Annotated in this window: 209 protein-coding genes, 9 tRNA genes, 3 rRNA genes, 2 pseudogenes and 4 riboswitches; of the genes and pseudogenes, 20 read left to right on the top strand and 203 right to left on the bottom strand. The window is 28.7% G+C overall.

The annotated features are described in order from the left end of the window. The 3 genes from IC175_RS15850 to IC175_RS15840 all read right to left on the bottom strand — a co-directional run. Positions 1 to 62 (bottom strand): 16S ribosomal RNA (locus IC175_RS15850); the annotation flags it as partial. Positions 63 to 600: 538 nt separating this feature from the next. Continuing rightward, a complete protein-coding gene (locus IC175_RS15845) occupies positions 601 to 2,991 on the bottom strand; it encodes a heavy metal translocating P-type ATPase (RefSeq protein ID WP_227824796.1) in 2,391 nt (796 codons plus the stop codon). A 22-nt stretch (positions 2,992 to 3,013) separates the two neighbouring features. Beyond that, positions 3,014 to 3,379 (bottom strand): ArsR/SmtB family transcription factor, encoded by a 366-nt coding sequence (locus tag IC175_RS15840; protein ID WP_227434729.1) that lies wholly within the window; start codon positions 3,377 to 3,379, stop codon positions 3,014 to 3,016. Positions 3,380 to 3,581: 202 nt separating this feature from the next. Here IC175_RS15840 and IC175_RS15835 point away from each other — a divergent pair, with 202 nt between their 5' ends. Next, positions 3,582 to 4,433 (top strand): hypothetical protein, encoded by an 852-nt coding sequence (locus IC175_RS15835; protein ID WP_227851717.1) that lies wholly within the window; start codon positions 3,582 to 3,584, stop codon positions 4,431 to 4,433. Positions 4,434 to 4,761: 328 nt separating this feature from the next. Here IC175_RS15835 and IC175_RS19720 read toward each other — a convergent pair whose 3' ends face one another. Then, on the bottom strand, positions 4,762 to 4,857 hold the full coding sequence (locus tag IC175_RS19720; protein ID WP_227483497.1) for a DUF6485 family protein: 96 nt from the start codon (positions 4,855 to 4,857) through the stop codon (positions 4,762 to 4,764). A gap of 478 nt (positions 4,858 to 5,335) precedes the next feature. Continuing rightward, positions 5,336 to 6,424 carry a hypothetical protein gene (locus tag IC175_RS15825; protein WP_227851716.1) on the bottom strand — a complete coding sequence of 363 codons (1,089 nt, stop codon included), beginning with the start codon at positions 6,422 to 6,424 and terminating at the stop codon, positions 5,336 to 5,338. A gap of 125 nt (positions 6,425 to 6,549) precedes the next feature. On the opposite strand from IC175_RS15825, the gene IC175_RS15820 reads away from it, so the two are divergent. Further along, a complete protein-coding gene (locus IC175_RS15820; RefSeq protein ID WP_227434725.1) occupies positions 6,550 to 7,278 on the top strand; it encodes an HAD family hydrolase in 729 nt (242 codons plus the stop codon). Positions 7,279 to 7,601: 323 nt separating this feature from the next. Here IC175_RS15820 and IC175_RS15815 read toward each other — a convergent pair whose 3' ends face one another. The 4 genes from IC175_RS15815 to IC175_RS15800 form a co-directional block, all read right to left on the bottom strand. Continuing rightward, positions 7,602 to 8,099, bottom strand: coding sequence for a hypothetical protein (locus IC175_RS15815; protein WP_227434724.1), 498 nt, complete (start codon positions 8,097 to 8,099; stop codon positions 7,602 to 7,604). Positions 8,100 to 8,109: 10 nt separating this feature from the next. Then, complete coding sequence (locus tag IC175_RS15810) at positions 8,110 to 8,553, bottom strand: hypothetical protein (RefSeq protein WP_227434723.1); 444 nt, start codon at positions 8,551 to 8,553, stop codon at positions 8,110 to 8,112. Further along, a complete protein-coding gene (locus IC175_RS15805; protein ID WP_227851715.1) occupies positions 8,543 to 9,382 on the bottom strand; it encodes a DUF5685 family protein in 840 nt (279 codons plus the stop codon). The genes IC175_RS15810 and IC175_RS15805 overlap by 11 nt, the downstream gene beginning before the upstream one ends. 410 nt (positions 9,383 to 9,792) lie before the next feature. Then, on the bottom strand, positions 9,793 to 10,407 hold the full coding sequence (locus IC175_RS15800) for a TetR/AcrR family transcriptional regulator C-terminal domain-containing protein (protein WP_227851714.1): 615 nt from the start codon (positions 10,405 to 10,407) through the stop codon (positions 9,793 to 9,795). A gap of 306 nt (positions 10,408 to 10,713) precedes the next feature. On the opposite strand from IC175_RS15800, the gene IC175_RS15795 reads away from it, so the two are divergent. Continuing rightward, positions 10,714 to 11,316 carry a nitroreductase family protein gene (locus tag IC175_RS15795; protein ID WP_227851713.1) on the top strand — a complete coding sequence of 201 codons (603 nt, stop codon included), beginning with the start codon at positions 10,714 to 10,716 and terminating at the stop codon, positions 11,314 to 11,316. 365 nt (positions 11,317 to 11,681) lie between these two features. Here the strand turns inward: IC175_RS15795 and IC175_RS15790 are convergent, their stop codons facing one another. The 16 genes from IC175_RS15790 to IC175_RS15715 form a co-directional block, all read right to left on the bottom strand. After that, on the bottom strand, positions 11,682 to 13,067 hold the full coding sequence (locus tag IC175_RS15790) for a M20 family metallopeptidase (RefSeq protein WP_413926675.1): 1,386 nt from the start codon (positions 13,065 to 13,067) through the stop codon (positions 11,682 to 11,684). Positions 13,068 to 13,231: 164 nt separating this feature from the next. Further along, the gene (locus IC175_RS15785; protein ID WP_227851711.1) at positions 13,232 to 13,975 is read right to left on the bottom strand and encodes a glutamine amidotransferase; all 744 of its coding nucleotides are present in this window, start codon (positions 13,973 to 13,975) and stop codon (positions 13,232 to 13,234) included. A 19-nt stretch (positions 13,976 to 13,994) separates the two neighbouring features. Beyond that, a complete protein-coding gene (locus IC175_RS15780) occupies positions 13,995 to 15,257 on the bottom strand; it encodes a M20 family metallopeptidase (RefSeq protein ID WP_227851710.1) in 1,263 nt (420 codons plus the stop codon). Positions 15,258 to 15,411: 154 nt separating this feature from the next. Next, the gene (locus IC175_RS15775; RefSeq protein ID WP_227434716.1) at positions 15,412 to 16,410 is read right to left on the bottom strand and encodes an ABC transporter permease; all 999 of its coding nucleotides are present in this window, start codon (positions 16,408 to 16,410) and stop codon (positions 15,412 to 15,414) included. Beyond that, the gene (locus IC175_RS15770) at positions 16,394 to 17,905 is read right to left on the bottom strand and encodes a sugar ABC transporter ATP-binding protein (protein WP_227434715.1); all 1,512 of its coding nucleotides are present in this window, start codon (positions 17,903 to 17,905) and stop codon (positions 16,394 to 16,396) included. Before IC175_RS15770 ends, IC175_RS15775 begins: the two co-directional genes overlap by 17 nt. Positions 17,906 to 17,955: 50 nt before the next feature. Next, positions 17,956 to 18,912 (bottom strand): substrate-binding domain-containing protein, encoded by a 957-nt coding sequence (locus tag IC175_RS15765; protein ID WP_227836501.1) that lies wholly within the window; start codon positions 18,910 to 18,912, stop codon positions 17,956 to 17,958. Positions 18,913 to 18,959: 47 nt separating this feature from the next. After that, positions 18,960 to 19,853, bottom strand: coding sequence for a ribokinase (rbsK, locus tag IC175_RS15760; protein WP_227434713.1), 894 nt, complete (start codon positions 19,851 to 19,853; stop codon positions 18,960 to 18,962). A gap of 41 nt (positions 19,854 to 19,894) precedes the next feature. After that, the gene (locus IC175_RS15755; RefSeq protein WP_227434712.1) at positions 19,895 to 20,917 is read right to left on the bottom strand and encodes a LacI family DNA-binding transcriptional regulator; all 1,023 of its coding nucleotides are present in this window, start codon (positions 20,915 to 20,917) and stop codon (positions 19,895 to 19,897) included. A 220-nt stretch (positions 20,918 to 21,137) separates the two neighbouring features. Continuing rightward, entirely contained in the window at positions 21,138 to 22,115 is a 978-nt protein-coding gene (gene bioB / locus IC175_RS15750) for a biotin synthase BioB (protein WP_227851709.1), read from the bottom strand. Positions 22,116 to 22,322: 207 nt separating this feature from the next. Then, positions 22,323 to 22,586 carry a hypothetical protein gene (locus tag IC175_RS15745; protein ID WP_021382847.1) on the bottom strand — a complete coding sequence of 88 codons (264 nt, stop codon included), beginning with the start codon at positions 22,584 to 22,586 and terminating at the stop codon, positions 22,323 to 22,325. A gap of 69 nt (positions 22,587 to 22,655) precedes the next feature. Next, a complete protein-coding gene (locus tag IC175_RS15740; RefSeq protein WP_227434710.1) occupies positions 22,656 to 23,729 on the bottom strand; it encodes a DUF362 domain-containing protein in 1,074 nt (357 codons plus the stop codon). Between the two features lie 403 nt (positions 23,730 to 24,132). Then, entirely contained in the window at positions 24,133 to 24,891 is a 759-nt protein-coding gene (locus IC175_RS15735) for an ABC transporter permease (RefSeq protein ID WP_227836499.1), read from the bottom strand. Then, positions 24,888 to 25,808: an ABC transporter ATP-binding protein gene (locus tag IC175_RS15730; protein WP_413927252.1), complete on the bottom strand. Its 921-nt coding sequence runs from the start codon at positions 25,806 to 25,808 to the stop codon at positions 24,888 to 24,890. Before IC175_RS15730 ends, IC175_RS15735 begins: the two co-directional genes overlap by 4 nt. Next, positions 25,805 to 26,005: a PLD nuclease N-terminal domain-containing protein gene (locus IC175_RS15725; RefSeq protein WP_227434707.1), complete on the bottom strand. Its 201-nt coding sequence runs from the start codon at positions 26,003 to 26,005 to the stop codon at positions 25,805 to 25,807. The genes IC175_RS15730 and IC175_RS15725 overlap by 4 nt, the downstream gene beginning before the upstream one ends. 4 nt (positions 26,006 to 26,009) lie before the next feature. Next, complete coding sequence (locus IC175_RS15720; protein WP_227434706.1) at positions 26,010 to 27,104, bottom strand: helix-turn-helix domain-containing protein; 1,095 nt, start codon at positions 27,102 to 27,104, stop codon at positions 26,010 to 26,012. A gap of 224 nt (positions 27,105 to 27,328) precedes the next feature. Then, positions 27,329 to 27,763 carry a helix-turn-helix domain-containing protein gene (locus IC175_RS15715; protein WP_227831398.1) on the bottom strand — a complete coding sequence of 145 codons (435 nt, stop codon included), beginning with the start codon at positions 27,761 to 27,763 and terminating at the stop codon, positions 27,329 to 27,331. Between the two features lie 327 nt (positions 27,764 to 28,090). Here IC175_RS15715 and IC175_RS15710 point away from each other — a divergent pair, with 327 nt between their 5' ends. From IC175_RS15710 to IC175_RS15695, 5 genes are all read left to right on the top strand, one after another. Then, positions 28,091 to 28,267: a hypothetical protein gene (locus tag IC175_RS15710; RefSeq protein WP_227434704.1), complete on the top strand. Its 177-nt coding sequence runs from the start codon at positions 28,091 to 28,093 to the stop codon at positions 28,265 to 28,267. Positions 28,268 to 28,379: 112 nt separating this feature from the next. After that, complete coding sequence (locus IC175_RS19485) at positions 28,380 to 28,502, top strand: hypothetical protein (protein WP_255613004.1); 123 nt, start codon at positions 28,380 to 28,382, stop codon at positions 28,500 to 28,502. A gap of 213 nt (positions 28,503 to 28,715) precedes the next feature. After that, the gene (locus IC175_RS15705) at positions 28,716 to 29,027 is read left to right on the top strand and encodes a DUF6442 family protein (RefSeq protein ID WP_227434703.1); all 312 of its coding nucleotides are present in this window, start codon (positions 28,716 to 28,718) and stop codon (positions 29,025 to 29,027) included. 5 nt (positions 29,028 to 29,032) lie between these two features. Next, on the top strand, positions 29,033 to 29,242 hold the full coding sequence (locus tag IC175_RS15700; protein ID WP_021382875.1) for a helix-turn-helix transcriptional regulator: 210 nt from the start codon (positions 29,033 to 29,035) through the stop codon (positions 29,240 to 29,242). 371 nt (positions 29,243 to 29,613) lie between these two features. Then, the gene (locus IC175_RS15695; protein WP_227434702.1) at positions 29,614 to 30,984 is read left to right on the top strand and encodes an MATE family efflux transporter; all 1,371 of its coding nucleotides are present in this window, start codon (positions 29,614 to 29,616) and stop codon (positions 30,982 to 30,984) included. A 69-nt stretch (positions 30,985 to 31,053) separates the two neighbouring features. On the opposite strand, the gene IC175_RS15690 is transcribed toward IC175_RS15695, so the two are convergent. Both IC175_RS15690 and IC175_RS15685 read right to left on the bottom strand, forming a co-directional pair. After that, on the bottom strand, positions 31,054 to 31,260 hold the full coding sequence (locus tag IC175_RS15690) for a hypothetical protein (protein WP_227434701.1): 207 nt from the start codon (positions 31,258 to 31,260) through the stop codon (positions 31,054 to 31,056). 405 nt (positions 31,261 to 31,665) lie between these two features. Continuing rightward, positions 31,666 to 32,061, bottom strand: a complete 396-nt coding sequence (locus tag IC175_RS15685) for a pyridoxamine 5'-phosphate oxidase family protein (RefSeq protein ID WP_227434700.1) — start codon at positions 32,059 to 32,061, stop codon at positions 31,666 to 31,668. Positions 32,062 to 32,202: 141 nt separating this feature from the next. Between IC175_RS15685 and IC175_RS15680 the strand changes: the two genes are divergently transcribed. Both IC175_RS15680 and IC175_RS15675 read left to right on the top strand, forming a co-directional pair. Continuing rightward, positions 32,203 to 32,595, top strand: a complete 393-nt coding sequence (locus IC175_RS15680) for a winged helix-turn-helix transcriptional regulator (RefSeq protein WP_227851707.1) — start codon at positions 32,203 to 32,205, stop codon at positions 32,593 to 32,595. A gap of 154 nt (positions 32,596 to 32,749) precedes the next feature. Next, on the top strand, positions 32,750 to 33,730 hold the full coding sequence (locus IC175_RS15675) for a CPBP family intramembrane glutamic endopeptidase (protein ID WP_227851706.1): 981 nt from the start codon (positions 32,750 to 32,752) through the stop codon (positions 33,728 to 33,730). A gap of 563 nt (positions 33,731 to 34,293) precedes the next feature. Here the strand turns inward: IC175_RS15675 and IC175_RS15670 are convergent. The 76 genes and pseudogenes from IC175_RS15670 to IC175_RS15300 form a co-directional block, all read right to left on the bottom strand. Then, the gene (locus IC175_RS15670; RefSeq protein ID WP_413927147.1) at positions 34,294 to 34,578 is read right to left on the bottom strand and encodes a DDE-type integrase/transposase/recombinase; all 285 of its coding nucleotides are present in this window, start codon (positions 34,576 to 34,578) and stop codon (positions 34,294 to 34,296) included. A 42-nt stretch (positions 34,579 to 34,620) separates the two neighbouring features. After that, a pseudogene (locus IC175_RS19715) lies at positions 34,621 to 34,677 on the bottom strand (hypothetical protein); the annotation flags it as partial. Between the two features lie 362 nt (positions 34,678 to 35,039). Next, a complete protein-coding gene (locus tag IC175_RS15665; protein WP_227483424.1) occupies positions 35,040 to 35,456 on the bottom strand; it encodes a DUF3788 domain-containing protein in 417 nt (138 codons plus the stop codon). Between the two features lie 14 nt (positions 35,457 to 35,470). Continuing rightward, complete coding sequence (locus tag IC175_RS15660; RefSeq protein ID WP_227483425.1) at positions 35,471 to 36,382, bottom strand: helix-turn-helix domain-containing protein; 912 nt, start codon at positions 36,380 to 36,382, stop codon at positions 35,471 to 35,473. A 312-nt stretch (positions 36,383 to 36,694) separates the two neighbouring features. Next, positions 36,695 to 37,717 carry a spore photoproduct lyase gene (gene splB / locus IC175_RS15655; protein ID WP_227831404.1) on the bottom strand — a complete coding sequence of 341 codons (1,023 nt, stop codon included), beginning with the start codon at positions 37,715 to 37,717 and terminating at the stop codon, positions 36,695 to 36,697. 211 nt (positions 37,718 to 37,928) lie between these two features. Further along, positions 37,929 to 39,059, bottom strand: coding sequence for an iron-containing alcohol dehydrogenase (locus IC175_RS15650; RefSeq protein ID WP_227851705.1), 1,131 nt, complete (start codon positions 39,057 to 39,059; stop codon positions 37,929 to 37,931). A 307-nt stretch (positions 39,060 to 39,366) separates the two neighbouring features. Continuing rightward, positions 39,367 to 41,307 carry a molecular chaperone HtpG gene (gene htpG, locus IC175_RS15645; RefSeq protein ID WP_227851704.1) on the bottom strand — a complete coding sequence of 647 codons (1,941 nt, stop codon included), beginning with the start codon at positions 41,305 to 41,307 and terminating at the stop codon, positions 39,367 to 39,369. A 113-nt stretch (positions 41,308 to 41,420) separates the two neighbouring features. Further along, complete coding sequence (locus tag IC175_RS19710) at positions 41,421 to 42,791, bottom strand: tetratricopeptide repeat protein (RefSeq protein ID WP_227831407.1); 1,371 nt, start codon at positions 42,789 to 42,791, stop codon at positions 41,421 to 41,423. A 31-nt stretch (positions 42,792 to 42,822) separates the two neighbouring features. Then, the gene (locus IC175_RS15635) at positions 42,823 to 43,197 is read right to left on the bottom strand and encodes a FliM/FliN family flagellar motor switch protein (protein WP_413926673.1); all 375 of its coding nucleotides are present in this window, start codon (positions 43,195 to 43,197) and stop codon (positions 42,823 to 42,825) included. Between the two features lie 2 nt (positions 43,198 to 43,199). Beyond that, complete coding sequence (locus tag IC175_RS15630; RefSeq protein ID WP_227434691.1) at positions 43,200 to 44,081, bottom strand: FliM/FliN family flagellar motor switch protein; 882 nt, start codon at positions 44,079 to 44,081, stop codon at positions 43,200 to 43,202. Positions 44,082 to 44,103: 22 nt separating this feature from the next. Further along, complete coding sequence (locus IC175_RS15625) at positions 44,104 to 44,865, bottom strand: flagellar hook-basal body complex protein (RefSeq protein ID WP_227434690.1); 762 nt, start codon at positions 44,863 to 44,865, stop codon at positions 44,104 to 44,106. A 20-nt stretch (positions 44,866 to 44,885) separates the two neighbouring features. Further along, complete coding sequence (locus tag IC175_RS19705) at positions 44,886 to 45,659, bottom strand: flagellar hook-basal body complex protein (RefSeq protein WP_227834866.1); 774 nt, start codon at positions 45,657 to 45,659, stop codon at positions 44,886 to 44,888. Between the two features lie 40 nt (positions 45,660 to 45,699). After that, positions 45,700 to 45,885: a flagellar protein gene (locus tag IC175_RS15615; protein WP_227434688.1), complete on the bottom strand. Its 186-nt coding sequence runs from the start codon at positions 45,883 to 45,885 to the stop codon at positions 45,700 to 45,702. Continuing rightward, complete coding sequence (locus IC175_RS15610; protein WP_227483432.1) at positions 45,870 to 46,292, bottom strand: flagellar protein; 423 nt, start codon at positions 46,290 to 46,292, stop codon at positions 45,870 to 45,872. Before IC175_RS15610 ends, IC175_RS15615 begins: the two co-directional genes overlap by 16 nt. 15 nt (positions 46,293 to 46,307) lie before the next feature. Then, the gene (locus IC175_RS15605; RefSeq protein ID WP_227434686.1) at positions 46,308 to 47,009 is read right to left on the bottom strand and encodes a sigma-70 family RNA polymerase sigma factor; all 702 of its coding nucleotides are present in this window, start codon (positions 47,007 to 47,009) and stop codon (positions 46,308 to 46,310) included. A gap of 13 nt (positions 47,010 to 47,022) precedes the next feature. Continuing rightward, complete coding sequence (locus IC175_RS15600; RefSeq protein WP_227483433.1) at positions 47,023 to 47,901, bottom strand: MinD/ParA family protein; 879 nt, start codon at positions 47,899 to 47,901, stop codon at positions 47,023 to 47,025. Beyond that, positions 47,898 to 48,911: a flagellar biosynthesis protein FlhF gene (gene flhF / locus IC175_RS15595; RefSeq protein WP_227434684.1), complete on the bottom strand. Its 1,014-nt coding sequence runs from the start codon at positions 48,909 to 48,911 to the stop codon at positions 47,898 to 47,900. The genes IC175_RS15600 and flhF overlap by 4 nt, the downstream gene beginning before the upstream one ends. Further along, positions 48,889 to 50,964 carry a flagellar biosynthesis protein FlhA gene (gene flhA / locus IC175_RS15590; RefSeq protein WP_227434683.1) on the bottom strand — a complete coding sequence of 692 codons (2,076 nt, stop codon included), beginning with the start codon at positions 50,962 to 50,964 and terminating at the stop codon, positions 48,889 to 48,891. The genes flhF and flhA overlap by 23 nt, the downstream gene beginning before the upstream one ends. 8 nt (positions 50,965 to 50,972) lie before the next feature. Next, on the bottom strand, positions 50,973 to 52,787 hold the full coding sequence (locus tag IC175_RS15585) for a fused FliR family export protein/FlhB family type III secretion system protein (protein ID WP_227434682.1): 1,815 nt from the start codon (positions 52,785 to 52,787) through the stop codon (positions 50,973 to 50,975). Between the two features lie 11 nt (positions 52,788 to 52,798). After that, positions 52,799 to 53,068 carry a flagellar biosynthesis protein FliQ gene (fliQ, locus tag IC175_RS15580; protein WP_009888090.1) on the bottom strand — a complete coding sequence of 90 codons (270 nt, stop codon included), beginning with the start codon at positions 53,066 to 53,068 and terminating at the stop codon, positions 52,799 to 52,801. Positions 53,069 to 53,080: 12 nt separating this feature from the next. Then, positions 53,081 to 53,746 carry a flagellar type III secretion system pore protein FliP gene (gene fliP, locus IC175_RS15575; protein WP_227483435.1) on the bottom strand — a complete coding sequence of 222 codons (666 nt, stop codon included), beginning with the start codon at positions 53,744 to 53,746 and terminating at the stop codon, positions 53,081 to 53,083. After that, positions 53,747 to 54,121, bottom strand: a complete 375-nt coding sequence (locus IC175_RS15570; protein WP_227434680.1) for a flagellar biosynthetic protein FliO — start codon at positions 54,119 to 54,121, stop codon at positions 53,747 to 53,749. Between the two features lie 14 nt (positions 54,122 to 54,135). Continuing rightward, a complete protein-coding gene (gene fliL, locus IC175_RS15565; protein ID WP_227836177.1) occupies positions 54,136 to 54,579 on the bottom strand; it encodes a flagellar basal body-associated FliL family protein in 444 nt (147 codons plus the stop codon). An 11-nt stretch (positions 54,580 to 54,590) separates the two neighbouring features. After that, positions 54,591 to 55,286, bottom strand: coding sequence for an OmpA family protein (locus tag IC175_RS15560; protein ID WP_227483437.1), 696 nt, complete (start codon positions 55,284 to 55,286; stop codon positions 54,591 to 54,593). Further along, on the bottom strand, positions 55,276 to 56,094 hold the full coding sequence (locus IC175_RS15555; protein ID WP_227434677.1) for a motility protein A: 819 nt from the start codon (positions 56,092 to 56,094) through the stop codon (positions 55,276 to 55,278). Before IC175_RS15555 ends, IC175_RS15560 begins: the two co-directional genes overlap by 11 nt. After that, positions 56,094 to 56,297, bottom strand: coding sequence for a flagellar FlbD family protein (locus tag IC175_RS15550; RefSeq protein ID WP_054268815.1), 204 nt, complete (start codon positions 56,295 to 56,297; stop codon positions 56,094 to 56,096). The genes IC175_RS15555 and IC175_RS15550 overlap by 1 nt, the downstream gene beginning before the upstream one ends. Positions 56,298 to 56,309: 12 nt before the next feature. Further along, on the bottom strand, positions 56,310 to 57,308 hold the full coding sequence (locus tag IC175_RS15545) for a flagellar hook-basal body complex protein (RefSeq protein ID WP_227836178.1): 999 nt from the start codon (positions 57,306 to 57,308) through the stop codon (positions 56,310 to 56,312). 26 nt (positions 57,309 to 57,334) lie between these two features. Further along, entirely contained in the window at positions 57,335 to 57,943 is a 609-nt protein-coding gene (locus IC175_RS15540; protein WP_227827769.1) for a flagellar hook assembly protein FlgD, read from the bottom strand. Between the two features lie 17 nt (positions 57,944 to 57,960). Continuing rightward, complete coding sequence (locus IC175_RS15535; protein ID WP_227851703.1) at positions 57,961 to 59,163, bottom strand: flagellar hook-length control protein FliK; 1,203 nt, start codon at positions 59,161 to 59,163, stop codon at positions 57,961 to 57,963. A 28-nt stretch (positions 59,164 to 59,191) separates the two neighbouring features. Further along, positions 59,192 to 59,641 carry a flagellar export protein FliJ gene (gene fliJ, locus IC175_RS15530; RefSeq protein WP_227824824.1) on the bottom strand — a complete coding sequence of 150 codons (450 nt, stop codon included), beginning with the start codon at positions 59,639 to 59,641 and terminating at the stop codon, positions 59,192 to 59,194. A 27-nt stretch (positions 59,642 to 59,668) separates the two neighbouring features. Next, entirely contained in the window at positions 59,669 to 60,988 is a 1,320-nt protein-coding gene (fliI, locus tag IC175_RS15525) for a flagellar protein export ATPase FliI (RefSeq protein ID WP_227834870.1), read from the bottom strand. Between the two features lie 3 nt (positions 60,989 to 60,991). Further along, positions 60,992 to 61,732 carry a FliH/SctL family protein gene (locus tag IC175_RS15520; protein WP_227824826.1) on the bottom strand — a complete coding sequence of 247 codons (741 nt, stop codon included), beginning with the start codon at positions 61,730 to 61,732 and terminating at the stop codon, positions 60,992 to 60,994. After that, the gene (gene fliG, locus IC175_RS15515) at positions 61,716 to 62,786 is read right to left on the bottom strand and encodes a flagellar motor switch protein FliG (protein ID WP_227824827.1); all 1,071 of its coding nucleotides are present in this window, start codon (positions 62,784 to 62,786) and stop codon (positions 61,716 to 61,718) included. The genes IC175_RS15520 and fliG overlap by 17 nt, the downstream gene beginning before the upstream one ends. 12 nt (positions 62,787 to 62,798) lie before the next feature. Then, positions 62,799 to 64,349 carry a flagellar basal-body MS-ring/collar protein FliF gene (gene fliF / locus IC175_RS15510; RefSeq protein ID WP_227834871.1) on the bottom strand — a complete coding sequence of 517 codons (1,551 nt, stop codon included), beginning with the start codon at positions 64,347 to 64,349 and terminating at the stop codon, positions 62,799 to 62,801. A gap of 24 nt (positions 64,350 to 64,373) precedes the next feature. After that, positions 64,374 to 64,691 (bottom strand): flagellar hook-basal body complex protein FliE, encoded by a 318-nt coding sequence (gene fliE, locus IC175_RS15505; protein ID WP_227851702.1) that lies wholly within the window; start codon positions 64,689 to 64,691, stop codon positions 64,374 to 64,376. 9 nt (positions 64,692 to 64,700) lie between these two features. After that, the gene (gene flgC, locus IC175_RS15500; RefSeq protein ID WP_038811378.1) at positions 64,701 to 65,105 is read right to left on the bottom strand and encodes a flagellar basal body rod protein FlgC; all 405 of its coding nucleotides are present in this window, start codon (positions 65,103 to 65,105) and stop codon (positions 64,701 to 64,703) included. A 7-nt stretch (positions 65,106 to 65,112) separates the two neighbouring features. Continuing rightward, entirely contained in the window at positions 65,113 to 65,430 is a 318-nt protein-coding gene (gene flgB, locus IC175_RS15495) for a flagellar basal body rod protein FlgB (RefSeq protein ID WP_227434666.1), read from the bottom strand. 404 nt (positions 65,431 to 65,834) lie between these two features. After that, positions 65,835 to 65,923, bottom strand: a riboswitch (cyclic di-GMP riboswitch). A 248-nt stretch (positions 65,924 to 66,171) separates the two neighbouring features. Next, entirely contained in the window at positions 66,172 to 66,840 is a 669-nt protein-coding gene (locus tag IC175_RS15490) for a glycosyltransferase family protein (RefSeq protein WP_227851701.1), read from the bottom strand. Beyond that, a complete protein-coding gene (locus tag IC175_RS15485; RefSeq protein WP_227831414.1) occupies positions 66,833 to 69,499 on the bottom strand; it encodes a glycoside hydrolase family 99-like domain-containing protein in 2,667 nt (888 codons plus the stop codon). Before IC175_RS15485 ends, IC175_RS15490 begins: the two co-directional genes overlap by 8 nt. 46 nt (positions 69,500 to 69,545) lie before the next feature. Next, a complete protein-coding gene (locus tag IC175_RS15480) occupies positions 69,546 to 71,405 on the bottom strand; it encodes a bifunctional glycosyltransferase family 2 protein/class I SAM-dependent methyltransferase (protein WP_227851700.1) in 1,860 nt (619 codons plus the stop codon). Positions 71,406 to 71,432: 27 nt separating this feature from the next. Then, positions 71,433 to 73,583: a glycosyltransferase family 2 protein gene (locus IC175_RS15475; RefSeq protein WP_227851699.1), complete on the bottom strand. Its 2,151-nt coding sequence runs from the start codon at positions 73,581 to 73,583 to the stop codon at positions 71,433 to 71,435. A gap of 80 nt (positions 73,584 to 73,663) precedes the next feature. Further along, on the bottom strand, positions 73,664 to 74,512 hold the full coding sequence (locus tag IC175_RS15470) for a flagellin (RefSeq protein ID WP_227827782.1): 849 nt from the start codon (positions 74,510 to 74,512) through the stop codon (positions 73,664 to 73,666). An 87-nt stretch (positions 74,513 to 74,599) separates the two neighbouring features. Next, positions 74,600 to 74,935, bottom strand: a complete 336-nt coding sequence (locus IC175_RS15465; protein ID WP_227831417.1) for a flagellar protein FliT — start codon at positions 74,933 to 74,935, stop codon at positions 74,600 to 74,602. Positions 74,936 to 74,949: 14 nt separating this feature from the next. Beyond that, positions 74,950 to 76,467, bottom strand: coding sequence for a flagellar filament capping protein FliD (fliD, locus tag IC175_RS15460; protein ID WP_227831418.1), 1,518 nt, complete (start codon positions 76,465 to 76,467; stop codon positions 74,950 to 74,952). A gap of 16 nt (positions 76,468 to 76,483) precedes the next feature. Beyond that, the gene (gene fliS / locus IC175_RS15455) at positions 76,484 to 76,840 is read right to left on the bottom strand and encodes a flagellar export chaperone FliS (RefSeq protein WP_227831419.1); all 357 of its coding nucleotides are present in this window, start codon (positions 76,838 to 76,840) and stop codon (positions 76,484 to 76,486) included. 4 nt (positions 76,841 to 76,844) lie between these two features. Then, positions 76,845 to 77,237: a flagellar export chaperone FliS gene (fliS, locus tag IC175_RS15450; protein WP_227831420.1), complete on the bottom strand. Its 393-nt coding sequence runs from the start codon at positions 77,235 to 77,237 to the stop codon at positions 76,845 to 76,847. A gap of 22 nt (positions 77,238 to 77,259) precedes the next feature. Continuing rightward, positions 77,260 to 77,472, bottom strand: coding sequence for a carbon storage regulator CsrA (csrA, locus tag IC175_RS15445; RefSeq protein ID WP_227831421.1), 213 nt, complete (start codon positions 77,470 to 77,472; stop codon positions 77,260 to 77,262). Continuing rightward, positions 77,466 to 77,858: a flagellar assembly protein FliW gene (locus tag IC175_RS15440; protein ID WP_227831422.1), complete on the bottom strand. Its 393-nt coding sequence runs from the start codon at positions 77,856 to 77,858 to the stop codon at positions 77,466 to 77,468. The genes csrA and IC175_RS15440 overlap by 7 nt, the downstream gene beginning before the upstream one ends. 15 nt (positions 77,859 to 77,873) lie before the next feature. Further along, the gene (flgL, locus tag IC175_RS15435; RefSeq protein WP_227831423.1) at positions 77,874 to 78,806 is read right to left on the bottom strand and encodes a flagellar hook-associated protein FlgL; all 933 of its coding nucleotides are present in this window, start codon (positions 78,804 to 78,806) and stop codon (positions 77,874 to 77,876) included. Between the two features lie 18 nt (positions 78,807 to 78,824). Beyond that, the gene (gene flgK / locus IC175_RS15430; RefSeq protein WP_227831424.1) at positions 78,825 to 80,135 is read right to left on the bottom strand and encodes a flagellar hook-associated protein FlgK; all 1,311 of its coding nucleotides are present in this window, start codon (positions 80,133 to 80,135) and stop codon (positions 78,825 to 78,827) included. 17 nt (positions 80,136 to 80,152) lie between these two features. Next, positions 80,153 to 80,569 (bottom strand): flagellar protein FlgN, encoded by a 417-nt coding sequence (locus IC175_RS15425; protein WP_227824844.1) that lies wholly within the window; start codon positions 80,567 to 80,569, stop codon positions 80,153 to 80,155. Positions 80,570 to 80,573: 4 nt separating this feature from the next. Continuing rightward, positions 80,574 to 80,849: a flagellar biosynthesis anti-sigma factor FlgM gene (gene flgM / locus IC175_RS15420; RefSeq protein WP_227434647.1), complete on the bottom strand. Its 276-nt coding sequence runs from the start codon at positions 80,847 to 80,849 to the stop codon at positions 80,574 to 80,576. Positions 80,850 to 81,000: 151 nt separating this feature from the next. Beyond that, positions 81,001 to 81,315 (bottom strand): FliM/FliN family flagellar motor switch protein, encoded by a 315-nt coding sequence (locus IC175_RS15415; RefSeq protein WP_227434646.1) that lies wholly within the window; start codon positions 81,313 to 81,315, stop codon positions 81,001 to 81,003. Between the two features lie 23 nt (positions 81,316 to 81,338). After that, on the bottom strand, positions 81,339 to 81,767 hold the full coding sequence (locus IC175_RS15410; protein WP_227434645.1) for a YaaR family protein: 429 nt from the start codon (positions 81,765 to 81,767) through the stop codon (positions 81,339 to 81,341). A gap of 8 nt (positions 81,768 to 81,775) precedes the next feature. Next, entirely contained in the window at positions 81,776 to 82,444 is a 669-nt protein-coding gene (locus IC175_RS15405) for a lytic transglycosylase domain-containing protein (RefSeq protein WP_227851698.1), read from the bottom strand. Between the two features lie 38 nt (positions 82,445 to 82,482). After that, a complete protein-coding gene (rfbB, locus tag IC175_RS15400) occupies positions 82,483 to 83,466 on the bottom strand; it encodes a dTDP-glucose 4,6-dehydratase (RefSeq protein WP_227851697.1) in 984 nt (327 codons plus the stop codon). A gap of 35 nt (positions 83,467 to 83,501) precedes the next feature. Continuing rightward, positions 83,502 to 84,059, bottom strand: coding sequence for a dTDP-4-dehydrorhamnose 3,5-epimerase (gene rfbC / locus IC175_RS15395; RefSeq protein WP_227851696.1), 558 nt, complete (start codon positions 84,057 to 84,059; stop codon positions 83,502 to 83,504). Between the two features lie 51 nt (positions 84,060 to 84,110). Beyond that, positions 84,111 to 84,980: a glucose-1-phosphate thymidylyltransferase RfbA gene (gene rfbA / locus IC175_RS15390; RefSeq protein ID WP_227851695.1), complete on the bottom strand. Its 870-nt coding sequence runs from the start codon at positions 84,978 to 84,980 to the stop codon at positions 84,111 to 84,113. Positions 84,981 to 85,101: 121 nt separating this feature from the next. After that, positions 85,102 to 85,971 (bottom strand): dTDP-4-dehydrorhamnose reductase, encoded by an 870-nt coding sequence (gene rfbD, locus IC175_RS15385; RefSeq protein ID WP_227851694.1) that lies wholly within the window; start codon positions 85,969 to 85,971, stop codon positions 85,102 to 85,104. A gap of 205 nt (positions 85,972 to 86,176) precedes the next feature. Continuing rightward, entirely contained in the window at positions 86,177 to 89,983 is a 3,807-nt protein-coding gene (locus IC175_RS15380) for a phosphoribosylformylglycinamidine synthase (RefSeq protein WP_227851693.1), read from the bottom strand. A gap of 24 nt (positions 89,984 to 90,007) precedes the next feature. Next, positions 90,008 to 91,258 (bottom strand): phosphoribosylamine--glycine ligase, encoded by a 1,251-nt coding sequence (gene purD / locus IC175_RS15375; RefSeq protein WP_227483464.1) that lies wholly within the window; start codon positions 91,256 to 91,258, stop codon positions 90,008 to 90,010. A gap of 10 nt (positions 91,259 to 91,268) precedes the next feature. Further along, complete coding sequence (purH, locus tag IC175_RS15370) at positions 91,269 to 92,801, bottom strand: bifunctional phosphoribosylaminoimidazolecarboxamide formyltransferase/IMP cyclohydrolase (protein ID WP_227851692.1); 1,533 nt, start codon at positions 92,799 to 92,801, stop codon at positions 91,269 to 91,271. Further along, a complete protein-coding gene (gene purN / locus IC175_RS15365; protein WP_227434636.1) occupies positions 92,794 to 93,387 on the bottom strand; it encodes a phosphoribosylglycinamide formyltransferase in 594 nt (197 codons plus the stop codon). Before purN ends, purH begins: the two co-directional genes overlap by 8 nt. Then, a complete protein-coding gene (gene purM / locus IC175_RS15360; protein WP_227434635.1) occupies positions 93,381 to 94,457 on the bottom strand; it encodes a phosphoribosylformylglycinamidine cyclo-ligase in 1,077 nt (358 codons plus the stop codon). The genes purN and purM overlap by 7 nt, the downstream gene beginning before the upstream one ends. Next, positions 94,451 to 95,818 carry an amidophosphoribosyltransferase gene (gene purF, locus IC175_RS15355; protein WP_227434634.1) on the bottom strand — a complete coding sequence of 456 codons (1,368 nt, stop codon included), beginning with the start codon at positions 95,816 to 95,818 and terminating at the stop codon, positions 94,451 to 94,453. Before purF ends, purM begins: the two co-directional genes overlap by 7 nt. A gap of 11 nt (positions 95,819 to 95,829) precedes the next feature. Further along, positions 95,830 to 96,528 carry a phosphoribosylaminoimidazolesuccinocarboxamide synthase gene (gene purC, locus IC175_RS15350; RefSeq protein ID WP_227483465.1) on the bottom strand — a complete coding sequence of 233 codons (699 nt, stop codon included), beginning with the start codon at positions 96,526 to 96,528 and terminating at the stop codon, positions 95,830 to 95,832. Positions 96,529 to 96,533: 5 nt separating this feature from the next. Then, positions 96,534 to 97,010, bottom strand: a complete 477-nt coding sequence (gene purE, locus IC175_RS15345) for a 5-(carboxyamino)imidazole ribonucleotide mutase (RefSeq protein ID WP_003420964.1) — start codon at positions 97,008 to 97,010, stop codon at positions 96,534 to 96,536. 476 nt (positions 97,011 to 97,486) lie between these two features. Then, on the bottom strand, positions 97,487 to 98,197 hold the full coding sequence (locus IC175_RS15340; protein WP_227434632.1) for an HAD family hydrolase: 711 nt from the start codon (positions 98,195 to 98,197) through the stop codon (positions 97,487 to 97,489). Between the two features lie 87 nt (positions 98,198 to 98,284). After that, positions 98,285 to 99,550 (bottom strand): class II D-tagatose-bisphosphate aldolase non-catalytic subunit, encoded by a 1,266-nt coding sequence (locus IC175_RS15335; RefSeq protein ID WP_227824848.1) that lies wholly within the window; start codon positions 99,548 to 99,550, stop codon positions 98,285 to 98,287. A gap of 104 nt (positions 99,551 to 99,654) precedes the next feature. Beyond that, positions 99,655 to 99,963 (bottom strand): PTS fructose-like transporter subunit IIB, encoded by a 309-nt coding sequence (locus tag IC175_RS15330; protein ID WP_227434630.1) that lies wholly within the window; start codon positions 99,961 to 99,963, stop codon positions 99,655 to 99,657. 78 nt (positions 99,964 to 100,041) lie between these two features. Next, positions 100,042 to 101,097 (bottom strand): PTS fructose transporter subunit EIIC, encoded by a 1,056-nt coding sequence (locus IC175_RS15325; RefSeq protein WP_227434629.1) that lies wholly within the window; start codon positions 101,095 to 101,097, stop codon positions 100,042 to 100,044. Between the two features lies 1 nt (position 101,098). Then, positions 101,099 to 101,551: a PTS sugar transporter subunit IIA gene (locus IC175_RS15320; RefSeq protein WP_227434628.1), complete on the bottom strand. Its 453-nt coding sequence runs from the start codon at positions 101,549 to 101,551 to the stop codon at positions 101,099 to 101,101. Beyond that, positions 101,548 to 103,578: a PTS sugar transporter subunit IIA gene (locus tag IC175_RS15315; RefSeq protein ID WP_227836188.1), complete on the bottom strand. Its 2,031-nt coding sequence runs from the start codon at positions 103,576 to 103,578 to the stop codon at positions 101,548 to 101,550. Before IC175_RS15315 ends, IC175_RS15320 begins: the two co-directional genes overlap by 4 nt. 435 nt (positions 103,579 to 104,013) lie before the next feature. Continuing rightward, positions 104,014 to 106,257, bottom strand: coding sequence for an EAL domain-containing protein (locus IC175_RS15310; RefSeq protein ID WP_227851691.1), 2,244 nt, complete (start codon positions 106,255 to 106,257; stop codon positions 104,014 to 104,016). A 372-nt stretch (positions 106,258 to 106,629) separates the two neighbouring features. Beyond that, entirely contained in the window at positions 106,630 to 107,211 is a 582-nt protein-coding gene (locus IC175_RS15305; RefSeq protein ID WP_227434625.1) for a sugar O-acetyltransferase, read from the bottom strand. 631 nt (positions 107,212 to 107,842) lie between these two features. Further along, the gene (locus IC175_RS15300; protein ID WP_227851690.1) at positions 107,843 to 108,403 is read right to left on the bottom strand and encodes a hypothetical protein; all 561 of its coding nucleotides are present in this window, start codon (positions 108,401 to 108,403) and stop codon (positions 107,843 to 107,845) included. A 162-nt stretch (positions 108,404 to 108,565) separates the two neighbouring features. On the opposite strand from IC175_RS15300, the gene IC175_RS15295 reads away from it, so the two are divergent. Then, positions 108,566 to 109,045, top strand: a complete 480-nt coding sequence (locus IC175_RS15295) for a MarR family winged helix-turn-helix transcriptional regulator (RefSeq protein ID WP_227434622.1) — start codon at positions 108,566 to 108,568, stop codon at positions 109,043 to 109,045. 192 nt (positions 109,046 to 109,237) lie between these two features. Here the strand turns inward: IC175_RS15295 and guaA are convergent, their stop codons facing one another. The 8 genes and pseudogenes from guaA to IC175_RS15255 form a co-directional block, all read right to left on the bottom strand. Next, entirely contained in the window at positions 109,238 to 110,776 is a 1,539-nt protein-coding gene (gene guaA / locus IC175_RS15290; RefSeq protein WP_227434621.1) for a glutamine-hydrolyzing GMP synthase, read from the bottom strand. A gap of 223 nt (positions 110,777 to 110,999) precedes the next feature. Beyond that, positions 111,000 to 111,101, bottom strand: a riboswitch (purine riboswitch). 59 nt (positions 111,102 to 111,160) lie between these two features. Next, positions 111,161 to 112,293, bottom strand: a pseudogene (gene larC / locus IC175_RS15285) (nickel pincer cofactor biosynthesis protein LarC). A gap of 140 nt (positions 112,294 to 112,433) precedes the next feature. Continuing rightward, the gene (larB, locus tag IC175_RS15280) at positions 112,434 to 113,174 is read right to left on the bottom strand and encodes a nickel pincer cofactor biosynthesis protein LarB (RefSeq protein WP_227434620.1); all 741 of its coding nucleotides are present in this window, start codon (positions 113,172 to 113,174) and stop codon (positions 112,434 to 112,436) included. A gap of 267 nt (positions 113,175 to 113,441) precedes the next feature. Then, positions 113,442 to 115,070 (bottom strand): chaperonin GroEL, encoded by a 1,629-nt coding sequence (groL, locus tag IC175_RS15275; RefSeq protein WP_227434619.1) that lies wholly within the window; start codon positions 115,068 to 115,070, stop codon positions 113,442 to 113,444. A gap of 32 nt (positions 115,071 to 115,102) precedes the next feature. Then, positions 115,103 to 115,387: a co-chaperone GroES gene (gene groES, locus IC175_RS15270; protein ID WP_227434618.1), complete on the bottom strand. Its 285-nt coding sequence runs from the start codon at positions 115,385 to 115,387 to the stop codon at positions 115,103 to 115,105. 192 nt (positions 115,388 to 115,579) lie between these two features. After that, entirely contained in the window at positions 115,580 to 117,070 is a 1,491-nt protein-coding gene (cls, locus tag IC175_RS15265) for a cardiolipin synthase (protein WP_227434617.1), read from the bottom strand. Positions 117,071 to 117,089: 19 nt separating this feature from the next. Continuing rightward, entirely contained in the window at positions 117,090 to 117,965 is an 876-nt protein-coding gene (locus IC175_RS15260) for a DNA glycosylase (protein WP_227434616.1), read from the bottom strand. A 293-nt stretch (positions 117,966 to 118,258) separates the two neighbouring features. After that, positions 118,259 to 119,290 (bottom strand): YeiH family protein, encoded by a 1,032-nt coding sequence (locus tag IC175_RS15255; RefSeq protein ID WP_227434615.1) that lies wholly within the window; start codon positions 119,288 to 119,290, stop codon positions 118,259 to 118,261. Positions 119,291 to 119,480: 190 nt separating this feature from the next. Between IC175_RS15255 and IC175_RS15250 the strand changes: the two genes are divergently transcribed. Then, a complete protein-coding gene (locus IC175_RS15250; RefSeq protein ID WP_227483533.1) occupies positions 119,481 to 120,377 on the top strand; it encodes a LysR family transcriptional regulator in 897 nt (298 codons plus the stop codon). Between the two features lie 236 nt (positions 120,378 to 120,613). Here IC175_RS15250 and IC175_RS15245 read toward each other — a convergent pair whose 3' ends face one another. The 12 genes from IC175_RS15245 to IC175_RS15190 all read right to left on the bottom strand — a co-directional run bounded on the left by IC175_RS15245 (position 120,614) and on the right by IC175_RS15190 (position 133,774). Further along, entirely contained in the window at positions 120,614 to 121,348 is a 735-nt protein-coding gene (locus tag IC175_RS15245; protein WP_227846105.1) for an MBL fold metallo-hydrolase, read from the bottom strand. Between the two features lie 313 nt (positions 121,349 to 121,661). Beyond that, positions 121,662 to 121,988 carry a hypothetical protein gene (locus tag IC175_RS15240; RefSeq protein ID WP_227851689.1) on the bottom strand — a complete coding sequence of 109 codons (327 nt, stop codon included), beginning with the start codon at positions 121,986 to 121,988 and terminating at the stop codon, positions 121,662 to 121,664. A gap of 78 nt (positions 121,989 to 122,066) precedes the next feature. Next, positions 122,067 to 122,993 (bottom strand): ketopantoate reductase family protein, encoded by a 927-nt coding sequence (locus IC175_RS15235; RefSeq protein WP_227846103.1) that lies wholly within the window; start codon positions 122,991 to 122,993, stop codon positions 122,067 to 122,069. A 219-nt stretch (positions 122,994 to 123,212) separates the two neighbouring features. Then, positions 123,213 to 123,797, bottom strand: coding sequence for an orotate phosphoribosyltransferase (gene pyrE, locus IC175_RS15230; RefSeq protein WP_227434610.1), 585 nt, complete (start codon positions 123,795 to 123,797; stop codon positions 123,213 to 123,215). A 93-nt stretch (positions 123,798 to 123,890) separates the two neighbouring features. Beyond that, positions 123,891 to 124,793, bottom strand: coding sequence for a dihydroorotate dehydrogenase (locus tag IC175_RS15225; protein ID WP_227434609.1), 903 nt, complete (start codon positions 124,791 to 124,793; stop codon positions 123,891 to 123,893). After that, the gene (locus IC175_RS15220) at positions 124,786 to 125,478 is read right to left on the bottom strand and encodes a dihydroorotate dehydrogenase electron transfer subunit (protein WP_227851688.1); all 693 of its coding nucleotides are present in this window, start codon (positions 125,476 to 125,478) and stop codon (positions 124,786 to 124,788) included. The genes IC175_RS15225 and IC175_RS15220 overlap by 8 nt, the downstream gene beginning before the upstream one ends. A gap of 40 nt (positions 125,479 to 125,518) precedes the next feature. Then, positions 125,519 to 126,439 (bottom strand): aspartate carbamoyltransferase, encoded by a 921-nt coding sequence (pyrB, locus tag IC175_RS15215; RefSeq protein ID WP_227851687.1) that lies wholly within the window; start codon positions 126,437 to 126,439, stop codon positions 125,519 to 125,521. Between the two features lie 291 nt (positions 126,440 to 126,730). After that, complete coding sequence (locus tag IC175_RS15210) at positions 126,731 to 127,759, bottom strand: NlpC/P60 family protein (protein ID WP_227483535.1); 1,029 nt, start codon at positions 127,757 to 127,759, stop codon at positions 126,731 to 126,733. A 440-nt stretch (positions 127,760 to 128,199) separates the two neighbouring features. After that, positions 128,200 to 129,333 (bottom strand): M56 family metallopeptidase, encoded by a 1,134-nt coding sequence (locus tag IC175_RS15205; protein WP_227851686.1) that lies wholly within the window; start codon positions 129,331 to 129,333, stop codon positions 128,200 to 128,202. Positions 129,334 to 129,852: 519 nt separating this feature from the next. Further along, entirely contained in the window at positions 129,853 to 130,983 is a 1,131-nt protein-coding gene (locus IC175_RS15200; RefSeq protein ID WP_227851685.1) for a M56 family metallopeptidase, read from the bottom strand. 573 nt (positions 130,984 to 131,556) lie between these two features. Next, positions 131,557 to 132,822: a Glu/Leu/Phe/Val family dehydrogenase gene (gene gluD / locus IC175_RS15195; protein WP_227434603.1), complete on the bottom strand. Its 1,266-nt coding sequence runs from the start codon at positions 132,820 to 132,822 to the stop codon at positions 131,557 to 131,559. Between the two features lie 127 nt (positions 132,823 to 132,949). Continuing rightward, complete coding sequence (locus tag IC175_RS15190; RefSeq protein WP_227851684.1) at positions 132,950 to 133,774, bottom strand: ATP-binding protein; 825 nt, start codon at positions 133,772 to 133,774, stop codon at positions 132,950 to 132,952. A gap of 270 nt (positions 133,775 to 134,044) precedes the next feature. Here IC175_RS15190 and IC175_RS15185 point away from each other — a divergent pair, with 270 nt between their 5' ends. Beyond that, positions 134,045 to 135,232, top strand: a complete 1,188-nt coding sequence (locus tag IC175_RS15185) for an SAM-dependent methyltransferase (protein WP_227824863.1) — start codon at positions 134,045 to 134,047, stop codon at positions 135,230 to 135,232. A 143-nt stretch (positions 135,233 to 135,375) separates the two neighbouring features. Here IC175_RS15185 and IC175_RS15180 read toward each other — a convergent pair whose 3' ends face one another. The 4 genes from IC175_RS15180 to IC175_RS15165 form a co-directional block, all read right to left on the bottom strand. Further along, on the bottom strand, positions 135,376 to 136,602 hold the full coding sequence (locus tag IC175_RS15180; RefSeq protein WP_227851683.1) for an FAD-dependent oxidoreductase: 1,227 nt from the start codon (positions 136,600 to 136,602) through the stop codon (positions 135,376 to 135,378). Next, on the bottom strand, positions 136,577 to 137,050 hold the full coding sequence (locus IC175_RS15175; protein WP_227434599.1) for a 4Fe-4S dicluster domain-containing protein: 474 nt from the start codon (positions 137,048 to 137,050) through the stop codon (positions 136,577 to 136,579). Before IC175_RS15175 ends, IC175_RS15180 begins: the two co-directional genes overlap by 26 nt. Next, the gene (cooS, locus tag IC175_RS15170; protein WP_227434598.1) at positions 137,043 to 138,944 is read right to left on the bottom strand and encodes an anaerobic carbon-monoxide dehydrogenase catalytic subunit; all 1,902 of its coding nucleotides are present in this window, start codon (positions 138,942 to 138,944) and stop codon (positions 137,043 to 137,045) included. The genes IC175_RS15175 and cooS overlap by 8 nt, the downstream gene beginning before the upstream one ends. A gap of 170 nt (positions 138,945 to 139,114) precedes the next feature. Next, entirely contained in the window at positions 139,115 to 140,182 is a 1,068-nt protein-coding gene (locus tag IC175_RS15165; RefSeq protein ID WP_227836198.1) for a CapA family protein, read from the bottom strand. A gap of 284 nt (positions 140,183 to 140,466) precedes the next feature. Between IC175_RS15165 and IC175_RS15160 the strand changes: the two genes are divergently transcribed. Further along, positions 140,467 to 140,637, top strand: a complete 171-nt coding sequence (locus tag IC175_RS15160) for a DUF362 domain-containing protein (RefSeq protein ID WP_009888017.1) — start codon at positions 140,467 to 140,469, stop codon at positions 140,635 to 140,637. Positions 140,638 to 140,850: 213 nt separating this feature from the next. Here IC175_RS15160 and IC175_RS15155 read toward each other — a convergent pair whose 3' ends face one another. Both IC175_RS15155 and IC175_RS15150 read right to left on the bottom strand, forming a co-directional pair. Further along, positions 140,851 to 141,396, bottom strand: a complete 546-nt coding sequence (locus IC175_RS15155) for an FmdE family protein (RefSeq protein WP_413926949.1) — start codon at positions 141,394 to 141,396, stop codon at positions 140,851 to 140,853. A gap of 147 nt (positions 141,397 to 141,543) precedes the next feature. Then, the gene (locus IC175_RS15150) at positions 141,544 to 142,176 is read right to left on the bottom strand and encodes a redox-sensing transcriptional repressor Rex (protein ID WP_227434586.1); all 633 of its coding nucleotides are present in this window, start codon (positions 142,174 to 142,176) and stop codon (positions 141,544 to 141,546) included. 135 nt (positions 142,177 to 142,311) lie between these two features. On the opposite strand from IC175_RS15150, the gene IC175_RS15145 reads away from it, so the two are divergent. Further along, on the top strand, positions 142,312 to 144,225 hold the full coding sequence (locus IC175_RS15145; RefSeq protein WP_227851682.1) for an ABC-F family ATP-binding cassette domain-containing protein: 1,914 nt from the start codon (positions 142,312 to 142,314) through the stop codon (positions 144,223 to 144,225). Positions 144,226 to 144,240: 15 nt separating this feature from the next. Next, positions 144,241 to 145,617 carry an MATE family efflux transporter gene (locus tag IC175_RS15140; protein ID WP_227434584.1) on the top strand — a complete coding sequence of 459 codons (1,377 nt, stop codon included), beginning with the start codon at positions 144,241 to 144,243 and terminating at the stop codon, positions 145,615 to 145,617. 149 nt (positions 145,618 to 145,766) lie between these two features. On the opposite strand, the gene IC175_RS15135 is transcribed toward IC175_RS15140, so the two are convergent. Next, positions 145,767 to 146,417 (bottom strand): Crp/Fnr family transcriptional regulator, encoded by a 651-nt coding sequence (locus IC175_RS15135; RefSeq protein ID WP_227434583.1) that lies wholly within the window; start codon positions 146,415 to 146,417, stop codon positions 145,767 to 145,769. A 612-nt stretch (positions 146,418 to 147,029) separates the two neighbouring features. Between IC175_RS15135 and IC175_RS15130 the strand changes: the two genes are divergently transcribed. The 3 genes from IC175_RS15130 (at position 147,030) to IC175_RS15120 (ending at position 152,023) form a co-directional block, all read left to right on the top strand. After that, entirely contained in the window at positions 147,030 to 149,042 is a 2,013-nt protein-coding gene (locus IC175_RS15130) for a sigma 54-interacting transcriptional regulator (protein WP_227831441.1), read from the top strand. 368 nt (positions 149,043 to 149,410) lie between these two features. Next, positions 149,411 to 150,631 (top strand): M20 family metallopeptidase, encoded by a 1,221-nt coding sequence (locus IC175_RS15125; RefSeq protein WP_227851681.1) that lies wholly within the window; start codon positions 149,411 to 149,413, stop codon positions 150,629 to 150,631. Positions 150,632 to 150,667: 36 nt separating this feature from the next. Then, positions 150,668 to 152,023, top strand: a complete 1,356-nt coding sequence (locus tag IC175_RS15120; protein ID WP_227851680.1) for an APC family permease — start codon at positions 150,668 to 150,670, stop codon at positions 152,021 to 152,023. A gap of 134 nt (positions 152,024 to 152,157) precedes the next feature. Here IC175_RS15120 and nhaC read toward each other — a convergent pair whose 3' ends face one another. From nhaC to metK, 35 genes are all read right to left on the bottom strand, one after another. Next, a complete protein-coding gene (nhaC, locus tag IC175_RS15115; protein WP_227434580.1) occupies positions 152,158 to 153,579 on the bottom strand; it encodes a Na+/H+ antiporter NhaC in 1,422 nt (473 codons plus the stop codon). 29 nt (positions 153,580 to 153,608) lie between these two features. Further along, positions 153,609 to 154,673 carry an ornithine racemase Orr gene (gene orr, locus IC175_RS15110; protein ID WP_227483545.1) on the bottom strand — a complete coding sequence of 355 codons (1,065 nt, stop codon included), beginning with the start codon at positions 154,671 to 154,673 and terminating at the stop codon, positions 153,609 to 153,611. Next, positions 154,658 to 156,067 (bottom strand): GlmL-related ornithine degradation protein, encoded by a 1,410-nt coding sequence (locus IC175_RS15105; RefSeq protein ID WP_227483546.1) that lies wholly within the window; start codon positions 156,065 to 156,067, stop codon positions 154,658 to 154,660. Before IC175_RS15105 ends, orr begins: the two co-directional genes overlap by 16 nt. Continuing rightward, a complete protein-coding gene (gene oraE, locus IC175_RS15100; RefSeq protein ID WP_227831444.1) occupies positions 156,067 to 158,271 on the bottom strand; it encodes a D-ornithine 4,5-aminomutase subunit OraE in 2,205 nt (734 codons plus the stop codon). The genes IC175_RS15105 and oraE overlap by 1 nt, the downstream gene beginning before the upstream one ends. Further along, positions 158,265 to 158,639, bottom strand: coding sequence for an ornithine aminomutase subunit alpha (locus IC175_RS15095; protein WP_227434576.1), 375 nt, complete (start codon positions 158,637 to 158,639; stop codon positions 158,265 to 158,267). Before IC175_RS15095 ends, oraE begins: the two co-directional genes overlap by 7 nt. A 77-nt stretch (positions 158,640 to 158,716) precedes the next feature. Continuing rightward, entirely contained in the window at positions 158,717 to 160,147 is a 1,431-nt protein-coding gene (gene ortB, locus IC175_RS15090; protein ID WP_227483548.1) for a 2-amino-4-oxopentanoate thiolase subunit OrtB, read from the bottom strand. Then, positions 160,140 to 160,448: a 2-amino-4-oxopentanoate thiolase subunit OrtA gene (ortA, locus tag IC175_RS15085; protein ID WP_227831446.1), complete on the bottom strand. Its 309-nt coding sequence runs from the start codon at positions 160,446 to 160,448 to the stop codon at positions 160,140 to 160,142. The genes ortB and ortA overlap by 8 nt, the downstream gene beginning before the upstream one ends. Positions 160,449 to 160,482: 34 nt before the next feature. Further along, the gene (gene ord / locus IC175_RS15080) at positions 160,483 to 161,550 is read right to left on the bottom strand and encodes a 2,4-diaminopentanoate dehydrogenase (RefSeq protein WP_227434573.1); all 1,068 of its coding nucleotides are present in this window, start codon (positions 161,548 to 161,550) and stop codon (positions 160,483 to 160,485) included. A gap of 215 nt (positions 161,551 to 161,765) precedes the next feature. After that, the gene (locus IC175_RS15075; protein ID WP_285894659.1) at positions 161,766 to 163,166 is read right to left on the bottom strand and encodes a sigma 54-interacting transcriptional regulator; all 1,401 of its coding nucleotides are present in this window, start codon (positions 163,164 to 163,166) and stop codon (positions 161,766 to 161,768) included. 427 nt (positions 163,167 to 163,593) lie between these two features. Next, a complete protein-coding gene (gene hpdA / locus IC175_RS15070) occupies positions 163,594 to 164,544 on the bottom strand; it encodes a 4-hydroxyphenylacetate decarboxylase activase (RefSeq protein ID WP_227851679.1) in 951 nt (316 codons plus the stop codon). Further along, positions 164,537 to 164,794: a 4-hydroxyphenylacetate decarboxylase small subunit gene (gene hpdC / locus IC175_RS15065; protein WP_227434571.1), complete on the bottom strand. Its 258-nt coding sequence runs from the start codon at positions 164,792 to 164,794 to the stop codon at positions 164,537 to 164,539. The genes hpdA and hpdC overlap by 8 nt, the downstream gene beginning before the upstream one ends. 3 nt (positions 164,795 to 164,797) lie before the next feature. Then, positions 164,798 to 167,506, bottom strand: a complete 2,709-nt coding sequence (gene hpdB, locus IC175_RS15060) for a 4-hydroxyphenylacetate decarboxylase large subunit (protein WP_227434570.1) — start codon at positions 167,504 to 167,506, stop codon at positions 164,798 to 164,800. A gap of 272 nt (positions 167,507 to 167,778) precedes the next feature. After that, positions 167,779 to 168,795, bottom strand: coding sequence for a tRNA (adenosine(37)-N6)-threonylcarbamoyltransferase complex transferase subunit TsaD (gene tsaD / locus IC175_RS15055; protein ID WP_227434569.1), 1,017 nt, complete (start codon positions 168,793 to 168,795; stop codon positions 167,779 to 167,781). Positions 168,796 to 168,800: 5 nt separating this feature from the next. Beyond that, positions 168,801 to 169,277: a ribosomal protein S18-alanine N-acetyltransferase gene (rimI, locus tag IC175_RS15050; RefSeq protein WP_227824877.1), complete on the bottom strand. Its 477-nt coding sequence runs from the start codon at positions 169,275 to 169,277 to the stop codon at positions 168,801 to 168,803. Next, positions 169,267 to 169,983: a tRNA (adenosine(37)-N6)-threonylcarbamoyltransferase complex dimerization subunit type 1 TsaB gene (gene tsaB / locus IC175_RS15045; protein WP_227483550.1), complete on the bottom strand. Its 717-nt coding sequence runs from the start codon at positions 169,981 to 169,983 to the stop codon at positions 169,267 to 169,269. Before tsaB ends, rimI begins: the two co-directional genes overlap by 11 nt. Continuing rightward, positions 169,983 to 170,435, bottom strand: a complete 453-nt coding sequence (gene tsaE / locus IC175_RS15040; protein ID WP_227434566.1) for a tRNA (adenosine(37)-N6)-threonylcarbamoyltransferase complex ATPase subunit type 1 TsaE — start codon at positions 170,433 to 170,435, stop codon at positions 169,983 to 169,985. Before tsaE ends, tsaB begins: the two co-directional genes overlap by 1 nt. 140 nt (positions 170,436 to 170,575) lie before the next feature. Then, positions 170,576 to 171,616 carry a DUF4116 domain-containing protein gene (locus IC175_RS15035; protein ID WP_227834965.1) on the bottom strand — a complete coding sequence of 347 codons (1,041 nt, stop codon included), beginning with the start codon at positions 171,614 to 171,616 and terminating at the stop codon, positions 170,576 to 170,578. A gap of 336 nt (positions 171,617 to 171,952) precedes the next feature. After that, positions 171,953 to 172,558: an ECF transporter S component gene (locus IC175_RS15030; RefSeq protein ID WP_227434564.1), complete on the bottom strand. Its 606-nt coding sequence runs from the start codon at positions 172,556 to 172,558 to the stop codon at positions 171,953 to 171,955. 125 nt (positions 172,559 to 172,683) lie between these two features. Next, a riboswitch (FMN riboswitch) is annotated at positions 172,684 to 172,801 on the bottom strand. A gap of 59 nt (positions 172,802 to 172,860) precedes the next feature. Further along, entirely contained in the window at positions 172,861 to 174,027 is a 1,167-nt protein-coding gene (locus IC175_RS15025; protein WP_227824879.1) for an amidohydrolase, read from the bottom strand. 147 nt (positions 174,028 to 174,174) lie between these two features. After that, positions 174,175 to 176,316 (bottom strand): Tex family protein, encoded by a 2,142-nt coding sequence (locus tag IC175_RS15020; RefSeq protein WP_227846092.1) that lies wholly within the window; start codon positions 176,314 to 176,316, stop codon positions 174,175 to 174,177. A 146-nt stretch (positions 176,317 to 176,462) separates the two neighbouring features. Next, a protein-coding gene (gene prfB, locus IC175_RS15015) for a peptide chain release factor 2 (RefSeq protein WP_227434561.1) occupies positions 176,463 to 177,570 on the bottom strand; the annotation gives its coding sequence in 2 pieces (ribosomal slippage) (positions 176,463 to 177,494 and positions 177,496 to 177,570; 1,107 coding nt in all). Between the two features lie 14 nt (positions 177,571 to 177,584). Next, positions 177,585 to 180,260: a preprotein translocase subunit SecA gene (secA, locus tag IC175_RS15010; protein ID WP_227851678.1), complete on the bottom strand. Its 2,676-nt coding sequence runs from the start codon at positions 180,258 to 180,260 to the stop codon at positions 177,585 to 177,587. 131 nt (positions 180,261 to 180,391) lie between these two features. Beyond that, positions 180,392 to 180,943: a ribosome hibernation-promoting factor, HPF/YfiA family gene (gene hpf, locus IC175_RS15005; RefSeq protein WP_227434559.1), complete on the bottom strand. Its 552-nt coding sequence runs from the start codon at positions 180,941 to 180,943 to the stop codon at positions 180,392 to 180,394. A gap of 565 nt (positions 180,944 to 181,508) precedes the next feature. Further along, positions 181,509 to 182,183, bottom strand: a complete 675-nt coding sequence (locus IC175_RS15000) for a copper homeostasis protein CutC (RefSeq protein ID WP_227434558.1) — start codon at positions 182,181 to 182,183, stop codon at positions 181,509 to 181,511. Between the two features lie 2 nt (positions 182,184 to 182,185). Further along, a complete protein-coding gene (locus tag IC175_RS14995; protein ID WP_227851677.1) occupies positions 182,186 to 183,238 on the bottom strand; it encodes a Sapep family Mn(2+)-dependent dipeptidase in 1,053 nt (350 codons plus the stop codon). 53 nt (positions 183,239 to 183,291) lie between these two features. After that, positions 183,292 to 184,251: a N(4)-(beta-N-acetylglucosaminyl)-L-asparaginase gene (locus IC175_RS14990; protein WP_227831454.1), complete on the bottom strand. Its 960-nt coding sequence runs from the start codon at positions 184,249 to 184,251 to the stop codon at positions 183,292 to 183,294. Positions 184,252 to 184,344: 93 nt separating this feature from the next. Continuing rightward, entirely contained in the window at positions 184,345 to 184,863 is a 519-nt protein-coding gene (locus IC175_RS14985) for a GrdB-related putative oxidoreductase (protein ID WP_227434555.1), read from the bottom strand. Between the two features lie 10 nt (positions 184,864 to 184,873). Further along, positions 184,874 to 186,208, bottom strand: coding sequence for a PTS cellobiose transporter subunit IIC (celB, locus tag IC175_RS14980; protein ID WP_227434554.1), 1,335 nt, complete (start codon positions 186,206 to 186,208; stop codon positions 184,874 to 184,876). Positions 186,209 to 186,246: 38 nt separating this feature from the next. After that, a complete protein-coding gene (locus tag IC175_RS14975; protein ID WP_227434553.1) occupies positions 186,247 to 186,573 on the bottom strand; it encodes a PTS sugar transporter subunit IIB in 327 nt (108 codons plus the stop codon). A gap of 26 nt (positions 186,574 to 186,599) precedes the next feature. Beyond that, positions 186,600 to 186,908, bottom strand: a complete 309-nt coding sequence (locus IC175_RS14970) for a PTS lactose/cellobiose transporter subunit IIA (RefSeq protein ID WP_227483559.1) — start codon at positions 186,906 to 186,908, stop codon at positions 186,600 to 186,602. Positions 186,909 to 187,047: 139 nt separating this feature from the next. Continuing rightward, positions 187,048 to 188,952, bottom strand: coding sequence for a BglG family transcription antiterminator (locus IC175_RS14965; protein ID WP_227483560.1), 1,905 nt, complete (start codon positions 188,950 to 188,952; stop codon positions 187,048 to 187,050). Between the two features lie 343 nt (positions 188,953 to 189,295). Further along, entirely contained in the window at positions 189,296 to 190,078 is a 783-nt protein-coding gene (locus IC175_RS14960; protein ID WP_227851676.1) for a ComF family protein, read from the bottom strand. Positions 190,079 to 190,080: 2 nt separating this feature from the next. Then, a complete protein-coding gene (locus IC175_RS14955; RefSeq protein ID WP_227851675.1) occupies positions 190,081 to 192,300 on the bottom strand; it encodes an ATP-dependent RecD-like DNA helicase in 2,220 nt (739 codons plus the stop codon). 271 nt (positions 192,301 to 192,571) lie between these two features. Beyond that, on the bottom strand, positions 192,572 to 193,669 hold the full coding sequence (locus tag IC175_RS14950) for a hypothetical protein (protein ID WP_227434548.1): 1,098 nt from the start codon (positions 193,667 to 193,669) through the stop codon (positions 192,572 to 192,574). A 334-nt stretch (positions 193,670 to 194,003) separates the two neighbouring features. Continuing rightward, positions 194,004 to 195,197, bottom strand: coding sequence for a methionine adenosyltransferase (metK, locus tag IC175_RS14945; protein ID WP_227434547.1), 1,194 nt, complete (start codon positions 195,195 to 195,197; stop codon positions 194,004 to 194,006). A 136-nt stretch (positions 195,198 to 195,333) separates the two neighbouring features. Continuing rightward, a riboswitch (SAM riboswitch) is annotated at positions 195,334 to 195,437 on the bottom strand. A 188-nt stretch (positions 195,438 to 195,625) separates the two neighbouring features. On the opposite strand from metK, the gene yyaC reads away from it, so the two are divergent. Further along, positions 195,626 to 196,135, top strand: coding sequence for a spore protease YyaC (gene yyaC / locus IC175_RS14940; RefSeq protein ID WP_021382545.1), 510 nt, complete (start codon positions 195,626 to 195,628; stop codon positions 196,133 to 196,135). Positions 196,136 to 196,279: 144 nt separating this feature from the next. On the opposite strand, the gene fabZ is transcribed toward yyaC, so the two are convergent. The 38 genes from fabZ to IC175_RS14750 form a co-directional block, all read right to left on the bottom strand. Continuing rightward, a complete protein-coding gene (gene fabZ, locus IC175_RS14935) occupies positions 196,280 to 196,708 on the bottom strand; it encodes a 3-hydroxyacyl-ACP dehydratase FabZ (RefSeq protein ID WP_227483562.1) in 429 nt (142 codons plus the stop codon). 15 nt (positions 196,709 to 196,723) lie between these two features. Further along, on the bottom strand, positions 196,724 to 197,743 hold the full coding sequence (locus IC175_RS14930) for a rod shape-determining protein (RefSeq protein WP_227434545.1): 1,020 nt from the start codon (positions 197,741 to 197,743) through the stop codon (positions 196,724 to 196,726). A gap of 197 nt (positions 197,744 to 197,940) precedes the next feature. Further along, positions 197,941 to 198,201 (bottom strand): sporulation transcriptional regulator SpoIIID, encoded by a 261-nt coding sequence (gene spoIIID / locus IC175_RS14925; RefSeq protein WP_044212029.1) that lies wholly within the window; start codon positions 198,199 to 198,201, stop codon positions 197,941 to 197,943. A 97-nt stretch (positions 198,202 to 198,298) separates the two neighbouring features. After that, positions 198,299 to 198,967 (bottom strand): M23 family metallopeptidase, encoded by a 669-nt coding sequence (locus IC175_RS14920; RefSeq protein ID WP_227434544.1) that lies wholly within the window; start codon positions 198,965 to 198,967, stop codon positions 198,299 to 198,301. Between the two features lie 65 nt (positions 198,968 to 199,032). Further along, positions 199,033 to 200,097, bottom strand: a complete 1,065-nt coding sequence (spoIID, locus tag IC175_RS14915) for a stage II sporulation protein D (protein ID WP_227851674.1) — start codon at positions 200,095 to 200,097, stop codon at positions 199,033 to 199,035. 86 nt (positions 200,098 to 200,183) lie between these two features. Then, complete coding sequence (gene murA, locus IC175_RS14910; protein ID WP_227434542.1) at positions 200,184 to 201,437, bottom strand: UDP-N-acetylglucosamine 1-carboxyvinyltransferase; 1,254 nt, start codon at positions 201,435 to 201,437, stop codon at positions 200,184 to 200,186. 20 nt (positions 201,438 to 201,457) lie between these two features. Next, a complete protein-coding gene (locus tag IC175_RS14905) occupies positions 201,458 to 202,195 on the bottom strand; it encodes a YwmB family TATA-box binding protein (RefSeq protein WP_227434541.1) in 738 nt (245 codons plus the stop codon). An 85-nt stretch (positions 202,196 to 202,280) separates the two neighbouring features. Beyond that, positions 202,281 to 203,150, bottom strand: coding sequence for a 4Fe-4S binding protein (locus tag IC175_RS14900; protein ID WP_227483564.1), 870 nt, complete (start codon positions 203,148 to 203,150; stop codon positions 202,281 to 202,283). A 185-nt stretch (positions 203,151 to 203,335) separates the two neighbouring features. Beyond that, the gene (locus IC175_RS14895) at positions 203,336 to 204,637 is read right to left on the bottom strand and encodes a rhodanese-like domain-containing protein (RefSeq protein WP_227851673.1); all 1,302 of its coding nucleotides are present in this window, start codon (positions 204,635 to 204,637) and stop codon (positions 203,336 to 203,338) included. A gap of 43 nt (positions 204,638 to 204,680) precedes the next feature. Then, complete coding sequence (locus IC175_RS14890) at positions 204,681 to 205,421, bottom strand: rhodanese-like domain-containing protein (RefSeq protein ID WP_227851672.1); 741 nt, start codon at positions 205,419 to 205,421, stop codon at positions 204,681 to 204,683. 135 nt (positions 205,422 to 205,556) lie between these two features. Continuing rightward, positions 205,557 to 206,594, bottom strand: a complete 1,038-nt coding sequence (locus IC175_RS14885; protein ID WP_227851671.1) for an ABC transporter ATP-binding protein — start codon at positions 206,592 to 206,594, stop codon at positions 205,557 to 205,559. Between the two features lie 20 nt (positions 206,595 to 206,614). Continuing rightward, positions 206,615 to 207,409, bottom strand: coding sequence for an ABC transporter permease subunit (locus IC175_RS14880; protein WP_227851670.1), 795 nt, complete (start codon positions 207,407 to 207,409; stop codon positions 206,615 to 206,617). An 8-nt stretch (positions 207,410 to 207,417) separates the two neighbouring features. After that, positions 207,418 to 208,293: an ABC transporter permease subunit gene (locus IC175_RS14875; RefSeq protein WP_227851669.1), complete on the bottom strand. Its 876-nt coding sequence runs from the start codon at positions 208,291 to 208,293 to the stop codon at positions 207,418 to 207,420. Beyond that, on the bottom strand, positions 208,283 to 209,500 hold the full coding sequence (locus tag IC175_RS14870; protein ID WP_227851668.1) for an ABC transporter substrate-binding protein: 1,218 nt from the start codon (positions 209,498 to 209,500) through the stop codon (positions 208,283 to 208,285). The genes IC175_RS14875 and IC175_RS14870 overlap by 11 nt, the downstream gene beginning before the upstream one ends. A 23-nt stretch (positions 209,501 to 209,523) precedes the next feature. After that, complete coding sequence (locus IC175_RS14865; RefSeq protein WP_227851667.1) at positions 209,524 to 210,105, bottom strand: CDP-alcohol phosphatidyltransferase family protein; 582 nt, start codon at positions 210,103 to 210,105, stop codon at positions 209,524 to 209,526. 43 nt (positions 210,106 to 210,148) lie between these two features. Further along, positions 210,149 to 211,225 carry a (Fe-S)-binding protein gene (locus IC175_RS14860; protein ID WP_227846154.1) on the bottom strand — a complete coding sequence of 359 codons (1,077 nt, stop codon included), beginning with the start codon at positions 211,223 to 211,225 and terminating at the stop codon, positions 210,149 to 210,151. A gap of 186 nt (positions 211,226 to 211,411) precedes the next feature. Then, positions 211,412 to 213,244 carry a glutamine--fructose-6-phosphate transaminase (isomerizing) gene (gene glmS, locus IC175_RS14855; protein WP_227434532.1) on the bottom strand — a complete coding sequence of 611 codons (1,833 nt, stop codon included), beginning with the start codon at positions 213,242 to 213,244 and terminating at the stop codon, positions 211,412 to 211,414. A gap of 267 nt (positions 213,245 to 213,511) precedes the next feature. After that, positions 213,512 to 214,858 (bottom strand): phosphoglucosamine mutase, encoded by a 1,347-nt coding sequence (glmM, locus tag IC175_RS14850; RefSeq protein WP_227483570.1) that lies wholly within the window; start codon positions 214,856 to 214,858, stop codon positions 213,512 to 213,514. Positions 214,859 to 215,028: 170 nt separating this feature from the next. Next, positions 215,029 to 215,586: a 2-oxoacid:acceptor oxidoreductase family protein gene (locus IC175_RS14845; protein WP_227434530.1), complete on the bottom strand. Its 558-nt coding sequence runs from the start codon at positions 215,584 to 215,586 to the stop codon at positions 215,029 to 215,031. Then, positions 215,587 to 216,339: a thiamine pyrophosphate-dependent enzyme gene (locus tag IC175_RS14840; protein WP_003420710.1), complete on the bottom strand. Its 753-nt coding sequence runs from the start codon at positions 216,337 to 216,339 to the stop codon at positions 215,587 to 215,589. Next, positions 216,339 to 217,418: a 3-methyl-2-oxobutanoate dehydrogenase subunit VorB gene (locus IC175_RS14835; protein WP_227434529.1), complete on the bottom strand. Its 1,080-nt coding sequence runs from the start codon at positions 217,416 to 217,418 to the stop codon at positions 216,339 to 216,341. The genes IC175_RS14840 and IC175_RS14835 overlap by 1 nt, the downstream gene beginning before the upstream one ends. 29 nt (positions 217,419 to 217,447) lie before the next feature. Beyond that, complete coding sequence (locus IC175_RS14830) at positions 217,448 to 217,663, bottom strand: 4Fe-4S binding protein (RefSeq protein WP_227434528.1); 216 nt, start codon at positions 217,661 to 217,663, stop codon at positions 217,448 to 217,450. Positions 217,664 to 217,705: 42 nt separating this feature from the next. Next, positions 217,706 to 218,383, bottom strand: a complete 678-nt coding sequence (locus IC175_RS14825; RefSeq protein ID WP_227434527.1) for an ATP-binding protein — start codon at positions 218,381 to 218,383, stop codon at positions 217,706 to 217,708. Continuing rightward, entirely contained in the window at positions 218,373 to 219,452 is a 1,080-nt protein-coding gene (buk, locus tag IC175_RS14820) for a butyrate kinase (protein WP_227434526.1), read from the bottom strand. The genes IC175_RS14825 and buk overlap by 11 nt, the downstream gene beginning before the upstream one ends. A 21-nt stretch (positions 219,453 to 219,473) precedes the next feature. After that, entirely contained in the window at positions 219,474 to 220,376 is a 903-nt protein-coding gene (gene ptb / locus IC175_RS14815; protein ID WP_227434525.1) for a phosphate butyryltransferase, read from the bottom strand. 303 nt (positions 220,377 to 220,679) lie between these two features. After that, a complete protein-coding gene (locus IC175_RS14810) occupies positions 220,680 to 221,864 on the bottom strand; it encodes a YbbR-like domain-containing protein (RefSeq protein ID WP_227434524.1) in 1,185 nt (394 codons plus the stop codon). Beyond that, positions 221,861 to 222,700: a diadenylate cyclase CdaA gene (gene cdaA, locus IC175_RS14805; protein WP_227434523.1), complete on the bottom strand. Its 840-nt coding sequence runs from the start codon at positions 222,698 to 222,700 to the stop codon at positions 221,861 to 221,863. Before cdaA ends, IC175_RS14810 begins: the two co-directional genes overlap by 4 nt. Positions 222,701 to 223,641: 941 nt before the next feature. Beyond that, a tRNA-Arg gene (locus IC175_RS14800) sits at positions 223,642 to 223,715 on the bottom strand. 9 nt (positions 223,716 to 223,724) lie between these two features. Further along, positions 223,725 to 223,799: transfer RNA gene (locus IC175_RS14795), tRNA-Gly, on the bottom strand. 10 nt (positions 223,800 to 223,809) lie between these two features. After that, a tRNA-Asp gene (locus tag IC175_RS14790) sits at positions 223,810 to 223,886 on the bottom strand. 5 nt (positions 223,887 to 223,891) lie between these two features. Then, a tRNA-Val gene (locus tag IC175_RS14785) sits at positions 223,892 to 223,967 on the bottom strand. A gap of 6 nt (positions 223,968 to 223,973) precedes the next feature. Then, positions 223,974 to 224,047: transfer RNA gene (locus IC175_RS14780), tRNA-Gly, on the bottom strand. Positions 224,048 to 224,063: 16 nt separating this feature from the next. Beyond that, a tRNA-Glu gene (locus tag IC175_RS14775) sits at positions 224,064 to 224,138 on the bottom strand. 7 nt (positions 224,139 to 224,145) lie between these two features. Then, positions 224,146 to 224,221: transfer RNA gene (locus tag IC175_RS14770), tRNA-Met, on the bottom strand. Positions 224,222 to 224,236: 15 nt separating this feature from the next. Next, positions 224,237 to 224,322: transfer RNA gene (locus IC175_RS14765), tRNA-Leu, on the bottom strand. Positions 224,323 to 224,327: 5 nt separating this feature from the next. Further along, positions 224,328 to 224,402: transfer RNA gene (locus IC175_RS14760), tRNA-Asn, on the bottom strand. Between the two features lie 7 nt (positions 224,403 to 224,409). Beyond that, a 5S ribosomal RNA gene (rrf, locus tag IC175_RS14755) occupies positions 224,410 to 224,526 on the bottom strand. Between the two features lie 114 nt (positions 224,527 to 224,640). Continuing rightward, positions 224,641 to 224,763: ribosomal RNA gene (locus IC175_RS14750) — 23S ribosomal RNA — on the bottom strand; the annotation flags it as partial.

Genomic DNA, 224,763 nt, shown 5'->3' with positions numbered 1-224,763 from the left:
ACTTGCATGTGTTAGGCACGCCGCCAGCGTTCATCCTGAGCCAGGATCAAACTCTCAAATAAAAGTTTATCAGGCTCAGATACTATTGTTATCTAAATATCTGGCTTTATGGTTTGTTTCTTGTTTTTATAAATTAACCTACTGTTTAATTTTCAAAGTTCATTTTTCATGTTTGCCCTTTTCTTAAGGACAAGTAATACTATATCACCTTAAAAATAATTCGTCAACACTTTTTAAATTTTTTTTTTAAGTTTTTTTAATTTCCATTGTCATATATTCCATCATAATGTAGTAATACCATAGTCTCAATCAATTTTAATATATTTATAATTTTTTATAAAAAATCACATTTGCTTATCTTAACTATTAATATTTTAAATATTTCTATATACAAATTCAACAGTTATAATAGAATTATCCCTATATAGATTGAAAAAATACAGTAGAAAATACAGACAATAAATAAGAATATAGAAATAAATGTAAATAAATATAATAATAAAAGAAGAAGTATTAATACAGTTAGAATAAACTTATCAATACTTCTTCTTTTATTATCTATCTTTTAATATTATAATCTATTCATTTTTAACTTACATATTATCTCATAGCTCTCATAGCATTTAGTACTGCAATAAGTGCTACCCCTACATCAGCAAATATAGCCTCCCACATAGTAGCTATTCCTCCAGCTCCTAATGCCATAACTATAACTTTTACACCTAGAGCAAATATTATATTTTGCCATACTATCTTATTAGTCTTATTTGCTATTTCAATGGCTTTAGATATTTTACTTGGTTCATCTGTCATAAGTACCACATCTGCTGCTTCAATAGCTGCATCTGAACCTAAACCTCCCATTGCTATACCAACATCCGCTCTGGCTAAAACTGGTGCATCATTTATTCCATCACCAACAAAAGCTATTTTTTCTTTTTCTGTTCTACCTTCATACAACTCTTCTAGTCTATCTACCTTTTCATTAGGAAGTAAATTAGAGTAAACTGTATCTAACTCCAACTCTTTAGCAATGTTTTTTGCTACTTTTTCATTATCTCCAGTTAACATTACAACTTTTTTTACTCCTATTGATTTTAAACTTCTTATGGCATTTTTACTATCTTCTTTTATCTCATCAGATATAACTATATAACCTCTATACATTTTATCAACAGCAATATACACTACTGTTCCTACTTCTTTAGCTGGTGAATAGAGTATATTTTCCTTTTTCATAAGTTTTTCATTACCTGCCAATATAAGTTGACCATTGTATTTTACTCTGATTCCATAGGCTGCTATTTCCTCATAACTATCTATTGTATTTAAATCAATTTTTTTACTATAGTAGCTTAATATAGACTTTGCTATTGGATGATTTGAATTTACTTCTGCAAGAGCTGCATATTGCAATAATTCTTCTTCTGATATTCCCACAGGATTTAACTTAGTTACATTAAACACACCTTTAGTAAGAGTTCCTGTTTTGTCAAACACTACTGTATCTACACTTCTTAAAGCCTCTAAGTAATTACTTCCCTTTATAAGTATTCCATTTTTAGATGCAAATCCAATCCCACTAAAGAAACTAAGTGGTATTGATAAAACTAATGCACAAGGACAAGAAACAACTAAGAATATCAACCCTCTGTATAGCCAATCACTAAATACTTCACCTGAAATAACAAGTGGTGGTACAAATGCTATCAATAAAGCAGCTATAACTACTACTGGAGTATAGTATCTTGAAAATTTAGATATAAAATTTTCTGTTTTTGATTTTTTAATGCTAGAATTTTCAACAAGGTCAAGTATTTTTGAAACTGTTGACTCTCCAAAGCTCTTTGTAACCTCAATAGTAAGTAAAGCATTCTTATTTATAACACCTGATAAAATTTCGTCTCCTTTTTCAACTTCCCTTAATACAGACTCACCTGTAAGTGCAGAAGTGTCTAACATAGATACTCCATCTACTACTACACCATCCAATGGCACTTTTTCACCAGGTTTTACTACTATTATATCACCTATATTTACTTCTTCTGGAGATACTACTTTCACTTCAGAGTTAACTTTTAGGTTTGCATAATCTGGTCTTATTTGCATAAGTGAAGTTATAGACTTTCTAGACTTTCCAACCGCAACACCTTGTAAATACTCTCCTACCTTATAGAAAAGCATAACTCCTACTGCTTCTGATAGTTCTCCTATTAATAATGCCCCTACTGTTGCTAGAGCCATTAAGAAGTTTTCATCAAATACTCTTCCTTTTGATATATTTCTTATTGCTCTTAAAAGTACATCTCCACCTACTATCACATAAGCAACTATAAATACTATATTGCTAAATTGACTTTCAAATCCTGTTGCTGTTTGATATATACCAAAAATATATACAAGAGCTCCTATTATAAGTGGAATTAATTCTTTTTTATTTGTATCGCTCACAGTTTCTGACTTTTCAACCGTTCTAGATTTTGTTTTGTCAGAAGACTCTACTTGTATATCAAGTCCTGGTTCTGTTGAGTCTATTATTTCTTTTATTTTATTTATAACAGCATCTTCTTCAAAAGTACTTATTATGTTTACTGTAAGTTTTTTATTTACAAAATTCAAATTAGAAGATTCAACCTCTTTTAGTTTAGAAACTTTGTTGTTAATCTCTTCTGCACAATGTGCACAATTTAACCCTCCTAATATAAGCTCCTTTTTAGCTGATGTTTTGTTGGCTATTGTATTGTCTTTAGAGCTTATTTGTATATTAAGTCCTGGTTCTGTTGAATCTATTATCTCTATTATCTTTTCTATAGTATTTTCTTCATCAAAACTATTTTCTATATTTACTGTAAGTTTTTTATTTATAAAATTTAGATTAGAAGACTTAACCTCTTGTAGCTTAGAAACTTTGTTGTTAATCTCTTCTGCACAATGCGCACAATTCAATCCTCCTAATACAAATTCCTTTTTAATTATATTATTTGCTTCCATATATATTCACTCCTCTCATTTATCATTTATAAGTCTCTCTAATATGATTTAATCCACAGTCAAATATTTGACTTATATGGCTATCATCTAATGAGTAATATACCGTCTTTCCTTCTCTTCTAAATTTTACTAACCTAGCCTGTTTTAATACTCTAAGTTGGTGAGATATTGCAGAGTGAGTCATATTTAATAAACTTGCTATATCACATACACACATTTCATTTGCAAATAATGCATATAATATCTTTACTCTAGTAGTATCTCCAAATACTTTAAATAATTCTGCTAAATCATATAACATTTCTTCATCTGGCATAGTTGACTTAGCTTCTGTTACTATTTCCTCATGTATTATATTACAACTACAATCATTTATCTCTTCTCTCATTATATAATCCTCCATTATTTTAATATATGAATAACTGTTCATATGTTCATTATATGCTATTATATCTAATTTCGCAACAATATTTTTTTATTTATTTAATAATAATTAGAATGCACATATTATGGAGTTTTTTAATATATATATTATTAGAATAAGTTTTTGTAAACTTTTTTATAGTTTTTCTAGGAGGTGCAAGTTTAATATGAGTAATAAGAAAAAAAAGAACTTAGATACTAGCTACATGCCTTACTTAGACCCTGCTAATTATGCAGATTATATTATTAATGAAGAAATTCCTCAAGATGAGTTGAGAAATGACCCACAAATCCCTAGTGGTTATACAAAAATACCTAATAATCAGAATATAAGTAACATTTATCCTAATAGCGTAAATAATTATCCTAAAAGTAGTAATTCTCCAAACAACTTGCCTAACACAAATAATACATCTGGAAATATGAACTACAACACATCTACTCCAAACAATATGCCTAACAACATGAACTATAATACATCTAATAATATGGGTGTACCCACTAATATGTCTGGTAACATGAATAACAATATGGGTATGCCTAACAACATGTCTGGTAACATGAATAATAATATGGGTATGCCTAACAGCATGTCTAGTAACATGAATAATAATATGGGTATGCCTAATAACATGTCTGGTAATATGAATAATAATATGGGTATGCCTAATAACATGTCTGGTAACATGAATAACAATATGGGTATGCCTAACAATATGTCTGGCAACATGAATAATATGGGGTATAATATGAATAACATGTCTGGCAACATGAATAATATGGGATATAATATGAATAACATGGGTATTCCTAACTTATCATGTAATCAAAATATGCCTCCTAATGTACTTATGATGATACCAGGTGTTATATGTCATAATACAATGAATGGTATGCCTGTAGTTATGCCTAGTAATATGCCTTCTAACATGTATCCGACTCCTTATGGTTCTAGTAATATGTCTATACAAGGCATGCCACAAACTAATATTGAGGAGTTTGATGAGGAAGAAATGTAAAATATTTTTATTTTTTAAATAAATTGTATAAGACCTTAATAATTGAACATAATAGTAAATGTATTCCTCATAATATTCCCCCAATATTATTATAGGTATAAAATTTTGATTGAATATCCTTTTATTTAGTCAAAAAATATTAACATAATCTAATAAAATAAATGTAAATAAAAAATCAGATAAAATAAAATTTTATCTGATTTTTTATTTACATTTAACTTAATACTTAAAAAATATCCCTGCATATCACTATTTGTTTGATGTTTATGGAAGTAACCCACAAATCCTTGAATGGAGTAATCAATTACATCATTTATATCTTCATTAACTATACCAAAAAACATGCTGGCATTTTCTTCTCTTTTAGATTGTCAAGGATACATGGTCTACACTCTTTCTCATAGTTTTTGGATTTATTTGGCAGTTCTCAACTTAAGTTTACTAACTCTATGTTATAATGACTCTAACAAGTCATTATCTTGTTTATAGTAGGCATTATTTTGAATAAAATATGTGTATTTTACTTTTCTGGAACTGGTATGATTCTAATATATTTACAAATAAATAAAAGCTAGTAATTTTATTATAACTATCATTCATAACTCTTTAAGATTATTTTATTTTCATTATAAAACTTCATTGCTTCATCATATAACAATCATAAAATATATCTTACTCCCTATATATCTAGTAATATGTTTAGATACGGTATGCTAAAAACCAATATTGGCAAATATTATAAAAAAAAGAAATAAAATATTTTTATATAAATTGTATAAAATTTTAATAATTGACCACAATAATAAATGTATTCCTCATAATATTCCCCCAATATTATAGAAATAAATTTAAGCGAGATTAAATTCAGTTAATCTCGCTTAAATAATGTCAAAAATCATATACTATTCCAAAAAATCATCAAAGTCTATTGAATCTGACTCTGCAAAATCGTATAAAGCATTTTGCTCAAAGAAAAATTTCTCTTCAAATTTAATATATTTGCTATAATTAGACTGACTTATTTCATTAATACAATTACAATCATTATCACTATAAGTCCCTATAAAAAACTTGTTTCCCATTAAGTAATATATAGCTTTCATATCATTATTTATTATATATACATTTTCTTTAACATGGTCATTATTAAAATTAAATCTAGTAAAAAATATACCTTCATTCATATTACTTTTTAATAAGAACGGATTTTCTTCATAAAATACTTTTGCAAATTCCTCAGGTGAACTTACGCTATATACACTTACAAATTCACTCTTAGAAATTTCATCAAAAACTTCAAAATCGTACATAGGCTCTTTATCTGTTACTAGCATAGAATTGATTTTAAAACCAGTATCATTACATTTACTTATACAAAAGGCTATTTTACATGTATAATACCCATCATTATCTTCATATAAAGCCTCACTAATATACCTACCTTGTCCTTTATTACTTACTGTATTTTTAAGTAATGTACCATTGATATTTGTAATATGCATCTTTGCAATCTCTTCACTTCCTGAAAAGTATCTTAAGCTTTCTCTATCCCATGCTATAAACCTCATAGTCATATAGTTTATGAATTCAACTTCCTCATCAACTCTTTTACATATTTTATTATATAATTTTTCTATAGTTAAATCTGTTTTATAATTTTTTATAATGTCAATGTATTCACATTTATCTCCTGGCAATATCTTGTTATAACAAATATTCTTATTTCCAAAATAAGATACTAAAAACAGAGATTCCTCCTCTGTTAATCCAATTCTATCTGAGCCAAATCCACCCATTAATCTTTCTTCTTCCCTATAAGCTTCTTCTTGTGTTGGATTTTTTAAACTCACATAATCCGCCAGACCTAATCCTTCTGCATCCAATAAAAAATATTGACAAAAGTGATTGTTTTTATTGTCTATCCAATTTATTATAAGACCCAAGCTCCCCATAAGTCTAGAATTTGTAACCTTTGCAAAATTAAAATTCATACAATCACGTCCTTTAAAATTTAAAATCTTTGTTTTTTAATATATAAATTATTATACATATATTTTAACAACTTAGGTATAATTTATAATATAATATAAGGAAATGATTAATTGAGGTGGTTTTTATGAAAAATATAGCAGCTTTTTTTGATATAGATGGTACTCTTTATAGGGACTCTCTTATGGTTGAACATTTTAAGAAATTAATTAAATATGATATAATTGACCAAAAAAATTGGTATAAACACGCCAGAGATACATTTATGGATTGGGATAAAAGACAAGGCAACTATGATGATTACTTACTAGAAATATGTAATCTTTATGTTGACTCCTTAAAAGGCTTAGACAAAACTTGCATTAATTTTACAAGTGACCAAGTAATTAAATTAAAAGCAGATAGAGTTTATAAATACACACGTTCAAGAATAGATTGGCATTTAAATCAAGGTCACATAGTTATCTTTATTTCTGGCAGCCCTGGGTTTTTGGTTGAAAAAATGGCTAAAAAATACAATGTAACTGACTTCTTAGGAAGTGATTATGTATTTGAAGATGATATATTTACAGGAACAGTCATACCAATGTGGGATTCTATAAGTAAAAATAACGCTATAAATGATTTTGTTGTAAAATATGATTTAGACCTATCAAATTCGTACGCTTATGGAGATACTAATGGCGATATAAATATGCTAAAAAGAGTTGGAAATCCAATCGCAATAAATCCTACAAAAGAACTTTTGGCTCAAATATCACTTAATAAGGAAATTTCTAAAAATGTTGAAATAATAGTAGAAAGAAAAGACATTATCTATTCTTTATCTACAGATGTGAATATGGTAGATATTTAATTTATATTAGCTCTTTTAAAGACTTATACAACAAAAGTCTTATTATAATAAAGGATGTCATCATTGAAGTGATATCCTTTATTTTTATTCATATTATATATTTTAGTTCATAGATGGTAAGTATCTATTTCAAATATAAAAATTGTTATTGCTAAAACATTAAAAGTTTGTATAACAACATAAAAAGACTCTGATATAAAAATCAAAGCCTTTTTTATTAAATAAACTCATACATATGTTAATTTTATTTTTATATTTCAATGTACCTTTGCAAATGTATTATTCATATAAAAATTAAAACCATTCTAAAGTAAAACATTAAGTCAGTTGTTATTTTTAAATAACATCTTTCTTAGTCTATTATTGTAATAATCTATAAAAGAACTATATACATAATCATATATTATAAAGGCTACCTCAAATGAAGCTACTATAATAATATTTATTGGAATATAAACTATTGTCCTTAATATAAAGTACAATATAACTATCATTATATTTGCAAATACTACTTTCATAAGATACTCAATATATATTGACCTATCTTTTTCTATAAAATATTTAACAATACCATATATCCCAAAAGTAAGAGAATATACAATCCATTGAGATTTACTTGCCATTACTATAAATCCTAATGCTACAGAACCTATATAAAAAGCAATTCCACTTTTAAATCCCCATTCCATTATTACAATTGATACTAAAAGCGATGCTAACCCCATAATAAACAATGTATTTACAGGAATAATATTTGTAAGAGTTAACAGTATCACATTTAATGCTAATAAAACTCCTCCATAAGCAACTTTTATACTCATATTTATCATCCTAACAACAAGATATTAAATCTCCACCAAAACATTCACAACAGGAATCTAGACACCAAAGTTTAGCGCAGTTTTCACAACAATCATCACCTAGACAGCAACAACAGTCATCACAACAACAGCAACAACATCCATCTAAATCATTACGTCTTCTTCTATTATAATTATCAGCTCTATTGTTATATTCATTTCTATATTGTGTATAACTTCTAAGTGCATCATTGTATTCTTGATTTTCAGGCTCCATGAATTTTGCTCTCTTTAAGAAGTCTTCTCCTTCTTCATAATATCCAATATTCATCGCAGAAAAACCAGTTAGATAATACCACTCTGCACATTTGTCAGTTAATGTTTTTAAAAAATCATAGGCTTTTTTAAATTCACTATTTTCCATAAAAGCTCTTGCTCTCATAAAATTTTCATTATTATAAGTATTACTGTACATTCTTTCCACCTCTACTTTCTAATATATTCATGTATCTTAAATAAACTCCAGAATAAATTATATTTTCTATTATTCCAACGTTTTTATTTAGATTTAAATTATCAATTCCCCTAGCTAAAAAACCTAATGATGTTACAATTATTTTTTTTACTTTTTCTTTTAACTCATCATTTTTATCTATATATTCTATAAAAGGATTATATCTTCCTTTCTTAAAATCTTCATCTAAATCTTCATATGCATCTAGTAAATATATATATTTACCTATATTAAAGCCTATCATTCTTAGATTTCTCTCATTTTCATCTTTTTTATATGCAAATACTTCTCCCATTATATTTCCAAAGACATTAGACACTTCATCTATATTTATATTTTTGTCCTTTTCTAACTTATTTAATTCATTTAATTGTTGCTTTATATACTCAGCTTTTTCAGGATATTTCTCATAGGCTAAGTTTAATTTGTTTTTATATATATAATATGCTAATTTATCTTTTATGCGTTTATCATCCATTAAATTATCTTCCAATTTATAATACGTTAAAAGAACATTCATACTTGCTGCATATTCGGTAATATCATTTGTTATTATCTTTTTCTTCTTAAATGGACTGACTATACACACTTCTTCTGTACTTATAGACTCTGGCTTATATACTGAAGTTAATAAGATAATTAGAAATGTTATATCGTAGTTTAAAGAAAACCTTGAGATTTCTCCATGATTTCTTTTTAGATATTTACATAACCCACAATAATAAGCTTTGTAATGGTCATATTCTCTAAATGTTAAATCCATTTTGTTTATTTTAACATATCCAAACATAAATACTCCTTCTTGTACTACTTTTTATATAATAAATTATAATTTGTATTGTAACAATCTATATCTATAAATATCACATTTAACTCTTTTATATTCTCAATACTTCTTTATGGTTTATAAAAAGTATTGTGACTTACATAAATATTTACTTTGTTATCTATAAACTCATTATATTTATTTTCTAAATCATTTATTATATAGTACATTATGTAAGTTTTTACTCTTTTTTACTTACTAATGTTATATATCCTTTTGACTTACTATGTGTTATCTCTAAGTTACTTATATCATTTAACAGTAGTATATCCTTTGCATTTGAACAAGTCATTATTTCTCTATTTTTTATTAATTATTATTATATCATTAATAAAATTATAATTCATTGTTTAGAATTATTTTTCTGATGGTTTTTATGAGTCTTTACGAATACCTAATGCTCTTAATGGACCAAGTAACGACATTCTAGCAAGTATCAGTGCCATTTCATCAGGAGATTCTTTCATGTTTTTTTCAAGCCAATATTGAATTACACCTAAGTCTGCTGAAAGTATATATTGTATAAAATATTCTTCCGAAATTATTGCCTCATCTATGTTAAAATTTTTTAACTTTTGTTTCTCAAACAAATTGATTTCAATAAATTTTTTTATTTTTCTTTCAAAGGTAGGGTCACCTTTTGGACCTAAAATAGATTTAATAATTACTGAATTTTTTCTAAAATATTCAAAAAGCTTTACCATAAATGGAAGAGGTTCATTTGAGGCATCCATGTTCATCATGTTGACTGAATCAAGGTGCTTAGTCTCTTCTTCAATTTCCTGTATTATTTCATTTTCAATTTTCTCTAACAAGTCATACTTATCAACATAATGCAGGTAGAAGGTTCCTCTATTTATATCTGCCCTTTGAGTTAAGTCAGTAACTGATATATTGTTAAATCCTTTCTCATCAATTAACTCTGCTAATGCAGACCTAATCATTTTTTTAGTACGTATTGTTCTTCTATCAACAGATACTTTTTTCATGAATTATTTCCTCGCTCTATATAAATTTTTTTAATTTTAATTGACAATTTTATATTAAATGTTTATTACTTAACAATTTAAATATTATTGTTCATTGCATAAATCAATATACATATTATAATATACATATAGATTATTAATCAACAATGTGTTCATAAAAAATAGCAAATTGATTTGAAGTAAATGTTTAATATGACCTAAAATTTCGCCTTTATATGGATGCATTATGGGATATCTTAAGAATAGTATTAATGGAGGATAAAAATGAACAATTTAGATAAAAACAATGTTAATGAAGTTTTGGATATGCTATTAAGAACTCGAAGATCCATAAGAAGTTTTACAAAAGAAGTACCTTCAAAAGAACTGGTTGAAAAAATAATTGAAACTGGAAGACTTGCACCTTATGCAATACTTGCAGTAGCAAAACAAACAGATTTCAGACATTTCTTTGTTATCTCAAATAACAGTTTACAAATGGATAAAATAAAAACTATTCTTGTTGATGTTATTAAAACTCAAATATCAACCCATGAGAAGAAGGCTGAGAACGACATCGCTCTACAATCCTTCATTACTTCTTTAAAGATGCAAGTTAAAAAAGGGGTTCTTGGTGTAGGGTCAGCACCTTATCTTATTATTGTGGCAGAACGTCGTGGAATACCAGCCATAGAACAAAAGTCATTATCTCATGTTATGCAGAATATGTGGCTTAAAGCAACTGCTTTAGGATTAGGTTTTGAACTTGTTAGTGTAATAGGAAGATTAAGTAATAATAAAGATTTTTGCGATATTTTAGGAGTACCAACAGGTGAATATGGCTTTGATGCCTGTACAATCGGTTTCCCTACAACATCTGTAATTAAGGAAGGCAGAGCCATTCCTCATCCATCAATAAAATGGATATAATAAATAATATTGAAAACCAAATATTTATAAACTATTCTTACATATTTTTAATAATAGATGACATGCTGTTTCTCAGAGGAATCTATAATTTAACTGAGCCTAAGATAATCAAATTAATTACAAACAAAGAATAAATATAATAAAAGGACTTATAAATTATAAGTCCTTTTATTGAGCCTGAAATTAAATTCTTTTCCTTCAACCCTAGTAAATAACTTTCCTGTATTTCTTTTAAAGTATATGTATACCATCATAATCAATTATTTTTACTTTTGTTTGTGTCTTAGAATTAATCGTTCCTATGGCTCTCAATATATATTTATACTAATTCATACAATTCAATCTTACTTACATTAAGTTAATTTTTAAATAATTGGAGTATATTCAAAACTGCCTAAAGTATCTTTTAATTCCTTTTTTGCTTTATCTACAATAGATTCATCAAGCATTACATCATTTATTGAACATGCTATAGATTTTGATGCTAACAACATCGCTTTAAATCCCATGTCAGAACCTGCACTAGCGCAAGATTGCCATGTATGAGCAGAAATACCAATAGGCCAAACTGAACAAGAACATTGTGCTGTGGGAGTTATGTAACTAACATCTCCAATATCTAATGATAGTGATATACAGTTATTATGAGTAAAGGTATCATCTGTAACTTCATCATGTAGATTCATCTTAGTAATTTCCTTGTTTCCACTTAATACACTAGACACACTAATTCTTTTATCTATAGAAACTGTTTCAACTAATTTTTTTGCAAAATAGTAGTCATCTTCATCATACTTTTGTACTCCTATCAATTTCATGTTTTTTGATAAAACATCTGTTAATATTGTATTTGGAATATAGTCATATACTCCACTTACAATATTATATTCCATACTAGTACCAGTCATCAATGCTGCTCCTTTTGCTATATCAACAATTCTGTCAAATACATCTCTTACATGCTCCATTTTAACGCCTCTTATGTAATACCATACTTCTGCAAAGTCTGGAACTATGTTTGGCATTTTTCCACCATTAGTAGTTACATAATGAACTCTACAGCTATCAAATATATGCTCTCTTAAATAGTTACAGCCTATGTTCATAAGTTCCACTGCATCAAGTGCACTTCTTCCGTTATAAGGAGCTTGTGCTGCATGTGCGCTAACACCCTTGTATCTAAACTTTACAGAATAATTAGCAAGAGTTGGAATTCTTATTGGAGTGTTTATATCAAATGGATGCCAACTAAATGCACAATCAATTCCATTAAAGAAACCTTTTTTTATCATTAATACTTTTCCTGACAAATCTTCTTCTGCTGGACATCCATAATATTTTATAGTTCCTTTCAATTTTTTTAGTTTGATTAGTTCCTTTATTGCAATTACAACTCCTATTGAACCCGTACCAAGTAAATTATGTCCACAACCATGACCCGAACCACCATCTGAAATAGGTTCTTTTGTAATGGATACTTTTTGAGACAAACCATCTAATGCATCATATTCACCTAAAACTGCTATAACTGGCTTACTTTCTCCATAGCTAGCTACAAATGCTGTATCCATATCCTCTAATTCATCTACACTAAAATCATGTTTTTTTAAATATTCTTTTTGTAAGTTTGAAGCATAATATTCTTTATATTGAAGTTCTGGATTTTTCCATATTTTATCTGATATATCTCTTAACTCTCCTTGTATTTTATCTATATAATCCATTATAAATTTTTTATTTAAATCATTTATATTAACCATATTCTCCTCCATAAGACTAATAATTATATTATTTAATCATATAAAATAATTATTTTTTAAATAGCTTCTATATTATAATCATTTTATATAAGAAAACCTCTTGACTTGTAAATTATACTTTATCAAGTAAGAGGTCTTTTAAATTTATAAAATTTTTAGCATGTTAACCAATCAAGCATATTAACCCATAATTTATTATAATATTTCCAATCAGTAAATTCTCTTGGACCCCAATGAGGTGCACAATCAGAACTAAAGATAGCAGATTTTCCTTTTCCAAATTCGCCAACAGCTACAAATGGGTCTCCTCCAATAGTCGCTAGCACAGGACAATTATCTTTAGCTATTGTCTTATTATATCCTAAAAACTGTGGCCATTCCTTTGGTATATCTTTTAAAACTGGATGTTCAGAATCAACAACGACTGGAGTTATTCCTGCTGGTTTTTCAACCCTATCATCTTTATCTATCATTGTTATTGGCAATACATCTTTGATAGCAGTTTCTCCAAATCTAGCTTTTGCATCTATACCTGTAAATGACATATATCCACCTACCATGATTAATGCTCCACCGCTATTTACATACTCTTTAACTAACTCAAGTCTATCTGGTTTACTATTACAATCTATAAATGTACTATTAGATAATAAGAATGTATTAGAACCTATATCAGATAATATTATACAATCATACTCATTTAACTCTTCCAATTTATATGGAAAACTGTCTGCTGCTACATGTGCAGGCATATGAACTGCTTCATATCCTCCAGACTCTACTGCTTCTTTTAACCATTTTACTACTTCTTCATAATGTGTTGTAACAAATGTGTCAAATCCCTTTATATGAGTTATATTTTTTACCCACGATTCCCCTACTATTAATACTTTTTTCATCTATATATTCCTCCTACTTTTATAAGTTTAATATTAGACTGGCATACATAAGTATACTGTCTAAATACTCTTGAATTTCAACATACTCATCTGTTGAATGACATTGTTCTATTGAACCTGGCCCTAATATTAGTGTTGGGATTTTAGCTAAGTTTTTCATCAGTCTTGCATCATTTCCAGCCGTTGACCCCTTTATATTTAGCTTTCTTTCTAAGGTTTCTTCTAATATCTTTTGAGTATTAACTATAAATTCAGATTGCTTGTCCATCTCAAAACCTAATCCTGATTGATATATATTTATCTCTGGTTTATTATCTTTAAGCCACAAATCTCCATCAGCTCTTGTCATTATAACCTTAGTTATATCTTCCACAACTTGCTCATAACTCATTGTATTTGGCAAGAAATGTACACATAAATTAAATACACATTTATCTGGTACAGTAGAACCTGCTGTTCCACCATTTATTACGCCTAGATTTATTGTAGGTGGAGGTAATAAAGCATGTTTATACCTCATAAGCCAATTATGTTCTAACTCTTTTATATCTTGGAGTAATAACATTGCCTTTTCTATAGCATTTACACCTTCCCACTTACTTCCACAGTGGAGAGATACACCTTTAACTTCAACCTCAAAGAATACAAATCCCATATGTGCAATTATTATGTCCTTCTCTGATGGTTCACAAATTACACAGTAATCTCCATCAATTCCATTCATAACTGCATTTATAGTTCCATTTCCTCCGCCTTCTTCATCTACCACCGACATTACCTTTATATTGCCAGGTATATTTAAGCCACTATCTTTTATAAGTTTTACAGCTAATATTGAAGCCATTAGACCAGATTTCATATCTGCAGTTCCAAGTCCATAAAGCTTCCCTTTATCTTCTGTAGCACAATATGGATTATATCTCCATTTTTTTATATCACCAGGTGGCATAGTATCTACATGACCATTAAAAACTATTGTCTTACCAGGCAAATTATCACTGTACTTACATATTAAATTATATCTATCATCATAATTGTGACCTAGATTACCTTCTTTATATATGTCTTTTGCCTTTTTAATTAAATCTTCGCTCATTTCTTGCCTATTTACACTAAAACCTATGGAATTTGCAAGTTTTTCAATATATTCTTGACCTTCCTTTTCAAATCCACCTAGTATTCCATGACCTACATCTTCGGTTTTGATACTTACAAGCTCTTTTAAATAGTCTATATATTCTTTTTTATTGCTATTTAATGTATCTAAGAGAATTTTTTTCATATTTCCTCCCAAGATTTATTTTCACATTTAAGATTTCAAAGTTAATATCCTCTGCTTAAATTACAATCTTTCTTTTTATTTAATACCTATCCTTTTTATTTAGCACCTATGCAAAACTAATAATTCTTATAGCTTACTAGTTAAGTAATATTTATTATTTTACTTTAGCTGATTTTTTTAATTTTATGTTATTTATCCATATAGCAAATAACATTACCAAACCTTTTATAATCATCTGATTATATGAAGATACACTCAATAGGTTTAATCCATTTCCTAATATTCCTATTATTCCAACACCTATACATGTACCTACTATAGAACCAGAACCACCCATCATATTAGTACCTCCAAGCACAACTGCTGCTATAGCATCCAATTCGGCTCCATCTCCAACAGTTGGTGAACCTGATGCTAAACGTGAAGATAATATTATTCCAGCTAAAGCTGTTAATAATCCAGCTAAGGCATATACTTTAACTATGACTTTATTTACTTTTACTCCACATAGTCTAGCTGCTTCTTCATTCCCACCTACAGCATGTACATGGCGTCCAAAATCAGTTCTTTTTAAGAGAAAATGTCCTGCTATTACGACTATAATCATAATTATAACTGGTATTGGTATTGGTCCAACATATCCTCTACCAAGCATCTTAAATGCATCTGTGTTTACTGATATAGGTCTCCCTCCTGTAAACACAAAGCTTGCTCCACTTATTATTGTCAACATAGCTAAAGTTACGATAAATGGTGGTAATTTTTGTGTTGAAATAATTGCACCTTTTATGATACCTAGTATTGTTCCAATTGCTAATGCCAGTAACATACCCACCCATACAGGTGCATTGTAATTCACTACTGTTGTAGCCCAAAATGTACCTACTAAAGCAATTACTGCTCCTACACTTAAGTCTATTCCTCCTGTAATTATTACAAAAGTCATCCCTACTGCAAGAATTGCATTTATTGATATTTGTCTTCCAACATTAATTAAATTATCTAAAGTTAAAAAATTAGATGAAGCTACACTCATTATTATAAAAATTATTACAAGTCCTATAGCTGCACTCCCCTGGTCTTTAAATACACTTGTTAATTTTGATAATAATGGAGATGAAGCATTTTCTTTATGCTTAGTTATTGAACTCATTAATTTTACCTCCAAAAGCCAATTTTAATACATTATTTTCAACCATTTCTTCACCTTCTAAAAAGCCACTTATATGACCCTCTCTCATAACCATTATCCTGTCACTCATTGATATCAACTCTGGTATCTCTGAAGATATCATTATGATACTTACGCCATCCTCTACCAAGTCACCCATTAGATTGTATATCTCTGCTTTAGCATTTACATCTATACCTCTAGTCGGTTCATCCATAATTAATATGTCTGGTTGTAATAAAAGCCATCTGGCTATTATAGCTTTTTGTTGGTTACCACCACTTAAACTCTGTATAACCTGATTCATATGTGGAGTCTTTATTTTTAAAGCTTCTATGTATTTTTCTAAAACTTCTTTTTCTTTTTTTCTATCTATAACTGATTTAAATTTAGATACTTTCTTTAATCCTGCCATAGTTGTATTTTCTTTGACACTCATCTGTAAAAATAATCCAGTGCCTTTTCTATCTTCTGTTATCAACCCTAAACCATTTTCAATTGCATCCGATGGTGTTTTAAATTTAATTTCTTTATTATTTAAATATATTTTCCCAGAACTATATGTTCTAAGTCCAAATATAGCCTCTACGATTTCACTTCTCTTGCTTCCAACTAATCCACCTATTCCTAAAATTTCTCCTTTTCTTATATTAAAGCTGACATTATTAAAAACATTGTTTTTAGTTAGATTTTCTACCCTCATAATTTCTTCTTTGATTTCTACCTTTCTTTTAGGGAAAAATTGGTCTAATTTTCTATCTATCATTAAATTAACTAATTCTTCCTCAGATGATACTTCTTTGGTATTCAAAGTCGAAATCGTTTTCCCATCTCGCATTATAGTTATTCTGTCACAAATCTCAAAAAGTTCTTCCATTCTATGAGAAATATATATTATACTAACTCCACTACTCTTTAAATCATTTATAAGTCTAAAAAGTATCTCAGTTTCTTTTTTACTTATTGAAGATGTTGGCTCATCCATTATCAAGACCTTAGTTTCTGATGATAAAACTCTTGCTATTTCAACCATTTGCTTTTGAGCTATACTAAGTTCTTTGACTAAGCTACTTGGATTTATATCTATTCCCATATTGTCAAAAATCTTTTTAGATTCTTCATTCATTTTTTTATCATTAGTTAAGACCTTGCCATTTATTTCTTTTCCCATAAAAATATTTTGTGCTACTGTCAATTCATCAAATACTGTTAATTCTTGATATATGGCATTTATACCTATTTTTTTAGAAATATCTGGTGATATATTTTCTATCTCTTTTCCTTCAAAAATAAATTTACCAGCAGTCTTTGCATGTGCACCAGTTAAAATCTTTATCATTGTTGATTTACCAGCACCATTTTCACCCAGTAGTGCATGAACTTCGCCATGAAATAACTCAAAATTAACATTATCCAACGCCCTAACTCCAGGAAATTCCTTAGCAATATTACTTAACTTTAGAATTATATTACTCATAATGACACTCCTTTTTAGATAGGATTTCTTTTAAATAATCTTATTTTTTATTAATTCTTAAAGTCTTTTATATTTTCTTTATCATAAAGTAAGGCTGGTACTGGTATATTTTTCTCTATCTTTTCACCTTTTATAGCCTTTACTACTGCTTCTACTGCCAAACGTCCCATTTCTTTAGGTTGTTGCTGAATCATAGCAAGAACAGTTCCATCTGTTATTCCAGTTGCTGCTTCATCAGTTAAATCAAATCCTACAATCTTAACATCCTTATTTTTTGCAGATTCAAGTGCAGCTTTAGCTCCTAATACACTATTTTCAGCTGTTGCATATATTATATCTACATTTGGATTAGATTGAATTAAGTTTTCTACAGTATTAAGAGATTCTTCTCTATCATATCCTGGTTGTGAGTTTAATATTTTAACATTAGCTGAACCTTTTAATGCTTCTTTAAACCCATCTATTCTTTGCATTTGTATTTGAGATTTTAAATCTGTTACTATTGCAATTTCTGATTTTCCACCTAAGTTTTCATCTATATACTTTTTAGTGTATTCGCCTAATTTTTTACCAGCATCGTAACTAACTGTTCCAACATAACTTGTAATATTTTCAGTATTTAATACAGCATCTACTGTAACTACAGGCATTTTTTCAAATGCTCCCTCTACAGCTGGTACTATAGCTGAATTATCTGTTCCAAGTACTATCATTCCATCTACATCCTGTTGTATAAAATCTTCTATAGCTGATGTTTGCTTAGCTACATCTTGGTCTGGGTCATTTACTATGACTTTTACACCTAGTTCTTTAGCTTTTTCTTTTATCCCTTCATCAATGTCTATAAAAAATTGATGTTGAAGAGTTATTGTAGATACCCCTATAGTTAAATCTTTCTTAGCTGAATTATCCTTCTTTTCTGATTTACCTGGTCCATCCATTGAACATCCTGTTAACATTCCTACTGCTAGTGTTGCAACAATTCCTAAAGATAAAATTTTTCTCATAATTACCCTCCATTTTTAATAGTTTTAGATTTGAACAATTTTAATTTTTATTTATTAATATCTAAATATTTTTCAACATCTTCCCTATAAGGCATTCCAGATTGAGCACCTAATTTTGTTACAGATAGTCCTGACACTACTACAGCATACCCTACTGCTGTATATAAGTCTTTGCCTTCTGTTATAGCTACTGACAATGCTCCATTAAAAGTATCACCTGCCCCTGTAGTATCTTGAACATCAACATTTATACAAGACACATGTTTTACTTCTTTACCATCATAAAATCTAGCTCCATTTTTTCCTTCTGTTACTACAAGTTTATTTGGATGTTTTTTTAATACTTCTTCTATACTTTCCTCTGTGTCAAAAACTATCTTATATTCATGTTCATTTGGTGTTAAATAGGTTACTTTTTCTATTATATCTTCATCTAATCTTATTGCTGGTGCTGGATTTAATAAAACCTTTATATTATTTTCAAAACAGAAATTTACTACATATTTTATTGTTTCTAGTGGAATCTCTAACTGTAGTAATACTATATCTGCATTCTTTATCTCTTCTTCATTCTTTTTAATTAAGTTTATATCTACTAGTTCATTTGTTCCTGGCACAACAACAATACTATTATCATTTTCACATAGTGTTATGACAGCAACACCAGAACTTTTTTGATTATTTCTAGCTATCAAATTATAATCAACTTTATTCTCTTTAAAATTTCGTATCAATTCTTCGCCTAAGCTATCTTCCCCTACACAAGATATCATTTTTACATTTGCACCTAACTTAGATGCTGAAACTGCTTGGTTAGCACCTTTTCCCCCAGGTGATGTAAAAAAGCTATTACCTAGTATTGTTTCTCCTTTTTCTGGTCTTTTATCTACAGAACATACCATGTCCATATTTACACTTCCTATGACAACTATGTTTCCCATTACGTTACTCCTTTACATATCTATTTATGCTTTTCATGCTGTTAATTACTTTCTTTAGTTGAAGCTCTTATCACTAGTTCTGCCTTAAAAATTAATTCATCAAAGGATTCTTTCTTATCTCCTCTTAAACAATTTATTAATATTTCACTGGCTTTATATCCTATATCATAAGATGGTTGTCGTACTGTTGTAAGTGGAGGACTTATTAAACTAGAAGTTTGAATATCATCAAATCCCACAACGCTTACATCGTTTGGTATATTTAATCCTCTTTCTTGAAGACCTCTGATAACACCTATTGCAATTAAATCATTTGCACAAAATATCGCATTAAAATCTATCACTTCTAATTTTTTTATAAATTCTTGGCCCCATTCAATCTTATATTTTCCTTCAAATACATAATTAGAATTGTAATCTAAATTACACTCAGTTAAAGCTTTTTTATATCCTTCTAATCTATCTATTGCTATTTCATTTTGAAGTGGACCACTCAAGTATATTATTTTCTTATTTCCAATATCTAATAAATGTTTTGTAGCTATATATGCACCCTCAAAGTTATTTATTTTAACTATGCCTTTTAAGGTTTCTTTATTCATACTTATTTTCTTATCGATTAATACTGTTGGTATTTTTATATCTTTGTAATTTGCCTCTTTCCAGTTTGTATTTGATGATGCTGCAAATATAATTCCATCTATCATTCTTTCTGATAATGTTCTTATCCCTTCATATTCCTTTTTGGCATCTTCATCTGTATTACATAAAATTATATTATAACCTTCCTCATTAGCTTTATCTTCCACACCTCTTGATACATCTGTGAAAAATGGATTTCGTATATCTGGTATAAGAAGTCCTATTGTATTTGTTCTTTTAGTTACTAAACTTTGTGCTAATTTATTTGGAACATAATTTTTTTCCTTCATTATTTTTAAAATCTTTTCTCTTGTTGCTTGACTTATATTTTCATCTTTATTATTAATGACTTTTGATACAGTTGTTTTGGAAACACCAGCCAATTCGCCAATCTCTTTTATAGTTATACTCAAGAAGTTCACCCCCACAATTTAGGAAACCGTTTTACTTAACCGGTTACCTAGATACTATCATATCTTTTTTCGCTTTGCAACTACTTTATACAAATTTTGATATTTTTCTCATTTTTCATAATATTGCAATTTATAAATTCAAATTTAATATTTATATTAATATACAAAAAAAAATTAATATACTTTTATAATTATTTAAAAGTACATTAATTAATTTAAGTAATCTTTATTAAAGTTCAAGTCCTTGTTCTATAATCATTTTTTTATCATTTTCAATTCCATTTCCTACAGTTGTTAAATAATCACCTACAATTGCAGAATTTACACCACCATTAAATCCAATTTTGTCATACCCTTTTAAAGATAGCCTTCCACCAGCATATCTTATGTATACATTAGGAATTATAAATCTAAATACTGCTGTTGTTTTTAATATTTCCATAGGCTCTAATACATCATAATTTTCCATAGGAGTATTCTTAATAGGGTTTAAAATATTTATTGGAATTGATTTGGTATTTAATTCTCGTATTTCAAAAGCCATTTGTAGTCTTTGTTCTTTACTTTCATTCATCCCAATGATTCCACCTACACATACATCTAATCCAGCCCTTTTAGCTTCTTTAATTGTTCTTATTCTGTCTTGATAAGTATGTGTTGTACATATATTATCAAAATTATCTTTAGATGTCTCGACATTATGATGATATGTAGTCACACCTACTAATTTTAGCTTTTTAGCTTGCTCATAATCTATAATTCCTAGAGATGCACATAATTTTAAATTAGTATTTTCTCTTAATCCTTCATAGATATTTAAAATATCATTAAACTCTTTTCCTGTCATACCTTTACCACTTGCAACTAAAGAGAATCTATGTACTCCTTTACTTTCCATTTCTTTAGCTCTCTTTAAAATCTCATTATAATCTAGTAATGAATATTCTTCTATCCCAGTTTTATAATGAGATGATTGTGCACAAAATTTACAGTCTTCACTACATTTGCCAGACTTAGCATTCATTATTGTACATAAATCTACTTTTCTTCCCATAAAATATTCTCTTATTTCATTTGCAGATTTTAATAAGATATCAAAATTGTTTTTGTTATTAGTGTCAATACTTATTAAATTAAGAGCTTCTTCATAATTTATTTCTTTTCCACTCAATATTTTATTTTTTAATTTGACTATGTATTTTTCCATATATCCTCCTATTTGTCAACTTATATTCTTTATATAGTTTACTTATTATATATAGTATTACATAGACAACATTTATTGGTCAACTTTATTTTATATATAGGTTTACTATTACGAAAAAAAATACTGTTCTAAAATAGTATTTGTATAATATCTTATACGTATCATTATTAAAACAGTATTTTTTATTAAAGAATCATTCTTATTAATTTATAAAACTATTCTTGTCTTAACTCCATCCAAGCTTTCCATTGTAACAACCTCTAAGCCTTCATACTCTCTAAATAGCCATTTTAAATCCTTCATAGCTTGATTAACCTGACTTTTTGTTAGATTATTTATAAAATATTCTTTTCTAGTTTCCTCATACTCTTTGCTAGTTAAAAAGTTTCTTAGAAAATTAAATGCAAATACACTTGGAATATTGTTTACATTAGCTTTCTTGCTATTTTCTTTCTCATAGTAAATTTTCATAAATGCATACTCCTTTGATACTTTTAAATTTCTCTTACAATAATTATATGCATTTAAGTCCTACTATTCTTATAATTTTATTAATTCATATTCTTTATTTCCCATTCCCATTTCACACGCATAGTCTATTATTCTAGTTCCATTTACATGAGGATGCTCATGTTTAAACACATCATGACCCATTTCCTTACAAACCAAATCATAGCATGCTTGTTCAATAGCTACTGGGTCTGTTGATGCTAATATTCCTATATCATGTGCAATCGGTCTACCTGACCAAGGCACACAATCACAAAGTGGAGTCACATTCATAACAAAAGTTATATATCCTACCTTATCTTTTTTGTTTGATACTGCTCCATAAGCGTATTCTGCCATCTTTTCAACAAATACATCTGAGTCACTTTCCCATTGTATAGTTACTGCTCTAGTTGGACAGACAGTTGGACATTCTCCACATCCATAACACACATCAGAATCTATAATCGCCTTCTTATCTACTATACTTATAGCTTTTGTAGGACAAGAATTAACACATTTTCCACATCCTACACACTTCTTCTCTTTTACTACTGGTGTAACATCAGAATGTTGCATTTGCTTTCCTGCTGCACTTGCACACCCCATAGCTAAATTTTTTAATGCTCCTCCAAAACCTGCTGCTTCATGACCTTTAAAATGACTCATTACTATCATTGCAGAAGAATTATAAATTTCGCCACCTATTTTCACACTTTCAAAATGTTTTTTATCTATTTGTACATTTTCATAATTTCTACTGTACAATCCATCTGCAATTATTACTGGTGCATTTACCACTGCATAGGCAAAACCATTTTCTATAGCTGTTGTAAGATGGTCTACAGAATTTGTTCTACTCCCTGTATATAATGTATTTGTATCTGTTAAAAATGGCTTTCCTTCACAATCTTTAATCTTATCAACCACTTGTCTAACTGCTACAGGACTCATATATGTAGTATTTCCTTTTTCTCCAAAGTGAAGTTTGATTGCTACTTGGTCATTCTTTTCTATTAAATCTTTGAATCCTGCTGTATCAAATAATCTTCTTACATTGTTTGGCACATTTTTATTTTGCGAATTTGAGTATAAGTCACAAAAATATACTTTTGACTTTTCCATATCTACACCCCTTTAAAATATTTACTTGAATTAATTTTATCACTTTTAAAGTAATTTTTTAGTATATTTTACCACAATTAAAGATTCTTATCTTTATTTAATAAAAACAATATTATTTTAACTCCTTACTACATTTTTTTAATTCTTTACTAGTTTAGGCTCTATATACTATAGCATATCTTAAATAACCTATAATCACTAGATTATAATCTATCTCCTTTTTTATTTTTAAACAATTCCTTAAGCTAATAATTTAATTATTATAAAATATAATGAGTACGACTAAAACAAAAAAAGACTTGAAACTTAAGTTCAAGTCTTTTTTACTTAGATATATTCTTATATATTACTAAGTATATTTTTACACAATACAGTGCTATTTACATTTATAATAAAGATATCATTAAACTGGTTTTTTATTAAATAAAATAACAGCTGATAACAGACACACTATTGAAATAATGATTGTTACAATGATTGGAATAATAAATTCTGGAGCCGTCACTTTCCCTGAAATCAAATCTATATTTTTTGATAATATGAAATTAGGCGTATAAGGTGCAACCTGTTTAGGAATAGAAATTAAACTCAAAACAAGAGTTACTACTAATACAAGTAATACACTTGCAAATGCTGGTCTAAATAGTACACATCCAAGAATTAATATAGTAATATACATAATACCAATTATCCATAAGTTAAATGCTGAAAATACAACATGATTAAGATTTGCAGTTGGCCAAAAATACATTGTATAACCATAAGTACATAAAAAGCTCAGCCAGAAACCAATGGTCATAATAATTACTGAAATAGAAAATTTAGACAATACTACAGACGAACGTGACAATCCTTTAGTCAACATAATGACAAGTGTCCCTTTAGAATATTCGTTTGATAAAATATTACAAAAAATAATTAGAGTTAAACTCATTCCAAGACCAGAAATATTGCCAGAAAACTGTGTCCAAGAATCTAAAGCAGTTGGTAGAGCAGTAACTTTTAAAGTTGGGGCAAAATGAGCAATCAAGTCTGGCATAAATTTAGCAGAAAGAGGACTCATTATTCCAAATATTAAAAATAAAATAATCAAACTAAATAATTTATAATTTCTTACGTTCTCTACAAATTCTTTTTTTGTAAATGCTATGTATTCTCTCACTTTACTACCTCCAAAAATAAATTTTCAAGTGACAATTCTATTAATTCCATCTTTATTGGACAAAGATTCATTTCTGCAAGTGTAGATATGGCTGTTTGTTGTATTGATTTTATATCTTTACCATGGAAAATAATTTCCATATTAGTCTCTTCTGAATCTTTAAGTAAGGATTTAATGCTACTACTAGACTTAAATGCTTGGATTTCATCATTACTTGAAAACTCCAATAAAAGTCTATCTTTTCCGTGCATACTTTTTATTTCTGAAAGTGTACCACTAAGAGCAATGCTTCCGTTATTTAATATAGCTACATGGTCACAAATTCTTTCAACATCAGACAGTATATGTGTTGAAAATATTACAGTTGTTGAGTCTTTGATTTTAAACATAATATCTAATATTTCTTTTCTCCCAACAGGGTCAAGTGCGCTTGTTGGTTCATCACAAATAAGTAATTTAGGGCGTGAAAGTAATGCTTGAGCTATCCCAAGACGTTGCTTCATTCCACGAGAAAATCCACCTATTCGTTTCTTTTCATTTCCAAGTCCCACAAGTGTCAACAACTCTTCACTTCTTAACTTTATTTCTTGTTTTGAAAGCCCTGTGATTTCTCCACAAAGAGAAAGATATTCAAGTGGTCTCATATAGTTATAAAACTCTGGAACATCAGGTAGATAACCTACATGGCGATTAGAACTTGTTCTTCCATAAGTCACCTTCTCACCAAAAACATTTATAGTTCCACTATCTGCTTCAATTAACCCAAGCACCATTTTCATTGTTGTAGTCTTGCCTGCACCATTCTTACCTACAAATCCAAATACTGACCCTTCTGGTACAGTAAGATTTAGCTTATCTATTATCTTTCGATTACCAAAACTTTTTGATAACCCATTTATTGAAACAATATTCATCATTCATCACCTCTTCCTATAGTGAAATATAAAATTGGACCTATTATACTTATAAATAGCACTAAAATAATCCATATTGCCTTATTACCAATTTTATAATTTGGATGTTTTATTATATGAATAAGTGCAGTAATTACAAGTATTAAATTTAAAATAATAACAGGAAGTAAAAGTGGTAGATATTCCATTAAATTTTCCATAATCTTATTCCTCCAATAAAGATAATTTTTCTATAAGAAATCTGTATTCTTTGTTCTCATTTAATACAGAGAACATAGGATTATTCTTAATAGCAGCAACAATACCTGCCTTTACAATTGTATCATCACGTGTAATACCTGTTCCAATCTCAGAAATCCAGCAATCAATATGATTAAAAAAGTCATCACTATGTAGCATAATTGGATATATATCACTTATTGCCAAATCTACATATCTTTGTAACGACTTAATAGCTCCTTTAGTATTTCCATGTATTAAATTCATTTGTATCTGAGTCAAATATACAGAAAACATAACACCAGGAGATAATTCATTAAGGTCAAATGTATCTGAAATTATTAAAATACGTCTTTCTATTTCTTCAATTTGTGATTTATCTGAGTTTTGCAGAAGTCCCACTAAATCTTGAACTAATAATGTAAGATTCTGATATGCTCCAATCTGTAACGTTTCATTAGCTTCATTAGTTTGACCATTCATCATTTGTCCCTGTGCAAGAAGTATGCTTTCATTTACCATGGGAAAATTGCTATCTTGAAATAAATCAATAACTTCTATAGGTTGATTTAACAAGATATAACAAGTTGCCTCCATACCTTTTGACTGACGACAAATTTCTATATCATCACTTGTTTCTCGTATTCGAATAAAAATTTCTAATGCTTCACTAATTAATAGTTCACGTTTTTCTTCATCTACAAGGTCATAATGATTAATTATCAAAATACCCATCTGATAAATCAAAGGAAAGCATGAATAATATTTTTTTATGGTTTCTCTTATTTCATCCATAACTTCATCAAATGGTTTAACAGTAAAATCTTTACACAATCGCTGATATAGTTTATTAATATCTTCCTTAATCATTTGTGGTTCGTAGCAAATTAATTCATCAACTGTAATGTTGAAATATGTCGCGAGTTGTGGTAAAAAAGTGATATCAGGATAACTTTGCCCAGTTTCCCATTTAGACACAGAAGCTTTAGAGATACCTATATAATTTGCAAGTTCATCTTGTGTAATTCCTTTTTCTTTACGCTTTAAAATTAGTGTTTTTGCAATGTTTAATTCATTCATATCAACGCCTCCTTTGTATAATTATATCCTTAAATACATAAACCTAACAAGCGATTTGAAGTTGACTTTTGATGAAAAAATCAACCATAGAGAAACAAATAAGCAGGTATCTTAGATACCTGCTTAAATATATTTTTAAATTCAATTTATATAATTTTTTATTTATTCCAATCATTTCCACATTTTTATACAAAACCACATATGAATATATCCAAATATATTTTTTATTTATCATGTTTTTTAAACGTCTTGTATAAAATATCTTTTAATATGAGTACATTATTCTCATTGCTCATCCTGTATTCCTTTTCAAATCTTGAATATAATTCTTCAATAGCTATTTGATACTTTTCTATCCCTTCTATGTCAACATATGTTTCTAAAATAGGATACTTAGAGCTCCATGCTTTTGTCCAGTCAACATCCTTACTAATATTATCAGTTACATCTTTAGAACATAAATTACTTTCATCGATTAAGTAATCATAAGTAATATTAAATAGCTTTGATATATTTTTTATATTTTCTAAGTCTGGCTTAGCTTGCCCTAATTCCCACTTGCTAATAGTTTGTCTAGATACATTTAGTCTTTCAGCCAACAATTCTTGAGAATAATTATATTTCTTTCTTAGTTTTGTAATCTTGTCTCCTAAATTCATATATTAAACTCCTTTCAAGGTAAAAATAATTATATTTCAATTATAAAGTATTAAACTCAATGATTCTACAAAGCAAAGTTTGAAATATGTAAACTTTAATTTACATACATGATGAATCATTCTATATGAACAATACTAATATTAATATTTAATTATAGATTTTTTAATAAAAATTAATTATTTATTCTTAAATAATAAAAAATGCTTGTGTTGTAGTTAACTCCAAGTAGTATACTCTATTTAAGAATTGAGTAAAACATAATGAGTTTTATGTAGAGATATTGTACAGTTTATAAATCATATCATACTAAAAAGGAAATAAGGGAATTGTTTTCTAAACTTACAGGTGTTAATGTTGATGAAAGCCTATATTTAATACCACCATTTTATACAGATTTTGGAGAAAATATAAGAGTTGGAAAGGATGTATTTATTAACCATGCTTGTACATTCATGGATAGAAGTGGAATTACGATTGCAGATGATGTACTGATTGGACCTTAAGGTAAATCTTATAACAATAAACCCTCCTTTAGAGCCCTCAGAAAGACATTCCACTGTGTCTACACCCATAGTTATAAAGAGGAATGCTTGATTAAGTGCAGGAGCAATGATTATGCCAGATATTACAGTAAGTGAAAATACTGTTGTTTCTGCAGGAGCAGTAGTCACAAATGATGTACCTCCAAATACTGTGGTTGCAGGTATCCCTGCTAAGATAATAAAAACTGTATGTTAGATTCTAAGTTTAAATTTGGTTATTAGTTCAATAGAATATTATTATAGTATTTCAATAAAAAAGACATTTTTAATTTAATTAAGTTTGTCTTTTTTTATTGATTTTTATTATACTCATTTCAAGTTTTATTGTCAAAGTTCTTGACAAGTAAACTTGTCATAAGTATAATAAAAGTACCAAGTAAACTTGGCATCCAAATAGGAGGTATCTTACATGAATAAAGAAGAAATTTTAAGTAAGAGTCGTCAATCCACTAAAGATGAAGGCTTAGAGTATATTGAAAATAAAGGCAGAAAAATAGGATATTCAATTTTCATATGTGTCTTCGCTTTCATTGTAATATTTAACGCCTTTATTGGACAAAAGAGTGATGCAGTATCTGCTTTATTTTGGACATTTGGTCTTGCTGAAAATATAGCAAAATACCAATTCACACATGAAAAAAAGAATTTAATTTTGGCTATTGGTTTCTTAATTACAACTATATTCTCATTAACTAATTTTGTTTTATCATCATTAAGGTAAGCAATATGAATGAAGAATTAATATTAAAAAATCACTTAAAAATAGCAAGAACAGAGAAAAAATTATCTCAAAGTCAGCTAGCTGAAATGGTCGGCGTGTCAAGAAACACTATTAGTTCAATAGAAACAGGTCAGTTTAATCCAACAGCAAAATTAGCACTTATTTTATGTATAGCTCTAGATAAAAAATTTGAAGATTTATTTTACTTTGAATAAAATGTATTGTAGTCATAAAATATAAAAGAAACCATAGTTATTGTATATTTTATTCACTTCTAAAACTCAAAATAAAAAGAGTTAAATAAATAAATAAAACAAAAAGAGTAAATGGTTAGATATTTATTATCTTATCACTTTACTCTTTTATTTATTTTAAAGTCTTATACATCTCTTTAATACCCTACATTCCATATTCATTAAAATAACTCCTATTTTCAAAAACCTCATTTTTAAATCCATATGTTGTCTAAATATAAAATAAATATACAGGTACCTTAATAAATATGTTGCAAAATTATTAAGGTACCTGTATAATATATTTCATAAGGTGCCTTATCATTATAAATCATATTATTTAGGAGGATAACATGGAAAATGAAAAATCAAACATTAAATATTTAAAAGAAGAACCAATAAAAAAAACTATTCTTTATTTATCTATTCCTATGATGATAGGAATGTCAGCTGGAACTATCTATAATGTAATTAATGCCTACTTTATAGGTTTAGTTCATGACACAGCTATGCTTAGCGCAATAACATTGGGACTCCCTATATTTACAATTCTAATGGCTTTTGGAAATATGTTTGGCGTTGGTGGTAGTACATTCATAACTAGGCTAATTGCACAAAATAATAGTGATGAAGCCAAGAAAATTGCTGGATATACTTTTTATGCAAGTATTATAACAGGTCTATTGATAGGTCTAATTGGCTACTTACTAATGAATCCTATTATTAGATTATTAGGTTCCGATATGACTACATTTGAATATACAAAACAATATGCAATTACACTATTTGTTGGCGGATTTTCTATTATATTGAACTTCTCTCTTGAACAAATTGTAAGGTCTGAAGGTGCATCAAAAGAATCTATGTATGGTATGTTTGTAAGTGTAATAGTTAGTATCATATTAGATGTTTTATTTATACTAGTTCTTAATATGCATGTGTATGGTGCTGCATTATCAATGATACTTTCTAACATTGCATCTAGTGCTTATTATGTTTGGTATTTAAATGTTAAAAGCGAGAACCTTAGAGGGTTTTTACATTACATAAAAATCAGCATAAACAGTCAAGTTGAAATATATAAAGTTGGTGTATCCCAATTAATCCAATGCTCTTTCTTAATTGTGACTACATTATTATCCAATAACTACTCTATGCAATATGGAAATAACATAGTTGCTAGTTTTGGTATAGCACTTAGAATTGCTCAAATTCCAGAATTCTTTGTTATGGGTATTGTTTTAGGTGTAATGCCACTTATAGCATATAATTTTTCTAATAAGAATATACCTCGTTTAAAGGAAAGTATAAAGTATTCTGCTTTATTCATATTTGTAATCGCAGTTGTATTTTCAGGAGTTGTTTATATATTTAGAACCCAAGTAATACAAACATTCTCAGTTGATACGTCAGTTATTGAAATAGGAACGTATGTATTGGTAGCTATGTTAGTATCTGCCTTATTCAATGGAGTTACATCTTTATTTATGACAATATATCAAGCATCAGGAAAAGGCATTGAAACAGGTATAATGTCTATAAGCCAAGGTGGATTGTATATACCTATAGTAATATTGCTTAATTATTTTTATGGACTTGATGGGCTAATATGGTCTATGACAGTAACAGAAATTATAACATTTTTAATAGGTGCAGTTTTATATATACCTTATAGTATAAAACTTAAAAAGGCATCAACTAAAAATAAAGTAAGTCTTATATAAGATTTACTTTATTTTTAATTTTAATGTTAGTCAATACAAATTATTTTATTATATGTAATTATTAATATATTAATCAATTTTATTAAAAATAACAGACTTCTCTTTTAAAGAGATTTTTCCTACTTGATATCCATATTCATTTAATTCTTTTTTATATTTTAAAAACGAATGGTCTATCTCTATTCCTGCAATATCTTTTATTTCTTCAAAAGTTAATTTAAATGATTGATTACCATTTTTCTTGACATATTCCCATAAAGAACTATATTTGCTCATTTTATATCACTCCTTTTAAAATTATATCTTATCTATTAGTTTATATTCTATCACTATTAATTTATAAAGTTATGCTACTTATTATTTATATGAAAAAATATACAAATAATAAGTAGCAATTTTTTATAATTATCATATTTTCTTCATATTTAAGAAAAGTCACTCATAGTTAAAATATTTTTTTTAAGAAAGTTTACTTCATCAGAAAACAAATTTTAATTGTTCTTATTTTTATTATGTAATTATTCAAGACAATATGTCATTGTTGAAATACAACTCTAATAACTAAATATTTTTATACATTCACTATTTAAAAATCTTTTTTATTGAATTTAAGTTAAATTTATCGACATTTCAGTAATAGCGTTTTCTTCATTTTCAATATGAATGTAGATTCTATTATAATTAAAGCTCTACATCAATCTTTTTACCACTCATTGAACAACAACTAACTTTTGCCTTATCAATAGAAAATATTTCAAACTTACCGTCTCCTACAGAGTACATCTGACCTAAACTTGGCATTATTTCAAGTGCCTTAGCTTGTGTTTCTTTTGATGTAACGAATACTGCTTCACCCAAAATACGTAGAGTATTAAGTTTTTGGTCTATACAGCAAAGCTCAACCTTTGGATTAAAAATAAGTTGCTTAAACATATCTTTTTGATTAGATGTGCAAAATGTAAGTTTGCCATCATATTCCATAGCAAATCCTAGAGGACGCACATGTGCTTGATTGTTCTCATCAGCTGTTGCTAAATAATAAACTCCTGCTTTGTTCAAAAATTCTAATACTTTCATAATTTTTACACCCCTTTTAAATACTTGTATTAAGGATTATCCTTTGATATAATTTTAATATAAAATAAGAAAAAAACAAGTATGCAGTTTTTTCTGATAAAGTATAAAAAAGATACTATTGGAATTGAGGAGTGAATTAAAATGAGTTTAGATAATAAAAATAATATAACTGAAAATGCTGAAGAATTAACTTGCCCTATACGTTACGCATTAGATGTTGTTGGTGGAAAGTGGAAATTACCTATTATATGTATGTTAGCAGTTGATAATCCAATTAGGTATAGTAGTATAAAAAGAAAATTAGATGGAATTACAAATACTATGCTAGCTCAATCATTAAAAGATTTAGAGTCTGATGATATTGTTCATCGTAAACAATACAATGAAATTCCTCCAAAAGTTGAATATACATTAACGGATAAAGGTAAAAGTATTGTACCTATTTTGCGACAATTTGCTAATTGGGGCGCTATTAATATGCAGGAGAAAAACACATGCGGACTTAATTGTAAAGAATGCAGAAAAATAACTTAATCATATAATATACAATCATTACAAACTTTTTTTTAGTTCTTTAATAATATATAAAAATATTTTTGTTAGTTTTCAATATTTGCTACATATATTTATTTCTATATAAAATTTGTTATTATATATAATTTTAAAATTTAAGATAAGGGGAATTAATATGTCAAATAATATCAAAATAATAAAAAAAGAAATAAACTATTTCTTATTAATAAATTTTTTACTGATTGCTTTTACATCAATATTTTTATTTTGGTCAATATCAAAACCAAATAATAGTGAACTTATATCAAGCTTCTCTGTATTATTTATGTATATTCCTGCATTTTCAGCAATTGTTGTCCTAAAAAAAGTTTCTAATTACAAGTTTGATTCAACAGTAGATAAATTTTTAAAGTTTTTTGCTATAACTACAATTATAAGAATAGTAATATCTATAGCTGAAACATTTTTAATCCATAGTAGTATTATTTCTTCAACAATAGATACATTAACATCTTTTTATCTTTTAGCGGTTGTTCTTTACAATGAATTTCAATTTGAAGTTTTAAATTTATCTTTAAGTAAAAATTTCAAAAAAGTTTTAGGTATTCTATTAATATTCTTGATATTAATTATAGTTAGAAGTGTTATTGATAAAGAGGGTTTATCAATTAATATTGTAAATAAATTTTTCACAGTATTTATAAATATAATTATAAATTTATGTTTTGGCTTTAATTTATTTTTTGGAGAAGAATTTGGATGGAGATACTTTCTTCAACCTAGACTACAAAAGATTTATGGCAAAAAATTTGGTGTATTAATTTTAGGTTTTATATGGGGAATTTGGCATTTGCCTCTTTGTGTCACTTTGTACAGTCCCGAAACCCCATTTTATTGTGTTATTTCCCATATATCATATTGTACCTTTATAGGAATATTTTTAGGATATACCTATATGAAGACCAAAAACCTTTGGGCACCAATATTAATCCACTTAGTAAATAACAATGTTTATATTATACTTAAAGGAGGTACCGAATCTATATTTACATTAGAATCACTATTATGGAGTATTCTAGTTGATGCTATATTGTTTTTACCATTCTTATTTACTAGAGAGTACAAAACTAATAACTATGATGAAAGTTCTAACTAGTCTATAAATACATAAATCTCTAGACATAGAGGCTTTTTATATTTGTCCATAATATTGATAAAATACCTGTTTTAATATATATAAGAGTAGTCCTTATGGTATATAAGTAAAATAAAATTACTTTTTATGTAAATTTTAATAATTTGCTCATTTTAAAAACCACTTTTCATTAGATGTAAAAAAGTGGTTTTTAAAATAATATTTCTACATTTAATTTTTAGCTCATTCTTATCTAAAACAGATTATTATATATTTATATCAATCTAAAAATAGCCATTTTATGTTTTATGGTATAATAAAAATAATACATACCTTACTTTATTTTAAGTAAAATAATTTCTTAGTTTAATTTATATAGAACAGTTAAATCGGCAAAAATCAATCTAATAAAGGACTTCATAAATTTAAATATGGATATAGAAGTAGCTCTTCAAAATCTAATCGTTATTTTACATTTTGTGGTATAATAAAAATCAAGAAGGACTATACTTTATTGTTGTAGAGTAGAGTCCAGAAATTATTGATTATTCTTTTTGAACTTAACTTTTAGTTCAAAACTAAAGCTACTCTTTCGTGAACTGTACCCACTGTTTTATACAGTTAAAACATGTAAAAATAGGTTTTGCATTTGGATATAGTTCTATTGCTTTATCAAAAGTTTCGAACACCAAGTTATTGTTATTTGATTTTCCAATAACATATGAAATTATACTTCTATCGCCTAAATCTAGAATTGCACTTAAATAGGCCTTCGTCCCATTGGTTAATTTAAATTCAGTTACATCTGTTAACCATTTTTGATAGGTTTTATCTGCACTAAATTTTCTACTTAATACATTTCCAGCGATTACTTCTGGTTTACATTTAACATAACTGAATTTCTTTTTTCTACAAACAGACCTTAAACCTACGCCTCTCATTAGTCTGTACACTCTCTTGTGATTGACATTAAGTTTATACTCTCAGTTTAACTGCATAGTCATCCTTAAAGAGTCAAAAAAACCCATTCTTTTCTTCATATATCTTAGTTATTAAAGCTGCTAATTTAATGTTTTCAAGTTCTAAATTACTTTTATATTGATTGAGCCATTTATAGTATGTTTACAAAAATTTTTAGTTTAAATTATAATTTTATAAAAAACTAAATAATTTCAATATTACAATTAATAGATGATAAAATTAAAACTATATTGCTTAGAAAAATAATTAAGAATTTGAAATGGTGTATCTACCATATTATATTTTAAATATTTTTTAAAAGTTAATATATAAAAACAGGATGAGTATATAAGTCACCCTGTTTTATATATTAAACTCTAAATTTAATAAGCTCAAGTGTGTCATTTAATGCTGACATACTATCTATTTGAATCATTAACCACTTACTTCCATTAAAGAATTTTATCTCATTATACAATTGCTTTATATAATCACAACAAGTGTTAATAAATAAGTCAACCTCAACTCTATTACTTTCATTTACAATGACTAAAGCTTTGAAGGAACCTTCTTGAGGATATAAGGTACATAATGACTTTCCTCTTTTTTTGTATTTTACATTCCAACCTCTTTGCATTGAACATTTGCTATACTCGAGTTTTGGTTCCACACTATATGTTGAACTTAATATACTATTTAGCTTGTCCCACAATGGACTATTAATAAATTCTTTGATTTGTTCAAAGGTTGGTTTATTATCTTGGAAAAATGTATCTTGCCAATCCATATTCATCACCCTTTCTATTGTTCAATAGACACTGGAATAGTCCAATGTTCCATATATGCCACTTCAGGTGTAGTAGGATAATACATTTCAATCGCAAAATCAGTGGCTATTAAATTATGATTCTTCATCCATCTTTCCATAAACTTATCCGCTTTAAAAACAGCTGAATCAACTAACTCATTAAAATTTTCTGCTTCAAATCCACACACTAAATATTCTTTAGCAGGTAACTCAAAAATACTATATCCTTCCACCAATGTACCTGGCTCCACTTCTATACCTGCCATATACATACAATTACCTTCTTTTGCACTTCCCATATAAAGAGCAGCAAATTCATTTCCACCTGGGATTTTATTTGGTATATTGTGTTTCTGACTTCCAAGTTTCATCCATAATTCCTTTGCTATCGCTATGCCAGTTGTCTCACCACCCATCAACTGGCAAATAGGTATTTCTTTTTCTATTCCAATAAAAGTCCTTGGGTTACTCAATCTTCTGCGAGTTACTTCAATTACTATATCATCAGCAATCAGTGGCACACCTTCATCAACCATAATATAATTTAAAATTAATTCTGGCTTAACAAATTGATTAAGTTTTACTGGATTTGCTCTATATTCCTCTGGAGTTAATCCATATGCTTTTTTAAAAGCACGTGTAAATGTCTCATGACTTTCAAATCCAAAATTTAAGGCTACATCAAGTATACGATTCTTATGTTCTGCTAAATGTTCAGAAGCTTTTGCAAGGCGACGAAGCTTTATATATTCCATTACGGTCTTATTAACTAACCTTTTAAATAATCGTTGATAATAAAATGGTGATAAATTAGCTGCATTTGCTAAATCATCAATAGATATTTCTTCTGATAACCTTTCTTCTATCAATTCTAGTGTAGTTTGAATGGATTCCCATGCATGCATATTATAATTCCTCCTTATAGTTATCTTAAGCTTCTATATTTATATTATCAAAATCATAAAAATTCTTCTTGATATACAGTGCCTTTTTTAATCTTTACAATACTTACCAACAAGATTATTTAAACTTATTTAACTTGTATTTAGACAAGTATTCTCCCACTTCTAAGTAATATCATAAGTGGTTATTAGTTCTCTACTCTATGTTGAATATTGTAATATTAATAATAGGCTATATGACAATTACAATATTTTATTGTAAATATAAAGTATTGCAGTAAAAATAAAATATAGCAAATCTTATTTGAAGATTTGCTATATTATATATTTTATTAAATTGTTTTTAAACACTGTATTTATTTCTTTACTAAAAAATTCCTTCATATCATCCAACTGCTCTTTAGTATATACATATTTTCCATATCCAAATTGACCATATTTAAACTTTCTATCATCATTTTCCATTGGCAATAATGTGTCTGGATAAATTTCTAATATTCTATTTTTAGCTTTAGTTGTATATCTATGAGATATAACTTCAAATATAATTTTTCTATCAAAATCTTTTGGAAGAGCTTCTTTTATACTTCTAATCAGACTTCTATACTCCTCTTCCCAACCTTCATATAAAAACACAGGAGCTATTATAAATCCAATCTGATATCCAACTTTTGCAAGCTTTACAGCTGATTCTATTCTTTTCTTTGCAGAAGCTGTATAATGCTCATGTCCATCTATAATTCTAGGTGTATTTATGCTAAATCTTATCTCTGTATGGTTATTATGCTCAGCATCCAACAAGCTATCTACATCACTGTATTTAGTAACAAATCTAAATCTTCCCTTTTCTTCTTTTCCAAAAAACTCTATTGTCTTTTTCAATGAATTAGTATATGGCTCTACTGGAACAGGGTCTGATGTAGCTGCTCCTTCAAATATGGTTACTTGTGGTTTTCTATCTTCAATATACTTCTTTGTTTGTTCAAGTATCTCATCTATATTTACAAACACCCTTATAAAGGGTTTATCACCTAGTTGTGTGTTTAAATAACAATATTCACATCTTCCCATACATCCACTGACAAGTGGTAATTGATAGTTGGCAGAAGGTTTACATGTTTGAAATTTCAAGCTTTTCCTAGTACCAACTACCATTGTTTGTTTTCCATTTCTATATTGTTCATATAAATTTTCTCCTGGGATATGTTCCTTAATCCTATTTGATGATATCTTAATTATTTCTACATCTTTTTTATCCTTAAATTTATCATATATGTTTTTCCCAATATCAGTATCTAAGCTACCTTTTTCAAATATTATTCTTTTAGGATTAAACATTTATTTCACCTCTACTTAAAGTTTTTAAAATGAAGATTTTTATAAAATATTACTTAGTTAATCTTCCCCTTTTTAAGTTTCTTTATTTATCAGAAAGTAAAATAAACATTTGAGATAAATTTATTTTTTTGCATTAACTAATTACAAGTTTATTTACTTATAACAACTAACACAACCAATTTTTATCTAAAATTTAATTTATAAATTTAATTTACAAAGATTTATAGTATATTTCTCTTATTTGTTCCTTATTAAAAGTCTTTGGATGTCTCTTAATATTTGCAGCAGATATTTTCATACAGTTATCAGTTAACCAATCAATATCTGATTTTACAATACCTAAGTCACTTAGCTTTATATCTAAATCTATCTTTTTAAGGAAATTTTTAACTGCACCTGAACAATCTTCTGCACAAGTTCCACCCAATAGTTTTGATATATTTCCAAACCTTTCAATATCACTATCCCATGAACTTTCTACAATAGTTGGTGTTAAAGCTGCAAGCCCTTTTCCATGCATTACATCTTTAAGACCACTTACAGGATGCTCCATTCCATGTTGAATAGTTGTTCCAGCTGTACCAATTGTCATCCCACCAATAGTGCTTGCAAGTGTTATTTTCTCCCAAGCTTCTAAATCATCAGAATTATTGTATACATTTACTAAGCTTTCTGATATAAGTTCAATCCCATAGATAGCCTGTACATCTGCAAGAGGATTTCTTCCATTAGAAAGATATGCTTCTATGTTGTGAGCAAGTGCATCAAATCCAACTGATGCAATTATATGTTTTGGCATTGTTACCATAAGCTCTGGGTCAATTATTGAGGCTTTTGCATACATGCTATTCTTTTTTATAGATTTTTTATCTTTAGTATCTGAATTTGTAAGCACTGCAAAACAATTCCCTTCACTACCTGTGCCTGATGTTGTTGGAACTAAAACTATAGGTAGTGCCTCTTCACCTTGTTTAATTCCAAATATGTAATCATTTAAATCACCTGGATTTTTATAAGAAAAAGCTATACTTTTAGCTGCATCCATTATACTTCCACCACCAAGACCTAAAACACAATCACAACCAGTTTCTTTTATAGCTTCTACGCCTGCATATATAGTAGTTATAAGAGGATTTTGCTCTACTCTATCAAAAACTTCATATTCTACTTTAGCACCTTTTAGCAAATCTATTGTCTTATCAAGTAACCCTGTTTTCTTTGTACTGTTTTTCCCAGTTACAATTAATACTTTTTTACCATATTTAGATACTTCTATTCCTACATCATTAATTCTTCCTCTTCCAAATAAAATATTTACTGGCAAACTATAATTAAAATTCATGCTAAAACCTCCTATTTTTCTACTTTAGTAATAACTTTATTTTTTAATAAAAGTATAATTATGTATTGAAACATAATTTATAAAATAATCTTTTACTTAATTATATGTATTATTTTATTTCATATCAAGTTAACTCTATTTAATCAAATATATTTCTTGCTGAAGTACCATTAAATGATTAAAACTTAACTAAAAATTATAAAAATAAAAAAGAGTTATCTAAAGATAATTTCAATCATCTTAAGACAACTCTTTTCATTTTTGTATCATACAAATTTTTTAAACTTTATTTTCCTATATTTTAAGTCTATAACTCTATTAACATATTCATAAGTTTATTACTTCTTTGTACAAATGAATCTAATTCTCCTGGCTTTAATTCTTTATTAGAAAGTAAAGCTAAATCAGCTATTTGATTACATATAAGTGCTACTTTATCTTTCTTTTCTTCATCATCTTTAAGAGAAACTAATTTTTTGATAATTGGGCTGTTTTCATTTATTACAAGAGTTTTTTCTTCCTCAAAGCTCATTCCTAAATCCATTCCAGCAAATCTTGACTGCATTTCTGCCATTCTAATAGATTGTTCAGATACTAAAATCATAGCTGGAGTTTCTTCGTTTTTTAATCCCTCTACAGAATAATTTTTCACTCTTTCTCCGACAGCTTCTTTAAATAACCCTTCTATCTTAGCTACCTCTTCTTTATTTTCTTCACTATCTTTATTTTCATTTTTGTCTTTTAATACATCAGAAAGGTCTGCATCTATTCTGTTGAATTTAACACCATTTTCTTTGTATTCCATAAATGAAATAAAATGAGTATCTATTGATGAATTTAATACCACAGCATTTAGGTCATATTCCTTAAATAATTTTATATATTGTGATTGTTGCTCTTTATCACTTACATAGAATACTTTATTTTCATGTTTTTCTTTACATTTTTCTAAATAATCTTGAAGTGTTATATACTCATCATCAATAGTTTTAAATAATATACATTCTTTCACTTTTTCATAGAAGCTCTCATCTTTTAAACAACCATATTTAATGAATATTTGTATATCATCCCAGAACTTGTTGTATTCTTCCCTTTGATTTTTACAAAGAGATTTTAACTTATCTGCTACTTTTTTAATTATATGTTTAGAAATTTTACTTACATCTCTATCATTTTGTAAGAAGCTTCTTGATACATTTAGTGGTAAATCTGGGCAATCTATTACACCTTTTAATAAAAGTAAAAACTCTGGTATAACTTCTTTTATGTTGTCAGCTACAAAGACCTGATTGTTATATAATTTTACTTTTCCTTCTGTCAATTCAAATTCATTTTTTAATTTAGGGAAATAAAGTATACCCTTTAAATTGAAAGGATAATCAACATTTAGATGTATCCAAAACAAAGGTTCATCAAATACATTGAATACTTTTCTATAAAACTCTTTATACTCATCATCAGTACAATCCTTTGGAGATTTAAGCCATAAAGGATTAGTATCATTTAATGGTTCAATTACCTTTACATCTATAACTTCTTCTTCTTTTCCATCTTCTTTTTGCTTTTTAGCTTTTTCTTCAGCTTCCTTAGCTTCTCTTTCTAATCTTTCAACATCTTCTAAATATATCTCTACTGGTAGGAAAGAACAGTATTTGTTTATTATTCCTCTTACAGTAAATTCATCTAAAAATTCCTTACTATCATCATCAATAAATAGTGTTATCGTAGTTCCTCTGTCATGTCTACTATCTGATTCAGATATTTCATATTCTGTACCACCTTCAGATATCCATCTTACAGGAGTTGCTCCTTCCATATATGAAAGTGTATCTATTTGTACTTTTTTAGACACCATAAATGCAGAATAAAATCCTAACCCAAAATGACCTATTATGTCATTTGACTCTTCCATTTTATCCTTATATTTATTAAAGAAATCTTCTGCACCTGAAAAGGCAACTTGGTTTATGTATTTTTTTATTTCTTCCTCAGTCATACCTATTCCATTATCAATAAATTTAAGTGTACCCTCACCTTTATTTACAGATACAGTAATTTTATAATCTGATGGATTATTTTCTGATATTTCTCCTAATGATATAAGTCTTTTGTGTTTACTTACTGCATCACATGCATTACTGATAAGCTCCCTTATAAATATGTCCTTATCAGAATATAACCATTTTTTAATTATAGGAAAAATATTTTCTGTATGAATTGAAATACTTCCTTTTTCAAACTCCATTTTTATCCCTCCTCATTTTATAATTACTATTTTAAATTTTTTAAAATAGTATGTCAATATATTATAAATAAATTATTTTAAAATAAAATAATTTATTTTTCTTAGTTATTTTTTTATTCCTCTTTTAAAATTTCCTTTACCTTTGAGTTATTATACATACTATTAGGAACCTTATTAACTAGTTTTTTTAATGTCAATTTAGAGTTTTTTAAATCACCTTTATTATAATACATCATACCTAAATTATAATACGATTCATCAAAATAGGCATCTTCTTCTGAGTAATTTTCTACATACATTTTATAATATTCTTCAGCAGTATTATAGTCTTTTAATTTTTCACTAAGAATAGCTACTTGATAAGTTGCCTCTGATGTATTACCTTTATTTTCACCAGTATCTACTACCTTTTTATATAATTGTATAGAGGACTTGGTTTTCTTTTCCTTCTTTAAATTATTCGCTTTAGACATCAATTCATCTTCTGTAAATAAATCAGTATTTTTATCACTTTCATTGTCTACAGTATTTTTTTCAGAATTTACATCTTCTTTGTCATCACTTCTATCATTATTATTTGCATTAGAAGTCTTATCCTTATTTTCTTTATCATTTAAGCTAGAATTTAGTTTTTCTTCATTTTTAACACTAGTGTTTTCAGACATCTGATTTTTTAAATTATTCATCTTATAAGAGCTATATATATTTTGTCCTATTAATAATATACCTAATATTATTGCTAAATGTAGATATTTATTTTTTTTAATACTTTTTTTCTCATTAGAAGTTAAATTTTTCTGCTTTTCAGTTATATTATCTTTCTTAACAACATCTTTAGTTCCATCAAATTTAGAGTGTTTAATATTTTTATGTGAAAATTCACTTTCATAAATATCTACATCTGCATTACTTTTAATTTTTTTATTATATGTATCTAATATATTATTCTCTTGGTTTAATAAATGATTTTCTTTATCAATTCTTTTTAAAACTTCTAAACATTCATCAAATTTTATGTAATCTTCTTCTTTATCATAAATCAAAGCAAGTAACTCATAAGGCTCTATTAAGTCACTATATTGCTCAGTTATAAATTTAAAACCTTGTATAGCTTCTTTGTACATTCCTTTATTTATGAATCTTATAAGCTGATTATATTTTTCAAAGAAAATTAAAAACTCCTCAGATGTAAGCATATTTATATACTTTTCACACAGAGCAGTTTTTTCGCAAAGGGAACTCTTATAGAAACTTTCTACAGCCTCATCAAAATTACATTTTAGTAGGTTTACAAGACCTATAAGATTTAAAATATCTACATCATTTGGGCTTAAATCTCTTGCTTCTTTTAAAAAGTTTAATCCACTTGATATACAATTATTATTTATATTATCGATAGATTCATTATATAGAACACATGAGTCTTTTTTATTGAGTTTTAATATATCTTTCTTTACATCATTTAAGTTTAAAATAAATACCACCTCATGCCATAAGTATTAATTGATTTTGTTTCTAAACAAGAGATTTTACCATGTCCTCTTCACTTACTATACTTGTTACTTTTACACCAAAGTTTAAGTCTACCACTACCACTTTTCCATAAGCCAGTACTTTATTGTCTATTAGTATTTCTACATCTTGGTCTGCTAAAGTATCAAGTTCAATAAGTGAACCTTTATTTAGATTTAAAATATCTCTCAAACTCATCTTAGTTCTTCCTATAACTACAGATAACTCTAACTTAAGGTCAAGTATTCTATCTATATTATTTCTATTAGTTTCAGAAATTTCTAAAGCTAATTCATCATCTCCACTAATTTCTTTTTCAATTTTATCATTCAGTAACATTTTTGCTTCTTCATCTGAAATAAGATTACTATTATCCATAACTACACCTCTTTTTTGACAGCATCATTTATTTTCACACCCTTTTTACTTGATATAAATCCTGGTGTTGCTGTGTATGATTTTGAATTTTCTACATATACATCTATATAATCATTTATCTTTTTATTTGTTACTATTACATCTCCAACTTCTAGTTTAAGTAAATCCTCAACATTAATTGATACTTTACCTATCTCTGCAATAACTGATAATTCTATATTAGATACACTATCATAGATTTTCTTAGTGAATTCCTCTGAATTATCCCCTGCATCCATATCTAAAAATTCTACTACAGAAATATTTTCCAAAACGGCCTCTAAAGCATTGTATGGGAAACAAAGTGAAACATTACCAATATGCTTATTATCATTTAGCACTTTTAAATCTACAACACATACAGGTGCAGTTGGTGAACACAATTGTGGTAAATTAATATGTGTATGTGTATCTAACACTTGTATGTTTTCAAAGCCTTCAAATAAATGCATATTTCTTACTAAATCCTCCATAAGATGTAAAAGTAATTTCTTATCAAGTTCTGTAAGTTCTCTGTTAGTATCTATTGTAACTCCATTTCCTCCAGATGTTATATCAATCCACATATCAGCTACACTTCTATCTATTCTAAAAGAAAAGTTTTTCATAATAGGTTCCATCGAATTTTGTACTACTAAACATGAAGATGTCACTTTATCTAAAAAAGTTTGATAATTTACTTGGTCTATATTCTCAACCACCATACTAGAATTACACTTAAGTTCATAAACTATATAGTTTTTATATTTTTTACAGAATTCAGCTAATAAAAAATTTAAGCAAGTTAAATTTTCTCTTGAATAACTCTGAGGTTTGCCGAAATCATAATCTTTCATATCATACATGAATATTCCTCACCTTACATAATTATTTAGCTCTTAAATTATTAGCTATTTGCCACATTTCATCAGCTGTCTTTATTCCTTTTGAATTCATTTGAAATGCTCTTTGAGTAGCTATTAAATCAACAAATTCTTCTTGTAAAGAAACATTTGACCTTTCTCTGTAGCCTTGAACTATATCAACTTTTCCAACTTGTTTGACTTCTCCTGCATCAGTTGCAACAAATAGGCTATCTCCTTCAGATATAAAATTTTGAGTTCCTGTAGGCTCATACAAATTTATCGTTCCTATTTTTTTATTATCTACAAATAAATCTCCATTTCTTGAAACGGTTAAGTTTGTATCAGTTATATTTGTATTATTGTAGTTATAACCTGCATCAAATTGGACATCTAGTATATTTCCACTATCATCTACAATCTTACCTAAAGCATCTACATTAAATCCACCATTTCTTGTATATGCATATGTGCCATCATTTCTTATGACTCTAAAGAATCCTTCTCCATCTATTGCCAAATCACTTTTACTATTTGTTGGAGCTAATGCTCCTTGTTCATAATTTCTCATAGGAGCTGAGGCTTTAGAGCCAGTTCCAGTTGATATATCTTTACCATTTGTCGGGTAAGATGGTCTATTTAGTACTTCATCTACTAAATCAGAATATTCCATATTTAGCTTTTTATATCCTGTGGAATCAGTATTTGCTATATTATTAGATATTATATCTAGTTTACTTTGATTTGCTGATAAAGCTGTTTTACTAGTATAAAACATTGTGTACATAAAAATTCACCTCCTATTATCTATCTTACTGAACCAATCTCGCTTGCTATTTTTGCTAATTTAGAATCCATAGCTTGAATTATCTTTTGATTTGCTTCATATTCTCTTGAAATTGTCATCATATTATTGATTTCAGATACCATATCTACATTAGATGACTCTATAGCATTTTGTATTGTATATGCATTATTTGCTTTTATAGCTCCTTCTCCAGAATACAGGTTATCGCCTTCTTTTTTTAGCTTATTATAGTCATTAAAATCTACCATATTAAATTTGTACATAGCATTTCCGTCCAGTGATATTGTATTATCATTTGCTACTTCAAATTTCTTATTTCCTACATTTATATGACCCACAGCACCAGTTACAGTATTTGTTCCAAGAACATAGTATCCTTCACTAGTTATAAGGTCTCCTTGATTATCTGTCCTAAAATTACCATTTCTAGTATAAAACTGATTCCCAGCTGCATCACTAACCAAAAAGAACCCCTTACCTTGAATAGCTACATCCATTTTATTATCAGTCTGCTTTATAGGACCTTGGTTAAAATTTGTAATAGTTTCATCCATGGAAATACCTGGACTTATTTCACCTATCTCTTGCTTTTGTTTAGTTCCATTTGCGTAGTTATTGTAAGCTTCTAATTTCAATGAATCAAAACTCTTGGTTAAAAGCTGTTTACTTTTATATCCATTAGTGTCCATATTGGCTAGGTTATTGACAACAACATTTTGCTTTTGCTGATTTGTTATCATAGCCGAAACTGCTGTATATAATCCTCTTATCACATTATGACCTCCTTTTTCGTAAATTGTTTAACAAGATTATTTATTCTAAAACTTTCATCTCACTTGAATATTTCATCCCTAATGCTCTGGCCTTTTTTTCTATCTCTGCTTTGCTCATATCATTATTACTAAAAAGCATTATACATAAAGTCGATATTAATATACCAATTCCTATTCCTAAAAGTACTTTTTTATCAAATAATAATATTCTTATATTTTGTAACAACTCTTTATTAATGACAGCTCACCCTTTCCAATATGTAGCATCTTGCATATTTCCACATCATCATAACCAGAATTTATAAGATGTTTCACTTTAAGAGATAGCTCATTTTCTTGTTTTATTTCCTGTCTTGATTCTATAAAGATACTGTCTTTTTTTTCTTCATTAGTTTTTATTAAGTTATAATTTTCATAAACTTTTATATGATTATTACTTCTTATTTCAGCAAGTACTTTATCTAAAAAGAATCTTCTTTTTTCTGCAACTATCAATCTATCATTTGCCTCATATTCCTGTTCAAATATTTTGTCAAAGTACCTGTTATCTTTGTTTTTCGATTCCTTATGTAAATTTGCTATTATAGTTACTATTATCAAAATAGACACTACTATTAATATAATTTGTATCATCACATCAATCACCATCTATATAGAATATTTAAGTTCTTTTATTTTGCTTCTCAAGTTTCTTATTGATTTTCTGTGGAGTTGTGAAACTCTTGATTCTGAAACACCTAGCACTTTTCCTATTTCCTTTAGATTTAAATCTTCATAATAGTACAGTGAAAGTATTAATTTTTCCTTTTCCTTTAAATTACAAATTGCTTGAGATAAAATTTCTAGTTTTTCTTCTTCCTCTATTACATTTGCTGGAATATCTTCATCTCTGTCACTTATTGTATCTTGTACAGTTTCATTTGTATCTTCAAAGATTACATGGTTTAATGATACAATATTTAGCATGTCTATATTATTTTCGATATCATAAAGTTCCTTTTCTGAAATATTTAATTCATTCGCAATTTCATATGAAGTTGGCTCTCTTAATAACTCAGCCTGCAATTTTTCTACTACTCTATTATATTTATTTACTTTAGTTAAATTATGCTTAGAGATTGGACTTTGATTTCTAATTTCATCTAATATAGCTGATTTTATTTTTATATAAGAGTAACTAGAAAATTTTGCTCCTTTTTCAACATCAAACTTATTTATTGCATCAATCAATCCAATAACTCCACTATTTACTAAATCTTGATATTCAAAGCCTTTCCCAGGTATAAAAAATTTTCTTGCTATACTCTTTACAAGAGGCATATTCTCTTTTATTAATTCTTCTCTATTCATTAACTACGCCTCCTTAGCTTTTAAATATACTAAACATTTTTCTTAGTAGACCCTTATTCTCATCAATATCTTCTCTTGACTGACTTACCATTCTCTTTGCTATAGATATAATACACTTTGAAGCGCTACTTGTAGGATATTCCAGAATAAATGGTATCTGCTTTTTTACACATATTCCTACTTTTTTATCATCTATTATATATCCATATAACTCTAAATTAAGATTTAAAAATTTGTCTACAACCATCTTTATTCTGTTGTATGTAGATTTTGCTTCTTCTAAATTTATTACCCTGTTGATTATTATGTTTGCACTTCTCTTTATCCCAAAATTACTTATGGCCTTTAGTAAGCTATATGCATCAGTTAATGATGTTGGTTCTGGAGTTGTTATTAAGAAAAATTCAGTACTACAATATATAAATGACAATAGACTTTTACTCATACCAGCGCCTGTGTCAATTATTATAAAATCGACATCATGAATCTGTTCTATGCTATGTATAAACTTATTTCTTTGAGCTTCTGTAAAATCTTCTATATGATTAAGTGCAGAACCTCCAGAAATTATATTCACACCATATTTAGTACGTGAAATTATATCTTCTATATTTTTTTCTCCATTAATTACATCAATTATCGTACCTTTTACATTTACACCCATTATTATATCTATATTTGACATTCCTATATCTGCATCTAATATAAGAACTTTTTTATTAAGCCTAGTCAAACAGATAGACAAATTTGTAGCGAGATTACTCTTTCCAACACCACCTTTCCCAGAAGCTATTGTAATTATCTTAGGTGCATTCCCATTCTCCACTATAAATTCATCAAGTCCTCTTTTTTCTATTGCCATCTTTCTCAAGATTTGAGCTTGGTCAATCATATACTTTCAACTCCTAATAGTAATCTTATAATCTTATCTTCATTAGGTTTTATAATGTCATCAGGAACACTTTGCCCTATTGTAATATACGATATTGGTTTTTGTGCATAATTCACTATGTTAAAGATGGAACCATATGTGATTGTTTCATCCAGCTTTGTAATTATTAAGCTTTTAAAGTTCACATTTCTATATGAATCTATAATTGCTTTTGTATCATTTTCTCTTGTTGTGCAATTCAAAACTAAGTGTATATTATCAGTTTCAGCTTTATCTATGAGATTTTTGATTTCTAGTATTTGCATAGAATTTTTATATCCTCTACCTGTAGTATCTATTAATACAACATCACAATCTTTCATCTCATCAAGCGCCAACTCCATCTCATCGGGGCTTATTACTCCTTTAAAAGGAATATTCATTATGTCAGTATATATCTTTAACTGCTCCACAGCGCCAATTCTATAGGTATCTATAGTTATTACACCTACTTTTTTATTTTCCTCAAATACTAATTTTGCGGCTAACTTTGCTATTGTAGTTGTCTTACCTACTCCTGGTGGTCCAACTAGAGCGATTTTCCCATTTATCGTTGGATTTTCTATTTTAATCTTTTTCTTTAGACTTTCCACTAAATTTTTACTTGTATCAATTCCATTGAACTTCATCTCTTGTAAGTCAGTTCTTATGGACTCTACAATTTCTTCATTTAACTCTAGATTTAGTAGGTTCTTACATATTTTATCTATATCATTGTCATTCTTATTATCAAACCCCATATTACTTATAATTGACTTTAATTGTTCTACCTCTCGTTTCAAGTCATTTTGTTCTACATTATCTCTCTTTTCCCATCCGACAGTTAATTCGATATCTCTCTTTGAAAAAATACCTCGTATTCCAGATTTTCTTACTTCTTTTTTATCTATTAATGTAATATTGTCACCCAATTCCATTTTGGCTAGATTCATAGCATCCTGAATTGTATTAGCTGTATACTTTTTCGTCATCATATATGCTCACCACACCTTCTGCTTTGATTTTAACATCATTAGGTATTTCATTTAATGATAGTACAGTCAAATTAGGATATACAATCTCAACTAGTTTTCTAAATGGTGCTCTTATCTTTGGTGATACTACTATTACTGGTATATTATGATTGAAATATACATTACCTATTACATCTTGTATACTCTCAAATATTTTGTTTGTGTTTTCTGGGTCAACAGCTGGATAAGTTCCATTTACAGACCTTTGTAAATTATTAGATACCAATTCCTCGGTTTCTGGAGATAATGTAGCCACTACAATTGACTTATCTTCATCCACCAAATTCGTACAAATACTTCTAGCTAAAGCTATTCTCACATATTCAGTAAGAAGCTCTATGTCTTTTGTGTTCCTGGACTGGTCTGCAAGTGTTTCAAGGATTGTAACCCTATCCTTTATATTTACTTTTTCTCTCAACAGATTTTTAAGTACTTTTTGAACTTCACCAAGTGTCATTAAGTCTGGTATCAACTCATCAACTACAGCACTATAATTTTCTCTTGCTGCATCTATAATAGTCTTAACTTCTTGCCTTCCCAGTAACTCATGTGCATTGGATTTTATTATATCTAGTAAATGGGTTATAAGTATTGTGGATGAATCTACAACTGTATAACCTTTTAACTCTGCATCTTCTACCTTATCACTTTCTATCCAAAGTGCCTCTATTCCAAAAGTAGGCTCAATTGTCTTTATTCCAAATATATTAAAACCTTGATTCATAGGGTCCATACATAAAACCATATTAGGCATTATCTCATATCCACCAACTACATTACCTTTTATCTTTATATTGTATTGGTTTGGATTTAGTTGTAAATTATCTCTTATTCTTATAGGTTGTACAACTATACCCATGTCTATGGCACATTGTCTTCTTATTGATGCTATTCTCTGAAGTAAATCTCCTCCTGCTGATTCATCAGCTAAAGATATTAAGCCATATCCAATTTCTACTTCTATAGCTTCTACATTTATTAAGTTTGTTACATCTTCTACTTCGTTTTTGTCTGGATTTACCATATCAGGTTTTTCAAAATCTAAATCTTCTAAGGTATCCTTCTTTTCTCTTCCTAAGAAGTAACCTGCTGCTATTGCACCTATTCCCAGTGAAAAAAACGCTGGCTTGGGTAATCCAGGCATCATACCAAGTATAATTAAAACACAACCAGTCATCATTACTGCTTTTGGTATTGCTGTTAATTGCTTACCTACTAAGTCACCAAAGTTTTCATCAGTCGAAGCTCTTGTTACGATTATACCAGCTGATGTGGATATTAGTAGAGCTGGTATCTGGCTTACAAGTCCATCACCTATAGTAAGTCTTACATAAGTCTGAGCTGCACCCATAAGAGTCATGTTTAGCATTACAGCTCCTATTACAATTCCTCCTATTATATTTATTGCTGTTACTATAAGACCTGCTATAGCATCTCCTTTTACAAACTTATTTGCACCATCCATAGAACCATAAAAATCAGCTTCTTGTTGGAGTTCTTTTCTTCTTTTTCTAGCAGTTTTGTCATCTATAACTCCTGCATTTAAATCTGCATCTATACTCATCTGCTTCCCTGGCATGGCATCTAACGTAAATCTAGCTGTTACTTCAGATACTCTTCCAGAACCATTAGTTATAACGACAAATTGAACAATTAATATAATTAGGAATATAATTATCCCTACTACGTAATTTCCACCTACAACAAAACTTCCAAATGCCTCTATAACTTCACCTGCGTATCCTTGAGTTAAAATTAATCTAGTTGATGAAAGATTTAATCCCAATCTAAATAGTGTTGTAACAAGTAACACTGTTGGAAATATAGATAAATCAAGTACATTTGTTGTAAATAATGTCATTAATAAAATTAGCACAGATAAACTTATGTTAATTGCCAGTAAAATATCTAATATAAATGTAGGTAATGGCACTATCATCATAAGAACAATTCCTACAACACCAAAAGCCACTATTACGTCCATATGTTCTTTTAGATTAAACTTATTCATTACTTATCCTACCTTTTTGGGACTTTGTATCTATTTTTGATTTTATATACTGCTACTAATATCTCTGCAAAAGCTTGATACATGTCCTCTGGAATTTCTTGGTCTATTTCTACTTGCTTATATAACAACCTAGCAATGGGTTTATTTTCTATTATTGGGATGTCATTTCCCTTTGCGATTTCCCTTATTTTAAAAGCTAAATAATCTGCACCTTTTGCCACTACTACTGGAGCTTGGTCCTTCCCTTTTTCATATCTCACTGCTATAGATAAGTGAGTTGGATTGGTTACTATTACAGTAGCGCTTGGTACTGCTTGCATAGTCCTTTGAGATGAGATTTGTCTTTGTTTTTGTTTTATCTTAGCTTTTATTTCTGGGTCTCCTTCTGAGTTTTTATATTCATCTTTAACTTCTTGTTTTGTCATTCTTAGTTGTTTTTTATGACTATACCTTTGATAAAAATAATCTGCAACTGCTATAACTATCATAGCTATACAAATTTTACTTAATATGGAATATACTAAGTCTTTAACTGTATACATTAAAGTTGGTAAGTATATATTACCTAGTTTTAAGATATCTAAATAATTATCTTGAAAAAATTTATATCCTATGTAAGCTAAGACAGATATAATTGCTGTATCCTTTATTAAAGTTGATAAACTTCTCATAGAAAACATGTTTTTGAATCCACTAATTGGATTTAATTTTGATAAATTTGGTTTTAAAGTTTCCCCAGTAAATAATATTCCCACTTGAAATAGGTTAGCTACTACACCTAAGACCAAAAATGGAATAGCTATTGGCAAAAATATCTTGAAAAAATCCATTAATCCTACTATAATTAAGTTTTCTAGATTTGAATAATTTATGTTCATATAAAAATTCACGCTTAAAAAATGATTGAGTGAAGATTTAAGTGTGTCCACTACATATGAAAATAATGTAGGGACTAACAAAGTGAATGCAAATAGGGTCATTGCAACAGGTAATTCTCTACTTTTTGCTATATTACCTTTTTTTCTTTGTTCTCCCCTTTTCTTTGGAGTAGCGTCTTCTGTTTTGTCTGTTGAACCCATAAAAAACATAGGGGCTAGTGCAAAAGTTCCCTCATACATCTTTGGTATTTGACTCAATAAATGACTTATTTGGTTGACAATTAAAGGTATTGATATGATAAATAATGCTATACCAACCAATATTTTTAATGGCATACCAACTATCATTACGTTTAGTTGAGGTACACTTCTTGATATAAGACCTAATATAAAATCTGCCATAAGCAGACAAAGTACAATAGGTATTGCTATTTTAAATCCAGTTATAAAGCACTGCACAAATATGTTTATTATATAATCTATATTATTATCTACAAATGATTTCCCTATTGGAATTAACTCAAAACTATACCTTATACCTCGAATTAAAATATGGTGACCATCCATGCTAAAAAATATCATAATTGCTGTCCAGTTCATAAGATTATCAATTAGAGTTGTTTGAGTCATTGAGTTTGGGTCAAACATATTAATCATTGATAATCCCATCTGTTGGTCCATCATAGAACCTGCCATTCTGATACTGTAAAAACATAGATTCGTTATATATCCAAGAATAATCCCTGTTATAGTCTCATTTATACCATATAAAGTAAACATTACAATATTGTCTATATTTGTTACATATTCAATTTGCATAGTACTTGAAATCAATATTGATATAATGATTGCAAAGAGTGACTTAAATAAAGCAGGTGTACCAGCTGGAAATAGCATTCTCAATGTTCCAAAGAAGGCTACTATTCTAATAAATACAAAAATCATATGTATCCTACTTACTTAGTTATAAGAGACATCATATTGAATATCTCAGAAGTAAAACTAATAAGAGTATGTAACATCCAGCTTCCACCAATAGCTACTACCAAAAGAATTGCTATTAGTTTTGGTACAAATGTCAAAGTTTGCTCTTGGATTTGAGTTGTAGCTTGAAATACACTTATTAAAAGTCCAACTACAAGAGAAACAATAAGTACTGGAGCTGCAATCATAGCTCCTGTAAACATACCATTTTTAAGAACACTCATTATCATAAATTCACTCATATTATTTTTCTCCTATCCAAATCCCAATATCAATGTTTTTACTATCAAGTTCCATCCATCCACCATTACAAATAATAACAACTTAAATGGTAATGATATCATAACTGGAGGCAACATAAACATCCCCATAGACATTAAAACACTTGCTACAACAAGGTCTATTATCAAAAATGGTATGTATATTAAAAAACCTATTTGAAAAGCAGTTTTTAGTTCACTTATTGCAAAAGCTGGAACTACAACAGATAAGGGTATATTTTCACGAGTTAATTTTTTTTCTTTTAACCCTGCTTGTTCTACAAATAAATCTAAGTCAGTTTGTCTAGTTTGCTTTAGTAAAAACTCTTTAATAGGTACTTCTGCTTCTTTCATGGCTTTTTCCATAGTAATATCTTCTTTCATATATGGTTGTAATGCCTTTTCGTTTATTTCATTTAATACTGGTCTCATTATAAATATTGTCAATACTATCGCAAGCCCTACCAAAACTTGACTTGGAATTGCTTGTTGTGCTCCTAATGCTGATTTCAAAAATGATAAACTTATGACTATTCTAACAAAGCTTGTCATCATGAACATTACAAATGGTAAAAACATTAATGCCGTTAGAAATAAAAACAATTGCATTGAACTTGTATATGGTACGTCAGACAAAGGTAATTTTGATAATAGTTCCATTTACTTATCTTCCTTTTTTGTAAATTTTCCAATATATCTACTGAAATCATATTTTGCTTTGATTTTTTCCATTTTAAAATCTTGGATTTTAAAATTTCTCTCTTTAATGTCATCTTCTATTTTTGATATTTCTTCTTTGGTCAAATCTTTTATCTTATTCATACTAGCTGAAGAAGATGCAATAATACATCCTTCTTCACCTACTTTTAAAATTATTATGCTATTGTTTTTATTTATACTTACAATGTCTAGTATTTTTACATATTTGTCATTGTATTTTTTTAATAAAGTTCCCTGGCTAATTTTTAAAGATAAGACTATCAATATTAAAATTATTGGAATACATATTAATATCTTTAATAAATAAAGTATCATGTCTTACCATCCTTTTATTGTACTACTATATTTGTGAAATATATGTTTTGTATTACATTTCCACCTAAATTTGTATTTAAAGTATTTTTTATTTCATCTTTTATATTATTTAGGTTTTCAGCAGCAAAATCATCTGCTCTTTTTGCCATAAGGCAATTTATAATATTATCTCTAATTAAAGGTGTATTTTTTTCTATATCTTTATATGAAGCATCATAAGATACAGTTATTGACACCTTTAAATATCTTACACCTTCATCAGCTAGCTTCAATACCATTTCTTCTAAATCAAGATTTTCTGTCTTTATTTCATCTTTAGCTTTTCCTGTTGGAATAAACAAACCTATAATCTTATCAATTTGTCCACTTCCACCTTTACCTAATATAAAAAACCCTGCTCCTGCTGAGAAAACAATCAGTATCAAAATAATTAGAATAATTTTTTTATTTTTGAACAAAACTCTTCCTCCTAGTCGATAGTTATAAGTATATTAACTCTTCTATTTTCAGCTCTTCCCTTTGCTGTATCATTTGAAACTAAAGGTTGATACTCTCCACATCCTGTTGCTGAAAACAATTTAGGGTCCATGCCCTTTTCTTCTACAAAGTATCTTACAACACTTACTGCTCTACTAGAAGATAAATCCCAATTGGACTCATGTGTACTTGATTTTACAGGTACATTATCAGTATGACCTTCTATAACTATCTTATTTTTCATCATTTTTATCATGTCATATACTTTATTTAGAGTAGCTTTACTATCAACTTTTAACTCCGAACTCCCAGAGTCAAATAATATTGAGTCATCTAACTCTAATAAAATCCCTCTACTATCATCCTTAACTGTTACACTATTTTGCAAGTTAGAATTATTAACCTTATCTTTTAAATCTTGTTCTAAATCTGACTTATCATTTTTATCCACTAAACCACTATCTATTGGAGACTTCGCACTTGTACTTGAACCTGTGTTAAACATACTTACTCCAGAAAACTGACCTTTTAATGCATCTGATATATTTTTAAATTTTTCCATATCTACAACTGATGTTGCATATAGAAGTACAAAAAATGTAAGAATTAGAGTTATTGTGTCTGCATAAGTGGCCAACCATGCATCTGGATTTATCTCATCTTTTTTTTTATTTTTTCTACGCGCCATTACTCATTGCTCTTTCTGTATTTTTATTGGATTTCATAAACTGTAATTTTTCAGTTTTTGAAAGGTATGTCGCTAAACGTTCCTCAACTACTATACTGCTTTCACCAGATTGTATGCTTATTATACCTTCCAGCATCATCTCTTTTATGTAAACTTCTTTTTCCGTTTTTTCATCTATGTTATATGCAATTGGATTTAAAGCAATATTTGCAAGTAGAGAACCATAAAATGTTGTAATTAACGCCTTTCCCATACCAGAAGCAATCAAATCTGGTGACGTAAGGTCAGATAGCATTTGTATAAGACCGATTAGAGTCCCTAACATTCCAAATGCAGGTGCAAATGTTCCCCAAGTTTTAAATATCTTTGAATATCTGTTATTTGTATCTTCAACAGAATCTATCTCTAATTCTAATATAGACCTTATTTCATTGACTTCCAGACCATCAATACATAACTCTAATCCTTTTTTCATAAATGGGTCTTGTATTTTCATTACATCACTTTCTATTGACAAAAGACCTTCTCTTCTTGCTTTTTTTGAAAGTGCTTTAAATTGATTCAATAAGTCTAATCTTGATATACTTGTTGTTTTAAATGAGTATTGTAATGCATTTTTTATAAGTTTCATGTCATCAATAGTAAATGTAATCATCAACGCTCCAAATGACCCAAATACTGTTATTAATATTGATGAAAAATCAAAGAAACTTTTTAATCCTGAACTACTTCCTTTTACTGCTCCAAATAAAACTAATACTGTAGATAATATTAGTCCAATGAATGTCAGTGAATCTGTTTTTTTCATTACTTTTCGCTCCTAATATAACCTACATTTATTTTCCTTTTATACTTTATCACTTTATCTACTATCTCATCTACAGACTCTTTTACAAGATTTTTTTCTCCTGTTGTAAGTAATATTCTACTTTCTGGAACGGAGTCAATTCTTACTATAAGGTCTGAGTTTAATATGTAGCTTCTTCCGTTTAAGTCTGTTACTCTTATCATACTATGTACCTACTATCTCTTAAGACTTATTATTTCTTGAAGTATCTCATCTGATGTAGATATTATTTTACTGTTTGCTTGGAAAGACCTACTTGCTATTATCATTTCTGTAAATTCTTCTGCTATGTCTACATTGGAAGCTTCTATTGCTCCTTGTATTATTGTTCCTGTAGCTCCTGCTATTTGTGGGTCTCCTGAGTTTGCTGATGGCTTGTATAAGTTTCCTCCTTCTGCATCTAGTCCTGCTGGATTTTGAAATGCATATATTTGTACTTTTTGCATTGTTCCCTTTGTTATATCAGCTATAGCAGGATTAGGTGGTTTACCAACTTCTGAATTTGCAGGTATATTATATACAAATTGAGTTCTTTGTCCATCACTTAGTAAAAATTCTATTGTCCCATCCTTTGATATATTGTACTCTAATACATTTTGAACAGTTCCATCTTTGGGACTTATACTTTGAAGAGGTATTACTACTTCCTCCTTTGGCCATCCAATACCAGGAGTTGCATCAGGTTCAAAAGTTCCTTTAGTAGCATCATATTTTCCAGTCATAATTTGACCTACTAACATATATCCATCTCCATTTACCAGTCTACCACCCTTAACACCTTGTAGTGCACCAGCTCCTGCTGTAAATCCTGTATCTAAGTTGAAGGAACCATCTCTTGTGTACATTAAGTTTCCTTGTCTTCCAACTGGAAAATACCCATCGCCATCTATCATTAAATCTGATGGTCTATTAGTTGGCTGTACATTTCCTTGTGTCATATCTTTATTTATACTTGATATCTTACTACCTACACCTACTTGTCCTAAGTTTGTTCCCCCTAATGCAGCTGTTGGAGCACTTGCATATAGTACAGTTTGATAAAATGAATCTGTTATTCTAGCTGAACTTTTCTTAAAAGCAGTAGTCCCAGCATTTGCTACATTGTTACCTATTACATCTAGTTTAGTTTGATTTGCTTTCATTCCACTTACACCTGAATACATCGCTTTTATCATGAATTTACCTCTTTTCTAATTTAATATTATTCTTGTTCAGGAGATTCTTGCTCTGGTGGGTTATTTTCTTCTCCTGAAGTTGTATCTACTTCTCCTATTTTAAGTAATTTTTCATATTTAACATCTACAGTTTTATCACTACCATCTACTTTCAGTTCTAAGTGTACCTCTCCATCTTTTATATATGTAGACTTTACTACACCTACAATGTTTTCATCTTCCTTCTCTTCTCCGGATACTTCTACTTCTTTACCAATTAATGACGTTGCCATACTCAAAGCAGAGTTTATTAGAGTAGAGTTACTTAAAGCTAAGAGTATATCTAGCTTGTCGTTCATAGCTGACATCTTTTCTAAAGTTGCAAACTGAGCTAATTGTGATACATACTCTGTTGGGTCTTGTGGATTCATTGGGTCTTGATTACCCATTTGTGCTACAAGTATTTTCATAAACAAGTCTTTATCAGCATCATCACCCTGTCCTATAATTGGAGTTCCATTATCTGTTACTGTCTGATTTCCTTTACTTCTAACTTGTTTATTAGCAATATCATTAATATTTCTTTCAAGTTGGCTCAAGTTATTTGACCTATAGTTTCCTTGAGCCCCTGCTAAAGCTGTTGCCACTCCATACATACAGTATTTCCCCCTTATTAAGCTAATAAATCTACTCTATCATCATCAATATTTTCTTTAATTTCATCTTCTATGACCATATTGTTACGCTTATTATTTGTATCCTGCTTATTCATATTTTCTTGGTTATTTTGTCTATTTTGTTGTTCGAATGCTTTATCAAAAGTATCTGATGTACTTCTATTATCACTATGCATTTGCACGAATACATCTTTTATATTTACATTTGTAAGTTCAAGATGTTGCTTTAAATCTGTTATATTTTTATTTATAGAGTCAAAAACATCTTTATTAAAAACAGTCACAACAGCTTTCATACTTTCGTTATCTTTCAATAATTGTATGTTCATATCTCCCAATTCTTTTGGCCTTAATCTAATTGTTAATTCTTGGATGTCATTTGTTTTCATATGTTTAATAGCTTTGATAGAATCGTCCATAACATTTGATTCTATATGTTTTAAGTCAACATTATCATTTTTAACTTTGTTTATATCCATGCTTTTATTTATTACTTGACCAAAGTTTCCACTTTTATTTTCATTAATACCTGCTAGTTTTTCCAAAATATCAGAGTTATCATCTCTTTTCTTATTTGAATTAAGGTTATCCATTCTATTACTATCAAAATTATATAAATCTATGCTTTTATTATCATCCTCTGTAGTTTTACTAATTACTTCAAAGTTTTCATTAACATTATTATCTAAAAACTCTCTTAACTTCATCATGTCTAAATTTTGCATATCATTAGAGTTATTCATGTCAGCCTTATTTAACTCTGCATTTTGCTTTACAATATTATTCAATATATTTTTATTAAGTTTAAGCTCTTGTTTCAACTCATCCGATATGTTTAGTTTTTCCATACCATTCAATATAGAATTTATATCTTTATCTTTTTCAGTATTATTTTTTAAAAGATTCAATAATTGTTGTAAAATCTCATTATTCTTACTACAATCTTTTTCATATGTACTTTCATCCTCTAAGTGATTACTTTTATCTACATCTGAATGACACTCATTATCACTATCTTCTGATTTATTTGAACTGATATTTTGATCACTTGTTTCTTTTTTGTCTTTAACTTGTCCATTATCTGTTGCCTTATATAGATTATCCTCAAATTTATTATTTTTCACATCTTTATTCTTAGATGAACTCTTTTTATTCCCAATATCTTTAATAACATTATAAGAGTCTGCTTGTATCTTCATACAATAATATCCTCACTTCCTACTCTTCTTATAGAACTTGTCTTTTTCTCAAATAACTCATGCTTGCAAACTCATCATTAGTTTTTTGTTCTTTTAAATTTTCTTCTTTATAATATTGACCATATTTTTTTTCTTTTAGTTTTTCTAATGATTTTCTTTCTATCTGCTTATCTATGAGTTGTTTTCTAGCCTTTTCAAGTTCATTTGTTGACTTGTCCAATTCCTCTGATAAATCTTTTATAGAGTTATTTAAAGCTAACAAATAGTTAATAGTTATTTTTTGATTTTGAATACTATCATTATTTTTACTTATTGAATACTTGTTATAATTACTTTCCAGGTTTTCTAAATTATTTTCTATATCTATTTTTTTTTGTTGAATCTTAGCAAATTCCATTTTTATCTTCTCTTCATCTTTCATTTTTAAGTCTAAAACCTTCTGTAATCTAAACTTAAAGTTCTTATCCAACTCTATCACAACCTATTCAAATATTTTTTTAATTATTTATTCAAATATTCTTTTCAAACTACTTATAGTTTCGTTAAAAGAACTCTTTTCATTTATCCCTTGTTTTAAAAAATTGATAATATGCTCATGATAATAGATTGCTTCATCTATTTTTTTATTGGTCCCTGAAGCATATGCACCTATATTTATCAAATCTTCTGCCTCCCTATATTCAGAGAGCATATCTCTTGCAAAAGATGCTACTTTTATATCTTCTTTTGAAGCAATTTCATTCATAAGTCTACTTAAACTATTTAAAACATCTATAGAAGGATAATGATTCTTGTTAGCTAAATCTCTAGATAGAACTATATGACCATCAAGTATTCCTCTTGTAGTATCTGCTATTGGCTCATTAAAATCATCTCCATCAACTAATACTGTATAAAAAGCGGTTATAGAGCCTTTATCTGATGTCCCTGTTCTCTCCATGAGTTTTGGTAAAATTGCAAATACAGATGGTGTGTATCCTTTTTGTGCTGGTGGCTCTCCTATAGCTATTCCAACTTCTCTTTGCGCCATAGCAAATCTAGTCACAGAATCCATCATAAGTATTACCTTTTTCCCTTGGTCTCTAAAGTATTCGGCTATTGCAGTGGCTGTAAGGGCACCTTTAAGTCTAACTAATGGTGCTTTATCTGATGTTGCGCATACAACAACAGATTTTTTCATTCCCTCTTCACCTAAGTCTTTATCAATAAAGTCTAATACTTCTCTTCCTCTTTCTCCAACAAGGGCAATTACATTTACATCTGCTTTTGCATTTCTAGCAATCATACCTAGCGTTGTACTCTTACCTACTCCACTTCCTGCAAATATTCCTATTCTCTGTCCTTCACCACAAGTAGTAAATGCGTCTATTGCTCTTACACCTGTTTCCATTATATTTCGTATCTTTTTTCTCTTCATTGGGTCAGGAGGTTCATTATTCAAGTTGTATCTATCTCCTAAAACAATTTCTGAGTTATCTATAGGATTTCCAAGACCATCAAGTACTTTACCTAGTAAATTATCACTACACATAACACTTAGAGGTATCCCCTTAGAAATAACTTTACAACCAGGTGATATTAATGTTAACTCTCCTAATGCCATTAATATTACTTCTTTATCTTTAAATCCTACTACCTCACAATTCACTGGCTTATTGACTTGATTATATATAACACATAACTCGCCAACAAAAGCTTTTATTCCTTCAACTTCTACAGTAAGTCCTATTATCTTTTTAACTCTACCTTCTGATATAGTGAGTTCTAAATTTTCTATTTTCTTATTTATTTTGTCAAAATCTATAGAGATATCAGTTTTATACATATTTTATTCACCAAGCAATTCTTCTTTTAGTTTTTCCATAGCACAATCAATACCAACTATTATTCTTCCATTTTCCTTTTGTATAATAGCATTTCCTTTATCTATACTATCATCTGCGATAACAAATACACTTGATTTTAATGATGTTTCTTCTTTAAATAATTCAAACTCTTTCTCTATATTGTCTTTATAGAAAGAATTACATCTTACTATGAATGAACTACTTCCTTCATAATCTTGAATAATTTGTTTTAACAAATCGCTCATAGAGTCTTCATCTTCAAAGTGATTTTTTAGCACAGAACTAGCCATATTAATAGCAAGTCTTATAATCTCTTTATTTTTTTCTTTTATGTACTCAGTCATTTTCTCATTAGCTTGTAATAAGATTAAATTTGCCTGATTTCTTATAGAATCTGCTTCATCTTTAGCTTTTTGGGTATACTCATTATACGACTCTTTATATCCATCCTCATATCCATTTTTCTGGCCTTGACTATATCCTTTTTCATATGCTTGCTTTTCTATATTTTGTGCGTTTATTTTTGCTTCTTCCAATATCTCATTCTTTTTTATCTCAGCAGATTCTATAGCTTCTTTTATTACTTCATCTCTAAATCTACAATCATTATCCTCGTTTATATTTGATTCTCCCAATCTAGCTTTATCTATTATAGATAAGTCCAGCACTCCTTTATATGATGCTTTTTTACTTTTAATAATTTTATTATTCAACAAAGTCATCACCAAAATTCCTTACAATAGTTATGGCACCTTCTCTTTCAAGTTTCCTTACAATACTTACTATTTTTTGTTGAGCACCTTCAACCTGAGTAACCTTTATGACACCAACCATTTCCATTTCTTCTTTAAGTGCTTCTGCTGCTCTAGAAGATTGGTTTCTATATATAGCATCTGATATTTCATCATCCACACCTTTTAAAGCATATACTAAATCCTTCATAGTTACTTCTTTCAGTACTTTCTGTATGCTTATATCATCTAACTTGACAATATCTTCAAATACAAATATATTAGATTTAATTTGAGCTGCTAAGGCTGGGTCTTTTTCTTCAATAGTATTCAAAATATTCTTTTCTGTTTTTCTATCAGAATTAAGTAATATTTGAACTAAGGTAGCTATTCCTCCATAGTCTTTAAAATCTTCACCACTTATTGAATGCAATTTATCCTCTAATGAGCTTTCAATTACACTTATAACATCTGGAGATATTGAACCCATTGAACTTATTCTCATAGCTACTTCATTTTGTAAATCAAAATCTAAATAAGCTAAAACTTCTGCACCATTTTCAGGTTCCATATGTGCAAGTAAAATGGCTATAGTCTGTGCACTTTCATTTCTAAGTATTTCTAATATCTTCTTTACATCTAGTTTTATAATATGTTTAAAAGGTTTTGTACTTGTATCTATTGATATACCTTCAAGTAATTTACTTGCTTTGGCATTTCCCAGAGCATTACTTAACAATTCTTTGGCATATTCAAGCCCGCCTTCTATAACATAATCTTTCGCTTTATTTATTTCTACAAACTCTTTTAATATTTCTCTTCTTTCTTTTGAAGCTATTGAAGAAATATTTGCAATTTCCAAACCTATTTTTTGAACTTGTTTATCTGGTAGACTTTTTATTATATCACTAGCCACAGTTGGACCTAATGTCATTAACAGTACAGCGGCTTTTTTTAAACCTTCACCTTCTACCTTCTCTTTCTTATCATTTTCACTTATATCACTTAAATCAAACGCATTAACATTTGTAATTTCCGCGGACACTTTCTATCCCCCTTACTCATTTAACCAAGTTTTTATTATCTCTGTGACTTGGTCTGGTTTTTCTTCTGCATACATTTTAACAGCTTCCTCTAATGTCAATTCTGGGTCATCCCCTAATAGAGGATTGTCTTTCTTATCAATAGAATTAGAATTAGTACTATAAACTTCATCTTCATAATCCATATCTTCTTGTTCACTTCTCTTTTTATATATTAAGTATCCAATAACACCTACTGCAACAACTGCTACTACTCCAACAACCGCTTTTATTATATTGTTTTTGAATCCTTCTTTTTCAATATCTTCCATTTCTTGTTTAGCTTCTGCCTTACCTTTAGGGTCAAATACCATTGAAACAACGCTAAGAGTATCTCCCCTAGCTCCATCCATGCCTATAGCATTATTAACAATATCTTCCACATCAGCTTGAACACCTTTAGCTATTTTTCCATCTATAGCAACAGAAGCTGTCAATCTTTTAAGTTCTCCAGGCGCAACTATAGTGTGAGTTTCAATCTTACCTGTTTCATATTCAAAACTCTCATCTAAACTATCTTCTGTATTAGTACCATTTTTATTTCCTTGGTTATTCATATTAGCATCTACACCTTGGACATTATTTGTTGCAGATTTAGATGAATTTTTTGACCTTGTTTCCTTTATAGCAACTTTATCAGGGTCAATTTTTATTTCAGTTTTTTCAGCTGTATCAAAACTCAAATCAGCATTTACTGTAGCTTTTACTTTTCCTGTACCAAATATTGGTTCTAACATATCTAAAATAGATTTTTCTAATTGTTTATTCAACGCCTGCTCAGATGCCTTATTTTTATCAATACTAATAGCACCATTTATCGGTTGATTGTTTTCATCAACTTCTTCATCATCTAAGATGCCTTCAGATAATAAGTTCATTTTGTTATCAATAACTTGAACATTTTTCTCTGGTATATTTGTAACACTTCCTGATACAAGTGCCATAACAGATTTTATTTGATTTTTCTCTAAAGTAGTTCCTGGCTTTAGCATCAAATAAACTGCTGCACTTCCTGGAACAGCTTCCTTCTCAAATACAGAAGACTCACCAAATGTTATATGTACTCTAGTATCTTCCACCTGAGGAAAACTCTTGATTGTTTTTTCTATTTCTCCTTGTATCATTCGTTGCTTCTTAATTTGAAACTCTTCATCAGTAAGACCTATTGATGAACTATCATCCATAAGTGCAAATCCTTTAGAACCACTTGTCAAACTTGGAGCTAACTCTAATCTCAACTTATCAACTTCTGTTCTAGGAACATAAATTGTACTTCCTTTTACCTTGGTATCTATCTTTCTAGACTCTAATTCTGCTGATATATCTGCAGCATCTTGAACATCTAGTTCTGAAAATAAGACTGCATACTTATTTTTGCTTGCAGATATTGCTGTAAATACTAGCGCTAAACATATAGCAACAATCCCTATACCTAATGCTATCTTAGTTCCCTTTTTTAGAGAACTTATTTTTGTCCTAGATTTAGCAACTTGCTCCTTAATCTTATTTTTAAAACTGGCTATCATTGATTATTACTCCTGTTCAAAAGGCTAAATTTGTACTTTATTCATTTCTTGATATGCATCATGAATCTTATTTCTAACTTCTATTAAATATTGCATAGATAGTTGTGCTTCTTGACCTTTTAACATAACTTCATGCATAGAAACATCTTCGCCTTTTATAAATTTTTCTTTCATATTATCTGCTGTAACTTGCTGAAAATTGACTTTATCTATAGTATCCATTATTATATCTTCGAAATTCTTTTTTTCTTCTTTATTATTAAAATTTAATGGTTTTGTTTCTCCAATTAAATTATCTAACTTTGCACCTTGCATTAAATTGTTAATTTGTGTAATTGGCATAATTTATCCCTACTTTCCTATTTCCAGTGCTTTTGCTATCATAGACTTCTGAGCATTTAATGTATCTATATTAGACTCATATGCTCGTGAAGCTGTTATTAAATCTGTCATTTCAACCAATATATTTACATTTGGATATTCTACGTATCCATTTGGCTTTGCATCTGGATGAGATGGGTCATATACTTCTTTAAGAGGTGATTTATCATCTTCAACAGATGTGACTTTTACTCCTAGCATACCTAATTTGTTATCATAGTTTTCTTCAAAGGAAACAATTTTTCTTCTGTATGCTTCCCCGTTTGGACCTCTTGTAGCGTTTATGTTAGCTACATTAGATGATATGATATCCATTTTCAAGCTTTCTGCTGTTAAACCACTAGCAGAGATCTCCATTCCACTGAACACACTCATCTTCTAATTACCTCCCACTTATTATTGATTTGGTCATTGCTATTTTACCATTTGCAAAACCTATCAAAGCATTGTATTGTAACGTTGTCATTGCTTGATTTACTTTTTCTTCTTCTATATCTACATTATTACCATCCACTCTTAATCCCTTGGAATTGTCTGTTTTTTCTTCTATTTTAGGCATGGCATCATTTAATGTTTCTTCAAAAGTTACGTAATGTTTTTTGTAGCCTTCAGTATTTATATTTGCTATATTATTCGCTATTGCCTGACTTCTTAGATTAGTTGCATCTAATCCCATTTTTATAATGTCATATGTATTCATACTCACTCCTCCTTAAAAGATTTTCATCTACTCTATTTATTAATTAAAAACAGAGTTGCTATATTACAAAAAATGACTTCTTTATTTATTCAAATTAATTACATTTCTATTACATTAATATAATAATGTATCATTTTAGTAAGAAAACAAATTTCCCCTTAGTAAACTCCAGTAAAAATATAAAAAAATTTTAATATATATTTAAATATTTCTTTATAAAGTTGCCTTTTTTTGTAAAATAGTCACTTTTTATATGCTTTATCTTTATTTTAAATTATAAATTGGTAAAATTTGTTATTATATATACTTTCTACTGTAATAAAGTAATTTTTTCATAACAAAATGACCGCCAAAAAGGCAGTCAATTCGACTAATCCTACATATACAGTATACTTAGGACTCTTTTTGGCAACTGGCTGACATAGTTTATATACAAACCTTAGCCCCTATAGCTTTGCGTCACTAAATTTCTCTAGTTTTGCCAATTTAGTTTTAACTTAAGTATACAATAAATAACAAATTTTTTAAATATATTTTTGTGTATATTATTCTGTTTTATTTTATAATTTAATTTTTAATGTATGATATAGTGTTTATTTTTGAATGTAATCTTATAAGATTTGAACAAAAACATTTATTCCATTCTCAATAAAATTTAATCTATTAGTTTAAATATTTTATTGGGAATGGAATAATTAACCCACATATCTTAATTTAAATAGCTTTTATATTAAAAAACTATTATACTTTATCAGTGTCAATAAACTCAGAATAAATATCAATAAACATTTTTCTATATTTATAGTATTCATCTGAAATATATAATAACCCAGAATCATGCACACACCACGGTTTTTTTTGGTTTGGTATTACAACTTTATACTTATTTTTTATAAATTCTATACTTTGAGATAAGTCATAAAAATCCCATCCATCAAATACATCTTCTCGCCATCTCAAATCATATTGAGTTATCATTATTAGACCATCAATACCAAGCACTTCTTCATATTCTTGCTCTACTTCATCATAGCTTAATAATGACATTTTTCCTGTAACACTTGACTCGTATACTTTTCCAACTTGCCAATAATTTTCACAAAATAATTTTTTTGTACCACAAACTCCAATCATTCCAACTGATTTATTACTTTCAAATATACTCATAATATCATATATAAAATTTTCATTAATTATAAAAACATCTTGATGTAGATATACTTTATAGATAGCATCAGATTTACTCTGAGCATTATTATATGCACTTGCAATAGATGATGCATCTCTTATAGATATTATTTCTACTCCAAACCCTTCAGGTCTCTTTAGTCTACTTATATAGAAAAGACACTCTATATATGACAATGTATTATTAACTGCTGTTATAAAACAAATTTTCTTATTATTCATATTTAAAGAATTCTCTCCTAACATCCTTGATAGCTTTTTGTGTTGAATTAAGATATGCATATCCATATTTAGAACATGGTTCTAGTATAGCACCTTCTCCCCATTCATTCCATGCATTTATAAAAACTATATCTTCATCTAAGTTTCTATTTTTTTTATTCATAGTCATAATATCTTTAAGCCACATGTAGTAATATTTTGGAGATGAACCTTCAAATATCCACGACTTTTCAGCTTTCCTTGGGGTGTTATCCCAACTTGGTGTAACACATTTATAGATTTTGTTACATTCATAGTCTATATAGTTTCTCTTTTCAACATATTCTCTATAATCAAAAACTCTACCTTCATAATTATCTTTTATAAAATCAATTTCTTTGTTTATAATACTATATTTAGATAAATCAGTACTTATATTTCCATGTGGGCTAAATTCGTTAGCTGCATCAAACCCACACTGATGATAATAGGAGCTATCTTTACCCCAAGGTTCTTTTGTAGCAATTACGTAAATATCCCCAATGTTATTTAATTTACAGTATTCCCTCCAAAAACCAATTACTTCAATAGGGTCAGGAATATTTAACGGTCTGTATATCATTATAACTTTTTTATTATTTATTTCAATATATCTATCATCCTCTAAGTATCTTTTCATATCATAAATAGCATTTTTATAATCCTCTTTTGTATCTAATTGTTTTACTAATATCTCCTTATTATCACTTTTATACCCTCTTGTCCAGTCTTCATTTGCCCAATATAAACAAAAAGGTATCTTCAAATCTTTATTATTTAAAAGGATATCTAATGGCTTTCTAAGTAATTTTACATCTCCACTCAAATAATAGTATATTGAAAATCCATAAATACCACTTCCTTTTGCCAATTGTATTTGACGTTTAAATGTATCTATAGATTCTAAACTGTAAAATCCAAGATCTTTAGGTAATCTTGGCTGGTAATGTCCAATATATTGTGGAATTGCTCTTGATACATTATCCCATTCTGTACTTCCTCTACCCCACCATTCATTATTGTTATCATCTAAGTGAAATTGGGGTAAATAGTATGCTATGAGTTTACTATCTATTTTATTAAATTCATAATCTAATCTTATATCTTTACTATATTCTGATAAAAAAGAGTTCTTATTATGTATATAATCTATGTACATTTTATACTTGTTTATATCATTCTCTAGACATTTTTTATTTTTTTTGCGTATTTTTAAGAAATACTTATCTACAAAGTATTCCTCTTTAATATCTTTAGTAAGTAAATCACTTAGATTTTCAATCAATTGTAATTCTTCACTTTCCATATCTGTTTTACTATAATATATTTCAACTATTTCATAGCCTGTTTCTTTAAATAACTTATGTATCTCTTTAAATGTAAAAAATCTTAAGTATGATTTATCTAAAACTTCAGAATCTGAATATGAAAATGACCCATTTATAAGTTTTTTAATAACACTTATATGCATTATATTTGGCACACTGACTAGTATATATCCATCCTCTTTTAGATATTCATATATATTTCTTAATACATCCCATGGGTTTCTTAAACAGTTTAATGTATTTGGAAATATAATATAATCAAATAATCCATACATACTTTTCAGATTGATTCCTTCTGTGTTTCGCATTAAATTATTAAATACTATTTCTCCAAGTTCTCCAGAATTTATATTAATTTTTGTTCTATAAGTATTAGCATTCCTATAGATATTTTTTAACTCTAATAGAGCCTCTCCTAAACCATATCCAATTTCTAATACATTTATAGACTCCTTCTTTCGTGATTTAATCATCTGTATAATTTCCGAATAATTTTTAGAACTGTTCTTCATATAAAAATTCCATTTTGAATTTAATCTTTCATTATTTATCTCTTTAATATATTTTAACTCATCATCTCTATAGTGAAGTATTTTATTAAAGCAATGAACAAATGTATCTTTACACATAAGTAAATTATATCCTTCATCTATTACTCTCAGAAATACATCCTGAAATATATAATGCTCCAAAGTAAATAATTTATCTAACTCTCCTATCTGATTCAATACCTCTTTTTTGATTAAAAAACAACTAGTAGATAAACTAAATTTATAATCCCATAGTTTACTATTAGACACATTAAAGCATTTAGAAAAATCTAACATATCTAATATATTGTCATATTTTAAATTCATGTTTTTACATATAGAATCTTCATTTGATACTGCACACACTATACCTATATTATTGTCACTATATAAAGCTTTGCTTAAATTATCTAACCAATTCGGTGTGGCTACAATTTTATTTTCCAAAAATAATATGCTTTCTCCTTTAGAAGCTTCTATTCCCCTAATATACCCTGTAAACATTTCTATAGGATAATCTTTGTTTTGTATTATTTTCAAATCATTTTGCGATTTTAACCATTTGATTGTACCATCAGTTGATGCATTATCAATAACTATTATTTCAAAAGTTCCTTTAGATGTGAATTTCCTTATGCTTTCAATACATAGTTTTGTATATTCTATATGATTATGAACTGAAATTATGATACTTGTAAAATTCGTATTTACTTTGTCATTATTATATTCATATTCACTTATAATATTTATCATATTATTATCCAAGCTCATATTATAATTCATTATCACAAATCTCCTTTTGTACTAAATTTTTTCTTATATAATCCTTCTATTGAAATGAAAACATCAGTTCTTGAATGTCACTATTTCCCTTAATTAATTCATTACTGTTCTCTAGTATATCCATTGCTATTTCATTTTCACCCATAATATTAAAAATTGAAATAATATTGTAGATTGTGTCAACATCATTTCTATCAAATTCAAGTGACAACATAAATATAGATACACATAATTCATATAAACCTATATTATAAGCTTCTACACCAATTCTATTTAAAACCTTATTCTTATTTATTACATTAGCATCAATCAAGAACCTTGCATAATCAATAAATTCGTCGCCATATTTACTTTCTATGCCAAATATATACTCTAAACTACTTTCTATATCTATCTCGTTGTCAATTCTTATCAGTCTGTATTTTAAATCTATCAAATCACTATCTTCATAAACTCTATTTAGATCTACAGCATATGTTGCTTTTATTTTATACTGATACGCTTGATACTGATCTCTCATATTTTCACCTGACATTGAACACAGACAATCGATAAGTTTTTCATCTTCCTCTGTTAATCCAACTATAGATGCAGATACACTATTTATATCATAATTGTTTCCAGAAAATAGTTTTTGAATTTCACTTAATGTAAAAAATCTTAAATGTGTTTTATCTAAAATTCCCCATTCAGCATATGTGAAATTTCCACAAATTAATTCTCTTAACACACTTACATGCATTATATTAGGAATACTTGCAATTATATTGCCATCTTTTTTCATGTAATCTCTAAACGAACGCAGCACATCCCATGGATTATTTAAATGTTCTAATACATCTCCTAAAATTATATAATCAAAATATTTTTTCTTATACGGAATTTTTATTGTTTCTATATTATCAATTAATACATTGGTTATATTTTGCGCTATTTTAGCAGGGCTTTCACATAATTCTATACCATATACTTTGGCATTTTTATATTGATTCTTTAGTTCTAAAAGTGTTGCGCCTGTCCCACATCCTACTTCCAATATATGTAGTTCTTTGTTTTTTTCTTCTTCTATCATATCAATTAAATCAAATCTAATATTATTACTATATTCAACACTAAATTTCCATTTTTCCCTAAACTTCTCTCTATTGTTGTTTAATATTTCATTGTATCTCCATATATCTTCTTTAAATGAAGTACTTCCAAAATGATGAACAAAAGTATTTTTACACAGAATTAATTTATATCCATTTTGTATCATTCTAAAGCATATATCATCATCCTCAAAATTACCTGGCGAAAAAATTTCATCTAATAGACCAACCTTATCTAGGACTTCTTTTTTTATAGCCATACAAAATCCAACTAGCTTAATTCTATACTCCCAATAGTTCTCATTATCTTGATTAAATTTACTTGAAAATTCAATTAATTCTTCTATAGAATTATAGTCCACTTTTATTTCTTGATAATATGAACAATTATTAGTAACTGCTCCAACTGCTCCTATATCTTTGTTACTCCATAATGCCTTATCCAAGTTATAAAGCCAGTTTGGAGTTACTATAACATCATTATTTAAAAGAATTATATTTCTACCACTAGATATCTTAATTCCTTGATTACACCCTTTTGGAAACCCTTTGTTCTCATTATTGAATATGATTTTTAAGTCATTTTGTTTTTTTAACCATTCCACAGTTCCATCTGTTGAATTATTATCAACAACAATAATCTCATATGAATTTTCATATGTGAACTTTTTTATACTTGCTATACACAGTTTAGTATACTCTAGCTGATTATAAGTTAATATAATTATACTTGTGAAATTTTGTACATCTTGATTTTTAATTTGATATTTTTCCACAAAATCAATCGAATTATCCAAATTTATATATCCATTCATATTTATTACTATCCTCTCAAATTAAATTTATTTCATATTATATCTCAACTCATGAAGATATTTTATATTATATAAAGTATCTTCATTTGACATATCCAAAGAATAGGCTTTTTTTAACATAAACTCAGCCTCATTAAAATTTTTATCTATAATCATTATTATACTTTTTATATTTAAAATTCTTGCATCATCTTTAAATGTTCTGGAATATTCATCAATTAATATTTTAGCACTTTTTAATTCTCCATTATTGATCATACATTCTATATTATTAATAAACTCATCCTTTAATTTCTTAAATTCATTACTTTCATTTAAACTTTCCTCAAAATCCTTTATTAATATTTTTATTATTCTTTTATAGTAAGGATACTCATTAATCAAGTTTTTTATTTTATTAATATACTCCAAATTATTTATACTATCATTATTATAAAGCATACATTTGAATTCTATTGTAAATCTGTCTATATCATTACATAAATATTTTAATAAATCAGCATCCTCAAATTCTTTATATAAAAACCTTATATACTCATAAGAATATACTATATAGAAATAAAATAATTCTATATATTTATTTTCTTCTAAACTACAGTTATCTAAAATAAGTTTAGATATTACCTTATAAATTTTTATCTTTTCAATTTCAAAAGTAGTTGGAACATATTTTATATAATTATATAAACTGATAGCAAATTCATTATCATATTTAATAGCATAGCTCATATATTTTTCTATCCAGATTACGTCTAAATCATTTACTGTATTAAATATATCTAATTTATTTTCATATGCTATATTAATGAGCACTCCATAAATAGGATTTTTTTCATTTTTTAATATTTCTTTGCATTCATCTAATGATATTTCATTTTTTAATCTTATATAATTTAATCTTCCATAATTTCCCTCTATAGCAGAAAGCATACTATAAAGTTTTAACTTTTTCTCTTTCTTTAAGCTTTTGATTAACTGTTCTAGTCCATAAAAAAAACTATCTCTTTCTACATTAGAATTTGGTAATTTATTATAATACTCCAATATTTCATCCAACTTATTTACTTTTTCTAAAGATGCAAATAAAAATTTATTTACTTGTCTTTTATATATATATTTATTTATATTATTATACTTTTGTATAACTTTATTGTATTCTTCCATCGCATAATACATAAATATAATTTCGCAAAGGATATTATCTCTATTAGACATACAATTCCCATCAGCAAATAAAGAATTTGACTGTGTACTAATATCATAATTATCTACAAGATAAATATATCTCTCAAACGATATAATACTGTTTTTTATTTTTCCAAGAAATTTTTGTACATTACCTAGATAGTAATATATATCAATATTATTTTTATCTTTTGATATATATCTAGTACATAAATCTTCAGCCTCTTTATATTTTCCATTTACAATATATCTATTTGCCAAACTTGTGTATACATATTCTGGTACATCTCCATGTTTTCTATATAGTTTATATGCTTTTTCTATATATTCAAGTGACTCTACTTCTTCACCTTCAGATACTAGGTTCTTACCCATTTGATAATTTATATATGGATTATCAGGATTTTCTTTTAACTCTGCACATAATAATATTCCATTTCTTTTGGTTTTATTAAGTTTAAACTCTTCGTCCTCATAAAAATATCCATAATGATCAAATTCAGCTATGTTTTTATATATTGGTTCTTCATATATTGGTTGTTCATGAATTTTTCCCTCATATTTAAAATTATCATTTTTAAATAATCTCATTAGTGTCACAGTTGTTGTCAATCTCTCATCAGACTCAAAATTTGCAAATATATTTTTTAGGTTTACTGAGGCAGAATTATATTTTTTATACATTCCTGTTTCAAAAAACATTAATAAATCTTCATACTTAGTTAATATCTCGTCTGCATCTACTATAAGTATCCATTCCCCCTTTGAATAAGATATTGATTTATTTCTCATATCTGAAAAATTATCATTCCACTTTTGAAAATAGATATTATTTGTAAACTTTTTTGCTATTTCTACAGTTTTATCATGAGAACCTGTATCTAGTATTACAAGCTCACTATCTAAACTTTCTATAACAGGAATCAATGATTTCAGTGTTTTTTCTAGAAATTTTTCTTCGTTTTTAACCATCATTACAATACTAAGTAGCATAATCATATTCCTTTCTGTGATAAACTATTAAAAATAAAGAGTAAAGCAATGCTTTACTCTTTATCCCTTACTTTTTTATATTATCCTAATAGTTGTAATACTCCTTGTGGTTGTTGATTTGCTTGAGCCAACATTGATTGTGATGCTTGTACTAATATATTCATCTTAGACAAATTAACCATTTCTGATGCTACATCAGTATCTCTTATTCTAGATTCAGCAGCAGTTACATTTTCTAATGTATTATTTAAGTTATTTTGAGTTGATTCTAGTCTATTTTGTTGTGCTCCTAATTTAGCTCTTGCTGAGTTTATAGATGCAAGTGCTTTATCTAGATTAGATACCATTGTTTTAGCACTAGCAGTACCCACTGTTCCACTATCATTTAAACTTGATATTGCACTAGCAGTTATTCCAGCTGTACTCATTACACTTGCAGTATTAATCAGATTAACTGTTATTTGGTTATCACTTGCATCATTTGCTCCAACTTGTAATTTTATTTCTGTAGCCTTACCATCTAACAATGTTTTTCCATTAAATGATGTTGATGTTGATATTCTTTCAACTTCACTATTTAATTGGCTTAACTCATCAGATATTTTTTCTCTTTCTTCTTTAGTATTAGTCTCATTTGAAGCCTGAACTGATAAAGTTCTCATTCTTTGTAGTATATTACCAGTTTCTTCTAACGCACCTTCTGCAGTTTGTACAACTGATATACCATCTTGAACATTTCTTCCAGCTTGATCTAAACCTTTAATCTGAGCTCTCATTTTTTCAGATATAGCAAGACCTGCTGCATCATCTGCTGCTCTTTTTATTCTGACCCCAGAAGATAATTTCTCCATAGATTTACTTTGTCCACTTACATTTCTTCCCATTTGGTTATTTGCTATTAAAGCACTTACATTTGTATTAACTCTCATTATTTACCCTCCTTAGTGTTATTGACATCCTTGTCATTTCTACTATTATTTTATCTAATTATATAATCGGACATATTGTGCTTAACTTTATACTTTTTTATTGAAAATATTTATTTTTTCTCTGTTTGAATTAGAATACATCGTATTAACTTGTTTTGTTAGTCTATATTCATACAATTCTTTCTTCACTATTGCTAACTGTTCATTAAGAATTCCTTTAATCTCATTATCGATTTCAAGCATTCCTAATTCATTGTATTTTTCTATAAAAGAATCTTTATCAATTTCATTTATACCATTTATAATATCTTGTCTCTCATCCAGCTTGCTATTTATATCCTTATATTTGTTATTTGTAATCATACTTAAAATTTGCTCAGATATAATTTTGTATAGATTTATCTTTTCTTCTAATTCATTCATGATACCTCCTACTCTTATTTATTCTGTGAAAAATAGTTCATCTGAGAATTGTATTTGTTTAGTAAAGATTCAAGAGCTGAATATTTGCTATACAACTTAGCCTCCTTAGCATTCATTTTTTCTACAAGCCTATTTATATTTTTTTCTTTATCAGCAATATCTTTAGAATATATATTTTCACTAGCAGATGCAGTTTTTGCTATACCTGATTTCTCAGCCAATTTCGACCCAGAACTACCAGCATATTCATACACAATACTTTTTAGTTTTTCAAACATACCTTTATCTTCAAAATTTGAAGAAAATCCAGCCAAATTTTTATAAACCTTATCACTATCTTCTACAAGTGCCTTTGAAAACTTTTCTTCATCAAATGATATCTGACCTTTTTTATTGTAATCCGCGTGTTCGCTTATACCCATACTTTTTAAAAGATTAATATTACTTGAAGAGCCAAAAAAAGATTTTTGGATATCTTCAACAAAGGATCTCAATTCACTGTCATTTCTAAGTATTCCTTCTTTTGCCTTCTTATCCCACTTCTCTATTTCCTCAGTTGTCATATCCTCTTTTTGTCTTTCTGTAAGAGGCGGGTAATCTGGAGATTTTTTTGTAGTTACTAAGCCATATACTTTATCCATTAATTTATTATAATCTTCAACAAAATCCTTCATATTCTTTACTGCTTTTTCAGTATCTGTCACAGAAGTAAGTTTTGCATTCCCTTTTCCATTAACTGTATAATCTACATTATCTATAGTAAATACATTTTCAGATTTGCTTATGTATGTATCTCTACCCTTAGAATCTGTAACTTTAGCTTCTAAATTCTTTCCTACCAATACAAAATCTTTGTTCCCACTTCCATCATCTGTGGAAGCAACACCATTTTCTATTGATATTTGATTGGCCAATGCATCATTTCCTGTTACTTTTAAATCAATCTTTGAATCTAAACCTGTTTGTTTTCTAGAAATAATTAGTTCACCTGTCATTTCGCTATATGATGCTTTTATATCTGTATCTGAACAAAGAGAATTTATTTTACTAACTATAGTACTTGTTGTATCTTGCTCTGTTATTGGTATATTTACATCACCTATAGTCAATGAACTAGCACCACTCGCATTTGGAGGAAACTGTGTAACAATTGGAGAAGTTGTATTTAGTTTTATTGTAAGTTTAGCAGGCTCAGCCATTTGACTTACTGCAAATTGATAATTTATCTTATCAGCTCCTGCTGAACCACTAGCTGATATTATACTTTCATCAGAACTCTTTATGCTCAGTGATGAATAAGCTTTATTATTTAGTATACTATTTTCTGATGTTACACTAAGGTATTTATCATATAGATTCTTGGAATCTTGAATAACCTCTCTATAAATTTCTTGTTTCCATTTAACTATCTGCTGTGCTTGTTTAGCTTTGTCAACAGCTTCCTTATCTTTTATCATACTAGCCTCTATTACACCTTCCATATCAAAACTACCTGAGAGACCTGTAACTCTAATTGGACTTATATTTGACATAATAACCCTCCTTATATTACTCTCTACTTTTTCTACTTGCCTCATACCATATATCTCTAATTTGCTCTATTATTGGAAAAACTTCATCTATTATTTGTATACCATTATTTAAATCTGCATTTGACAATTTATACTTTATAAAATCATACACTTTGTACATATCTTTTGCCCACTGACCTGCATCTTGATTCAAAGTAACCATAAGTTCTGCAAATATATCTTGTACCCTAATTAACTCCTTATGGGCACTATCCATATCATTATCAACAATAGCAGCCCTAGCTACTCTTGTATATTTTACTGCTCCATCTACAAGCATAAGTAATAGTTGTTCTTGCGAAGAATATTGTAATTTTTCTATGTTTAAACTCATTTAATTATCCTCTTGTTCTTTCATCTTTACTTTTTTTATCTGCTTCATACCAAGTATCCCTAATTTGTTCTATTATTGGTAATACTTCATCTATTACTTGTATATCTTTTCTTATATTAGCTCTTGATAATTCATATCTTACAAAATCATAAACTTTATACATATCTTTTGCCCATTTACCTGCACTTTGATCTAACGTAACCATTAGCTCTGTAAATATATCCTGGACTCTAACAAGTTCTTTATGTGCCCTTTGCATATTTTTATCTATAATGGATAGTCTAGCTATCTTTGTATACTTCACTGCACCATCTACAAGCATAAGTAATAATTGTTCCTTTGATGCCATAAATATTGAATTTTGCTTATAAGAATTATAAGGGTTTTCTCCATACATATACTACTTCCTCCAAATACTTTTATTTTAATTTACTTAAAATCTCTATATTTATCTTTGTTGCCTTTATATTTTCATCTTTTATCTTTTCATAAATTTCTTTTCTTAGTATTCCTATATCATTTGGTGCTGATATAGCCAATTTAATATTCTTTCCATCAACACCTACTACCTTAATCTCAATATCTTCTCCTATAAGTATTGACTCTCCCTTTTTTCTAGAAATCACTAACATCCATCATCACCTCTCAATAATGGATGTCTTATACTGTAATTTTCTTCTTGTAAGATTATTTGCATTCCATAATTATTTTTTATATTTATTATTATAGGAGCTTTCATATTCACAGTTGATTCTTTTAAAGTTGGTCCAAGAGTTAATATATTAAATATTATAATATCATTAGGGGATTCTACTTTGAGTTTTTCTATTATATCTTGATTTAAAGTTATCTCATATTCATCAATAATCTCAAATGGTGATACAACAATAAATCCTATACAATCTTCTTCAATAGAATTAAATTCTTTTAAAGTATTATTATTTTCTATATCTAAAAGCTCATATTCTTTTAGATTTTCAAACCCTAGTATACCTTTTTTTAATGTAATTTTCATCATATCTTCGTTATTTTACTATATGTAATCTAATATAGATACATTAAATAACTTTCCTCCTGTTTGTAGTGAAGCTTGATAAGTTAATTCTGCCGCCTTTAATTGGACAAGTTTTTCTCCATAATCTATCTCTTCATTTTGTGATAGAATATCCTTTAACTGAATCAAATTTTCATCATTCTTTTCCTTCATTGCATCTACAGTATTTGCTTTAGTTCCATATATAGATCTAGTATTCACTGTATTCTCAATCAACTTATCTACACCGCTTAAACATGTCGTTGTCAAGTCTTTTATATCTGCATCACTAGGATTTATTAACTTTCTCGATATATTATTTAAATCTTCAAATGGATCTGTTTTTGTTGGGTCAAAACCAAGAGAACTTAACTTGACATTATATTCTACATTTATACCCTGAGCTATGTTCATACTTAAAGAATCTTTTAGTTTGTTTAAATTTATACCACTGTTAAATTTTAAGCTTACAGAACCATCTGCATTTTCAACATATTGAACAGGTGGTGTACCTGTATTTGATCCTGAAAATATATATTTACCTTCATGTGTTGCATTTAAAGCATTTGCAATTTCCTTCATTTTTTCATTAGTTGAATTACTAAGAGTCTTTAGTTCATCCTCTGAATATGCACCATCACCACTTGCCACCAAAGTTTTCTTTACATCTGATAATAATTTCCCAAGTTGATCTAATGCAGTATCAGTAGTTTCTAACCAATTTCCTGTATCATTACAGTTTTCAATATAAGTCTCCATAGTCTTTATTTCACTTTTTGAGTTCAATATTTTTATTGCTTTATATGGATTATCAGATAGTTTGTTTATTTCTTTTGTTGTATTAACTTGTCTATTAACTTTATCTAACCTTTGTAGATTATCTTGTAGTGAGTTTAGATAACTGCTAGACATCATACCTGTACTAACTCTCATTATAAATTCCCCCTTCTACTAAATTATCCCATTTATCACAACATCCAACAGTTGTACAGCTGTTGACATAACTTTTGCACTAGCTTGATATGAACGTTGTACTTTTATAAGCTCTGTCATTTCTTCATCTAAGGATACTCCTGAAACACTCATTCGTGAACTATCAATATTATTTATAATTTTACGTTGATTCACTTCATCTTGATTCACTTTTTTAGAATCTAAACCTATTGATTCTGCAAAAGCTTTATAGTGGTCACTTATCGTACTTACTTTTCCACCAACTACCCCAATATCTATTTTTTCATCTTTTAGCTTAGCAATCTTTGAGGCCTCATCAGCAGTAAGCTTTAATTCATTTGGGTTACTCTTTATAGCTGGATTTACCTTTATAATATCTTCACCAGCTACATTTGAAGTTATAAAAAAATCTGTTACTGTTATTCCAGCAGATGTATTATAAACATCATTTATCTGTTTAGCTAATCCATCAGATACGTCTTTTAAATCACTTTTATATGTATCAATCTTACCATGCATTTCAAACAACCCTTGTAAAGTACCCGACACACCTTTTTTCCAAGTTCCATCTGCATTTTTTAATTCATTAAGTTCTAATTTCCCATCTGCAAGCATATTTTTAACATCACTATTTTCAAGGTCTAGCTTAAAACTTAAATCATCTAAGATTCTATCTCTTTCATCAAGTAAATCATTTGGGGTAGAGCCAGAGCCAGATATAACATCAATAGATTTATTCAAATCTTCAAGACTTTTTAACATGTCATTTATCTGTTTTATCTCAGAGTCTATATTGTCATCTATATCTCCTTTTAACTTATCAAGCTTCTTATAACTTTCACTTATTAAAGTTGCTAAATTTGATGCATTTTCTACCACGAGACTTTTTTTACTGTCACTATTTATATCTTTTGCTAATGATTCCCATCCTTTAAAAAAGTCATCTATACCTGCAGATATTCCATAATCCGATGGTTCATTTATTATAGTTTCTATAGTATTATAATAGTCATACTTTGAAACTGTCTTACCATATTTATGGGCTTCTGCTCTAAATTGATAATCATAAAAACTATTTCTAGCTCTTGTTACATCTGTTACATGTACACCTGTACCTAATTGACCTCTCCCAATTGCATTGTTCAAGCTAGGCATATACATAGGGCTATTTGTGGCAAATTCTGTTCTTTGCCTAGAATAACCTTCTGTATCTAGATTACTTATATTATGAGAAATCGTCTGTATTGCTTTTTGATGTGCATTCATTCCTGAATTGGCTGTATTTAAAATGGAAAATAATCCCGCCATATTTTTCCTCCTAATATCTATTTTCTAATATTTCCATAAGAATTATAAGTTGTAGTTTGTTTGTCCATTGGTTTTATAAAATTAATCATCTTTTTTGTAAAAATAAGTTCTTTCTTTATTAGAGAATCATTCGATTCTTGTTGATTTTTAGCTAAAGCAATAATGTGCTTTAAATCTGTATATATTTCTTTTAAATATTCATCATTACTATTTTCAACAACTTCACTCATTGAAATATCATCACTAAAAAGTTGTCTTCTCTTTATCTCTATAGATGCAAGTTCTCTACTAATATCTTCTAATTTAGGATTTAATCCATTTAAATTTTCTATATCTTTTACAACTATATAGTCAAATTGCTCTTTTAATAATTCCATCATATTACTAAGTATCTTTTTTTCTTCATATATTATAACTTTTAAGTCTGTAATCATGACTTTATCCTCGCATATCCTCTATCATTTTTTTCGCAATTTCTTCTGGTTTTATTTTGTAAGTTCCATTTTCCAATGCATTTTTTATTTCATCGATTTTCTTATTTCTAATAGTCTCATCACTCATATTTGATACACTTGCCATTTCCTTTGCAAATTTAGATAGCTCTATCTTGTCTGTTTTACTAGTTTTTTGAACTTCTTCCACTTTTTTTACACCTGATGTATTCTTTAAATAATTATTTATTACAATATTTGAACTTACATTTTTAATATCCATCTTTTCACCTCCAAAATTACATACTTATAATTTAGTTATCGCTCAAAAAATAAAAACATTTATATGATTCAAACATATTTTAAATTTTTTATAAAAATATCCCCTTAGCTAAACTCATACAGAACAGCTTAAAGGGATACTATTTAAAATGCTAATTTATATCTGAATCTTCTATTTTAGATAATCTTACAGATAATTTCTCATTTGTAATAATGCTTTCTCCATAAGCAAACAATCTATCATTTGCATATATATCTAATTTTTCATCCACATTCTTATTTAGTTTTATTATAGAACCTTCTTTTAATTCTAATATGTTTTTTATTGTTTCTGTTGTATTTCCTATAGAAACAGCTACATTTACTTTTGCATTAAAAACATTTTGATTTTCTTCTATAACGCCAGTCTTTTCTTCTATTAGTTGCCCAAAATTCAATTCATATATATCCTCTTTTTTGCTATTCATAAAACTTTTCTCCTTGTATAACCTTATCTATACATATCTATCAACAAGCCTTGTATCATATCAACAGTAGAAACAATATCTATGTTTTCTTTTTCTTCACTAAGTAATTTACTAGTCATATCCTCAAGTTTATCATCAACAATCTTTACATTCTTATAGTATTGATGCTCCCAAAAACTGCTATTTTTATCAAGTGAATACATATTATCTACAACAGATTTTAGGTATTCTTTTACTGCATTTTTGTATATACTAATATCACCATAGTTTTGAGTAAGTACAAGCCTTTCCCCCGCCTTTTTTACACTTTCCAGATTTCGTTTTATATCTTCCATTGAAGAAGATTGTTTTACAGAGTTTAAGTTATCAGAAAATTTATTATTCTCTTTTAGTTTTTTAACCTCTATATTTCTACTTGGACTTATGTTTAGCTTATCTATATTTATACCCATAATAAAGCCTACCCTCTATAATATTTCATAACCTTAGGAATATAATTTTGTGTTTCTTTTGGCATTTTATACAGGTCAGAAATTGATTCTACCCCTCTGCTTTTCATCCTTCCAGGACCACCATTATATGCCATCAATCCCATTTCTATGCTCCCTCCAAACATATCAATGTATTCCTTAATGTGTCTAGTTCCAGCATCTATATTCTGTTCTATATTAAAAGGGTCTGTAACACCCAAATCTTTGCAATTTTCCGGCATAAGTTGCATAAGACCCTTCGCACCAGCAGAAGATACAGTATTTGGATTAAAATCTGATTCAACTTTAATTATTGCTTTTATAAGGTTCGCATCCACATTATATTTTTTTGATGCTTGCTCTACAGCACTTTCAATTCTTGACTTTAAATTTTTATCTTTTGTATCAACATCTATAAACCTACTAGATGTATTATTTACTACATTATCAAGCTCGTTAAATAAATTTTCAGAATTAGACAATAAATTATATCCATTAGAAGTCTGTTGATTATTTTGTGACAATGCTTTTAACAATGTCATCATAACCATGTCAAATCCAGATGAATTATTATATGTACAGTTACACTGATTTGTAGTGTTGCTACCAGATAATTGAGTTAATGCCAATATATTAATTAATGAACTTATCTCATTCAATATAAAACTCCCCTTTCTAAATTTTATAAACTTCAAAATTAAACTGATAGAACAGATTTCCACCAATATTCATGCTCTATATACCATTTAACTGTTTCTTTTATACCTGAATCAAAATCATATTTTGCCTTCCAACCTAACTCATTCTCTATTTTAGATGGGTCGATAGCATATCTTAAGTCATGACCAGGTCTATCATTTACATAGGATATTAAATCCTCAGATTTACCTAAAATATTTAATATAGTTTTTACTACTTCTATATTACTTCTTTCATTATGACCACCTATATTATAAACCTCACCAATTTTTCCTTTATGTATTATTAAATCTACAGCAGTACAATGGTCGTATACATGTAACCAGTCTCTTATATTTTCTCCATTTCCATACACTGGCAATTGTTTGTCTTCAAAAGCATTTAAAATCATAAGCGGTATCAATTTTTCAGGAAAATGATATGGCCCATAATTATTTGAACATCTAGATATAGTTGTTGGAAGTCCATATGTCCTATAGTAAGAGTTAACCAATAAATCTGCTGCTGTTTTAGACGCTGAATAAGGGGAACTTGGATTAATAGCTGATTTCTCTGTAAAGAATAAATCCCTTCTATCAATTGGTAAATCACCATAGACTTCATCTGTAGAAACCTGATGATATCTTTTTATCCCATATTTTCTACATGCATCTAAAAGTACTTGTGTTCCTATAATATTTGTTTGTATAAATAATTGTGGATTTTCAACTGACCTATCTACATGAGATTCTGCCGCAAAGTTAACAACTATATCAAACTTTTCCTCTTCAAATAATTTATAGACATGCTCTCTATCTGAAATATCTCCTCTAACAAATTTATAATTGGGCTTATCTTGTACTTCTTTTAATGTTTCCAAATTACCAGCATAAGTCAATAAATCTAGATTAACAATAGAATAATCTAAATACTTATTAATCATATAATGTACAAAATTACTCCCAATAAATCCTGCTCCTCCAGTTATCAGTATTTTTTTCATATTTTTCTCCTAAATATTAATTCTAATAAATTTTATTAACGTTCTACACAGATATCTTTAAAACTTTTTTGTTTTTTGTCCTTTACTGATAAGAATATTTCTTCAATTCCTTCTAAAGGCCAATCAATCGATACTTGCTTATCATTCCACATAAAACCACTCTCAAATTCTGGATAATAATAATTTGTACACTTATAACTAAATACAGCTTTTTCTGATAAAACTAAAAATCCATGTGCAAATCCTTCTGGAATATAAAATTGCTTTTTATTTTTCTCAGACAGTATTACTCCTTCCCACTCTCCAAATGTTTGTGAATCTTTCCTTAAGTCAACTGCAACATCGAAAACTTCTCCCTCTGTAACTCTAACTAATTTTCCTTGAGGATATCTATTTTGAAAATGCATTCCCCTTAATACGCCTTTCCTTGAGGTAGATTCATTATCTTGAACAAAACACATATCAAGTCCAAACTCCATAAAATCTTTTTTATTATAACTCTCAAAAAAATATCCTCTATCATCATAAAACACATTTGGTTCGACTATATATAGCCCTTCTATTTTTGTCTTTATAAAATTGAATTTTCCCATTACAATAAACTCCTTTATTGAAATAAAATTTATAATAAATTTTATTTCATATTACATATCTTCATTGGCTAGTTTTAATAGATACTGACCATACTCAGTTTTTATCAGTGGTCTAGCTAGTTCAATTAACTTCTCTCTACTTATATATCCCTTTGTATATGCAATCTCTTCTAAACATGCTATATACAATCCCTGTCTTGTCTGAACTACTTCAACATAATTAGAAGCATCTAATAGCCCCTTATGTGTACCAGTATCCAACCAAGCCATACCTCTTCCTAAAAGTTCTACTTTTAGTTTTCCTCGTTTTAGATATTCATTATTTATTGAAGTTATTTCTAGTTCCCCTCTATCTGATGGTTCAACAAGCTTTGCTATTTCTACAACATCATTGTCATAAAAGTATAACCCTGGTATAGCATAATTAGATTTAGGTACTTTAGGTTTTTCTTCTATTGATAAAACATTAAACTCTTCATCAAATTCCACAACACCAAACGCATTTGGATTACTAACATGATATCCAAATATGGTTGCTCCAGTTCTTTTAACTGCATTCTCTAATCTTTCGCTAAATCCATACCCATAAAATATGTTATCACCTAATACAAGAGAAACACTATCACTTCCTATAAATTCTTCTCCTATTATAAATGCTTCTGCAATCCCATTTGGTTTTTCCTGAATTGCATATGCTATTTTAAGTCCCAATGAGCTTCCATCTCCAAATAATTCCTCAAAAGCTATTATATCTCTTGGTGTAGATATTATGAGTATTTCTTGTATCCCTGCCAACATAAGAACTGACATTGGATAATATATCATTGGCTTATCATATATTGGAAGTGTTTGTTTTGATATACATTTTGTTATAGGATATAGTCTTGTTCCAGACCCTCCTGCTAAAATAATTCCTTTCATATTTATTCCATCCTTAAATTCATTTTTTATCATATTATTATTATCGTATAAATAAAAGAAATATTTATATTTTTTGTAATATCTTATTTTGTTGTATAAAAATAAATCATTTATTTTATACTTATATCATAATATCATATTTTTTTAAATACTCTTCAATAGATTCCTCCCACCTTCTAAATGAATTCAATCCAATTAATTTCAGCATAAAATTATCAAGTACAGAATATTGTGGTCTTTGAGTTTTACTCTTAAAATCTTTACTTTTAATTGGATTTACTTTTATATCTATATTTTTTAACTCAAATATCTTTTTAGCAAAATCATACCAACTACACTCACCTTCACATGTGGCATGATAAACTCCATAATTCTCTGTTTCCATAATATTTATTATAACCTTTGCTAAGTCTACTGTACTTGTTGGACTCCCAAACTGGTCATCAACGACATTAACTTCTTTATTTTGTTTAGAAAATTTTATCATAGTCTTTACAAAATTATTTCCATCACCATATAGCCATGCTGTTCTCAATATAAAGTACTTATGTGAGAATTGTTCCACAAATTTTTCTCCCATAAGTTTACTTTTTCCATAAACAGAATTAGGTTCAGTTTTATTATCTTCTTTATATGGATATTTAGAAATACCATTAAATACATAATCAGTTGATATGTGGACAAGTTTAGCATTCACTTTTTTTGATGCTATTGCTAAATTCCTAGCTCCTAAAGAATTTATTTTATATGAAGTTTCTATATTGTCTTCACATGCATCGACCTTTGTATATGCTGCACAGTTTATAATTACATCAGGTTTATTATATGTTATAAAGCTATCTACATTAGCTTGATTAGATATATCTAAATCATCTCTTGTTGTAGGTAATATATCATATTTTACTTGTTTTATACTTTGATTAATTGATTCTAATTGATTGACCAATTCTCTCCCTAATTGACCATTAGACCCTGTTATTAATATTTTCATTGATTGTTTTACCCTCCAATAAATATTCAATTCCTCTTAATAATTAATTATAACATAGCTTATATTTTGACTTAGGTAGAATATATATTATTTTTATATAAATAAAAAAAGAGATGTAACATTAAATGATTATCATCACATTATTACATCCCTTTAAATCTAAATATATAAAATATATTGTAATTACCAATTAATTACCAGAATCCTATCTAAAATACTTAACTCCAGATTCAAATATCTTTTGATCTTTCTCACCTATGATATTCTTAAATACTTCCTCACCAATTCTCTCAGAATGTCCCATTTTACCAAACACTCTACCATCAGCACTAGTTATACCTTCAACAGCATAGAATGAACCATTTGGATTAAATTCAATATCATAAGTAGCTTCATTATTAAAATTAACATATTGAGTTGCTACTTGTCCATTAGCAATTAATTCCCTCATAACATCTTCACTAGCAACAAATTTACCTTCTCCATGAGAAATAGCTATATTGTGAATATCTCCAACATTAGTTTGAGCTAGCCAAGGAGATTTATTAGATGAAATTCTAGTTCTAGCAATCTTAGCTTGATGACGTCCAATATTATTGTAAGTAAGTGTTGGTGCACTTTCATTTGGAACTCTTATTTCTCCATATGGAACTAAACCTAACTTAATTAATACTTGGAATCCATTACAGATACCTAACATCAAACCATCTTTTTGAGTTAAAAACTCATTTATAGCTTCTTGAACTCTAGGGTTTCTAAATACAGTAGCTATAAATTTACCAGAACCATCTGGCTCATCACCAGCACTAAATCCTCCTGGTAACATTATTATTTGAGAAGATTTTATTTCATTCACTATTGTATCTATAGAATCTTCTATGTCTTTATAAGTTAAATTCTTAAATACTCTTATATTTGCATTAGCCCCTGCTCTTTCAAATGCTCTTGCAGAGTCATATTCACAGTTTGTTCCAGGGAATGCTGGTATAAATACTCTTGGAGTAGCTATACTTAATGATGATTTTTTAGCCTCTCCTTGTGATATATAGCTTATAGTCTCTATTTTTGATTTTACTTCTTCTGTTTTAGTTGGGAATATAGGCTCTAAAGTACTACAATGCGCTTTATATAATTCATCTAATGAAAGTTCTTCACCTTTAATGAATATACTAGCATCTTTAACTGTACTTCCAAGCACTATGTAATTATATCCATCTAACATGCTTAAATCATCATTTGCTAATTCAAGTACTATATTTCCATAACTAGCTTCAAATAATTTATCATCTGTATATACTTTTTCAGCTTCTTCATTAAACTTAAATCCTATTTTGTTACCAAAAGCCATTTTACTTATTGCTTCACCTACACCTGCAAATCCCAATGCATATGTTGATAAAACTTTATTTTCATGTATAAGTTCTCTTACTTTATCTAAGTTTTTCTTTAGTTCTTCAAAGTCTATAACATTATTTTCTGCTTTATTTACACATAACATTACTACTTTTGAATCTGCTTTTTTAAATTCTGGAGATACTACTTTTCTAGCATCTACTGTATCAACAGCAAATGAAACTAATGTTGGTGGAACTTCAATATCTTTAAATGTACCAGACATACTGTCTTTTCCACCTATAGCAGGTATTTCAAACTTACTTTGTGCATAAAATGCTCCTAAAAGTGCTGAGAATGGTTTACCCCATTTTTCTGGATTGTTACCAAGTTTTTCAAAGTACTCTTGGAATGTAAGTCTTGTTGTACTGTAATTTCCTCCAATAGCAACTAATTTACATACAGATTCTACTACTGCATATAAAGCTCCATGGAATGGACTCCATTTCCCTACTTTTGGATTATATCCATAAGTCATTATTGTAGAAGTATTAGTTTCTCCACCAAGAACTGGTATCTTAGCAACCATACCTTGAGTTGGAGTGGCTTGATACTTTCCACCAAATGGCATAAGTACTGTATTACCACCAATTGTATTATCAAACATCTCTACTAATCCTTTTTGAGAACAAACATTAAGGTCAGATAATACTTTTGTAAATTTATCTTTCATACTTGCACACTTAACATCTTTTACTATTTCATTAGAGCTAAAGAATGTATTTTCTTCATCTACTTTAGTAACATGGACATCAGTAGTTTGTTTCACTCCATTTGTATCTAAAAACTCTCTATTTATATCTACAATTGCTTTTCCATTCCAGAACATTCTTAAATATCCTGTATCAGTTACTGTAGCTACATGTGTAGCTTCTAAGTTTTCTTCTACTGCTAATTGTATAAATTTATCTTTATTTTCTTTTTTTATAGCTACTGCCATACGCTCTTGTGATTCTGAAATTGAAAGTTCAGTTCCATCAAGCCCATCGTATTTTTTAGGCACTAAATCTAAGTTTATGTCCAAACTATCAGCAATCTCACCTATAGCAACACAAACCCCACCTGCTCCAAAGTCATTACATCTTTTTATCATTTGAGCAACTTCTTTATTTCTAAAGAATCTTTGTATTTTTCTTTCATTAGGAGCATCTCCTTTTTGAACTTCTGCACTACAAGTCAATATTGATTCTTCACTATGCTCTTTAGATGAACCAGTTGCTCCTCCACAACCATCTCTTCCTGTTTTTCCTCCAAGAAGAACTATTACATCTCCTGCTTCTGGTCTTTCTCTTACTACATTTTCTTTTGGTGCTGCTGCTATAACTGCACCTATTTCCATTCTTTTTGCAACAAAGTTTTCGTCATATACTTCTGCAACTTGTCCAGTTGTAAGACCTATTTGGTTCCCATATGAACTATATCCATGAGCTGCTTCTGTAGTTATTTTTCTTTGCATAAGCTTTCCAGGTAAAGTGTCCTCTAAAGTTGTTCTTGGGTCAGCACTTCCTGTAACACGCATTGCTTGATAAACATAACTTCTTCCTGATAATGGGTCTCTTATAGCTCCACCTAAACAAGTAGCTGCTCCACCAAACGGCTCTATTTCAGTTGGATGGTTATGAGTTTCATTTTTAAACATTACTAAATATTTTTCCATCTTTCCATCAACTTCAACATCCACATTTATACTACATGCATTTATTTCTTCACTTTCATCTAGGTCATTTAACTTACCATTTTTCTTTAATTCTTTTACTGCAACTGTAGCTATATCCATTAAGCATATATCTTTATGTCTATTAACATATACATTGTCTCTTGAGTTAAGATACATTTGATACGCTTCTTTTACTATATCATTAAATTTACCATCTTCTATTTTCACATTTTCTATTTCAGTCATAAAAGTAGTGTGTCTACAATGATCAGACCAATAAGTATCTAGAACTTTTATTTCTGTTATAGTTGGGTTTCTCTTTTCTGTATCTTTGAAATATTTTTGAACATGTTGTAAGTCTCCTAAAGTCATTGCTAATCCTTTGTCACTTACAAATGATTTTAATCCGTCTTCATTTAAATCTATAAATTCATCTAATATTTCAACTGCTGTTGGTATCTCAGTTTCCATTTTTAATGTTTCTGGTTTTTCTAAAGATGCTTCTCTACTATCCACTGGATTTATGCAGTAATCCTTTATTTTGCTAAATTCTTCATCAGTTATTTTACCTGATAATATATAAACCTTTGCTGTATTAATAGCAGGTCTTATACCTTGATTTACTATTTGGACACATTGAGCTGCCCAGTCACCCCTTTGGTCATATTGACCAGGTAGGAACTCTATTGCAAATACTCTTTCTCCATTTAATTCTGGTATTTCCTCATAGTATACTACATCTAGATTTGGCTCAGAAAAGATTGTCTTTGCTGCATTTTCATAAACATCTTCTGATATTCCTTCTACATCATATCTATTTAATATTCTTAAATCTTCTATACTACTTATGTGCAAGCTTTCCACTAAATCCTTTTTTAAAGCTTTAGCCTCAAGGTCAAAACCTTCTCTTTTTTCAACTAGTACTCTTCTAACCATTGAGTCTTTATTTCCAGTATTCAACATACCTTATCCTCCATTTTAGAAAAATTATCTACCTATGTCTGTTCTATAGTGCATTCCTTCAAAGTTTATTTTTTTTATATTTTCATAAACTTTTTCTGCTGCATCTTTAACTGTAGCTGATTTTGTAGTTATACCAATTACTCTTCCCCCATTAGTAACTAAATTGCCGTCAAGCATCTTAGTACCACTGTGGAATACTACTATATCATCATCTAAATTTTCAAGACCAGTTATAACTTTTCCTTTTTCATAACTGTCTGGATACCCACCTGATGTAAGCATAACACATACAGCTTCATCATCACTATAATTTATTTCTATGTCTTTTAACTTATTATCAAGTATAGCTTCCATTATTTCATGTAAATCTGTTTCTAATCTAAATAAAACAGATTGTGTTTCAGGGTCTCCAAATCTTACATTATATTCAAGTACTTTCTCTCCATCATCAGTTATCATAAGACCAACAAATAAAATACCTTTAAAGTTAAGTCCATCTTTTTTGAATCCTTCTAATGTTTTTTCTAGTACTGTTTCTTTTACTTTATTTGCTAATTCTTCTGTATAGATTTCACTAGGTGAAAAAGTTCCCATTCCACCTGTATTCGGTCCTTGTTCATAATTGTTTACCTTTTTATGGTCTTTTGCACTTGCCATAGGAACTATTGTATTATTGTCTACAAATGCCAAGATAGAAGTTTCTATACCTTTTAAAAATTCTTCAATTACTATTTTATCTCCAGCAGTTCCAAATTTCTTATCTGACATCATTTCTTTTAAAGTTGCTATAGCATCTTCTCTATTTTCAGGTATTACAACACCTTTTCCAGCAGCTAATCCGTCCGCTTTTATTACTACTGGATACCCAAAGCTATCTATTTCTGATATAGCTTCTTCTAAGTTTGTATATTCTTTATATTTTGCAGTAGGTATGTTATGCTTTATCATAAAATCTTTTGAAAAAGCTTTACTTCCTTCAAGTTGAGCACATTTTTTATTAGGTCCAAATACTCTTAAACCTTCTTTTTCAAATTCATCTACTATTCCCATAACTAGTGGTACTTCTGGACCTACTATTGTTAGACCTATTTTGTTATCCTTGGCAAATTTTAAAAGCCCTTCTACATCAGTATCACCTATATTTACACATTCTGCTACATTTGCGATTCCTGCATTACCTGGCGCACAATAAACTTTTTCTACATTTTTTTCATTGCTTAATTTCCAGCATATAGCATGTTCTCTTCCGCCACCGCCTACAACCAATATCTTCATAATATCCTCCTTAGTGTTTGAAGTGTCTTATTCCTGTAAATACCATAACCATATCATACTTATCACAAGCTTCTATTGAATCTTTATCTTTTATAGAACCACCTGGCTGAACTACTGCTGATATTCCATATTCATGAGCTAATGTTACACAATCATCAAATGGGAAAAATGCATCTGATGCTAAAACAGCTCCTGTAAAATCTTTATCTTTATTATTTTCAAGAGCATTTTTTAATGCCCAAATTCTTGATGTTTGTCCACAACCTAGAGCTAGAGTTTGACCATTTTTTACTATTGCAATTGCATTTGACTTCATATTTTTTACCACTCTCATACCAAATTCCATGTCTTTAAGTTGCTCATCTGTTGGTTTTGCTTTTGTTACATTTTCACTTTTTTCTGCTAATGTATTGTTTCTATCTTGTATCAATAATTTTCCATCTAAGTATTTCATTTCATATGGTTGTAAACTATTTTCTATCTTAGCTAATTTTAAGATTCTTAGATTTTTCTTTTGTTTAAGTATCTCTAATGCTTCTGGTTCAAAATCGTATGCTACTACTATTTCTAAGAATATTTTATTTAATTTCTCTGCTGTAGCTTTGTCTATAGTAGAAGTTATTCCTACTATTCCACCAAAGATTGATACTTTATCTGCTTCATAACATTTTGTATATGCTTCAAAAGCATCTTTTCCTAATCCTACACCACATGAATTAGCATGTTTTATAGCTACTGAAACTACTTCTTCACTGTCTTTAAATTCTCTCATAACTTCTAAGCAACCATGTAAATCATTTAAGTTGTTGAAAGAAAGTTCTTTACCACCTAGTTGTTCATAATTTAAGATTGGATTTTTTGCATTTGATTGTGAATATAAGAAACCATTTTGATGTGGATTTTCTCCATATCTTAAAGTTTGTTCTTTTTGGAAAGTTAAATTTAATATGTCAGGATATGTATCTCCTACTTCTCCAGCAAAATAGCTAGATATTAAAGCATCATATCTTCCTGTAGTTGAGAAAGCTTTATATGATAATTTTTTTCTATCTTCTAATGTCATTGTGTCTGTTTTTAATTTTTCTATTATAGAATCATAATCTTTTATATCTACTACTACTATTACATCTTTATAGTTTTTAGCAGCAGAACGTATCATAGATGGTCCACCGATATCTATATTTTCTATCATTTCATCGTGGCTTTTTCCAGCTTTTAAAGTTCCTTCAAAATCGTATAGATTTACAGCTACTAAATCTATTGAATGTATTTTATGTTCATTCACAGTTTCTACATGAGATTCTTTGTCTCTTTTATAAAGTATTCCACCATGTATATATGGATTTAATGTTTTTACTCTTCCATCCAATATTTCTGGGAAGTTTGTAACATCTTCAACTTGCATTACATTAACTCCATTTTCTTTTAATGTCTTAAAAGTATTTCCTGTAGATATAATTTCATAGTCTAACTTATTTAATTCTTTAGCAAATTCAACTACACCTGTTTTGTCAGTTACACTTATTAAAGCTCTCTTACTCATTTATAAACACTCTCCTACCTTGAAGTTTTAATTTATTTTCACAAAAAAGACTTAAACTCTCTTCCAAAATCCTATGTTCAACTTCTAACACTCTTTTTGCAAGTGTTTTTGCATCATCATCTTGATTTACCTTAACTACATCTTGCATTATTATTGGTCCAGTATCAGCACCTTCATCCACAAAATGAACTGTAGCACCAGTTACTTTAGCCCCATAATCTATTACTCCCTGATGGACTCTTTCTCCATAGAATCCAGCCCCACAAAATGAAGGAATTAATGATGGATGTATGTTTATCATTTTGTTTCTAAACTCATTAACCAGCTTTGGGCTGATTATTTTTAAATAACCAGCCAAAACTACTAAATCTATTTTATTTTCTTTAAGAATTTCTATTATCTTGTCTTCATTAGTTTCACAAATTGCCTTTATGTTATGATTTTTAGCTCTCTCTAAACCATAAGCATCTTGCTTACTTGAGATAACTACTTTAACCTGACCTTTTATTTTTCCAGACTCAGTACCATCTATAACTGCTTGTAAATTTGTTCCTCCACCAGATATCAAAACTCCTATATTTAGCATAATTCTACACCTTCATGACTATCTACTACTTCACCAATTATATATGCTTTATCTTCTAATAATTCACTATACTTTTTATCTACATAAGCAGCATTGTCATTTTCTCTATTATTTATAAAGTTTACAACATCGTTGGCATTTTCTTTATCTACTATTAAAACTAGTCCAATACCCATATTAAAACTCTTATGAAGTTCTCTCTCATCTACAGCATTAAAACCTTCTATCATTTTAAATATAGGAGGTTTCTCCCAAGATTTCTTATTGATATCTAATCCTAATCCTTTAGGTATAACTCTTGTTATATTTTCTATAAGCCCTCCACCAGTTATGTGAGCTATAGCTTTTATATCATGTTTAGCTAATACATCTAAAGCTAACTTAACATATATTTTAGTTGGTGTTAAAAGTGCTTCCCCAACTGTCATTCCTAGTTCTTCTACATATTGTTCCATCTTATAATCATAAGTTTCTAAGAATATCTTTCTTATAAAAGAAAATCCATTACTGTGTACTCCACTTGAAGATATACCAACTAATACATCTCCTGATTTAACATCATTTCCAGAAACAATCTTTTCTTTGTCAGCTATACCTACAGAGAATCCTGCTAAATCATAATCATCATCTCCATACATTCCAGGCATTTCAGCAGTTTCTCCACCAATTAGTGCACAACCAGACATCTTACAGCCATCTGCTATTCCACCAACTACTTTTTCTATATGCTCAGGAACTAATTTTCCAAGAGCTATATAATCAAGGAAGAATAATGGCTTAGCACCTTGACATATTAAATCATTTACACACATTGCAACTAAATCTATTCCAACAGTATCATGCTTGTCCATCATTTGAGCTATTTTTAACTTAGTCCCAACACCATCTGTAGATGCAAGCAAAACTGGTTCTTTCATTCCCACAAAATCTTTTAAACTGTATAATCCACTAAAGTTTCCTAAATCTCCAACTACATTTCCATCATAAGTTCCTTTAATTTTACCTTTTATAAGGTCTACTGCTCTATTTCCTTCATCTATATCTACACCTGATTCTTTATATGTTAACATGAAAGTAGTTCCTCCTTATCAATTTTTTTAACTGGGTATTCTCCATCAAAACAAGCTTTACAGAAAGTAGACTTATGTTCTGCTGCATCTAACATTCCTTCTATATCTAGGAATTTTAAACTATCACATCCAATATATTCTCTCATTTCTTCTACGTTGTTACTTGATGCAATTAACTTAGAGCGATTTGGAGTATCTATTCCATAATAACAAGAGTAAGCTACTGGAGGAGATGTTATTCTAAGATGAATTTCTTTTGCTCCTGCTTCTCTTAAAGATTTTACTAACTGTTTAGATGTAGTTCCTCTTACTATTGAATCATCTACTAAAATTATAGATTTTCCTTTTATTACTGTTGAAAGAGGATTTAATTTTATTTTTACAGCTATTTCTCTTTCCTCTTGTGTAGGTTTTATAAATGTTCTTCCTACATATCTATTTTTAACTAGACCTTCACTTATTTTTAATCCACTAGCATTTGCATAACCAATAGCTCCTGGCCAACCTGAATCAGGAACTGGAACTACTACATCTGCTTTTACATTTTCATCTTGAGCTAATCTTTCCCCACATTTAATTCTGAACTCATATGCATTTACATTATCTATAGTTGCATCATTTCTTGCAAAGTATATGTGTTCAAATATGCAACTTTTCTTAACTGGTTTATAATTTTCTGAATAAAAATATGATTTTAATTCACCATCTTTAACTACTATTATTTCTCCTGGCTCTACATCTCTTATAACTTCTCCGCCAAGTATGTCTATTGCACAATTTTCTGATGCAAATATATATTCATCACCCTTTTTACCAAGTACAAGAGGTCTGAATCCATGTGGATCTCTAACTGCAACCAATTCATCTTGACTCATTATTACAAGGGCATATGCACCTTTGATATAGTCCATTGTTACTTTTAAACTTTCTACTATATCACCTTTGTAATATCTTGCAAGTATATATAAAATTACTTCTGTATCTGAATTAGTTTGGAACATATATCCATCTTCTTCTAGCATATCTTTTAAATAATTTGCATTTACTAGATTTCCATTATGAGCTATAGCTAATTGTCTTTTTCTGCAACTTCCAACTAAAGGCTGACAGTTAGAAACATGACTTCCTCCAGCTGTTGAATATCTAACATGTCCAATACCTATATTTCCTTTTAACTTAGATAATTCACTTTCCTTAAAAACATCTCCAACTAATCCCATATCTTTTTTGTACTTAATTTCTCCATCATCTAAAAGAGCTAAACCACAGCTTTCCTGCCCTCTGTGTTGCATAGAATATAAAGAATAATATAGTTCTTTAGTTACATCTTTATTAGAGTAAATCCCTAAAACTCCACACATACATTTGCCTCCTATTTATTATTCATTCTCGAAAGTACTTCCATATAACCTTCTACAAGGTCTCCAAGGTCTCTTCTAAATCTGTCTTTGTCTAATTTTTCATTTGTGTTTACATCCCAAAGTCTACAAGTGTCTGGTGATACTTCATCTGCCAATATTATGTTTCCTTCTGAATCTTTACCAAATTCTATTTTAAAGTCAACTAACTTTAGGTTTAATTTTAAGAAGAATGTTTTTAGCAATTCATTTATTTTTAGAGTTTCTTCTCTTAAGAATTTCAATTCTTCTCTAGTTGCTAATTTCATTGCCACTGCATAATCGTCATTTAGCATTGGGTCACCATAATCATCGTTTTTATAGCTTATTTCAAAGATTGGCTCATCGAAAACTACACCTTCTTCAAGACCAACTCTTTTGCAGATAGAACCAGCAGCAATATTTCTTACTATCACTTCTAATGGTAAAATTTCTACTTTCTTAACTAGCATTTCTCTGTCTGATAAACTTTTTATAAAGTGTGTATTTATATTATTTTCTTTTAACATTTCAAAGATTATTGTTGATATTTTATTATTTAGTATACCTTTTGAAGATATTTCTGCTTTTTTTTCTCCATTAAATGCTGTTGCATCATCTTTATAATAAACAACATATTCGTTTTCATTATCTGTAGAATATACTTGTTTTGCTTTTCCTTCATATAATAACATTTCTGTTACCCCCTTAAGTTCTTGTCGTCTTCTAGCACCTTTTGTGCCATTTCTTCTCTATATGATTTCAAATCTTCTTTTAATTTTGGGTATTTTAGAGTCATTATTTGTAATGCCAATAAAGCTGCATTTAAACCTAAATCTATTGTAACTGTTGCAACTGGTATTCCTTTTGGCATTTGAACTATTGATAAAAGTGAGTCTAATCCATCCATAGTTGATGATTTAATAGGCAATCCTATTACTGGAATTAGAGTTTGTGAAGCTATTACACCTGGTAGATGTGCTGCTTTTCCTGCTGCTGCTATTATTACATCTGTATCATCTTCTATTTCTTTTAGGAATGTTGAAAGTTGTTCTGGTGTTCTATGAGCAGATAATGCTCTTGCTACAACTTCTATTCCATATTTTTCAAGCAGTTTTATCCCTTCTTCTAATTTTGGATAATCTGATTTTGAACCCATAACTACTGCTACTTTCATTAGACTTCCCCTCTCCGTTTATAAGTTATTTTACATTTTAAATCATTCGTATCATTATACGAATTATACACCTTAAATTTTATATTAATATACATATATTATCAACTCTTTTTTGAAATTTTTTAAAAAAAATATTACTTGTATTTTTTTTATTCGCCCCATATCGAACTTTATTCGCTTTTTTTGATACCTAATAAAATTACTTTTCATTTATTTATTATTTTTTGATAAATAAATATATTTTATATAATTTTAAAGTAAACTTGCATAGTATTTTTTAAATTATAAGATTTATAATTCAGTAAGATACTCATTTCTATACATACTTGTATCAGAGTCTATACTAAAAAAGGAAGTTAATTATTATAAATCATCTTCCTTTTCATTAGTGTATAATTTTATAGTTGTTAATTTAAAAATATAAAGTGCCGTTTTTAATTCTGTATTTTATCAATAAATTCATATCTTGCCAATAGTTAATCATCCTTAAATAATCTTTTATATAACAATTTCATTTCTTGATAATCTAAAATTACAAAATCAGGCTCATAAATCAAATCTTCTAAACTATTCCCCCTATGATTCATCCAGATACTCTTCCATCCAGCTTTTTTAGCACCTACTACATCATTTTTATAAGAGTCACCTATATAATATGTATTTGCCCTATCTAAACCCATAAATTTCTCAGCTAATCTAAAAATATTAATGTCTGGCTTAGAAAAGCCAACTTCACTAGAAATAAAAATATTCTCTTCATCAACCCACTTTTCAATATTTAATTGCTTTAATTTCATTCTTTGATGCGAAGATGGTCCATTAGTTATAATTCCAATATTAATATTTTTTTCTTTAGCAAAATTCAAAACTTGCTCCATCTCTGGTATTAGAGTTATTTGTGATTGTTGATATATATACTCATCTTGAAAATTTTGAGCATCTTTTTCTGTAATGGGGTTTCCTAACTCTTCAAAAGCTTTCATTATTCTATACACATGCATTTTTTCAATTGGCATCTCTCCACTCTCAGTCAAATGAAATACCTCATCACTATACTTTCTGCTACTGATATATAAATCTTTAACAGAAATATTCTTTATTGAAGAAAATACTTTATCATATGCGATATAAAAAGGTGTTAACTGATTGTATAAAGTATCATCTACATCAAAAATTAAATTAATCAAAATATTAGTCCTCCAAAATTTAATAGTGGTAAATATAATTATAACTATAAATACCTAGTATAACAATACCTACCACTATAAGTCCTATTATTTATTTAAAATTCTAGTAGTTACACCTTTTAGATTATAACATTCTGCATAATCACGTAAAGGACGCTTAATATGGTCTACAACAAATCTTTGACCATTGATGTTATTTTTTCTTAAATTACTATAAAGCATTTCTATCTCTCTTTTAACATCATCATTATTGAATGTATAGTGACCTGCAATATCTAATATTTCATTAGATAAAACTTCATCCTTAAAGATTTCTTCAGTAGTTAGATTTTTCTGTTCTCCTATCACCCATTTTCTCCAACGTCCACATTCAATAGCATCTACAAGAAGAACATGTCTAATATTTGAAGTCTTTTCAATTAATCCTTCTTCCTTTAGTTTTCTTTCAACTTCTGCTAGCTTTAAGTATGCTCTAGTCTCTTCAGTACCATATTGAGGAGCAACATTTGTCGCAATAATTTGAGATGGTATATGTTCTAATAAAGTCACATCATCCAAATAATCTCCATTATGTTCCTTTAACCCAACTCCATACTTTTTAGCCATTTGAGCTAAATCATAAGCATTCTTAAAGTTAAAAGTGCCTACTTGTTCTGTTTTTCTAGTTAGAGTACCTGTCTGACCAACTATAAATGTTGGCATTGGCAAATCTCTCTTTTCAAGTTCAACTTTTAATCTAGTTATAAATGTTTCATATGTCTCAGTTGAAGTTAAGCCTCCATTTGTTTCCTCTGTCCCAACTTCATATCCTATCTCTGGCAAATTAAGTCTTTTTCTTTCTTTTTCGCAATATTCAATTAATTCTACAGTTCGTTCTAACACTATATCCAATGGAATCACTTTTCCCATTTCAAATGGGTCTTTTGTAGGGTCAATCATTAATAAATCAAAACCTGCCTCAATATCAGCTAAATAAGATTTTTTCCCTAATTCCATAGCTTTGTCAACAGGTAAATGGTCATTTCTCTCTTTATCTCTTTGCCATGGTCCTCCATGGTCTCTGCACAAGTAATATAAGCCATCAAATCCCACTTCATCAGCTATTTTCTTAATATCTCTTGTAAATGTTTCTTGATTCCAACCATTTACATAACCTCCTCCTAGCTCGTCTGCATCTACTTGATTTCTACTTGCAATAAACATTAAAGGAAAATCATCATCTTTTGCTAATTCAAAACTCGCTTGTAACAAGTTAGGTGACATAGGACCAATCCCTAAAAGTGTTGCACTTTTCCCCTCTTCTTGTAAGTCTAGTAATCGTTGTACGACAGTTTTTATTGGTAATTTTTTCATTACTATATCTCCTTTTATTCTATTTTTTAAGATGTTTTCAAAGATGCTTTTAATAAAATTTTCAATAAAAACATCTTTATGTTATATGTAAAACAAATCAAACTTTATTGAAAAGTATCTTTTATTTTCTTAATTAATGCATCAGATTTTTTAATAATATCAGACACACTCATTCTTACTACTTTCTTGCCTTTAAAACGCTCCATATTTCTAATCTCAACATCATTAGTTAATATTACACAAGTTGCTTCTTCAATTTCTTTAATTGACAACTCATTATCTATTCCAGAGCTTCCTTGAGTTTCAACCTTTATTTCTATACCAAATTTTTTTGCTGATAATTCAAGTGATTCAGCTGACATATAAGTATGGGCTACTCCACTAGGACAAGATGTTACTGCTACAATTTTCATATCTTTATCTCCTTTAAATTTATAGTTCTATATAATTTTCTTACAATTTTATATAAATTAATTTATTATTTTATATATCTATAATTCTTCAAATATTAGTTCAATAGAATCATCTATATCTTCTTCAATTTCTTCATCTTCTTTTACATCTTTCTTTACTAATTTCATCAATATTGCGACAACAACTGCTCCAGTTAGTACAGATGCTATATACCCCAACCTGTTATCAACAACTGGAAGTACTATCAATCCTCCCCAAGGAGCATGATTCAAACATCCCAGTAAAAAAGCCATAATATTTCCAATAATTGAACCAGCCATAATACAAGGAATTACTCTAACAGGGTCCGCTGTTGCAAATGGAATAGCTCCTTCCGTGATTCCAACACATCCCATTAGAAGTGATGCTTTTCCTGAATCTCTTTCTTCTTTACTAAATTTTTTTGGGAATAATAATGTTGCTAACCCTAATCCAATTGGAGGTATACAAATCGCAACTCCAACTCCTCCCATTAAGTATGGAAGTGTATCAACTTGTGTTTGAGCAAAAGTCGCAGCAACTTTATTTATAGGACCACCCATATCAGAGGCTATCATTCCTCCCAAAATACCCCCTAAAGGAATCTTTGAAACACCAGACATTCCATTTAACCAGTTCGTCATCCATGCCATAAAAGAAGCTATAGGTTCTCCAATTAAAAATACAATTATACCACCTGTAATCAATGTACCAAGCAAAGGATAAATAAATATGGAACCTAGAGTTCTCATTGTAGGAGCTAATTTTATTTTCTTCAGTTGTAATACAACAAATCCTGCTATGAACCCTGCTATAATACCACCTATAAAACCAGCATTTACTTCTTTTGCTAAGTATGCACCTATCATACCTGGTGCTAGCCCTGGCTTATCTGCCATACTAAATGCTATATATCCACCTAATATTGGAATGAATAAAGCTAGACCTGCAGCACCAATTTGATTTAGTTTAGCTAACCATCCAGTTTCAGGAACAGCAGCTTGTCCACTTAATGTTACTGATAAAGCAAATAATATTCCCCCAGCAACTACAAATGGAATCATATATGATGTTGCTGTCATAAGATGTTTTTGTAAAAACTTTAAAATCCTCATTTTAATCTTCCTCCCCTATCTTTTCTTTTATAAGATTATAAACTGTTTGTTCATCTGCCCCTCTAATTTGATTTCTAAAACTCTCATGCATCAATAAACGTGCCAGTTTTGATAAAATCTTTAAATGAAGATTATTTTCATTATCTTTTGTTACTGATATTAAAAATATCAAGTCTACTTTTTCACCTTCTTCTGTCCATTCAATAGGAACATCAAACTTTCCAATTGTAATACAAGAATCTTTGACACCTATACTTTGACTATGAGGTAGACCTATACCATGCCCAATATATGTTGATAATGTTTCCTCTCTCTTTAAAACATCTTCTAAAAATTGATTTTTATCTCTTAAATACCCCTCTTTTGATACTACATCCACTAATGATGTAATAGCTTCTTCTTTTGAATCTGCTTTCATTTTGAATGAGCATTTTACATTGACTAATTTACTCATACAGTGACCTCCTCCTCATATTTATGAATTAAACCTTCTGCTTCTTCTTTTGTCCTTGCACTTTCTAACATACTAATAAAATTAGTCTTATAAACCATTTTAGTTAAATTAATTATTGCTGGAATTTGCTCTTTCTTATCTCTACTTGCTAAACAAAATATAACTTTAACCTTTTTATCACCAAAACTAATTGGCTCTTTACATATTAGTAAACTTATTGAACTTACTTTAACTAATGAACTGTCATTTCCATGCAATAAAGCAAACTCTTCATCTTTTACAGCATAGAAACCTACATTATTTAAAATATCTATAATATTCTCAGCATATTGTGTTGATACAAAATCACAATTAGCAAGTATATTTGAACTAATTTTAACAGCATCTTCCCACTTAACTTCTCTATCAATTATACTGATAGTATCAGCACCTATTAAATCACTTAATTTAAGCTGTCTAGATAATATTCTCTCATCACTATATCCAAGCTCCTGCCATATGATACTCAATACTCTTTTTTGAGCATCTTCTTCTAAGAAATCCAGCCTTTTTTTGATTGATATATAGTTAGTCAAGACATTCTTTCTTTTTATTCCTTTTTCTTCGAGTTTTAAATAATCGTTTTCCTGCAAAAATGGATTAATCTCAATAACTACTTTAGGCAAAGTTACAACTATCTTTGATGTTGTTATAATAAAATCGATATTTTCCCATTCCTTATAATCTTGTAATTTATATGCTGGAATACTATCCACTATATTTATTTGATAATCATTTATTAGAGTGTCTTTTAACATAGCAATTACACCATATCCAAATCCACAAACTAATAATATGTTTTTATAATTGTTTCTCTCATTTCTTTGTACACTTCCTAAAAAGTGTATTGCTAAAAGTATTATTTCATTTTCATTTTTTATTTGATTTAACATCCTATTTTTTTGTACAGAAACCTTAGTAGCTTCAAGTACATATTGATACTTATCTGGTATTACATGAAATAGTTCTTCATAAATCTGTATGTTTTGCTTGATTCTTTCTATTAATGGGGCAATATGATTAAGCAATCCTTTATAAAGAATCATATCTTCTTTAAAATCAACACTCAATATTTCTGACATATTGTAAATTAAATCTTGAACTATTATTTCTGTACTAATCAAATCCATATCTTCATTTAAACTTGCATATTTATTTGTAAAAAACACAAAACTTTTTAACAATAAAATTTGTTCTTTAGTCAATTTCTTTTGAATGATTTGTTCAAATTCTTGGTCAAATTTATTTTCAAAATATGGTTCACTTAATGAGGAAGATTCCAAAGGATGTTTTTCATCTGAATGTATGTACCATGTAAAAAGAAAAATATTTGAAACATACCATGTGAAAGATTCATCATTTAAAATCCAATCCATTTTGGAAAGTAAATCTATTGACCAATTATATATATTATTCAAGGAAATCCCCTTGAATATTTGTTCAATAATTTTCACTAAGTACTGCTCAAACACACTTAAATCAGACTTTTCTTTACCAAATAGGTAAGAATATAATTTTAATATACTTAGTCTTTGTTTATATATAGTGTTTTCATCTCCACTTATTTTGAAAGTCTTATCATATGTAATAGTTATTTGGTTTCTTTCTAATTCACTTGATAGAACATTAAGGTCGTTTTTAATTGAACTTCTAGAAACCTGGAATTCTTTGCTCAACTTTTCTAAATTTAGCTTATCTATTTTAAACATTGATATAATCTTCATAATAGATACTCTCTCAGTTAAAGAAAATACATATTCATTATTATCTATATATACTACTTGGAAATTCTTAGGAATAATTAGTACACCTTTATTTATTTTTTGTATTAATGGTTTATTTAATGACTGTAAAACTATATTTAAATTATTTATGTCATATCTAACTTTTCTTTCTTCTATACTTAATTGTTGGCTAATTTCCTTATAACTTGTCTTCTCTTTTCCTTTTAGAAAATTCATAATGAGTAACATTCTTCCACTTATCATATTTTCCCTCCTTTCAAAATAATTAGAGTTATTAATACTGCAAATTTTATGTTATTCTGTATATTTAAGTTTTTTTATGTCTAAAAATAGTAACTATCTTTCTATATTCAGAATAATACAATAAAGCTTTAACTACAACTTACAATATTTGAAAATTGTTTTTACAAAATCTGTAGACATATTTTTATTAAAAAATATAATATTTATATTTAAAACTTTATATCATCTACTAATTACAATATATTTTAACATTACATAGTATTTTCAACGCTTTACTAATAACTGCTATATATCTATAACTATATGGGTAACAGTAAAATAGTTAAAAGTTTTACTTAAAAGTAAAACTATATCTGTAGATTTAAACATACAAATAAAAAAAGCAAGCTATATATTTAAATTATATAACTTGCCTAAATATTTAATTTTATAAACCTAATCATTAGGTATTGTTAAATTTTTTACTTTATCACCATTATATGCGAATTCTTCAAATTCATGTATTGATAATGGTTTAGAAAAAACATAACCTTGAATATAGTCACATCCAATACTTTTTAAAAAATATACTTGTTCAACTTCTTCAATACCTTCAGCAATTACTTTCATACCAAGTCTCCTGCTAAGTTCAATAATAGATTCCACAACAACTTTACCACGTTCTATATTATTTTTACTAACAAAAAATGAACGATCTAATTTAATTATATTGACTTTAAACTCCTTTAATATCCCTAATGATGAATATCCAAATCCAAAATCATCTATAGAACATTTAAAGCCTTTACTATGGATATCATCTATTACACCAATTGCTTCTGGATTTTCTAAAAAAATAGATTCTGTAAGTTCTAAGTCTATTAAAGATGTAGGTACATTATATTTAATACATATCATCTCATATTTTTCTAAGAATGATTTATCCTTTAAATGTTGTCTTGATACATTAACAGAAATTATTAATAACTCCTTACATTCTTTTATCCATTTAGAAATCAATTTACATGTTTCTTCAAGAACATATAGGTCTAACTCACATATAAATCCACTTTTTTCAAAAATGGGAACAAAATCACTAGGATAAATCATCCCCTTCTCTGGGCTATTCCAACGAACAAGAGATTCTGCACCACTAACCTTTCCAGTTTTTATATCAATTTTTGGTTGTAAGCATATAAAAAATTCTTTATCCTCAAGAGCTTTTTCCATTAAATTTGACAATTCCTTTTCAAATATCAATCGTTTTTTTTCTATATCACTATAAAAATTAAAATCACTTTTATGTGCTTTATTAAAACTTTTTCTTGCTGTATTCACATGGTCTTGTATTGTAATTAAATCTTCGTCATGATTTTCAATTGCGTAAATACCTACTGATATTCTTAAAAAGTATGGTTTTTCTTTTCCTTTGTTAAAATAATTAATCTCATCTTCTATTTTATACAGTAATTCTAAAACTTCTAATACTGGTCTATTCTTCATAAATAGATAGAACAGGTCTGCATCATGCCGACATACAAACTCCTCATCATTAGCAATATTTTTTTCTAAAACATTATAAATATATTTAAGTGTATTATTTCCTTTTTCACTACCAAAACAGTCATTTATTAGCTTAAAATCCTTTATATTTATTGCTATCATCATATAAGTATTATCAGGAGATTTTGAAATTAAAGGTTTTATTAACATACTAAATTTTGTTGAATTAATACCATTTGTTATATTATCTAAATAAGCAATATCTTCAATTTGTTTTATGTATTTTCTTCTAATAGTATATAAAATCCATGTTATAATTCCAATAATAAAAATAATTATAAAGGTCATTATTATTGTAAAAATGTTTAATTTATTCAATTCACCTAAAACAGCTTCTTCAGGCACTATAAGAATGAAATACCAATCATTTAAATCTTTTGTTACTGGATGATACGTTAGCAGACACTTTACATTTTTTGATGAAGTTATTGTAATTTCTCCTGATTCTTCATTCTTAAAGTCATCCATTATTTTGGGAACCCAATGCTCATTTGTAGCACCTTTATATTTATGACTAAGGTCCTTTATCAACTCACTATTTTTACCTATAAAGAGAGGTTTCCCCTTAGTATTAACAATTTCAATAGTTCCTTCTCCGTTAAAACTGTCAATACTAAGAATATTATTCACACTTTCTTTTTGAGAAATACCTACTAAAATACTAGATACCTCATGTTTATAATCAAATATAGGTACACTGTAGAGTACAACATCTATTGACTCTATAAGTTCTGTGTATTCCTTTCCTTCTATCCCCTTTTTATATGAAATAGTATTCTTTAAATCCGCTTCTTTTCCACTTAAAAACTTTGTTTTACCTTTTAAATCTATTATTCCAATATCAGAATATTTATAACTAGTTTTTCTTTTTGCTAAGTAATCATATCGACTATCACCTTCATATTGTTTAATAAAATCTGCCATTAGCCTTAAATCAGATAAAATAAACTTAATTTGATTATCAACATTTGTTACAACTTGTGTAGATACATCATTTAGATAGTTTTTAGTTTGCTTATTAGATATGTTGTACAGTTTTACAGTAGTAAAAACAGTAATTACAAGAATTGAAATAATAAGTGCACATAAAACCACAGACAAAACCATATTGTTTTTTTCGTACCTTGATAATTTCATTTTTTGTCCTCCAAACTATAAGTCCATTTTTAGCATAAATACTAATTCTACAAATTTCATTACCAAAAAACTATTCACACTATATTATAATATTCTACTTATCAATATTCAACAAAACTCCTTTATATTTCAATAATAATTCATTAATAAGCATTTTATTGATTTTATTTATGTAATATTTTTCCTTAAACTGCTGTAGAATATTGTTTAAAAACAAATTCCATAATCTAAGTTTATGTTTCTATTTATTCAAGACTAACAAATTCTATATACTTATATCAAAAAAGCTATCCCATATTTTAAGATAGCTCTTTATTTTAATGAGACACTTAATATCTCTAATATCTCATAACTAAATATATTATTAAACCTTCACTTATTTTCTTTAATAACACAACAAGGATTCCCATAAGCTATAGTATTAGATGGAATTGACTTTGTTACAACACTACCTGCACCAATAGTTACATTGTCTCCTATTGTTACTCCTGGTAAAATAATACTCCCTCCACCAATCCAAACATCATTACCAATTTTCACTGGTGCAGTTATAGTTTTGCAAAAACTAAATCCATCATCAGTTCTTTCCTCAAATCTATCTTTAGCATTAGTTGGATGAAATGCTGTATATATTTGTACATTAGGGGCAATCAATGCATTGTCACCTATTATGATTTCATTATCATCTAAAAATGTACAATTCATATTTACTTCGCAATTATTACCAAAATAAATATTATTTCCATAATCAACATAAAAAGGTGCAGTAATCCATATATTTTTTCCCTTTCCACCTAAGAGTTCTGTTAAGATACGTTCCTTGTTAATACTATCATCTGATTTCAAACTATTATACTCTTTTGTTAAATCCTTGGCTTTGTGCCATTGACATAATAATTCCTTATCTCCACAGTCATACAATTCTCCTGCCAACATCTTTTCACGTTCTGTCATCCCAACCTCCTAAAATATATTAGTATATTAACTAAAAATAATATTTGTTATTAATATTGTTCCATATTTATATTGTAATATAAAAAATTAAATACTCAATGAAACTATCTTATTGAATATTTAATTTACTTACATCTTGCAAATACAAAGTTAGTATATAATTATAGGTTCTACTTAAATTAAATCTAGACTATAGATATTTTCATTATTCATTGAATCAAAAATGCTAAATTTAAAATCTACTTTTTTCAATAAATTATTTGAAGCCAGATTATCTGATAAAGCACTTGCTAATACTTGTATACATTTTTGTTCATTATTTCAGTAAGACATAAAAGAATCAATATAGCTTTCTTGAAATCTTCTGATTTTATATCTTTCAGTTGGCATATGCAGTCTCTTTTTATAATGATTTTTTTTAACAAGTATGTAGTTACTATATCTTCAATACACCAAGCATAACACAAACCATATTTGTATGACAATTCATAATTATATTATTTATTTAGTCATTTTTAAATAATTGATATGAATTTGTATCATATGAATTTAAAAATCATTATTTGATAGAATCGCTGTAACTCTTTTTTTATTTAACTTATCAAAATAAATAGAGATTATAGCAAGTGTACTACCTAAATAATGAATGTAATACATCTGGTAACCATGCAATAATATTTGAAGCACCTGCTAATATCAAAAATACTAATTCTATCTTTCTTAAATAGAAAGAACAGTTATAGCAAAATGATATTCCATAAAGTTCTAGCAGTAAAGTAAATAGGGTGAAAAATGAAATTGAAGTTAACAAAATATATACTAGTTGTAATTGATTATGTGCAACTCCAAATGAAATACTAAAAGCATAATACAAAATGATACCTAGAATTGTTAGAAAATTTGTTTTTTGTTCTACTGTATCTATATCACGAAATATGTATGAACCAATGACTGGAACGATAATTAAAAGCATTGTTAAGTCTGAACCTATCAATATAGGTGCCTTGAAATATGAGTCATATTGATAAATACCTGTACCATACATCTCAATAACCTGCCCATATAGGTTTATTGCTTCATATTTATTATCTATAGAAAATGAAAATATTCCACAAACTGTAATGATTAGCAATAATATGAATATAATGGTTGGTGAAATATTTAGCCAGGTCATTTGTTTTTTCTTTATCATTTAATTTCCTCCCTAAGGTAAAGTGTTTAAAGACTCTAAATGTTATTAGTTAGTATAACTGATAAATCTCTTGTATAAATCTATAGTAATAAGTTACTATTTACACTATAGCAACTTATTACTATAATATAAATAGTAGATTTCACATGAAAGGAGTATCTTATGCAAATTAAAAACATGATTAGAAATTTTAGTGGTGAAAGAAATAATGAAGTTCGTGGTATTTTTGCAAGCATATTTATTTTACAAAACCGATTACAAACTATTTTTGATAAAGCAGATGAACATCTTACTTTAAAACAATTTATGCTTCTTACAATGGTAAAGCATGCTGATGAAAAAACTACTTTTACTTATCTTGGGAAACTCTTAGGGTCTTCACGTCAAAATATAAAAAAACTAGCTGTTTCTCTTGAAAACAAAGGTTTTATAACTATTGAACATGAACCCAATAATAAAAGAAATACTTCTATTGTACTAACAAAAAAAGCAGATGAATATTCACAAAAAGTACAGGAACTCCATACTGAGAAATTAAACAATATATTTCAGGATTATTCAAATGAAGAAATCAGCCTGTTTTATCAAATGATTACAAAACTATATACAGGAGTTGAAAGAGAAGAAAAATACTATGAGTAAAATAATTATTTATAGCACAAAATTTAACTCAACTAATATGTATTATGACTTTGAATTTTATGCATTCCATTGAAAACATAAATATAGTCCAAAAGAATAGTTACACAGCACGATATGTATTAAAACAAGTAAAAAATAGACCGAAAAAGAGCTAGAAATACCCTATTTAAAGGCTTTCTAGCTCATTATTAATTATTCCCATTCTATTGTTCCAGGTGGTTTAGAAGTTATATCATAAACTACTCTATTTACTCCATCAACTTCATTAATTATTCTATTAGAAATTTTTTCTAACACATCATAAGGCATCTTATACCAGTCAGAAGTCATTCCATCAGAAGAAGTAACTGCTCTTAAACCAACTAAATAAGCATATGTTCTTTCATCTCCCATAACTCCAACAGTCTTAACATCTGGTAATGTTGCAAAAGCTTGCCATATTTCTCTATATAAACCAGCTTTTCTAAGCTCGTCCATATAAACAGCATCTGCTTCTCTTAATATATCACATTTTTCTTTAGTTACATCACCTATAACTCTTATTCCAAGACCTGGCCCTGGGAAAGGATGTCTAAATATTAATCCTTCTTCTATACCAAGTTCTAATCCTATTTTTCTAACTTCATCCTTAAATAGTTCTCTTAATGGCTCAACTATTTCTTGGAAATCCACATCTTCAGGAATTCCACCAACATTATGGTGAGATTTTATAGTAGCAGCACCATTTCCATGTCCACTTTCTATAACATCTGGATAAATTGTTCCTTGAACTAAGAAATCCATTTTTCCTAATTTATTTGATTCTTCTTCAAATACTCTTATAAATTCTTCACCAATTATCTTTCTCTTAGCTTCTGGCTCAGAAATTCCTTTTAGTTTAGATAAGAATCTATCTTCTGCATTAACTCTTATTAAATTTATATCGAATTTCTCTCTAAATATTCTTTCTACATCGTCACCTTCATTTTTTCTAAGTAAACCATGGTCAACAAATATACAAGTCAAGTTATCTCCAATTGCTCTATGAATAAGAACTGCAGCAACAGAAGAGTCAACACCTCCACTTAAAGCACATAAGGCCTTTTTGTCACCTATTTTTTCTTTTAATTCTTTTATTTTATCTTCTATGAATGAATCTGTAGTCCAGTCACCTTTTACTTCACATACATTGTATAAGAAATTTTTAAGTATCTTATCTCCCTCTAAACAATGTTCTACTTCTGGATGGAATTGAACTCCATATAGTTTTTGTTCTACATTTTCCATAGCCGCTACTGGACAATCTTTAGTATTTGCAACTATAGTAAATCCTTCTGGAGCCTTTTCTATTAAATCAGTATGACTCATCCAAACACTATTTGTAGTAATCCCTTCAAATAATGATGATTTTCCATAAGTTATAGATGTTTTTCCATATTCTTTTTCTTGTTTATTGCCTTTTCTTACAACTCCACCTAATACATGAGACATTATTTGAACTCCATAACATATACCAAGTATTGGTACTCCTAGTTCAAATATTTCTTTTGATATTGTTGGAGAATCTTCTAAGTATGCACTATTTGGCCCACCTGTAAATATTATCCCTTTAGGATTTTTTGCTTTTATTCTTTCTATGCTTGCAGTACATGGAAGTATTTCACAATATACGTTGTTTTCTCTAACTCTTCTAGCTATTAACTGATTATATTGACCTCCAAAATCTATTACAAGTACTAATTCATGTTTCATAAATTTCCATCTCTCCTTGTATAATATAGTTTATATATATATTTATTTTAACACAATACAGTCTAAATTATATTAAATCTTTTTACACAAAAAACCTGTATAGTAACTTCCATAATTTCTAGCAAAAGTGAAATTACTATACAGGCTTCCAAAATGCCCCTTATCTTATAGCCAACATATAGGGAGTATAACTCAGCCTACACATTTACTTAACTAGGTCTTTTGGTATAATAATTTCACTCATAGTCAAGATATTTACGGTATCTTGGTAGAGACTCTCAGACCATATCTCTGAGCATATACGAGTGAGTTTATATTTTATATATTTTTTTCTGTTTGCTTTTATTTATTAAAGCTGAGTATTAATTTATCAAAATTTATTACTTATGTCAATAAGTTTTCACTAAATTCTTCTTTTATTCTAAAATTTATATCAGCAAACACTTTTTTTATAGGAATATCTTCATTTTTTGCTATAGTTTTACATTCATCATATTCTGGAGTAGCTTTAACTAATTTATCTTTGTAATACCCTAGTTTTATTGTAACTAATCCATATTTTGTGTCTAATTTTACAAACTTTCTATCTAAAATTTCTCTGTTGTAAGCATTATATCGTACTCCAAAAGTGCTAGTTTCTAAAAGCAATATTTCAATAAATTTTTCTAAATCTACTTTATTACATAAAATCGATATTTTTGTTGCAGGTCTATTCTTTTTCATATAAATGCTTTCTGTATAAATATCTAACGCTTTCTCGTCTAATATTTTTTCATACAAATAAGAATATACTTCTGAAGACATATCATCGATATTTGCACTAATTTCATAAATTAATTCTTCTTTTTTTTTTCTCCTAATACTGTTCTTAACATATTAGGTACTTCAAATTTCTTATGACCTATTCCATATCCAATTTTTATTGGAGAAAACTCAAAATCCTCTACAAATTCATCACACAGAACTTTTATTATTGCAGCTCCTGTTGGAGTCGTACATTCTCCTTTTACATTATTTAATTTGATTGGTACACCTTTTAATATTTCCATGGTTGCAGGTGCAGGTACAGGCATGACTCCATGGTCACATTTTACAAATCCTGAACCAACAGATACTGTACTAGAATAAATCTTATCTATACAAAGTAAATCAACTAATATAGATGCTCCTACAATATCTACAATTGAATCTATAGCTCCTACCTCATGGAAGTGTATCTTATCTATTGTAGTTCCATGAACCTTTGCTTCTGCTTCTCCAATTACCATAAATATTTTTTTAGCATTAGATTTTACATTTTCATTTAAATCACTTTCATCTATAATTTCAAATATATCCACTAAATTTCTGTGCATATGTGTTTCTTTCGTAATTACTTTTACTGTTATACCTGATATTCCACTTTCATTTTTTGAGCTTATATTTATATTAAATTCATCGCTCATTTTTAGTTTATGAATTTCCTCCAAAAAAATTTCCTCAGGTACACCTAAATTTAATAAGCTTGCAAGGGTCATATCCCCTGAGATACCACTTACTATATCAAAATAAAGTATTTTTTCACTCATATATTTCTCCTCAGTTTTAATAATGAAAAATCTAATAAACATTAGATTAACATCGTATAATTTATGTTTAATTTATATCAATATACCTATTATAATTTATTTATCATAGCTGCCAAATATCCTGCTCCAAAACCATTATCAATATTTACAACAGATATTCCAGATGCACAACTATTTAACATAGCCAATAATGCTGCTAATCCTCCAAAATTGGCTCCATATCCAACAGATGTTGGTACAGCTATTACTGGAACATCAACTAGGCCTCCAATTACACTTGCAAGTGCACCTTCCATTCCTGCAACAGCTACTACTACTCTAGCACTATCTATTTTGTGTCTCTTATTTAAAAGTCTATGTATACCAGCCACTCCAACATCATATATTCTATCAACATCATTACCTAAAAATTTAGCTGTATAATATGCTTCATCTGCTACTGGTATATCAGAAGTTCCTCCTGTTGCAATTACAATTTTGCCTTTTCCAATATTCTCTATAGCATGATTTTGAATTTTAAGAATTTTAGATAATTCTTCGTATTCAGCATGACTATAAATTTCTTTAACTTTTAAAAATGTTTCTTTTCTACATCTTGTCCCCAATATATTAGAACCTTTTTGATTCATTTTATCAATAATTCCTAAAATATGTTCATCACTTTTACCTTCACAATAAATTACTTCTGGATATCCATTTCTTAATTCTCTATGATGGTCTATATTGGCATATCCAAGGTCTTCATAGGGTAAATCTTTTAATTGTTCTAATGCAACATCTATATCAATGTTTTCATTTTTAACCTGTTCAAGCAATTTTCTTAAGTCCATATTATCGCATCCTTTTAAACTTTGATTTATTCTCTATCAACAATTATACCTTAATTAATATATATCTAACATCATAACCTAAAAAATAACAATACAACTTCAAAGATATTATTATAATCCAGATACTAATTATCCAGATATATATATTAAAATTGTAAATACACAAAAAAATTAAATATATACAAAAGAACTATTTCAACTTAGATACTAAAATCTAAGTCAAAATAGTTCTCTATCTTAAAATTTATATTTTTAAATATTTTAAGATTACATCATTCCTGGCATACCGCCACCCATTCCTGGCATTCCTACATCTTCTTTTTCAGGAAGGTCAGCAACAGCAGCTTCAGTAGTTAAGAAAGTACTTGCTATTGATGCAGCATTTTGTAGAGCACTTCTACTAACTTTAGTTGGGTCAACTATACCAGCTTCTATCATATTTACATATTTTTCATTTAAAGCATCAAATCCAGTTTCTGCTTCAGCGTTAACAACATTTTGTACAATTACAGCACCTTCAAGACCAGCATTTATAGCTATTTGTCTTAATGGTTCTTCTAATGCTTTTTTAACTATTTGAGCACCTAGTTTAACTTCTCCAGTTAAACTCTCAACTAGTGTTCCTATTGCTGGTATAACACTAACAAAAGCAGTTCCTCCACCAGCTACTATTCCTTCTTCTACAGCAGCTCTAGTTGCATTAAGAGCATCTTCTATTCTTAATTTTCTTTCTTTTAACTCAACCTCTGTAGCAGCACCAACTTTTACAACAGCTACTCCACCAGCAAGTTTAGCTAATCTTTCCATTAATTTTTCTCTATCAAAATCTGAAGTAGTTTGCTCTACTTGATGTTTGATTTGATTTACTCTATCTTCTATAGCTTTTTTATCTCCAGAACCATCTACTATTGTAGTGTTTTCTTTAGTTACTTTAACAGATGAAGCTCTACCTAACATAGATAAATCAGCTTCTTTTAAATCATATCCTAATTCTTCTGATATTACTTGACCACCTGTAAGTATAGCTATATCTTGAAGCATTTCTTTTCTTCTATCTCCAAATCCTGGAGCTTTAACTGCTACTACATCAAATGTTCCTCTTAATTTATTAACAACTAATGTAGATAATGCTTCACCTTCTACATCTTCAGCAATTATTAGTAGCTTTTTACCTTGTTGAACTATTTGTTCAAGAACTGGTAATAGCTCTTGTATGTTAGATATTTTTTTATCAGTAATTAATATATATGGGTCATTTAAAACTGCTTCCATCTTGTCTACATCTGTAACCATATATGCAGAAACAAATCCTCTGTCAAATTGCATACCTTCAACAGCATCCAATTCAGTATTCATAGTTTGAGATTCTTCAACAGTTATAACTCCATCTTTACCTACTATTTCCATAGCTTCTGCTATTAATTTTCCAACTTCTTCATCACCAGCAGATATAGAAGCAACTTGAGATATAGCTTCCTGTGTTTCTACTATTCTTGATTGATTTTTTAATTCTTCTACTGCTACTGTTACTGCTTTTTGTATTCCTTTTCTTAAAAGTATTGGGTTAGCACCTGCTGTTACATTTTTTAAACCTTCTCTGATTATAGCTTGTGCTAAAACTGTAGCAGTTGTAGTACCATCTCCAGCTACATCATTAGTTTTAGTTGCTACTTCTTTAACCAACTGAGCACCCATATTTTCAAATCTATCTTCTAATTCTATTTCTTTTGCTATAGTTACACCATCATTAGTTATAAGTGGAGAACCAAATTTTTTATCTAATATAACATTTCTTCCTTTAGGTCCTAATGTTACTTTTACTGTATCTGCTAATTTATTTACACCAGCTTCTAAAGCTCTTCTTGTTTCCTCTGAAAATTTAATTTCTTTAGCCATTTTAAACCCCTCCTAATAAATTTATTCTATATTTATTCAATAACAGCTAATACATCACTTTGTCTTAGTATTGTATACTCTTGTCCTTCTATTTTAACTTCTGTTCCAGAATATTTTTGGAATATAACCTTGTCTCCAACTGCTAATTCCATTTTTACTTCTTTTCCTTCAACTATCCCACCTGGTCCAACTTCTACAACTTCAGCTATTTGAGGTTGCTCTTTAGCTGCTCCTGGTAAAACTATTCCACTTGCAGTTTTTTCTTCTGCTTCCACTTTTTTAATTACTACTCTGTCAGCTAATGGTCTTATTTTCATTATTCACGCCTCCTAAAATATTAAGTATAGACTAGTTTGCCTATGTTTTTAGTTATTTTTAAATTAATACTACTTTTATATGTAGATTTATATATATACTTTTTATTTATTATCACTCTATCTACTAGAGTGCTAACAATTATTATAATATACCAATCACACATAATTTTCAATACCTTTTTTAATAATTTTTTATAATATTGGTGAAAACAATCTGGCTACAGATTCTTTAATTTTTTGTACAATATTTCTGTTCTTAAATACCTCTAAATTAAGTTCTTCACAATGACTTAAATCTTCATAGAAATCATCTGTCATTACTTTAATAACATCTTCATCATAGATAAAAGCATTTACTTCAAAATTAAGCATAAAACTTCTTAGGTCCATATTTGCTGTACCTGCAGAAGCAATTTTATCATCTATTATTACGACTTTGGAATGTATAAATCCTTTTTTATACAAATAAACTTTACCACCTGCTCTTAATATTTCTTCAAAATATGAATAAGATGCTATATTAACTATTTTGTGGTCTGCAATTTTAGGAAATATTATTCTTACATCTACACCACTAAGCGCAGCACTTTTTATAGCTTTCAGCAGACTCTCATCTGGAATAAAATATGGAGTCTCTATATAAACACTTTGTTTAGCTTGACATATAGCAGAAAAATAAGCATAATGAATGTCTTCCCAATCACTATCTGGTCCACTAGCTACAACTTGTATCATACTCTCACCTATATTTCCGACACTTGGAAAGTAATTTTTAGTAACTAAAACCTCTTTTGTTGTATAGTACCAATCAATCAAAAATGTCATTTGAAGCATATATACAGAAATTCCTTTAATTCTAATATGAGTATCTCTCCAATACCCAAACTTCTCATTTTTTCCTAAATATTCATCTCCTATATTTATTCCACCTGTATATCCAATTATTCCATCAATAACAACAATTTTTCTATGATTCCTATAGTTTAACTTTCCTCCTATTATAGGGAATTTTGTAGGTAAAAAAGCTGCTATTTCTATACCTACTTCTCTCATTTCTCGGAAAAATTTTCTATTAAACCAAAATCTCCAACACCCTACATCATCATATAAAATTCTTATTTTAATACCTTCCTTAGCTTTTTTTATAAGCTCTTCTTTTAACACCCTACCTATTTCACTGTCTTTGATTATAAAGTACTCTAAATGAATATGGTCTTTAGCTTCTCTTATATCTTCTATAAGTCTCTTGAATTTTTCATTTCCATCTACAAAAACATCTACTTTATTGTTCTTAGTAAATGGAAACATCCCAGTCTTTAGTAGCATACTTATGACTCTTTTTCTATAGCTACCATCTTCCTCATCTCTTAAAAGCTTATTTTGCCTTATAGATTCTTTTTCTAGTTCAACAATTTCTGTTATCTTTTCTAATGTATCAAAAAGTTTCTTTTCTTTTATATTATTAGCTAGTTTTTGAGTTTTAAATAATTTTCGTTTTCTAATATTTCTACCCGAAATAGCATATATAATTAACCCTATACCAGGAAATATGATAAACATCAATAACCAAGACATGGTTTTTGCAGGATCTCTATTTTCAAGTAATATAATTACAGAAATTATGGCTCCAGCTAGATATGATATAATTAAATAGAACAGAAATATTGTGCCTATCACTCCCATAATTCCTTCCCCCTTAAGTCTATTTTCCTATACCCAACTCTCTTGCATAGTAAAATAGATATTGTTGTGCAAACCCAGACATTTCTCCAAATTTATCAATCCCATAAGTTCTCATTTTAGGTAAACTCATATCTTCATTTATGTAGAACTCTTGCATAACTCTCTTAACCCACACATCAACTGGAAAAGAATCATATTTTTGCATACCAAATAACGCAATACAATCACATACCTTTGGACCTACTCCATTAAATTTTAAAAGCTCTTTTCTACAATCATCTGTACTTAAATTTACATATTCAGATACCTTATCATTATTTTCTATAACTGCCTGTGTAGTACTCTTTATGTACTTGTCTCTAAAACCTGTTTGACATGCTCTTATTTCCTCTTGTGAGGCTTTATTTAACTCTTCTGGTGTTGGAAATGCATAGTATTCTTTACCTTCATACTCACCTATGTATTTACCAAAACTTTTTGATAAGTTTTCTATAGCTCTTTGTATCATAGGAATTCTATTATTAGAAGAAATTATGAATGATATAAGCATTTCCCATCCATCTTGTCTCAAAATTCTTATTCCCCATCCAAATTCAGTAGCTTTATTTAAATATTCATCCATACTTTTTAGATTGTTTTTTATTTCTGTATAATCAGTCCCTAAATCAAAGTAATTATACCAAATGCTATTAAACTCCTCTAAATTTGTATTATTTAAATATACTTTATCATCTTCTTTTTTTACATTTAATATTCTACCTTTTGCAACTCCTGTGTATGAGCCATCTTCTTGCTTATGCCATCTAAAACATTGACCACACTCAAATATATGTTTTGGATCAAAATCTGTTACTCCTTCTAGTATAACTACATTATTCTTTTCATAAACATTCATATAAAAAATCTCCTTAATATTTATATTTTTATTTTATTTATCTACTTAAATACTTAACTGTGATATGTGCATTTTTCTTATTTTAACACAAAGATAAGTAATTTCAAAATTTATAATGTTATTATTATGTAAAATAATATTTTACTTTAAATTTTCACTATAAATAAAAAATGAACTCCAATAAGCTTATACCCATCTACACTTATTAGAATTCATTTTTTATTTATATTATCAGTTATTAATAACATATTATTTTGATTAAGTAAATTGATATTATAATCAATACTTCTATTCTATATAAATATTTTTATCAAAACTATCGCTGATATAACTTGTATTGTTCCTACAAATAGACCATATAAAGAAACTGCTTTACCTTGTCTTACTAAGTCTTTTACATTAACTTTTAATCCAATTGCTGCTAGTGCTATTATTTCAAATTTATTACTTATTTCTTTGCACAATACAGATACTTCTTTTGGTATAATATTAATTGAAAAAAGTGCACAAGTTATGAAAAAACCAATTACATACCATGGTATATTTATTTTTTTCTTTTTTATTTCATCTTTTTCTTCTTCAATAATTTCACTGTTAGACTTATTTTTCAAATGTCCAAATACTAAAACAACTACAACTAAGAATATTACTCTCACTATTTTGAAAATAGTTGCTAAATCCTTTACATTTTCCCCAACTATAGCTCCACTTGCCACAACTTGACCAATTGATTGTAATGTTCCACCTATCATTGCTGATGTTTTTACAAGCTCATGACTATATAAGAATTGAGATATTATTGGAAGTAAAAACATAAGAAATATACCAGTAACATTGACAATAGTTATTGCTATTCCTTTTTCTTTGTCTGTAGCATTAACTACTGGAACTGTTGCTGCTATAGCAGAAGAACCACATACTGCATTCCCACTTGCCATAAGAAATCTAAAGTTTTCACCAAAACCTAGCTTTTTACCTATATAAAGTGCTGATACTATTGTTATTGTCATTTGTAATATTATAAACAATATACCTGAAATTTTTAAATCTATTAGAGTAGATATACTAAGGGTTGCTCCTAATAATACTATTGAATATGATAGCAAATCTGTTTCTGAAAATTTATAGCCCCTTTGAAAGACTTTCTGATTTAAAAATAAATTTCCTACAAACATACCTAAAAATATAGAAATTGATGCTGCTCCTACTTTAGGTATTAATGTTGAAATAAATATACTAATATAACCTACTAATACAGATACAACCAATCCAGGTAATATTTCTTTTATATTCTTTAATGTAAAACTGCTTTTATTCTTTAACATAATATACCTACCTTCTAATTAATATAGTTTTCTTTACAATAATAGTATATAATTGTAATAACCATAAGTAAAATAAATATATAATATCGTAATGATTAATAATTTTAATGATTAATGTATATATTACAATTATCTGTAAGTAACTGATAAAAAATACAAAATTTTTATTATGCAAAGGAGATGTAAAAAATTGTTTGAAGAATTAAAAACATTTGTTGCTGTTGTTGAATATAAAAACTTCACCAAAGCTGGTGAATACCTAAATTTATCACAACCAAGTGTAAGTAAACATATTAAAAACTTAGAAAATTACTTTAAGGTTGTACTTATAAATAGATCTATTAAACAGAAAACTATTTTTATTACAGAAAGTGGACAAATATTATATAAAAGAGCCAAGGAAATACTAAATCTTTTAAGTGTTACATATCACGATGTAAATCAGGTTTCAGATGCTATAACTGGGCGTTTAAAGATTGGCGCAAGTTTAACTATTGGAGAATATATTCTTCCTAATTTTCTTGCACTATTTTCTCAAAAGTATCCTGATATAGATGTAGAAATTTTCATAGAAAATACATCCATTGTATCTTCTCATGTTAAGGATTATATTTTAGATATTGGACTTATTGAAGGGACTTGTTCTTCTCCCTCATTTATGCAAGAATATTTTTTTGAAGATAAGATGGTTTTAGCACTTCCGTATAATAGCCCTTTATTAAAAGATTTTAGTTTTGATAAGCTTCAAAATCAAAAATGGATAGTTAGAGAAGACGGTTCTGGAACTAGAGATTATTTAGATATGTTTTTAAGCATTAAGGAAATTATTCCAAAAAGTATGATGGTCTTTGGAAGTAATTATGCTGTCAAAGAATCAGTTAGAAATAATTTAGGAATTACAATAGTATCTAATCTCGTAACAAGCTTACCTGTTTTAAACAACGAACTGTCTGTCATAGAACTTGGAAGCAACTATAACAGACATTTTTCATATATCTTTCCAAAAGATATAACTTTATCAAAAGCAGCAAGTATTTTCATTGAAGAGTTAAAAGTATTTAGTAATTTAAATAGCATAAAAGATTAATATAATTTAAAGCTAACAATAAATTATAAGTTTTTTGAGAATGTTTATAGATTTGTGTAAATATATTTTTTCTTACTCAATATTACTGGAAATTTCTGATTCCAGTAATATTTTTATTCTCAAAATATTAAGTAAGTAATTATTTATAAATTTTTTGTTTCTTTCCTATTCATATTTAATTATTGTTTAAATAAACTTTTCATAAAGAACTGGATAGTATTTTCAATCATGTAACATTATTCAATAACTATATTTTTTAATGTTTCTATTATGTTTTTTTTATATAATCCACCATGACTAAAAACTATTTCCTCTATATCATAGTTACTTAATTTTTTAATAGCTTTTATCAATTCTTGCTTATCACTATGCATTACATCAACTGGTCTAAGTTTACCATCTTTTATCTCTAATAAATCTCCAGCAATAAGTACTTTAGATTTTTTTAAATAAAGACATATATGACCCCTAGTATGACCACCTGTGTGTATAACCTCTACTTCTTCACTTAAATTTAAAACTTCATGATTGTTTAAAGATACATCTACTGTAGTATATGATGACTTAAATCCAAATTTCATAGCATTTAACATATCAAGCATTTTATCATTAAGACTATCTATTTCTTGTTCTAACATGCAAAGTTTAAATGGGGTTTCTTCCCCTGTTATATAGTTGACTTCACTTTTGTATGCATATACCTTTATATCATTTTTAGATTTTTCTCTTAAATATTTTATATTTCCTATATGGTCTATATCATGGTGAGTTATTACTATATTTTTTAATTTATTAAAACTTGTATTACTATTATTAAGAGCATCAATTATTAAATCTCCTTGATCAGGAAGTCCAGTATCAACAAGAGTTACCTCATCTTCTGTATAGATTACTGGAATATATATAACTTTATCTTTGCCTAATATACTTGATGGAATTTCTAAAATATCTAATCCTTTTTTTAAATTCATAATATTTCTCCTTATAAGTATTGAACTAGAGGTAAATTTAATCAAAAAAATTAAAAAACATAGATTGTCCTCTAGTTACATTATATTTATCAAAAACTATTAAAACCTAGTATATCACTGAAATAGAGAGATTACTCGACTTGATTTTTTTGTTATTTTATGATATAGTATTTAATATAAAAATAAGTAATCCCAATAGTTGTAGCTATTAAAAATATTTTTTAATTCGCATTTGATATATTATAAGATGGATAGTTCTAAAATTAAATTAACATTGAATTTCAAACCACTCTTAGTCATATTTGGGTGTTTTTTATTTTAGATAAAAGATAATTTTTATTTTAGACATCAAATATGTTGTTGGGAATCCTAACATCTGACAGAACCCTACTCCAAAAGCAAGAGGTTTAGAACCAATGATTTTCCAACCTGGAAGCACCTTCATCATAATGAATATATCAATAATAGAAACTGCAAACATACCTACAATTGGTACAAAAAGACTGATTAAACCTGTCAAAGAAACTTTTGCTAAAGAAGGAATAACAGCTGCGAACACAACCATGTTGATAAAACCTTTGATTTTTACTTTTGCTTCATGATACTCTACTAAAAGACAGTTTGCTTCCTTTTTTTCCAATTATGTCTACTAAAAAAGCTGTAGATAAATTTGTTTTGCACAGATTTACTTACAGCCTCAATTTTTTCTAAAAATTTTCTAAAATCTACTTTCAATTACTTTTATCATATAAAAAAAAGTCTGATTTATAGGAGTTGGTATGTTATACTTTCTTCCAAGCTCACAAATATTCTTAGAGAACATATCTACTTCTGTAAGTCTATGAGCCTCTACATCCTGAAGCATTGATGTTCTACCTTCTCTTGAATGTTCTAGTATTCTATGTAATGAATTTTCTACATCATCTTCCGTAAGGCATATACCTTTTACTCGAGCTATATCAACCACTTCTCTCATTGCAGATTTTGCTAACTCTCTTAGATATTCAGAATCTTGAAATACTCCATAAGAAGCGCCAAGTATAGCTGAAGTTTGATTCACCCCAATATTAACCATGTATTTCCACCACATGTCTCGTTGAATATTTTTTGATAATACATATTCTATATTTACACTATCAAAAACTTCAGTTATTATATCTGTTTTTCTATCTTCACTATTATCTTTATTTCCAAATACAATTATTCCATCTGTAGTATGTATAATATTATTTTCTATTTTTTTTGCATCTATATTTGTTACATATGAATATACCATTTTTTCAATTCCAAATCTTTCTCCTATTATCTCTTCACTATTAACTCCATTTAGTAAAGACATTAGTACTGTATCTTTTCCAACTAATCCATCTAACTCTTCTATATTTTCTTTTAGGTTATTATATTTTAAACCTATAATTATATAATCAGCTTCTTGTTTATATTCATCTTTAGTTATATAATCGAAGTCATATCTTTTTCCATTTATTATAAAACCCTCTTCTAAATATCTTTTTTTTCTTTTTTGGTCACAAAGAATTTTAAAATCATATTTAGAATTTAAAAATTGTTCTGCAAAGGTAGCTCCAACAGCACCAACACCAAAAAATACAACCTTTTTTTGATTTTTCTTTAATTGATTACTCATACCGAAACCCTCCCCAATATATATAATAATTTTTTATCTTATAATTATATTGTACTGCTACCAGCTACTGTTTTGTAAATATATTTTTAACAAAAAACAGCTAGCTTTTTAAACGAAAGCTAGCTGTTTATTATATCTTATTTATATATTTAAATTGATATTTATTTAGTAAAAAAATTTGTATTTACTAAAATAATGTTAAATTTAATTAATTGGTTATTACATTCCTAATTCTTTAAATTCTCTACTTCCAGGTTTAACAACTGGTAATTTTCCTTCTTTACATAAAGGACATTCATCAGCTTCATAAACTTGAATATCAAGTTTTATTGCACTATATATAGGCATACCTATGTCATGATTAGTTCTATCAGCTATACAAGCAACACCTATAACTTCGCCACCTAACGCTTCTAATACTCTTTTTGTTTCCATAGTTGACTTACCAGTAGTAACAACATCTTCAGCAATTATTATCTTTGCACCTTTTTTAACTTCAAATCCTCTTCTTAACTCCATTGTATTATCTTTTCTCTCAGTGAATATAGCTTCTTTTCCTAATTGTCTTCCTAGCTCATAAGAAACTACTACTCCACCCATAGCTGGACCAACTACTAAGTCTATATCTAAATCTTTTATTTGTTCAACAACTGTATTTAATACCTCAGCTGCATACTCTGGAAATCTTAATAGCTTTGCACATTGCACATATCTGTTACTGTGCTTTCCTGAAGATAATAAAAAATGTCCTTCTAATAATGCATCACTTTTCTTTAATATATCTACTACATCTACTTTACTCATATTATTTTTTCCTCCATGTTAAATATTATAAAATTATATTTATTTTAATTTATATTCTTTGCTTTAATTGTACTTATTTGTCATACCTGTAACCTATATAATTCCTCTTATTTCTTCTAAATTCTTTATTCCTTCTCTATCCATAAATTCATTGATTCCATCTATTATCTCAAGCCCAATTTTAGGATTCATGAAATTTGCAGTTCCAACTTGAATACAAGTAGCTCCTGCCATTATAAATTCTATCGCATCTGTAGCTTTAGTTATTCCACCCATTCCCATTACTGGTATATTTACATTTTTACAAACTTCATGTACCATTCTAAGAGCTATAGGCTTTATAGCTGGTCCAGATAATCCAGCATATACATTTTCAAATACTGGCTTTCTATTTTTTATATCAATTGCCATTGCTTTAAAAGTATTAACTAAAGATACTCCATCAGCACCTTCTTCTTCACAAACTTTTGCCATACCCACAATATCTTCAGCATTAGGTGATAATTTTATTACTAGAGGTAGTTTAGTTGCGTTTCTTACCTCACGAACAACTTCTCTTGCCACTTCATTTTTTATACCAAAAGCCATTCCTCCTGCTTTGACATTTGGACAAGATATGTTCAATTCAATAATATCTATAGGTTTATCATTTAACAGCTTAACCCCAAGTAGATAATCTTCTAATGTTCCACCTCCAACATTAGCAATTCTAACTAAATCTAACTCACTGAAGAAAGGAAGTTCACTGTCTATAAATCCTTGAACTCCAGGATTTTCAAGTCCAACACTGTTCATCATACCTGATGGTGTCTCATGAACTCTCATACCATTGTTACCAGGTTTTTTATTTAAAGTAAGACCTTTACTACTTATACCACCAAGTTTTTGTATATCATAAATTTCATTATATTCTCTTCCAAATCCAAAAGTCCCAGACGCCATTATTACTGGATTTTTAAAATCAATATTTCCAAATTTTACGTTTAAATTAGCCATTAAAAATCACGTCCTCTCCCCAAAATACTGGACCGTCTTTGCAAGTTTTTTTATTTCCTTTAGTAGTCTTACATGTACATACTAAACACGCTCCTACTCCACATGCCATATGATTTTCAAGTGACACCATAATCCTTGTTTTAGTACCTTCTACCATTTTAACCAATTTTTCCATCATTGGAGTTGGTCCACATGTTAATATATAGTCATATTTTTCTACATCAATTATGTCTGTTACAAACTTATTTCCTACTGTTGTATATACCTCATTGCAAACTTCTCTATATTCATTTTCTAATATAACATCTTCTCTAAATCCAAGATAAGCATCGCAGTCTTTTATGTTTTTAGCAACTAAATATAATGGTGCTATACCGATTCCACCACCTACTAGAGCTACTTTTCCATCAACTTTACTATATCCATTTCCATAAGGACCCTCTAGCTTTATAGTATCGTTTACTTTTAGATTACTAATAATTTGAGTTCCTTCTCCTACTACTTTATAAAGAAAAGTTATACCTTCTTCATCTATATCATGTATACTTATAGGTCTTGAAAGGACTGGATAAGTATCCCATGCTCTTAGCATATAAAATTGCCCCATCTTACCTTCAAAAGTGCCTTTTACTTTCATTCTATACATATCTTCACCTATGTATATATTTTCTAGAATTTTATACATCCCAAAATCTCCTTTACCTCACTATTATATAATGTAACTACTAACCTTCATTTACACCTAGAAGCTTTATTATTAATGCCATTCTAACGAACATTCCATATTTAGCTTGCTTAAAATAAACAGCTCTATCATCTGTATCTACATCAACATCTATTTCATTTACTCTTGGTAGTGGATGCATTACTAACATACTTTCAGATGCTTTTTCTAATTTAGCTTTATTTAAAATATAATAGTTTTTTAGTCTTTCGTATTCTGATTTATCTTCAAATCTTTCTTGTTGAATTCTAGTCATATATAAAACATCCAAACTTCCTATAACATCATCTAAATTATTAGTTTCATAGTAAGCATGTCCCTTTATAGCTTCTTTTATATAGTCTGGCATTTTTAGTTCTTCAGGTGCTATAAATACAAACTTAGTATTTTTGTATCTCGCCATAGCCTTAACTAAAGAATGTACAGTTCTTCCATATTTTAAATCACCACATAATCCTATTGTGTGATTTTCTAAAGTTCCTTTTAATGATTTTATAGTAAGTAAATCTGTAAGTGTTTGGGTTGGATGCTGATTTCCGCCATCTCCTGCATTTATAAATGGTACTTCTGTAAATTTTGATGCTTCTGTAGCTGAACCTGATTGAGGGTGTCTCATAGCTATTATATCAACATAACCAGATACTATCCTCATCGTATCACCTAAAGTTTCACCCTTTGATGCAGATGATGAATTTGGCTCTGAAAAACCTACGACACGACCTCCTAGTCTGTTCATAGCAGATTCAAAACTTAATCTTGTTCTTGTTGATGGTTCATAAAATAATGTAGCTAATAGTTTACCTTCACATATATGAGAATATTTTGACGGATTGTCAATTATTTTTTGAGCTAATTCTAATATTTCATCTATTTCTTCTATAGAAAAGTCTTCTGGTTGGATTAAATTTCTTGATTTTAACATCTTTCGTCCTCCTTTTTTAGCCTCTCTGAACTAAAATTAAAAGTATTTTTGTACTGTTAGTAGCTTATCACCTTTACCTTATCCTGTCAAGGTATTGCGCAAATAATCATTATCTGGAAAGAATACTATTTAATAGTAATATTAATACAAATCCACATCAAAATTTAAGATAATACAAAAACACTCTATATTGCATTTAACATATAATCATTTTATATTTCCTGATTAAATTAAATATAATATAGAGCATTTGTATTTATGTATTTATCAATTTGTTATAGTACAAATCGATTATAAGATTCTTTTTGCTGTAACAAATCTTGCTGTATAGTATGCTGAATTTATACTAGTTACACGAACTGTTTTTCCTGTTGATGGTGAATGTATCATATTACCTCCACCTACATATATACCAACATGACTAACAGAACCAGAACCATTAGTTGTAAAGAATACTAAGTCTCCTGGCTGTAAATTTGCCTTGCTTACAGTTTGTCCATAATTAGATTGTGCCTTAGATGTTCTTGGTATCTTCTTTCCTACTGCATTTCTGTACACATATTGTGTGAATCCTGAACAGTCAAAAGTATTTGGCCCTTCTGCTCCCCAAACATATGGGCAACCTTGCTTAGAATAAGCCAAATTAAGTACAGCTTGAACTGCATTAGAGTTAGCTGTTGGCACATTTGAATTATTATTTTGTTGATTATTATTTGTATTGTTTTGTTGAGTGTTATTTGTGTTTGTAGAATCTCCATTTTGAGTAACATTTTGGTCTACTTGCGGTTCTTCTATTACTGGAGCTTTATCAGTTACATAAGATGATTTTACATATCCTTCTGTTTCTCCATCTTTAACTTTCAACCAATCTCCATTTTCCTCTAAAACCAATAAAGAGCTTCCTTTTTCTAGCTCTCCAATTACTTCTGAATTTTCACTTTTATCTTTTCTTAAGTTCACTTTATCAGCGTTAGTATATCCTACCCCTTCAGATATATCTACATATCTAGTAGCTAACCAACCTTCGCCATCTTCAACTTTAACTTTAACCCATTCTCCTTGAATTCCTAGAACTGTAAATTCGTCTCCAGAATAAGCTATGTTTTGAACTTGACCTTCTTCTCTTATCTTTATAGCTACTCCATCTTTTATTCTTGCAACTTTATATTTTACTTCTTTATATTCGCCTAAATTTAATTCAGTATTTGTTTTATCATCTTTATTTTGAGATGAATCATTTATTTCATCTGCATTTACAATTGAACTTACTGATAATGCCATAACTGATGCAAATACTGGTATTAATATCTTTTTCTTCACGATAAACCTCCTAAAATTTTCCCATAATTATCTTATGATTCTATTTTGTAGGTGAAGTGTACCTAAGGATAAAATACTAATACACAATACATTAATAAAAGCTCTATCTGTAACTTTTTTGTAAACCTCTTTATATAACTTTTATAGTATCATTATATTAATAAATAATAATTAATTAGTTTATCCAATATGTCACCTAAATATACATTATTTACTTCATTATATAATATGAGTTTGGAAAAGTAAAGAATTTTGTACCTTTTGAAGCTAAAGTACGCATAAATATTGTTTTATGTGTTTTTTTGTGCGTTTTTATGCATCGTATATTTTTTAATAAAACTTCTATAAAGTTAGAAACATAGTGAATTTTTTAACTTATTCTAAGTAAAAAGTCACTTATATAAAAGTGACTTTTTGATTATAGTTTTTTTAAAATTTGATTATGGTTCTACTAGTATATCATAAAATTCTACAACAATCTCCATTCTGTCAGAATCTTTAGGAGTTAATCCTATACTTTCACAGTTTTCTTTATGTTCTCTTCTCATACTTTCAGGAGCATCTGCATATGTAAATGGTATGGTTGAAACTGTCATAGAAAAAATGTTTCCTGTAACTTTTACATCTTTAGGCAATATATTCAAATCAATGATACTAGTTAAGCTAATCTTTAAAAAAGTAATAGAAGATAATAAGCATAAAATTAATGCTATTAAAATACCATTTTTATATTTTTCATTAAACATATTCATTACTCTTTTTCTAATATCAGATTGTTTATGTAATCCAGCCACAAATTTATTTGAAGTATTTGAACCTCTTCTCATTGCATTTATAATTGTTAAAGCATAGTCTTGTTTTTCTTCTTCACTACGGTTCTTTAAAACTCTCTCATCACAATAAAGTTCACAGTCTAAATCTATATGTTTGTCCATTATATATACAAATGGATTAAACCAATATACTATTTTCAAAAATATCATTACATACTTTAGACAAAGGTCTTTACTCTTAAAATGCATAAGTTCGTGCCTAAAAATCCAGTCGAGTTCTTTTAAATTATAGTCATGTGGTGGTAAAAGTACACATGAATCAAAAAATGCTGGTGTTTCAACTTCATAAGAATATTTTAATTTTATATCTTTTGTTATATCAAATTCTTTTAATATACCTTTATAAAGATTTATTATTTCTTTATCCTCAACATCATAGGATAAATCATTTATTAAATTTTTAAGTTTTATGTATTTAAATATAGTATAAATTAAATATATTACTACAGTTATAAGCCAAGTATATAATAAAATATTATTCTTTAAATTTGAAATATTATTAAAGCCTTCTAAATTTATATTATTAATATTGATATTTTCTTTGTTTCTCAAGATGTTTATTGTAAATGTATAGTATGTAAAAGGTAACAACAACTTAATAACTATTATCATCCATATGTAATAATTAAATTTTTTACTAAATCTTTTGAATACATTTTTCTTAAAAATCAATATCAGAAAAATACTTAAGCTACTTACTATAGTAGTTCTAAAAATCCCATTTAGAATTAAGTTAGTCATTAATTCTCACCCATCTTATTTTTTAATATTTTATATTTAAGTTTAATTATTTGTTAAATTTTTCATAAAATGTTTTTAAATTTTCAATTTAAATGTTTATTTAATAAAATTATTTTAATATTTATATACATTTAATATTATATTAAATATATATTATTTCTTGTTTTTATTAGATATTCTTTACTCTTTAATATATCTATTTCTTATTGTTTTGAATTATCATAAGTTATAATAATAAATAATCTTTGTTTAATTATAACTTAGCAAGAATTAGCTCACAATTTTCATTAGTTAATTAAAATAATTATCTATAAATTTTATTTTTAATATTTTATCATAATATTATAAATAACAGTTGAAAAATGTCTTAAATAATTTTGATTCATCTAATTTTTAATGCTTGTACACAATACAATTTTTTTATACCTTGGATAATTATATTTTATTATTTGATTCCTATACCCATATCATAATTGAGTATCTATAAGAAGGTTTAATTGATAACTCTAGACAATTTAACTATTGCATTAATACATCATTATATTGTATGGGAGTATCTATAATATCAGAATCTTTAGGAATCATGCCCAATGCTTCACAATTTTTTTTATATCTTTCTCTAACTTTTTCAGGAGCATCTGCATATGTAAATGGTAAAGTTAAAACTACTGTACTACCAATAATTTGTGTTTCTTCCATATTTTTAGGTAATACATTTAAATTAACAATACTAGTTGAGCTAATCTTTAAAAAAGTAATAGAAGATAATAAGCATAAAGTTAATGCCATTAGAATACCATTTTTATATTTTTCATTAAACATATTCATTACTCTTTTTCTAATATCAGATTGTTTATGTAATCCAGCCACAAATTTATTTGAAATATTTGAACCTCTTCTCATTGCATTTATAATTGTTAGAGCATAATCTTGTTTTTCTTCTTCACTACGATTCTTTAAAACTCTTTCATCACAATAAAGTTCACAATCTAAATCTATATGTTTGTCCATTATATATACAAATGGATTAAACCAATATACTATTTTCAAAAATATCATTACGTACTTTAGACAAAGGTCTTTACTCTTAAAATGCATAAGTTCGTGCCTAAAAATCCAGTCGAGTTCTTTTAAATTATAGTCATGTGGTGGTAAAAGTACACATGAATCAAAAAATGCTGGTGTTTCAACTTCATAAGAATATTTTAATTTTATATCTTTTGTTATATCAAATTCTTTTAATATTTCTTTATAAAGATTTATTATTTCTTTATCCTCTACATCATAGGATAAATCATTTATTAAATTTTTAAGTTTTAGGTATTTAAATATAGTATAAATTAAATATATTACTACAGTTATAAGCCAAGCATACAATAAGATGCTATTCTTTAAAGTTGAAATATTATTGAATCCCTCTAAATTAATATTATTAATATTGATATTTTCTTTGCTTCTCAAAATGTTTATTGTAAAGGTATAGTATGTAAAGGGCAATAACAGCTTAATAACAACTATCATCCATATGTAATAATTAAATTTTTTACTAAATCTTTTAAATACATTTTTCTTGAAAATCAATATCAGAAGAATACTTAAACTACTTACTATAACAGTTCTAAAGATACCATTTAGAATTGAATTAACCATATATTTTCACCTAACTTATTTATTAGTATTTTGTATTTGAATTTAATTAGCTCTCTAAGTTCTTTCTATGACATTTTATGTAATAATAAATGTCCATCTTACTTCAATGTGTATTGATTCTATATAAACATGGAGATTTAACTAAAGTTAAACTAGTTTTTGATTTCCTTTACAAAACCTCTTTTATTTAAATCATGTTTAATTTAGAAATATATTTATTTTTATTTAATATTTTTTCAATTAAGTTTATAAAACTATTTTTATTTAATTATAGCTTATTCATAATTAGCACGTCAATTGACAAGAATTAGTTTAAGTCATAAATATAGACTCTATCTAAAACCCATTAATATTACATTATAAATGTTTTGAAAGTAAATAATTTTAATTGCATCAACTTTAGTTTATTGCTTCTAATTATATTTAATTTTTTTCATAAGGTACATTAATATGTTCTACAAAATAAAAAATGACCCAAATCACTTTGAGTCATATAACTTTTAAGGACTGTACATAGTACAGCCCTTTTTATATATTAAATAATTATATCCTATTATTTATTAAGAGTAAATTCTAGTACCATCCTCTTAATTTCATAGCTTCAGCAACTCTCTTAATTGAATGCATATAAGCAGCTTCTCTCATTGTAACATTGTACTCTTCTTTGATTTTCCAAATAGATTCAAATGCTTTAACCATAGCTACTTCTTCTTTTTGCTCTACTTCTTCTTCTGACCAGTAGTATCCATATAAGTTTTGTACCCACTCGAAGTAAGAAACTGTAACTCCACCAGCATTAGTTAATATGTCTGGAGTAAGAACTATTCCTCTTTCAGCAAATACTTCATCAGCCTCTGGAGTAGTTGGTCCATTAGCAGCTTCACAAACTAATTTAGCTTTTATAGATTCAGCAACTTCTTTAGTTATAGAGTTTTCTAATGCAGCTGGGATTACTATATCAACATCTGAAGCCCAGAACTCTTCTAAAGATATTCTCTTAGCTCCTGGGAAGTTTAATAAGTTACCATGCTCTTTCATATGATCTAACATAGCTTGACCATCTAAACCATTTTCATTGTATATAGCATAAGAACCTTCTGATTTACACCATTCAGCCATAGCTACAACAGTACCACCAAGTTTTTCACAGTTAAGAACTGTGTAAGAACCAACGTTTCCTATACCTTGAACAGCTAATTTAGCTTTTTTCATATCTATTCCTAATTTAGCAGCAGCTTCTCTTGCAGTTACAGCAACACCAAATCCAGTAGCAGCTGTTCTTCCTAAAGAACCACCAAATTCAACTGGTTTACCAGTTAAAACACCTATAGCACTTTGTCCAGTTAATTTATTATATTCATCAACCATCCAAGACATTATTTGTCCATTAGTGTTTACATCTGGTGCAGGAACGTCAACTTTTTCACCTATTAATTTATATATTCCATCTATGTATCCTCTACTTAATCTTTCTAATTCACCTTGAGATAAAGTTGATGGATCTACTATTATTCCACCTTTACCTCCACCATATGGTATACCTGTTACAGAACATTTGAAAGTCATCCATATAGATAAAGCTTTTACTTCGTCTCTTGAAACATTTGGATGGAATCTTATTCCACCTTTTGTTGGCCCTACTGCATCATTATGTTGTGATCTAAATCCTTTAAAAGTTTTTATAGAACCGTCATCCATTTTTACTGGAATTGAAACCTCAATAACTCTCATAGGTTCTTTTAATAATTCATAAACTGCTGGTTCCATACCTAATTTATCACATGCATTTTTTACTTGAGATTGCGCCATCTCGAAGACATTTACATCTTTTCCTGACATTTGAAAGCCCCCTTATAAATACGTTATAATTATGTATACTCCATTTAGAAAAACCATTTCCTAAATTTACAGTTTAATTATAGCACACTTTATTGCAAATTAGTATATCATTTTTTCAGTTTATTTTTTAACATGGGAGGAAGTTTATTTTTTTAATTTTATGAATGTTAATATCTATTTTTTGTACATTAACTAAAGTCATTCTCTCAATAGACTTTTTTATTATCTGTTGCATACTTTCAATTTTTTTTATAATTTCTAAATCATTGATATTTATACTTACAAAAATATTCATAAAATTATTGCAATTCTCTATATTGATTTTATTTATTCTATCAATGCTTCCAAAGTTGTACACTTCATATTCAATTATTTGTTTAATTACATCTGCATCAATATAAACTTTGCCAATATAACTAAAAGTAGGTCTTATAATTGTCTTTTCTAAAACGACCATATTTATATTATTTCCTTTTCTAAAAATCCTTTTTAATGGATTTATACTAAGACCACTTGTCATATTTTTTATTTCAACTGCTGGAACAGGAATTACATGATTTCCTTCTTTTCTAGATTGTTTTGCTATTTCTATTTCATATTTAGTACTTATATCTTGAATATTTATAAATTTATAAACTTTTCCGATTGATAATCTATCTACAATCTGATTAATCATTTTTTTTGAAGTTCCTATAACAAGAATCTTATTTATATTTTCCTTCTCTATTACCTCTCTAACCTTCTGCCGATGTTCTAAATTATAAAAAATAGCTCTTTTAACTGCCTCAACAGTAGTCTTTGCTTGTTTTGCTGATATACCTGCTAAAACTTTATTTCTATATATTAAAATACCATCATCAATTATATAATCTATGTCATTTTCATATGCAAACTCTAGTGCCTTATAACTTTTTCCTGTACCACTTGACCCAACTAAAGCATATACTTCCATTTGATATCTCCTTTATTAAATAGTTTCAGACTAATTGCTTCAAAACTTTATTATTAATTAAAGTTATTATATCACTACTAATTGAATATTATATCCAATACTAAAATTTATAAAATAAATAAAATACTAAAAGATAAGATTCCTTTATAAAGTAAAAAGTTGATTCAACGAAAAATCAACAAAAAAAATTTTACTTTTTAAAAAAAAGGAATATAATATACTTTAAAGCAAGGAAAACTTACTGGATTTACATTAAAAGGAGCTGGTAATATGAACATTACAAAAAATTTTTTAAAAGACTATTTAGAAAAATTTAATGAAACACCATTTCTAGTTAGGCTTAAAGATGGGGAAGAATTTCTAGTTGGAGATAGCTCTCCTCAATTTAAAGTTATTGTAAATAATGATATTAGCAAATCTGAATTATTAAAAAGTACATCTTTAGCACTTGGAGAGGCCTATATAAATAGAGACATTGAAATTGAAGGAGATTTATTTTTAACCTTAAACCTACTTCTAAAACAAATAGACAAATTTAGTATTGATAACTCAGCTGTAAAACATTTGCTACATTCATCTAATTCGATGAGACATCAAAAGAAGGAAATACACGCTCATTATGACATTGGAAATGATTTTTATAGTTTATGGCTAGACAAAACACTTAGTTATTCTTGTGCATATTTTAAATATGATAATGATAATCTTTACGAGGCTCAGGTTAATAAAGTTCATCACATATTAACTAAACTAAATTTAGAAGAAGGTATGAGTCTTCTTGATATTGGTTGTGGATGGGGATTTCTATTAATAGAAGCTGCAAAAAAATATAAAATTCATGGTGTGGGAATTACACTTAGCGAAGAACAATTTAAAGAGTTTAATACTAGAATTAAAGAAGAGAATCTTCAAGATTACCTTGAAGTAAAACTTATGGACTATCGAGAACTTAAAGAATCAAACCTTACATTTGATAGAGTTGTTAGCGTTGGTATGCTTGAACATGTTGGCAGAGAAAACTATGAACTTTTTATTAAAAATGTAAATGCTGTCCTAAAAGATAGTGGATTATTTTTGCTTCACTATATAAGTGGCTTAAAAGAATCTTATGGAGACCCTTGGATAAAAAAATATATTTTCCCAGGTGGAGTTATCCCTAGCTTAAGAGAAATGATACATATTTGTAGCGATTATAACTATCATACTATAGATGTTGAAAGTTTAAGATTACATTATGTAAAAACTTTATTATCTTGGCATGAAAATTTCTATGATAATCTTCCTAAGATTAAAGAAATGTTTGATGATAAATTTATAAGAATGTGGGATTTATATCTTTGTTCTTGTGCTGCTGCTTTTAATACTGGCATTATAGATATACATCAAATACTTTTCACTAAAGGCATAAAAAATGATTTACCTCTAACTAGAGATTACATGTATTCTTGTTCAAAATAGATATTTTTATAAATTAATCAAATTTTGAACTTAATTATAAAAATAGAGCTATATTTAAGTAAAGATTTTTATAAAGTAAAAATCCTCTATATTAAAATAGCTCTATTTATTATATTCTTTATAAGCTTCTATTCAGCTATGTATTATACACTATAACAAAACTCTCCATTTTCTTTTATGTTAAAGAAGTCTGCATAACACACATCAAATATCCTATTTTCTAAATCAGATATTTCAACCTTATTTTTTATCAAATGAGTTAATACACCTACATATGAAATATCTCCTTGTATAACTGCTCCATAGATTATATTATCTTTAAAAATAAACTTTTTATAACAATCATTTCCATGTCTAGTTAATACTTTATAACTATCATCTACAGGTGTATTCATTCCTATAGAAATGGTTGGTATATCCATAAAATTCATACTATTTTTAAAAGCAAATTCATCTTCTACCTTTTTATCTTTTCCAACCATATTGTGTGCAGCTATAATTCCTTGTTTTACAGCTATAGGCCAAATGGCATTTTTACCTACAACATCCCCTGCTGCATAGATATTTTTTTGTGTTGTTTGGCATCTATCATCTATTATTATGCCTCTGTCATATTCTATTCCTGTTTCATCTAAAAAGTCAGCATTAGGTTTCACTCCTGTAGCTACGATTACCATGTCTGCATCAAGAATTTCTCCATTTGAAAATGCAACGCCTTTAACATCTTTACTATCATCTAAAACAATTTCTTGTATTGATGCACTTGGATAAAATTTTACGCCTTTTTCTTTAAATTTATTTTCGTATACTGATGCTGTATATTCATCTAATTGTCTATCTAGAATATATTTTTCCATAAAGGCCACTGAAATATCCAGCTGTTCATATTTAAATAGACCAATTAAAGCATCTATTCCAACTAATCCTGCCCCTATTATAACAACTTTCTTTGATTTTTCTGCCTTCTCTTTTATTTTATAAATATCATCTATGTTTCTTACAGAGTATACAAAATTTCCTTCTCTTAAATTCTTTATAGGAGGAATAGCAGAAGATGCACCTGTAGCTATTAAAAGCTTATCATAATTTACAGCGACGTCTTCCATTTGAACTAGTTTTTTATCTGTATCTATTCCTTTAACCGCTTTACCTGAAATCCAGTTTATGTTGTTTTTCTCCATAAAGTCTTCATCAACAAAGTTTATTTGCTTTAAAGTTCTGTGTTCAGATATAACATGATGTAGCATACATCTTGAGTATATATTTTCATCTTTAGAAATTACCACTATATTAGAATCTTTATCTAATTCTCTCAATGTTTTTGCTGCATTTATACCAGCAGCACTAGCCCCTAACACTACATAATTCATCATTTTCCTCCTTCTGTAATTCAATTGCACCACTTGGACAATTAGCTACACATCTAGGATATTCTTCATCTTTACATAAATCACATTTAAGTATGTTTTGCTTGCTTCTATCATCTGGTTTTAATAATCCATATGGACAAGACATTACACACATATAACATGAACCACATTTTTCTTCATCATATGAAACGATTCCACTCTGACTATCTTTATGCATTGCACCGCTCATACATGCTAAAGCACATTCTGGCTCATCACAGTGTCTGCAAAGAATTGGAACTGGATTATTATGTTTGCTATCTAGTTCTATATGCCCTCTACTATCATTATCTACATTTTCTAAATCAAGAGTATACATGTTATAATCTTTATTATGCTTTAACATACAAGCTAATACACAACTTTTACAGCCTGTACATAAATCTTTATTTATAAAAATTCTATGCATTACATTCCACATCCTTTAACCCTAAATTTTTTCTTCTGTCTATTATTATTTGTTCTAATTGATCAGCTGAAGATTTAGGATCTGGATTCACTATAACATGTCCTCCTGTTAAGTCTTTTAATTTTTCTGTTAATACCTCTGTTACTAACTTTCCTCCTGTTATAAATGGAGGTAATGCTAAATGAAGAGGTAAACCAAGAGCAAGTCCAAAAGCTCCATCAGCTAATGCTTGTTCTTCCAACCATTGTGGAGCTGAAAGCACTAATGGTAATTGTGGTAAATCTATTCCAAGCTCAGCCGCTAACTCTGTTGCTACTATTTCAAGTCTACCTATAGCTAAACATGGCCCGAAATTTAATACTGGTGGTATTCCTAAAGTCTTACATACTTCTTTTAAGTTTTCCCCTGCTAATTCTTCTGCTCCAGGTGACATAAGACCAACATTTTCTAATCCTCCAGTAGAACATCCTGCTGAAAGTACTATAATATCTTTTTTAATTAACTCCTTAGTCAATTCAACAGTATTTATATCATGACCTCCTGCTGTCATATTTGAACATCCTACAACAGCTGCAACCCCTTTAATTTTTCCTTCTGCAATTAAATTAATAAGAGGTTTCCATGAATCTCCTAAAAATGCTTTTAAATTCTTTTCACTTACACCAGTTAAAGACTGCTCAAATCCATGGTCTTTTGGTATATCTATTTCAACACTTCCTCTTCTCTCCTTATAAGATTCTAGTGATTTTTGTATTAATGAATTACTAAGTTCATCTAAATTACTTCTATCTAATTCTATATATTCTGCATTTGCTTTTTTAGCAACATCATCTAAGCAAACCATTTTTACTTTATACTTATCTGCTATTGGCTCAAGTCCAGGTATAGTACAGTTAAATTCAGAAAGAACTATATCTATTGCTCCAGTTGATAAAACAGCTTCACTTGTAAAGTTATTACCCGCATGACCAGCAAATACTTCTTGATAATGTTCTCCTCTTAATTGTAAGTCTTGACCAACACATGTACATCCTACTAACTTAAATCCTTTTGCCCCAACAGATTGAGCTAACTTTATAACATCTTCATCTTTTAATCTATCTTGGAAATTTGCAAATGTTGAATGTTGATGACCTGTTATCATTATATTTATGTAGTCTGGATCTATTACATTAAATCCTACAGGAGCCATTCTTATAACTGGTTCTCCTAACATAACATCATTTAAAAGATTCGTTAGAGTAAGACCATATAACCCTGTTGATATTCCTAAATTTAAACAGTTAACTAACATGTCTACTGGGTCACTGTTTAAGTTTGTTGATGATTTTACTATTGCATCAAATACTTCTGATTTTGCACCACCAGGCATTATGCCTAACTCTTTCCATTTTTTTACTCTAGGTGCATAAGCTATTTTTTCTACTAATTCCATCTTGTCATCTCTTGATTTATATAAATCATTTATAACTTTATCAGCTACTTTTATACATTTATCGTATTTTTCATCACTTTCTATTCCAAACATCTCTGCTAATTGATTTAATGTTTTTTCTCCCTTAATAACACCTTTAGTTATTCCAACATTTTTTAAATTCTTAGCTGTATTTTCTACCACATGTAAATAACAAGCTGCTCCTGATGCTACTGCTCTTAAAAAGTTTCTTGCTACTATAGTATCTGCATCTGCTCCACATACACCTCTTGGTGATTTTGGAGTTACTCTACATGGTCCATTTGAACAGAGTCTACAACAGACTCCTTGAAGTCCAAAACCACATTTAACCTTTTGATCTTCTGTTCTATGAAATGCTGTTTCAACATCCTTTGAAGCTACAAAACTTTCTAATTTCTTGTCCGCACTTTCGCACATTTTACAAGTGTTACAAGCCATTACAAATTCCCCCTTATATTTTTATATTAAAAAAGTAGATTTGATAGTATTATAGCAATTGACTATAATTTAACTATTAAAATCTACTTATTTAATACCACGTTTTCCCAACTTTAAAACAAAATATAAATTATTAAAATAAATATATATATTTATTTTTTTTTACACTTTTAATTATTTAAATCTTTACTTATTTTTTCTAGCTTATTTAAAACTCTATCTTTCTCACTTCCATCTAGTACTTTTGGTTGATAATTATTCCTAGAACTACTAGATGTTATTGCTGTTGGTATTATATTTGGCTCTTTAATTGAAGATAGTTTATTATCTGAGAAGGTAAAAGTTTGTTGATATATATAGCTATCTGTATCAGAAGGATTCTTATTTCCTCCAAAACAAAAATTTCCTAAACTGTAAGCTATATACTTATCTTTATACTTTTCTATCCCCTGAACTACATGAGGATGAGAACCTATAACCAGGTCTGCACCCTTATCTATTGCATAATGAGCAAAATCTTTTTGTTTTTTATCTGGAGAATATTCCAGTTCTATTCCCCAGTGAAAATAAACCATAACAACATCTGACTTCTCCTTTATGGCTTTAATATCATCTTCCATTTGTTTTAAGTTTTTTTCATTGTATTCAGTTGACAATCCATTATATCCCAATAAACCTACTTTAATTCCATTAACATCTATTACTGCGTCTTTACCTAAACCAAAATAATTTATCTTATTTTCATCCAGTATGAACTTTGTATCTTTCATACCTTCTTCAAAATAATCCTCTGAATGGTTATTTGCAACACTTACTGCCTCTACACTTCCAGACTTCAAAATGTTTATATATTCTGGTTTGCCTTTAAATGCAAACTTCTTCTCTTTCGCCTTTGATGCATTAGTAAGAGGACCTTCTAAGTTAACTACTGTTAAATCATCTTTTTCAAATATAGATTTTACATTTTTAAGAAAATAATCATAATCTTTTCCTTGTCTTTCAAATTCATGGTTGAAACTACCATAGTATGATGAACCCTTATAGTTTCCCATAGTTACATCACCAGTAAAACTTATAGTTATATCTTGTTTTACAGGCTCTCTTTTTTGTTCTTCAACCTGACTTTGATTATTATTAGAATCTTTTTTAATGTTATTTTCCTTCTCAGAATTATTAGAACACCCTACTACAAATAACAATAAACTCATAATACATATGTAAACTAACTTATTTTTCATGTTAAATCTCCTTTAAAGCAATAAATTCTTAATAAAATATACTCTTTTAAAAGTATAACATTTTTAAATGTACTCCATACATAACTTTTAAACTTTAATTTTATTTTTAAGGTAAACTTCTCTAAGATAAATAAAAATATAAGCAGATTAAACTTTATTGTAAAACTTTAAAATAAGAATATCATAATAAAGTTTTTGTTGTAGAATTAATTTAATTGTTATATTCAATAATATTTGTTATAATGTTATTGAATTACAATACATATAAAAGGGAGGATTTCAAAATGGCATATAAAATTACTGACGCTTGTATAAGCTGTGGTGCTTGTGAGGCTGAATGCCCTGTTAGCTGTATATCAGCTGGAGACGACGCATATGTTATAGATGCTGGTTCTTGTATAGACTGTGGTTCTTGTGCAGGAGCTTGTCCTGTAGATGCACCTCAACCAGAATAATAATTGGTTATTCATAAAGAGACTGGCTTAATTTGATTTTATCAATATTAATCAGTCTCTTTTTATTATATATAAATTAAATAACATTTACTTTTAAATATCATTACTTTACTCCATTGAAATAAAGCATTTATTTCTATTGTATAAATTTAATAGTATTGTATATAATCCTTTTCTTTGACTCTTTTATTGTTATGTATAAACCTAATATCTTTAATTTGATGTTTCTTTTCCCTCTTCATAAAATCTTTCGTATTTGCTAAAGCAATCAAGGCATACCTTCTTACTATCTTGAATTCTTATATATTGCTCAGGTGCAAACTCTCCACACACTTCACATTTAAGAGACTTAAATATTCTTGCCTTTTCTGGAAGTCTTAATTTTGTGTCTGTAATTTCAAATATATCTTCAAATTCACTTTCCAATAAGTATTTTTTATACCCTTCTCTATCCATATCAAATGGTTTTGACTTTACATATATTCTTATAGACTTTCCATTTTCCCTATTAAAAAAATGGTATACTGATTTCCCTGTCATTCTAAGCAGCAAATTCCCTTTACCCATTGTACAACTTAATACAACTTGTATACCATCTATTCCACATGCATCATTTTCAGAAATACATACAATTTCCTCATCTCCTGATTGTTTACATCCTAAATATTCTCTTGCTGCAAGTGCCGCTTTAAATCCTATAGCTAAACCTGGACATTCATGACCATGAAATTCAATTGCTTTTTTCCATAATTCCTCCACAAAACTCACGCTCCCTAATATTATTTATTTGCATACATTATTTAAACTTTTATCCTAATATTTTAAAAAGCCAGATGATTTAATATTAAATCTTCTGACTTTCTCAATACTCTTCATAGTTACTTATTATTAATATGTTTAAGTTGTCTACTTTCCTTCTTTCATCAAATATGATAAAGTAAATAAGCTTTCTGTTAGGTTTACATTTTCAACTATAACACCTTTCGGAACTTCTAAATCTAATGGTGCAAAATTCCATACACCTTTTATTCCAGCTTTTACAACTCTATTAATAACTTCTTGTGCTCCATTTTTAGGTATACATAATACAGCAATATCTATATCATTGTTTTTTATAAACTCTTCTAAAGTGTCTGAATCTAACACTTCAAATTCTCTTATCTTTAAACCTATCATTCTAGGATTTGCATCAAATAAAGCTTTTATCTCGAATCCAGCTTTTCTAAATCCTGCATAATTGGCTATAGCTTGTCCTAAGTTACCTGCTCCTACAAGAACTGCATTATATGGTCGGTCTAATCCAAGTATTTTACCTATCTCAGTATGAAGGGCCTCTACATTATAACCATACCCTTGTTGTCCAAATCCACCAAAGTTGTTCAAATCTTGTCTTATTTGAGAAGCAGTAAAACCTATTATATCACTCAATTCTTTAGAAGATATTCTTTGTATATCCCTATCTAATAAGTCTCCAAGATATCTATGATATTTTGGGAGCCTTCTTATAACTGCCATTGATATATTTTTATTTCCCAACATTTTCACCTCCTAAAAGTGTCCTCTTTTTTGTTTGATTCACAATAAAATATTTCTTTTTCAAAACTAATACATATAACCTTGATTATATTATATCAAAACATTATAATTTTAGATAGTTCAAGGAGGTAGAAATTTATGATTGTTTTGTCATGTAACAACTTAAATAAAAGTTTTGGCATAGATTCTATATTGGAAAATATTAGTTTTACAGTAAATGAAGGCGATAAAATTGGTATAATTGGCATTAATGGTACTGGAAAAACTACTTTATTTAAAATAATATCAGGAATTTATGGCTATGATAGTGGAGATATTTACACTTCTAAAGATTGTGAAATCGGATATTTAGAACAAAATACCAATTTTTATTCGGATAATACCATTTTAGAAGAAGTGTTGGAAGTTTTTAAAGATTTGATAGATATGGAGTCCTATTTAAGAGAATTGGAAGTTAAAATATCTGAGGAAAGCACAAAAACAAACTCTCCTATTTTAGAAAAAATCATGGATGAATATTCACATAAGTTGGAATTATTTTCAGATTTAAATGGATATGGATATAAGTCTGAAGCTAAGGGAGTTTTAAAAGGATTAGGATTTAGTGACAATGATATGGATAAACCAATAAGTATACTTTCTGGTGGTGAAAAAACTAGGGTTCTTTTAGGAAAATTACTTCTTAAAAAACCAACTTTATTATTACTTGACGAGCCTACTAACCACTTAGATTCTGAAGCAATAGAATGGTTAGAAGTATTTTTAAAACAATACAAAGGTACTGTTATGCTAATATCTCATGATAGATATTTCTTAGACCAAGCTGTAAATAGAATTTTTGAAATTCACAATAAAAGACTTAGAGTATATAATGGTAACTATTCTAAATTTGTTGAACTGTCTAAAATAGAAAAAGAACTAGAACTAAAAAAATTCGAAGACCAACAAAAAGAAATAAAAAAACAAGAAGAATCTATTGAAAGACTAAAAGCGTATGGTCGGGAAAAGCACCTAAAACGTGCAAGAAGCAAAGAAAAAGCATTGGATAAAGTGGATGTTTTAGATAAGCCAGAAGCTTATAGAAAAAAAGCTCGTATACAATTTACTCCATCTGTTCAAAGTGGAAATGATGTCCTTCAAATTAGAGACGTCTCTATGGGATATGGAAAAAGAATACTTTTTAAAGATTTAAACTTAGACATATATAGAGGAGAAAAAGTTGCTCTTATAGGTGCAAATGGCATTGGTAAGTCTACATTATTTAAAATAATAACTAATGATCTACAACCTATTAATGGTAATATTAAATTTGGAACTAATGTCCATGTTTCTTACTTCCATCAGGAACAAAAAACTCTTAATTTGGATAACACTATAATTGATGAAATTTGGGAAAACAATAATCATCTTACTCAAACCACTTTAAGAAATATGTTAGGAGCATTTTTATTTGTTGATGAAGAAGTTTTCAAGAAAATTTCTACATTAAGTGGTGGAGAAAGAGCTAGAGTGGCTATACTTAAACTTATATTATCAAATGCAAATTTCTTATTGTTAGATGAGCCTACTAACCACCTAGATATTGATTCTAAAGAGGTTCTTGAGGAAGCACTAACTAATTATGATGGTACTATATTTACAATATCACATGATAGATATTTTCTAAATACTGTTGTAGATAAGATTCTTGTTTTAGATGAAGATGGAGTTACTGAATATTTAGGTAACTATGATTATTATATTGATAAGAAAAGACAAGTTCAAGAAATGAGTATTGTTGAAGAGAAAGAAGAAAAAACAAGGACTCAAATAAAAGATGAAAAAAGAAAAGAAAGAGAACAAAGAGAATCAGAAAAGAAAAATAGAATAAAAAGGCAAAGTATAGAAAAAGAAATTGAAAAACTAGAACTTAAAATTGAAGAATTAGATGTGCTATTGTGTCAAGAAGAAGTATACTCTAATCCTGAGAAAGCTAAAGAAGTCAGTCAAGAAAAAATCAGTTTAGAAAATGACCTTTCCTCTCTATATGATGAGTGGGAAGAGTTTATGTAAAAAGGAGAGGATTATTTGCAAGCATTGTTTTCTTTAAAGGATGAAAATAAAAGGTTTTACAAGATACTTCTATCTTTATGTATACCTATTATCATACAAAACTTAATTTCTACATCTGTAAATGTAATAGATACAGTTATGATAAGTAGTTTAGGTGAAGTATCTGTAGCTTCAGTTGGAGTTGCAAACCAATTTTTCTTTCTTTTTAATATGTCTCTGTCTGGTATTACAGGCGGAGCTGGAGTTTTTATTTCACAGTTTTATGGAAAAAAAGATATTAGCAATATAAGAAAGGTTACAGGTCTTACCTGTATATTAGCACTTGCTTTAAGCTTTGTATTTGTTATCCCTGCTCTACTAACACCAAAACCAATAATACACATATTTTCTTATGATTCAGAGGTTGTAAGACTTTGTATAGACTATTTTAGTATCGCAGTATTTAGTTATCCATTGATAGCTATAAGTACAGTGTTTAGTACTGGTTCTAGAGGTGTTAGGAATCCTAAGTTGGGTATGATTTGCAGTGCATTTGCTCTTGTAACAAATGTTATTTTAAATTATGGATTTATATTTGGTAATTTAGGGCTTCCTGCATTAGGCGTAAAAGGAGCTGCTTTAGCAACTGTAATTGCACGAATATGCGAATTAATTTTAATGCTTACTTATGTGTATTTTTATAAAAAAGACTATATATTAAAATTTGGGTTGAAAAATCTAAAGGCTATCGATAAGATTTTTATCAAATCTTTTTCATCAAAGAGTTTCCCTATATTTGTAAATGACTCTGCATGGGCAGTTGGAACTGTCCTGTATTCTGTTGCTTATTCAAGAGCAGGTACATCTGCTATAGCAGCAAGTCAAATAGCAACTAGTACAGGTAACTTCTTTATAATGACTGCTGTATGTATTGCATCTGGTGCATCTATTATGCTTGGTAATGAACTTGGTGCTGACCATATCAAAAGAGCCATTGAATATGCTAAGAAATTTTCTATACTAGTGTTTTTAGCTGGTTTAATACTTGGAGTTATTTTAATTTTAAATATCCCATTATTATTAAAGATGTTCAGTGTTTCTGATAGCTTGTCTTCTGATATAACTAAAATATTTTTTATAATGGGTATACTAATGGCTCTAAAATCATTTAATACATTAATTATAATTGGTATTTTGAGAAGTGGTGGAGATACTAAATATGCTCTATTTTTAGAATTAGGATGTATGTGGTTAGCTTCACTTCCTTTAACTTTTATAGCTGCATTCAAAGGTGCACCTATATTTATCCTTGTTCTACTCACTTACAGTGAAGAAGTTGTAAAATTTATATTTGGGGTACCTAGAGCATTATCTAAAAAATGGGCTATTAACATAGTTAAGGAAATTGATTAATAACAATAGTGTATTTTAGTAGTATATAATACTTTAAAATAGTATCACTGAAAACAGCTAAATTATTTCTAGTTTTCAGTGAAGCTATTTTTTATTTTTTATATAAATTATTATATTATATTTTAATTAAATAACAATAATATTAATAACTATTTATCTTCTAAAAATTCCTTTACTTCAAAGGCTAATCTATGTAATTTATCATAATTCAAAACTTCATATGTGCTATCTATTTTTTTAATTATACCCTTTTCAATTAAATTCAATAGGGAGTGGTATCTACTCTTTCTACTGATTGAATAAATTTCACTAAAGTTACGAATATGCTTTGCTTTACATATACTATGCTCTTGTTTTTTTAAGATACAATAAGCAATAACTTCTGTACAAGAAAATAATTCTCTTACCATTCTAGTTTTGTACAACTCATATATTCTTCTTGTACATTTACTGTGAAATAATTCAATAAAATCTCTTTTAAGGTATAACTCATCAAATACATCTTTTTTAAATCTAAATAATCTTATATTAGTTTTTGCAAATATATCACATTTCAAGTTATGTTCATATATATAACTAATTTTACCTATAAATTCATTTTCTGGCACAATATCAACAAGAAATTTATTTCCTCCTCTAGTGGAACATTCTACTAATGCAACTCCCTCTATTATAAAAAAGACTTCTTGCAAATCTTCATCTGATGCTACAAATCTTTGCCCTTTTTTATATTCAACAATGGATACTTGATTTAAATTATTTTTAATAATTGGGTATATGCTCGTCTCTTCTGCTTTCATTAAATTCTCCTTTTATGATATATTGTATAAAATATTCTATTTATATATTTTAATTTAGATTAATTTTTAACAAAAGATAATATAACAATTAAATTAATCTTGACAAATCTATTCTACTCAAGCAGAATAAACTTATACATATATATTTTCATATATTATTTATTTTAATATAATTCTATATTTATGAAATTGTATTATCAATAGAATTTGTTAAAATAAATTTTTTAGATGTATATTATAATTTAATCGAATAGAAATGAAAAATATACATACATTTTGAATTTTAAGCAACAATTAGGGGGATTTGGTGACAAGATTTAATTATAAGGAAGAAGGTTTCTATGTATGATTCTCAAAAAATCATATCTAGGCACCTTCTTTTTTGTATAAAACGCTATTAAATTTAAAAGGTTAGATATAAAGTTATTGATGTTATATAAAAAAGATATTAAAATTAAATTATTTTATAGTATTAATAATGTTTAATAGTTTAAGTATTAATATTATATAAGTTTTGTACAATTTTAGATACAATAAGATATACTGATTATGGAAATAACCTTCCTGTAAATATTATTAAAAACTATTTATTATATAAATAAGGAGAAATCAATGAAAAAATCAGTAGCTTTAGTAAATGATAGCAGAAAAGATTTAATAGATTTTTTGGAAAATAACTTAAAGTTAGTTTTTGGAGATTACATAAAAATTAACAGATACTTTATAGATGAAATAAATAATGATGATATTATAAATGATGATGTAATATTGGTAATGTCTGTAGAAAGATTAGACAAAATTATAAATAATATATTAGACAAGAAAAAAGTTATTGTAATAAGAAGAACTTTTAAGGAAGATAAAGTATATGATTTATTATCCTTACCACAAGGTACAAATGCTTTAATTGTAAATGATTCTGATGAAACTACTTTAGAGACTATAAGCTTATTTTATAAGATTGGAGTAACTAATATTAGACCAGTTCCATATATGAACGAAAATAATTATAAAGATATAAAGATAGCTATAACTCCAGGAGTTCCAGAAAAAGTCCCTAGTTCTATCTCAGATATTTTTGATTTAGGTCATAGATATATAGATATTTCTACCTTTATAGAAATAATAAACTTATTACAAATCGACTCAAAAGAAATACAATCTAATCTGGTTAAATACTCAGAAGAAATAATAAGTTTAGACACAGGTATAAAAGATAAATATAAAGAACTGTTTTTAAAGATAGAAGAATTAGATACAATATTGAACTTATCAAAAGATGGAATATTATTTACTTCAAAAGATGGTGTAATAAATACATATAATAGTAAAGTAAAAGACATCTTAAACATAAAAGAGGATATCTATGGTAAATATATTCAAGAAGTGTTTATAGATAGTTTAAAGGTTTTATTAAATGAAAAAGAGATATTGGACAAGGTTATTATATTTGATAAAAAGTATATAAATGTAAATAAAAAAAACATATACAATAAAGATGAAAAAATGGGTACATATTACAGTTTACAAGAAATAACATACATAAAAAAGCTGGAACAAAATTTAACTAAAAAATTAAGAGAAAAAGGGCAAATAGCGAAATATACATTCAAAGATATAAAAACAAATAGCCCAAAGATGCTTGAATGCATAGATTTAGCTAAAAAAGTTTCTAAATCTGATTTAAGTATACTTATTAGAGGTGAAAGTGGAACTGGTAAAGAACTCATAGCCCAATCTATACACAATAATTCAACTAGAAAAAATCAGCCATTTATAGCAGTAAATTGCGCAGCTGTTCCTGAAAACTTACTAGAAAGTCAGTTATTTGGATATGATAAAGGTACTTTTACTGGGGGGCTAAAAGAAGGAAAACAGGGATTATTTGAATTAGCAAATAATGGAACTATATTCTTAGATGAAATTGGCGACATGCCCTTAGAACTACAAACAAAGCTACTTAGAGTTCTCCAAGAAAAACAAATAATGCCTGTTGGTTCTCATAATATAATTAACATAGATGTTAGAATCATATCAGCTACTAATAAAAACCTAGAACAAATGATTGATAATAGTAGATTTAGAGAGGATTTATATTATAGATTAAATACAATTCCAATAAATATACCTCCTTTAAGGGAGAGAAAAGAAGATATCTTAATTATTATGGAAGATTTAATTAATAAAAAGTTATTGATTACACCAGAGGCAAAAGAACTTATACAAAACTATAAATGGAAAGGTAATATAAGAGAACTCCAAAATGTAACATCTTACTTAAATATTATGTGTGATGATATTGTACTTGAAAAGGACTTACCTCCAAACTTAAGGACTTTAGATAATAAGAATTCCCCATTAAAACTAAAGTATAATAAAAATGATATTTTAAATATACTAGAATTGTTGATTTTAAATAAAGAATCAGATGTTGGTATTGGTAGAGGACTAATTTTGCAAAGATTACTAGATAAAAATATTCAAATTACTGAAGGTAAAATAAAAAAAATATTTGAATATCTAAAAAAAGAAGAATTTATAATTTGTAATTCGGGAAGATATGGAAGTAAAATAACTCAAAAAGGAGAAATCTTTTATAGTAAATTAAAGTATGAAACTCTATAAGTTTATCAACTATTAAATAAAAAATCTATTAGGGAATAGTTTGTCTCCTTAGTAGATTTTTTTGTTTGCTAAATACATCAAAATTATAGTCTATTTTTATCTAATTAATAGGAATTAATAGGAATAGGATAAATAACAATTTTCCTATTTTTTTTATAAATACTCATATATAGTGCAATCTTTATCCAAAACAAAATTTTTTACTGAAAATTGCAATATAATATTTATTTTTCATACTTTTCATACAATGTAATGATTTTTTTTATTCAATATTTTTATAAAAAACAAAATTCTTAAGTAAAAAAACATGGCATAATAATTGCTTAACTATATTAACAAGACAATAAAAAGTAATTGGAGGAATAAAAATGCAACCAGCTTTAAAATTAAAAAATCAAGTTAAAGAATTAGAAAAAGATTTTGTAATAGAAAGTTGTAATTCTACAAAACCTTGGTTAATAGATGTTAGAAGAGAATTACATAGAATACCAGAATTAGCTCTTGAGGAAAATCTTACAAAACAAAAAGTCATTTCTTATTTAAAAGAAATAGGAATTGATTGTATGGAATTTACAAAACACAATGGAATTATGGCATACATTTTAAAAGAAAATGCAGATAAAACTATTTGTATAAGAGCAGATATGGATGCGCTTCCTATAGAAGAAGAAAACGATATACCTTATAAATCAATACATAATGGAAAAATGCACGCTTGTGGTCATGATGCGCATACAACAATGTTACTTGGAGCATGCAAAGTACTCTATTCAATGAAAGATAATCTAAATGTAAATGTAAAATTTTTATTTCAACCAGCAGAAGAAGGTTTTGGTGGAGCAAAGTTCTTGGTTGAGGATGGGTGTTTAGAAAACCCTAAAGCTGATTATATATTTGGGCTTCATGTCATGCCACACATTAAAACAGGATTTATTGAAACGAAATACGACACATTAAATGCAAGTGTTGATACTATAGAAATAAGTGTTAAGGGTAAAAGAGCTCATGGTGCGTATCCTGAAAATGGTATTGATGCAATAGTCACAGCTTCACAAATTGTTACATCACTACAAACCATAATAAGTAGAAACCTAGAACCAAATAATGCTGCAGTTTTGACTATAGGCAAAATATATGGTGGTGATGCACATAATGTAATATGTGAAGATGTAAAATTAGAGGGTACATTGAGAACTTTAAATAGTGAGACAAGAGATTTTGTAATTAATAAGATTACTAAAATTGTTGAAGATACAGCATCTGCATTTGGATGTATTGGAACATTACACGTGAGCGATGAAAATTACCCTGCTGTTATAAATGAAAGGGAATTAGTAGATACTGTTATTTCAAGTACTAAGGAATTACTTGGAGAAGAAAAATTTATACTGAGAGCAAACCCTTCATTAGGTGGTGAAGATTTTTCTTTTTATACAGAACATTGCAAAGGAGCATTCTTCCATTTAGGGTGCAAAAACGAGGAAAAAGGACTGACTTCACCTCTTCATACCTCTAAATTTAATGTAGATGAGGATTGTCTTCCAATAGGAGTTATGATGCATGTAATGAATACTTTATATTTTAATTAATATGGTAATTAATAAAAGAATAGGAGATAAATTAATATGGAAAAAGCTAAAAAATTAGGGTTATTTAGTATGATATTATTAGGAATTAATAGTATCATAGGTTCAGGTATATTCTTACTACCAGGTAAAGTTTACAATCTAGCGAGCCAAAATAGTATATTTATATATATTTTTGCTACACTTCTGGTTCTATCAATACTTTTATGTTTTGCAGAGGCTGGAAGTATGTTTGACAAAAATGGAGGTGCATATTTATACTCCAAAAAGGCATTTGGTGATTTTATAGGTTTTGAAGTTGGTACAATGTCTTGGGTTATTAGAACCATATCATGGTCTACACTAGCAGTAGGATTTGCAACAGCTTTAGGTGCATTTTGGCCAGAAGCTGCTACTGAATATAAAGGATATATCGCAGTGTCATTAGTAACATTACTTTCAATAAACAGCTTATTTGGAATTAAAAGTACAAAGATAATGAATAATGTAATAACCATAGCTAAATTAGTACCATTAATAGTTTTTGTAATAGTAGGAATATTCTTTATAAAATTTGGTAATGTTGTTCCTTCAGGCAATGTTGTAAATTCTAGTATAGGACCAGCTATAATATTAGTATTTTACGCGTTTACTGGATTTGAATCATTTGTTGTAGCAAGTGGAGAAATGGATAATCCTAAAAAAAATCTTCCAATAGCATTAATAACTACAATATTTATATGTGCAATAATTTATATCTTAATTCAAGTTGTCTGTATGGGTATACTTGGAGACAAATTATTTGAAAATAGTATTCCAATCGCAGACGCTTCAAGCGTATTTTTAGGCAATTATGGTAAAGTATTTATATCTGTAGCAACATTAATATCTATATTTGGAATAAATATAGGTTCTTCAATAGTAACTCCCAAGTGTGGTTCTGCTCTAGCAGAAGAAGGCTCTCTTCCAGCATTTATAGGAAAAACAAATAAATATGATGCTCCATATGTAGCAATAATAATATCTTTAATCTTCTGCATACCACTTGTATTAACTGGAAGTTTTGAACAGCTTGCAGTAATGAGTGTAATTGCCAGATTTGCTCAATACATACCAACTTGTTTAGCAGTAATAGTTTTAAGAAAAAGAGCAGATATCCAGGCTTCATTTAAAATTCCTTTTGGCCCTGTTATACCAACAGTAGCTATATTAGGTAGTATATGGTTGTTACAACAAGCTTGGGTTGAAGATATGTCAAAACCTATAACTCAAAATAGAGTTTTGATAGGATTAGGAGCAATGTTATTGATAGCACCTTTATATGTACTTATGAAAAAAAACAAAAAAATTGAATGTGAGTGCAAAGATAAGTCAGAAGATTCAAAATTATATCTTCCAAGAGAAAAAATTCAGTAATATTTTATAGATTGCTTGACATTCTTTTTTATTTAAAATCTATAGAAAAAGTTAATAAAGACCTAAACTTTATTATTTACACAAAGTTTAGGCCTTTATTTTTTCTAATAAGTAACATATATCAAATACTATAATCAAACATCAAAATTCAAACAAGTTTCAGGTTCATCTTCTATTTTTGCTATTTTAAACTTACATGCAATTAATGCTAGAGATACCAATGGATTTATGATATTTAATAATGCATATGGACCATATGTTAATGCAGATACACCTAATGTTGCTGTTATATACGCTCCACATGTATTCCATGGTACCAATGGAGAACTTAAAGTTCCACTATCTTCTAAAGCTCTTGATAGCATCTTAGGATGTATACCTCTCTTTTTATATTCCTTATTATACATTCTTCCTGGTATAACTATAGACAAGTATTGTTCTCCTGCTATTATGTTAGTAACTGTGCAAGTTACCATTGTACATAATACTGTTCCAAATACACCCTTTGCTAACCTTAGTAAAGAAGAAGCTACTGCTTCAAGCATGCCTGTTTTTTCTAAAATACCTCCAAGAGATAAGGCACATATTGTTAAAGATACAGTAGACATCATATTCATAATCCCACCTTTAGACAATAAAGCATCTACCTCTTCTACTTGTGTTGATGAAACATATCCATTTTGTGCTGCATCTAATATTACATTCATAGATTCTCCTTGGAAAACTACTGCAAACAATACTCCTAATACAGCACCTACTATAAGCCCTGGTATAGCAGGAACTTTGAATATAACCAATCCAATTACTATTGCTGGAGCTAATAATAATACTGGTGATAAAGTATTAAATGTAGAATCTAATGTAGACCTAATTAGCTCTATCTGTTTTATATCTAATGCTTGACCTGAATACTTCATTCCGATTACACCATAAATTACTAAGCAAATTAATAATGATGGTATAGTTGAATATAACATATATTTTATATGTGTAAACAAATCTGTTCCTGCCATTGCTGGTGCTAAGTTAGTCGTTTCAGATAAAGGTGATAGTTTATCTCCAAAGTAAGCTCCAGATATTATAGAACCCACTATTAATCCAGTTGGCATACCTAAACTTTGCCCAATTCCTAAAAGTGCCACGCCTACTGTACCCATTGTACTCCAAGATGACCCTGTTGCAAGAGACACTATTGAGCAGACTAATGTGGATGCTACTAAAAAAATATTTGGTGATAAAATTTTTAGTCCCCAGTAAATCATACATGGAACTACTCCACTTACTATCCAAGTTCCTATAAGCACACCTATTATAATTATGATTAAGATTGCTTGCATTGCCATCTTTATACTATTAAACATACTTAATTCTAGGTCTTTCCATTTAAATCCAAGCCTATATACAGCTACAAGGCCTGCTACTGCTGCAGCTCCTATTAGTGGTACATGAGGTGATGAGCCATACATTAATACCCCTAAACTTAAAAATAATATCAAGCAAGTAATTGGTATCATTGCATCAAACAGATTTGCTTTTCTACATTCTCGCTCTTTCATAAAATAATTTCCTCCTAATTATTTGAACACTATACTATAATTTTCTTTGAAACATATTCGCTTGTACTAGATGACATGATACCTCCATAAGTTAATAAAAAATCTACATTGTCGCCTAATTTATAATCACATTTTGTATTACTTACATCTAATATCATGTGGTCTGAACTTGCCCCTAATATCTCTATATCAGTGTCTATTGGAATTAAAGAGTCAATATTTATGTCCTGTTTACCTATGGCTATAATTGCCCTTTTTAAGATTCCTTTATCTTCATAAACAGGTTTATTTCTAAACGCATCAACTCCTATTTCTCCAATAGGAACTGATGGTTTTTCTTTACATTCAACTATTTGACATATTAATTTGAATACATCTTGATATGTCCCATTTATATTTTTACCGTATGCCGTTTCTCTACCAAGTAAAATAGATTCACCTATTCTCAAATTATTAATACCTTCTGGCATATTATTACTTGTCATTAAATGTATAGAACTTGAATTACCTCCTGATACTATTTCTAGATTTATTCCAAATTTACCTTCTATCTTTTGAGCTATACTTACTAGCCTACCTGTATTTTCTTTAGATGGTATAATAGCTCCATAACAAGTTAAGTTTGTAGCTATACCAATTATTTTAATATTTTTTAGTTTTACTATCTCTTTTATACTATTAAAGAGGTCTTCTTCATAAAAATACCCTTCTCGTAAATCTCCTAAGTCAAACATAAGAACTATATTATGAATAATATTTTTACTTTCACATAATTCATTTAATTTCTTTATAGTTTCTAATTCTGAGTTAAAACTTATATCACAATAATTGATAACTTCTTCTAGTTCACTTATCATGGGTATTCTAATTAGTATTTTAGGTAAATTTATATTTTGTAACTTTTTTAAGTTTTGTATTCTTGAATCTGCTATATGATCTATTCCTTCATTATATACTGCTTCTACTATTTCTTTTCGTGCACAAAATGATTTAGTTACGAAAGATACTTTAATGTTTCTTTCATGACAACTCTGTAAAATTACTTTAGCATTATGTCTTAATTTTTCTATATCTATTTCTAATCTAGGGTACATAGTCTTTCCTCCTTGAAGTTTAAACTTTTTAGTAGGAGCTTAAGAGATGCTTCTTCGTATTTTTTAGATAAAACCCCCATAGATGCCATAATATAGTCATTATCTATCAATATCTTTGTTTTTTCCTTTGGAAATAGTAATTCTTTATTTTTATTGTATTTAGTTATACCATCTAATATTTTAATTCTACTAGGGAGCCTAGTAAGTGCTCCCCCTGTACCCACTATATATCTTACTTCTGTTAAATCTTTTCCTTCTGCAATTTTGGTTTTTCCAGTTGTTCCATAAATATTTCTTATTTTCCCTGAATGCCTTAACATAGCTTTAATAACAGCTTCTTTTGTCAATCTCTCCACAAATAATATTTCTTCTTTTGATTTTGGTATTGGTGGATAATTATCTATTACTTTATCAATATCTATAGATAATTCATTTTGTAAATTTTCTTTACCTATAACTTCTACTATATTTTTCATATTTACATATACACCTAAATCTCCCTCAACACTTCTCTTAGCTACAGGTTCAGGATTAACTAATATTTTATTAATATAGTCACTCCCATATGTAACAGAATGCACATCAGTAGTTGCTCCACCTACATCTAGAGTTAATAAATCTCCAATATTTTTATATAAAAGTTTAGAAGCTTCCATTACAGCCCCTGGAGTTGGGGTAATATTTTCATTAACCATTTCTTTGATATACCTCATTCCTGGCGCTGTAGTTATGTGGTCTTCAAACACACCTTGAATGATTTTTCTTGTAGGTTCTATATTCAATAAATCTATTTTAGGGTATACATTTTCTGTTATATAAAGCTTATAATTCGTATCTTCAAATATTAACCTTACTTCTTCTTGATTTTCAACATTACCAGCATATATAACTGGTATACCTAAACTCATAGAAGCTATCATTTCAGCATTATAAATAGCTGTATCTCTTTCTCCATAGTCAACTCCACCAGCTATTAAGATTATGTTGGGATTTATTTCTTTTATTTTCTTTAAATCAGTTCTTTTAATTCTACCTGATGTTACTTGACGAATAACAGCTCCAGCTCCTAGAGCAGCTTCTTTAGCTGCTTTTACTGTCATATCATACACTAATCCATGAACAGTCATTTTTAATCCACCAGCTGCACTAGAAGTTGCAAACATATCATTATACTTTATATCATCTACAGATAATTTATTAGCTAAATCTTTAATAGCACCCGATAAGCCATTTCTTACATCGCCACCTTCAAATACTGTTGTTGGAGCCTGACCTTGACCCGAAAATACAGGATTATCAGAATCAATATTATGGAAAGCGTTTACTACAGTGGTAGTACTTCCTATTTCAGCTACCAACACATCTATTTTTAAAGAAACTTTTTTATTCTCCATTATTTATTATTCATTTCTCTTCTTTTTTCAACTAAGAAAGTGGCTACATGTATACCTTTGCTGTTTCTTCCAAATCCAGCATCTATTCCTTGTTCAATGGCTATTTCAGGTGTTACCTGTGTTCCTCCACAAGCAATCATTACTTTATCTCTTATACCTTTTTCTACACAATAATCGTGTAATTTCTTCATATTTTTATAATGAATATCATCATGACTTATTATTGTAGATGCAAGTATTGCATCTGCATTTAGCTCTATTGCTGCGTCTACTAATTTTTCTACAGGTACAGAAGTTCCCAAGTAATGACATTCTATACCATATTTTTCAATACCACCATGTTTTATATCTATTATTTCTCTTAAACCAACTGAGTGTTCGTCTTCTCCAACTGTAGCTGAAACTATTTTCATAGGCTTTTCTTCTATATCTGCTCTTATTTCTTCATCAGTTAGTACTTTAGGTTCTTCTGGTATTACTAAGTCATTTAAATCTATATCAAATGGAACTCTTCCCTTCACTTCTATCCTAGTGCCTTCGGATTCATGCATAACTTCTCTACTTATAACTTCAACTTCTTGTAAATTCATTTTTTTGACAAATTCCAATGCTGCAAACTCAGCTGTTCTTTTATCAGTAGGAAGCATCATTGTTATCATCACAATTCCATCTGCACACCATTCCATTTCAGGTTTGATTTTAGTTCCACCTCTGTATTCCTCTGATTCTTTTAGTCTATTTTCTACATTATCAAAATCATCAAGTTCATCGATATATATTATTTTGTTTGGATTTTCAAATGTACATCCATCTATTAATATTGATGGATTATCTATAGCTTTTTCATCATATTGAGCTACATTATTGTATCCAAAGTGAGCAGTTACAGGTGCTAAATAATCTTTATCTCTTTCATAAACAGTACCCTCACCAACTCCGCCTTTTATTTTTCTAGATATACCATCACCATTTCTTTCTGGATAATTTCCTGAGTCAACGAAGAATCCTTGTTCTACTGATTCAAAATATCCTCCAACTTCAAAGATTTCTTCCATATATAGTACAGCTCTTTCTTTAAGCTCTCTTGCTTTGTATCTTAATTCTCCAACATCCTTAAGTTCTATCATATCCATAAGACCATCCATGCCAACTAAAGCTTGCTTTGCTGTATCACATGCTTCTATGTTGTATATATGCCAAGGTACATTTCTACCTTCGTCAGGTGTTATAGTTGATTGTATGTCAGCTCTAGTTAGTACTGATGTTAATAAATTTAATACATGAGTAACTGTTGCTTCTCTAGTTGATGATTCCATATATTTAGTATTCATTTGAGCTCTCATCTTATAATCACTAAATAATTCTCTAAGTGCAACAGCATAAGGTAAGTCTATTCTTAAACATGGTGCTGGAGGGGCTGTTGGTGGCACTGTTGATAAGCATATATTACTTTTATCTATTCCTATTTTTTCTGAAAATATAGAATTTAAAGCGTGTTGAACCATAAGTTCAGGCATTACCTTCCATGCTTCTCTAGCCGTAGCATTAGCATTATGTGCTCCATCTATTTGAGCTATATTTGCAAAAGCCATTATTTGCTTAGCTTCACAAGCATCTACAAAAGATCTTACCATGTTTATATTTCTATATAGAACATTATATTGTGGGTCTTGATGTGCTCCATTGACCCCTTCTTCAGCAAACATTACTGCTACTTCAGGACCCGCAACACCACTTACATATGAATGGTAATTAATAGGTCTACCAACTTCTTCTTCTATAAAGTCAAGAGCTTTTCTTTGAGCTCTTACTTGTTTTCTTGTTATTGGAACACCTCCTATACCTTGAGGGGTTCCTTCTATAAGTCCGTCAAAATGTGATTGCCCAGCAGTTCTAATGACCATTAAGTGGTCAGCACCGTGATGAGCTGCCATCCTCATTCTTCTTATATCATCTTCAAATCTTCCAGAAGCTATTTCAGTAGTAATAATTGGGCTTGGTTGAGGGTCTATATTATTAAAATATTTAGATGATGGTAACCCTACACTCTTCTTTAAAGGTTTTGTACAGTCTTTATATTCAAAAGGTCCCATTTCAAGATTTTCCAAGTGTTCTCTCCAAACCCAACCTCTTCTTTTTGGTTTATATTTATCCAAATCTTTTAATATATAGTCTATATCTAATTTTTTATTTTCCTTTAACATGATTCTACCCCTTCTCTAAATAAACATGTAACTTCATCCCAATATTCACCATTAACTAATAATAAACCAGCTTCTCTAACTGATATATTTTTAGATTTAGCAAGCTTATAAACTACATGCCCTGCTCCCTTACCTATAAGACCTCTTTCCATAACACCTTCTAAAATAGGTTTTACCTCAAGAGAAGAAAATCCCATTCTTAACAAAACAGACCTTTCTATTGATGGCGTTGTATTCTTTTTGCCAAGGTCTATCATTGGTTCTACTATCTGGGCAGCTAAACTCCAAAATCTTTCTTTTAACTCATCATCGCTCAATTTCTGAAGATGTTTTCTTCTAACCTCAAAATCATCCTCTCTTTTTTTCATGAACATTCCCCCATTCATATTAATTTAAGTGAATTTTCCAACTATTCATTTCATGTTAAATTAAAAAATAGTAATTATTATAAATTATCTAACGTATCAATAACAAAATCTCTTGAACTTTTTACTTCTTTCATTAGAAACTCTATATCTTCATTACTTAGACTATTAACATCATCAATACCATTATGAGATATACAATTTTTTATAAATGATTTTCTTATTTTATTTATGTCGATATCAACACATTTTAATAATTCTGGTCTTTCTGGTAATATTAAGTTTACTCCTGCAATTTCTTCTCTTGGATTTCCAAATTTTATATCTATTCCATTTTCTTTTGCAAATGTAAGCTGTGGACATATGTGTTTACCTGCACCTGTATACTCTGTCTCTTGTACTACTACAACTTTATCTTCATCCAATTCTTGTGCTAAGGAAAATGCTGCTGCTAAAGATGTATTTCCAGCAGGTCCTCTTTCTATACCTTCCAACTGTGCCAATAATTCAGTTGTATAGAAAACTTCTCCTTGTTTTACTAACACATATCTGTCCATATATCTAAGTGGTCTAGCTGCAGACCTAGGTACATCTGACCTATCAGGCCATGTACAGAATGGTATACCAAAACCTGTATGTCCTGTTGTAAATGATTTTTTATTAAATTGACTATCACTAGCCATGTGTAATCCTTTTAAATCAACACTTGCTCCAACTACTTTTGTGTTAAGAGAACCAGCTTTTATTAGTCCTCTTGCTGTTCCAGTGAGATTACCTCCACCTGCATTTGTACAAACAACTACATCAGGGTCTTTTTTATATTTTTCTCTAAATTGAATAGCTAGCTCATATCCTAAAGTTTCTACACCTGCAATTCCAAATGGTGAATATAACGATGCGTTAAAATAGCTTGTTTCTTCTAGTAGGACTAAGAATGTATAAAATAATTCTGGTCCAACAGTTAATTGAATAACTTCTGCACCATATGCCTCACATTTTCTTGCTTTCTCTATAATCTCAGGTTGACCTAGACCATTAGAATCATAACATTCTTGAACTATTATACATTTTAAACCCTGCATTGCTGCCTGAGATGCTACAGCTGCTCCATAGTTACCACTAGTAGCTGCTATTACACCTTTATATCCCATTTTTTTAGCATGATATACTGCAGTAGCTGCTCTTCTTGCTTTAAAACTACCAGATGCATTCATTGCTTCATCTTTTACAAATATTCTAGCACCTTTACCTTCTGGAGCACATCTTCTGGCCAACTTAGTTAAATTTTTAAGTTCTATTATAGGAGTATTTCCAACAGCATATTGTGATTGAATTGCTTCAATATCTTGTAATGTATATCCTGTTTCACCCATCATTTTTTCATAGTCAAATCCTATTCCTTCTTGTTCAAAAGATGAGTAATCCAATCCAATTGCGTTTTTCATTATTTCATTGTTTCTTCCCATGACAGCTTGATAGCTCATATCTTTCATTGATGCTGCATTATTCATTATATACACCTCCAAATAATATTTCTTTAGCCTGTATTCCTATTTGGAGTAACTCAGGTATACATTTACCATAATCATGAGTATAATATGGATTTACTTTAAGTAAATCACCTTTTACAAGTCTACCCGTAATTGTTTTAACTTCTACTAAATCACCTATAGAGGCATCCTTTTGTATAAACCCTTTAACCCACATTTCTAAGGATACTTTCTTAGTATCCTCTGGAACTTGTGGAGCTCTTTCTTCTGGAGTCAACACTATATTGTGTATAATAACCCAATCATTAATTTTAGCATCCATTTTTTCATCCCCTTATCAGCTAACTGTTATTTTATTAATTTGCTTTTGACTCTTCTTCTAACTCAATTTCTATCTGATTTCTTATATCTCCCATTATTGCTCTAGGTACTGGTATATCCAACATAGTTTTAAGGCCTGGTCTAGCATTTATTATTAATGGAATAGAGTTTACTATCATTGCATAAGTACCTACCCCTCCAGGTATTTCAGGATTTATTTGTAAATCAATATTTGGTATCCCTTTTATTGATACATAGTCTCCTGTTTTAATACCTTCTGCTTCAGGTATTATCTGTTGTGGATGCTCCATTTCAATTAAAACATCTCCATTTACATATCCATATCCACATTGTCTACAACCAGCAACATTTCCAGCCAATGCCTCTCCGTACTTAGATTTTCTATCTACTGTAGTCATTATTGGTTCTTTTGTTTGTTCTATCTTATCTAGTTTCCACCCTAATCCATCAGCTATCATATTTATTGATTCTACAAATCCTACATGACCTGCTATAGTATTATTTTCTACACCTTTTATGAACTCTTCTTTTGTTACTCCAACACCTTGTTCTACCATAACAGATTTTCCAAATGGTGATAAATCATTTACCCTCTTCGCTTTTATACTATTAACTTCTTCACAAGTACCTGAAAGCGCTAATACTAGTAAATCTAGTACAAACCCTGGATTGATTCCTGTTCCAAGAATACTTACTCCATTCTCTTTTGCAACTTCATCCATTTTCTTAGCCAAGTCTGCATCATCAGCTTGTGGATATGCCATTTGTTCTGCTGTTGATATAACATTTATTTTTCTATTTAATAAGAACATTATTTTATCAAAAGCCTTTTTAGTAAATGAATCAGTTGCTAATAAAACAACATCTACACTTTTTTCTTTAAAAACTTCTTCATAATTTCCATTGATAATAACTTCTGTTCTTTCTCCTCTTTCAATTCCTAGGACATCATACATACTTTTACCTGAAGTACTTCTACTGCAAACAGATACTATTTCTATACCTTCTTTTTTTAAAATCATATTAGCCATGCCTATCCCCATAGCTCCAAATCCCCATATACCAACTCTTACTTTTCTCATATATACACCCTCCTAAAAATTTATATTCTTAATTATTAGTTAAAGCATGAATCGTGCCAACTTCAAAACAAAAATAAATATTTATTAGAACGTTGAAACTATAATTATCTTGTTATGTATTTTCATAAATAAAAAATAATATTTTTTCTGAGAAATAAAAAAAGAGCAAAAAAATTTGCTCTTTTATAATAATTTTGCGCCTTTATTTTACTTCTTTATAGGACTTTAATATTATATTTTTTTATTTTATATTGTAAATTTTGCCTATTCATACCTAAAATTGATGCAGCCTTAGTTATATTATATGATGCCTTTTCTAATGATTCATATATATACTTCTCTTCTATCTCACTGAGAACATTATTAAGTGTCTTATTCTCTAAATCATTTAAAGAATAAGTATTCCCCTCTTTATTCTCTTTAAGATTGTAATAGTCATTTAAATTAATCATGCTTGTTTCTATTTGTATCTCGTTTTCCATCATACTCATAGTACAATAAATTATGTTTTCTAGTTCTCTTATGTTCCCTTGCCAGTCATAATTTTTTAAAACCCTGATAGCTTCATCTGAAATACCTACTACTTTTTTATTTAACTTTTTATTATACTTTGAAATAAATTTTTTGCATAATACAGATATATCCTCTTTTCTATCTCTAAGAGGAGGAATTTTTATATCTATTATGTTAAGCCTATAATATAAATCTTTTCTCATTTTATTCTCATTTAAAATAACTTTTGGACTTTCATTTGTTGTTGCAATAATTCTTACATCAACAGGTATATCCTTAGTCCCTCCAACTCTTCTTACATAACCTTCCTGCAAAACTCTTAGCAATTTAGCCTGTAACATAATAGGCATGGAGTTTATTTCATCTAATAATAATGTCCCTTTGTTAGCTTGCTCAAATAAACCTGGCCTGTCTATTGCCCCTGTAAATCCTCCCTTAGCAGTTCCAAATAGTATTCCTTCGAATAATGATTCTGGTAAAGCTGCACAATTTTGTGCTATAAATGGATAATTTTTTCTATTACTTCCATAGTGAATGGACTGGCTAAATAGCTCTTTGCCTGTCCCAGTTTCACCATATATAAATACTGAGGCATCAGACTTACAAGCTTTCTTAGATTTTGCTATTGCCTCTTTAATCAGATTACTTTCCCCTAAAATATCATCAAATTCATAGCCCTTTTTTTGTTTATTGTCAACTTTATTAATTAAATTTTTTTTATAGCTTCTGTTTAATAAATTTTCTATAGTTGTCATATTCTTTGATATTTCAAGTGCCCCTACAAATTCTCCTTTAATATCAATTGGTATCGTAGTATTTATTGCTGTTATTTCTTTTCCATTTTTATCTAGATATTTTTGAATATTGTCTTTAATAATTTCCCTTTTTTCCAAAACTTCTACTAGTGTACTTCTATTTATTTTCATTTTGCTGACTATATCAAAAAATGAATTAGTTAAAACATCATGTCTATTCATTTTTTCCATTTTTTGTACAGAATCATTGTAGATTATAGTTTTCCCTTCTTTATTAACAAAATGTACCCCTTCATCAATATTTTCCAATATTTCATTCATTACTTTAAAAAATATTTCTTGGTTCAACTATATCACCCCAGTACCTAAATATATAACAACCCAAAAATAAGTAAAATATTTCTATATATTTATCTTATCACATATTTATGATATTTTTTATGTCCATTATATTTTTAATTAATACTTGATGAACTACATAGTAAAGCATGAATAGTAATGGTTATATTCTTAGTATTTTCCCTTTTGTTGATATTTCCTTATTAAAAAAAATATTCTAAATATATTATTTATACTCAAATATTATCTAAAAAAGAGTATTTGTATACCTTTATTCTCGTACATATTTTTAACTTAAAATATAAACTTTATATAAAACAAGTTAAAATATACTTAATTAAAATACGTAAAAAAGAGCTATCACAGAACAAATTTAATTTACTCATGCGATAACTCGATTCTACAAACTAATATTTAATTTTCATAATATTTATTTCTAAAAAGCAGTCTCATGCCCAACATAACAGGCTATGCCATTATCTAAAAATATGTCCTGTAATTCTTCAAGATGCTCTTCATCAACATCTCCTTTATCAGAATACTCATATTCTTTACCTAATTGAATCCATTTTGACTCTCCTAGTCTATGAAATGGTAACAGATTAATTTCTACTAAATTATTTTTATGCATAAAAGATATAATATCATTTATATTTTCTATACTATCATTAAATCCTGAAATAACTGGTACTCTAAGTACTAATCTTCCACCCCAGTCAGAGTTTACAAGATTTGATATGTTTTCTAATACTAAATCATTATACACACCTGTTTGTTCCTTATGCTTTTCTCTATCCATATGTTTTATATCAATAAATGCAAAGTCGATATCCTTAAATATATTATTAAAAATTTCATTTGAAACACATGCACTCGTTTCAATAGCAGTGTGCACATTTGTTTCATGACATTTTAATAGCACTTCATGTAAAAATTCATGTTGAAGTAGTGGCTCTCCTCCACTAAATGTTACTCCTCCATTACTTCTCCAGTTATTAGAATCACGCTTAATCACCTTTACAAGTTCCTCTACAGTATATGGCTTTGCACATAATTTAAACGCATTATAATAACACAAATTGACACATTCAAAACTCTCACAATTCTTACATATGCCCCAATCTATGACTGGCTTATTGTCAAGGTCAAAACTCAATGCACCATTTTTACATTTACCATGACATACAGTACATCCATTTTCATATTGACAAGACAACTCACTAAACATCATATGTGGTCTAACAGTCCAACTTTCAGGATTTGCACACCACTTACAACTAAGTGGACATCCATTTAAAAACACAGTTGTTCTACAACCTGGCCCATCATGAACTGAAAAGCTTTGTATATCAAAAATCATTCCTTCTAATTGTCTTTGACTATTCATTAAACACATGCCCTTCACAAGTAATTGCGTTTAATGTTGAGTATACCCAATCTTCATTCTCTAGCCCAACACATTTACCTATACCTTCATCATTAGCATCAACAAAATTTTTACAATTTTTACATTTTGGCATTACTTTTATTTCTGAACATGCTTCATCATCTAAATTAATCATTTGTTTTGATAATCTACAAATCCCTTTAGTCGCATCTACTGCGCAAAAATTCATACAATCACTATGTTTTCTCATATTTTACACCCCTTCATACTCTGTTCTAGCAATTACTTCATCTTGTATTGGTTTACCTAGTTCACACCAGTATTGAGTAAATCCAGCAACACGTACCATTAGTTGACGATAATTATCAGGATTTTTTTGTGCGTCTTTCAAAGTTTCTGAGTCCACAACATTGTATTGAATATGGAATCCACCTTTTCTCAAGTAACTTCTTGTTAAATCTAACAGTTTTTTTGTTCCTTGTTGTCCTCTAATAGTTGTAGGATGAAGTTTTAAATTCATTTGAGAATTTTGAACTACTGCTTGATCCCAAATAGTCGCAGATTCAAATAATGCATACACACCATTTTTATCTGTTCCTGCATATGCAGAAACTGAACCATCTGAATATGTTGTTCCACTTAATCTACCATCTGGGGTAGCTAAAGTAGCAGCTCCTTGTGGTCCATGTGTAGATACAGAAATTTGACAAGGATACATTTTTTTAGCATATAAAGATTGTGCTTCTTCACACACTTTTGCTAGCCATATTTCATAATTTTTAAGAATCATATCTGCATACAAATCATTGTTTCCATATTTAGGTGCATCAAGACAGGCCTTATAAATAGCATCATATTTGCCAGTCTTATCCACTTTTACTTGGTCTGCCATAGAATAATTACCAACTTCTAATGCATCTTTAAATCCAAAATTATTTAATACAGCATCCTTCATTTCTTCAACTGTAAAAGCTTTGTCATCATATACAAGTTTTTTAAGTGCAGCAAATGAGTTAACCATAGTAACAGTTCCACAAGTTTCTACATTTAATGTTGCATTATAACGATATCCCATATTTCCTATATGTTGACCTTTATCTAAACAGTCTGGTTTTAATAGAGAATTTATTATAGAAGTATCAAACTTTCTCCATATATCTAACTCAATATTATTTGCTCTCTCAAGAACATTTATTGCTTGTTTATAATAGTCTTTAAATACTTCTACAACTTCTTCATAAGTATCTAATGGCTTATTATGAGGTTCAAATACTTGTATATTCATACGATGGTCTTTACCATTCATGAGAACAAGTTCTAATATTTTAGGATTAGCAATAAAGTGAACTCCAGAACCAGCAGATTGTCCTGCTCCACCTGCAATAGAATATGTCTTTCCATTTAAAGTCAGTTGTTTCCAGCATCCTGGAGATGTTTCCAGACATCCACCTAATGCAAATGCTCTAGCTTCTTCAACAGTCATTCCTTCATCAGCAAATTGCTTCATCATAAATGTTGTCCCATTTGAATTGTTTACCCATGCTGGATAACCAGAACCAAGTTTTGTACATTCAACAGCTTTCATTAAAAAATCTTCTGGAAGTTTTTCATCATATAACATAGTTAAGCTAGGCTGAGGAGTTCTACATCTCATACTTGCCTCTAATAATAATTCTTCTAATTCATTAGCTCCTGTAGAACCATCTTCTCTTAAGCCACCTATAGATAAAGTATTGAATGTATTTCCTGATAAGACTCCTCCATTTACACCTGCTGAAGCAAAACAGTCAATACAAGTGATTTTTATTCTATAAAGTTCTAATAATTCAATAACTTCTTCTTTTGTAATTAGTCCTTTTTCCATATCCTGTTCATACCAAGGATATAAAATTTGACCAAAACGACCTATAGACATACCAGATATAGCATCTTCATTTACTGATGCTATATGAATTGTATAAGTCAATTGAAGAGCTTCTCTAAATGTACGAGGTTGTTTATGTGCAATATGTTCTAATATCTCTACTAAATCTGAATATTCTTTTTTTGATTCTAAATCTGTTTCTATACTCTCTAAATATTTTGCATGTTTTGCATAGTTTAAAATCCAAGCTTGTAACCCTTCAATGACTTGAATAACAGCTTCATAAAAATATAGACGATCCATTCCGATAAGCCCATCTCCAGATGCATTTCCTGCAACTGCTTTTTTACATTCTTTTGCCATTTCTATAATTCCATCTAATCCATAATTTAAAGGATAAAAATAGTTTATAACTTCTCTACCTTGAGGAAGTGTATATCCTGAATCAAACATACATATAAGTGTACTCATTAAATTTTCTTTTAAATCATAATCTGGCATCATCTTTTCATAGTGAAATCCTAAATCTTCAACTGATTTTCCAACCCATTCCTTTGCCATTTTTACAAGAACAGGTACTTCTTCTTTTCTCATTCCAAATTTACCAGCTATTGAAACAACATTTCCAAAACTTTCAGTTACATTTCCTCCACCAGAACCAAATTTTGTAAGCTCATCTGCTGTATTACTAGCTAATTTCTTTGCTTCTTCTTTCATTTGTTCTCCCTGAGCAACAAAGAAACTTTCACTTACCCAAGGCATTGGGAAAGAACCTCTATAATGGCGTGTTTTTTGCATTACTATCTTCTCACCAGGTATTATATTTGGTGTCATATGAGAAAAAGCAGCTTTAAGAGCTTTAGCTCTTCTAACTACTGCTATATCCCCATCTGATTTTCTATATTCTCTATTGTACCAATATGGAAATTCCATATCAGCTGTAGACAATGTATTGTAATATACATTCAATAAATCATCTGCTCTTTTACTTGCTTTTTTTTCACTAAGTTCATCTAAATTTTCCTGATTTTGAAAATTTGCTTTAATATTTTTTGCTTCTAAAATACTTCTTATTTTATCTTCTTTACTTTGACTCATTTCTTCCCCTCCTTAAACTTTCTATACTTAGTATAAAACTTTTTAAGAAGGGAAAAAAAGAGTCTATTACCCACTTTCTAAAATAATCTTTCTACAAAAAAATAAAACTTAAAACATTTTAGACCATAAATTTACCTTATATCTAAATATCTAAAAACCTACTGATTTATTAAAATATAAAGATTGTCCATTGTCTTGTTTTAAGCTTTAACATATACTATATTTAATTTTATAAAAATACTTAATCAATATATTTTTAAACTTAGTTTATATTACTGGTTTATCTTAAGATTCGGAACTGCATTCAGACTCATATCATGTGTTTTATTGTTTATAAAATTATAATATCCTGCGCAACCTATCATAGCAGCATTATCTGTACATAAAATTAAAGGAGGATATTTAACTATAATTCCACTCTCTTTTGCAAGTTCTGTTATTTTAGCTCTAAGACCAGAGTTGGAAGCAACTCCACCAGAAAGAGTTATAACATCATAACCTTTATCTTTTGTCGCTTTTAATGCTTTAGTAGCTAAAACTTCAACTACTGCTTCTTGAAAAGATGCAGCAACATCTTCAACTACTATTTCTTCGTTTTTCATCCTTTTTCCATTTAAATAATTTAATACAGAAGATTTTAGACCACTAAAACTAAAGTCATAGCTATCATCTTCTAAATAAGCTCTTGGAAATTCTATAGCATGCTTATTCCCTTTTTTAGCTAAATTATCAATAATAGGTCCTCCTGGATACCCCAAATTCATAGCCCTTGAAATCTTATCAAAGGCTTCTCCAGATGCATCATCTCTAGTCTTTCCTAAAATTTCATATTTACCATAATCTTTAACTTCTACTAAGTGAGTATGACCTCCAGATACTATTAATGTTATAAAAGGAGGTTTTAAATCTTTATGCTCTATATAGTTTGCACTTAGATGTCCTTCAATATGATTTACTCCTACAAGAGGAATATCCAATGTATATGCAAGTGCTTTAGCATAAGATAATCCTACTAATAAAGCCCCTACTAGTCCTGGGCCATATGTAACTGCAATGTGGTCTATATCATTAAATCCTATATTTGCCCCATCTAAAGCTTCTTGAACAACTATATCAATATTTTCAACGTGTTTTCTTGAAGCCACCTCTGGTACTACTCCGCCAAACTTTTTATGTGTTTCTATTTGAGTAGAGATTATGTTTGAAAGTACTTCTCTACCATTTTTTAAAACTGATGCAGCTGTTTCATCACAGCTACTCTCTATAGCTAATGTTATTATATCACCCATAAACTCTACACCTCTTTTAATTGATTCCACATTATAATTGCATCTTCTTTGTTATCATTATAGTATTCTTTTCTGATTCCACCCATTTTAAATCCATATTTTCTATATAGATTTTGTGCTATTTTATTTGATGCTCTAACTTCTAATGTCATAGACGCAATATTATTATCTTTACATAAATCAACTAATCTTTTTATTAACTTATCTCCTATTTTTTTGCCTCTATAGTCACTATGAACAGCCACATTATTTATATGACCTTCATCAAGTATAAGCCAAATTCCAACATATCCAACTACTTTTCCATCTAGTTTTGCTACTATATACTTTGCTACTTCATTAGATAACTCTTTTCTAAAAGATTCTTTTGACCAATAATCTTCAAAACAATTTTTTTCCACTTCAAAAACTTCATCTATATCTTTAATAGTCATTTCTTCTATTTTTACATCATCTATTATTTGTTTTGTATTATCTTTCATTATTTATCCTCTTCATTTTTTCGTCATATTGTACTTCGGCCTGAGATTTTCTGATATACATAGGGTTTATTGTATAACAAGTATGTACATCTATATTTTTACTATATTTATTTAGTGCTACAGAACATAAGCTTCCTGCTTTAGATACATTATGAGCTGGTGAAGGTATCTTTATATTTTTTACGTTTTCTAGCTCATCCTTATATTTATAAACAGCTTCTCCAACTATTATAAATTCTTCATCACTTGATTTAATTTCCTTTAGTAAAGTTTCAAATTCTACAACATCGACACTATCTAACTCTATTAACTCTCCATCTTCAAACTTATATTTAGCTGAATACACCTGATTTTTTTGTGCATCTAATATAGAGCATATTTTTCTTTCACATAAATTCATATTACCTGCTAAAGATTCTAAAGAATTTACTGCTATTATTGGTAGATTATTTACATGGGCTATAGCTTTTACTGTAGCCATACCTATTCTAAGACCTGTAAATGAACCAGGGCCTATACATATAGCTAACAAATCCATCTCTTTTATGTTTAAATCACTTATATCCAACATATTTTCTATCATTGGCATAAGCTTTTGTGAATGAGTTTTTTTGTTATTTACTGTAAACTCACAGATTAAATTATCATCTTCAACAACTGCTACACTTGCTGCCATAGAAGATGTATCTATACCTAATATCTTCATTATTTAATCAACTCCTCAACTATACTTTTATAATAATCTCCTTTTGGAGTTAATATCATTTCTCTTCCTTCATCTTTGTACCTTAATTCTATGTTTAAATATTCTTTTGGAAGTATATCTTCTATTAAATTACCCCATTCAATTATACAGATTCCATTTGAATTTATATATTCATCATATCCAATATCATACATTTCATCACTACTACCAATTCTATAAACATCAAAATGATACAAAGGTATTTTTCCTTCATATTCGTTTATTATAGTAAAAGTTGGGCTTGTTATATAATCATTTATACCTAATGAGTCTGCTAAGCTTTGTGTCATTGTGGTCTTTCCAGCTCCTAAATCCCCCACTAAACAAATTACACTACCTTCTTTTAATAATTTACCTAATTTATATCCTATTTCTCTAGTTTTACTTTCATTTTCTAAATATATTTTTGCCATTAATTCATCTCCATCTTGATATAATCGTCGTGTGAATTTATATCACTGCTTAATTAATTATAGTATAAGCCCCAACTATTATAAAGTACTTCTATTTATCTTTTTTGTTTATCTTTCAATATTAATGATTCTATTAAAACTTATATATAATCATCAATAGCAATCCTTACATATTCTTTTGCCTTACAATTTTGTTTCAGGGCTTCTTTACATATTTCCTCTGATTGCTCTTTTACATACTTGAGAGATTTATAATTTTCTTTTACTGCTTCAATGCACATTTTTTCTGTTTGATTCTTTATATACATAAGCATCTTTCCATTTTGTCTTACAATCTCTGTACATATCTCTTCTGTATAGTTATCTATGTAATTTAGTACATCTTTAATATTGTACTTTTTATCCAAGTATCTTATAGCTCTTATACATGTTTCTTCTGTCTTATTATTAACAAATTGTAGGCTTCTTCCATCTTGTTTAACTGCTTCTAAACATATTCTTTCTGTTTGCTGATTTACATATTGTAATGCCATACCATTTTGACTTACAGCTTCAATACACATTTTTTCTGTTTGGTTTTGTACATATTTAAGTGCTTTATAGTTTCGTTTTATTGCTTCTATACATAATTCTTCACTTTGTTCTCTAACATATGCAAGACACCTGCCATCTTTTTTAATTGCTTCTAAACATATTTTTCTTGTTTGAACCTCTAAAGCTTTTAATATACTTACAACATCTATATTAGAAGAACATCTTATTGCTTTTATAATAAGTTCTTCTGTTTGACTTCTTACATACTTAAGTGCATTGCAATCTTTTTTTATTGCTTCAAGGCATATATACTCAGTTTGTTCTTTTACATATTCAAGTGCTCTATAATTGTACCTTATAGCTTCTAAACATAATTCTTCTGTTTGCTCTTTTACATACTTCAAAGCTTTATAATTCTGTCTTATAGCTAAAATACACATACCATCTGTTTGATTATTTATATTTTCTAATTCATGATAGTCATACTTCACTCTTTCCATATTTTCAATATATTCATTCGTAATATACTTTAAAGAATCTCCTAACATTTTACTATCAATGCCTATATGAATATTTTCCCAATCACTATTAAAATAATACCCTTTATCGTCTAAAAATACTTTTTTCATTTTTTTACATACTTTCATAAATCTACTCTCCTATCATCATTAAATTAGTTATTATTAAGAATTACAATTCAAAACATTATTTATTCTTAATAATAACTTTATTTTTTGTCTATTATGAATTCGCTCTGCATATTGTAGATACCTTTTTAGTATTTTAATAGTTAATCGTTTTAATTCTTCCTTTATTTTAAAAATTAAATCTGTCTAAATATTTCTTATTTTAAATACATTTTTTGATAAATTAATAAAGCCATAATGTATTTAATACATCAATCACAACATGAGACTGAAGTTATAAATAAATTATGGCTTTCCAATATATTTAATTTTAAAATTTTATATTTTCTTGTCTGATTATTTTTTTATTACATTTCCCATTTTTTTATAAAGTGGTAATGTTACTAAAGATATTATCACAGCTTTTAGTACATTAAATGGAGCTATCATCCAAATTACAAAAGTAAATAGGTCATGAATCTTAGGATTTATAGCTGAACCTAACCCTATTATAGCATCTAGTCCCATAAATTGACCATAAAGTGGTAACATTACAAAGTAATTTAACACTGAGCCAATTATAGTCATAGCTATTGTTCCTAATACAAATCCAATTAATATGCCTTTTAAATCTTTACTTTTCTTATATGAATAACAAAGTATCATTACATAAGAACCACCAATTAATATATTTGCAAACTCTCCTACTCCTCCAGTTGTTGTTGCTGTAATCGCTTGTAGTATATTTTTTACTACAACTATTCCAAATCCAACTAATGGTCCTAAAGACATCCCTCCAAATATTGCTGGAATATCTGATAAGTCAATTTTTAAGAAATCTGGAAATATACCTGGTATTGGTGCTTGAATAAACATTAGTAAATAAGATATTGCTGATAAAATTGACATTACTACTAAAGTTCTTGTTGAAATCATATTACTTCTTTTTGCTGTACTTTGCATAATTATTATCCTCCTAATAAATATATTTATATTTTTTTAGGAAAAACAAAAAACTCGAAGACCTTATCTTCGAGTTTTTATGGATATAGTTTAAACAAACTAAAATAAACTTATTTATATTCCATAAATATCTTCTCTCATCCAGACTTTACTGTCGGCTTTGGAATTTCACCAAATCAACCACATAAGTAGTTCGCGGGCTATACCGCCGGTAGGGAATCTCACCCTGCCCCGAAGATCTTCTTTGATTTTTTAATTTTCCTTACACTCTTATATTAGTTAATTTTTTAATAATTGTCAAGTTATTTTTTTTCATACACTACTTTCCCATTTATTATAGTGTAAAGTACATTACTTTGAATCTCTAGTGGAGAATTATCCCAAATTACTATATCTGCATCTTTACCAACTTCTATAGAACCTACTCTATCTTCAATTCCTAGAGTCTTAGCTGGATTTATTGTAATGGATTCTATTGCTTTTTCTTCTTTCATTCCATGCTTAACTGCTATCCCTGCACATATTGGAAGATATTGAACTGGTATTACTGGATGGTCTGTCATTATACATACATCAAGTCCTGCATTTGAAAGTATTCCAGCTGTATTAAACGTTAAATTTCTAAGTTCAAATTTAGACCTTTCTGATAATGATGGCCCTACTATTACAGGAAATCCTTCTTCCAATAGCTCCTCCACTATAAGATGACCTTCTGTACAATGGTCTAATGTAAGCTTTAAATTAAACTCTTTTGCAATCCTTATGGCTGTGAACATATCATCAGCTCTATGGGCATGTGCTTTAAAAGGAATTTCTCCTCTTAAAACGGGTATTAAACTTTCCATTTTTATATCATATTCAGGTTTTTCACAATCTTCATCATCATGACTTTCATACAGGTCGACTTCCTCTAAATATTCTTCTGCTTTTTTAAGATTCTCTCTAAGTAATGAAGCTATTGCCATTCTAGTTTGTGGAGATTTATCATCTTGACCATAACAGCTTTTTGGATTTTCTCCAAAGGCTATTTTAGATGCTACTGGATTTTTTATTACCATTTTATCAATTCTTTTCCCATAGGTCTTTATAGCTATACATTGACCTCCCATAACATTTGCACTTCCAGGAGTTGTACATACAGAAGTTATACCACCTTCAAAAGCTTCTTTAAATGTTCTGTCCATTGGATTAATCCCATCTATAGGATTTAATTGTGGTGTTATTGGGTCAGTTTCTTCATTTCCATCTGCTCCTTCAAATCCTATACCATCTTCCCACAATCCTAAATGAGTATGGGCATCTATAAACCCTGGAAACACAAATTTACCACTTGCATCTATCACCTCTACATCTAAAGGTGCTATTAAGTCTTTTCCTATCTCTATTATTTTTCCTTGGTCTATAAGTATATCTCCCTGAATTATTCCATTTGTTATGGTATTTATATTACCATTTTTTATAAAAACCATTCATTTTCCTCCTGATTTTCAATACTATACTAACTATTTTAAATATTATCTCTTTACAGTCTCATTTCATAATTTCTTAAATTTTTTATTATGCTACTTACATTTATAATTGTTACACATAAGTATCATAACTAAACATAAATTAACCTATTTTTTCATTGATAATGCAACTCTTTTTTTATTTAAATCAATTCCAATTACCTTTACATCTACTATATCACCTACTGTAACAATACTCATAGGGTCTTTTACAAAGCTATTACTCATTTCTGATTTATGAACTAGCCCATCATTTTTTATTCCAATATCTACAAATGCTCCAAAATCTACAACATTTCTTATTGTACCTTTTAAAGACATCCCTTCTTGTATATCTTCAATTTTTAGGACATCAGTTCTAAGTATAGGCTTTATTCCTTCTTCTCTTGGGTCTCTTCCTGGTTTTTTAATCTCAGCTATGATATCTCTTAAAGTAACTTGGCCTACTTCCAATTTTTCACTTAATTCTCTTAAACCAATTTCCTTAACTTTTTCATCTATTTCTTCTATATTTTTATTTTTTACATCATCCAGAGAATATCCTATTATTTCAATCATTTTTTTGCATATATCATAACTTTCAGGATGTACACCTGTATTATCTAGAGGATTCTTTCCATCTAAGATTCTCATAAATCCAGCACATTGAGTAAATGCTTGAGGGCCAAGTCTTTTTACTTTTTTCAGTTGTACTCTTGATGTAAAGTCTCCATTTTCTTCTCTATATGCTATTATATTTTTTGCGATAACCTTACTTATTCCTGCAATATGCTCTAATAGAGAATATGATGCAGTATTTAAATCTACTCCAACACTATTTACGGAATCCTCAACAACTCCATTTAATACTTCTTCTAATCTCTTCTTATTTAAGTCATGTTGATATTGGCCTACACCTATACTCTTGGGGTCTATTTTCACAAGTTCTGCTAAGGGGTCTTGTAGTCTTCTCGCTATAGATATAGCTCCTCTTATTGATACATTTATATCTGGATGTTCTTCATTTGCGAGTTCAGATGCTGAGTAAACTGATGCACCAGCTTCGCTGACTATAACATATTGAACGTCTCTATCTATCTCTTTTATCATTTCTGACACAAATGTTTCTGACTCTCTTGATGCTGTCCCATTTCCTATTGAAATTATGTCTATATTATATTTTTCAATTAATTCTTTTAAAGTCTTCTTTGCCCCTTCTACATTATTTTGAGGGTCTGTCGGATATACTGTTGTATAGTCCAATAATTTACCATTTTTATCTACAACCGCTATTTTGCAACCAGTTCTAAATGCAGGGTCAAATCCCATAACTACTTTATCTTTAACTGGTGGTTGAAGTAATAAACTTTTAACATTTTTTCCAAATACACTTATGGCCCTTTCTTGAGCTATTTCTGTCAGATGATTTCTTATTTCTCTTTCTATCGATGGGAAAATTAATCTTTTATATGAATCTTCTATTGAATTTACAATTTCATCTTTATTCTTAAAGTTTTTATCATTTACATATTCATTTACTATATAATTTAAAACTTTATCATTATTTATTTCTAATTTAACTTTTAAAAAATTCTCTTTTTCTCCTCTATTTATTGCTAAAACTCTATGTGGAGCCATACTTTTCACTGCTTCACTATAATCGTAATACATATCATAAACTGATTTCTCATCAGTAGAACTTTTACTAACTATCATTCCTTCTCTTAAAGCAAGCTCTCTTATGTATTTTCTAATCTTCGCATCATCTGAAACTGTTTCTGCAATTATATCTCTTGCACCTTTTAAGGCATCCTCAACAGAAGTTACTTCTTTTTCTTCATTTATATAACTCTTCGCCTCTAAATCTATATTATCTAGATTACTCTCTAGTATTGATACTGCTAGATTTTCTAACCCTTTTTCTTTTGCTATTGTTGCTCTAGTTCTTTTCTTTTGTTTATATGGAGCATATATATCTTCTACTTCTTGTAGTGTTTTTGCTTTTTCTATATTTTGTGTTATCTCATCTGTTAATTTTCCTTGTTCATCTATTAATCTAACTACATCATCTTTTCTACTTTGAAGGTTTCTTAGATACATCAATTTTTCATAGAATTCCCTTAATGTGACATCACTCATCTCACCAGTCATTTCTTTTCTGTATCTAGCTATAAATGGTATTGTATTTCCTTCATCAATAAGCTTTAGCGTATTATTTATTTGTTCATCTTTGAGATTAAATTCATTTTTTAAGATTTGATTTATATCCAATTTTTTTCACTCCTAATGTTAGTTTTTTCATAAGTATAACAAACAGAACGAAGGCTGAGGGTTGTAGTCCTCAGCCTAAGTGCTGTAAAGTGCATAGTAAGCACTAACCTTCTTATATATCTATCTTAATTACTGTACATTGTTTATTAAACTGTCTTATTCATTTTTAAATATTCGTTGATAAACAAGTCTATATTCCCATTCATCACACTATCTACATTTCCAAACTCAGCATTTGTCCTATGGTCTTTGACTAACTTATATGGTTGGAAAACATAGGACCTAATTTGGCTACCCCACGTTATTTGTGAGTATTTGCCTTGTATATCTTCTATTTTTTCCTTTTGCTCTAATTCTTTTAACTCTATCAATTTTGCCATCAAAAGTCTCATAGCTCTATCTTTATTTAAATGTTGAGACCTTTCATTTTGACACTGAACCACTACACCAGTAGGAATATGTGTTATTCTAACAGCTGAATCAGTTGTGTTTACATGTTGTCCTCCAGCACCAGACGCTCTATATGTGTCTATCTTCAAATCTGATGAATTAATTTCTACTTCTATATTTTCATCTAACTCTGGTGTTACATCTATAGAAGCAAATGAAGTATGTCTCTTTCCTGATGGATCAAATGGAGATATTCTTACCAATCTATGAACCCCTTTTTCACTTTTTAAATATCCATAAGTGTTGGTTCCTTCTACAAGAATTGTAGCTGTCTTTATTCCCGCTTCAGGGTCTGATATTATATCTAAAAGCTTAACTTTATAACCCTTACCTTCTGCCCATCTTATATACATTCTTAAAAGCATCTGAGCCCAATCTTGAGCATCTAGACCCCCAGTTCCAGCATTTATAGATAATATAGCATTATTTTTATCATACTCGCCATTTAAAAGAGTTTTTATTTTCATCTCAGATAATTTTTCTTCTATTGATTCTATAGACATTTCTATATCCTTTTCAACAGAATCATCCTCTTCTTCTAGGCCTATTTCAATCAATACTTCTACATCTTCTAATAAGTTTTTTAGACTTTCATATTCATCTATAGTTTCTTTTAAAGCTTTGTTTTCTTGAAGTACTTTTTGCGCTACTTCATTGTCATTCCAAAAATCTTGTTTATTTATCTTCTCTTCATTAATTTTTATCTTTTCCATCAATGAAGCTACGTCAAAGAGAAACCCTCAATTCTTCTAAATTTGAAGCTATTTGCTCCACACTATGTCTATACTCTTGTATCTTTAACATTTAATCCTCCAAAACTATCTTCCACAACAGTTTTTATATTTCTTACCACTTCCACAAGGACATAAATCATTTCTTCCAACTTTTTCATCTTTTTTAATAGTTTTGCTTGTTGGAAGAGTTCCATCTGAGGGAGAAGTTAGATTTTCAACATCTACAACTGCTTTTCTTTCTACTGGAGCCTCTATTGTTATATTAAATAAATATCTTACAGTATCTTCTTTAATATGTTTATTCATCTCATCAAACATATCAAAACCTTCCATTTTATAAGCAATAACTGGGTCTTGTTGACCTACAGCACGAAGCCCTATACCTTGACGTAATTGATCCATTGCATCTATATGGTCTATCCAATGATTATCAACAGCTTGAAGTAAGATAACTCTCTCAACTTCTCTCATTCTTTCATAACCTATTTGTTCTTCTTTTGCAGTATATATCTTCATAGCTATTTCATAAACTTTTTCTGTTATTTCAACTGGATTAAGCTTTTCTATCTCTGGGATTTCTATACTACCTTTTGGTAAGAACAGATTATACATATGTTCCTTAAATCCTTCTTCATCAAATCCTTTATCTTTTGTATAAAGAGTCACTGATTCTTCTATTATAGAATGAGTCATTGATTGTACTTGCTCTTGTAAATCTTCACCTTCTAATACACGTTTTCTCTCTGCATATATTATTTCTCTTTGCTTATTCATAACATCATCATATTGAAGTACATGTTTTCTTATTCCAAAGTTTTTACCTTCGACTTTCTTTTGTGCACCTTCAATAGACTTAGATAATATTCTATGTTCTATAGGCATGTCTTCTTCAAGACCTATTTTATTTACGATTCCAGATATTCTATCGCTTCCAAACAATCTCATAAGGTCATCATCAAGACCTATATAAAATCTTGAGCTACCTGGGTCACCTTGACGACCAGCACGACCTCTTAACTGGTTATCTATTCTTCGAGATTCATGTCTTTCTGTACCAATTATAGCAAGTCCACCTGCTTCTACTACTTGTTTTTGTTCGTCTTCTGTTTGTTGCTTAAATTGTTTATATAATCTTTCGTACTCTGCTCTAGCTTCAAATAAAATTTCATTTCCTGCCACAGGTATTCCTTCTATTGGAGTATCAACTCTATTTACTACATCTTCTTTAAATCCATTTCTTCTCATTTCTCTCTTAGTTAAGAAATCTGGATTCCCACCTAAAACTATATCAGTACCACGACCAGCCATGTTAGTAGCTATTGTAACAGCTCCAAGTCTACCTGCTTGAGCTATTATTTCTGCTTCTTTATCATGGTGTTTAGCATTTAATACTTCATGTCTAATACCTTTTTTCTTTAATATTTGTGATAGTAGTTCTGACTTTTCTATCGAAACTGTACCTACAAGTATTGGTTGATTAACTTTATGTCTTTCAATTATTTCTTCAGCTACAGCATTAAATTTACCTATCTCACTTTTATATACACAATCTGGCAAGTCTTCTCTTACCATAAGCTTATTAGTAGGCACTTGGAAGACATCCATTTTATATATTGCTTTAAACTCTTCTTCTTCTGTTTTTGCTGTACCAGTCATACCTGAAAGTTTTTTATACATTCTGAAGTAATTTTGGAATGTTACAGTAGCTAGTGTTTTAGATTCTCTCTGTATTTTAAGACCTTCTTTTGCTTCTATTGCTTGATGCAAGCCTTCTGAATATCTTCTACCAAACATAAGTCTACCAGTAAACTCATCAACTATTACTATTTCTCCATCTTTAGCAACATAATCAACATCTTTTTTCATTATTATATGTGCCCTTAAAGCCTGATTTATATGGTGATATAACTCTGTATGAGATATATCTGTTATATTATCAACATTAAAATATACTTCTGCTTTTTGTATACCTGATGCTGTTAGAGATACAGCCTTATCTTTTTCTTCTAATTCATAGTCATCAGGTTTTAAAGTTAACACAAATGTATTTGCATCCGAGTATAGGTGAGTTGATTTATCTCCAGGACCAGATATAATAAGTGGTGTTCTAGCCTCATCTATAAGTATAGAGTCGACCTCATCCACTATCGCATAATTTAATCCTCTTTGAACTCTTTGCTCTTTGTGTATTACCATATTGTCTTTTAAGTAGTCAAATCCATATTCATTATTTGTACCATAAGTTATATCACAATCATATTGTTCTTTTCTAACTTTTGGATTTTGACCATGTACAATAACACCTACACTCATTCCTAAAAACTCATAAACTTTTGCCATTTGGTCTCTATCACGTTTTGCAAGATAATCATTTACCGTTACAACATGTACACCTTTTCCAGTAAGAGCATTCAAATAAACAGGAGCAGTTGCAACCAAAGTTTTACCTTCACCTGTTTTCATCTCAGCTATTCTTCCTTGATGTAATACTATACCTCCAATCATTTGAACTCTGTAGTGTCTAAGACCTAATACTCTTTTAGAAGTCTCTCTGACTACTGCAAATGCTTCTGGAAGTATATCATCTATACTTTCTCCATTTTCTAATCTTTCTTTAAATGTATTTGTCATATTTTTAAGTTCCGAGTCTGCCATAGATTCAAATTTAGGTTCTAATGAATCTATTATATCAACAGTCTTATTGAACTTTTTCAATTCTTTTTTATCTGCCATGTTGAATAAACTATCCATAAAGCTCATATTTTACATCTCTCCTCGTTCTTTATTGTACTATTATTCATTTTACCATAAAAACTATACTTTTAATATTAATTTAAAAAGCTATCGATAAATAATTTATCGATAGCTAATATGATTAAATCTAAATTGCTTTATTCATGTTCTATTATACCATATCCGCCATTATGACGTTTATAAACTACAGCTATTTCATCTGAATCTATATTCTTGAACATATAGAAATCATGTCCTACTAATTCCATTTGTAATACAGCTTCTTCTTCGCTCATTGGCTTAACACTAAATTTCTTACGTCTTTGAATTACTATATCTTGATTTTCATCTTCATAATCTTCTTGTTCATCTGCTAGATTTATCTCTGCATCTTGGAATCTTATACTCTTATTGTCTTGATGCTTATCTTGTAATCTCTTTTTATATTTTTTTAATTGTTTGCTTAATTTATCATATACAACATCTATAGCTGTGTATAAATTCTCCTGCATATCTTCTGCTCTAATTATAGGACCATTTACAGTAGCTATTGTTACTTCTATTTTTTGTCTTGTTTTTTTAGCACTTACTGTAACCTTTACATCAGTGTCTGGATGAATGTAATTATCTAACTTACTTAACTTGCTTTCGATTTTATTTTTTATTGCATCAGTTAATTCGATTTGTTTTCCAGATATAATTATGTTCATAAGTACATCTCCCTTCAATTATGCCAGTATAAGAAAATTTATACTTAAATAATATATTCTACACGAAATCTCATAATCCTTCTTTTATTATTAACTTTTGTGATTTTTTCTATTCAATTGATAGAATTATTTTTCATTTTTAATCACCTTAATGCTTATGTGGATTAATATTATAACAATACCCTGTGGATAATGTGGATAAAACTGTTAATAACTCTTGTTCCTGTGTATTTAAAGCTATTTTTATTATCCTTTCTATCCACAAATATCTCCAATAATTGTTTATTAATATGTGAATTCATGTCATAAAGTGGTAATTTTAGGAAATTATATGTATTATATGTTACTTAACTTTTATAAATTTTTCATAGTTATCCACCTTCTAAGACCTCCATATTTCATTTTTTCTTTCACTATTTAGTTTAACTTCAAAATTATCTAAAAATAGTAAAGCATCATAACAATAATTTCTTAATCAATACTCATAATATTCATATACCCAAACTACAATTGACTAACACTCTTTATTTAATCTAATAAGTTATATAAATTATATATGTTTATATTATTTCGAAATTATATCCACTAATTGTTTTAGCTTTTGTCTGTCTATATCTTCAAATGGATTTTTATCTATTCTAACAGCTGTACCAAAATGAAAATTATTTGCCTTAGTTACTCCCTTTATTTCAACTATATTATTAAAATTAAGACCTCCACCTAAAAGAATTTTTATATTATTAGAGTTAAGCATCATATCTTTTATAATTTTTATATTCTCTCTTATACTTCCCTTTCCCCCTGACGTTAATATATTTGTAATTCTGTCATAATTCTTTAAAAGATTAACACTTTCTATTGTATTTGATTCATCTATTGCTCTATGAAATGTAACATCAAGATTATCGCAATATTGCAACAAAAAATTTAAATTTTCTTCATCTATATTATTATTCTTGTCTAACATTCCAAATACAACTCCATTAGCTCCAATCTTTTTGACTGTATTTATATCTTTTAACATTATATTTATGTCTTCTTTACTATATACAAAGCTTTTAGCATGTGGTCTTATCATTACGTTCACAGGTATCTTTACACTGTTAACAACACTTTCTATAAGTCCAAAACTTGGTGTTAGCCCTCCTTCAGTTAAAGCACTAACTAATTCTATTCTATCTGCGCCACAATCTTCTATAATCTTAGCGTCTTCTACTGTCATTCCTATTATCTCTAGCATAACTACTCCTTTGCTAATTCATATATTGCATTTGAAAATATCTTTGCATTTAAGATTATATCATCTATATCCATATATTCGTCAGGATTATGTGCTATTCCTTTTTGTCCTGGAAACGAAGGTCCAAATGGAACTATATTTGGCATTACTTTTGCATATGTACCTCCATTAGTTGTTACTGGAGTACCATCTAATGATGTTACTCTTTCATAAGCTATTTGAAGTTTTTTAACAAGCTCACTATCCTTATCAAAATATACAGGATTAAAATTAGAAATTACTTCTATCTCTGTACCATTGGGAAAATTAGATTTTATTTCATCTAAGACATCTTCTAGTTTATAACTAAATTCATATTTTACCTTTATCTCCAGTATTATGTAACTATTCTCTTTATGTAACTCTTGATTTGTGACAATCACCTTTTCAGACATATTTTCTATAAAGCTTAGAAATGTATCTTCCTTATAGTTACAGTTATTTTTGATTATAATTTTCGCCATACCTTTTTCACCATATACAACAGGATATTTACAATCTGGTGTGAACCCCATTATAGGAGGTTTTTCCTTTTTTAAATAATATGGTATATCTTTAAATCCACTTTCTTCATTTGTGCCAAAAACTATCCTAACTTTTTTATCTAACTTTAAACCTAATTCCTTAATAACATATAATCCATATAAAGCACACATTATAGGTCCTTTATTATCTAATACCCCTCTACCATAGATTTTTCCATTATATATTTCTCCTCCATAAGGTTGATATATCCAATTTTCCCCTTCATGTACTACATCTACGTGGCCAATTACACAGATATAATCTTCGCTATCTCCATATTCTGCATAACCAATATAATTGTCTAAGTTTCTAACTTTAAATCCTAATTTTCTTGAAATTTCTAGTGCTTTATTGAGTGCTTTTCCTACCTTTTCGCCAAAAGGGAAGTCATTTTCTGACTCCCCTTCAACGCTAGGTATTTTTACAATATCTACAATATCACTTAATAAATGTTCTTTTATCTCGTCTACTTTATTGTTTATAATATTCATAAAAATCTCCTTTTAAATATTAAAGACTCTACTTTACTGCATAAATACAAACTTTATTCACTTACTTCTATTGGAGCCTTTATCCTAGCTTCATATGCTTCCATCCACTCGTTTGACACAACCTTATGTATAGTTTTACCATCTATTCTATTTGATATATACACTGTAGGTGCTTCTGCTTTAGTAGCTACTGAGAATGTAAAGTCAGCTATGTTTGTAGCTACTCCCCATTCTCCTTTATTATTCATAGCAACTAATGATAAGTCTCCAGCTTTTCCTCGTCTTTTGATAAGTTGTTCATCTAACTCATTTACTGCTATATCACATGCCTCTTGTGGATGTTTTCCTTCTTTCATAAGTCTAACTATCTCATATGATATACACCCTTTCATCAAATCTTCTCCAAGACCAGTAGCTGTAGCCCCTCCTATGTTACTATCAACGAAAAACCCTGAACCAGATAGTGCAGAATCTCCTATTCTACCTCTTTTCTTCATAAATAGACCACTTGTTGAGGTTGCTGCACACATCTTTCCATCTCTATCTAAAGATATCATCCCAACAGTATCATGACCAGCATATGGGCTTAATCCTTTATCTAAAGTTTCTTTTTTTCTCTTCTTATAATGTAGTTTCGCTCTATCTGTTAACATATTTTTTCTTTCAAATCCATTTTTATGGGCATATTCTTCAGCTCCTATTCCAACTAAGAAATTATTCACTTTCTCATAACTTAGTTTTCTAGCTATGCTGACAGGGTTAGAATAATCTCTTATACCTGCAACTGCTCCTATATCTAATGTGTTTCCATCCATAAATGCAGCATCAAGTTCTACTTCACAATTTTCATTTGGAAGTCCTCCATATCCAACCGATTTATAGAATGGATAATCTTCGACTCTTCTTACAGCAAGTTCTACAGCATCTCCTGCTTCCATTCCTTTTTCTAAATGTTCTGATGCTTCAGTGATTCCTTCTATAGCCATTCTCCATGTTGCTATCATTCCCCACATATCAGAAAATCCCTCCTTAATTATAGAAACTCTATCCACATACTTTAATGTAAATAATATTTTACTTAAACCTGTCCCCTAGTAAAGTGTTAATTAATAACAAAATTCTTCTTTCATTAAAGTTATGTCTTCTTTATTTGCTATTGAATTTGCTAATTTACATATATTGTTTAGTGAATCATTAAGACCAATTCCACCTTTTTTAGGTGTCTTAACTATACATATATCATTTTTGTATTCGTTTATTACGTATGTATTTTCTTCTGACATAGCTGCAAAAGCTGGTATATCTGTTTTATTATTTATATTTTTAGATAATATTGCTGACATCTTAGAAAAATTTTCATAGTTAAAACTTGGTCCACAAATTACTACATCAGGATTTAACTTTTTAACCATAGCTATCATTTTATTTGTCACTTCTTCTTCATTGTTTATAAAAAATTCATCCCCACAGAAAAGTGTCGCTATTACTTTAGATTCTTTTAAAAATGGTTCCATCATTACACCTGGACCTAATGGACTTGATTTTCCAGCAGGAGGTATATTGCTTTTTTCTTTCCCACCTGCACCTGCTTGTATTTGATCCAATATCATAACTATTTTCTTCATAATTTTCCTCCTATAATACTAAATCATCAAAAGATATATCATCATCTTCCTCTTCAACATTTGTTTTTTCTTCTTTTAAATATTGTTTATCTAACATCTTTATAAATGGCATGTACATAAATATTCCTAGTACAAGAAGTATTATTTGTAATAAAGCACCTTGCCATCCTGTTGTTAGAAATCCAGAGAATATAATTGGAGTTGTCCATGGTAATTGAACTCCATTTGTAAGTGGTACTAATCCTGCTGACATACAGAAATAGGCTATTATTATGTTTATTGTTGGAACTATTGCAAATGGTATCAATAATATTGGGTTAAGCATTATTGGTAGACCAAATATTAATGGCTCATTTATTCCAAATATCCCTGGTAAAATTGATAATTTACCCATTGATTTTATACGTTTACTTTTGCATATAAGTAACATAGCTATAATTAAGGATAGTGTACTACCTGCCCCACCAAATGTTGCAAACATATCCTGGAATTGACCAGTTATTATGTTTGGTATTTTTGAACCAGCTTGAAAAGCCGCTAAATTTTCAGCTGATAAAATTTTTAATATTGGATTATAGACAGCTCCAACAACACTACTACCATTTATTCCAAAGAACCAGAATAAATGTAAGAATATATAAGCTATTGCCATAGCACCTAAACTATTTCCTAATTTTAATAATGGCATTTGTAAAAACTTAAATATAAATTCATGTATACTTCCATATGGTGTAGCTTCAAAAGCAATCTTAACTAAAAAGAAAACTACCATAACTATTGCACTTGGTATTAATGCAGCAAATGATTTTGAAACAGTTGGAGGAACTCCATCTGGCATCTTCAATGTCCACCCTTTTTTGACAACTACTGCAAATAACTTAACAGATGTTATTGCGGTTATCATTCCTACAAACATTCCCTTAGAACCCATCCAACCTAATGGGATACCAGTTACCATATAGACTGCCTTTGTTCCTTCTGGTGTATATGGTATTACAAATGGTGTAACTATAAAAAAGGCGACTATTGCAACTGCTGCTGATGCAATTGGGTCTACATCTATTTGTTTAGCATAAGAGTAACCAATTCCTAAAACTGCAAGTAAAGTCATTACTTCAAAAGTCGCTATAGTTGGCTGTTGTAATTTTACTGCCCAATCTGGACCAAAAATTTGACCTACAAATTCGTCCCATCCTTTTATTGGGAAGTTTGCTACTAATAAAAATAATGACCCTATTATCAATAATGGTGATGATACTAAAAAACCATCTCTAATTGCAATTAATAATTTATTTTTACCTATTTTTTCAGCCAACGGCATAAGTATTCTTTCCAATTTATTCATCTATCCACCCTCATTTCTCAGTATCTTTTTACTATATTTTAAGCTTGTTTAGATTTTATTAATTTTATAGCAAGCTTTAGTACTTTTTCTCCATTCATAGTTCCATAATCAGTTTCATTTATTATATCCACAGGTTTTCCTTGAGCTTCAAACTTTGGCTTTAACTCCTTTAGCATGTATTTAACTTGAGGTCCTAACAATATACAATCTGGATTCTTCTCTGCAACTATCTTATCAATTTCTGCTATTGGAAATGCTTCTACTTCTATTGGTAAATTGTGTTCATCTGCTACTTTCTGCATCTTTCCTGCAAGTAAACTTGTTGACATACCAAAACTACAAAATAAATATACTTTTCTCTTCATTATCTTAAATCCCCCTTAATTACTTTTTATTTTAATTTTTGAATTTCTTTTCTTAGCACTATCATTTCTTTTATAAGGTTTCTTTCACTCATACAAGTCATTAAATGGTCTTGAGAGTGAATTAGTAAAATAGATATATCTGATTTATTTCCTCCTGCTTCCTTTTGTATAAGTTCTGTTTGTACTTTATGTGCTTTTAATATTTCTTCATTTGCACTTTCGATTAATTCATCAGCCTTTTCAAAATCGTTTTCCTTTGCACAATCAAGAGCTTCATAAAGCATAGATTTTGCATTTCCAGCATGAATTATAATCTTTAATACTATTTCTTCCATTTCTTCCTCCTAAATTACTTGTCTACTTTTAACTGATTTCTATCTGATAGATATATAATATCTTATAAAAACAAAAAAACATGCACAACTTTTTCCACTACATGGAAAATTTTGTGCTTATTCACATTTTGATATAAATTTATATAAGAATATTTTTTATATTTTTAATATCACAATTACTTAGCACATCAAGCATATTTTCATCTTCTGTCAATTTAGATATTTCTTTGAATAATTCTCTAAATACTTTTCTATCATCCTCTTTTTTATAAGCTAATAAAAGTATAATCTTTATGTATTTTCCATTTCTAATTTTTATTGGTGTTTTCAATCTTGCAAAACATAAGACAGATTGTTTTATATACTTCATATCTCCATGAGGAAATAATATTCCTTTCCCAACATTAGTTGGATATGCCTTTTCTCTTTCTATAATAGAATTTAAATATTCTTTATCTGCATAATGCTTTTCGATTAATAAATTAGTTAAGTATGCTATAGCCTCATAAATATCATTATGTTCTAGCTCTCTTATTAAATAATCAGACATCATTAATCTATTCATAAGTTTATATGATGTATCTTTTTCTTTTATTTTGTTGGTAAATTCTTTGAGTTTATTTTCATCTTCATCAGTAAATAGTGGTGTTGTTATAAAAATTGGCTTTTGTACATTTTCATATTCTTGAAATGCAATTATAAAATCTATCATTTTATTGAAGTTATCTCTTCTTAAATCTTCTTCTCTTAGTGTTTCAACTATTTCTATATTATTAAATCTCTTTTCTATCTTTACTTTTAGTAACATACTTACTCCAAAACTAAATGGGCACACGATACTTGCTTTTTTAGTTGATTCTCTCTTATTACTTTTTCTTTCTAAAGATGTTTGAAAGTGAAGAGTAAGATAACCTATTTCATCTTCAGTTATTTGTGTTCCTTTTTGCTCAATTCCTATTGAATTTGAAATTACTGTAAATAAAAAACAAAATTTATTTTTTATATTATCTAAAAGTGGATTTTCCAAATAAACGTTACTTTGCATTTGGTGCATTGTAACATTTAAGTGACATATTAATTGGTCATAAAGCAATATATCATTATTAAAGTTTATACCCGATTCTTCTGATACCAGATTTATAATTCTTTTTGTATACTCTGATAATTCTTCATTAAGGTATAGTGATTTTTTAGTATCTTTACTATTTATTTGTTTATTCATGCCAAGTATTAGTGATTCTATAAATAATTTTTCTTCATGGTTTAATACTATAGATAGACTGGATTTCAACTCATTTTCTATATCTAATATAAGAATTTCTAACTTTAATTCTTTTTTAATATTTACTATTTCAAAAGAATTCCCCAACCTTATTCGTATGATATTTATAAGTAAAAATAACATCAATTGCCTGAATGAAACATCTGTAAGTCTTATATCCATTTTATCTTCTATTATAGACATTATATTTTTGACAACTATTATGTCTACTATATGGAAATATTCTATTTCATCCATGTTTAGTCTGTATTTATCTATATATTTAAATAAAAATGCCACTAACATTATCCTTATGTCTTTCTCATTTCCCTCAATACATATACCACTGCCCGTTTTAGTTGAAATTTTCAAATTATAATTACTTAATTCTACTGATAATGTATTTATTTCTTCCCTAACAATATTTTTATTTATATACAATTTATTGGACAAATCATTTAAGGTAATCTTCTTATTATTGCAAAGTAATAGATTCAATATCTCAACTTGTTTATGGAGTTCACTATTTACTCTTTTAACTTCACCTCTTAACTTCTGGTTTACTATTATTTTATCTGTATCATCTCCACTAAACTTAATTCCTATTTTAGGCTTTCTTTTAATATAAGCACTACAAAAAGTAGACAACCATTCATCAATGTACTTACAATCATTTCTTATTGTTCTCTCTGAGCACTCAAAATCGTTAGCAATGTCATTGATATTTATAAATTCTTCTTTCAATAGCAATACTGTCAACAAGTTCTCTTGTCTTTTGTTCATATATATCACCTCTTTATGATTCAATCTAAATTTATTATATATAAAAAAGAGCTACACATAAAAACATTATGCTAGCTCTCTTTTAATATGATATTTAGCTGACCTGGTCTTTGACCCCACACTCGCCTACTGGAGGGTTCGCTTGGGTTCGCCGCACTACTACTCTCTCTCGATTTTATTATCGGTAGGTCTTACTTCTAAGCCGCACCATGCTCATTAACCCAATTTTTAGTGTTAACTTACGTGGATCCTTTTGCCTGCGACTGGCTTGGACTTTCAACCACAGACCTAAATATCACTTATTCATTTTAATATTTTAAAGTAAAATTGTCAATATATAAGATTATTCCATAACGTAGTTGTCATTTGCTCTTGTAAGCAACGTCATTACAAAAACCTTATTAACACCAGATAACTTTAAAATCTTAGATATTTCATTTGTTGTCACGCCAGTTGTAAATATATCATCTATCAAAAGTACATTTTTATTATTTATTAATTTAATATTTTCATTAACAGCAAATACATTTTTTAATTCCTTTTTTCTCTCTTGTTTACTTAACTTATAAAGCATCCTTGTATTTTTTTCCCTGGATATACAATCTAACATTGGAACATTGATTATTTTACTCAAACTCAAAGCTATTTTTTGTGCTTGGTTAAATCCTCTTTTATTAAGTCTTTTCTTATGAAGTGGAACAAATAATATATAATCAAATTTCACATTTTCTAAATCCAACTTTTCTTTCATTATTTGCGCTATGTATTTAGCCATAAATGTTTTTTGATTGTACTTTAATCCTAATATTATTTTTTTAGTTATCTCGTTGTATTCAATACAGGAGATTGACTTGTCAAAATAAAAACTTTTATCAAAACAATAGCTACATCCTTCAATAAATTCTTTTTCAAGTGAATGATGTATTATTGGCTTTCCACATTTTATACACCCATTTAGTATAAAATTCATTTCATTAAAACAACTTTTACAGACTGAATAGGTATTAGTTTTTTTTATTGATTTATCACAAATTATGCAATTTATATTTTCAGGATAAATAAAATCCAGACATTTATTAATTAGATTTCTAAGACTCTTAATAAAATTATCATTGCATATTTTCATATTTACTCTATCAACAGCCCTTCTTGTTTGAATTTGTTTAACTTATATCCTAAGTTTGAATATCTTTGATTTACTCTGTTATTTTTTATCATATATTCCAAATATTTCACATCTCCAACTAACACAACTAATTTTTTTGCTCTTGTCACTGCTGTATATAATAAATTACGACTTAGTAACATAGGAGGAGCCCAAGTTATTGGTATCACTACGACTGGGAATTCACTTCCTTGACTTTTATGTATGGTTGTACAAAAACTATGGTCAATCTCATCTAATTCATCATATAAGTATGATACAATTTTAGTTTGGTCAAATAGTACATAAATAGTTTTCTTATCCTTATCTATATGATATACATAGCCTATATCTCCATTATATATACCTTCCCCACTTTCCTTTTGGTCTTCTGTCTCCCACTTTTTTGTATAATTATTTTTTACTTGCATTACCTTGTCACCAACTCTAAACAACCTTTTAGAAAAACTTTCTTCTACTTTAAACTTCTCCTTTTTGTTAAGATACTTTTGTAACTCTATATTAAGATTGGTAACTCCTAGCTCTCCTTTTCTCATTGAAGATAACACTTGTATATCTTTTAGTTTATCGACATTATAAAATTTAGGTAATCTTTCATTTACCAAACCTATTATTTCATTTAATATCTCTTCATTTGTTGATTTTCTTATAAAAAAGAAGTCTTTTCCCTTTGTATTTAAATGAAGTGGTTCTCCATTATTTATCTTATGCGCATTCACAATTATCATACTTTGTTGAGCTTGTCTAAATATTTCATTTAATTTGACTACATTTATAATATTTGAATCTATCATGTCCTTAAGTACATTGCCTGCACCTACAGAAGGTAATTGGTCGCTATCCCCAACTAATATTACTCTTGTTCCTAATTTTATTGCTCTAAGTAAATTATACATTAAGATAATATCTACCATTGATACTTCATCGACTATTATTACATCTGAATTTATTGGGTCTTCTTCATCTTTAAAAAATGTTAAATCATCATCTGTTGAAAATCCCATTTCTAATAATCTATGTATAGTCTTTGCTTCTTTATTAGAAGTTTCACTCATTCTCTTAGCTGCTCTTCCCGTTGGAGCAGCTAAAGTTACACTTTTCCCATTATTTTCAAATATATCTATAATTGCATTAATAGTGGTAGTTTTTCCAGTACCTGGCCCACCAGTTATAATTAATACGCCACTGTTCACAGATTCTTTAACTGCTAAAACTTGCTTCTCTGCTAACTTAATATTCTTATCATCTTCTAAAATTTTAATTTCATTTTCTATATCTATATTCAAATCTTCAAATTCATACTGCGACAATTTTACTATTTGACTACATACTCCATTTTCAGACAAATAGTAGGGCATAAGATATATGAGATTTTCATTATTTACTTTTTCTATATGTATTTTTTGATTATATACCAACATCATTACACATTCTTTTACTATGTCTCCACTTAACTCCAACAATTTTTCCGAATCTTGTATTAGAATATGTTCTGGCAAATATGTATGCCCATTACTTAGTGATTTATTTAAGGTATATAATATTCCTTGGCATATTCTATCTTTAGAATTCTTATCTATACCAATTTTATTAGCTATACTATCAGCTACTTTAAACCCTATTCCTCTTATGTCTTCAGCAAGCTGATATGGATTTTTATTTATAATTTCTATTGCACTACTTTTATATTTTTTATATATTTTTAGACAGTAATTGGGTGTTATTCCAAAAGGAGATAGTTCAATTATTATGCTTCTTAGTTCTCTATCTTCTTCATAACTCTTTACTATTTGCTTTACCTTTTTACTACCTATACCCTCTACTTCTTGTAATTTTTCTGGGTAGTTTTGTATTATATCTAGTGTGTCAACACCAAACTTATCAATTATTCTCTTAGCCATTTTTTCGCCAATTCCATGTATCATACCAGAAGATAAGTAAACATAAATTCCTTCCAAAGATGATGGTGTCACTGGCATAAAACTATTCACTTCAAATTGAGTTCCATAAATTTTGTGGTTTACCCATTTACCTTCAACCTCTATACTCTCTCCCATTGCTAAAGTAGGCATACATCCTACAACAACAATTTCATCATTTTCATTTACCAGATGAGCTATTGTATAGCCATTATCTTCATTTTTAAAGACTATTTCACTTATCATTCCTTCTAATTTTTCCATTTTTATCTCCTAAAAATACTAATAATTGTTCCGTTCGTATGTTAGTATACTTAAATATATTAAGTTCTATGATAGGATTCTATCAGAAAATTTTTCTATATTTTTATACTTAACTTAATTTCTAACTATTATACATTTTATCAGAAACAAAAAAAATCTGCACCCTAAAAATATGGTACCTTAAAGTAAAGGTACCATATATAAATAATTATTTTATTTCAACCAGCTTACTTCTAAAACATAGATTAAATTTCACAAATTTATTTTGATATTAATTTACCTCAGATTTATTTTCCTTGTATCCTTCAGTTTTGGTAATTCTTCGATAAAGCATACATAGTAAAATTAAAATTCCCATATAACCTGTATATGGATATAATGTCCCTACAAGCTTATCAAATGGTAATAATCCTCCTATACATGCTAATATGCTTACTACTACTGTTATTATTTTAAATTTAGGATGGTCATCTTCCACAAATCTATTAGTTACTGACCATAATAATGGTACAGCTGTAGTATATATTCCTAATAAAAGTACTACTGAGAATAAAATACCTATAATTGGAGATATCTTGTCAGCTAAATAAAGAGCTGGTATTTCTTTTGTGTATATATTTCCTACATCTGAAAGTAATGCTAGATTCATCATTATAGCAGCTGCCATAAGGGCTACTCCACCTACTATACCTCCCCATACAGCATCTTTCTTATTTTTTGCTGAAGCTCCCATTCCAGTTAAAAATGTTATTACTATTATTACATTATAGCAAGTATAAAGTACTCCTGAGAAATATCCATTTGATGTAGCAGTTTTAACGTTTAGACTATCAATTATAGCTCCTGCATTTGATAAAGCGCCAATATTACTAAATAGACTAATTGCTCCTACTAAAAGTGTAAATATTATTATTATAGGACCTATATTACCTAGTATCTTTGAAAGCCTTGTCAAACCTAGAGATACAGTTATTAGGGAAACGATTGCCATACCAATTCTACCTACATATGGATTTAGACCATAATACTCTGATAATGTAGCTCCTGCTCCTGCAATCATTATTACTAATGTACCAAACAAAAACAATGGTCCAAACCACTCAAAAAATGTACCAAGATATTTTCCACAATATACTTGATAAATCTTTATTGGTTCTTTAAGCTTTAATTCTCTCCCTTTTTCTATAACTTCTGCTCCAAACCATGAGAATAATACCATAGATATTATTCCTCCTATAATTCCAGCATACCCATAAAACGTAAAGAATTGTACTATCTCTTGACCAGTTGCAAATCCAGAACCTATTACAGTCGCTACATATGCTCCAGCAAAACTTATAACCATTTTGATGTTTATTTTATCCGACATACACACTACTCCCTCCTAAATAAAATAAATTTTTTAATAAGTAAAATTTAATGTAAGTTTATTAAGACTATATTAGTTGTATTATTGATGCTTTTCAATATTTTTTGAATTATTTAACATTACTTAACGAAATCTTAACCAATTTTTAACATATGCCTTCTACTATGTATTAATTTAATGCAATATTATATAATGAAATATATTAATCTCACTAAATAATGTTTATTTATTATATGATTTAAAATTAGTATTTATTAAATATATTTAATCATAAAATAAAAAACTGCTAAAACGTAATTTTAAAATTACATTCTAGCAGCTCCTTATCTAAGCATTATTCACCTAATGCGTCTTTTCTTAATTGTTCTACTTTATCAGTTCTTTCCCATGGTAAATCTATATCCGTTCTACCAAAGTGACCATAAGCAGCAACCTTTTTGTAAAGAGGCTTTCTTAAATCTAAATCTCTTATTATTGCTCCTGGTCTTAAATCAAAGTGTTTGTTTACTAGTTCAACAAGCTTCTCTTCTGAAACTTTACCTGTCCCAAAAGTATCTATAAATATAGATAATGGTCTAGCTATACCTATAGCATATGCAAGTTCTATCTCACATTTATCTGCAAGTCCAGCCGCAACAATATTTTTAGCAACATATCTAGCAGCATAAGCAGCAGATCTATCAACTTTTGTAGGGTCTTTTCCTGAAAAAGCTCCTCCACCATGTCTAGAATATCCTCCATAAGTGTCTATTATTATTTTTCTTCCTGTAAGACCTGTATCCCCTTGAGGTCCTCCTATAACGAATCTGCCTGTTGGGTTTATATAAATTTTAGTATCTTCATCAAGTAATTCAGCTGGTATAACTGATTTTATAACATGCTCAATTAAATCTTGTCTTATCTTATCATTTGATACTGTTTCACAATGCTGAGCTGATATAAGAACTGTATGTACTCTTACAGCTTTATTTCCTTCATATTCAACAGTAACTTGAGTTTTTCCATCTGGTCTTAAATAATCAACTAAACCTGTCTTTCTAACTTCTGTAAGTCTTCTTGATAATTTATGAGCTAATGATATTGGAAGTGGCATTAATTCTGGAGTTTCATTACATGCAAATCCAAACATTATACCTTGGTCTCCAGCTCCTACTTTTTCTATTTCTTGTTCTATTTCTTCTCCAGTCTTACTTTCTAGACCTTCATCAACTCCCATAGCTATATCTCCAGATTGTTCATCTATAGAAGTTATAACTGCACAAGTGTCACAGTCAAATCCATATTTTGCTCTTGTATATCCAATTTCTTTTACTGTTTCTCTTACTAATTTAGGTATATCTACATAAGCAGATGTACTTATTTCTCCAGCTACTAAAACTAAGCCTGTTGTTACTGTAGTTTCACAAGCTACTCTAGATTGTGGGTCTTTTTCTAACAATGCATCTAATATTGAATCTGATATTTGGTCACATATCTTATCAGGATGTCCTTCTGTAACTGATTCTGACGTAAATAAATGTCTTGCCATTTTTGTTCCTCCTTATTCATTCTTAATTTTTATTATAGATTTTACCTTATCTTCAATTCTTAGAAATTTTACTCAAAATAAAAAACCTCTCCTTATAAGAAGAGGTTAATAATCGTAATCGCATACTAATTAACTGACCTCATCTTTCAAGACTTTTGTCTTGTAGGAATTAGCACCTTTTCCCATTTGGGTGGTTGCTGGGCTTCACAGGGCCTATCCCTCAGCCGCTCTTGATAAGGTAATCAAGATTTAAGTTTTATTTTACTTTATTAGCTTACTATTTTTTTAAAATTTTGTCAAGATTTTTAGTCATATTTTTGCCATTACTTTTTTTGTGAGACAAATAAAATATTATCTCTATCTGAAATTTAAAGTTAGGTCTTTTTAGTGTTTTTTATTCATATATTTTTTTGAAGGGGGTGTTCCTATTGTATTTAGCTAAAGTAAATTACAGCGATGATGATGTTATACAGATGCTAAGTTCAGTTCTCAAAACCATAATTAATGAAAATACGATTGTTGTTTGCATAGGAACAGACAGGGCTATAGGTGATACTTTAGGCCCTTTGGTTGGAACAATACTTAAAAACAGTAAATTTAAATACCCCGTTTACGGTACACTAGATAACCCTATTCACGCCTTAAATATATATGAGTCTTTAGATACTATAAAAAATACACATATGCAAGGTAACTTCTTGGCTATAGATGCTTGCTTGGGGTCACAGAGTAACATAGGCAATATACAGATTAGAGAAGGACCTATCCTGCCCGGAAAAGGTGTGGGAAAAAAACTACCTCAAATAGGAAATTATTCTATAGTAGGGATTGTAGATAAAATTGATGAAAATAACAGACTTTCATTTAATAATATACGTCTTAGCTTTATACTAGACTTAGCTGAAACAATAGCCTTAGCACTATTGGTATCTACTTAAATCTTATATAAGGTAACTGATAAAATTTTTTGTATTAAAAAGGTAGATACTATAGAGTATTTAATTTAATAAATACTCCAAATTATCTACCTTTTTATTTTGATATTTATTCTTCTGTTTTAATGCTTTTCATTTTTAAAAATTTTATTTTTCTACTAGAGCAAACATTAACTCACCTTTACAGACAAGTTCTTCACCAACATAAGCTTTAGCATCTGCTTTTGCTATATTTCTTCTAAGCGTTGTCATTTCAACTTCCATAGTCAATGTATCTCCTGGTCTTACTTCTCTCTTGATTCTAACTTTATCAATACCAGCAAATACACCTAATTTCCCTTTATTTTCTTCCAAAGACATCATTGCTACTCCACACACTTGTGCTAGAGCTTCTACTATCAGCACTCCTGGCATCAATGGGTAATTTGGAAAATGACCTTGAAAAAATGGTTCATTAACTGTTACATTTTTTATACCAACAGCTCTTTTTCCAACTTCTAACTCTGTAATCTTGTCCACTAATAAAAATGGATATCTATGTGGTATTAGTTCTTTTATTTCATCTATATTTAACATTTTAAACTCTCCTAATTATTTTCTTTTGAAAGACCCACCTGTTTCAAGTAAATCTATAGAGCCCAAAGCAATCCCTGTTCCTTTCGCAACACAAGATAGTGGTTCATCTGCTATTGTAACAGTTATTCCTGTTCTCTGTTCTATTATCTTATCTAATCCATATAATAATGAGCCTCCGCCAGTCATTATTATACCAACATCACCTATGTCTGCTGCTAATTCAGGTGGTGTTTTTTCTAAAACAGCATGAGTTGCAACAACTATTTGTTCAACACATTCTCTAAGGGCTTCTAACATTTCTGCTGAGTTTATAGTTATAGAACTAGGAAGACCTGTAATCAGATTTCTTCCTGTTATTTTCATATACTTTTCTTCTTCTCTCTTAAATGCAGAACCAATTTCAAACTTAATTTTTTCTGCGGTTCTTTCTCCAATAAGAAGATTATGTTGTTTTTTCATATACTTAACTATAGCATCATCAAATCGGTCTCCGCCAACTTTTATAGATTCACTTACAACTGCTCCCCCTAGTGATATTACGGCTATATCTACAGTTCCTCCACCAATATCTATAATCATATTACCATTAGGTTGTGATATGTCTACACCAGCTCCTATAGCTGCTGCTATTGGCTCTTCTATGATATACACTTCTCTAGCCCCAGCTTGTCTAGTAGCATCCTCTACTGCTCTCTTTTCTACTTCTGTAACACCTGTTGGCACACATACCATAATTCTAGGCATGAAAAATCTTCCAAATCCCTTTTTATCAACTATCTTATCTATAAAAGATTTTAACATCTTCTCAGTTACATCATAATCTGAAATTACACCATCTCTTAAAGGTCTTATTGCAACTATATTTCCTGGTGTTCTTCCTATCATTTTTTTAGCCTCTTCTCCTACAGCTAAAACAGAATCTGTTCTGTTGTCTATTGCAACAACAGATGGTTCTTCTAAAACGATTCCCTTACCACTAACATAAACAAGTACATTTGCAGTACCTAAATCTATGCCTATATCAGCTCCAGCCATTTTTTCAACTCCTTCATTTATATATTAGATTATATTATAAGCCTATTTATTAATACTCCTATAATAAAGCATATACAAAAATCTCGCTTTAATCAAGAGAAAATAAATGTTTTGAGAGTATTATTCTTTTGCTATTTATAATTATATAATATATTTCTTACAATAATTTAATGTAATAAAAAAAGTAGGTTTTTAACCTACATTTTTTTATGTTCCTTCTCATACTTTAATTTCGTTGCTAATCCCCCTCTAATATGTCTCTCTGATTTATTTTTGTCTAGCACACTTTTAACTTCTTTGGCAAGGGATGGATTTATTTCCTTTAATCTTTCTGTAACATCCTTGTGAATTGTACTCTTACTTACTCCAAATGTCTTGGCTGTTTGTCTTACTGTAGTGTTTTTTTCAAGTATATATTTTGCTACCACTATGGCTCTTTCCTCTATATGAGATCTCAAAGATTACCCCCCTCACATAATAGCTTTAATGATATATATGTAAAAACACCAAAAAATATAACAAGCTTAACCAAATATGATTAAACTTGTTATACTTTTACTTAATTAGACTCATTGGGTCTATAGATTTTTCTCCATTATATGCTTCTAAATGCACATGTATACCCTCTTCACTTTCTATCTGAGAAGTACTTCCTACAGTCCCTAATGATTGTCCTTCTGTTACTTTCTGATTCTTCTTAACACTAACATTTTCATCTAGATTTGAATATACTACTACAGTATTATTGTCGCTTTTTATTTTTACTGATTTTCCATATTCTTCATCATCAAATACATCTACTACCATTCCGTTTAATAGAGATTTTATTTCTTTACCTTTAGTACAACTAACATCTATACCTTTATGAGTTTCCCAAACATCCAATGTTTTAGAATAACTAGGTTCTTTTTCTGAATATTCTCTTATTATCTTATCACCAATGTAATTTAATTTTGTTGTACTTGACTTATTTTCTTCTTTTGCCTTAGCTTTTTCTAAGTTTTGTTTTGAATCTGTCGCAGTAGGGATAGCATCTTTCTTATCTTTTTCAATTAAATGTATTTCCTCTTCACTATCTTTATTAGATTTTTCTATCATGCCTTTATTAGAAGCTAATTTATCTACATTATTATTTGTAAACCAAACTCCACCTACTGCTAATAAACAAACACATACAAATAAAGATAAATAAAAACCATCTTTTTCTAACAGTTTTTTCTTCATTTCGCACCTCCAAATATATTTCTACATTTGGATTATTGACGTGTTTTTGGTATTTTATACAATTATTAGTATATATCTTTTATTTTTGTATCAGTATAGTAATGTGATAATATATCATAGTATTTATAGCCTTCTTCTGCCATACCTTCAGCTCCCCATTGGCTCATACCAACTCCATGACCATATCCTTTTACTACAAAATCTATGTATCCTTCTCCAAATTTTATATCAAAGTTTGCAGAATTTAAGTTAAAAACAGTCCTCACATCTTTTCCTGTGACTTCTTTGTTTCCTAATTTTATTTTTTCTACAGTTCCAGCATCGCTTCTTTCAGTTATTGCAACTTGTTTACTTAAATTATTTACATCTATCACAATACTACTATAAGACTTTCTAAGGCTCTTAACAAAATCTGTGTTGCTTATTTTAAGTGTTGATGCAAATTTGGGAGAATACTTATCATATGGGCTTTCTACAGATTTTAAATAAGGATATTTTGATGAAAATACCTCTTCACTATTCTCTGTTTTCCCTGATGAGGTAGAGAAATAAAGAGGAAGTATAGCCTTATCATTGTAAGTTATTATCTGCCCCTTAGTACCTTTAACTGCGTTTTTAATTTTAGAATACTTATTTTTAATCCATTCTTCACCATTCAACTTTTTAAGAGTCGCATAACTCTTGTATTCTTGACAGTGTTTATAATCAGTACATACCACTGCATTTTTATGTTTACTTGATTTCCCATGTTCTTGCTTATATACTACATACGTTCTAGCTGCTACAGCTTGGGCTTTTAAGGCCTCTATATCAAAATCCGAGGACATCTCACCAGCTAGTACTCCACATAAATAGTTTTCCATGTCCATTTTTTCAACTTTACCTGACATGTGATTATAGACATTTATAACTGGTGTTTTTTTGTCTACAGTTTCATAGTTTACTACCTTTTTATCTTCTTTATTACCTTCATTTTTAATATCATTTTTTTTAATGGTTTTGTTTATGGAAACTACTTTCTCTGGTTTTTCAGTTAGCTCCACATTTTTGTAAGAAACTAAAGTTATCAATGAAGGGACTAACACAGAGCAAGTTACAAATCCTAACAAAACAACCAATGGGTTCTTCATATACTCTCCTCCTTAGCTTTTAAAACCTTGTATTTAAGTATATGAACAACCCTATCAATTTATAACTTACTTATCTAAACCAATTATTAATCTTCTACTATTTTGATTTGACCACCTAATGCTGTTATCTTTTTATCTATATCAACATAACCTCTTTGAATATGGTATATTTCTCCTATTTGAGTTTCTCCTTCTGCTATAAGACCGCATAAAATAAGCGCTGCTCCTGCTCTTAAATCAGTAGCATTTACTGCTGCACCGTGTAATTCATCTACTCCATTAACAACCGCACTTCTTCCATCTATTTTTATATTAGCACCCATTCTATTGAATTCAGCAACATGCATAAATCTATTTTCAAAAACAGTTTCTATAACTACACCAGTTCCATTAGCTACAGTAAGCATAGCCATAAATTGAGCTTGCACATCTGTAGGAAACCCTGGATGTGGTAAAGTCTTTATGTCTATTGGCTTTAATACCTTTGGACCTACTACTCTAACAGAATTGTCCATCTCTGTAATTTCACAACCAGCTTCTCTTAATTTAGCTACAACTGGCTTTAAATGCTCCATTAAAACATTTTCAACTGTTATATCACCTTTTGTCATAGCTGCTGCAACCATATAAGTTGCTGCTTCTATTCTGTCTGGAATTACATTATGTTCTGCTCCTTTTAACTCCTTAACACCTTTTATCTTTATAGTGTTAGTACCTGCACCTTTAACATCTGCTCCCATTTCATTTAAGAAATTAGCTAAGTCAACTATTTCTGGTTCTTCTGCTGCATTTTCTATTATTGTAGTTCCTTCTGCTAAAGAAGCTGCCATCATTATATTTTCAGTAGCTCCAACAGATGGGAAATCTAAATACAATTTATTTCCTACTAATTTTTCTGTTGCGGCTTCAACAAAACCGTGGTCCATTTCTATTTTTGCACCTAAAGCTTTAAATCCTTTTAAATGTAAATCTATAGGTCTAGTTCCTATAGCACATCCTCCTGGCATAGAAATTTTTGTACTATTAAATCTAGCAAGTAATGGTCCCATAACCAAAAAAGAAGCTCTCATCTTTCTTACAAGCTCATATGGAGCTTCACAAGTTCTTATATTACTTGCGTCAACAGTAAGTGTATTTTCTTTATATTCAACTTCTGCTCCTACATGTCTTAATAAATCTGATATAACATGAACATCTCTTAAATTTGGAACTCCATTTAAAGTTGATTTCCCGTTTGCTAATAAAGTTGCTGCTATTATTGGTAAAACTGCGTTTTTTGCGCCATCTATTTTAACACTACCTTTAAGTGGATTACTCTTTTTTACTATTATCTTAGCCATATTTTCTGATCTCCTCATAATTAATAATCTAATTTTATAATTGGTGTGGCAATATATATGAGTGTTTTTCCATCGTCCTCATTATATTTAATTCCTATATTTAAATTGATTTTTTCCCCTAAATATTCTAAATCATCATCATTTAATACTTTACTATATGCTGTTATAGATAAAAAGTTTACGTCTTTCACTTTATCTATTTGCTTAGCACTCATATTATATAATATTTTTTGTAAAATATCATCATATTTGTGGTTTTGTAACCTTTTTGTGTATTCTCCAACAATACAAGCAGATACATCTACTTGAGATGAATATTTATTTAACACGTTTTCTACACTACTATAAATATCCTCTTTATGTTTATATACTTTGTTGTCCAATATGTCAACTATTATGTAGCTTTCTTTATTATTTTTATTTATTCCTTTTATAGAAATTTCTTTATCGCTATCTTTTATAGTAGCATATAATTGTATTTCATCGCCATACCCTTTTTGGTTCCAATTTATTCCTTTTTCATCTAACTTTAGATTGTTAATTATTTCTAGAAAAATATTATGTAATTCTTTATTTGATAAATTGTAATTTATAACAGAATTAATTTTCATATTATAATATTTAAAATCGGCTTCTGAAGTTTCAAGAGCACTAATTAATTTATTATATCTAGTATTTATATTTGCATCTGCATAAGATATTGTCATGCCTATAGCCATTAACATAAAAAAACTTACAACTAATTTTATTATCTTCATAATAAAAATCCCCCTTAAATTTGTTTTTCTCTATAACAGAATTATTAACAAATTTAAGAGAGATATACTTTATCAATATGTATTTTTATGCATTTTGTAATTTTATATTAAATAAATGTTTTTCAAACTCTTCGATTCCAATTCTCTCTAATACTTTACTTATTCTTTCTCCTGGACTTGCTAATTGTTTATATGTATAAAATACATCTTGCACTAATTCTTCTATATTATCCTCTGTATACAAATTACTAAGTCTATCTCCAAATCTATAGCCTCTTCCCATTCTACCACCAAGATAAACAGCTAGTCCTTTTTTATCAACTTCCATAGCTCCAAATGGACATGCTTGAGCACACTTTCCACAATTTACACATTCTTCTTTATTCCACACTAATTTCTTATCTTCCATATAAACTGATTTTTGTCTACAAGATGATGTACACAATCCACAATTTTTACATTTATCTTCATTAAATTTTACGTATACTTGACCTACTATACCCACATCATTAGTATTTGCTTTTGCACAGTTATTTGGACATCCAACTAGTGTAATTTTAGTTTTAGATGGTAAATCATATCCAAAATATGAATCATGTAACTTTCCACATAATTCTTGTGTATCATATATTCCATGTTGACATACAGTACCTTTGCATGCGACTAATGGTCTTACTTTTTTACCCGTACCACCATGCTTTAGCCCTACAGCTTTTAAATCTTCCTTCATTAAATCTATATCTTCATACTTTATCCATGGTATTTCAACAGCTAATCTAGTAGTAACACCTAAATAACCTCTACCATATTTTTCAGATAACTTTGATAAGTTGATAAGCTGTTCTGCTGTAAAGTTTCCCGCTCTACTCAATATTCTTATTGAGAAATACCCTTCTTGGCTTTGGGCTAATATACCTTCAGCTTTTAACCTTGCTTTTTCATCTTTACTAATCATATTTCACACCTCATAATATATAATTTTATAATTCTATATTGCTAATAATATGTTTAAATAAGTGCACATCCATATAAGCATATTCTAACTATGTTTATATTTTAAAACATAACAAAGGTATATTCAACTTAATAAACTGAATATACCTTCATTTTAAACAATTATATTATATTTTTTACAAAATTCTATTTTGAATCTCCTGTTTCAATTGGATTTGAATCATCAAGACTCCATCCCATCCATCCATCACTATAGAGAAAAGTATTTTCAAATCCCATAACATTTGCATATGTTAATACCTCTGCAGCACGCCATCCACTGCCACACATAAATGCAAGTTGTTTATTAGTATCTATATTTTCTTTATCCCACATTGCCAATATTTCATATTGATTTCTCATTGTGTTATCTATATTACGATACTCTTCTAGTGATACACTGTCACTACCTGCATGACCATATAAGGCTCCTGGTATACGACCTTTTTTATCATAATAGCTATATCCAGATATTTTACCTATATGTTCATCCCAAGAACGATTGTCCACTAATGTAAATTTATTTTTATCTCTTAGTTTTTGCTTTAATTCTGGTATACTAACAATTAGTTGTGGATTAGCTGGTATATTTTCCCCAAAAGTAGTACATGAACTTTTTGGATTACTAGTTAACTCCAGCTCATATCCTTCTGATAACCATGAGTTTATTCCACCATTCAAAACTCTTACATCTCTTACTCCTATATATCGTAATATAATAGCAATTCTATAAGAAGCCATAGATGCGCTACTTGAAACTATCACAGTATCATCTTTTGTAAATCCATAGTCTAAAGCAAATTTGGCCAAATTATCATTGTTAGTAAGCATCCATGTTGGAGGAGGTTCTATAATATCAGTATTTATATGAACACTTGTAGGTATATGCCCTTTTGCATAAGATTCTTTTTCTTCTCCCCAACTTGCTTCAATCATTTTTATATTCTTAGAATATTCAAATGTCTCTGGAATTTTTCCATCCAAGATATCTTTTATTATGGAAGCAGGTACTATCATTTGATAATTTTTATATCTTTCCATTGGAAGATTTTCATTATTTGCCCATTGTTTAATATCATATTTATATAGATTTTTATATCCTTTTTTAGATAAGTAAGTAGCTACAAGTAAAGCATCTTTTCCATTAGCATCATATAGTACTATATTTTTATCTAAATCAATACCTTTTGTTTTTAGTGCTTGTTCTAATACTTTGTCTTTTTTATCTGAGTCTACATATAACCAATTCGCAGAAAAATCTACTGCTCCTCTTATATGTCCACCTCTTTTTACTCCATCTAATTTCCAGCCATTATATGCATCATTTAAACGAGTATCAACTATAACCCAAGATTCATCTTGTACTTTCTCTTTCAAATCTTCTGTAGAAATTGATTTAACATTAGCACAAAAACCTTCTTCTATTTCTTCTCTTAATTTCTTCGACATAATTTGTACTCCGATTTCTAATCAATCTTTTATTATTTTAAATCTATTTAACTAAATCAAAATCATATTCATCCACACCATCAACTGAATTATATACTTTTGTAAATCCATTCTCTGAAAGTATTTTAGCTGCTTGCCCACTTCTATTTCCAGTTCTACAGTATAAGATTATATCCTTATTTTTATCAAGTTCTCCCATTTTCTTTTCTGTGTCTTCTAATGGTATATTGATAGCCTCTTTTAAATGTCCAGTTTCAAATTCTTTTGACTTTCTAGCATCTATTACTATAGAATCTTTATTTTCGCTTATTAACTTTAACATTTCAGGCGCAGTTATATCATTATATGTAACTAATTCATAATCAAAATCTTTCACACCTTCTGCGTTATAAACATCTTTAAATCCATTTTTTACTAATATTTCAGCAGCTTTTGCACTTTTTTTACCTGAGTTACAATACACTAATATAGTTTTATCCTTATATCCTTCTAAATCACTTAATTTATCTTCTAAATCATCTACTGATATATTTATACCATTTATAATATGACCTTTAGCATAGTCCTCTGCACCTCTTACATCTAATATCAATAATTCTTTATTTTTCTTCATCATTTTTACAGCCTCTTCCCCTGTGGCTTCTTTATAACTAGCCTTATCTTGACTTTGAGAAGATTCTTTTGGTTTTTCTGATTCTTTAGAATCACAACCAACTACACTCCCTAATGTTAATACTAAAGTTAAACCAATAGCTAAAACTTTAAATCTTTTACTAAATTTCATAAAATTACCCTCCAAATATTAAAAATATTCCCTTTTTTGATATAAAATCTTATTTTATTATAGTATTCGAATTCATTATAACAAAATTAAAATATATTTGATACTTATTTACTTGTTTACAGCCATAGTTTTTTTCTATAGTTCAACAGGAAAGAATAGAATTTTTCTTTGTTCCATAAACACATCTACCTTTTCATTTATTTCATATAAATTATTGTTGCTACTAGCTTTTAATACCGTTCCATCAATATCTACATCATAGTAAACTTTATCTCCTGCATATCTTTTTTTTAATATAGACCCTTGTCTTCCTACATCATTATCAATCGTTTTTAGGATTATACTTTCTTTTGGTATCATTAACTCTACATTATCTATATTTATATTTTTATATTTATCTAATTTAATAGAAATTATATCATTTACAAATTCTCCATTTCTTATATTTCCGATTAAATAATTTTTTTCTCCAAATATATTTGCAACTTCTTTACTTTTGGGATTTTCATAAAGATTATCTGGTGTGTCGAATTGTTTAACCTCACCATTTAACATAACTGCTATTCTATCACTCATCATTAACGCTTCTTCTTTGTCATGTGTTACTAATACCGTTGTTATCTTTAGATGTTTTTGTAATCCTAATACAAATTCCCTCATTTCATTGCGTAAATTAATATCTAAATTTGAAAATGGCTCATCTAATAACAGTACCTTTGGATTTATTGCTAAAGACCTTGCTATTGCAACACGTTGTTGTTGTCCTCCTGAGAGTTCGTTTGGATATTTATTTTCATATCCTTTTAACTTAACTAAATTTATAAGTTCGTTTACTTTACTTTTTCTTATATTCTTATTTATTTTTTTCATTTTAAGACCGAATTCTATATTTTCATATAAAGTCATATGTGGAAATAATAAATAATCTTGAAAAACTATTACAGTATCTCTTTTTCCTATAGGTATATCTAATACTGATTCATTATTTAAAAGTATATCTCCGCAATCAGGATGTAAAATACCAGCAATTAATTTTAGAGTAGTACTTTTTCCACAACCTGATGGACCTAAAAGAGAAACTATTTCTCCTTCTTTTATATCTAAATTCATATTGTTTAAAACTTTGATTTTGTTAAAACTCTTACATAAATTTATAAGTTTAACTGATGACAATTATTACACCTCCAATCGTACTAAAATAGCCTTGTATTTTGAATATGCTTATAGTTCTTTTTTACATTGTATTCTATTATTATCAAGATAAATAAACTTATTATTAAAAAGAGCATACTATACAAAGATGCGATTGTCCTGTCTCCACTTTGTATATATGGAAACATAATCATTGGATAAGTTATGACACTACCTCCCCCTATAAGAAGAGTCAAAAAATATTGACTAAAGGATATTATGAAAGACATACTTGATGCACCCAATATCCCTGGCAAAATCAAAGGGAAGGTTACATATCTAAATGTATTAAATCTACTTGCTCCAAGTACTTTCGCTTGTATTTCTAAATTATCACCTATTAATTTATAAACATCTGTTATTATTCGAACTGAATATGGTATACATGGAAGTATATTTATAATAATTACTCCCAAAATATTATTGGCCAGACCTATTCTAATAAATGCTATATGTATGCCCATAGCAACAGATATTAGTGGAATTATAATTGGAGACAATATCAGTAACTCACAAAACCTTTTTCCTTTAAAGTCATATAGTGCTAACGCTTTAGATGCTGGTATACTTAATAAAATAGTAACTAAAACTACAGTTATTGATATTATAATACTTCTCAAAATGATATTCAGATTATTTATATCCAAAATATATCTAAATCCTCTTAATGAAATTTCCTTAGGTAAAAGATTTGGAAATGGCCATGTATTTACAACTCCCCATATTGCCAATAATATTATAGGAGCTATAATAACTACAAACATGATATTAAGAATTATATTAAATTTTTTACTCATAGATACTCCTATACATTATATTTTGATATTTTATTAAAAAATCTATCATAAATTATTAATAGTATAAAACTTATTCCAGATAATACAACATTGATACACATTGAGATTGGTCTTTGCATTAAATCTGAGCTAGAATAACTCAGATATGCTTGAACTGGTAATGCTTTTGGAGTTGATGCACCTATTAAAAAAGGTACTTCAAAAGAACCAAATGAAAAGGCAAAAATTATTATAAATGAAGAAATTATTGTAGGCATAGCAAGCGGCAACACTATATATCTAAACGTTTGAAGTTTACTTGCACCTAAATTTATAGACACTTGTTGTAGATTATCATTTACATTTTTCAATATATTATAAACCATTAGTGTTATATATGGTATTCCTTTCCACAGATAAACTAAAATTATCCCTATTCCATTTTTATCAGAAACCATTGGTATAAATTCAGATGAATCCTTTATTATATTGAAAAAATAAAATACTCTTGAAACTATACCTGTTTGAGAAAATATTATAAATACCAATAATACAGCTATTATATGTGGAACTACTAGTGGAACATTTAGAATCATATATCTAACTTTAGAAAATTTATTTTGAGACATTGTATATGCTAAAAGTATACCTATAATAATAGCCAAAATTGATGACACTAAAGAAATCTTCAAACTAAAGATAAGAGATTCTAAAAAATTAGAATCTCTAAAAATTTCTCTATAATAATTTAATGTAATTTGCTCAAGACCAATCTGAGGAAAAAATCCTATACTTTGTGAGATGCAATTTATAATTCCTACACCCATTATAAGTATCAGTATGATAGATACAGGTGCTATTAATAAATATGGAATTATTTTATCATTAATTATTTTACTTTTCACTTTCTAGTACCTCTTGAGTCCATATTTTTTCTATTATTGGAACTATTCCTGCTTTTAATTCTGGAACTGAATTTTTTAATACTATAGTTTCACTAAATTTCTTAACATCTTCACCTGGAATCTTCTTCATATTTAAAACAGATGTATCTCCCCAATTTTTAGTTTCTGTCTTAGAGGATTGTGCATCTATACTCATCAAAAAATCTATTAACGCTATTGCACCTTCTTTATTTTGAGAATTATCTGGTATAGCAACAAAATGTGTGTTACTTATATTTCCTTTTTCAAATTCTATTGCTTTTGTAGATTTGCTAAACTCTCCACTTTCTATCCTTCCTAATAATACATTGGGAGCATAAGTCATTGTAAAATAGGTTTCATTATCTGAATACATATTATCTAACTGAGAAGATGTCGCAGGATAAGTTTTACCTTTATTCCATAAGTATGGTTTTATTTCTTTAAGATACTCCATAGCGGGTTGTATGACTTGTTTTACTTTAGCTTCATCTTCTGGTAAATTTTTTACTTTATCATATCCTACTACATCATATATTATATTTCTAACAAATGCACTTCCTGTAAAATCTGGTGGGGCTGGATAGGTAAATTTTCCAGGATTAGATACAATTACTTTTTTTAGTGTTTTTGCATCAGTTATTTTTGTATTAATCTTGGATGTGTCTGTTACAACTGCAAATTGAGATTTACCCCAAGGAGCTTCCATCCCCTCTACCTTAACTCCAAAATCTGTAGTAATATCTTCAGAAGATGAATCAACATACTTTTCATAATTAGAAAGTTTCTCTACAAAAGGTCCAAATAGCAATTTATTCTCTTTTGCTGTTTTGAAGTTTTCTCCATTTATCCAAACCACATCTATAGTACCCTTAGCATTTCCAGCTTGTTTTTCTGACAATAGTTTATTAAGAATGTTTTCTATATCCATTCCTACTCTTTTTACAGTTATGTCATAGTCTTCTTTCATCTTTGGAATTACATAACTATCAAACCATTTATTCATTACTTCATTTCCACCATATCCATAAAAGTTAACTGTTGTACCTTTTGCAGATTTTAAAATCTCTTCATTGCTACTTTTTAATATATCTTTTTGAGGCTCTTCTTTTTTATCGTTATTTGAACACCCTATCAATCCAAATACAAGCCCTAAACATAATAATATTGTTAATATCCTCTTTTTCATTTTTTCCCCTCTCAAAAATTAATTTATAATATTTTTTTTGCTTCTAGTAGTCTTTGAACTGCTGTAAATAAAACGACTATAGAAAATAGATTTGCTATCGTTCCAATATAACTTTGAAATAAAATCATCAAAGTAAAAAGTATAAATCCCTCACTCCTTTCAGCTACACCAGCTTGATAATAAAATGATTTCATACCTTTTTTATCAGTTAAGGCCCCAACAGTTAAAAATATAGTCATTGACATAAGAATACTACTTAAAAGAATCATTAGATTTAACCTTACATCAATCATATTCAAGCCAAATACTAAAATCATACTTATTTCTACTATTCTGTCAAAAGTAATATCCATTAATGTTCCAAATAAGGATGTTTTATTACTACTTCTCGCCATATCACCATCTACAGCATCTAGGTATCCTGAAACCCATAATGTAATTATTGCTAGCACTTTCATATCGAGATATATAAATAAAGACGTAGATATTCCAACTATAAGTGCTATTATTGTCACGTTATTTGGAGTTAATTTAAGTTTTAAAAAGAACTCTGCTCCTTTGATTATAAATGGCTCTACATATTTTCTTGCATGTGTATCTAACATATTATTTCCTTTCATTAGCTTATATACTTTTTATGGGAATTTATTAAGTTTCTATATTCATCGTCTTTGCTACTTCTATTCCTTTATACCTTGTACTCCATTTTTTAATAGATGATGTTTTCTTCTGGGTTAATTTATTTTTGTTTATAACATCAACATCAAAAATTAAATCTAATACATGTAGTACTTTTTTATCTGCCATTAACATAGACTCACAACAAGATTGACAGTATGAGATTACATAATCTGTTTTTTCATTATTTGCTCTATTTTTGGTCTGGTTTATAGCAACTTCATTATTAGTAACTCTTACCATACCTCCAGAGCCACAACACTCTGTGTTTTCTCTATTTTTTTCAAATTCAATTATTTTTATTCCCATAAAACCTAGTATATATCTGACTGACTCATGTATATTATGCTCATTTCTTATAGGGCATGGGTCATGTAATAAAAATTCCTGATTTAAATCATCATAATGATTTTTTAGATTTTCTGGAAGTCCATATTCTTTTATCACTTCCCATATTGAAGTCACTTTTATATCACTATTATTTCTTATAGTATTAAAACAATTTGGACAAGTTACGATTACTTCGTCTATATAATTTTCTCTAAATAGCTTGTCTATTTTAGAATAATATTTATCAAATTTATTTGTATCTCCCATAGCTAAAGTTGGCTTGCCACAACATTCAAAAGCTAAGGATATATTTTCTATATGATTTTCTAAATATTTATATGTTGCTAATACTAAGTCACTACTATAGCTAGAAAGGCTACATCCTGGAAAAAAAATCTTTTTAGTGTTTTTTTTAATAAATTTTTTTGAGAATAATGAAGAGAAACTATTAGTTTGATGAAATTTTATTGTTCTATATCCTATATCATTTAATTCTTTTTGATTGCTATGAAATATTTCTTTCCTTACATCAAAAAACATTTCTTTTAAATCTATATCTTTTGGACACTCTACCTTGCATATTCCACATAACATGCAAGAATATGGTATATTTTTATTTATTGATTTATTTTGCAAAATGTCTATCATAAGTTCTCTTGGTGAGTCTCCAAATTCTTTCATCATAGGACATACCTTAAAACATTTTTTGCAATTTATACAATCATTGTTATTTTTTTCGATTTTTTTTAACGTCTCTAATTTTAACTTTACCTCTTTTATACAAATACACCTCCATATTGATTAATAGCTTTTTTCTATAATAAAAAACTCATTCTATAAAATTATAACAAATAGAATGAGTTTTTTCTAATAGATATTATCTATGCACTTTTTAATATATTTTTATTCAACTGTTACTGATTTAGCTAAGTTTCTTGGCTTATCTACATCACAACCTCTTAATACAGAAACATGATAAGCAAGTAATTGCATTGGTACAACTGCTAATATTGGTGATAAAATATCATCTGAGTTTGGTATATAAATTATTTTTTCAGCAGCTTTTTCAACATCTTTATTATGACTTTGAGCAATTGCTACAACATAAGCTCCTCTTGCTCTTACTTCTTCCATATTAGAAACCATTTTTTCAAATAATTTTTCTTGAGTAGCTATAGCAATTACAGGAGTTCCTTTTTCTATTAATGCTATTGTTCCATGTTTTAATTCTCCTGCTGCAAAAGCTTCTGCATGTATATATGATATTTCTTTTAATTTTAATGAACCTTCCATTGCTAAACTATAGTCTATACCTCTTCCTAAATAGAAAGCATGGTCAGAGCTAACAACTGTTTTAGCAACTTCTTTTATATATTCTTCATTATCTAATATTTCTTGTATTTTTGATGGTATTTCTTTCATCTTAGTAATCATACCATCATAAAACTCTCTAGTTATTGTTCCTTTTTTAATAGCAAAATCTAAAGCTATCATATATAAAGAAGTTATTTGAGTTGTATATGCCTTAGTTGATGCAACTGCTACTTCAGGTCCTGCCCAAGTATAGAAAACATCATCTGATTCTCTTGCTATAGATGAACCTACAACATTAGTTATTGAAAGTATTCTTGCTCCTTTAGCTTTTGAATCTCTTAGTACTGCTAAAGTATCTGCTGTTTCACCAGATTGGCTAACTAATATTACTAATGAGTTTTCATCTACAAATGGGTCACTATATCTAAATTCTGATGCTATATCAGTTATTACTGGTATATTTACAAATTTTTCTATAGCATACTTACCAAGTAATCCAGCATTATATGCCGTTCCACAAGCTACTATATAAACTTTATTTATTTTATCTAAATCTTCTTTAGAAATATTTATACTATCTAAAATTATATTTCCATTATCATCAAGTCTTCTTTCTAGAGTTTCTCTAACTCCTGTTGGTTGCTCATGTATTTCTTTTGACATAAAGTAATCATATCCACCTTTAGATGCAGCTTCTACATCCCATGTTACATGGAATACTTCTTTTTCTACAACATTTCTATTAGAATCATAAATTGTTACATTTTCATCTTTTAGGTGAACTATCTCTCCATTTTCTAAGAAATAAACATCTCTAGTATATTTTAATAAAGCAGGTATATCTGATGCTATAAAGTTTTCGCCTTCACCCACACCAACTACAAGAGGACTATCTTTTCTTACTGCAACTAATTCATTTCCATGTTCTTTACATATAACACCTAATGCATAAGCTCCTCTTAATTTTGATATAGTTTTATATACAGCGTCTAATAAGTTACCTTCATAGTATTTATCTACTAAATGTGCTATTACTTCTGTATCTGTTTGAGATTCAAATTTAACACCTTCAGAAATTAATTCTTCTTTGATTTCCATATAATTTTCTATTATCCCATTATGAACAACTGCTATTGTTTTAGCTTGATTAAAATGAGGATGTGAATTTACATCAGATGGTTCTCCATGAGTTGCCCATCTTGTATGTCCTATTCCCAAATTTCCATCAATAGGATTTTTTTCTAAATCTTCTGCAAGCACAGAAAGTCTACCTTTGAACTTTCTAATATTAAGTTCATCACAATTAGAACCATTAACTGCTACACCTGCTGAGTCATAACCTCTGTACTCTAGCTTAGAAAGCCCCTCTATGATAACTTCTGCTGCCTTTCTACTTCCTAAATATCCAACTATTCCACACATTATTTGTGTCCTCCTAAAAATATTATTTATATATTTTAAGAGTTAGGTCATATAAGTTTACTTTGGCTTCCCTTTGTCCATAGGATTACTCCTATTATTTAAAGAAGTCTTTCGATGGTAAACACACCGCAGAGCATCCGCCGACAATTCGATTAACTCTGACCTCGTCAACTTAGTTCCAATAATACTTAATTCTTGTGCCTATAACTAAGTTCTGGCGCTTAGAAAGGTGTCCTCAGGGTTTATATCTGAGAATACCCTTATAAATTACGATAATTTTTCTTGTATAAGATTAGCTAAATTTGTTGCTAATTCTTTTATTTGACCTTCCTCTTTACCCTCTAACATAACTCTAACTAATGGTTCAGTTCCTGATGGTCTTATTAAGACTCTACCATTTCCATCTAAAATAGATTCTATTCTTTCTATTTCAGCTTTTATTTCTGGATATTCCATATATTTGGTTTTATTTTCATTTTTTATTGTTGCATTCACTAGTACTTGTGGATATTGACTCATTATTGATGCAAGTTCTGATAAAGGTTTCTTTTCTTGCAATATTATATTTGCAAGTATTAAAGAACTAAGAACTCCATCTCCTGTAGTATTGTAATCTAAGAATATCATGTGTCCAGATTGTTCTCCACCAAGATTATATCCATTTTTAGCCATGTCTTCTAAAACATATCTATCTCCAACTGCTGTAGTAGATAATTTTATTCCATTTTCTTTTGCAGCTATTGTTAATCCTATATTACTCATAACTGTAACTACTAAAGTATCTTGTGCTAATTTATTATTTTTCTTTAAATTTAAAGCACTCAATATCATTATATGGTCTCCATCAACAATTTGACCCTCTTCATTTACTGCAATTAATCTATCAGCATCTCCATCATACGCAAGACCTAAGTCAGCATTATGTTCCAAAACAGCCTTTTGAAGTTGTTCTGGATGTGTAGAGCCACATTTATAATTTATATTGTTTCCATCTGGTGAACTATTTATTGAAATTACACTTGCTCCTAATTCATCAAATACTATTGGTGCTACTTTATACGATGCACCATTAGCACAGTCCAAAACCACTTTTAATCCTCTAAAATCAGTGTTAATTATTGATTTTAAATAATCTACATAATCTCTTTGTGCATAATGCTCATGTAATCTTCGTCCTACATTTTCACCAACTGGCATACAATCTACTTTAGCCATGTCATCTATATATTCTTCTATCTTTAATTCTATTTCATCATCCAATTTATATCCATTCTTATTAAAGAATTTAATTCCATTATATTCAACAGGATTATGAGATGCAGATATAACCACACCACAATCAGCACCATATTTTCTAGTTAAATATGCAACTGCAGGGGTTGGTATTATTCCAACAGTAATAACATCACATCCAACAGACATAAGACCTGCTATTAAAGATGCCTCCAGCATATCTCCTGATATTCTAGTATCTTTACCTACTACTACTTTTACTCTATGGTCTCCTTGAGCTAAAACAAATCCACCAGCTCTACCAAGTCTATATGCTAAGTCACATGTTAATTCTGTATTTGCTATTCCTCTAACTCCATCTGTTCCAAAATACTTTCTCACTAAATATTCTCCTTTCATAATTGAAAAGCTTGTAATTTGTATTATATTTTTATAATTCATAAAATACTATTATATTCTTAATTTCAGTCATAAAAATATTTTAATACTTCTAAGCAAAAAAGACAATAGAAATAATTCTATTGTCTTTTTTTTGACATCTTTTTTCTTTATTAGTTAGTTGCTCCGCAACATGTAGCATCCATACCTTTTTGTAAAGCTGCTCTGTTTAATGGAACAAATTTTTCTTTTCTAGGTCCGAAAACTTTTTTAAATGCTTCTAATACAGACTCTATATCCACTGTATCAGCTACTTTTAAGTAAGCTCCTAGCATTATCATATTAGCAACTTTATCATTACCTAATTCAACAGCTAATTCATTTGCTGGGATATAATAAACATCTACATCTGTTCTTTCAACTTTTTCTTTTATTAAAGAGCTATTTACTATTATTTTTCCACCAGGTACAACATCATCTTTAAATTTTTCAAATGCTGGTATATTTAATAATATAGCTGCAGTTGCATCATTTGTTATAAGTGGAGAACCAACTGGTTCACTAGATACAGTTACTGCACAGTTTGCTGTACCTCCACGCATTTCTGGTCCATAAGATGGTAACCAAGAAACTTCTTTACCTTCTAACATTCCTGCATAAGTAAGTAATTGTCCCATAGACATAACACCTTGGCCTCCGAAGCCTGCACATATTACTCTAGCTGTAGACATTTACTTCACCTCCTCAACTTCAACATTTTTGAAATTTCCTAATGGATAGTATGGTATCATATTGTCTCTTAACCATTGTAAAGCATCATTTGGAGCTAGTCCCCAGTTTGTAGGACAAGTAGATAATACTTCTACTATTCCAAATCCTAATCCTGCTTGTTGAACTTGGAATGCTTTCTTTATAGCTTTTTTAGCTTGTCTAACATGAGCTGGAGTATCAACTGCTACTCTTTCTACGAATACAGCTCCTGTTAATGTAGCTAACATTTCACTTACTCTTATTGGATAACCTTGAGTTTCAGCATTTCTTCCTGATTGAGCAGTAGTAGCTCTTTGTCCAACTAATGTAGTTGGAGCCATTTGTCCACCAGTCATACCATATGTTGTATTGTTTACAAATATAGTAGTTATTTTTTCTCCTCTAGCAGCTGCATGAACTATTTCAGCAGTACCGATTGAAGCTAAGTCTCCATCACCTTGATAAGTGAATACTGTGTTTTCAGGATGAACTCTTTTTATTCCTGTAGCAGCAGCTGGTGCTCTACCATGAGCTGCTTCTTGAGTGTCACAGTTAAAATATTTATATCCTAAAACTGAACATCCAACTGGAACAACACCTACAGCATCACCTAATACTCCTAATTCTTCTAATACTTCACCAACTAATCTATGGATTATACCATGTGTACATCCTGGACAGTAGTGAGTTTGAGTATCTTGTAACCCTTCAGTTTTCTTAAATACAACAGCCATTATCTAGCACCTCCTGCAACCAATTCTCCGGCAATAATTTTTTTAGCTTTTTCAACTATTTCTGCTGGTGTTGGAGTCATTCCTCCTGGTCTTCCATGGAAGTAAACTGGTAATTTACCTTCTACTGCCATTTTTACATCTTCCACCATTTGTCCCATACTCATTTCAACAGTTAATATGTTTCTAGCACTAGGGATTTGATCAAATGCTTCAAATGGGAATGGCCATAATACTTTAGGTCTTATAAGACCTGCTTTTATTCCTTCTTCTCTTAATATATCAATTGCGCTTTTCACTATTCTTGAAGTAGTTCCATAAGCTGCAAATATAAATTCAGCGTCTTCTGTTTTGTACATTTCATATTGTACTTCATTTTTTTCCATTTCATTGAATTTAGCTTCTAAGTGCCAACAGTGATCTTCTAATACTTCTGGCTCTAAGTATAAAGAGTTTATTACATTAGGTACTCTTTTTCCTTTAGTTCCAACAGTTGCCCAATCTTTAGGAGGCAATTCTCTTTTCTTTTCAGGAGCTTTGAATTCAACTGGCTCCATCATTTGACCTATCATACCATCTGCAACTACCATAACAGGTGATCTGTAGTAATCTGCAACATCAAAAGCTTCCATTATCATGTCAACAGCTTCTTGAACTGTAGCTGGTGCGAATACTGGAGTTCTGTAGTCTCCATTTCCTCCACCTCTTGTAGACATAAAGTAGTCAGCTTGTGAAGGTTGTATACTTCCAAGTCCTGGACCACCTCTCATTACGTTAAGTACAACACAAGGAACTTCTGCTCCTACTGCATATGTTATACCTTCTTGTTTTAAAGCAACTCCTGGTGAAGATGAAGAAGTCATAACTCTTGCTCCTGCACCTGCTCCACCATAAACCATGTTTATCGCAGAAACTTCTGATTCAGCTTGAACGAACGCTCCACCTATTTTAGGTAACTCTCTTGATAAATATTCTGGTAATTCACTTTGTGGAGTTATTGGGTAACCGAAGAAATATTTGCAACCAGCTTCTATAGCTGCTTTTCCAAATGCTTCGTTACCTTTCATAAGTATCTTAGCCATTAAAATTCCCCCTTAAATATTAATTTAAATTAATCTCTTTCTACTGTTATAACTACATCTGGACACATAGTCGCACAACTTGCACATCCTATGCATTTTTCCATTTCAGAAACAGTTGCTGGGTTATACCCTTTTTTGTTTATTGTGTTTGAGTCTAATTGTATGATTTTTACTGGACATGCTTCAACACATAATCCACAACCTTTACAACGTTCTTGATTAAAAGATACTTTTCCTTTAGCCATTTACCTAAGCCTCCTTAAACTTTCTATATATTTGAGCTCAAACTACATCCAGTCTTCTCTCATATATAATTTTATTGGAAAAATTTCTCCCTCTAAATCTTTTGGTAATTGTTCAACAAGATTTTCTAAGCATGCAACATATCTTATAGGTATATTACATTCCTTAGAAACTTCTTCTGCAACTTTTTGGCCTCTTAATACATCATCAATAGTAGTAAATCTAATAAGATGAGTATTATTAATTAGACCTGTTACCTTTAGTTTAGAAGATTTTTCTATTTCCTTTATATATTGGATAACTTCTTCAGAAGTTTGAGTTTTCTCCCTATTTGCATTTATTACAAAAAGCATGTCATAGTCGCCTTCTTTTAATAAATGACTAAATCTTCCTATAACTCTAGCACCTACATTATCTCCGCCTAAGTCTATAACAGAATTGTATGAATGATCAACCATAGGTGACATTACTTCTGCTGATACTGCTGGTAAATCTAATGTTGGAGCATTAATTGAACTATCTATTGGTTGTATACCTAAAGATTTCATTAACTCTTTCTTTTCTCTAGTTCTAAAGTATACATTCACCACATCCAAATCAGCTATAGCAACTTTGCCAGAAACCATATCTCTTAATTTAACAACATAGTTCATCGCAAATTCACTTTTACCACTTCCATAGTGACCTGTTATGATTCTTATTCTTTTATCATTAGTTATCATAAACTTGAGCCTCTTCTTCACCAATTAAAACTCTAAGTCCACCTTGAGCTAATGCAATCATTTCATCTTCACCTGGATAAACTTTTACATCTGCTATAAATTTAACTCTATCTGCAATCATATCTGTAAACATTTTTGAATATGCGATTCCACCAGTTAATAATATTGCTTTTACATCTCCCTTAAGAACTGCTGCATTAGCTCCTATTTCTTTAGAGATTTGATATGCCATAGCTTCATATACTAATTTAGCTTTTTCATCACCAGCTTCAATTCTTTCTTCAACTTCTCTAGCATCATTAGTATTTAAATATGCAACTAATCCACCATTACCTTTTATTTTCTTTTTAATTTCGTCTTGAGTGTATTCTCCACTGAAGCACATTTTCACTAATGCTCCTACTGGTAATCCACCACTTCTTTCTGGAGAGAAAGGACCTTCTCCATCTAATGCGTTTGCAACATCTACTATTCTACCATTTTTATGAGCTCCAACAGAAACTCCTCCACCCATATGTGCAACTATAAGATTTATATCTTCATATTTTGCGTTTATCTCTTTAGCAAATCTTCTTGCTATTGCCTTTTGATTTAAAGCATGTACTACACTTGCTCTACTTATTTCAGGCATACCAGAAATTCTAGCAACATCTTCTAGTTCATCCACAACAACTGGGTCTACTATGTATGAAGGAACATTAACTTCATCACCTATTTGTTTTGCTATTATACCACCTAAATTTGAAGCATGTTCTCCTAAAACTCCTACTTTTAAATCTTCTATCATAACATCACTTACTGAGTAAGTTCCACCTTTTATAGGCTTAAGAAGACCACCTCTACCTACTACAGCATCTAAGTCAGATGTTTTTACTCCACCCTCTTTTAATGCTTCTTCTATTACTTGTTTACGAAATTCAAATTGGTCTGAAACCTTCTCATACTTTCCTATTTCTTCAGAAGAGTGTCTTAGTGTCTTTTCAAATACTAAATCCTCATTATCAAATACAGCTATTTTAGTTGATGTCGAACCAGGATTTATTGTTAAGATTTTAAATATTTTGCTCATTTGCCTATTTCCCCCTTAAATTTAAGCCTTTGCTGCCATTAAAACGCCCAAGGCTATTGAGTTAAGCTTAGTTTCTTCACTATCTGCTCTAGAAGTTAATATTATTGGTGCTTTAGCTCCAACTATAACTCCTGCATTTTTTGATTTTGAGAAAAATACTAAAGCTTTGTATAATATATTGCCACCTTCGATATCTGGAGCCAATAATATATCAGCTCTTCCTGCTACAGGATGATCTATACCTTTATGTTTAGCTGCTTCTAAAGACACTGCATTATCTATTGCAAAAGGTCCACCAACCATACAACCTTTGATTTCTCCTCTTTCATACATTTCTTCAAGTTCTTTAGCTTCAACTGTATCTTTCATTTTTGGATTTACTTTTTCTTTTGCGCATATTGCAGCAACTTTTGGTTCGCTTATATCTAATGAATGTGCTACTGTGCAAGCATTTTCTATGATTTGCTTTTTAGTATTTGTATCAGGAGCTAAGTTCATAGCTGCATCAGTTACGAAAAATAATCTGTCATACCCCTCTACATCAAATACTGCTACGTGGCTTAATACATTACCAGTTCTAAGACCCACTTCTTTGTTTAAAACTGCTTTTAGTATTATTGATGTGTCTACTAAGCCTTTCATTACCATATCGGCTTTTCCTTGTGAAACTAATTCAACAGATTTTAGAGATGCTTCTGCTAAATCTTTTATATCTATTACTTCATAATTTTCGATATCCATGTCTATGCTTTTTGCAATTTCTTTAGTCTTTTCTATATCACCTATTAAAATGGCATTTGCTATTTTTTCTTTTCTAGCCATTTCAACTGCCATTAAAACTTCTTTATCTTGACAACATGCTACTGATATAGTTTTAGGTCCTCTTTCTTTTGCAAACTTAATTACTTCTTCAAAACTTCTCATGCATTTCCACCTCATCTTGAATTTTTTGAAATAGAACTTTTATATCTCAATTAAATTATAACTCGTTCAGCAACGTTTTCCTAGGGATAATTGAAATATTTAATTCAAAAATATTTATTTAAATCTATTTATCAGTCTTTTTTCATATATCTAACACTTTTTAGATTTAACAAATATCTCATTGTCCTTATTTTATAATATAACTAAAATAAACAAGATGCAACAAAAACATAAAATTAACAAACTTAATTTTATAGATTTTTTTGTCGCATCTTGTAACAACTAAATATTCAAAATATTTGTTCATTCCACTTCAACAATATTAGGTTCTATATTTATTTTTTTAAATTGATATGTTGTTTCATATTTTATTTTATATTTACCATTTTCAGTAGGTGCTTCTGATAAATCGATATATAACGAAATATCTTTTTTATTTAGCTTACTTAAATCTTCTGTTGATTCTACAACAACTTGAATATCTCCAGTAAAAATTATACTCGGATTGTCCATATTTGCTGGAATATTTCTTAACATAATATCTTCTGAACTATATACAAACTCAGCACTTAATTGTTTTGTTTCATTTAGCTTTATAGTTATAGAGCTATCATCAATAGTTATTCCTTCTGGAATCTCTAGACTCACTTCTTTTTCCTCTCCATTAGCTAAATCAACTAAATCAATAGGTTTTGTCTTAATATAATTTATTTTGTCTATACTTTCTTTTTTACCTTTTATGCTAACTTCATCTTTACTTAATTTATAATTTTTCAATGTATTATTATCTTGATTATTATCCTTTAAATCTACTCTTATTGGTACAGTTTTTTCTTTTAATAATTGTACACTTGCTGTTACAGAATTTGAACTTAGTGTCACACCTTCAACCTTAGTTCCATCACTATTTAAAGGTATTAAATCCAATTTTTTAGAGAAATCTTCTGTCTCATTACCTACATTTAGATTAGCTCTTATATTCTTAACTTCCTTAACTAGACTCATTGGACCCGATATATCGACATAATTTTTATTCAGTTCAATTTTATCTATATTTCTTTTAGAATTTCCACTTACTTCTACCTTTATATCTCTTTTTTCTTTTATATTTTTCTCAAGATTTACTATTAAAACGTCATGCTTAAATTCTAAAGTAACACCTTGAGGAATATTTGCTTTTAAATATACTTCTTTCTTACCTTGTATTGGGTCTTCAACAGTTCCATATACATGTATATCTTCTTTTTTAACTTTTTGTACCTTTGATAAACTACCTTTTATATACACATCTGCTGTTAATTTTTCGTCTGGATATATAACAAGATTTTTATCATTTAAATCACTCATATTACTTATAGATACAGGTATATCTTCAAACCCTCTAGTTTCTTCAGGGTCAACTACAGCCATGACATACATCCATAAAGCAATTGCACTTAAAAATGATATTATTTTTATTTTGGTATTATTTTTTAGTCTATTTATCATTTAAATATACCACCTTTGAAAAAACTTCTTGTTTCCGTATTCGTTTTTAGATTACTACGTAATATATTCATCATTCTTTCTCTAGAAATATCTCTATATAACTTACCAGCTTTAGCAATTGATACGCCTCCAGTTTCCTCTGATACGATTAGTGTTATACAGTCAGATACTTCACTTACACCTATTCCCGCTCTATGTCTAGTGCCTAAATCTTTACTTAAATCTTTACTCTCTGTCAACGGCAAGAAACATGCAGCTGCCTTTACCTTAGAATCTCTAATTACAACAGCGCCATCATGTAATGGTGTATTTGGTATAAATATATTTATCAATAATTGCCTAGAAATTTCAGCATCAATTATAGTTCCTGTATTTATTATATCACTTATTCTGGTTTCTCTCTCCATTATGATAAGAGCTCCTATTTTTTGTCTAGAAAGTGAATATAAAGCTTCTACAATCTCTTCTATAGTTCTATTAAGAGTTTCTTCTGAAGTATTTACATTTTTTCCAAATAAATTAAACTTTGCTCTTCCTATATGTTCAAGTCCTGCTCTAAATTCTGGCTGAAAAATTATAAGAGCTGCTATAACTCCATAATCCAGAGCCTTAAGAGATATCCAATAAACGGTATGCAATTTAAAAGTGTTACTAAGTTGAGTTGCTAGCAAAAGAAATATTATACCTTTAAATACTTGTTCTGCTCTTGTATCTTTTATAAACATAAATATTTTGTAAAAAATATATGCTACTATGGATATGTCAATTAAATCATATATACTCATTCTTAATATTATATTAAAAAATTCATTTAAAAAAGAATTTATATCTAACACAGTTTTATCCTCCTGTTCGATAACTTCTTAATTATTTACACTATGTATTATACTATATAAATCTAACTCTATACAAACTATTTAACTTTTGTGTAAATAATTCTATTTTTATAGATTGAGATTGTTAAATAATCTCTAAATACATTAAAAATATTGCTCATTAAATATATATTTTTTATTAAAGTTAAATCTAGTTTAAATAATTCAAATCATCAAGGCGCGAATACAAAATAGTACTCGCGCCTTGATGCAATTTTATACTATAAAATCTATTTCAAAATACATATTATTTTTCAATATATGTTTGCTACAATAAATTTAATAATCTATTTATTAATTATATAAAATTGTAACATTATTTCTATATTTCTATTAATATTATATTAGTAATATTATTTTTATCTTATACTAATAATTTATCTTATAAATAATTTATATCAAGTTCTATTAATATCTTATTATGTATCTTTTCTAGAAATTATCTTTTATTATAAAAATAATTAAAACAACTTATCTATTTCAAAGTCATAGATATATTACTTATAAGTATAACAATTCATTTAATACAATAATCTACAAGCACTATATTATCAAGTATTTAGAATCTCTAGTATTTCATAGTAGATTTCATCGTTCTTTTTCAGTATAAGAAATTAATTTATAAATTTAAATAGTATTCTAATATCTTAGTACTATAAAGTATACAGTATAATGTATATGAGCCTATTTACTAATTAATTAAATCTATGCAATAAATCTTTCTATAAACTTCTTGTAGACTATTATACATTACCATTAATATGATTACAATATTAATGAATATAATGTAACTCTTATATAATTTTATATTTATAAAGAAAAAGACACAGGTGACATGCATGTATCCTGTGTCTTTTTAAACAATATAAAAGTTTACTATAAATATAGTAAACTTTTCTTAATGAGCGCACAGGGATTCGAACCCCGGACACACGCCTTAGAAGGGCGTTGCTCTATCCAGCTGAGCTATGCACCCAAATCATTATGGAGCGGGAAACGAGATTCGAACTCGCGACTTCAACCTTGGCAAGGTTGCGCTCTACCACTGAACTATTCCCGCTTATTTAATTTGGCGACCTGGAAGGGGTTCGAACCCTCGACCTCCAGCGTGACAGGCTGGCATTCTAACCAACTGAACTACCAGGCCGCAAATGGTGGGACCAGCAGGGCTCGAACCTGCGACCCCCTGCTTGTAAGGCAGGTGCTCTCCCAGCTGAGCTATGATCCCATTTTTTGGAGCGGGTGAAGGGGATCGAACCCTCACAGCTGGCTTGGAAGGCCAGAACTCTACCATTGAGCTACACCCGCTTATTTAATTGTTTTTTGGTGACTCGTAGGGGAATTGAACCCCTGTTACCGCCGTGAAAGGGCGGTGTCTTAACCTCTTGACCAACGAGCCATTTTAATGGTTGCGGAGGCAGGACTCGAACCTACGACCTTCGGGTTATGAGCCCGACGAGCTGCCAACTGCTCCACTCCGCGATATTGTTTTATAAGTGCCGAAGACCGGAATCGAACCGGTACGAGAGGTAAGTCCCGCAGGATTTTAAGTCCTGTGCGTCTGCCAGTTCCGCCACTTCGGCTTTTTTGGCTCCAAGGGTGGGGCTCGAACCCACAGCCTACCGGTTAACAGCCGGTTGCTCCACCGTTGAGCTACCTTGGAATATTCAACGTGGCTACGTCCTACTCTCCCAGGCAGTTTCCCACCAAGTACCATCAGCGCTAGAGAGCTTAACTTCTGTGTTCGGAATGGGAACAGGTGTATCCTCTCTGCTATTGTAACCACATAATCTCTATGCTTAATATTACTATTAAGTTTTTGAAACTAGTAAAACTAGATTCTTTAGAGTTAACACTCTAAAAACTACATATATATTTTAATCAATGAACATCAAATAATATTGGTCAAGTCCTCGACCTATTAGTATCGATAAGCTAAATACATTGCTGCACTTACACCTTCGACCTATCAACCAGATAGTCTTTCTGGGGTCTTACCCTTGCGGTGGGAAATCTTATCTTGA

This window comes from Clostridioides sp. ES-S-0123-01, assembly GCF_020658415.1.
Classification (GTDB): Bacteria; Bacillota; Clostridia; order Peptostreptococcales; family Peptostreptococcaceae; genus Clostridioides.
The sequence above is the reverse complement of the archived record's forward strand: the minus strand, read 5'-3'. Positions and strand labels throughout refer to the sequence as shown.

Excerpts from the sequence above, each read along its gene's own strand:
- IC175_RS15035 (WP_227834965.1), bottom strand. The coding sequence starts at position 171,616 with ATGAAAGTATGTAAAAAAATGAAAAAAGTATTTTTAGACGATAAAGGG.
- rfbC (WP_227851696.1), bottom strand. The coding sequence starts at position 84,059 with ATGGGAAAATTCAATTTTATAAAGACAAAAATAGAAGGGCTATATATA.
- IC175_RS15695 (WP_227434702.1), top strand. The coding sequence starts at position 29,614 with ATGGAAAATGAAAAATCAAACATTAAATATTTAAAAGAAGAACCAATA.
- IC175_RS15725 (WP_227434707.1), bottom strand. The coding sequence starts at position 26,005 with ATGGAAAATTTAATGGAATATCTACCACTTTTACTTCCTGTTATTATT.
- IC175_RS15440 (WP_227831422.1), bottom strand. The coding sequence starts at position 77,858 with ATGATGAAAATTACATTAAAAAAAGGTATACTAGGGTTTGAAAATCTA.
- metK (WP_227434547.1), bottom strand. The coding sequence starts at position 195,197 with ATGGCAAGACATTTATTTACGTCAGAATCAGTTACAGAAGGACATCCT.
- IC175_RS15795 (WP_227851713.1), top strand. The coding sequence starts at position 10,714 with ATGCTATTAAGAACTCGAAGATCCATAAGAAGTTTTACAAAAGAAGTA.
- purD (WP_227483464.1), bottom strand. The coding sequence starts at position 91,258 with ATGAAGATATTGGTTGTAGGCGGTGGCGGAAGAGAACATGCTATATGC.
- IC175_RS15470 (WP_227827782.1), bottom strand. The coding sequence starts at position 74,512 with ATGAGAGTTAATACAAATGTAAGTGCTTTAATAGCAAATAACCAAATG.
- hpf (WP_227434559.1), bottom strand. The coding sequence starts at position 180,943 with ATGAACATAATTATATCTGGAAAACAAATCGAATTAACTGATGCAATA.
- IC175_RS15605 (WP_227434686.1), bottom strand. The coding sequence starts at position 47,009 with ATGAATAGAGAAGAATTAATAAAAGAGAATATGCCTCTTGTAAAGAGT.
- oraE (WP_227831444.1), bottom strand. The coding sequence starts at position 158,271 with ATGTTAAAGGAAAATAAAAAATTAGATATAGACTATATATTAAAAGAT.
- fliD (WP_227831418.1), bottom strand. The coding sequence starts at position 76,467 with ATGTCAAATATAAGTCCAATTAGAGTTACAGGTCTCTCAGGTAGTTTT.
- rimI (WP_227824877.1), bottom strand. The coding sequence starts at position 169,277 with ATGAAAGATAATACAAAACAAATAATAGATGATGTAAAAATAGAAGAA.
- IC175_RS15225 (WP_227434609.1), bottom strand. The coding sequence starts at position 124,793 with ATGGCTAATTTAAACGTAAAATTTGGAAATATTGATTTTAAAAATCCA.
- IC175_RS15125 (WP_227851681.1), top strand. The coding sequence starts at position 149,411 with ATGCAACCAGCTTTAAAATTAAAAAATCAAGTTAAAGAATTAGAAAAA.
- IC175_RS15120 (WP_227851680.1), top strand. The coding sequence starts at position 150,668 with ATGGAAAAAGCTAAAAAATTAGGGTTATTTAGTATGATATTATTAGGA.
- IC175_RS14985 (WP_227434555.1), bottom strand. The coding sequence starts at position 184,863 with ATGAAGAAAATAGTTATGATATTGGATCAAATACAAGCAGGTGCAGGT.
- IC175_RS15560 (WP_227483437.1), bottom strand. The coding sequence starts at position 55,286 with ATGGCGCGTAGAAAAAATAAAAAAAAAGATGAGATAAATCCAGATGCA.
- IC175_RS15625 (WP_227434690.1), bottom strand. The coding sequence starts at position 44,865 with ATGTACACAATGTTTTATACTAGTAAAACAGCTTTATCAGCAAATCAA.
- IC175_RS15665 (WP_227483424.1), bottom strand. The coding sequence starts at position 35,456 with ATGGATTGGCAAGATACATTTTTCCAAGATAATAAACCAACCTTTGAA.
- ord (WP_227434573.1), bottom strand. The coding sequence starts at position 161,550 with ATGAGAAAAGTAAGAGTTGGTATATGGGGATTTGGAGCTATGGGGATA.
- IC175_RS15095 (WP_227434576.1), bottom strand. The coding sequence starts at position 158,639 with ATGAAAAAAAGAGAGGATGATTTTGAGGTTAGAAGAAAACATCTTCAG.
- IC175_RS15545 (WP_227836178.1), bottom strand. The coding sequence starts at position 57,308 with ATGATAAAAGCGATGTATTCAGGTGTAAGTGGAATGAAAGCAAATCAA.
- IC175_RS15650 (WP_227851705.1), bottom strand. The coding sequence starts at position 39,059 with ATGAATTTTAATTATAGTTTGCCAGTAAATATTTTATTTGGAAGAGGA.
- fliI (WP_227834870.1), bottom strand. The coding sequence starts at position 60,988 with ATGTATAAAACTGATATCTCTATAGATTTTGACAAAATAAATAAGAAA.
- spoIID (WP_227851674.1), bottom strand. The coding sequence starts at position 200,097 with ATGAAGAACCCATTGGTTGTTTTGTTAGGATTTGTAACTTGCTCTGTG.
- IC175_RS15315 (WP_227836188.1), bottom strand. The coding sequence starts at position 103,578 with ATGATAAGTGGAAGAATGTTACTCATTATGAATTTTCTAAAAGGAAAA.
- IC175_RS15410 (WP_227434645.1), bottom strand. The coding sequence starts at position 81,767 with ATGGGTATAAATATAGATAAGCTAAACATAAGTCCAAGTAGAAATATA.
- tsaE (WP_227434566.1), bottom strand. The coding sequence starts at position 170,435 with ATGGCAAAAATATATTTAGAAAATGAAAGTAAAACTAGAGAAATAGGA.
- IC175_RS15160 (WP_009888017.1), top strand. The coding sequence starts at position 140,467 with ATGGCATATAAAATTACTGACGCTTGTATAAGCTGTGGTGCTTGTGAG.
- IC175_RS15200 (WP_227851685.1), bottom strand. The coding sequence starts at position 130,983 with ATGGTTAATTCAATTCTAAATGGTATCTTTAGAACTGTTATAGTAAGT.
- IC175_RS15205 (WP_227851686.1), bottom strand. The coding sequence starts at position 129,333 with ATGACTAACTTAATTCTAAATGGGATTTTTAGAACTACTATAGTAAGT.
- fliP (WP_227483435.1), bottom strand. The coding sequence starts at position 53,746 with ATGGAACTATTATCAAAATTACCTTTGTCTGACGTACCATATACAAGT.
- fliS (WP_227831420.1), bottom strand. The coding sequence starts at position 77,237 with ATGTATGGAGAAAACCCTTATAATTCTTATAAGCAAAATTCAATATTT.
- IC175_RS15320 (WP_227434628.1), bottom strand. The coding sequence starts at position 101,551 with ATGAGTAAATTAGTCAATGTAAAATGCTCATTCAAAATGAAAGCAGAT.
- gluD (WP_227434603.1), bottom strand. The coding sequence starts at position 132,822 with ATGTCAGGAAAAGATGTAAATGTCTTCGAGATGGCGCAATCTCAAGTA.
- IC175_RS14895 (WP_227851673.1), bottom strand. The coding sequence starts at position 204,637 with ATGTCGAAGAAATTAAGAGAAGAAATAGAAGAAGGTTTTTGTGCTAAT.
- IC175_RS14975 (WP_227434553.1), bottom strand. The coding sequence starts at position 186,573 with ATGAAGAGAAAAGTATATTTATTTTGTAGTTTTGGTATGTCAACAAGT.
- IC175_RS15190 (WP_227851684.1), bottom strand. The coding sequence starts at position 133,774 with ATGGAAGTATATGCTTTAGTTGGGTCAAGTGGTACAGGAAAAAGTTAT.
- fliQ (WP_009888090.1), bottom strand. The coding sequence starts at position 53,068 with ATGAGTGAATTTATGATAATGAGTGTTCTTAAAAATGGTATGTTTACA.
- hpdB (WP_227434570.1), bottom strand. The coding sequence starts at position 167,506 with ATGAGTCAAAGTAAAGAAGATAAAATAAGAAGTATTTTAGAAGCAAAA.
- IC175_RS15305 (WP_227434625.1), bottom strand. The coding sequence starts at position 107,211 with ATGACAGAACGTGAAAAGATGTTGGCAGGAGAATTGTATGACTGTGGA.
- glmS (WP_227434532.1), bottom strand. The coding sequence starts at position 213,244 with ATGTGTGGAATAGTTGGATATTTAGGAAGTAGAAAGGCAGCAGAAGTT.
- bioB (WP_227851709.1), bottom strand. The coding sequence starts at position 22,115 with ATGGAAAAATACATAGTCAAATTAAAAAATAAAATATTGAGTGGAAAA.
- IC175_RS15815 (WP_227434724.1), bottom strand. The coding sequence starts at position 8,099 with ATGAGTATAAAAGTTGCTTATGGAGGAGTTTTATTAGCATTAAATGTG.
- IC175_RS14965 (WP_227483560.1), bottom strand. The coding sequence starts at position 188,952 with ATGAACAAAAGACAAGAGAACTTGTTGACAGTATTGCTATTGAAAGAA.
- splB (WP_227831404.1), bottom strand. The coding sequence starts at position 37,717 with ATGTTTAATCCTAAAAGAATAATATTTGAAAAAGGTAGCTTAGATACT.
- cls (WP_227434617.1), bottom strand. The coding sequence starts at position 117,070 with ATGGGAGTGATAGGCACAATATTTCTGTTCTATTTAATTATATCATAT.
- fliS (WP_227831419.1), bottom strand. The coding sequence starts at position 76,840 with ATGAGTTTAAACATAGAAAAATTACAATATTCTTCGCAAGAACAACTA.
- tsaB (WP_227483550.1), bottom strand. The coding sequence starts at position 169,983 with ATGAAGATATTAGGTATAGATACATCTTCTATGGCAGCAAGTGTAGCA.
- IC175_RS15765 (WP_227836501.1), bottom strand. The coding sequence starts at position 18,912 with ATGAGAAAAATTTTATCTTTAGGAATTGTTGCAACACTAGCAGTAGGA.
- IC175_RS15255 (WP_227434615.1), bottom strand. The coding sequence starts at position 119,290 with ATGTTAAAGAATAAAAGCAGTTTTACATTAAAGAATATAAAAGAAATA.
- IC175_RS15835 (WP_227851717.1), top strand. The coding sequence starts at position 3,582 with ATGAGTAATAAGAAAAAAAAGAACTTAGATACTAGCTACATGCCTTAC.
- IC175_RS15680 (WP_227851707.1), top strand. The coding sequence starts at position 32,203 with ATGAGTTTAGATAATAAAAATAATATAACTGAAAATGCTGAAGAATTA.
- IC175_RS15180 (WP_227851683.1), bottom strand. The coding sequence starts at position 136,602 with ATGAATTATGTAGTGTTAGGGGCTAGTGCTGCTGGTATAAATGCAGCA.
- IC175_RS15335 (WP_227824848.1), bottom strand. The coding sequence starts at position 99,550 with ATGAAAAAATTACCAATAAAAACTGTCGTACAACGATTACTAGACTTA.
- celB (WP_227434554.1), bottom strand. The coding sequence starts at position 186,208 with ATGAATAAATTGGAAAGAATACTTATGCCGTTGGCTGAAAAAATAGGT.
- buk (WP_227434526.1), bottom strand. The coding sequence starts at position 219,452 with ATGAGCAAAATATTTAAAATCTTAACAATAAATCCTGGTTCGACATCA.
- fliF (WP_227834871.1), bottom strand. The coding sequence starts at position 64,349 with ATGATAGCCAGTTTTAAAAATAAGATTAAGGAGCAAGTTGCTAAATCT.
- IC175_RS15825 (WP_227851716.1), bottom strand. The coding sequence starts at position 6,424 with ATGAATTTTAATTTTGCAAAGGTTACAAATTCTAGACTTATGGGGAGC.
- IC175_RS15610 (WP_227483432.1), bottom strand. The coding sequence starts at position 46,292 with ATGATACAAATTATATTAATAGTAGTGTCTATTTTGATAATAGTAACT.
- larB (WP_227434620.1), bottom strand. The coding sequence starts at position 113,174 with ATGGACTTAAGAAAATTGCTTGAACAGGTTAAAAATGAAAACATTGAT.
- IC175_RS15675 (WP_227851706.1), top strand. The coding sequence starts at position 32,750 with ATGTCAAATAATATCAAAATAATAAAAAAAGAAATAAACTATTTCTTA.
- pyrE (WP_227434610.1), bottom strand. The coding sequence starts at position 123,797 with ATGAGTAAAGTAGATGTAGTAGATATATTAAAGAAAAGTGATGCATTA.
- IC175_RS15700 (WP_021382875.1), top strand. The coding sequence starts at position 29,033 with ATGAATGAAGAATTAATATTAAAAAATCACTTAAAAATAGCAAGAACA.
- IC175_RS14920 (WP_227434544.1), bottom strand. The coding sequence starts at position 198,967 with ATGAAGAAAAAACTGTTAGAAAAAGATGGTTTTTATTTATCTTTATTT.
- IC175_RS15105 (WP_227483546.1), bottom strand. The coding sequence starts at position 156,067 with ATGGAGAATAAAAAAGTTTCTTTAAAAATAGATGTGTTGGTAGCTGAA.
- purM (WP_227434635.1), bottom strand. The coding sequence starts at position 94,457 with ATGTTAACATATAAAGAATCAGGTGTAGATATAGATGAAGGAAATAGA.
- IC175_RS15425 (WP_227824844.1), bottom strand. The coding sequence starts at position 80,569 with ATGATTACAGACTTAAAAGTTATAATATATGAAGAAAAAAAGATACTT.
- guaA (WP_227434621.1), bottom strand. The coding sequence starts at position 110,776 with ATGAAACATGAATTAGTACTTGTAATAGATTTTGGAGGTCAATATAAT.
- groL (WP_227434619.1), bottom strand. The coding sequence starts at position 115,070 with ATGGCTAAAGAAATTAAATTTTCAGAGGAAACAAGAAGAGCTTTAGAA.
- IC175_RS15745 (WP_021382847.1), bottom strand. The coding sequence starts at position 22,586 with ATGAAAATTTACTATGAGAAAGAAAATAGCAAGAAAGCTAATGTAAAC.
- IC175_RS15570 (WP_227434680.1), bottom strand. The coding sequence starts at position 54,121 with ATGATACTTTATTTATTAAAGATATTAATATGTATTCCAATAATTTTA.
- IC175_RS15810 (WP_227434723.1), bottom strand. The coding sequence starts at position 8,553 with ATGTACAGTAATACTTATAATAATGAAAATTTTATGAGAGCAAGAGCT.
- IC175_RS15705 (WP_227434703.1), top strand. The coding sequence starts at position 28,716 with ATGAATAAAGAAGAAATTTTAAGTAAGAGTCGTCAATCCACTAAAGAT.
- IC175_RS15690 (WP_227434701.1), bottom strand. The coding sequence starts at position 31,260 with ATGAGCAAATATAGTTCTTTATGGGAATATGTCAAGAAAAATGGTAAT.
- IC175_RS15330 (WP_227434630.1), bottom strand. The coding sequence starts at position 99,963 with ATGAAAATTGTAGCAGTAACATCTTGTCCTAGTGGAGTAGCCCATACT.
- IC175_RS15490 (WP_227851701.1), bottom strand. The coding sequence starts at position 66,840 with ATGAATAATAAGAAAATTTGTTTTATAACAGCAGTTAATAATACATTG.
- murA (WP_227434542.1), bottom strand. The coding sequence starts at position 201,437 with ATGGCTAAGATAATAGTAAAAAAGAGTAATCCACTTAAAGGTAGTGTT.
- IC175_RS15715 (WP_227831398.1), bottom strand. The coding sequence starts at position 27,763 with ATGAATTTAGGAGACAAGATTACAAAACTAAGAAAGAAATATAATTAT.
- purN (WP_227434636.1), bottom strand. The coding sequence starts at position 93,387 with ATGCTAAATATAGGAGTTTTGATATCTGGTGGAGGAACAAATTTACAA.
- IC175_RS15260 (WP_227434616.1), bottom strand. The coding sequence starts at position 117,965 with ATGAATGTTTATGAAAAGAATAATGTAGTTATACTAGAAGGAGTAACA.
- csrA (WP_227831421.1), bottom strand. The coding sequence starts at position 77,472 with ATGTTAGTGATTTCTAGAAAAAAGGGAGAGTCAATACTTATAGGAGAA.
- IC175_RS15585 (WP_227434682.1), bottom strand. The coding sequence starts at position 52,787 with ATGATTTTTGTATTTATTAGAATAGTAGCCTTCTTTGGAACATTGAGA.
- nhaC (WP_227434580.1), bottom strand. The coding sequence starts at position 153,579 with ATGAAAGAGCGAGAATGTAGAAAAGCAAATCTGTTTGATGCAATGATA.
- IC175_RS15220 (WP_227851688.1), bottom strand. The coding sequence starts at position 125,478 with ATGTATAAAATTCTAGAAAATATATACATAGGTGAAGATATGTATAGA.
- IC175_RS19485 (WP_255613004.1), top strand. The coding sequence starts at position 28,380 with ATGCCAGATATTACAGTAAGTGAAAATACTGTTGTTTCTGCAGGAGCA.
- IC175_RS15145 (WP_227851682.1), top strand. The coding sequence starts at position 142,312 with ATGATTGTTTTGTCATGTAACAACTTAAATAAAAGTTTTGGCATAGAT.
- IC175_RS14990 (WP_227831454.1), bottom strand. The coding sequence starts at position 184,251 with ATGTGGGGAATGATAGCAACATGGAGAATGGCTATAGAAGGAATCACT.
- IC175_RS15030 (WP_227434564.1), bottom strand. The coding sequence starts at position 172,558 with ATGCAAAGTACAGCAAAAAGAAGTAATATGATTTCAACAAGAACTTTA.
- IC175_RS15720 (WP_227434706.1), bottom strand. The coding sequence starts at position 27,104 with ATGAATGAATTAAACATTGCAAAAACACTAATTTTAAAGCGTAAAGAA.
- rfbD (WP_227851694.1), bottom strand. The coding sequence starts at position 85,971 with ATGAAAATATTAATAACAGGGTCTAATGGTCAATTAGGGAGAGAATTG.
- flgB (WP_227434666.1), bottom strand. The coding sequence starts at position 65,430 with ATGAATACATATGACATTATAAAAATGGGATTAGATGCAACTAATCTA.
- IC175_RS15300 (WP_227851690.1), bottom strand. The coding sequence starts at position 108,403 with ATGATAAAGAAAAAACAAATGACCTGGCTAAATATTTCACCAACCATT.
- tsaD (WP_227434569.1), bottom strand. The coding sequence starts at position 168,795 with ATGGGTGATATAATAACATTAGCTATAGAGAGTAGCTGTGATGAAACA.
- IC175_RS14905 (WP_227434541.1), bottom strand. The coding sequence starts at position 202,195 with ATGAAGATAATAAAATTAGTTGTAAGTTTTTTTATGTTAATGGCTATA.
- IC175_RS15025 (WP_227824879.1), bottom strand. The coding sequence starts at position 174,027 with ATGGTTTTTATAAAAAATGGTAATATAAATACCATAACAAATGGAATA.
- IC175_RS15600 (WP_227483433.1), bottom strand. The coding sequence starts at position 47,901 with ATGATTGACCAAGCTCAAATCTTGAGAAAGATGGCAATAGAAAAAAGA.
- rfbA (WP_227851695.1), bottom strand. The coding sequence starts at position 84,980 with ATGAAAGGAATTATTTTAGCAGGAGGGTCTGGAACAAGACTATATCCT.
- IC175_RS15775 (WP_227434716.1), bottom strand. The coding sequence starts at position 16,410 with ATGAGTTCAATAACTAAGCATAAAGAAAATGCTTCATCTCCATTATTA.
- IC175_RS15540 (WP_227827769.1), bottom strand. The coding sequence starts at position 57,943 with ATGTATGGAGTGGCAACAGCTTTAGCAGGGGCTCAAGGAAACTATAGG.
- IC175_RS15535 (WP_227851703.1), bottom strand. The coding sequence starts at position 59,163 with ATGAAGATACAAGCAGACTCTTATAATGTTATTAAAGATATTGGGAAT.
- IC175_RS15770 (WP_227434715.1), bottom strand. The coding sequence starts at position 17,905 with ATGAGTAATATAATTCTAAAGTTAAGTAATATTGCTAAGGAATTTCCT.
- fliE (WP_227851702.1), bottom strand. The coding sequence starts at position 64,691 with ATGCCAATTACACAAATTAACAATTTAATGCAAGGTGCAAAGTTAGAT.
- IC175_RS15310 (WP_227851691.1), bottom strand. The coding sequence starts at position 106,257 with ATGAAATTATCAAGGTACGAAAAAAACAATATGGTTTTGTCTGTGGTT.
- IC175_RS15245 (WP_227846105.1), bottom strand. The coding sequence starts at position 121,348 with ATGAATTTAAAAAAAGGATTAGATATTTTAGAAATTCCATCAAGTATA.
- IC175_RS15150 (WP_227434586.1), bottom strand. The coding sequence starts at position 142,176 with ATGTTGGGAAATAAAAATATATCAATGGCAGTTATAAGAAGGCTCCCA.
- flgC (WP_038811378.1), bottom strand. The coding sequence starts at position 65,105 with ATGAGTGTGTTCAGTGGAATGGAGATCTCTGCTAGTGGTTTAACAGCA.
- IC175_RS14880 (WP_227851670.1), bottom strand. The coding sequence starts at position 207,409 with ATGAGTAAAAAATTTAATATAATTCTTAATATCATGTTTGTAGTTATT.
- IC175_RS15130 (WP_227831441.1), top strand. The coding sequence starts at position 147,030 with ATGAAAAAATCAGTAGCTTTAGTAAATGATAGCAGAAAAGATTTAATA.
- flgK (WP_227831424.1), bottom strand. The coding sequence starts at position 80,135 with ATGGCGGGATTATTTTCCATTTTAAATACAGCCAATTCAGGAATGAAT.
- IC175_RS15630 (WP_227434691.1), bottom strand. The coding sequence starts at position 44,081 with ATGTATGATATGAAAGATTATGATTTCGGCAAACCTCAGAGTTATTCA.
- IC175_RS15480 (WP_227851700.1), bottom strand. The coding sequence starts at position 71,405 with ATGAATGGATATATAAATTTGGATAATTCGATTGATTTTGTGGAAAAA.
- IC175_RS15520 (WP_227824826.1), bottom strand. The coding sequence starts at position 61,732 with ATGACTTTGTTGAATAATAAAATTATTAAAAGTAAAAAAGCATCATAT.
- IC175_RS14960 (WP_227851676.1), bottom strand. The coding sequence starts at position 190,078 with ATGAAAATATGCAATGATAATTTTATTAAGAGTCTTAGAAATCTAATT.
- IC175_RS15785 (WP_227851711.1), bottom strand. The coding sequence starts at position 13,975 with ATGAAAAAAGTATTAATAGTAGGGGAATCGTGGGTAAAAAATATAACT.
- IC175_RS14840 (WP_003420710.1), bottom strand. The coding sequence starts at position 216,339 with ATGGCTGTTGTATTTAAGAAAACTGAAGGGTTACAAGATACTCAAACT.
- ptb (WP_227434525.1), bottom strand. The coding sequence starts at position 220,376 with ATGAGAAGTTTTGAAGAAGTAATTAAGTTTGCAAAAGAAAGAGGACCT.
- IC175_RS15175 (WP_227434599.1), bottom strand. The coding sequence starts at position 137,050 with ATGCATAGAATTTTTATAAATAAAGATTTATGTACAGGCTGTAAAAGT.
- IC175_RS15805 (WP_227851715.1), bottom strand. The coding sequence starts at position 9,382 with ATGTTTGGATATGTTAAAATAAACAAAATGGATTTAACATTTAGAGAA.
- IC175_RS15780 (WP_227851710.1), bottom strand. The coding sequence starts at position 15,257 with ATGAAAAAAATTCTCTTAGATACATTAAATAGCAATAAAAAAGAATAT.
- secA (WP_227851678.1), bottom strand. The coding sequence starts at position 180,260 with ATGAGCTTTATGGATAGTTTATTCAACATGGCAGATAAAAAAGAATTG.
- IC175_RS15475 (WP_227851699.1), bottom strand. The coding sequence starts at position 73,583 with ATGCTACTTAGTATTGTAATGATGGTTAAAAACGAAGAAAAATTTCTA.
- IC175_RS15820 (WP_227434725.1), top strand. The coding sequence starts at position 6,550 with ATGAAAAATATAGCAGCTTTTTTTGATATAGATGGTACTCTTTATAGG.
- IC175_RS15000 (WP_227434558.1), bottom strand. The coding sequence starts at position 182,183 with ATGCTAGAGATAATAGGAATGACAGTAGAAGACGCTAAGATTATAGAA.
- IC175_RS15235 (WP_227846103.1), bottom strand. The coding sequence starts at position 122,993 with ATGAGTAATCAATTAAAGAAAAATCAAAAAAAGGTTGTATTTTTTGGT.
- IC175_RS14950 (WP_227434548.1), bottom strand. The coding sequence starts at position 193,669 with ATGTCGGATAAAATAAACATCAAAATGGTTATAAGTTTTGCTGGAGCA.
- fabZ (WP_227483562.1), bottom strand. The coding sequence starts at position 196,708 with ATGTTAAATATAGATGAAATAAAAGAACTAATACCACATAGATATCCA.
- ortA (WP_227831446.1), bottom strand. The coding sequence starts at position 160,448 with ATGGATGCTAAAATTAATGATTGGGTTATTATACACAATATAGTGTTG.
- rbsK (WP_227434713.1), bottom strand. The coding sequence starts at position 19,853 with ATGGGAAACATAGTTGTCATAGGAAGTGTAAATATGGACATGGTATGT.
- IC175_RS15840 (WP_227434729.1), bottom strand. The coding sequence starts at position 3,379 with ATGAGAGAAGAGATAAATGATTGTAGTTGTAATATAATACATGAGGAA.
- IC175_RS14930 (WP_227434545.1), bottom strand. The coding sequence starts at position 197,743 with ATGGCTGGAGCTGATATAGGCATAGATTTAGGTACTGCAAATGTACTT.
- IC175_RS14845 (WP_227434530.1), bottom strand. The coding sequence starts at position 215,586 with ATGTCTACAGCTAGAGTAATATGTGCAGGCTTCGGAGGCCAAGGTGTT.
- orr (WP_227483545.1), bottom strand. The coding sequence starts at position 154,673 with ATGTACCCTAGATTAGAAATAGATATAGAAAAATTAAGACATAATGCT.
- IC175_RS15185 (WP_227824863.1), top strand. The coding sequence starts at position 134,045 with ATGAACATTACAAAAAATTTTTTAAAAGACTATTTAGAAAAATTTAAT.
- IC175_RS15740 (WP_227434710.1), bottom strand. The coding sequence starts at position 23,729 with ATGGAAAAGTCAAAAGTATATTTTTGTGACTTATACTCAAATTCGCAA.
- cooS (WP_227434598.1), bottom strand. The coding sequence starts at position 138,944 with ATGGCTTGTAACACTTGTAAAATGTGCGAAAGTGCGGACAAGAAATTA.
- IC175_RS14995 (WP_227851677.1), bottom strand. The coding sequence starts at position 183,238 with ATGAATATTATAAACAATAAAGTAGACGAGATAAAAGAACATTTATTA.
- IC175_RS15685 (WP_227434700.1), bottom strand. The coding sequence starts at position 32,061 with ATGAAAGTATTAGAATTTTTGAACAAAGCAGGAGTTTATTATTTAGCA.
- IC175_RS15325 (WP_227434629.1), bottom strand. The coding sequence starts at position 101,097 with ATGAGGATTTTAAAGTTTTTACAAAAACATCTTATGACAGCAACATCA.
- IC175_RS14865 (WP_227851667.1), bottom strand. The coding sequence starts at position 210,105 with ATGTTAGATACACATGCAAGAAAATATGTAGAGCCATTTATAATCAAA.
- purE (WP_003420964.1), bottom strand. The coding sequence starts at position 97,010 with ATGAAAGTAGCAGTAGTTATGGGTTCAAAATCAGATTATCCAAAATTA.
- IC175_RS15165 (WP_227836198.1), bottom strand. The coding sequence starts at position 140,182 with ATGAAAAATAAGTTAGTTTACATATGTATTATGAGTTTATTGTTATTT.
- groES (WP_227434618.1), bottom strand. The coding sequence starts at position 115,387 with ATGAAAATAAGACCATTAGCTGACAGAGTAGTAATTAAAAAAGTGGAA.
- IC175_RS14825 (WP_227434527.1), bottom strand. The coding sequence starts at position 218,383 with ATGATAACTAATGATAAAAGAATAAGAATCATAACAGGTCACTATGGA.
- flgL (WP_227831423.1), bottom strand. The coding sequence starts at position 78,806 with ATGAGAGTTAGTACAGGTATGATGTCTAGCAGTTATCTAAACTCACTA.
- hpdC (WP_227434571.1), bottom strand. The coding sequence starts at position 164,794 with ATGAGAAAACATAGTGATTGTATGAATTTTTGCGCAGTAGATGCGACT.
- flhA (WP_227434683.1), bottom strand. The coding sequence starts at position 50,964 with ATGAATAAGTTTAATCTAAAAGAACATATGGACGTAATAGTGGCTTTT.
- IC175_RS15635 (WP_413926673.1), bottom strand. The coding sequence starts at position 43,197 with ATGGATAATAGTAATCTTATTTCAGATGAAGAAGCAAAAATGTTACTG.
- IC175_RS15550 (WP_054268815.1), bottom strand. The coding sequence starts at position 56,297 with ATGATAAGAGTAACAGACTTAAACGGAAGAAGCTACATATTAAACTCA.
- IC175_RS15380 (WP_227851693.1), bottom strand. The coding sequence starts at position 89,983 with ATGTTGAATACTGGAAATAAAGACTCAATGGTTAGAAGAGTACTAGTT.
- IC175_RS14835 (WP_227434529.1), bottom strand. The coding sequence starts at position 217,418 with ATGGCTAAGATACTTATGAAAGGTAACGAAGCATTTGGAAAAGCAGCT.
- IC175_RS14830 (WP_227434528.1), bottom strand. The coding sequence starts at position 217,663 with ATGGCTAAAGGAAAAGTATCTTTTAATCAAGAACGTTGTAAAGGTTGT.
- IC175_RS15555 (WP_227434677.1), bottom strand. The coding sequence starts at position 56,094 with ATGAAAAAAACAGATTCACTGACATTCATTGGACTAATATTATCTACA.
- rfbB (WP_227851697.1), bottom strand. The coding sequence starts at position 83,466 with ATGAAAAAAATACTGATAACTGGAGGAGCAGGATTTATTGGGAGTAAT.
- flgM (WP_227434647.1), bottom strand. The coding sequence starts at position 80,849 with ATGGATATTAAAAATGTAAGTTCAAATATTGTAATAAATAATTATTTA.
- htpG (WP_227851704.1), bottom strand. The coding sequence starts at position 41,307 with ATGGAGTTTGAAAAAGGAAGTATTTCAATTCATACAGAAAATATTTTT.
- ortB (WP_227483548.1), bottom strand. The coding sequence starts at position 160,147 with ATGAATAATGCAGCATCAATGAAAGATATGAGCTATCAAGCTGTCATG.
- IC175_RS14955 (WP_227851675.1), bottom strand. The coding sequence starts at position 192,300 with ATGGAAAAATTAGAAGGAATGATAAGTGAAATAGTCTTTAAAAATGAA.
- IC175_RS15415 (WP_227434646.1), bottom strand. The coding sequence starts at position 81,315 with ATGAATAGCAAAAAAGAGGATATATATGAATTGAATTTTGGGCAACTA.
- IC175_RS14900 (WP_227483564.1), bottom strand. The coding sequence starts at position 203,150 with ATGATTAGTAAAGATGAAAAAGCAAGGTTAAAAGCTGAAGGTATATTA.
- purH (WP_227851692.1), bottom strand. The coding sequence starts at position 92,801 with ATGAGTAAGAGAGCTTTAATAAGTGTAACTGACAAAACAGGTGTAGTT.
- IC175_RS14870 (WP_227851668.1), bottom strand. The coding sequence starts at position 209,500 with ATGAAAAAGAGGATATTAACAATATTATTATGTTTAGGGCTTGTATTT.
- IC175_RS14890 (WP_227851672.1), bottom strand. The coding sequence starts at position 205,421 with ATGAAATTTAGTAAAAGATTTAAAGTTTTAGCTATTGGTTTAACTTTA.
- IC175_RS15295 (WP_227434622.1), top strand. The coding sequence starts at position 108,566 with ATGCAAATTAAAAACATGATTAGAAATTTTAGTGGTGAAAGAAATAAT.
- IC175_RS15135 (WP_227434583.1), bottom strand. The coding sequence starts at position 146,417 with ATGAAAGCAGAAGAGACGAGCATATACCCAATTATTAAAAATAATTTA.
- IC175_RS15730 (WP_413927252.1), bottom strand. The coding sequence starts at position 25,808 with ATGATGAATATTGTTTCAATAAATGGGTTATCAAAAAGTTTTGGTAAT.
- IC175_RS14970 (WP_227483559.1), bottom strand. The coding sequence starts at position 186,908 with ATGGAAGAAATAGTATTAAAGATTATAATTCATGCTGGAAATGCAAAA.
- IC175_RS15660 (WP_227483425.1), bottom strand. The coding sequence starts at position 36,382 with ATGCATGCATGGGAATCCATTCAAACTACACTAGAATTGATAGAAGAA.
- pyrB (WP_227851687.1), bottom strand. The coding sequence starts at position 126,439 with ATGTTAAAATCAAGAAATTTAATCCAACCAGAAGACTTTTCTATAGAA.
- IC175_RS15485 (WP_227831414.1), bottom strand. The coding sequence starts at position 69,499 with ATGAATTATAATATGAGCTTGGATAATAATATGATAAATATTATAAGT.
- IC175_RS15465 (WP_227831417.1), bottom strand. The coding sequence starts at position 74,935 with ATGAATGAATTAGAAGAAAAGATAAATCTATACAAAATTATATCTGAG.
- flhF (WP_227434684.1), bottom strand. The coding sequence starts at position 48,911 with ATGACGAAAAAGTATACAGCTAATACAATTCAGGATGCTATGAATCTA.
- IC175_RS15800 (WP_227851714.1), bottom strand. The coding sequence starts at position 10,407 with ATGAAAAAAGTATCTGTTGATAGAAGAACAATACGTACTAAAAAAATG.
- hpdA (WP_227851679.1), bottom strand. The coding sequence starts at position 164,544 with ATGAATAGTCAAAGACAATTAGAAGGAATGATTTTTGATATACAAAGC.
- IC175_RS14810 (WP_227434524.1), bottom strand. The coding sequence starts at position 221,864 with ATGATAAATAGACTAAAAAATAATACCAAAATAAAAATAATATCATTT.
- purC (WP_227483465.1), bottom strand. The coding sequence starts at position 96,528 with ATGTTATTATATGAAGGAAAAGCAAAACAAGTATATTCTACAGATAAT.
- purF (WP_227434634.1), bottom strand. The coding sequence starts at position 95,818 with ATGTGTGGAGTTTTAGGGATTTACTCTAATAAAGATGTAACTAAAGAA.
- IC175_RS15845 (WP_227824796.1), bottom strand. The coding sequence starts at position 2,991 with ATGGAAGCAAATAATATAATTAAAAAGGAATTTGTATTAGGAGGATTG.